General features: G+C 58.1%; 174 protein-coding genes, 1 tRNA gene and 1 other RNA gene (2 of these 176 running past the window's edge). 108 read left to right on the plus strand and 68 right to left on the minus strand.

All coding sequences use genetic code 11. The annotated features are described in order from the left end of the window. From Pan189_RS10970 to Pan189_RS10980, 3 genes are all read right to left on the minus strand, one after another. Positions 1 to 927, minus strand: the 5' portion of a protein-coding gene (locus tag Pan189_RS10970; RefSeq protein ID WP_145363963.1) for a DUF1501 domain-containing protein. 564 nt of this gene lie to the left of the window's left edge; 927 of the gene's 1,491 nt are visible here — the first part of the coding sequence; it begins with the start codon at positions 925 to 927; the stop codon falls past the left edge of the window. Then, positions 924 to 3,392 carry a PSD1 and planctomycete cytochrome C domain-containing protein gene (locus Pan189_RS10975; RefSeq protein ID WP_310820328.1) on the minus strand — a complete coding sequence of 823 codons (2,469 nt, stop codon included), beginning with the start codon at positions 3,390 to 3,392 and terminating at the stop codon, positions 924 to 926. Before Pan189_RS10975 ends, Pan189_RS10970 begins: the two co-directional genes overlap by 4 nt. A 95-nt stretch (positions 3,393 to 3,487) precedes the next feature. Then, complete coding sequence (locus tag Pan189_RS10980) at positions 3,488 to 3,820, minus strand: hypothetical protein (protein ID WP_145363965.1); 333 nt, start codon at positions 3,818 to 3,820, stop codon at positions 3,488 to 3,490. Between the two features lie 292 nt (positions 3,821 to 4,112). Here Pan189_RS10980 and egtD point away from each other — a divergent pair, with 292 nt between their 5' ends. Beyond that, complete coding sequence (gene egtD / locus Pan189_RS10985; protein WP_145363966.1) at positions 4,113 to 5,090, plus strand: L-histidine N(alpha)-methyltransferase; 978 nt, start codon at positions 4,113 to 4,115, stop codon at positions 5,088 to 5,090. 20 nt (positions 5,091 to 5,110) lie between these two features. Here the strand turns inward: egtD and leuB are convergent, their stop codons facing one another. Further along, entirely contained in the window at positions 5,111 to 6,184 is a 1,074-nt protein-coding gene (leuB, locus tag Pan189_RS10990) for a 3-isopropylmalate dehydrogenase (protein WP_145363967.1), read from the minus strand. A 361-nt stretch (positions 6,185 to 6,545) separates the two neighbouring features. On the opposite strand from leuB, the gene Pan189_RS10995 reads away from it, so the two are divergent. Then, positions 6,546 to 6,830 (plus strand): hypothetical protein, encoded by a 285-nt coding sequence (locus tag Pan189_RS10995; RefSeq protein WP_145363968.1) that lies wholly within the window; start codon positions 6,546 to 6,548, stop codon positions 6,828 to 6,830. Positions 6,831 to 7,004: 174 nt separating this feature from the next. Here the strand turns inward: Pan189_RS10995 and Pan189_RS11000 are convergent, their stop codons facing one another. Next, positions 7,005 to 8,414, minus strand: a complete 1,410-nt coding sequence (locus Pan189_RS11000; protein WP_145363969.1) for a sigma-54-dependent transcriptional regulator — start codon at positions 8,412 to 8,414, stop codon at positions 7,005 to 7,007. Positions 8,415 to 8,829: 415 nt separating this feature from the next. Here Pan189_RS11000 and Pan189_RS11005 point away from each other — a divergent pair, with 415 nt between their 5' ends. The 3 genes from Pan189_RS11005 (at position 8,830) to Pan189_RS11015 (ending at position 13,189) form a co-directional block, all read left to right on the plus strand. Next, complete coding sequence (locus Pan189_RS11005; protein ID WP_145366154.1) at positions 8,830 to 9,573, plus strand: metallophosphoesterase family protein; 744 nt, start codon at positions 8,830 to 8,832, stop codon at positions 9,571 to 9,573. Positions 9,574 to 9,676: 103 nt separating this feature from the next. Beyond that, positions 9,677 to 11,764 carry a YidC/Oxa1 family insertase periplasmic-domain containing protein gene (locus tag Pan189_RS11010; RefSeq protein WP_145363970.1) on the plus strand — a complete coding sequence of 696 codons (2,088 nt, stop codon included), beginning with the start codon at positions 9,677 to 9,679 and terminating at the stop codon, positions 11,762 to 11,764. A 36-nt stretch (positions 11,765 to 11,800) separates the two neighbouring features. Continuing rightward, positions 11,801 to 13,189, plus strand: coding sequence for a tRNA modification GTPase (locus Pan189_RS11015; RefSeq protein ID WP_145363971.1), 1,389 nt, complete (start codon positions 11,801 to 11,803; stop codon positions 13,187 to 13,189). Positions 13,190 to 13,279: 90 nt separating this feature from the next. Here Pan189_RS11015 and epmA read toward each other — a convergent pair whose 3' ends face one another. Beyond that, positions 13,280 to 14,296: an EF-P lysine aminoacylase EpmA gene (epmA, locus tag Pan189_RS11020; protein ID WP_145363972.1), complete on the minus strand. Its 1,017-nt coding sequence runs from the start codon at positions 14,294 to 14,296 to the stop codon at positions 13,280 to 13,282. Then, entirely contained in the window at positions 14,293 to 16,428 is a 2,136-nt protein-coding gene (locus Pan189_RS11025; RefSeq protein WP_310820330.1) for a protein-disulfide reductase DsbD family protein, read from the minus strand. The genes epmA and Pan189_RS11025 overlap by 4 nt, the downstream gene beginning before the upstream one ends. A 373-nt stretch (positions 16,429 to 16,801) precedes the next feature. Between Pan189_RS11025 and Pan189_RS11030 the strand changes: the two genes are divergently transcribed. The 4 genes from Pan189_RS11030 to Pan189_RS11045 all read left to right on the plus strand — a co-directional run bounded on the left by Pan189_RS11030 (position 16,802) and on the right by Pan189_RS11045 (position 22,062). After that, positions 16,802 to 17,809 (plus strand): glucosyl-3-phosphoglycerate synthase, encoded by a 1,008-nt coding sequence (locus tag Pan189_RS11030; protein ID WP_145363974.1) that lies wholly within the window; start codon positions 16,802 to 16,804, stop codon positions 17,807 to 17,809. Further along, positions 17,806 to 18,846, plus strand: a complete 1,041-nt coding sequence (locus tag Pan189_RS21365) for a guanyl-specific ribonuclease (RefSeq protein ID WP_310820331.1) — start codon at positions 17,806 to 17,808, stop codon at positions 18,844 to 18,846. Before Pan189_RS11030 ends, Pan189_RS21365 begins: the two co-directional genes overlap by 4 nt. A 112-nt stretch (positions 18,847 to 18,958) precedes the next feature. Then, complete coding sequence (locus Pan189_RS11040; protein WP_145363975.1) at positions 18,959 to 20,470, plus strand: glycosyltransferase family protein; 1,512 nt, start codon at positions 18,959 to 18,961, stop codon at positions 20,468 to 20,470. A gap of 572 nt (positions 20,471 to 21,042) precedes the next feature. Then, positions 21,043 to 22,062: a glycoside hydrolase family protein gene (locus Pan189_RS11045; RefSeq protein ID WP_145363976.1), complete on the plus strand. Its 1,020-nt coding sequence runs from the start codon at positions 21,043 to 21,045 to the stop codon at positions 22,060 to 22,062. Positions 22,063 to 22,294: 232 nt separating this feature from the next. Here the strand turns inward: Pan189_RS11045 and Pan189_RS11050 are convergent, their stop codons facing one another. The 4 genes from Pan189_RS11050 to Pan189_RS11065 all read right to left on the minus strand — a co-directional run bounded on the left by Pan189_RS11050 (position 22,295) and on the right by Pan189_RS11065 (position 26,091). Continuing rightward, positions 22,295 to 23,836, minus strand: a complete 1,542-nt coding sequence (locus Pan189_RS11050) for a prenyltransferase/squalene oxidase repeat-containing protein (protein ID WP_145363977.1) — start codon at positions 23,834 to 23,836, stop codon at positions 22,295 to 22,297. 165 nt (positions 23,837 to 24,001) lie between these two features. Further along, on the minus strand, positions 24,002 to 24,556 hold the full coding sequence (gene pyrE / locus Pan189_RS11055; RefSeq protein WP_145363978.1) for an orotate phosphoribosyltransferase: 555 nt from the start codon (positions 24,554 to 24,556) through the stop codon (positions 24,002 to 24,004). 299 nt (positions 24,557 to 24,855) lie between these two features. Next, positions 24,856 to 25,347 carry a hypothetical protein gene (locus Pan189_RS21370; protein WP_310820332.1) on the minus strand — a complete coding sequence of 164 codons (492 nt, stop codon included), beginning with the start codon at positions 25,345 to 25,347 and terminating at the stop codon, positions 24,856 to 24,858. Positions 25,348 to 25,578: 231 nt separating this feature from the next. After that, positions 25,579 to 26,091: a hypothetical protein gene (locus Pan189_RS11065; protein WP_145363979.1), complete on the minus strand. Its 513-nt coding sequence runs from the start codon at positions 26,089 to 26,091 to the stop codon at positions 25,579 to 25,581. Positions 26,092 to 26,276: 185 nt separating this feature from the next. Between Pan189_RS11065 and Pan189_RS11070 the strand changes: the two genes are divergently transcribed. Both Pan189_RS11070 and Pan189_RS11075 read left to right on the plus strand, forming a co-directional pair. Next, entirely contained in the window at positions 26,277 to 27,485 is a 1,209-nt protein-coding gene (locus tag Pan189_RS11070) for a 2,3-bisphosphoglycerate-independent phosphoglycerate mutase (protein ID WP_145363980.1), read from the plus strand. 65 nt (positions 27,486 to 27,550) lie between these two features. Continuing rightward, positions 27,551 to 28,600, plus strand: coding sequence for a glycoside hydrolase family 62 protein (locus tag Pan189_RS11075; protein ID WP_145363981.1), 1,050 nt, complete (start codon positions 27,551 to 27,553; stop codon positions 28,598 to 28,600). 52 nt (positions 28,601 to 28,652) lie between these two features. Here Pan189_RS11075 and Pan189_RS11080 read toward each other — a convergent pair whose 3' ends face one another. Then, positions 28,653 to 29,495: a class I SAM-dependent methyltransferase gene (locus Pan189_RS11080; RefSeq protein ID WP_145363982.1), complete on the minus strand. Its 843-nt coding sequence runs from the start codon at positions 29,493 to 29,495 to the stop codon at positions 28,653 to 28,655. Between the two features lie 249 nt (positions 29,496 to 29,744). On the opposite strand from Pan189_RS11080, the gene Pan189_RS11085 reads away from it, so the two are divergent. Beyond that, positions 29,745 to 31,160 (plus strand): TIGR01777 family oxidoreductase, encoded by a 1,416-nt coding sequence (locus Pan189_RS11085; protein ID WP_145363983.1) that lies wholly within the window; start codon positions 29,745 to 29,747, stop codon positions 31,158 to 31,160. 49 nt (positions 31,161 to 31,209) lie between these two features. Here the strand turns inward: Pan189_RS11085 and Pan189_RS11090 are convergent, their stop codons facing one another. Then, positions 31,210 to 31,860: a hypothetical protein gene (locus Pan189_RS11090; RefSeq protein ID WP_145363984.1), complete on the minus strand. Its 651-nt coding sequence runs from the start codon at positions 31,858 to 31,860 to the stop codon at positions 31,210 to 31,212. A gap of 71 nt (positions 31,861 to 31,931) precedes the next feature. Here Pan189_RS11090 and Pan189_RS11095 point away from each other — a divergent pair, with 71 nt between their 5' ends. The 3 genes from Pan189_RS11095 (at position 31,932) to Pan189_RS11105 (ending at position 36,442) form a co-directional block, all read left to right on the plus strand. Further along, a complete protein-coding gene (locus tag Pan189_RS11095; protein WP_145363985.1) occupies positions 31,932 to 34,691 on the plus strand; it encodes an excinuclease ABC subunit UvrA in 2,760 nt (919 codons plus the stop codon). A 44-nt stretch (positions 34,692 to 34,735) separates the two neighbouring features. Further along, entirely contained in the window at positions 34,736 to 35,182 is a 447-nt protein-coding gene (locus Pan189_RS11100) for a hypothetical protein (RefSeq protein ID WP_145363986.1), read from the plus strand. 231 nt (positions 35,183 to 35,413) lie between these two features. Further along, on the plus strand, positions 35,414 to 36,442 hold the full coding sequence (locus Pan189_RS11105; protein ID WP_310820333.1) for a tetratricopeptide repeat protein: 1,029 nt from the start codon (positions 35,414 to 35,416) through the stop codon (positions 36,440 to 36,442). A gap of 52 nt (positions 36,443 to 36,494) precedes the next feature. Here the strand turns inward: Pan189_RS11105 and Pan189_RS11110 are convergent, their stop codons facing one another. Then, positions 36,495 to 38,984, minus strand: a complete 2,490-nt coding sequence (locus Pan189_RS11110) for a ComEC/Rec2 family competence protein (RefSeq protein ID WP_310820334.1) — start codon at positions 38,982 to 38,984, stop codon at positions 36,495 to 36,497. Positions 38,985 to 39,209: 225 nt separating this feature from the next. On the opposite strand from Pan189_RS11110, the gene Pan189_RS11115 reads away from it, so the two are divergent. The 3 genes from Pan189_RS11115 to Pan189_RS11125 all read left to right on the plus strand — a co-directional run bounded on the left by Pan189_RS11115 (position 39,210) and on the right by Pan189_RS11125 (position 41,474). Next, complete coding sequence (locus Pan189_RS11115) at positions 39,210 to 39,587, plus strand: GlsB/YeaQ/YmgE family stress response membrane protein (RefSeq protein ID WP_145363989.1); 378 nt, start codon at positions 39,210 to 39,212, stop codon at positions 39,585 to 39,587. Between the two features lie 115 nt (positions 39,588 to 39,702). Beyond that, positions 39,703 to 40,665 (plus strand): glycoside hydrolase family protein, encoded by a 963-nt coding sequence (locus tag Pan189_RS11120; RefSeq protein ID WP_145363990.1) that lies wholly within the window; start codon positions 39,703 to 39,705, stop codon positions 40,663 to 40,665. Beyond that, positions 40,662 to 41,474, plus strand: a complete 813-nt coding sequence (locus Pan189_RS11125; RefSeq protein ID WP_145363991.1) for a hypothetical protein — start codon at positions 40,662 to 40,664, stop codon at positions 41,472 to 41,474. Before Pan189_RS11120 ends, Pan189_RS11125 begins: the two co-directional genes overlap by 4 nt. 38 nt (positions 41,475 to 41,512) lie before the next feature. Here Pan189_RS11125 and Pan189_RS11130 read toward each other — a convergent pair whose 3' ends face one another. Beyond that, complete coding sequence (locus Pan189_RS11130) at positions 41,513 to 42,616, minus strand: glycosyltransferase (protein ID WP_145363992.1); 1,104 nt, start codon at positions 42,614 to 42,616, stop codon at positions 41,513 to 41,515. Positions 42,617 to 42,765: 149 nt separating this feature from the next. Between Pan189_RS11130 and Pan189_RS11135 the strand changes: the two genes are divergently transcribed. From Pan189_RS11135 to Pan189_RS11150, 4 genes are all read left to right on the plus strand, one after another. Further along, complete coding sequence (locus Pan189_RS11135) at positions 42,766 to 43,302, plus strand: macro domain-containing protein (protein ID WP_145363993.1); 537 nt, start codon at positions 42,766 to 42,768, stop codon at positions 43,300 to 43,302. After that, positions 43,302 to 44,219, plus strand: a complete 918-nt coding sequence (locus tag Pan189_RS11140) for an alpha/beta fold hydrolase (RefSeq protein WP_145363994.1) — start codon at positions 43,302 to 43,304, stop codon at positions 44,217 to 44,219. The genes Pan189_RS11135 and Pan189_RS11140 overlap by 1 nt, the downstream gene beginning before the upstream one ends. After that, entirely contained in the window at positions 44,216 to 45,190 is a 975-nt protein-coding gene (locus Pan189_RS11145) for a YdjY domain-containing protein (protein WP_145363995.1), read from the plus strand. Before Pan189_RS11140 ends, Pan189_RS11145 begins: the two co-directional genes overlap by 4 nt. Positions 45,191 to 45,435: 245 nt before the next feature. Next, complete coding sequence (locus tag Pan189_RS11150) at positions 45,436 to 46,446, plus strand: DUF1571 domain-containing protein (protein ID WP_310820335.1); 1,011 nt, start codon at positions 45,436 to 45,438, stop codon at positions 46,444 to 46,446. Positions 46,447 to 47,281: 835 nt separating this feature from the next. Here Pan189_RS11150 and hemQ read toward each other — a convergent pair. Beyond that, complete coding sequence (gene hemQ, locus Pan189_RS11155; RefSeq protein WP_310820336.1) at positions 47,282 to 48,124, minus strand: hydrogen peroxide-dependent heme synthase; 843 nt, start codon at positions 48,122 to 48,124, stop codon at positions 47,282 to 47,284. A 259-nt stretch (positions 48,125 to 48,383) separates the two neighbouring features. Between hemQ and Pan189_RS11160 the strand changes: the two genes are divergently transcribed. Next, the gene (locus tag Pan189_RS11160; protein ID WP_145363997.1) at positions 48,384 to 49,424 is read left to right on the plus strand and encodes a site-2 protease family protein; all 1,041 of its coding nucleotides are present in this window, start codon (positions 48,384 to 48,386) and stop codon (positions 49,422 to 49,424) included. A gap of 22 nt (positions 49,425 to 49,446) precedes the next feature. Here Pan189_RS11160 and Pan189_RS11165 read toward each other — a convergent pair whose 3' ends face one another. Continuing rightward, positions 49,447 to 50,292: a sugar phosphate isomerase/epimerase family protein gene (locus Pan189_RS11165; protein ID WP_145363998.1), complete on the minus strand. Its 846-nt coding sequence runs from the start codon at positions 50,290 to 50,292 to the stop codon at positions 49,447 to 49,449. A gap of 102 nt (positions 50,293 to 50,394) precedes the next feature. Further along, positions 50,395 to 51,072: a hypothetical protein gene (locus Pan189_RS11170; protein WP_145363999.1), complete on the minus strand. Its 678-nt coding sequence runs from the start codon at positions 51,070 to 51,072 to the stop codon at positions 50,395 to 50,397. Positions 51,073 to 51,208: 136 nt separating this feature from the next. Here Pan189_RS11170 and Pan189_RS11175 point away from each other — a divergent pair, with 136 nt between their 5' ends. The 5 genes from Pan189_RS11175 (at position 51,209) to queF (ending at position 57,399) form a co-directional block, all read left to right on the plus strand. Next, on the plus strand, positions 51,209 to 52,078 hold the full coding sequence (locus tag Pan189_RS11175) for an NAD(+)/NADH kinase (RefSeq protein ID WP_145364000.1): 870 nt from the start codon (positions 51,209 to 51,211) through the stop codon (positions 52,076 to 52,078). A gap of 118 nt (positions 52,079 to 52,196) precedes the next feature. Next, positions 52,197 to 53,117 carry a hypothetical protein gene (locus Pan189_RS11180; RefSeq protein WP_145364001.1) on the plus strand — a complete coding sequence of 307 codons (921 nt, stop codon included), beginning with the start codon at positions 52,197 to 52,199 and terminating at the stop codon, positions 53,115 to 53,117. 208 nt (positions 53,118 to 53,325) lie between these two features. Further along, complete coding sequence (locus tag Pan189_RS11185; protein WP_310820337.1) at positions 53,326 to 54,261, plus strand: DNA integrity scanning protein DisA nucleotide-binding domain protein; 936 nt, start codon at positions 53,326 to 53,328, stop codon at positions 54,259 to 54,261. Positions 54,262 to 54,487: 226 nt separating this feature from the next. After that, a complete protein-coding gene (locus Pan189_RS11190; RefSeq protein ID WP_145364002.1) occupies positions 54,488 to 56,962 on the plus strand; it encodes a DUF11 domain-containing protein in 2,475 nt (824 codons plus the stop codon). Positions 56,963 to 57,033: 71 nt separating this feature from the next. Beyond that, positions 57,034 to 57,399 (plus strand): preQ(1) synthase, encoded by a 366-nt coding sequence (gene queF, locus Pan189_RS11195; protein ID WP_145364003.1) that lies wholly within the window; start codon positions 57,034 to 57,036, stop codon positions 57,397 to 57,399. A gap of 302 nt (positions 57,400 to 57,701) precedes the next feature. Here the strand turns inward: queF and Pan189_RS11200 are convergent, their stop codons facing one another. Both Pan189_RS11200 and Pan189_RS21375 read right to left on the minus strand, forming a co-directional pair. Then, positions 57,702 to 58,919 carry a DegT/DnrJ/EryC1/StrS family aminotransferase gene (locus Pan189_RS11200; RefSeq protein ID WP_310820338.1) on the minus strand — a complete coding sequence of 406 codons (1,218 nt, stop codon included), beginning with the start codon at positions 58,917 to 58,919 and terminating at the stop codon, positions 57,702 to 57,704. 55 nt (positions 58,920 to 58,974) lie between these two features. Further along, positions 58,975 to 59,520 carry a hypothetical protein gene (locus tag Pan189_RS21375; RefSeq protein WP_310820339.1) on the minus strand — a complete coding sequence of 182 codons (546 nt, stop codon included), beginning with the start codon at positions 59,518 to 59,520 and terminating at the stop codon, positions 58,975 to 58,977. A 205-nt stretch (positions 59,521 to 59,725) separates the two neighbouring features. Between Pan189_RS21375 and Pan189_RS11205 the strand changes: the two genes are divergently transcribed. The 3 genes from Pan189_RS11205 to Pan189_RS11215 all read left to right on the plus strand — a co-directional run bounded on the left by Pan189_RS11205 (position 59,726) and on the right by Pan189_RS11215 (position 61,956). Beyond that, positions 59,726 to 60,424 (plus strand): SGNH/GDSL hydrolase family protein, encoded by a 699-nt coding sequence (locus tag Pan189_RS11205; protein ID WP_145364005.1) that lies wholly within the window; start codon positions 59,726 to 59,728, stop codon positions 60,422 to 60,424. A gap of 251 nt (positions 60,425 to 60,675) precedes the next feature. Then, positions 60,676 to 61,650 carry a sodium-dependent bicarbonate transport family permease gene (locus Pan189_RS11210; protein WP_145364006.1) on the plus strand — a complete coding sequence of 325 codons (975 nt, stop codon included), beginning with the start codon at positions 60,676 to 60,678 and terminating at the stop codon, positions 61,648 to 61,650. Positions 61,651 to 61,662: 12 nt separating this feature from the next. Beyond that, positions 61,663 to 61,956: a P-II family nitrogen regulator gene (locus Pan189_RS11215; protein WP_145364007.1), complete on the plus strand. Its 294-nt coding sequence runs from the start codon at positions 61,663 to 61,665 to the stop codon at positions 61,954 to 61,956. A gap of 102 nt (positions 61,957 to 62,058) precedes the next feature. Here the strand turns inward: Pan189_RS11215 and Pan189_RS11220 are convergent, their stop codons facing one another. After that, the gene (locus Pan189_RS11220) at positions 62,059 to 63,267 is read right to left on the minus strand and encodes a Gfo/Idh/MocA family protein (protein WP_145364008.1); all 1,209 of its coding nucleotides are present in this window, start codon (positions 63,265 to 63,267) and stop codon (positions 62,059 to 62,061) included. Positions 63,268 to 63,665: 398 nt separating this feature from the next. On the opposite strand from Pan189_RS11220, the gene Pan189_RS11225 reads away from it, so the two are divergent. From Pan189_RS11225 to Pan189_RS11240, 4 genes are all read left to right on the plus strand, one after another. Next, positions 63,666 to 64,526 (plus strand): cytochrome C oxidase subunit IV family protein, encoded by an 861-nt coding sequence (locus Pan189_RS11225; RefSeq protein ID WP_145364009.1) that lies wholly within the window; start codon positions 63,666 to 63,668, stop codon positions 64,524 to 64,526. Between the two features lie 354 nt (positions 64,527 to 64,880). Continuing rightward, positions 64,881 to 66,221 carry an FMN-binding protein gene (locus Pan189_RS11230; RefSeq protein ID WP_145364010.1) on the plus strand — a complete coding sequence of 447 codons (1,341 nt, stop codon included), beginning with the start codon at positions 64,881 to 64,883 and terminating at the stop codon, positions 66,219 to 66,221. A gap of 96 nt (positions 66,222 to 66,317) precedes the next feature. Further along, the gene (locus tag Pan189_RS11235; protein ID WP_310820340.1) at positions 66,318 to 67,559 is read left to right on the plus strand and encodes an FMN-binding protein; all 1,242 of its coding nucleotides are present in this window, start codon (positions 66,318 to 66,320) and stop codon (positions 67,557 to 67,559) included. Then, a complete protein-coding gene (locus tag Pan189_RS11240; protein WP_145364012.1) occupies positions 67,559 to 69,334 on the plus strand; it encodes a 4Fe-4S binding protein in 1,776 nt (591 codons plus the stop codon). Before Pan189_RS11235 ends, Pan189_RS11240 begins: the two co-directional genes overlap by 1 nt. 61 nt (positions 69,335 to 69,395) lie before the next feature. On the opposite strand, the gene Pan189_RS11245 is transcribed toward Pan189_RS11240, so the two are convergent. Together Pan189_RS11245 and Pan189_RS11250 are read right to left on the minus strand one after the other, a co-directional pair. Continuing rightward, positions 69,396 to 69,845, minus strand: a complete 450-nt coding sequence (locus tag Pan189_RS11245) for a hypothetical protein (protein WP_145364013.1) — start codon at positions 69,843 to 69,845, stop codon at positions 69,396 to 69,398. Between the two features lie 201 nt (positions 69,846 to 70,046). Continuing rightward, a complete protein-coding gene (locus Pan189_RS11250; protein WP_145364014.1) occupies positions 70,047 to 70,742 on the minus strand; it encodes a BON domain-containing protein in 696 nt (231 codons plus the stop codon). A gap of 329 nt (positions 70,743 to 71,071) precedes the next feature. On the opposite strand from Pan189_RS11250, the gene Pan189_RS11255 reads away from it, so the two are divergent. From Pan189_RS11255 to Pan189_RS11330, 16 genes are all read left to right on the plus strand, one after another. After that, positions 71,072 to 74,791: a secretin N-terminal domain-containing protein gene (locus Pan189_RS11255; RefSeq protein ID WP_145364015.1), complete on the plus strand. Its 3,720-nt coding sequence runs from the start codon at positions 71,072 to 71,074 to the stop codon at positions 74,789 to 74,791. An 84-nt stretch (positions 74,792 to 74,875) separates the two neighbouring features. Beyond that, positions 74,876 to 76,561, plus strand: a complete 1,686-nt coding sequence (locus tag Pan189_RS11260) for a GspE/PulE family protein (protein WP_310820341.1) — start codon at positions 74,876 to 74,878, stop codon at positions 76,559 to 76,561. Next, positions 76,554 to 77,762 carry a type II secretion system F family protein gene (locus Pan189_RS11265; protein ID WP_145364017.1) on the plus strand — a complete coding sequence of 403 codons (1,209 nt, stop codon included), beginning with the start codon at positions 76,554 to 76,556 and terminating at the stop codon, positions 77,760 to 77,762. The genes Pan189_RS11260 and Pan189_RS11265 overlap by 8 nt, the downstream gene beginning before the upstream one ends. Positions 77,763 to 77,895: 133 nt before the next feature. Further along, complete coding sequence (gspG, locus tag Pan189_RS11270; protein ID WP_145364018.1) at positions 77,896 to 78,342, plus strand: type II secretion system major pseudopilin GspG; 447 nt, start codon at positions 77,896 to 77,898, stop codon at positions 78,340 to 78,342. Next, positions 78,339 to 78,908, plus strand: a complete 570-nt coding sequence (locus Pan189_RS11275; protein ID WP_310820342.1) for a prepilin-type N-terminal cleavage/methylation domain-containing protein — start codon at positions 78,339 to 78,341, stop codon at positions 78,906 to 78,908. Before gspG ends, Pan189_RS11275 begins: the two co-directional genes overlap by 4 nt. Next, positions 78,905 to 79,321, plus strand: a complete 417-nt coding sequence (locus Pan189_RS11280) for a hypothetical protein (protein ID WP_145364020.1) — start codon at positions 78,905 to 78,907, stop codon at positions 79,319 to 79,321. The genes Pan189_RS11275 and Pan189_RS11280 overlap by 4 nt, the downstream gene beginning before the upstream one ends. A gap of 2 nt (positions 79,322 to 79,323) precedes the next feature. Then, complete coding sequence (locus Pan189_RS11285; RefSeq protein ID WP_310820343.1) at positions 79,324 to 80,241, plus strand: prepilin-type N-terminal cleavage/methylation domain-containing protein; 918 nt, start codon at positions 79,324 to 79,326, stop codon at positions 80,239 to 80,241. Continuing rightward, positions 80,238 to 81,818, plus strand: a complete 1,581-nt coding sequence (locus tag Pan189_RS11290) for a type II secretion system minor pseudopilin (protein WP_145364022.1) — start codon at positions 80,238 to 80,240, stop codon at positions 81,816 to 81,818. Before Pan189_RS11285 ends, Pan189_RS11290 begins: the two co-directional genes overlap by 4 nt. Positions 81,819 to 81,872: 54 nt before the next feature. Beyond that, on the plus strand, positions 81,873 to 83,354 hold the full coding sequence (locus Pan189_RS11295) for a type IV pilus biogenesis protein PilM (RefSeq protein WP_145364023.1): 1,482 nt from the start codon (positions 81,873 to 81,875) through the stop codon (positions 83,352 to 83,354). 15 nt (positions 83,355 to 83,369) lie between these two features. Next, positions 83,370 to 84,767, plus strand: a complete 1,398-nt coding sequence (locus tag Pan189_RS11300) for a hypothetical protein (RefSeq protein WP_145364024.1) — start codon at positions 83,370 to 83,372, stop codon at positions 84,765 to 84,767. Between the two features lie 343 nt (positions 84,768 to 85,110). Further along, positions 85,111 to 89,070 (plus strand): secretin N-terminal domain-containing protein, encoded by a 3,960-nt coding sequence (locus Pan189_RS11305; protein ID WP_310820344.1) that lies wholly within the window; start codon positions 85,111 to 85,113, stop codon positions 89,068 to 89,070. Positions 89,071 to 89,126: 56 nt separating this feature from the next. Beyond that, positions 89,127 to 90,161, plus strand: coding sequence for a hypothetical protein (locus tag Pan189_RS11310; protein ID WP_145364026.1), 1,035 nt, complete (start codon positions 89,127 to 89,129; stop codon positions 90,159 to 90,161). A 210-nt stretch (positions 90,162 to 90,371) separates the two neighbouring features. After that, positions 90,372 to 90,710, plus strand: a complete 339-nt coding sequence (locus tag Pan189_RS11315; RefSeq protein ID WP_145364027.1) for a zinc-binding metallopeptidase family protein — start codon at positions 90,372 to 90,374, stop codon at positions 90,708 to 90,710. Next, positions 90,707 to 92,119 (plus strand): ATP-grasp domain-containing protein, encoded by a 1,413-nt coding sequence (locus Pan189_RS11320; RefSeq protein WP_145364028.1) that lies wholly within the window; start codon positions 90,707 to 90,709, stop codon positions 92,117 to 92,119. Before Pan189_RS11315 ends, Pan189_RS11320 begins: the two co-directional genes overlap by 4 nt. A 55-nt stretch (positions 92,120 to 92,174) precedes the next feature. Then, positions 92,175 to 93,323, plus strand: a complete 1,149-nt coding sequence (locus Pan189_RS11325; RefSeq protein WP_145364029.1) for a M20 family metallopeptidase — start codon at positions 92,175 to 92,177, stop codon at positions 93,321 to 93,323. 229 nt (positions 93,324 to 93,552) lie between these two features. Continuing rightward, on the plus strand, positions 93,553 to 94,308 hold the full coding sequence (locus tag Pan189_RS11330; protein ID WP_145364030.1) for an FRG domain-containing protein: 756 nt from the start codon (positions 93,553 to 93,555) through the stop codon (positions 94,306 to 94,308). Between the two features lie 407 nt (positions 94,309 to 94,715). On the opposite strand, the gene Pan189_RS11335 is transcribed toward Pan189_RS11330, so the two are convergent. Continuing rightward, positions 94,716 to 94,789 (minus strand) — tRNA-Arg (locus Pan189_RS11335). A 230-nt stretch (positions 94,790 to 95,019) separates the two neighbouring features. Between Pan189_RS11335 and glgC the strand changes: the two genes are divergently transcribed. Beyond that, positions 95,020 to 96,249, plus strand: coding sequence for a glucose-1-phosphate adenylyltransferase (glgC, locus tag Pan189_RS11340; protein WP_145364031.1), 1,230 nt, complete (start codon positions 95,020 to 95,022; stop codon positions 96,247 to 96,249). 338 nt (positions 96,250 to 96,587) lie between these two features. Here glgC and Pan189_RS11345 read toward each other — a convergent pair whose 3' ends face one another. The 4 genes from Pan189_RS11345 to Pan189_RS21380 all read right to left on the minus strand — a co-directional run bounded on the left by Pan189_RS11345 (position 96,588) and on the right by Pan189_RS21380 (position 99,545). Further along, on the minus strand, positions 96,588 to 96,968 hold the full coding sequence (locus Pan189_RS11345; protein WP_310820345.1) for a branched-chain amino acid aminotransferase: 381 nt from the start codon (positions 96,966 to 96,968) through the stop codon (positions 96,588 to 96,590). Between the two features lie 362 nt (positions 96,969 to 97,330). Continuing rightward, a complete protein-coding gene (locus tag Pan189_RS11350) occupies positions 97,331 to 97,684 on the minus strand; it encodes a hypothetical protein (protein WP_310820346.1) in 354 nt (117 codons plus the stop codon). Positions 97,685 to 98,256: 572 nt separating this feature from the next. Beyond that, a complete protein-coding gene (locus Pan189_RS11355; RefSeq protein WP_145364032.1) occupies positions 98,257 to 98,613 on the minus strand; it encodes a hypothetical protein in 357 nt (118 codons plus the stop codon). A 449-nt stretch (positions 98,614 to 99,062) separates the two neighbouring features. Continuing rightward, the gene (locus Pan189_RS21380; protein WP_310820347.1) at positions 99,063 to 99,545 is read right to left on the minus strand and encodes a hypothetical protein; all 483 of its coding nucleotides are present in this window, start codon (positions 99,543 to 99,545) and stop codon (positions 99,063 to 99,065) included. Positions 99,546 to 99,959: 414 nt separating this feature from the next. On the opposite strand from Pan189_RS21380, the gene Pan189_RS11365 reads away from it, so the two are divergent. Both Pan189_RS11365 and Pan189_RS11370 read left to right on the plus strand, forming a co-directional pair. Next, positions 99,960 to 101,252: an NAD-dependent epimerase/dehydratase family protein gene (locus Pan189_RS11365; RefSeq protein ID WP_310820348.1), complete on the plus strand. Its 1,293-nt coding sequence runs from the start codon at positions 99,960 to 99,962 to the stop codon at positions 101,250 to 101,252. A 126-nt stretch (positions 101,253 to 101,378) separates the two neighbouring features. After that, positions 101,379 to 103,403, plus strand: a complete 2,025-nt coding sequence (locus Pan189_RS11370; RefSeq protein WP_145364033.1) for an ArnT family glycosyltransferase — start codon at positions 101,379 to 101,381, stop codon at positions 103,401 to 103,403. A 130-nt stretch (positions 103,404 to 103,533) separates the two neighbouring features. Here the strand turns inward: Pan189_RS11370 and Pan189_RS11375 are convergent, their stop codons facing one another. From Pan189_RS11375 to Pan189_RS11410, 8 genes are all read right to left on the minus strand, one after another. Next, a complete protein-coding gene (locus Pan189_RS11375) occupies positions 103,534 to 104,136 on the minus strand; it encodes a Uma2 family endonuclease (RefSeq protein WP_310820349.1) in 603 nt (200 codons plus the stop codon). 69 nt (positions 104,137 to 104,205) lie between these two features. After that, positions 104,206 to 105,210: a ketol-acid reductoisomerase gene (ilvC, locus tag Pan189_RS11380; protein ID WP_145364035.1), complete on the minus strand. Its 1,005-nt coding sequence runs from the start codon at positions 105,208 to 105,210 to the stop codon at positions 104,206 to 104,208. A 121-nt stretch (positions 105,211 to 105,331) separates the two neighbouring features. Next, the gene (gene ilvN, locus Pan189_RS11385) at positions 105,332 to 105,871 is read right to left on the minus strand and encodes an acetolactate synthase small subunit (RefSeq protein ID WP_145364036.1); all 540 of its coding nucleotides are present in this window, start codon (positions 105,869 to 105,871) and stop codon (positions 105,332 to 105,334) included. A 431-nt stretch (positions 105,872 to 106,302) separates the two neighbouring features. Continuing rightward, complete coding sequence (locus Pan189_RS11390) at positions 106,303 to 107,487, minus strand: hypothetical protein (RefSeq protein ID WP_145364037.1); 1,185 nt, start codon at positions 107,485 to 107,487, stop codon at positions 106,303 to 106,305. Positions 107,488 to 107,544: 57 nt separating this feature from the next. Further along, the gene (locus Pan189_RS11395) at positions 107,545 to 108,039 is read right to left on the minus strand and encodes a hypothetical protein (protein WP_145364038.1); all 495 of its coding nucleotides are present in this window, start codon (positions 108,037 to 108,039) and stop codon (positions 107,545 to 107,547) included. Beyond that, positions 108,036 to 108,545, minus strand: coding sequence for a hypothetical protein (locus tag Pan189_RS11400; RefSeq protein ID WP_145364039.1), 510 nt, complete (start codon positions 108,543 to 108,545; stop codon positions 108,036 to 108,038). The genes Pan189_RS11395 and Pan189_RS11400 overlap by 4 nt, the downstream gene beginning before the upstream one ends. 415 nt (positions 108,546 to 108,960) lie before the next feature. Further along, a complete protein-coding gene (locus Pan189_RS11405; RefSeq protein ID WP_145364040.1) occupies positions 108,961 to 109,410 on the minus strand; it encodes a hypothetical protein in 450 nt (149 codons plus the stop codon). A gap of 189 nt (positions 109,411 to 109,599) precedes the next feature. Beyond that, positions 109,600 to 111,126: a hypothetical protein gene (locus tag Pan189_RS11410; RefSeq protein ID WP_145364041.1), complete on the minus strand. Its 1,527-nt coding sequence runs from the start codon at positions 111,124 to 111,126 to the stop codon at positions 109,600 to 109,602. A 1,035-nt stretch (positions 111,127 to 112,161) separates the two neighbouring features. Between Pan189_RS11410 and clpX the strand changes: the two genes are divergently transcribed. The 3 genes from clpX (at position 112,162) to Pan189_RS11425 (ending at position 114,943) form a co-directional block, all read left to right on the plus strand. Next, a complete protein-coding gene (gene clpX, locus Pan189_RS11415; RefSeq protein ID WP_145364042.1) occupies positions 112,162 to 113,445 on the plus strand; it encodes an ATP-dependent Clp protease ATP-binding subunit ClpX in 1,284 nt (427 codons plus the stop codon). 170 nt (positions 113,446 to 113,615) lie between these two features. Continuing rightward, positions 113,616 to 114,479, plus strand: a complete 864-nt coding sequence (locus Pan189_RS11420; protein WP_145364043.1) for an FHA domain-containing protein — start codon at positions 113,616 to 113,618, stop codon at positions 114,477 to 114,479. A gap of 80 nt (positions 114,480 to 114,559) precedes the next feature. Beyond that, positions 114,560 to 114,943, plus strand: a complete 384-nt coding sequence (locus Pan189_RS11425; protein ID WP_145364044.1) for a hypothetical protein — start codon at positions 114,560 to 114,562, stop codon at positions 114,941 to 114,943. A 16-nt stretch (positions 114,944 to 114,959) separates the two neighbouring features. Here the strand turns inward: Pan189_RS11425 and Pan189_RS11430 are convergent, their stop codons facing one another. Together Pan189_RS11430 and Pan189_RS11435 are read right to left on the minus strand one after the other, a co-directional pair. Continuing rightward, a complete protein-coding gene (locus Pan189_RS11430) occupies positions 114,960 to 116,744 on the minus strand; it encodes an aspartate kinase (protein ID WP_310821342.1) in 1,785 nt (594 codons plus the stop codon). Positions 116,745 to 116,967: 223 nt separating this feature from the next. Next, complete coding sequence (locus Pan189_RS11435) at positions 116,968 to 117,738, minus strand: gamma-glutamyl-gamma-aminobutyrate hydrolase family protein (protein WP_145364046.1); 771 nt, start codon at positions 117,736 to 117,738, stop codon at positions 116,968 to 116,970. Between the two features lie 577 nt (positions 117,739 to 118,315). On the opposite strand from Pan189_RS11435, the gene tsaE reads away from it, so the two are divergent. From tsaE to uvrB, 3 genes are all read left to right on the plus strand, one after another. Then, the gene (gene tsaE, locus Pan189_RS11440) at positions 118,316 to 118,792 is read left to right on the plus strand and encodes a tRNA (adenosine(37)-N6)-threonylcarbamoyltransferase complex ATPase subunit type 1 TsaE (protein WP_310820350.1); all 477 of its coding nucleotides are present in this window, start codon (positions 118,316 to 118,318) and stop codon (positions 118,790 to 118,792) included. Between the two features lie 78 nt (positions 118,793 to 118,870). Next, complete coding sequence (locus Pan189_RS11445; RefSeq protein WP_145364048.1) at positions 118,871 to 119,677, plus strand: segregation and condensation protein A; 807 nt, start codon at positions 118,871 to 118,873, stop codon at positions 119,675 to 119,677. 93 nt (positions 119,678 to 119,770) lie between these two features. Next, positions 119,771 to 121,861: an excinuclease ABC subunit UvrB gene (gene uvrB, locus Pan189_RS11450; RefSeq protein ID WP_145364049.1), complete on the plus strand. Its 2,091-nt coding sequence runs from the start codon at positions 119,771 to 119,773 to the stop codon at positions 121,859 to 121,861. A gap of 39 nt (positions 121,862 to 121,900) precedes the next feature. Here uvrB and Pan189_RS11455 read toward each other — a convergent pair whose 3' ends face one another. The 4 genes from Pan189_RS11455 to Pan189_RS11470 all read right to left on the minus strand — a co-directional run bounded on the left by Pan189_RS11455 (position 121,901) and on the right by Pan189_RS11470 (position 125,489). Beyond that, positions 121,901 to 122,113, minus strand: coding sequence for a hypothetical protein (locus tag Pan189_RS11455; RefSeq protein WP_310820351.1), 213 nt, complete (start codon positions 122,111 to 122,113; stop codon positions 121,901 to 121,903). 117 nt (positions 122,114 to 122,230) lie between these two features. After that, complete coding sequence (gene murG, locus Pan189_RS11460; protein ID WP_145364051.1) at positions 122,231 to 123,370, minus strand: undecaprenyldiphospho-muramoylpentapeptide beta-N-acetylglucosaminyltransferase; 1,140 nt, start codon at positions 123,368 to 123,370, stop codon at positions 122,231 to 122,233. After that, a complete protein-coding gene (locus tag Pan189_RS11465) occupies positions 123,367 to 124,563 on the minus strand; it encodes an FtsW/RodA/SpoVE family cell cycle protein (RefSeq protein ID WP_310820352.1) in 1,197 nt (398 codons plus the stop codon). Before Pan189_RS11465 ends, murG begins: the two co-directional genes overlap by 4 nt. A gap of 182 nt (positions 124,564 to 124,745) precedes the next feature. Continuing rightward, entirely contained in the window at positions 124,746 to 125,489 is a 744-nt protein-coding gene (locus Pan189_RS11470; RefSeq protein WP_310820353.1) for a DUF502 domain-containing protein, read from the minus strand. Between the two features lie 167 nt (positions 125,490 to 125,656). Between Pan189_RS11470 and Pan189_RS11475 the strand changes: the two genes are divergently transcribed. After that, positions 125,657 to 127,489: a sulfurtransferase gene (locus tag Pan189_RS11475; RefSeq protein WP_145364053.1), complete on the plus strand. Its 1,833-nt coding sequence runs from the start codon at positions 125,657 to 125,659 to the stop codon at positions 127,487 to 127,489. A gap of 59 nt (positions 127,490 to 127,548) precedes the next feature. Further along, positions 127,549 to 127,683, plus strand: coding sequence for a hypothetical protein (locus Pan189_RS21385; protein WP_310820354.1), 135 nt, complete (start codon positions 127,549 to 127,551; stop codon positions 127,681 to 127,683). Positions 127,684 to 127,734: 51 nt separating this feature from the next. Here Pan189_RS21385 and Pan189_RS11480 read toward each other — a convergent pair whose 3' ends face one another. Further along, entirely contained in the window at positions 127,735 to 127,983 is a 249-nt protein-coding gene (locus Pan189_RS11480; protein ID WP_145364054.1) for a hypothetical protein, read from the minus strand. A 144-nt stretch (positions 127,984 to 128,127) separates the two neighbouring features. On the opposite strand from Pan189_RS11480, the gene dnaE reads away from it, so the two are divergent. From dnaE to Pan189_RS11530, 10 genes are all read left to right on the plus strand, one after another. Then, entirely contained in the window at positions 128,128 to 131,700 is a 3,573-nt protein-coding gene (dnaE, locus tag Pan189_RS11485) for a DNA polymerase III subunit alpha (RefSeq protein ID WP_145364055.1), read from the plus strand. A 75-nt stretch (positions 131,701 to 131,775) separates the two neighbouring features. Next, positions 131,776 to 132,528, plus strand: coding sequence for a hypothetical protein (locus tag Pan189_RS11490; RefSeq protein ID WP_145364056.1), 753 nt, complete (start codon positions 131,776 to 131,778; stop codon positions 132,526 to 132,528). 27 nt (positions 132,529 to 132,555) lie between these two features. Continuing rightward, positions 132,556 to 133,611 (plus strand): biotin synthase BioB, encoded by a 1,056-nt coding sequence (gene bioB / locus Pan189_RS11495; protein ID WP_145364057.1) that lies wholly within the window; start codon positions 132,556 to 132,558, stop codon positions 133,609 to 133,611. Positions 133,612 to 133,688: 77 nt separating this feature from the next. Then, on the plus strand, positions 133,689 to 134,429 hold the full coding sequence (locus Pan189_RS11500; protein WP_145364058.1) for a flavodoxin family protein: 741 nt from the start codon (positions 133,689 to 133,691) through the stop codon (positions 134,427 to 134,429). A gap of 151 nt (positions 134,430 to 134,580) precedes the next feature. Continuing rightward, a complete protein-coding gene (locus Pan189_RS11505) occupies positions 134,581 to 136,707 on the plus strand; it encodes a terpene cyclase/mutase family protein (protein WP_310820355.1) in 2,127 nt (708 codons plus the stop codon). 103 nt (positions 136,708 to 136,810) lie between these two features. Next, positions 136,811 to 137,308 carry a CBS domain-containing protein gene (locus Pan189_RS11510; protein WP_145364060.1) on the plus strand — a complete coding sequence of 166 codons (498 nt, stop codon included), beginning with the start codon at positions 136,811 to 136,813 and terminating at the stop codon, positions 137,306 to 137,308. A gap of 59 nt (positions 137,309 to 137,367) precedes the next feature. Then, positions 137,368 to 138,114 carry a 2-phosphosulfolactate phosphatase gene (locus Pan189_RS11515; RefSeq protein WP_145364061.1) on the plus strand — a complete coding sequence of 249 codons (747 nt, stop codon included), beginning with the start codon at positions 137,368 to 137,370 and terminating at the stop codon, positions 138,112 to 138,114. A gap of 67 nt (positions 138,115 to 138,181) precedes the next feature. Then, a complete protein-coding gene (locus tag Pan189_RS11520) occupies positions 138,182 to 139,843 on the plus strand; it encodes a glycine--tRNA ligase (RefSeq protein WP_310820356.1) in 1,662 nt (553 codons plus the stop codon). A 99-nt stretch (positions 139,844 to 139,942) separates the two neighbouring features. After that, positions 139,943 to 141,238: a tetratricopeptide repeat protein gene (locus tag Pan189_RS11525; RefSeq protein ID WP_145364062.1), complete on the plus strand. Its 1,296-nt coding sequence runs from the start codon at positions 139,943 to 139,945 to the stop codon at positions 141,236 to 141,238. Positions 141,239 to 141,352: 114 nt separating this feature from the next. Further along, entirely contained in the window at positions 141,353 to 142,201 is an 849-nt protein-coding gene (locus Pan189_RS11530) for a polyprenol monophosphomannose synthase (RefSeq protein ID WP_145364063.1), read from the plus strand. A gap of 66 nt (positions 142,202 to 142,267) precedes the next feature. On the opposite strand, the gene panB is transcribed toward Pan189_RS11530, so the two are convergent. Continuing rightward, complete coding sequence (panB, locus tag Pan189_RS11535; RefSeq protein ID WP_310820357.1) at positions 142,268 to 143,044, minus strand: 3-methyl-2-oxobutanoate hydroxymethyltransferase; 777 nt, start codon at positions 143,042 to 143,044, stop codon at positions 142,268 to 142,270. A 578-nt stretch (positions 143,045 to 143,622) separates the two neighbouring features. On the opposite strand from panB, the gene Pan189_RS11540 reads away from it, so the two are divergent. The 4 genes from Pan189_RS11540 to Pan189_RS11555 all read left to right on the plus strand — a co-directional run bounded on the left by Pan189_RS11540 (position 143,623) and on the right by Pan189_RS11555 (position 147,960). Further along, complete coding sequence (locus Pan189_RS11540) at positions 143,623 to 144,678, plus strand: thioredoxin-disulfide reductase (protein WP_310820358.1); 1,056 nt, start codon at positions 143,623 to 143,625, stop codon at positions 144,676 to 144,678. An 83-nt stretch (positions 144,679 to 144,761) separates the two neighbouring features. Further along, positions 144,762 to 145,898, plus strand: coding sequence for a M24 family metallopeptidase (locus Pan189_RS11545; RefSeq protein ID WP_145364066.1), 1,137 nt, complete (start codon positions 144,762 to 144,764; stop codon positions 145,896 to 145,898). A 2-nt stretch (positions 145,899 to 145,900) separates the two neighbouring features. Further along, positions 145,901 to 147,091 (plus strand): aminotransferase class I/II-fold pyridoxal phosphate-dependent enzyme, encoded by a 1,191-nt coding sequence (locus Pan189_RS11550; protein ID WP_145364067.1) that lies wholly within the window; start codon positions 145,901 to 145,903, stop codon positions 147,089 to 147,091. Next, on the plus strand, positions 147,088 to 147,960 hold the full coding sequence (locus Pan189_RS11555; RefSeq protein WP_145364068.1) for an alpha/beta fold hydrolase: 873 nt from the start codon (positions 147,088 to 147,090) through the stop codon (positions 147,958 to 147,960). Before Pan189_RS11550 ends, Pan189_RS11555 begins: the two co-directional genes overlap by 4 nt. A gap of 43 nt (positions 147,961 to 148,003) precedes the next feature. On the opposite strand, the gene Pan189_RS11560 is transcribed toward Pan189_RS11555, so the two are convergent. The 3 genes from Pan189_RS11560 to Pan189_RS11570 form a co-directional block, all read right to left on the minus strand. Further along, positions 148,004 to 149,266 (minus strand): DEAD/DEAH box helicase, encoded by a 1,263-nt coding sequence (locus Pan189_RS11560; protein ID WP_145364069.1) that lies wholly within the window; start codon positions 149,264 to 149,266, stop codon positions 148,004 to 148,006. Between the two features lie 178 nt (positions 149,267 to 149,444). Continuing rightward, entirely contained in the window at positions 149,445 to 151,448 is a 2,004-nt protein-coding gene (gene ftsH / locus Pan189_RS11565; protein ID WP_145364070.1) for an ATP-dependent zinc metalloprotease FtsH, read from the minus strand. A gap of 124 nt (positions 151,449 to 151,572) precedes the next feature. Continuing rightward, a complete protein-coding gene (locus tag Pan189_RS11570) occupies positions 151,573 to 152,412 on the minus strand; it encodes a glycosyltransferase family 2 protein (RefSeq protein ID WP_310820359.1) in 840 nt (279 codons plus the stop codon). A 250-nt stretch (positions 152,413 to 152,662) separates the two neighbouring features. Between Pan189_RS11570 and Pan189_RS11575 the strand changes: the two genes are divergently transcribed. The 3 genes from Pan189_RS11575 (at position 152,663) to Pan189_RS11585 (ending at position 157,322) form a co-directional block, all read left to right on the plus strand. After that, complete coding sequence (locus tag Pan189_RS11575; RefSeq protein ID WP_145364071.1) at positions 152,663 to 153,796, plus strand: aldose 1-epimerase family protein; 1,134 nt, start codon at positions 152,663 to 152,665, stop codon at positions 153,794 to 153,796. Between the two features lie 331 nt (positions 153,797 to 154,127). Beyond that, complete coding sequence (gene rpsA / locus Pan189_RS11580; protein ID WP_145364072.1) at positions 154,128 to 156,131, plus strand: 30S ribosomal protein S1; 2,004 nt, start codon at positions 154,128 to 154,130, stop codon at positions 156,129 to 156,131. Positions 156,132 to 156,482: 351 nt separating this feature from the next. Continuing rightward, positions 156,483 to 157,322: a sigma-70 family RNA polymerase sigma factor gene (locus Pan189_RS11585; RefSeq protein ID WP_145364073.1), complete on the plus strand. Its 840-nt coding sequence runs from the start codon at positions 156,483 to 156,485 to the stop codon at positions 157,320 to 157,322. 105 nt (positions 157,323 to 157,427) lie between these two features. On the opposite strand, the gene Pan189_RS11590 is transcribed toward Pan189_RS11585, so the two are convergent. The 3 genes from Pan189_RS11590 to purD form a co-directional block, all read right to left on the minus strand. Further along, positions 157,428 to 158,378 carry a DUF6999 family protein gene (locus Pan189_RS11590; RefSeq protein WP_310820360.1) on the minus strand — a complete coding sequence of 317 codons (951 nt, stop codon included), beginning with the start codon at positions 158,376 to 158,378 and terminating at the stop codon, positions 157,428 to 157,430. 76 nt (positions 158,379 to 158,454) lie between these two features. Next, complete coding sequence (locus Pan189_RS11595) at positions 158,455 to 160,356, minus strand: 3-oxoacyl-[acyl-carrier-protein] synthase III C-terminal domain-containing protein (RefSeq protein WP_145364074.1); 1,902 nt, start codon at positions 160,354 to 160,356, stop codon at positions 158,455 to 158,457. Positions 160,357 to 160,482: 126 nt separating this feature from the next. Continuing rightward, the gene (gene purD, locus Pan189_RS11600) at positions 160,483 to 161,757 is read right to left on the minus strand and encodes a phosphoribosylamine--glycine ligase (RefSeq protein WP_145364075.1); all 1,275 of its coding nucleotides are present in this window, start codon (positions 161,755 to 161,757) and stop codon (positions 160,483 to 160,485) included. A 452-nt stretch (positions 161,758 to 162,209) separates the two neighbouring features. Between purD and Pan189_RS11605 the strand changes: the two genes are divergently transcribed. Continuing rightward, a complete protein-coding gene (locus tag Pan189_RS11605; RefSeq protein WP_310820361.1) occupies positions 162,210 to 163,214 on the plus strand; it encodes an aspartate-semialdehyde dehydrogenase in 1,005 nt (334 codons plus the stop codon). A gap of 74 nt (positions 163,215 to 163,288) precedes the next feature. On the opposite strand, the gene Pan189_RS11610 is transcribed toward Pan189_RS11605, so the two are convergent. Next, on the minus strand, positions 163,289 to 163,849 hold the full coding sequence (locus Pan189_RS11610) for an REP-associated tyrosine transposase (protein WP_310820362.1): 561 nt from the start codon (positions 163,847 to 163,849) through the stop codon (positions 163,289 to 163,291). A 132-nt stretch (positions 163,850 to 163,981) separates the two neighbouring features. After that, positions 163,982 to 164,416 (minus strand): DUF1622 domain-containing protein, encoded by a 435-nt coding sequence (locus tag Pan189_RS11615; RefSeq protein WP_145364077.1) that lies wholly within the window; start codon positions 164,414 to 164,416, stop codon positions 163,982 to 163,984. Positions 164,417 to 164,485: 69 nt separating this feature from the next. On the opposite strand from Pan189_RS11615, the gene Pan189_RS11620 reads away from it, so the two are divergent. Next, positions 164,486 to 165,178, plus strand: coding sequence for a type 1 glutamine amidotransferase (locus tag Pan189_RS11620; RefSeq protein ID WP_145364078.1), 693 nt, complete (start codon positions 164,486 to 164,488; stop codon positions 165,176 to 165,178). Beyond that, on the plus strand, positions 165,178 to 165,867 hold the full coding sequence (locus Pan189_RS11625; RefSeq protein WP_145364079.1) for a hypothetical protein: 690 nt from the start codon (positions 165,178 to 165,180) through the stop codon (positions 165,865 to 165,867). The genes Pan189_RS11620 and Pan189_RS11625 overlap by 1 nt, the downstream gene beginning before the upstream one ends. 17 nt (positions 165,868 to 165,884) lie before the next feature. Here the strand turns inward: Pan189_RS11625 and Pan189_RS11630 are convergent, their stop codons facing one another. Beyond that, positions 165,885 to 167,240, minus strand: a complete 1,356-nt coding sequence (locus tag Pan189_RS11630) for a 6-phosphofructokinase (RefSeq protein WP_145364080.1) — start codon at positions 167,238 to 167,240, stop codon at positions 165,885 to 165,887. A 225-nt stretch (positions 167,241 to 167,465) separates the two neighbouring features. After that, positions 167,466 to 168,737: a diaminopimelate decarboxylase gene (locus tag Pan189_RS11635; RefSeq protein WP_145364081.1), complete on the minus strand. Its 1,272-nt coding sequence runs from the start codon at positions 168,735 to 168,737 to the stop codon at positions 167,466 to 167,468. Positions 168,738 to 169,240: 503 nt separating this feature from the next. On the opposite strand from Pan189_RS11635, the gene Pan189_RS11640 reads away from it, so the two are divergent. The 4 genes from Pan189_RS11640 to hemA all read left to right on the plus strand — a co-directional run bounded on the left by Pan189_RS11640 (position 169,241) and on the right by hemA (position 175,309). Continuing rightward, a complete protein-coding gene (locus tag Pan189_RS11640) occupies positions 169,241 to 171,463 on the plus strand; it encodes a hypothetical protein (RefSeq protein ID WP_145364082.1) in 2,223 nt (740 codons plus the stop codon). Positions 171,464 to 171,884: 421 nt separating this feature from the next. Further along, positions 171,885 to 172,937: a sigma-54 interaction domain-containing protein gene (locus tag Pan189_RS11645; protein ID WP_145364083.1), complete on the plus strand. Its 1,053-nt coding sequence runs from the start codon at positions 171,885 to 171,887 to the stop codon at positions 172,935 to 172,937. A 147-nt stretch (positions 172,938 to 173,084) separates the two neighbouring features. Next, complete coding sequence (gene ccsA, locus Pan189_RS11650; protein ID WP_145364084.1) at positions 173,085 to 173,945, plus strand: cytochrome c biogenesis protein CcsA; 861 nt, start codon at positions 173,085 to 173,087, stop codon at positions 173,943 to 173,945. A gap of 29 nt (positions 173,946 to 173,974) precedes the next feature. After that, positions 173,975 to 175,309: a glutamyl-tRNA reductase gene (gene hemA, locus Pan189_RS11655; protein WP_310820363.1), complete on the plus strand. Its 1,335-nt coding sequence runs from the start codon at positions 173,975 to 173,977 to the stop codon at positions 175,307 to 175,309. Positions 175,310 to 175,390: 81 nt separating this feature from the next. Here hemA and queA read toward each other — a convergent pair whose 3' ends face one another. Then, positions 175,391 to 176,485 (minus strand): tRNA preQ1(34) S-adenosylmethionine ribosyltransferase-isomerase QueA, encoded by a 1,095-nt coding sequence (queA, locus tag Pan189_RS11660; protein WP_145364085.1) that lies wholly within the window; start codon positions 176,483 to 176,485, stop codon positions 175,391 to 175,393. Positions 176,486 to 176,548: 63 nt separating this feature from the next. Here queA and Pan189_RS11665 point away from each other — a divergent pair, with 63 nt between their 5' ends. The 6 genes from Pan189_RS11665 to Pan189_RS11690 all read left to right on the plus strand — a co-directional run bounded on the left by Pan189_RS11665 (position 176,549) and on the right by Pan189_RS11690 (position 183,810). Then, a complete protein-coding gene (locus Pan189_RS11665) occupies positions 176,549 to 177,703 on the plus strand; it encodes a glycosyltransferase family 4 protein (protein WP_145364086.1) in 1,155 nt (384 codons plus the stop codon). 506 nt (positions 177,704 to 178,209) lie between these two features. Then, positions 178,210 to 179,085, plus strand: a complete 876-nt coding sequence (gene rsmH, locus Pan189_RS11670) for a 16S rRNA (cytosine(1402)-N(4))-methyltransferase RsmH (RefSeq protein ID WP_310820364.1) — start codon at positions 178,210 to 178,212, stop codon at positions 179,083 to 179,085. 85 nt (positions 179,086 to 179,170) lie between these two features. Beyond that, complete coding sequence (locus Pan189_RS11675; protein ID WP_310820365.1) at positions 179,171 to 180,949, plus strand: LysM peptidoglycan-binding domain-containing protein; 1,779 nt, start codon at positions 179,171 to 179,173, stop codon at positions 180,947 to 180,949. Positions 180,950 to 180,958: 9 nt separating this feature from the next. Next, on the plus strand, positions 180,959 to 181,264 hold the full coding sequence (locus Pan189_RS11680; RefSeq protein WP_145364088.1) for a hypothetical protein: 306 nt from the start codon (positions 180,959 to 180,961) through the stop codon (positions 181,262 to 181,264). Next, positions 181,261 to 183,045, plus strand: a complete 1,785-nt coding sequence (locus Pan189_RS11685; RefSeq protein ID WP_145364089.1) for a peptidoglycan D,D-transpeptidase FtsI family protein — start codon at positions 181,261 to 181,263, stop codon at positions 183,043 to 183,045. The genes Pan189_RS11680 and Pan189_RS11685 overlap by 4 nt, the downstream gene beginning before the upstream one ends. Before the next feature lie 105 nt (positions 183,046 to 183,150). Then, on the plus strand, positions 183,151 to 183,810 hold the full coding sequence (locus tag Pan189_RS11690) for an HAD family hydrolase (protein WP_145364090.1): 660 nt from the start codon (positions 183,151 to 183,153) through the stop codon (positions 183,808 to 183,810). 8 nt (positions 183,811 to 183,818) lie between these two features. Here the strand turns inward: Pan189_RS11690 and Pan189_RS11695 are convergent, their stop codons facing one another. From Pan189_RS11695 to Pan189_RS11720, 6 genes are all read right to left on the minus strand, one after another. Beyond that, positions 183,819 to 185,165, minus strand: coding sequence for a nucleoside permease (locus Pan189_RS11695; RefSeq protein WP_145364091.1), 1,347 nt, complete (start codon positions 185,163 to 185,165; stop codon positions 183,819 to 183,821). A 134-nt stretch (positions 185,166 to 185,299) separates the two neighbouring features. Continuing rightward, complete coding sequence (locus Pan189_RS11700; RefSeq protein ID WP_145364092.1) at positions 185,300 to 186,484, minus strand: glycine C-acetyltransferase; 1,185 nt, start codon at positions 186,482 to 186,484, stop codon at positions 185,300 to 185,302. Between the two features lie 289 nt (positions 186,485 to 186,773). Continuing rightward, positions 186,774 to 187,137, minus strand: a transfer-messenger RNA (tmRNA) gene (ssrA, locus tag Pan189_RS11705). Positions 187,138 to 187,365: 228 nt separating this feature from the next. Next, positions 187,366 to 189,303 carry a DUF4914 family protein gene (locus tag Pan189_RS11710; protein WP_145364093.1) on the minus strand — a complete coding sequence of 646 codons (1,938 nt, stop codon included), beginning with the start codon at positions 189,301 to 189,303 and terminating at the stop codon, positions 187,366 to 187,368. 283 nt (positions 189,304 to 189,586) lie between these two features. Next, positions 189,587 to 190,096 (minus strand): peptidylprolyl isomerase, encoded by a 510-nt coding sequence (locus tag Pan189_RS21680; protein ID WP_375154912.1) that lies wholly within the window; start codon positions 190,094 to 190,096, stop codon positions 189,587 to 189,589. 988 nt (positions 190,097 to 191,084) lie between these two features. Beyond that, a complete protein-coding gene (locus Pan189_RS11720) occupies positions 191,085 to 192,266 on the minus strand; it encodes an LptF/LptG family permease (RefSeq protein ID WP_145364094.1) in 1,182 nt (393 codons plus the stop codon). Between the two features lie 564 nt (positions 192,267 to 192,830). Between Pan189_RS11720 and Pan189_RS11725 the strand changes: the two genes are divergently transcribed. The 3 genes from Pan189_RS11725 to Pan189_RS11735 all read left to right on the plus strand — a co-directional run bounded on the left by Pan189_RS11725 (position 192,831) and on the right by Pan189_RS11735 (position 197,560). Beyond that, a complete protein-coding gene (locus Pan189_RS11725; RefSeq protein ID WP_145364095.1) occupies positions 192,831 to 193,295 on the plus strand; it encodes a hypothetical protein in 465 nt (154 codons plus the stop codon). 342 nt (positions 193,296 to 193,637) lie between these two features. Then, complete coding sequence (locus tag Pan189_RS11730; RefSeq protein ID WP_145364096.1) at positions 193,638 to 196,076, plus strand: vWA domain-containing protein; 2,439 nt, start codon at positions 193,638 to 193,640, stop codon at positions 196,074 to 196,076. A 152-nt stretch (positions 196,077 to 196,228) separates the two neighbouring features. Then, positions 196,229 to 197,560 carry a DUF2135 domain-containing protein gene (locus tag Pan189_RS11735; RefSeq protein WP_145364097.1) on the plus strand — a complete coding sequence of 444 codons (1,332 nt, stop codon included), beginning with the start codon at positions 196,229 to 196,231 and terminating at the stop codon, positions 197,558 to 197,560. Here Pan189_RS11735 and tsaD read toward each other — a convergent pair. Continuing rightward, positions 197,544 to 198,602, minus strand: a complete 1,059-nt coding sequence (gene tsaD / locus Pan189_RS11740) for a tRNA (adenosine(37)-N6)-threonylcarbamoyltransferase complex transferase subunit TsaD (RefSeq protein WP_145364098.1) — start codon at positions 198,600 to 198,602, stop codon at positions 197,544 to 197,546. The genes Pan189_RS11735 and tsaD overlap by 17 nt on opposite strands. A gap of 1 nt (position 198,603) precedes the next feature. Then, positions 198,604 to 200,034, minus strand: a complete 1,431-nt coding sequence (locus Pan189_RS11745; RefSeq protein WP_145364099.1) for a S41 family peptidase — start codon at positions 200,032 to 200,034, stop codon at positions 198,604 to 198,606. Between the two features lie 122 nt (positions 200,035 to 200,156). Between Pan189_RS11745 and Pan189_RS11750 the strand changes: the two genes are divergently transcribed. Genes Pan189_RS11750 through Pan189_RS11760 form a run of 3 tightly spaced genes read left to right on the plus strand, consistent with a single transcriptional unit; the run spans position 200,157 to position 208,199 of the window. Next, the gene (locus Pan189_RS11750; protein WP_145364100.1) at positions 200,157 to 203,498 is read left to right on the plus strand and encodes a PD-(D/E)XK nuclease family protein; all 3,342 of its coding nucleotides are present in this window, start codon (positions 200,157 to 200,159) and stop codon (positions 203,496 to 203,498) included. Continuing rightward, the gene (locus Pan189_RS11755) at positions 203,495 to 206,986 is read left to right on the plus strand and encodes a UvrD-helicase domain-containing protein (protein ID WP_145364101.1); all 3,492 of its coding nucleotides are present in this window, start codon (positions 203,495 to 203,497) and stop codon (positions 206,984 to 206,986) included. Before Pan189_RS11750 ends, Pan189_RS11755 begins: the two co-directional genes overlap by 4 nt. Continuing rightward, complete coding sequence (locus Pan189_RS11760; RefSeq protein WP_145364102.1) at positions 206,973 to 208,199, plus strand: class I SAM-dependent methyltransferase; 1,227 nt, start codon at positions 206,973 to 206,975, stop codon at positions 208,197 to 208,199. The genes Pan189_RS11755 and Pan189_RS11760 overlap by 14 nt, the downstream gene beginning before the upstream one ends. A 9-nt stretch (positions 208,200 to 208,208) precedes the next feature. On the opposite strand, the gene Pan189_RS11765 is transcribed toward Pan189_RS11760, so the two are convergent. Next, positions 208,209 to 208,718: a hypothetical protein gene (locus Pan189_RS11765; RefSeq protein WP_145364103.1), complete on the minus strand. Its 510-nt coding sequence runs from the start codon at positions 208,716 to 208,718 to the stop codon at positions 208,209 to 208,211. Between the two features lie 282 nt (positions 208,719 to 209,000). Here Pan189_RS11765 and Pan189_RS11770 point away from each other — a divergent pair, with 282 nt between their 5' ends. Both Pan189_RS11770 and Pan189_RS11775 read left to right on the plus strand, forming a co-directional pair. Next, complete coding sequence (locus tag Pan189_RS11770) at positions 209,001 to 210,200, plus strand: Gfo/Idh/MocA family protein (RefSeq protein WP_310820367.1); 1,200 nt, start codon at positions 209,001 to 209,003, stop codon at positions 210,198 to 210,200. A 205-nt stretch (positions 210,201 to 210,405) separates the two neighbouring features. Continuing rightward, complete coding sequence (locus tag Pan189_RS11775) at positions 210,406 to 211,746, plus strand: PP2C family protein-serine/threonine phosphatase (protein WP_145364104.1); 1,341 nt, start codon at positions 210,406 to 210,408, stop codon at positions 211,744 to 211,746. On the opposite strand, the gene Pan189_RS11780 is transcribed toward Pan189_RS11775, so the two are convergent. From Pan189_RS11780 to Pan189_RS11790, 3 genes are all read right to left on the minus strand, one after another. Continuing rightward, positions 211,730 to 212,296: a thermonuclease family protein gene (locus Pan189_RS11780; RefSeq protein ID WP_310820368.1), complete on the minus strand. Its 567-nt coding sequence runs from the start codon at positions 212,294 to 212,296 to the stop codon at positions 211,730 to 211,732. The two genes, Pan189_RS11775 and Pan189_RS11780, sit on opposite strands and share 17 nt — an antisense overlap. A gap of 450 nt (positions 212,297 to 212,746) precedes the next feature. Continuing rightward, positions 212,747 to 214,594 carry an adenylate/guanylate cyclase domain-containing protein gene (locus Pan189_RS11785; RefSeq protein WP_310820369.1) on the minus strand — a complete coding sequence of 616 codons (1,848 nt, stop codon included), beginning with the start codon at positions 214,592 to 214,594 and terminating at the stop codon, positions 212,747 to 212,749. Between the two features lie 93 nt (positions 214,595 to 214,687). Further along, positions 214,688 to 216,931 carry a serine/threonine protein kinase gene (locus Pan189_RS11790; RefSeq protein ID WP_145364106.1) on the minus strand — a complete coding sequence of 748 codons (2,244 nt, stop codon included), beginning with the start codon at positions 216,929 to 216,931 and terminating at the stop codon, positions 214,688 to 214,690. A gap of 402 nt (positions 216,932 to 217,333) precedes the next feature. Here Pan189_RS11790 and gyrA point away from each other — a divergent pair, with 402 nt between their 5' ends. From gyrA to Pan189_RS11810, 4 genes are all read left to right on the plus strand, one after another. After that, positions 217,334 to 220,219 carry a DNA gyrase subunit A gene (gyrA, locus tag Pan189_RS11795; RefSeq protein WP_310820370.1) on the plus strand — a complete coding sequence of 962 codons (2,886 nt, stop codon included), beginning with the start codon at positions 217,334 to 217,336 and terminating at the stop codon, positions 220,217 to 220,219. A 121-nt stretch (positions 220,220 to 220,340) separates the two neighbouring features. After that, on the plus strand, positions 220,341 to 221,669 hold the full coding sequence (locus Pan189_RS11800) for a UDP-glucose dehydrogenase family protein (RefSeq protein WP_145364107.1): 1,329 nt from the start codon (positions 220,341 to 220,343) through the stop codon (positions 221,667 to 221,669). 93 nt (positions 221,670 to 221,762) lie between these two features. Next, positions 221,763 to 222,882 (plus strand): peptide chain release factor 2 gene (gene prfB / locus Pan189_RS11805; RefSeq protein WP_145364108.1). Its coding sequence is split into 2 segments (ribosomal slippage): positions 221,763 to 221,831 and positions 221,833 to 222,882, totalling 1,119 coding nucleotides; the frame shifts between segments, so codons are not numbered across the junction. Beyond that, positions 222,866 to 224,194 (plus strand): 3-keto-disaccharide hydrolase, encoded by a 1,329-nt coding sequence (locus Pan189_RS11810; protein WP_145364109.1) that lies wholly within the window; start codon positions 222,866 to 222,868, stop codon positions 224,192 to 224,194. The genes prfB and Pan189_RS11810 overlap by 17 nt, the downstream gene beginning before the upstream one ends. A gap of 18 nt (positions 224,195 to 224,212) precedes the next feature. Here the strand turns inward: Pan189_RS11810 and Pan189_RS11815 are convergent, their stop codons facing one another. Then, on the minus strand, positions 224,213 to 225,022 hold the full coding sequence (locus tag Pan189_RS11815) for a hypothetical protein (protein ID WP_145364110.1): 810 nt from the start codon (positions 225,020 to 225,022) through the stop codon (positions 224,213 to 224,215). A 263-nt stretch (positions 225,023 to 225,285) separates the two neighbouring features. Here Pan189_RS11815 and Pan189_RS11820 point away from each other — a divergent pair, with 263 nt between their 5' ends. The 4 genes from Pan189_RS11820 to Pan189_RS11835 form a co-directional block, all read left to right on the plus strand. Next, positions 225,286 to 227,565, plus strand: a complete 2,280-nt coding sequence (locus Pan189_RS11820; RefSeq protein ID WP_145364111.1) for a serine/threonine protein kinase — start codon at positions 225,286 to 225,288, stop codon at positions 227,563 to 227,565. A 229-nt stretch (positions 227,566 to 227,794) separates the two neighbouring features. After that, entirely contained in the window at positions 227,795 to 228,775 is a 981-nt protein-coding gene (locus Pan189_RS11825) for an aspartate carbamoyltransferase catalytic subunit (protein ID WP_310820371.1), read from the plus strand. Positions 228,776 to 228,858: 83 nt separating this feature from the next. Next, complete coding sequence (locus tag Pan189_RS11830; RefSeq protein ID WP_145364112.1) at positions 228,859 to 230,163, plus strand: dihydroorotase; 1,305 nt, start codon at positions 228,859 to 228,861, stop codon at positions 230,161 to 230,163. Beyond that, positions 230,111 to 230,686, plus strand: partial view of an NYN domain-containing protein gene (locus Pan189_RS11835; RefSeq protein WP_145364113.1) — the 5' portion only. Its footprint extends 315 nt past the window's final position; only the first 576 of its 891 coding nucleotides appear in the window; its start codon is at positions 230,111 to 230,113; the stop codon falls past the right edge of the window. The genes Pan189_RS11830 and Pan189_RS11835 overlap by 53 nt, the downstream gene beginning before the upstream one ends.

Genomic DNA, 230,686 nt, shown 5'->3' on the forward strand with positions numbered 1-230,686 from the left:
GTCATTAATGTCGGTCAGGTCCGGTACCGACATCTGCATGCGGAACGCCATTTCATACTGTTTCGTGCGGGCCTCGATTTCCGGGTCGCCCATGCGCGAGCTGTGGAGATCGTTGAGAGCGGAGAGTCCGTCGATCGTTCGCCCCTGCAACCCGCGGTCGACACCTTCGGGATTAGAGACATATAAGATCGGGTCACCGACCGACTGAAGTTTGACGCCCTGATATTCGGAAGGCAAAAACCCGCTGCCCCACAGGCGGCTCGAAACCGGCTGCGGCGTCCGCTTACAACTACCGATCGATGTAAGCACCATGAACGACGGCAGGTCGTGGCACTCGCTGCCGAGTCCGTACGTAACCCACGTCCCCATGCTGGGCCGCCCCGCGAGTTGGGCTCCCGTTTGGATGAAAGTTCGTGCCGGGTCGTGATTAATCGCTTCAGTATAGACCGATTTAATAAAACAGAGATCATCAGCGACGGAGCCGATGTGCGGAAGCAGTTCACTGACCGTCGCTCCGCTGTCGCCTCGCTTCTTAAATTGGTATTTCGAGGGGGCGACCGGCAACGTCTTCTGCTTATTGGTAAAGCCGGTTAATCGTTGACCCATACGGACGCTGTCGGGAATGTTCTGACCGAATCGTGCTTCGAGCCCCGGTTTGTGATCGAACAACTCGATTTGAGACGGTCCCCCTGATTGAAACAGGTAGATGACCTGCTTCGCCTTCGGGGCGATATCTCTAATACCGTTGATTCCTCCGAATTCATCGCGACTGAATTGGCCCGTCGAGACGTTGCTCGCGGACGCACTTTCGTTGAGAAGCCCCGCGAGCGCTGCGCTTCCAATGCCCATCGCGCTTGACGAAAGAAAGTGCCGCCGGCTTACGGCATTTAAGTGTGATTCAAACTGATTGATGATTGGCTGATTCATTCAAACGTCACCGCTTCGTCAAGGTTCATGATCAGCCTGGCAATTGCGGTTTGTGCGGCGAGTTCCGTCGGCTCCAAAGTGGAATCGGCAGAGGATTCGCCGACCGCAATCAATTTCTTCGCCGCCTCGGGCTCTTCGCGAAAACGGTCGCGAAAGCCCTGAAGAGCGTCGACAAGAATCGCACGTTCTCCCTGATCGGGATCGCGTCCCAGGACGGCCCGAAAGGCGAATTTCGCTCGTTCGGTGTCGCGCGGTCCGGCTTCTTTCAGCATCCGCCCACCGAGGCCGCGGGCCGCTTCAACGAATGTGACGTCGTTAAGCATCAGCAGCGCCTGCAGCGGCGTATTGGTCCGCTTTTGGCCGATTGTGCAGACATCCCGCTCATTGGCATCGAGCAACACCATGAGTGGCGGTTTCACCGCACGTCGCCAGAACGTATAGAGACTTCGCCGATAAAGGGCGTCTCCGTCGTCGCGCTTGTAAGTCGGGCTGCCCTTCACAATCTCTTTCCAAAGGCCGACCGGTTGATACGGCTTCACCGGTGGCCCGCCGGCCTTCTCGACGATTAAGCCTCCGGCGAAGAGTGCTTGATCACGAATCACCTGCGCGGGTAGCCGGTACCGCGGACCACGGGCGAGGAACTGATTCTCGGGATCGAGCTTTAATTGCTCAGGCGTGACTCGCGATGTCTGCCGGAAGGTGTGACTCGTGACGACTAATCGGTGCATCGCCTTCGTGTTCCAGCCGGTGTCGATGAACTCGACGGCAAGCCAGTCGAGCAGTTCGGGATGCGTGGGCGTTGCTCCCTGCAGACCAAAGTCGTCCATTGTGCGGACTAATCCAGATCCGAAGTGATGTGCCCATAGCCGGTTCACCGCGACTCGCGCTGTCAGCGGGTTGTCCCGATCGACGATCCACTTTGCGAGGCCGAGCCGGTTGTCGGGCCATTGCTCTTTCATCGGCGGCAGCCAATCGGGTGTCTTCGCAGAAACGCGCTGCCCCGGCTGATCCCAAGCCCCCCGCTTCAATAAATGCGTCTCGCGCGGCTTATCCATCTCCGCCATCACCATGACTTTCGCGCCGGTCGATTGAAGTCGATCGCGTTTCTTCCGCAGCGGGATCGCTTGAGCCGCGAGCAGTCGACCGGCCGGATCGACATGCTCCAAGAAATGTTTGCGCGCACTTGCGATCTGCTTTTTGTCCCAGTCTTCGGGCGGCGTTCTCACGACGGAGTCGGGAAGGTTTGCGAACGACTTGCGGTCGAGGCAGTTGAACCAGTCGATCAGGCGGGTTTCGAATTCGTCGGTCTGATTGACGTGCGTGAGTTGTTCTTCGAGCGGCTGCAGGGCTTCGTTAGTCGCTTCGAATTCTTCAATGTCTTCGAGACGGGAGACGTTCAGCATGGGTGGGGCATTGCGTCCACCGAAGGCCTTGCCGATTTCGGGTACGTTGTTGAAGAACGCGAACAGTCGGTAGTAATCGGCCTGAGAGATCGGGTCGTACTTGTGATCGTGACAGCGAGCACAGCCCCAAGTCAGGCCGAGAAACACAGTCGCCGTCGTCTCGGCTCGGTCGGCGACGTATTCGATCCGCCATTCTTCGCCGATCGTGCCGCCCTCGTTGTTGTTGCGGTGATTGCGATTAAACCCGGTTGCCAACTGTTGCTTAAGCGTGGCCTCCGGGAGCAAGTCCCCCGCAAGTTGTTCGATCGCGAATTCGTCATACGGTTTGTTGTTATTAAGAGCCTCGACAACCCAGTCGCGCCACGGCCACATGTTACGAAGCGGGTCACTCTCGTAGCCGTCGCTGTCGGCATAACGGGCGGCGTCAAGCCACGGATAGGCCATGTGCTCGCCGTAACGCGGCGAAGCAAGCAGCCGATCAACGACCCGCTCATACGCGACGTCGGTCGGAGCCGGGTCATTGACAAATGATTCGACCGCCGCGGGGGTCGGTGGGAGTCCCGTCAGGGTCAATGTGACGCGTCGCAGCAGGGTGGGGCGATCGGCTTCGGGCGACGGCGCGAGACCTTTGTCGGCCAGTCGTGCTTGTACGAATCGATCAATCGGATGCTGTAAGTTATCTCCATTATTCCGGTTGCCGAATTGAAGAGGATCAATCCGCTCCGGTTTGAGGAACGACCAGTGCGGCTCGTACTCCGCACCGTCAGCGATCCACCGGCGAAGGAGCTCCGCCTCGGCTTTGGAGACGCTCTTGTGCGTCTCGGGCGGGGGCATGACCGTCCACTCGTCTTTGGCCGTCACGCGCTCCAGCACGGCCGATTTCTCCGGTCGGCCCGGAGCCAGTGCGGCGACGGCCTCTTCCCGGATGTCGAGCCGCAATTCGGCTTCGCGGGCTGCGGCATCGGGGCCGTGACACTGAAAGCAATTGTCGCTCAAAATCGGTCGGATGTCGCGGTTGAACCGCACGTCGTCGGCCCACGAATTGCCGGCGACTGCAAGCATCATCGCGACTTGAAAAGCACTCCGCCTGAGCTTTCGCATTATCCGCCCTGTCAAACATCTGAATTCACTTATTCATAGGGTATGTCACTACCTCTTCACAACCGGGGGAAAGGAAACGCCTGAAATCGGCTTTGGCCATTCGACTCGATGGCCGAGCCAAACCGCTCTACGAAATTTGGCATTGGTCGAACGGCAACGACATGTTTGGCTTTCGCCAGTGCCTGCGGATCGACAGTATCCGAGCCGATCGAAATGACCGCGAAGTCGTACGCGATGCGGTTTTTGTCCGTGATGATCTGACGAGACATCGTGTCGATTTTGTCGACGTTCGCCTGAACAAAGTCGACTCCGGCGTCTCGACAAAGCGGTTCCAGCGGAATATTCAGCACTTCTTGCCGATGCAACCCCGCCAACGTTGCCGGAAGCATTCCGCTATACGTCGCGTGTCCGCATGAAGAGATAAGCGTCAAACTCGCATCCACGGATTCGAATGTTTTCCACCGTTTGATTATTTCAAGGGTCGCATGACCCGCTCCGAGCATTACAATCCGTTCGGTTTTGGAATCCGGTCGGAGATCAGTCGAATGATTTTGTTCCTGCATGAACTTCTTACCGAATTTTGGAACGTCCTCGTTGGGGTCTACTTCCCCGTAGATAGCAAACTCGGCGTTACTGTTGATCGCCCACACCGATTGCAGCCTGCGCTCGTCTCAAATCAGGATGAAACACGTTTTCATGGATGCCGACGCTCGACTCACGCTCGCTGCCGATCACGATACATTTCGCGATGACATCGTCGCTGGTTTATCGCGACCGGAAAAATCGCTGCCACCGAAACATTTGTACGACGACAGAGGCTCCGCACTTTTCGATCAGATCTGCGAACTTCCCGAGTACTACCCGACGCGCACCGAGAAGGCGATTCTGCGCCGCCGGTTGCCCGAATTGCGTTCATTGGTGCCTGACGGCTCCGTGCTCATTGAATTCGGCAGCGGGAGCAGCGAGAAGATTCGTTTGCTGCTCGAAGGCATCGAAGACCGCCTCTTCAGCTACGTTCCGGTTGATATCTCCGCGGAGTATCTCGGCTACGTCAACGACGAGTTACAGCGGGATTATCCGCAACTGCGAATCGACCCCATCGCCGCCGATTTCACCAAGCCGTTCCCACTTCCGTCGGAATTGAGCGGGACAAGGCACCGCGTCGGGTTCTTCCCCGGTTCGACAATCGGGAATTTCGAGCGCAGTGAAGCGGTCGATATGCTGCGAGCCTTCACGACCGAACTCGGTACGCATGGCGGGCTGATTATCGGCGTCGATCTGCTCAAGTCTCCGGAAATCATTCTGCCTGCATACGATGACTCCCAAGGAGTCACGGCGGCCTTCATCGGCAACATTCTCCAACGAGCCAATATGGAGCTTGATGCGGATTTCGACGTCGACCGGTTTGAGTACCGCGCCGAGTTCGTCGAAGAACACGGCCGAATCGACATGTGCATGGTTTCGACAGCGAATCAATGCGTCAGCATCGACGACACCGAAATCGAATTCAGCGAAGGCGAGTCGATCCACGTTTCGAGTTCGCGAAAATTCACGTTCGACAGCTTTGCGAAATTAGCTGCCGAAGCCGGGCTGCGGGTCGACGAAATCTGGACCGATCCCGAGGAACTCTTCAGCGTGCAATACCTCGTGGCCGAGTGATCTGAGGCCCAATTGATTGCTCAGCGGCTCAGGGCATCAATCACGAGTTGCCCCATCTCCTGGGTGCCGATCGATGGTCCGCCGCGGGCCAGATCGGCCGTGCGATGTCCTGCCTCAAGAACGCCATCAACCGCGTTCTCAATGGCCGTGGCTTCGGTTTCGAGCGCGAGCGAATGCCGCAGCAGCATGGCGACGGCGAGCAATGTCGCGAGCGGGTTGGCAATGCCTTTGCCCGCAATGTCCGGGGCCGATCCGTGAATCGGTTCGTAAAGCCCCGGGCCGTCAGATCCGATTGAAGCCGAGGGAAGCAATCCCAGTGATCCGGTCAACATGGACGCTTCGTCGGTCAGGATGTCACCGAACAAATTGCCCGTGACGACGACGTCGAAGTCGCGTGGCCGCGAGAGCAAATGCATTGCCATCGCGTCGACCAGCACAACGTCGTATTCGACATCGGAGAACTCTTCTTTCATGACCGAGGCCGCGACCCGTCGCCACAGCCGAGACACCTCCAATACGTTGGCTTTGTCGACTGAAGTCACTTTCTCACGGCGCTTGCGGGCGGCTTCGCCGGCCAGCCGCACGATGCGTTCGATCTCACTGGGGCGGTAAGCCATCTCATTGAAGACGAGCTCTTCGCCATTTTCTTCTCGTTGGCCCGAATTCCCGAAATAGATGCCGCCGGTCAATTCGCGAAAAAACAAGATGTCGGTCCCGCGAACGATTTCGTTCTTAAGCGGCGACGCATCCAGCAGTGATTCGTAGGTGCGGATCGGGCGGAGATTGGCGTATAACCCCATTTCCTTTCGAATCTTCAGAAGCCCCTGTTCGGGCCGAACGCTCGCCGTCGGATCATCCCACTTCGGTCCGCCGACGGCTCCGAGCAACACCGCATCGGCCGCTTTGCACACTTCGAGCGTTTCGTCAGGCAAAGCCGTTCCGGTCTGGTCAATCGCGATCCCGCCGATCAACGCGGACTGCAAATGGAATTGGTGACCAAATTGATCGGCCACGGCTCCGAGACATTTCTCCGCAACCGCAACGATCTCCGGACCGATGCCGTCGCCCGGCAGTAATACAATTTTCGCTTCCACGCGTAGTTCCTTCAGCAGCTTCAAGAGGCCGGCGGAACATCGAATGCAGCCGCCGGTCAGTTCAGATTTCGACCAGTCGGCGACTGTAGCGGCACGCGCCTTTTCGAGCCAGCGTCTCGGCCTGCTGCGACATTCTCGGCTGAGTCGGACAACTGTTTCGATTATCGGGATGACGGAGCCCGCGCAATAGCCGCTGCTCAAGGCGACCCTGCGGGCCGATCGTTCGGGACCGAAGTTTTCGGACCGGACAGACGATGTTGAGAAAGAGCGAGCATGAGGCCCGGAAAGAGTGCATCAAGACGGAACTGATCGACAGACTGATCGCCGACCCCCCGTCTGCGACACAAGAGACGCTCGAATCATGATCCGCGCCATCTTTTTTTCGACCGGCCTTTTCATCTCCCTCTGCGGAGCCATTTTGCTCGGGGTCGATCGACTCGTGCTCAATCCCAACGTCTTTGCCGATACGGCGGTGTCGAGTCAGGGCCGACCGTGGTACACGCACATGATGTATCAGCGGACCGACACGATCAGCGGGTTCACGGAAACCATTTTCGAGCCACCCGACTGGGTTTCATTTGCACTGCTGTCGATCGGAGCGGTCGTCGTGCTTTACTCGATCGCGATCCCGCGAAAGTCGAAGTAGGGCACCGGTCCGACTGGCATTGGCGCGGCGAAATCAGCGGAATTGTTAAGCACCTCGAAAGATCTCGTCGTATCGTACGATGGTGCAGCCCGATAGCTGCGTTTTCCCGTCGCGCAAAAAAACGAGCGAGACTTCTGCCTCGCTCGTCTTGAAGCATCGAATTGTGTGCGGAGCCTAGCTCATGGCCGATTCGCGGGCCATCTCCTCCTCGAACTCGATCTTGTACCGCTTCATCTTTTTGTACAGCGTCGTGCGGTTGATGCCGAGTGTCTTGGCCGTGGCCTGTCGGTTCCATCCGTTGGAATTGAGGGCGTCGATGATCAATTGGCGTTCCGGCTCGGCCATTTTGGCCTTGAGGGAGCCGGCGGATTGGGTACCGGCCGTCAGAGTGCGAGAGGAATCCTCTTTACGCAGAGACTCCGGCAGGTCGGCCGCACTGATCACGTCGCGGCGAGCAAGCACGACCGCCCGTTCGACAACGTTGACTAATTCGCGGACGTTTCCGGGCCACTTGTAGCTTTGGAGCAACCGCAAGGCTGACTCGTCAAAGCCTTTGACGTCGCGACCCGACTGTTCGCGGAAATGGGACAGGTAGTGCTCGGCGAGTAACGGGATATCTCCGATCCGTTCGCGGAGTGGCGGCTGGGTCATCGAAATGACGTTGATGCGGTAGTAGAGGTCCTCCCGGAATTCTCCTTTCCGCACCATCTCTTCCAGATCAGCATTCGTCGCAAGAATGAGCCGGACGTCGACCTTGTGAGTCTTGTCTCCGCCGACCGCTTCGAACTCGCGATCCTGAATGGCCCGCAAGAGTTTGATTTGCAGTCCCGGCGATGCCGTCGCGATCTCGTCGAGAAAGAGCGTTCCGCCATCGGCCTGCAGGAATTTGCCGTCCTTGTCGTTGTTGGCTCCGGTAAACGAGCCTTTGACGTGGCCGAACAGTTCGCTTTCCAACAGATTTTCCGGAAGCGCTCCGCACGCGACTTCCACGAACGGCTGGTCGCGTCGGTCGCTGAGTTGATGCACAGCGCGGGCGGTCATCGTTTTGCCGGTGCCGCTTTCGCCGAGGATGAGGACCGTCGTCCGGGTGTCGGCGACCGATTCGATCAAGTCGAACATCCGCTGCATTTTGAAGTCGCGACCGACGATCTTCCCGAGGCCGAACCGCTCGTCGAGTTGCTGCCGTAATGAGCGGTTTTCGGACGCAATTTGTCGTCGTTCGATTCCCCGACGAATCGCCAGCGAAAGTTCTTCGTCGATCAGCGGCTTGGTCAGATAATCGAATGCACCCAGTCGAATAGCGTCGACCGCTCCTTCGATCGTGCCGTAACCGGTGAGCAGAACGAAGAGGGTGTCGGGAACGTTTTCGGTGGCCCACTCGAGCACTTTGAAGCCGTCTTCATCGGGCAGACTGACGTCGCAGACGACAAGATCGAACGGATAATCTCGCATCCGTTCCTTACCCTCGCGGGCATCGCAAGCGGTTTCGACCCGATATCCGAGGCCGCGAAGATAGTCGGCCATGGCTTCACGGAGGTCACGGTCATCGTCGATGACGAGCAGCGAGCCTTCTGTGTTTTTCATTGGTTCCCCTCTGCGGCGGTTGTGCAGCCGATTAGCAAGAGCCGGCAATCGAGCCGACCGATCGAGTACCGCCTGTTGCGAATGTCTCGTGAGTTTCGGATGGTGAAGCGAAGCAGCGCAGTTGGAGCATTCATTGCCCGGACGACACCGTTCGGCTGTCAATTTGTTTCAGTTGAGGGGTTGGGGAAACCTACGTCGGGGTTGCCGGAGGTCAACAAAAGTCGGTGTCCGCAGGTTGTTTTCCCGAAACGTCGTCGGGGCACCCGGCAGAATCGTCAATATCGAATCACCGATACCCCAATGCACCGCGGTTGCTGACAGATAGGCGCGGGGGTAAAGTCGTCAATTCGCCGAATTGTTCACTCTGACAGTCCGGCGGGAACAGGCCGGGTCGCGTCGACAGGAAAGCTTGGCATTGAAGGCGTTCATCAGCGACATTCATGGAAATCTCGAGGCGCTCGAAGCGGTTTTGGCCGACATCGAAGCGCAGGATATTTCTGAAATTTACTGCTTCGGCGATATCATCGGTTACGGCCCCGATCCGATCGCTTGCATTGATCGCGTGATGAAGGCCAGCAACATGACGCTGCTGGGAAATCACGATCAGGCGGCGCTGTTCGACCCCGAGGGCTTCAACGCCGGGGCCGAACGAGCCATTTTCTGGACGCGAAAGATATTGGAGTCGGACCGCGGGCCGAGTGCCGATGAGCGTTGGGAGTTTCTGAGCGGCTTGCCGCGCATGAAGAAGGAGGGGGACTTCCTGTTCGTCCACGGATCAGCCCGCAACCCGCTTAATGAATATGTCTTCCCGGAAGACATCTACAATCAGCGTAAGATGGAAAAGATTTTCGGGCTCGTCGATCGCTACTGTTTTCAAGGGCACACGCACATCGCGGGCGTGTTCACCGCGGACCTCGATTTCGTAGCCCCGGAAGAGACCGACTTTCGGTTCGAACTGTCCGACGCCAAAGCGTTGGTCAACGTCGGTTCGGTTGGTCAGCCTCGAAACGGTGATCCGCGAGCGCAGTATGTGACCGTTGACGATCGCACCGTGACCTTTCGGCGGATCGAATACCCGCTGGAAACCACTCGAAAAAAGATTTACGACATCGCGGACCTCGATAACTTCCTTGGTGACCGCCTCGTCGACGGCCGGTAGTCCTCATTAGCGTCAGCGTACTTTATAGACCCGATAGTGCCGCTGAACCTGCGTCTTTCCTCCCGTCGTACGTGGCGACATTAAAATCTACTTGGTGAAGAGTATGGATCATCAAAAGCGCCTTGTGCTTTTCATGGTCATTTCGTGCGCATTTCTGCTCGTCTGGACTTACATCCGGCCTGCGCCCGTGCCGAATCGAAACAAGCCCGCCGAGGTGGAAGCCCCCGAACTGGCGGCCCGTCCGCCGGTCGAGGCACTGCGACCGGGGCAACAACCCGCGCGGCCGGCCGGGTTGCCCGATCATCCCAACGAAATCATCAGTCTCGGTTCACTCGACCCGAACTCGGGTTATTTCATGCGGGTCAACGTGACCTCGCGCGGCGCCGCGGTCGAGTCGGTCGAACTCAACGATCCGCGCTATCGCGATCTTGATGACCGGAAACGCTCGCTCCGTGTTGTCGGTACGAACGCGGCCGATGTTCCGACACTCGCCACAGACATCCCCTTGATCAATGCCCAGTTGCCAAATGACGAACGGACGCAGTCGATCGACTGGAAGGTCATTGAGCGCATCAAGGACGAGCAAAGCCCGAACATCACACGTGGCGTTGTCCTCGGCCTCAAGTCGCCCGACGGCTCTTTCGAAGTCCGCAAGCGGTATGTTCTTCGCCGCGGCGTCGATGTCGATGAAATCCCGGAATCAGGCCCGACGGAAGCGCAGCGGGATAAAGTTCCGGCAGGCTACCTTGTCGACTCCGCATTGCAGTTTCGAAATTTGACCGGCGGGCAGACGTCAGTTCGCTACGAATTGCAGGGGCCAACTGGACTGCCGCTGGAAAATGAAGCTCACACCAGCAAGTACCGCGACTTGGAGTTGGGCTTCATTGAACCGGATGGCGGATTTAACGACGTGCAGTTCAGCGCGGGCGCCGTCGTTGAGAGAGCCGATGCCGTGCGCGAAGCGCTGGTTGCCGGTCAGGCCCCGCCGACGGACGATTGGACCGACCCTCTGCGGTACGCCGGTGTCGAGATTCAGTATTTCGTCGCGTTGGTATTTCCGACGCGGCCCGACGGCGTGACCGCTGCGGAAATGCCGATCATTGACCGGACGGTACCTGATCTAATCACCGCGGACGACAAGAAAGCGGCAAAAAGCGATATCAGCCTGCGGATGCGATCGGTCGATATCGACCTGCCGCCGAACGGCGAAAAAATTCACCGCTTTACCCTTTATGCCGGACCGCAGCGCAAGGACCTTCTTAAGCCTCTCGGCGCTGGTTCCGTCATGGACCTCGGTTGGTTCTGGTTCGTCAGCGAGGCGATGCTCTACCTGCTGCATTTCCTGCACGACGTCGGCATTCCGTACGGTTTCGCGATTATCTGCATGACGGTGCTGGTTCGATCGGCGATGTTCCCGCTGTCTCGGAAGCAAGCCATCAGCGCCGCACGCATGAAGGATTTGCAGCCGAAGATTGAAGAACTCAAAAAGAAGTACGGCGAAGATCGGGAGAAGCTCGGCCGGGCGCAAATGGAACTGTTCGCCAAAGAAGGCATCAATCCGATCGCGGGATGCCTGCCGATCGTGCTGCAATTACCGATCTTTATCGGTCTGTATTCCGCCTTAAATAACTCTGTCGATCTGCGGATGGCGCACTTCTTTTACATCGACAATCTCGCCGCGCCCGACCAATTGTTTCACCTTCCGTTCGAATTGCCGATTCTTAATACATCCGCATTTAATTTGCTGCCGATCATCACGGTCGTGTTGTTCTACTTCCAGCAGAAATTGTTTATGCCGCCGGCGACATCTCCTGAGCAGGAGATGCAGTATAAAATGATGAGCGTCATGCCGCTCTTCATGGGCTTCTTCTTTTATCACGTGCCGGCCGGGCTGTGCGTTTACTTTATCTCCTCGAGTTTGTGGAGCGTGGCCGAGCGAAAGTTGCTGGCGAAGCACCGTAAACCTGATGATCCGCCGGCGGAGTCTGACGATGCGCCGGTGAATAAATTCGCGAAAGAGAAAGCGAAAAAGCCGAAGAGTTTCTGGTCGAAACTTCTCGAAAGCGTCGACGAAGCAAAGCGCGAAGCCGAATTGAGCGACAGCGGAGGTCGAAACAATGGCCGAGGACGCAACGACGGCAAGTCCGGTGGCGGTGGAGGCCGACGCAAAAAGTCTAAATCACCTCGCTAATGTTTTTGTTCACGGCATCGCGTTCGGGCTGATCCGATGCGAATCGATCTCGATGACGTCATTGCGGCGGTCGCTTCCCCGGCGGGACGTGCAATTCGCGGAATCGTGCGGGCGTCCGGACCGGGTTTGGTCGACGTCGTTTCGAAGTGCTTTCGAGCAACCGACGGAACGAAGCTGAACGATGTCGCCGGGCCGAAGCGCATTCCCGGTCGACTTCGCCTAGCTGATACTCAGGTCGATCTTCCCACGGCCCTTCACTATTGGCCGACGCGGCGGAGCTTTACCGGCCAACCGGCGGCGGAGTTTCACACGTTCGGCTCACCGCCGCTTCTTGAACTTATTGTGACGACCCTTTGCCGCAACGGTGCCCGCCCGGCCCGCCCCGGCGAGTTCACCCTCCGCGCATTTCTGGCCGGTCGGCTTGACCTGACAGAGGCAGAAGCAGTGCTCGGCGTCATTGATGCCACGGCGCCGGACGAGCTCGATATCGCCCTGCGGCAACTTGCCGGCGGACTATCGGGACGGCTGGCAACGGTCCGACAAAGCCTGATCGAACTGCTTGGCGACCTAGAAGCCGGTTTGGACTTTGTCGAGGAAGACATTGAATTCGTTACTCGCGACGACATCGCAAGCCGACTTAGTGTCGCCAGTCAAGTTCTCAGTCGAATCGCGTCGGACGCGGGCAGCCGCATGACCGATGCCACAAGACCGGTTGTCGTATTGGCAGGACTACCGAACGCGGGTAAAAGTTCGCTGTTCAATGCGCTGATCGGACGTGAGCAGGCCGTTGTTTCACCGATCGCGGGCACGACACGCGATTACCTCTCCGCACAAATCACCTGCGGCGAACTTAACGTCGAGATCGTCGATACCGCCGGTTGGGAACACCGCATTGATGACCTGTCGACGCAAGCTCAAACGCTACGACTTGAGCAGTTGCGCAGAGCCGATCTCATTTTGTGGTGTGTACCGGCCGACTTGGATGAGGTTGAATGTCAGGCCGATGATCAGCTTCGTCGCGACTCTCAATTCGACCAGGACCGGCTCTTGGTTGTCGGCACGAAGTGCGATGTTGCCGCATCGGCGACGGGTCGGGATGATGTCAGTCAAACAATGCCTGTGGTCTCGATTCATCAGCCACGAACTCTCGCCGATCTTACAAATCGCATCGGCCAAATCATCAGTAAAGGGCAAGGCACGCGGACGGAAATGATTGGTGCAACGGCGGCTCGCTCAGAAGATACCGTCCGGCGAGCGCTCAGCGGCGTGCAAAGTGCGATCCTCGCGGCAGAGTCAGGCGCGGGGGACGAAATCGTCGCAGCCGAAATCCGTGAAGCATTAACCGCAATCGCCGAAATGCTCGGCGAAACCTATACCGACGACATCCTCGATGTTGTTTTCTCGAAGTTCTGCATCGGTAAGTAAGTCCGGATCGACTCTTTAGTATCGATCGACTTGCCGACGCAAATTATTGTTCACTACCGCCTCAAGGGGATGAAGATAATCGCGTTATCGTTAAGCGCGTTCGAACGGAAACGGCATGACTTCGTGGAGAGAAGTTTTCCCCAGTAATACGGCCAGCAATCGATCAAAGCCGAGCGCGACGCCTGAGCAGTTCGGCAACCCCGAGTCCATTGCATCGAGCAGACGGCTCTCTTCCGGCATCACCGGCTTGCCCAAGGTGGAGCGGCAACGATTTTGTTCGGCTCCGCGAACTCGCAACTCGGCCGGGTCGAGCAATTCGTCGTAGCCGTTACAGATTTCAACACCATCGATATAGAGTTCGAATCGCATCGCAACACGGGGACCGTCTGGTTTCAGTCTCGCTAGCGCAGCCTGTGTTGCCGGATAGTCATATAGGAATGCGGGGCGATCAAGTCCGAGATTCGGTTCGACCAATTCAGCGAGCAGAAGATTGCGCCACTCATCAATGGATGCTTCATCCGAATCGAGTGACTCCGGGATGACGAGCTGATGGTCTCGAGTCAAATCCATTAATGCTTCGGCATTAAGATTGAGAATCTCCGTATTCGTCGCCTCGCGGAATGCCTTTATATAGGAGATGCGGTCGAACTTCTCCGGGCCGATACGGAGGCGTGGCGTTGCCACCGCCCCGGTCGATGCTGCCAATTCGCGAACGAGAGCTTCCGTGACCGTCATCTGATCGAAGTAGGTGCTATGTGGCGCGTACCATTCAATCATGGTGAATTCCGGATTGTGCCGGGCACCATGTTCCTGATCTCGAAAGGCTTTGCAAACTTGAAAGATCGGCCCGCTGCCGGCGGCCAGCAATCGCTTCATCGCGAACTCGGGCGACGTCTGCAAGAACCGCCGTTCCCCGCAGACGGTCGAAGTTAGCGGATCGATGTGAGTATCGATCACGACATCGCGCGACAACAGCGGTGTTTCGACTTCGAGATACCCGCGTTCGCGAAAAAACTCGCGTACCCGAGCGAGCAACTGCGCGCGAAGACGGAGGGTGTCGAAAGACGTGGTCGGTCGCCAATCGTCGGAATGAACGAACCCGCTCACTTCTGTTCGGTCGGCAAAGCCGCGATGTCGGTCGAAACGGCTTCCTCAAGCTTCGACAGTAATGCCGATTGCGAGTAGACAGAGTGCAGCAGGATTGGCTCATTGGGCCGGTCGCCAGGGAAAATCACGGTCAGCGGTAAGCCTGATGTCCTAAAGCGATCGAGCCACATTGAAATCTCGGCGTCCTCGTGCGTCGCATCGGCAAGCAGGGTGATGACATCGTGTTCCTGAACGAACTCGTACGTTTTCTCTGTATTAAGCGCGAGATTTTCATTCACTTTGCAGTTCGCACACCAATCGGCTGTGAAATCGATTAATACCGTCCGACCGGTGCTGCGAAGATCGTTTAACCGGTTTGTCGAAAAGGTCTCCCAAGGGAGTTCGCTCGTCTCGACCGCCGCTTTAACAGGCGGTCGTTGTTCGTCGTCATTGCCGATTGGTTGCAGTCCGCCAGTGGTGACGAGATTCGTTGTTCGCGACTCACCCGGTGACGTCCAGTACCCGAACCCGACAATGAAACTACCGACGACGATCGCCGTCGTATAGCCAACCAGTCGACCCTCAAAGGATGTGCTCGACTGAACGGTGCCGATCATCCACAAAGCAAACGCGATTCCGAGCAGCATGATCAGTAGCGGCACGGTGTAAGTAGCGTCGATAAACGAGATCACGAAGATCACAGTCCCCATAAGTACGAACCCGGCGAACTCCTTCAATCTCAGCATCCAGTTGCCGGGTTTGGGCAGCAATTTGACCGCCCCCGGAACAATACCGAAGACGAGATAAGGCGACGCCATGCCGAGCCCCATCGTCGCCCAAACTAGAAAGGTATGGATCGGCGGCTGCTGAATACTCCAGGCGATTGTGACGCCGACAAACGGTCCGGTGCAGGGGGTCGCCAGTAGCGTCGCGAAGATGCCTGTCAGAAAGGCTCCGAACAGGCCTTCTTTTTGAGCTGAGCCAGCAGCGGAGCCGACGAATCCCGGTATCGGAATTTCGAAGACGCCGAGCAGACTCATCCCCATCGCAAAGACGAGGCAGGCCATTGCCATGTTGAAGCGTTGGCTCTGGAAGAGTCCGCCCCATCCGAAGTTATTGCCCGACAATCCAAGCAGCCCGAACAAGCCGCTGAAGTACTCCGGCAAGACGATGAGAGCTGCGAGCAGGCAGAAGACGAGAATCACCCCGAGTGCGTATACGGCATTGAGCGCGAAGATGCGGCCGCGATCTTCGCCCGCCTGTTGCACGAAGCTCATCACCTTAATCGCCATGACCGGCAACACGCACGGCATAAAATTGAGGATAAAGCCGCCGAGGAAGGCCAGCGGCAAGAACTTCGCGAGACTTCCTTCGGCCGCTTCGATCTCGAACTCGTTAACCAATACGACCCCGTTGCTCTCGGCTTCGGCGGTCGCGTCATCGCTACTGTTCGGTTCAGTTGCGTCCCCCGCACCGTCAGCGTTGCTGTCGGTAAAGTCACTCGATTCAAAGTCAGTTGCGGAGAAGTCAGAGCCTGCGAAGTCATCGGCTGAGAACGAAAAATCATCGCCCCCTTCGGTCGATTCGCCGGTCTCATCCTCGTCGCGCGAGGCTTGCTCAGCCGACATCAACGCCACCGTAAACTCTCGTGGCGGCCGAATCGGAATGCACATGCCTTTCTCGCCGGTGCTGCAAAACGCCCCGGTCAGATCGCCGACGACTTGGATGTCTGCCGGATCGAGGGTCCCGGTGATGCGGTAATCACGCGACCACGTTACTTGGTCGTAGAACTTCTCCACCTCAGTGTTGAACTGAGGCTCGAACACCCGCTTTGGCAGTCGGTCGGGACGAAACTTCTCATCGAGCGGCTGAAGGCCGGCGTCCTCAGAAACTTTGATCGAGGTCGCCAAAGCGGACGATGGCCGCGTCGAGTAAATGTAGAAGCCCTTCGGGAGCTTGACGGTGACCGCCAACGTCGCCTCCGCACCAGGTTCCAACGTTTCGGCGGTCAACTCCGCCGAGAGCGAAATCTCGGGGTCGGGTGTCCGTTCTGAAGCGGAGCCACCGATACCGAAATTTCCGAGGTCGATCGGCTGCGCATTAACGACCGAGCCGAACAGAATTACGCCGACGGCAAACAGGCAGCGAGTCATTCTGATGCCTCGAATTGTTCCAAGCGAAAATCGTGTGTTCATCTCAATATTCGGCCGAACGACCGCATCCTCTGTGAGCAAACCAACAATGAGTCGGTTTTTTATTGTACGGGCGCGGCTCCGCGAGCAATATTTTGCCGCGAAACTTATCTTGCCGAACACTTTCGTCGCAATGGCGATTCCGACAAGGCGTCGGCGAGGCCAATCGGCGTCGGATTGACCATTTCTCCCGGTCGCAGGCGTCGATCGCACGGGTACGGCGGCATTCTGCCGGTCGTTCGGTTACGATCTCGAAGCGCTCTGACAACCACAGCACAATTCCGCCCGGCCCGTCCCGCGGGCCTTCCTCCGAGTTCCGCCCGATTTGAACCCGATGAATTCCGAACAGTGGCTCCAGGAACGGACTTACCATCACTCCTCATTCTGGGATTTGCGGCAACTCGTCGAGGAGAAGCGGCGACAGGGGCTGAAAATATCGTTGTGCCTGCCGACCCTCAACGAAGCCAAGACGATCGGAAAAGTGATCGTCATTTTGAAGAGCGCCCTGAAGGACCAGTATCCACTTGTTGACGAGATCGCCGTCATCGACTCCGGCAGCACAGATGATACGCGAGAAATCGCCGCAAAGTTCGGAGCCGACGTCTACCTTGCCGAGGAGCACCTCACCGAGGTTGGCGATCGCAAAGGCAAAGGTGAGAACCTGTGGAAGGCCCTCTACCTGCTCGATGGCGACATCATCTGTTACGTCGACACCGACATCAAAAACATCCACCCGCGATTCGTCTACGGTCTTGTGGCCCCACTCGTCCAGAATCCGGACATTCATTACGTCAAAGCGTTCTACGATCGTCCGCTCGCGTTCTCGCAGGGCATTCGACCGACCGGCGGCGGACGCGTGACGGAGATACTCGTTCGACCGCTGTTCAGTCTGTTCTATCCGGAGCTCGCCGCGATCATTCAGCCGCTCTCGGGTGAATACGCGGGGCGTCGCTCGATACTCGAACAGATTCCGTTCCCCGTCGGCTACGGCGTCGAAACAGCCATGTTGATCGACATTTACGAAAAACTCGGCCTCTCGGCATTTGCGCAGACCGACCTCGACACTCGCGTGCATCGCAATCAGGAGACGATTGCACTCGGTCGAATGGCCTTCGGCATCCTGCGGACATTTTTTAACCGACTGACCCGTCAGGAACGCATCGGGTTGGAGCAGGCGTTGCCGACGATCATGCGGCAACACCGCGTCGAGGACGGCTCGTTCGAGCAAATCGAATACAACATCGAGGAATTCGAACGCCCGCCAATTATGGAAATCGAAACCTACCGGGATAAGTTTCACTCATCGCAGAAAACAGACCCGACCGATGCGGCAAGCGAATGATTGACCCGGACAGTAATCCGAAGCAACCTCACGCCTCGGCTCCGCCACATCGTTATCGATTCGGGCTGAAGGAGTGGGTGGCGTTGGCGGTCATCGCCTGTTGTTTCTTCGCCTACGACCAGTTGACCGCTCCCCAAGACGACGCGAAGCAAGAAATCGAGCAGACGGCTGACGACCTCGAAGCAGAGGCTGTCGAACCGACGACGAACCGCGCAGCCGAATCTCCGAAAGCGGACGCATCTGCCGAGATTGAGAGCAGCGAACTCTCTGGCAAAGTCAAAGCGTTTGTCAGTAGTTCGGAGACGCTCGTTGAGTATCAGATCGAGCGCGGACGACGTGTGTGTGTCGTTGCGGCAAAGGAACAGATCGTCGTTCGATCGGACGGCGGTGGTCTGACGCTGGCGGGGCAAACCCAACCGGATCAAGTGGTCCGACTTGATTGCGACCATAACGGAACGATCATCGGGCGACCGGCCGACGCAACGATTGTGCGAAAGATTGTCGTTCCGAAGGGAACCGTGCGAGTGCTGGGAACTGCGAACGACAAGAAAGCGGTTCTACTTCTCTTAGGTGATTCTCGAGTCGTCCGAGGTCCTCCCATACGCGGCGTCCCACTTCCTGGCAAACTCGGGACGCTCGCGTTCGACCGGATTCGCCCAGGTATGTTGATCGCCGAACGGGCAGCCGGGGATGTCGCCGAAAACTGCTTTCCGAACTTGCTCGTCCCGCCCGACACGATCGAAAACGCAGTCGTGAAGGACTTCGGTCGCACGGTCTATACCGGCCCGATCGATGTCAGCGAGACCTATCAACGTCTTGCTCTCCGCAAACGTTTTCCGCACAACAATGATGGTTCGGTATTCCAGAATCGTGAGCGACGCCTGCCGCGGCAACGGCCCGGTTACTATCGCGAATACGTCCATCCGACCGAAGGCAAGCGCGGTCCCGGCCCGCAACGTCTCGTCATCGGACGAGCCGGCGACATCTGGTACACCGGCGATCACTATGAGTCGTTCGAAGCTGTCTTGGAGCCGTGAGCCGAAAGCCGAATCGACCGAAAAGATCGATCCTGTTTTCCGCTCTCCGCTTTCCATGTTCCGCTTCCCGAAGAACGATTGAATACCGCAGCGTCCATGGCCCGGCCTATTCATGAATCTCGTCATCGCCCATCATCACCTCAATCGCGGCGGCGTGACGCGCGTGATTGCCGGGCATCTGCAATCACTGGCGGAAAGCGACTCAGCACCGCAGCGCGTCCTCATCGTTTACGGCGGACGCCACGAAGGTTGGCCGCCCGAGATCGAGCAACGGCTCAAAGCTCTGAAGATCGAACGCGTTGTCGTTCCATCGCTCGATTACAACGACGACCCCGCCGTAAACGCCGTACCACTCGCTCAGGCGTTCGAATCCGAGTTGACGGCACGTGGTCTCGAGCCGGGCAATACGCTGCTGCACGTTCACAACCATTCGCTCGGCAAAAACGTCGCTTGGCCCGGCGCACTCAAGCACTTGTCGGAACGCGATTGGCCGTTGCTGCTCCAGATTCACGACTTCGCCGAAGACTTTCGACCGAAGAACTACGGTTTGCTGCAGCAGGCGCTCGGTGAGTCGATGGGCCCCGTCAACTATCTGCAAGGGAGCAAAGTCCACTACGCCGTGCTGAATCGTCGGGACGAAACCGCCCTCGTCGATGCCGGCGTTAATCGCCAACGCCTCCATTTTCTGCCTAACCCGGTCCCTGCGCCTCCCGCGCTTCCGAATCGCGCAGCCGCACGCCACAAATTAATGGATCGCTGCGGCATCGATCTTGATCGCCGCTACCTGCTTTATCCCGTCCGCGGCATCCGGCGGAAGAACCTCGGTGAGGCAGTGCTGCTGTCGCTCCTGATGCCCGGCGACCCCGTGGTGGGAATCACCCTCGTTCCGCTCAACCCGATGGAGAAACCGTTTCATGATGCCTGGCGTGCCTTCGCGGAGCGGATCGACCTCCCGGTTCGCTTCGGTGTGGGAGAGTCGGACGGCCTGACATTCGAAGAGAACCTCGCTGCCTGCGATGCCTGCCTGACGACCAGCGTCGCCGAGGGATTCGGGATGGCATTTCTTGAACCCTGGCTCCTCGGCAAACCACTTCTTGGCCGCAATCTCCCGGAGATCACCGCCGACTTCGTCGATGCCGGCGTCAATCTCGATGGGCTCTATAGTTCGTTGCAAATTCCACTCGATTGGCTCGACGAGAAAGAACTGGCCGCGGAGTTTCGTGCGTCCGCGGAAGAACTCTTAAAGACCTACAATCGTCGGCCTGATCAAGCGGCCGATGTTGCCTTCGATGGCAAGACCACCGGCGGGACCATCGACTTTGCAGACCTCTCGGAACGGTCACAAATGAGCGTAATTGAAACCGTCGCGCAGAACCCAACAGCGAAGTCCAAACTGCTGGCCTTAAACTCCGCTCTGTCCGCCGAGTCGGACGCGGCCACGGTTCACTCTAACGCCGATGTCGTCCGGCATGAATTTTCGACGTTGGCCTGCGGTAAGCGGTTAGTAAGTATCTACCAAAAAGTGATCGATGACCGTGGCGAGAATCGTGGTGAGGTCGATCCAAGAACGCTGCTTGACCGGTTTCTCGACCTGGAACGGTTCCGGTTGATTCGAGGTAATTAATAAGACGATCGGCTAAAAAGCCGGCTTCACGACAGCACCTCCGCCTAAGTTTTCTTCGATGGGCGATAGCCTCTCCCAAAGTTTTCAAATCAAATACTGCCGCCATCTATTGCCATTCTTGGCGGCACTGCACTTTCTAACTGTCGTGCTCGTTGAATTTTGTCTGTATCACTGGCATCCGGGCGGAACGGGGCTGATGGATTGGCCTGATGTTTCGTTCGGCATCCTGCTCGGACAGTCTTTGTTTTGCTTCATATTTTTCAGCAGTGAAATTGCGTTTGCGAGATCAAACAGGACGAACTTCAAGCGAGTTTACTATTGGTATTGCGGGATGATTTACGGACCGGCGCGGATTCTTCTATGGTTTTGCTTGTAATGGAATGCTGATGGCGTGATTCGATTCCGGTTTGGCTACAAAGCGTCGAACGGCGACCGATTCGATCAGCGATTTCATTCATTTCGTAGCTGGATTTTTTAAGCCTCTCTGCACGCCCGCGGTTCCGAAGCGTGACATCTCGTGACATGATGGCGATACTGTCTCTTTCGTCTCACTCGCTATTTCGGAGAATAAGATGCCGTTTCGAGCTGTATTTGCCGGTTTGCTGTTCGTGGTCGCTGGCGCGATCACCTCGGCCGCGGAGCCGGATGGAATTTATATCGCGATCGGCCACGGCCTGCATCGCATGGCCTCCAACGATGGCGTCACATGGACGGCCCACGAATTTGCGGGTAAGCCTGCCCACAATCAAAACGATCTCGCCCAGGCCGCCGTTGGCAACGGTGTTTGCGTCGCAATCGGAGGTTATTCCAAATCAAATATTTTGACGACGAAAGATGGCGTCGAGTGGACCAAGAACAAATTCAACGCCGGAGTCCTTAGTGGCATCGTATTTCTTGACGGCCGGTTTCTTGCGTTCGGCCAAGGCGCAAGAGTCATTGAGTCGAACGACGGCGAAAAATGGCGAGTCATCGGAGATGGCAAGCTTCGTGACCATCTCAAGAAAGAGGCGGAGAGCCTGGGACTTGAGAAGCCGATCAAGTCAAACATCCGCGCATGGCGGTACGTGAATGGGGCTTTCGTCGGCTGCGGCGATAACGGCTTCCTGATCACAACCCGCGACCTCAAGAATTGGACGTTCCCCCCGCGAATTGAACCGCGGTCGCGACTGTTCATCGAATCCGACGACAATGGCTTTGTCGTTTACGGTCACCACACGGTCCATCACTCGACCGACGGCGTTCGCTGGACCGACGTGACCCCGGAGGAGGTCGCCGGGAAGACATCCAATCGCGATCGACTCTCATCGCTGACCCATGACGGCGAACGATTCCTCGTCAATAACAGGCGGGGGCAAGGGTGGGAATCAGCAGACGGCAAGGACTGGCAATTGGTCACCGATTCGAAGTTCCCGCTAAATATCGACGCCGTGCGGCCCGACCTGATTTACAGCTTCCAAACCTATTGGAAAGCGACTGAAGACCTGAAGTATTCAACCGATGGCGGCAAGTCTTGGCAAAGTGCGAACATCCCGGCGCCGGTGGGAATCACAGACGTCATCTTCGCACCCGGGTTTCCTCGAATCGGGCGTTGATTTTCCGTCTAAGCAATCGCTAAATTAAGGGTTACTCGGTCCGCACGGGCCGAGTAACCCTTCGCTTGTCTCGCCATCGGAACTTTGAACTTAATTTACGGCGATTCAATATGCTGATTGATGTTTGCCGAGGAATAAATACCAAGCCAAAGGCAATCAGCATCATTAGAATCGCGAGCGAGTTATGAACTGGCTCTCCGACGAGTTCACCGCTTTTTTAGGTTGCCTCTCATCAGCGCAAGACCGCACCTTTCGTATAAAGCGGCAAATGTCGGTAATAGACTTCGAGCGTCATGAGACAAAGGCAAGTCATATAGAGCCGACCGCCGGTGTTTCCATGGCGGTCGGCGACATCCCAACTTCCGTGGTGTAAGCCGCCCCGGGTTTGGGTTTGTAACAATTGGGCCTTCATCCGGTTATTCCAGCGGACCCAATCCGCCTTTCCCCAGTGATGCATCACCTGGGTCGCATAATAATTGTAATACATATCGTCGGTATCGGGGCCGAACCGATCGAGATGGGCGACCCCTCGCTTGAGAGCCGATTCGCTGCGATTCCAGCCGAGATACATCCTCGACAGTAAACCGACCGGCGTCGTCGATTTGCGACGGGCGGGGGACATATAGCCGTACATGGCCCCGTCGTCCGCCGAGACGGAGTCGAGAAACTGATTCGATTTGACGAAAGTCATCCGCGGGACTTCGACCCCGCCCGCCCGGGCACTCACGATTGCCATGACCGCCCATCCCACAACCGACGTATCGCCCCGTTCCTTCGGGCGGTATCGCCAACCTCCCCGTTCATGCTGCGCTTGCGTCAGAAATCTCGTCGTCGCTTCGACGAACGGGCGGAGCGACTCATCTCCCGTCATCACATACGCCTCAGACAAGGCCAGCACAGCCAGGCAGTGCGCGTACATCGATGGGGAAGGCTTTCCTCGCGCATCACCGTCCCAGTTGGTTGCCCGATCAGGGTTTAATTCCTGTTTGAGGAACTTCAATGCCCGAAACACGGTCGCCCGATACTTCGGCGACTGCTTGTGGGAATGGCCGGCACCGAGAAACGAGAGCAGAGCCATAGACGTTGCCGCGACGCGATTGCCCGAATAACCTGGTTCGGGCGCATCGCGAATCTTTCGAAAGTCCCATCCGCCGTCATCAAGTTGCACATTTTTCAGCCATCGCAGGCCCCGTTCGACGGCCGCTTCGGTCAGATCGCTGCCGCCGGAGGCCAGTAGCAACTGCCGCTTCGTCGCGCCGCTGCGTCCGGCCGTCATTTGCAATCGGGGGTCGGGGGCACCGGAACGCGAAGCTGTTGAAGAACGAAACCCGATGAATGTCGGAACTTCTGGTACCTGCAGCGCCGAGATTTCGGCAGGCGAGGGCGATTCGAGTCCTGCCACTTCCGATGGATCGACCGGTCGCTGCGATTGAATACTCTCTTCGGTCGTCGGCGACGGAAGCTCCGCTTCGATGATCACCTCAGCCGTATCGTCGTCGGAGTCCGGGGCATCTGCGGGGAGCGAAAGAATCGCGAAGATTTGCTCATCCACGTTCTGCGGCAGAATAATTGCCGCCAAGATAAACGCGATCGCGGAGTGAAAGACAAAACTGACCGCCGCGACCGCGGTCCAGCGTCGTGTTCGGCGAGCCAGTGACGCTGATTCGACCGAATCAATTTCAGGTCTGTCAGCCTGCTCCCGCGATGTCGCGAACCATCCCGGCACCTGCGGCACGTCAGTTGTTTCGACACCGCGAGCGACCGCACTGGACATGATGCAGATTCGAACGGAACGCAGATCGTTTCCACTTGATGCTCAAGGCCGATCGCAGCACCAATTCGAAAGACGAAAGTCTTTCCAACAGATGACCGGCCACTATCAGGGTATCTGCCGTTGAGCGTTCCGCCAAGACCTGTCGTCTCACGACCGCAATCGCGTTCACCCTTCTTCGGGGGGTGTGATGCCGAAGTCTTCGACCGTAAACAACGCCCGGAAGGGGACCCCTGCCGAGGCGAACGCCGCAGCCCCGCCTTGCAGGCGATCCACAATCGCGGTGACGAACACGACCTCGCAACCGAAATCGCGCACCCGTTCGATTGCCGTGATCGAGCTTCCGCCGGTCGTAACGACATCTTCGACGATCGCCACTTTGGCTCCAGGTTGAACCGGTCCTTCGATGTAACGCTGCGTTCCGTGACCCTTGGGTTCTTTACGGACCAGAAATCCGTCCAGGTCGATTCCGCGTTCGCCTGCGACTGTGAGCACGCCACCCACGATTGGGTCGGCCCCGATGCTCATCCCACCTACCGCGGAAAACTCGGTCTCGGACAGCAGGTCGAGCATACCTTCGGCAACCAATCGGAGACCCTGCGAATGAAGCGTGACCTGTTTTCCGTCGAGGTAGTAGGTCGATTTCTTCCCGCTGGCGAGCGTGAAGTCACCGAACTTGAGGGCACGATTGCGGATGAGGTCGGCGAGCGGCGTATCGGTCATGTCGGCACAGAGCGTTGGAGTTGAGGTGCCGATACTTTGGCCGATCGCCTGCGGAATGCCAATCGAAACAGAAACGCACCGCCACGCTCACCTCTCGACTCTCGACTCTCACCTCTCGACTCTCGCCTCTCACCTCTCACCTCTCACCTCTCACCTCCAAAAAAAGACGCTCCCGACGGCGAAACCGTCGGGAGCGTCGAATCGCGTCCGGGGGTGAAGTTTGACGCGAAGGGAGGACGGGCTGAGGCGATGGAGTCGAGCCTCGCCTCAAAATGTCCGCAAAGTCCTACTTCAGTGGCTTACCACTTCGAGTGCGGGACCGCACAAGTCGGGGCACAGCAGGTCGGAACCGCACAGGTCGGCTCGCAGCTGGGGACGGCACACGTCGGAGCGCAGCACGTCGGGACCGCACAAGTCGGAGCACTGCAGGTAACCGGCGCACTGCAACTGACTTCGACAGCGCAACAGACCGGCTCGTGGCAATCGTAATAGCCGCAGCACTTGTCTTTCTTGAGCCAACCGAACAGGCAGTTGTTCTTCTTGCGTTCGAGTTCGCAGAGCTTGTTCCAGCACTTCTTGAGGAAGCACTCTTTCTTGCAGCAGTCGTACGAGGTGTATCCGTAGCAGTCTCCGTACGCTCCGCAGTTGTTGTATCCGCCGTAATGGGCGACCGGGTAGGAACCGCAGCCGGAGTAGCCATAGTTCACTTGTTCGTAATAGCCGCCGGCGGAAGCGGTATCGCCCAGGGCGAAAGCACAGCCGAGCATGGCCAGACAGATCATTCCACGCATGTGAGTTCTCTCCAAATTTGCCGAGACGAAAAAAGGGGACTCTCGCGTGTGGGAAGCTCCTTTTCCCAACGAATTATCGCGAGTCAATCGGCCCTCGCGTCACGTGCGTGGCCTGGTCCGAGCGCATCCTGCGCAGTGGAGATCGGCAAGGGGCGGCGAGTATGTTGATTCGCGAACGAAGGAAAACTGCGTGGCGTGCGAAGTCGGCGTCGGCAATGCGGGTCGTGGCGATTATTCGTGCGAATGGTGATCTAAGCCGGAGCCATGGCTCCGGCTTAGGCGAATCAACGCGAAGGCAAACAAGGCCGCGATAATCACGCCTACCACTTTCCACCAACCAGGGCCGAAGATCACCGTCGCTTGGAAAACGATGAACGCCAGAAAGCTCTGCACGACGATCTGCCCGGGCCACCACTTCGCCCAGCGATCGCCCTTGATCCACCACAACGACGCGTCGAACGCCCACACCAACGCGAACGCATAATTGATCCAGACGCCGAACCCGCTGTCCCAACCTGTCGCCTCGAACGTCTCGACACGGACCGCTTGGTACGCGCTCGCGTGGCTCCAGCGATGGACGAATTGAAAGGCCGCAGCGAGGTGAGCAAGCAATGACAGCGCTCCCACGGTCCAAATTTTCCGGTGAAAGCCCGGAGTGCCGATTCGCGCAGCGACCAACAGCCATCGAAGCAGATAGCACCCGATCGCCAGCCGTACGGTCCAAACGACAATCAGATCAGACATGTCAAATATCGAAAACGGTTAGGTCCAATACAGCCGCGCCCGGCAGTAAGCGGATCAGAGAAAAGCCTCGAATTCGGTTGCCAAATTTCCCTGCGATTCGGCCGGGCCTTCCTCTCCGCTTGTAAACGTCCTCAGTCAATTTACAGTGTGCGCTGCAATTCAACCGCCGAAATGGGATCAAACATATGTCAAACCATCAAGATGTCATCCGACGCCTCCAGCGGGCCAACGACTCCAAAATCGTTTTACTCGTCGCCGATGGACTGGGGGGACTACCTAAAGAACCCGGCGGAAAGACCGAATTGGAAACGGCGAAAACGCCCAATCTCGACAAGCTCACCAAGCGTGGCGTTTGCGGACTCAGTCATCCCGTCTTTCCCGGCATCGCCCCGGGGAGCGGTCCCGGTCACCTCGGGCTGTTTGGTTACGACCCGCTGAAATACGAAATCGGCCGCGGTGTTCTCGAGGCGCTCGGGATCGATTTCGACCTCGGACCCAACGACGTCGCCATCCGCGGCAACTTTTGCACGGTCGACGAATCGGGGGTGATTACGGACCGCCGTGCCGGGAGAATCGCCTCCGATATCGGCGCAAAACTGTGTGAGAAGCTCGACAAGATCGAGCTCCCCGGCGTCGAGGTCTTCGTCAAGCCGGTCAAGGAGTACCGTCTCGTCATAGTGTTGCGCGGCGCCGGCCTCGGGGGGAACATCCCGGACACCGATCCCCAAAAGACCGGCGTCCCGCCTCACGATCCGAAGGCTGCCGATAGCGATTCCGAGAAAACCGCCGACCTGTTGCGGCAGTTCGTCGCCAAGGCAAAGGAGGTCCTCAAAGACGACGCTCCGGCGAACATGTTCACGATGCGTGGCATCGACAAAAAGCCGCCTGTGCCAACGTTCGAAGAAGTCTACGGAACGCGTGCCGCAGCGATTGCCGTCTATCCGATGTACCGCGGTCTCGCTCGCCTCGTCGGCATGGACGTACTCGATGCCGGGCAGACGCTCGACGACCAAATGGAGCGGCTCAAGGCGTCGTGGGACGATCACGATTTCTTCTTCGTTCACTTCAAATACACCGACAGCACCGGTGAAGACGGGAACTTCGACGCCAAGGTCGAAAAGACCGAGCAGGTCGATGGTTGCATCCCCGCAATCGAAGCCCTCGGCCCCGACGTGATTGTTGTCACGGGCGATCACAGCACGCCGAGCAAGATGAAAAGCCACTCCTGGCACCCCGTCCCGACACTCCTCGCTGCCGAAAACTGCCGCTTCGATGCCGTCGACACATTCGGCGAAGCAAATTGCCTCGCCGGCGGACTGGGACAATTCGAGGCGAAGTACCTCATGCCGATGGCAATGGCCCATGCGGGGCGGTTGGAAAAATTTGGTGCGTAAGCGGGCGGGCATTGCCCGAGTTGGTTCCTGCGGCAGCGTTTAAGTTCACAAAGCGAGATTAATTCGTGCGCCTTTCAAATTCTGCCGCGCTATTCATTCTCTTTTTTAGCAGTGCAATATGTAGTTTTGCTGACGCGGAAGACGTTTTCGACAACGGCAACTTCCGATGGTCAGTCTCGGAACCGCTGCTCGGGATTGAACCTTCGAAACTGCCACCGTCGGAGTCTCCCTGGGTCGCGGTTAAAGACTCGAGTATCGTGCGTTATGACAGGAAGTGGCATCTGTTCTGCACGATCCGCAACACCAGCAGCGAGGACGGCCGGATTCGCATTGGTTATATTTCTTTTAAAGATTGGACCGAAGCGCCCACAAAGAAGTGGCATCTATTGCAACTGACTGACGGATATCACGGGGCACCACAGATATTTTACTTCACGCCCCACCGAAAATGGTATTTAATTTACCAGGCGGTTGATGAATCGCGTGGCCTGGGGTTCGGACCCTGTTTTTCAACCAACGAGAATATCGATGACCCGGCCGGATGGACTTTACCAGAACCGTTGTATGTGGTGCCGGAGGGGGAAAAGTCGGGTCTCGACTTCTGGGTGATTTGCGATCGCCAACGGGCACACCTTTTCTTCACCACACTCGATGGCCGGATGCGACGCGCCGAGACCTTGCTAAAAGACTTTCCCGATCAAGGTTGGTCAAAGCCTGTTGTGGCCTTAAAGGCCGACATTTTCGAAGCGAGCCATACCTATCGCCTGAAGGGTCGTGATCAATACCTTTCATTAATTGAGGCCCAAAATCGCGGGCGCCGATATTACAAGGCTTTTATCGCGAACAAGCTCGACGGAGAGTGGCGACCGCTCGCGGCATCGCGTGAAAAACCATTCGCCTCGCCGGTGAATGTCGTCAATCAACGACAATCATGGACGACCTCTTACAGTCACGGCGAATTAATCCGAACCGGCGTTGATGAACACCTCGAGGTTGATCCTGATGATTTGCAATTCCTTTTCCAAGGGGTCAGTGATGAAGACCGAACTGGCAAAGGCTACGGTATCATCCCGTGGAAATTGGGATTGCTCAGGGCGGTGAAATCCGAAGATTAGGCAGATTGAGCAGCCGGATTTCCGAGCTGTCACCGGGCGTGCAAGATGACGATCAACGGCTGCACTGAAACACATTGATTCGATAACCATCGAGCCACGGTTTTAATATCGGTTGTCCAAATCGCCACAGAATTCGCCAACTGATCGGCAATTCTTGTATTAAGTCACGATCGGCATCGAGCAAGGAGCGCGATCGCTCTAATTGCAGCCCGTGAGATTCCAGCGTCCGCGGTTCGTCGCAAGCCCATCGAAACCAACTCTCTCGCGGCAAATGCTTGAGCGTGTCGTGGCGGTGTTGGGAATTGACCATCGCTCGTGGCGTCGTATCAAGAATAAGTACTGCTTCGTCAAGTCGACCGGCAATCAATTGAATCGCAGTTGTTGCCTGTTCGGGATCGAGATAAATGAGCATTGCTTCCGAGACGAAACAGCAAGGGCCGGTTGGGAGGTCGAGATTGTCGAGCCATTGATTGTTTGTCACATCGGCAGAGAACATTCGTCGCCGCGGGCCTTCATCAAAGAACTGCTTTCGGAGCTCGATGACCTCGGGCAGGTCAAGGTCGATCCACTGAACGCGACCGTTATCAACCCGTTCGAATCGCGTATTCAATCCGCATCCGAGTTCGACGACCGTCCCGTCCGGATTTTGCCTGACAAAATCCGCGACGTCCTGATCGAACATTCGCGTTCGCAGGACGGATCCGAGTGCCGTTTTCGTGGCCTGCCATTTTGAGAAATCGAAGTCGAGTGATTCGACGATCTCGACCGCCTTGGCGTCAGAAAAGAGTCGCGGTCGACGACGGGTTGCTTCGGCTCGCCCCCACAGGGGAATCAGCATCGTCAACTGACGCGGGCCGAGTTGCACCGGTACGCTGCCCCCTTTCGGCTCTTTCATAATGCGGATAATTTCGCAGGAAGTTTCGCAGGAAGTGTTGTTCGGTCGACGAAGTTTGATCAGTGAAAGCCGTGACCACGCAGCAAGTGGGACAGTTCCATCAGATTGGGTCTCTGCAACAATTTTAGGTGAATCTCCCCGTGGGCGACACGCGGCCGATGTTCTAGATATCCTGTGACGACTTCGATACGACGCGAACTGTGCAGAAATTCTACAGTCGCCGGTTGCACCTCTGACTGATCGTTCCGAATGCCTGAATTTGTAAAACGCTCCGAGATGCCGGCCTCCGCTGAGGAGGTATTTCGCTACCACGACCGGCCGGGGGCACTACAGCGGCTGACCCCTCCCTGGGAGCCGGTCGAGGTGATCAAGCAGGCCGACAACATCGAACCGGGGGCGGAAGTCGTCCTTCGGGTCGGGCTTGCCGGGCCGATCAAGAAAGACTGGCACGCGCGACATACGAAATACGTGCCCTACGAAATGTTCGAGGACGTGCAGGAGTCGGGGCCGTTCGCCGAGTGGGTACATACGCATCGGATGGAACCCCGGTCGAGTGAGTCGAGCATGCTGGAGGATCGCATCTGGTATCGCTTGCCGTTCGGGCCGCTTGGTCGGATCGGCGGCGCGGCGTTGACGCGGTCAAAGCTGGAGGCAATGTTCGCCTATCGACACGAAGTGACGAAACAGGACTTGCTCGCACATCGACGTTTTTCAGATCAGGGACCTATGCGAATTCTCGTCAGCGGCTCATCCGGTCTGGTCGGCTCCAATCTCGTTTCGTTTCTCACGACCGGCGGGCACGAAGTGACCCGGCTGACGCGGAAGAAGTCAGGCACACGCGAGCCGGAAGTCGAATGGGATGTTCGGAACCAACAGCTCAGTGCAGCCGAACTGGAGGGGATGGATGCCGTCGTTCACCTTGCGGGTGAACCAATCATGGGGCGGTGGACCGAAGAAAAGAAGAACAAAATTCGGGACAGCCGCACCAAAGGTACCACGCTCTTGTGCGAAACTCTCGCCTCGCTTGAACAGAAGCCGAAAGTTCTTATCTGCGCTTCGGCGATCGGAATCTACGGGGAAGGCGGGCCGACAGAATTAAACGAAGACTCACCCTTGCCGCCGCTTGAGGCCTTGAAGAAATCAAATCCGGGCGCGGCATTTCTTTCTGATGTCGCGCGCGACTGGGAAGCGGCTTGTGAACCGGCGCGACAGGCGGGAATTCGAGTCGTCAATATCCGGATCGGAATCGTCCTCTCGCCGAAGGGCGGGGCGCTTGCCAAGATGCTTCCGCTGTTTAAGTACGGTATGGGCGGAAAACTCGGTAATGGACGACAGTGGTGGAGTTGGATCGCGCTCGATGATCTCATCGGCACGATCCATTACGCGATCTGCGATGAATCGATTTCCGGGCCGGTCAACGGAACCGCCCCTCAACCGGTCACGAACGAAGAATTCACCAAGACCTTGGGCAAAGTTCTGCACCGTCCGACGATCCTCCCGGTTCCGTCATTCGGGCCGAAAATATTGCTCGGCTCCGAAGAGGCTGACGCACTGCTCTTTGCGAGTACGCGTGTCCTACCGAAGCGATTGCTTGACGCGGGTTACAAATTCCGACATGACCGGCTCGACGGAGCACTGCAGCATCTGATCGGCAAGAATGGTTAATCACTTGCCCAAGACAAGCCATTCGCACTGCTCTGCCGAGGGCACGACTTTAGATTTCGTCGGTCAAACGGAGCAGCAACCACAGTGTCGGGTCTCGGTCGATCGGAAATTCCGGACCAGCGGCGGGCGTCTGACGACCGGCCAGCGGGTCATCGATCAAATAGGTGAAGCCGAGTCGCGGGGATGACTCCGGATCGAACCCGGGGATCGCTTCGGCATCAAGCCAGATGTCGATTCGGTCGCCGGCTTTCAACTTCGATATCTCAGCCCGAACCGAAGAGGGGTCGAACGCGGTCGGGCTTTCCCGATTTTGATCGATGGCGATCTCTTCGGTGGATACTTTGGCCGAACCGCCGGTGAACGTCAGTTGCAACTGTCGGCAAAAGCGGCCCGCCCGGCGCGACTTTCCATCGGGTCGTCCATCGAACCAGAGGGTAATTTGCCGCTCGGCCCCCTTCTTTAAGGCTGGCGTATTATCGAAGAGGAACCGCAAGCCGAATCCGCGTTCATTCCAACCGATAAAGCAATCGGCGATCTTCGGCTCTTCATCGACCGACCCAAGAAACGGCAAACGTGCCGCTGCCGGCAGCGGACAGAGTCCTGGCTTCTTCCCGGGCAATGCGTCCGCCCTTACGGCGTTGACGACCGGCGAAAAAAGAAATGACGCAGGAACCGGAAGGGCGTCAGGGGCGGTAGACATAGCAATGCTGGGGCGGAAAATGACGCGGTGATCAGCCGGCGGTTCAGTTGGAGTCGAGCCGCATTGTCGTGATGATAGCGCCGCAGACACTCAGCGTCACCCGCACGATGCGGTATTCGTCTCTTTCCACAATCGGGACTTCCGGCGACGTGACCAAAGGCAACGCGATAGCAGCCGGCGTCGATTTCTCGGACACGCTATCGCTCCGTAACGTTTCGACGCACAACCTCCGCGGAATCGACATCGAATTCCCGCTGGGCAAGTTGGTCGTCGTGTGCGGGGTGAGCGGGAGCGGCAAGAGTTCTCTCGTGTTCGACACGGTGGTCGCGGAAGGAGCACGTCGTTACTGGGAGACGATCGCCACGGCATCGACGGCGCAACGGCCGCGAATGCCCAAACCACGTGTCGATTTCGTTCGCGGGATTCCGCCGATCGTCGCGGTGGGACAGCAAACCCGACGCGAAGATCGCGGCAGCACCGTCGCGAGTCTTTCCGACATTCTACCGCGATTGTCGCTCTTGTTCGGGCGTCTGGGCATCGCTCATGATCCTGATGGGGGACGGCCGCTCGTGACGCACTCCATCGACGAAATCGTCGATGCACTCGGAGCATTCGAAGCACGGACGAAGTTTCTCATTCTGGGTCCGCTCAGGCGATCCGAAGATGAGACTTCGACCGAGTTGATTGAACGGGTTCGGCGTCTCGGATTTGCGCGGATTCGGATCGACGGCGAAGTCATCGACCTCGCGGAGGTCGAGCCGACAAATGTCGACGACCGACCCGCCGTGGAATTGGTTGTCGACCGCCTGATCTCCAAAGAAGGAATCGAACACCGGATTCGTGATGCCGTGCGGACGGCGACCGACCACGCAGGCGGAATTTGTATTGTCAGCCACCTTGATAGCGGTGAATTCAAAGACACCCGCTATTTGACGAGACCGGTGTGCGAACAAACGGGCCGCGCCTATCCGTCTTTGGAACCAAGAATGTTTCGGTTTGAAAGCCCGGCCGGTGCGTGTGCGATGTGCGGCGGCACCGGGACAATTGAAACAGAGACTATTGAATCCGAGACGACGCCAGACTTGATGGAAAAGGTTTGCCCGGACTGCGATGGGGCTCGCCTCGACGAGTTCAGCCGGCATGTTCGATTGGGCGGACTCACCTTTCATGAAGTCATGTCACGACCGATCGGGCAGGCTCTCGAATGGCTGCAGCAACTCGCTGATGATCTCGACAATCGTTTCCGCCCCGGTTCGATTGTGGCGGGGACGGCATCGCGGGCGATTCCGGAAATTGCCATCCGCCTGAAAGGACTGCTGCGTCTGAGACTCGGCTATCTGTCGCTCGGTCGCGCGGTTAGCACGCTCTCCGGCGGCGAGATGCACCGGACAAGACTGGCCGGCGCGATCGGGGCGGGCTTCGTGGGCACGTGTTACGTGCTCGATGAGCCGACCTCAGGACTGCACCCGTCCGACGTCATCCAACTGATCGACGTGCTCAAAGAGCTGCGAGACCAAGGCAATTCGTTGATCGTGGTCGAACACGATCGACGGGTTGTTGAGGCGGCCGACTATGTGATCGAAGTCGGGCCGGGCGCCGGCGTGAACGGAGGTCGCATCGTCTTCAGCGGTGGGCCGGACGATCTGTCGCGATGCGCTGAGTCCGTTACTGCACGATTCCTCGGACTGCGACTGGACCAGAGCAGCAAAGCCGATCTCGATGCAATGGAACCCTCGTCAATCGCGAATGAGCCGAGTGATTTTGCGGCGACGCTGCGAAACTGCACGCGGAACAATTTGAAATCTGTTTCCGTCGAATTTCCCCGAGGGCTACTGACATGCGTGACCGGTGTGAGCGGATCGGGCAAGAGCACGCTCGTGATGGAGACGTTGGTGCCGGCGATCCGCGGCGCTCTCTCTAAAGACTTTGGCGGGCGAAAAGAGCGAGCCCCGAAATCGCCGTCGAAACCTCAAATTGGTTCCACTCCGGACGACGACGCCTTTCATGAATTTTCGGCGGACGTGCAGACCGAATCGATCACTCGTCTTGCCGTGGTCGACCGTCGTCCGGTCGGACGAAGTCCCCTTTCGGTCCCGGCGACCTATTTGGGTATCTGGGATGAAATTCGCAAATTGTTCGCACGAACGCGGGAAGCGCGAACGGCAGGGTTTCGTCCCTCACGATTCGCGTTCACGTCGAAGTCGGGTCGCTGTCCGGCCTGCCGCGGTCGCGGGATTCGTCGGATGCGGGTGGGCGGGTTGCCTGATCAAATACGGAATTGCGAGACCTGTCACGGACGGCGTTTCAACCGCCAAACGCTTGCGGTCCGCTATAAAGGCTGCAGCGTTGGCGATGTCCTCGATATGCGGGTCGACGATGCTCAAGCATTCTTCGAGTCGGTCGAGCCGATTCACAAGGTTCTCGACGTCGTCGTCCGAATCGGGCTCGGCTATTTGCCGTTGGGGCAATCATCGACGAGCCTTTCCGGCGGGGAAGCGCAACGCCTGCGGCTGGCCCGCCATCTCACCAACGAGATGCAAGAGTCATTCATCGTGCTCGATGAACCCTCCGCGGGGCTGCATCCGGCGGACATCTGCCGCCTGACCGACGTATTGCTTGACCTCCGCTCAGCCGGCCATACGGTTGTGGCGATCGAGCATGACCTTGAGATGATTCGGCGGGCCGACTATGTCATTGAAGTCGGTCCCGGCGCGGGCGATCGGGGAGGATTAATCGTGGCCGCCGGGCCAATGGCGACGGTCGTCGGCAATCAAGATTCACTGACCGGCAAATTATTGCGGGACGTGCATCACCAAGCCGCCACGAGTTAGTTCAATCGTAACACGTTTCAGCGTTTTTCTTTCGGATCGGTTTGATGCAGGTTTACTCCGACGATCGCGTGCGGTTCGAATATCCGGCCGATTGGCAGATTGAAGTCACCAATACAGACGATGGCAAAGTCGTGACCGCGCAAAGCGAAACGACGGCGTTCTGGTCGCTGGCGTTGTTTCCACGCCGGCCCGATGTGAAGCGTGTCATGATGTCCGCACTCGAGGCCTACGAAGACGACTACGACGAGCTCGACGTGTACGACGCGGATGCGGAAAACCCCCGCAGCAAGAAATGCGAAGTCGAGTTCGTCTGCCGGGAACTGATCGCCGCGGCCCGGTTACACGCGTTCGCCTCACCGGCAGGCACGGCTCTTGTGCTATTTCAATTTGCCGACGTGGAGCGCGACGATGTCGAACCGCTGCTCGAGCAGATATCGGAGTCCGTCGCGTTCATCGACGACGGATCGTCTCTCATCTTCGGTGATGCGTAGAGCCTACATCTATCATCGCAGCCAAACCATTGGCTCTTGGAAAGACGTCGCCGCATTGGCGGAATGTGACTGAGGTCGACTTCGAAATTGCCGCTATCGAGCAGCGTATGGAAAACGCTTGTATTGCAACCGTGACGGGGCCGGGGCTACTCTAATTGAGACGACGGTCATGCAGATTCAAGTCGGATCTGTACTGAACCGGCCGCGACAGCTTCGGGAATGCGCTCCGGCATGGCTGAAGACCCGACCAACGACGATCGTTTCAAACAGGCGCGCCGCCTGATTCGCAAAGGCAAATACGGCCCGGCGATCGAACTGGTCTGGTTACTCGTCGCGGAGTATCCACTCGACGCGGACCTGCAGGAATCGTTGGCGTCGGCGTACTTCATGGCCGGTGATTTTTCGGCGGCACTGAGGCACTTTGAACGTGTCACAAAGCTTGCCCCTCACGCTTCCGGCAAAGCGCTGGTGAATATGGGAGCGGTCTACAACCGCACCGGCGATCACCGCAAAGCGGTGGAAGTGCTCCGCCGAGGAATCGCGCGAGAGAAACGCTCGGCCGAAGGTTTTTATAACTTGGGCTTCGCACACCGCAAACTCGGCCAGAATGCGATGGCCATCAATGCCTACAAAGAGGCGGTGAAAGTCAATCCGGAGTTCGCCGAAGCATTTCAGAATCTCGGCAATTTATATTTAGAGATGAAGAATTTTCAGCAGGCCCGAATGCAATTCGAGCGAGCCCTATCGATCCGTCCCGATTTCAAAAAGGCTAAGAACGGGTTGGCCGAGTCGGAACGCGAGTCGAATGCCGCGCGGCGTGAATACAGCCCGTTCGGCCGACTCGTCGATCCTGCGAAGGCTAAAAAGACATCGAAGAAGAACGTCAAAGAAATGTCGTCGGCGCAGCGATGTCGCGACCGTGCTGACTTGCATGATCTGGCGAGCGAGCTGGAGGAGACGACCAGACGATTCACAACAGCCCTCCGAGATGAATTGGAGCCGGCGCTTTACGGGCTCGAACGATTGATCGGCACCGGCCGCTCTGACGAGTCGCTGCTCAAAGGGATCGAAGAGTTTCATCAATCGGCGGTCGCGGCCCGCGAACGCCGAGGTGAAATGAAACGCAAGGTCTTGGAACTCTGGGCCCACGAAGAGTTGCAAAATACGCCGTCGACCCCGGCAAAGGCCGAAGACCCGGACACTGTTGATACCGAAGAAGAGTTCGGAGACGCCACGCCGATGATCATCGTTGATGATTAACGGGAGTCGCGAAATAGTTCGCTTCGGTGATTTCATCGAGAGGTCGAAACTCTCACGACTCGTCACTCTCAACCGATAGCAATTCACGGCCTTTCTGTTCGACGGTCATCTTTCCGGATCGGTCGATGGCAATGCGAACCGCCCCTTGCGATGTGCCGATGCAGCGTGCATCGGGATAGTTCTGCTGAATCCGGACTAAGGGGTCGTCGCTTGCAGAACTCATGACGACGACCGAAGGACGGACCGCCGTCGCAAGGTCAGGCACGTTGCTATCGCGTCCCCCATGATGCGGCGCCATCAGGACATCGCATCGGCTGGTCAAAGTTTTGTCGTCGGAAAGTTGCTCAATCAACCGGCGAAGTCCGTCGCCTTCAATGTCACCTGTGAGCAGGATTCGTCGGTCGGCATAGTCAATGCGGACGACGAGCGATGCTTCATTGTCGGTCTGAAATTGTTCCTCACCGAACGGAGCGAGGATCTGCAACCGACAGCCGTCACCGAGATCGATGCCGTCTCCCGCAGAGACCGCGTTGAGCGGAATGCGATCTTCAATGATTCGCGAAATCAGTTGAGTGGCCGCCGGTTGCTCCGACCGCAACATGTGCGGCGTCGTCGCGATCGTCGCCGCACCGTAGCGACGAAGCAGCCGAGGGACACCGTTGAAGTGGTCGACATCCGCGTGTGAAACCATCAGGAGATCGAGCAGCGAGGCAGAGGACTGACGGACCGCACGACCGGCGACTTCTGCGGCGCGGCGATCGCTGCTGAGGCAGCCGCAGTCATACAATGCCGTCGTTCCGCCCGGCGATTCGATTAATATTGATGTCCCGTGTCCGACATCCAGAAATGTGACTCGAAGCCGCTGATCGACCGGCGCGAACAACGTCCCGATCGAGAGCAACGTCGCTGCTGTCACACAGCCGAAGACGATCCGACGTCGTATGGCAACCCGTTCCCAGAGGAGCGCGCCTGACAGCAAACTCGCGTATAGCAAAACGAGGACCGGCGTCGGAGGAGCAGGCAATCGCAGTGCCCTTACGCCGGTCGCGCTAAATCCGTCGATGAGCATCAGAAATAGCGTGAGAGACTGATCGAGAAGAAATGCGATTGGTCCGGACATTCCAGGAAGGGCGATGACGGAGACCATCAAGCAATAGCCCAGCCATAGCGGGACGACGACCAGCGGAACGACGATTAGATTCAGCAGCAGGGCGGCCGGCGCGAACATTCCGAATCGATAAACGACCAGCGGACCGGAGAATAACATCGCTCCCACTGTGGCCGACATCGCCTGCAGCGGCGCGTACGAGAATTTTCCTCCCGCGATGCGCCGCAAAGGCTCAATCGTGCTGACCGCACACCGAATTCCGATGACAGATAAGAACGACAATTGGGCACCGACGTCGAACAGGATCGATGGACGCCACACCATCAGCGCACCGGCCGTTGTGAACAGCAGGTTCAATGTGTCGGGCCCCCGACCGCACAACCGCGTTGCCGAAAGTAAGCCCACGAATAACGCGGCGCGGGCGAGCGACGGGGGAAACTCGGTGATCGCTGCGTAGCCGAACACCGCCACGACCGGCACGATGATCTTTAAGGGCGACGATAAACGAAGCAACCGGCAGATCAGCGCAACCCCGCCCCAGAATATACCGACATGCAGCCCCGAAATGGCCAACAGGTGCAGCACACCTGCTTCGATGAATTGGTCACGCAGGCCTTCATCCATGTTTTCGCGGCGGCCAAGAAACAGGGCATCCGCGACCATCGCGTTCCGAGGCGAAAGATCGGACCGAAATGCGGTCGAAATACGCTGACTGATCTCTCCGAATAGAGATCGAACCATTAACGAGATGTGATTTGCTGAGCTGAATCTGCCTGACGGTTTCACGAGATCGGGATGATCGACGAAGCAGAACCCGTCGATGCCTTCAAAGCGAAGATCACGCGCGAGGTCCCGATCGCCCGGATTGCTCCACTCCGGTGGCTTGGCCAGCCAACCGGAACACGTCACGCGCCGACCGACCTCAATATCGGTGCAGTGGCCCGAGACATACAAACGAACGACCCCGGAGGTCGGTCGACGACGTTGCTGGTCCGAGAGTGACTCGATCCGGACCTCGAACAAGGTGCGATCGACTAGCGGCCATGCGGCTCGAATTCCCCGAGCGCGGCGACGATCTACGATCGGGCGCGAAACAACGACGCCTTCAAATTTCATTAGCCGCGGTTCGTCACCCAATGCGGCCGCGATCGCCCCGGGGCCACGAATCGAACCATGCCAGTGGCTCAGCGCACCTCCGACCGTGACCATCAATAATAGGACGCCAAGCGTCGCAGCCCGGCGAAACGAATTCAGTCGAAGAATCGACGCCATGACAACGAAAACGAAACCGGCGACGAGCCAAACTCGCAGTTCGGGCGAGACAAAGCGGTCGAACGCAATTCCGGTTGCGCAGGCAATGCAAATCGCAACAGCCGGTCGGCGGATCGGCGAGATCGCGACGTTCTCAATGGATTGCTCTGACGTGGAACTCACGGAACGTGGCTGTTTGATATCCCGGAATGCGGTCGACGGGGGGTCCGTCGGTAACGCTACGGTAAACCGGGAGGCTTGGCGGCGTCCAACCTTAAGGTCCGTTTCCGAGCGGGCACGTTGGCCTGAAGCCATCACTCTTGGAAGCCGACCGAAAGATTAATGCGCTTGGAATGATGCGTCGCGCGCTATTGGTTGACGCGGCAAGTAATGCTCAGGGAGGACGTCATGCTCAGTCATGACATGCAGCTCGTGATCAACGAAGCGATCCAGGAACTGCTTGTGTGGGTCGGGTTCGGCACGCTCGTCGGCTTGGCCGCCAAGGCCATTATGCCGGGGCGAGATCCAGGCGGCTCCATTGCCACGTTCATGATGGGCATCGCCGGATGCATCATCGGTTGCGGTATCCTGATGTTCTTCTTCAACGACGTTTCGGTGACGCCGATCAGTCCGCTCGGATTCGCCGTTGGAACCGGCGGGGCATTCCTGCTGCTATTTTTCTATCGCCTGCTCTCCGGGTCGCTGTTTGCCGAATCAGAAGATGGCGATCGTTTCATGTACTGGCGACATCGCTGGCGACGGCGGCGACGGCTCATGAACGATTAACGCCGAACCGGTTTAATCGAATTTGGGCTTTACCCGATTGCAGCCGCGTGCGTCTCGAATTCCTCTTGGGGTAGAATGGCGAGGTCGTTGAACTTCACCGCCCGAGGAATTTTCAGTGCGTCTCACATTACCTTCTCTTAAATTTTTCATCGCAGTTGGCATCCTGATATCAGGTTCGCTCGCCGGCGCTGAGCAGCCGCCGTTCCCTCCAGAACTGACGAAGTTCGTTCCCTACTCCGACAACCCTGTTTTCGAGGCGGCAGGCGAAGGGAACTGGGACGTCAAAATTCGCGAGCGCGGCTGGATCCTCAAGCGCGACGGCCAGTGGCACATGTGGTTCACCGGGTACGACGGCGAACGTTCCGGGATGAAGAAACTGGGGTACGCGACATCTACCGACGGAATCGAGTGGAAGCGACACCCGAGCAACCCGATCTATCAGGAGCACTGGGTCGAAGACATGATGGTCGTCGATCAGGGCGGGCGGCTGTGGATGTTCGCGGAAGGCCTCCACGATCAGTCCCAACTGCTTGTTTCTGACAACGGAATTGACTGGAAACGCGTCGGAACGCTCGACGTCAGACTGACAGACGGCACGCCGATACCGGCGGGACCGTATGGCACGCCCACGGCTTGGTACGAGGACGGAATCTGGTATCTGTTTTATGAGCGTCGCGACGCCGGAGTCTGGCTCGCAACCTCCGAAGACATGCGGGTCTGGACCAACGTCAGCGACGATCCCGTTCTCTCCCCCGGGCCGGGCGAATATGATCGAAAAATGATCGCGATGAATCAGATCGTGAAATTCGAAGATCGCTATTACGCCCTTTTTCACGGTACAGCCGCGAACTCGAGCCCCAGTCTTTGGAGCAGTGGGATCGCCGTTTCCGACGATCTAAAGAACTGGACGAAATACAAACACAACCCCCTTCGTCCGACCAAAGAGAATCGTTCGAGCAATATTCTTGTGCGCGACGGCTCGCAGTTCCGGCTCTACACCATGCACGACCGCGTTGATCTTTATGTGCGGCCGCATGATCCGAAGCTGAGACCGAAGCGAGGGAAGGACGGACATTGAGTCGGGTTGCGATCTTCGGGGCCAGCAATGTCGCGTTGGGCCTGAATACGATCTGTCGATTGCTCTCGGTCGAGAGTCCGTCGATCGAGCATCTCCTCGTCGCCTGCGGACATGGACGAGCCTACGGCCGTGCTTCAACCGTCGGGCCGCGGACGTTGGGCAGTCTGTCCGCTTCGGCAATCTGGGATCAATTGGAAGAGCAGCCGGCGGGCTCCGGGTCGTTGGCCGTGCTGACCGATATCGGGAACGACGCGCTCTACGGTGACTCGTTCGACGAAATGCTCGACCATGTCACCCGGTGCATCGACCGACTCAACCCGATGTTTGATCACGTTGTCGTGACTCAAATGCCCCTCGAATCGATCCGAAGGCTTTCGCCGTGGGGCTATCACACCGTCTCACGGCTTTTCTTTCCGGCCGTGCCTCCGCGACCCTACGAGACAATCTTCGACGAGTTGCAGGAAGCGGCCGCAAAATTAGAGGATATCGCGCGGCAGCACGGGGCCCTCCTCATCGAGCAGCCTCCCACGTGGTATGGCCTCGATCCGATTCACATCCGCCGTTCGATGCGGAAGACCGCTTGGCGAACGATCCTCCAACTCGATCCGACCAAGCAAGGTCACTCGGAGAGTGAACATCCTGCAGGCGACGGCAAGACAAAGGAATCCATCAACGGATTTCGGAACAGCGTCCCGGTGACGATGCCGTTTTGGCGCCGCTGGCCTGATCGCGTTGGGGTCCTGGGCTACACGTTGAAAACCGCACAACCGGTTGTGAGAAAAGATGGCTTTGCGATTTCGCTGTACTGAACTGCTTCGGTCACCTTCGGCGAGTGTTGTCGTGACGCTCAGGAATCGAGCAATTCCATATAGATGTCAACATAGGCATTGATCATTCGTTCGCGCGTAAACTGTTCCTGCATTTTTTGCTTAGCCGCGGCACCGATCTGTTCGGCCATACCGGGGTCGTCGAACAAGCGCGCCATGAATTGAGCGAAGGCGACCGAGTCACCAAGCGGAACGAGATAGCCGTCGACGCCGTTATCGATGAGTTCCCGGTTTGGAGGAATATCGCTGGCGATCGCGGGCAAGCCCGTCGCCATCGCTTCCATCAAACTGTTTGATTGACCTTCGAATGCACTGGCGAACCAGAACACGTCAAAAGCGGGCAACAGAGAGCGGGCGTCCTCGCGGTGCCCGGTAAAGTGGATCAGGTCTTCGCACGAATAGTTGACGGCGAGTTCTTCGAGGCGGTTGCGTTCAGGACCGTCACCTATGATGAGAAACTTGAGGTTTTCCGTCAGTTGCTTACCGAGTTGAAGCGCCCACACGAGATCACCAACACGTTTTTGCTTCGCCAACCGGCCGACAAAACCCACGACTCGGTCATCCGGATTAAGGCCGAGTGATTCTCGAATCTCCGAACGACGTTCTGTGGCCACGGGCGACACATCAACCCAATTTCGCACGACACGGGTACGCTCAGAGGGAAAGCCGCGTTGCTCGTAGAACTGTGCAACACTTTTCGAATTGGCGATCAGCAAATCGGTGCGATCCATGAGGCGGCGGTCAACGAAGTGCTGCCAGCCAGCCTTCCAACTGTCGACACACCGTTCGGAGACCACAACCTTCGGCCGATCGCTGCCAGAAGCCACCGCCATTCGACCGTAGCTGTTCGCAGTGAACATCCACGTGTGAATGAGATTCGGATTCAGTTTCCGAATGGTCGACCGCAAGCGATACCAAGCTGAAGGGTCGAATTTCAGCCGCTTGTTGAGCACCGTGAGCGGAATACCGTGCTCTTGCAGCCGAGATGCGTAGGGGCCCCCACGCGACAATGCGACGACGTGCACATCGAAGTCGCGATCGGATAACCCGCACGCCAGTTCCGTGAATTGCTTCTCCGCCCCGGAGGCGTCGAGCGTCGGGGTAATCAGCAGAATGCGCTTCACCGACTTCGAATCTCAAACGGAATTTGAAACACTCATGAATGACCGGCGTCCTGTACATCGGCCGAAGGTGCGGAGATTATCGAAGGAATCCCGACCGTTTCCAACCAAGGGATTCGAGTGATTCCATTCCATTGACGATTTACGTTGAAATGCGGCGCACTATTTCCGGATGTGACCTTGAGTTGGTCCGCGGTGACATCACCGAACAGTTGGTCGATGCGATCGTCAACGCGGCAAACGCCCATCTCGCAGGTGGCGGCGGTGTCGACGGGGCCATTCACAAAGCAGCCGGTCCGGAGATCATGGCCGAGACCGACCGTCGCTATCCCGAAGGCTGCCCCACAGGCTCAGCAGTGGCGACGACGGCGGGCAAGCTGAATGCCAAATACGTTTTTCACGCTGTCGGGCCGCGCTGGCGTGGCGGCGGCGACGGCGAGGAGCAGAAATTGCGCTCGGCGATTCGTGTCTGTCTCGATCTCGCCGTAGAACACAATTGCGAAAGCATCGCGTTCCCCGCGATCAGCACCGGGGTCTACGGCTATCCGATTGATCTGGCCGCCGAGGCTACGATCGATGAAATCGGCTCTTGGATGAAGAACACAGATCGAAAGATTGTGGTCCGCATCGTCCTGTTTAGCGAAGGCGCCATCGGGCAGTTTTCACGCGTGTTGGAAAACTACAGTTGATGACTCCCCAGCAACGCGACGACGCTCCATTTTTGGAAGGCTCTTGGAAGCCGCGTCCGGCTTGCCGTTCGCAGGTCGAAGTTTTCGAAGCCTCGGATGGCTATCAGTTTCACTACCGCCGTTTTGAGCCAGTCGAATCCCGAGGGACCGTGATTTTTCTGCACGGGATTCAAAGCCACGGCGGGTGGTACACGCAGACCGCGACGGCTCTTTCCATGGCCGGGTGGCGTGTCCTGCTTCTCGATCGGCGGGGCAGTGGCTTGAACGATGTCGATCGAGGGCACGCGTCATCCGCGGATCGTTTGCTCGCCGATCTCTTCGAATTTGCAGGCAGCACGGCGTCGCATGAATGCGGGTCGCGTCCCGCTCTGCTGTCAGTCAGTTGGGGGGGAAAGATCGCATTATCAGCCGCCGCGGCTCGACCCGACCTGTTCCAAGCAGTCGGGCTGCTCTATCCCGGCATCCGGACGCGGCTCCCCATTTCGACGGCGAAGCAAGTCCTACTGGCAGGCGCGGACCGACTGGGCGCGGGTCGGAAGTTGATCGAATTGCCGCTGCACGATTCGTCGCTATTCACAGCCGAACCTGCCGCAAGAAGATTTCTTGAGACAGACCCGTTAGCGCTTCATCATGTATCCGTCTCGTTCCTCCGGGCAGGTTTGGAGCTCGATCGACTTGCCAATTCGGCCGCCGCCGCTTTGCAAATTCCTTGTCTGTTGATGCTCGCCGGTGAAGACCGCATCGTCGATAATGCGGCCACTGAAGAACTGTTCGACGCGGCATCGCGTCACGAGCCAAAATTGATCACCTATCCTGGAGCCCGGCATACACTCGAATTCGAGCCGACCCGGGGCAAAGTCGTCGCGGACCTCTTAGACTGGCTCGACACGATCCTGAACGCTGAGGCTTCTCAATGAATACTGATAAAACGAATGCCGTGTTCGGTAATTTTTCCGAATTGCCCTCTTGGCGACTTGCTCTCGCAATTTCCGTTTGCGCGACGGCGTTCCTCGTATTCGCCGCGGTCTCGCTGGCCGAGGATAAGGACGCACCGAAGCTAGAGCCAACGCCACTGAACCCGCAGAAAACGGTTTGGCTTGATCGGGAGGGAGGCAAGCTGCTGCTGAAATCCGAAGTCGTCCTGACTCGGGGGTCCCTTGAAATGCTGCTGTGCAAAAAGGGTACGAAGGAGCACGAATCAATCCTCGCGGTCGATTCGGACGCCGCCGTTATCCACGGCGGCTTGATCGTTTTGGGAGCGACCCCCGGAAGTCCGGTTCAATTCCAACCCGACTTCAAACCGCCGCAAGGGCAGCAGATCGAGATTTATCTCAATTGGAAGGATAAAGCGGGCAAGTCGCACCGATCCGCTGCGCGGCGCTGGGTCCGGACATCGACCGAACGATACTTCGCCGTTGAACTGAAGGCATTGCCGCCCGGCATCCAACTCACCCGCAAGGACAAACTGCGATTCGACGAGCGTAACGAAGAGCTGACCTGGTACGGGCCGATGAGCGATGAGCAGTTTGAACAGGAACTCGCCCGCAGCGCAAATGAGGTTTATCAAAAAGCGGTGCGCGAACTCCGAGCGGCTTCGCAGACCAAGCCGCTCGACGCCGATTTCGTCTTCGCCGGCAGCGGCATTTACGTCGACCCCAATACGAAGCAACGATTTTACGAAGCCGAAGGCGGAGACGTGATCTGCGTGGCGAATTTCCCCTCGGCGATGATCGACATCTCCGCTCGCAGCAGTTCCACCGGGACGGAAAACCTCGTCTATGAGGCGTGGACGGAACGAGTCCCGCCCGAAGGCACCAAGGTGACCGTGGAACTCGTTCCGGTGAAATCGAAGGAAAAAGGGAAGGAATCGGACGAGTCAATTCGGTAATATTGGAAAGCTCTGACAATTGGCGAGGCCGCGATCTTTGGACCGATTGTTTGCGCGCAGAGAATTCGGGAAAAGCCCTGCGGTATCGTCGTACGATCAACACATAATAGATCGAGTTCGACTCGGTCACGGAGGCCGCTGCGGAATCGGGCACCGACGCCCAAGACCGCGAGATCTGATGGAACAGGATGTCGAGCCTTGCGATTTCGAACCGCCCCTGAGCGATGATTTCGAGGCTTTGCGACATGCTCCGAATTTATGACAACGTGGAACGTCCCCGTTTTTCGATACGCCAGCGACTGTTGATCAGCAGCTCGGTCGCACTGACCGGCGGACTGGTCCTCTTCAGCGTTTCGGAACCGCCTCCGGAGGCGGCCGAGCGCCTGACACCGGTCCGCACTGCGTCACTCAGCCCGCAGGCGCCTTTCTCGGCGTCCAACGACTTTGTTCCGCTTGATCAGGCCCCGGACGTTGCGCCGCCGGACGAAGAAGAACTTAAAACTGAGTCAGTCAGTGACTCCCCCGATCTTGACGGCCGAGCGGCGATCCAGAAGTCTGTGGAGCTGTTGTCGGTCGGCCTGGAGCGGATGAAATCGATTCCGACTTATACGGCAGAACTCGAGCGCCGGGAGGTCGTCGATGGTCGATTGCTCGATCCGCAGGAGATCTTTCTGAAGGTCCGGCAGCAACCGTTCGGCGTCTATTTGCAGTGGCTGGGCGAACAAGCCGGTCGCGAAGCGATCTATGCCGACGGCGAGAATGACGGCAAGCTGGTCGTCCAACTCGGCGGACTTCGGGGCAGACTACTCGGCCCGCTCCGTCTCGACCCCAAGGGCGGCGTCGCGATGAGCGAATCTCGTCATCCCGTCACGGAGATCGGCCTCACAAATCTCGCCGAGCAGATTATTGAATATCGAAAGCGGGAATTGGATTGGAATGGCGGAATCATCGCCCACCTGACCGAAGGCGCCGAGCATGACGGACGGAAGTGCTTTCGCTTCGAATGCGAATACGCCTCTGCGGAGGTCTCACCCGAGTACCGCAAGTCGATCATTCACATCGATGAAGAGTGGTTATTGCCGGTCGCGGTGACGAATTATGGATGGCCAATTCGCGAGTACGAGACCCCGAAGCAATGTGATGCAGACACAATGCTTGAAGATTTCGCCTATCGCGACGTCAATCTCTCCGTCCGCCTCGTCTCAGCCGACTTCGATCAGGCGAACGCGGAGTACAACCTGACTCGGCGACGGTAAGCGAAATCCGTTAGAGGATGGCCGTGTGATGCGGTCCTAATATGCGTTCTTGCGAGAGTTCTCCCTAGGTAGATTGAATTCCGGCGGCGATTCTTTCGATTTCGCAGGTGTTGTTTGTCTGATGGTCGCTGCCGTGAGTAGAAATCTGCTCGGATTGCTCACAGCTAACGGCTCAAAAAATCGGACACGTGTCCGCAGCTTTGCCGCGGCAACATCCGCCGCATGGGAGCGGCCGTCTTTCAACGGCCCCCACCGGCAGGACGAACAGAGGCGGTGCGCACCGTGTGTTCCTCTATTCAAGCAAAGGCGGTTGCGCCGCCCGTACGAGAACAGTTGAGAGACGAGAGGTCAGTACCTCTCTCGACCGCATTTCTTTTCTCTCACCTCTAAACACTCAACCGCGAGCGCAGCTCGCCCGCACGTAGCGTGGCTGATATATCCGGCGTGCCCAATCTGCACCGTCCAGCCGTAAACGTCGCAAAGTTCTCCCCCGAGATTGGCCGCGCCGCAACAACACTCGATGCCCGCCAGGACGACCGTGCCGAACTTCTCGGCGTATCGAACGATCCGAAATCTATTGGCGCCCGCCCTCCCAGCGCGCCCGTCCCCAGCCACCCACTTTGGGGTGCCGGGGTGCGTGTCGCCCTCGCATCTGGACGCTCATTTCGTCCTTGCAAGGCTCACTTACGCGGCAGCCGAAAGCGTTTCCGAACATGGAGTCGATGCAAGAACGCACGAGCCGCGTCCTGCGGGGGCACGCTGCTCCCGGCACCCGGCGTTTGCCCAATCAATCCCGGCGATTGCCGCGTGGTCTCAAGAGCCAACATCACCGAAATCAGCCGATACGAAGGTGCTTCATCGCATCGGACGCGCTCATGACATAGCTGATGTAGAACGGCCCGAATTCAGCGTAGCGGGCCGAGGCTTCATCGAACCGCATCGTGTAGACAATTTCCTTGATGTCCTCGGGCGTGCGTGACCAGAGCGTGACACCCCATTCCCAGTCATCGAAACCGGTCGACGCCGTAATCAATTGGGACACGCGACCGGCGAACTTGATGCCTGATGTCGCGTGCTCAGCCATCAGTTGCGATCGCTTACTAAAGGGCGCCTGATACCAATTCGCGTGCGGGTGCCTGATCTTATTCATCGGGTAGAAGCACGCGACCGGGAAGTTCGGTATTTCCGGGTAGAGTCGCTGCTGGTTCATAATCGGCAGACGCTTTTCGTAGGCGTTCACTTTCGCCCGATAGGACGGATCGTCCGGCGTCGTGCCTTCGCGAACGAGCCGTTCTGAATACTGCTCGACCGTCGGAACGTACTCGGAAATTTCTGTGATCGAGACGAACGACCAAGCCGGAATCAGCACCGGGCCCAACGGCGTTGACCGAATTCCTTGCACGACCGCGTCGATCTTGAGCGGGTCCGGGTCCATCATGGTCACGGCTAGATCGGCCTTGTGACCGGAGACGACAGAGGTTTGCAGCCGTTCAGGCGCATCGTCTCGTGTGGGATCGAGTAACACTTCGATCTCGCCGATCCCCCAACGAATTTCGTCGGGAGTCAAACCCTGAAGTGCCGACTGGTCGACTTGGTAGAATATGTGCAGGCAGTGCCAACCTTCCGTCAAGTGAATGTTCGGCTCGGGGAGTTTGATGGCGGGACGTGCGGGGTTCAAAAGTAAATCTCCGTGATGTCGTTCTGAGCGAAAGAGTCGAGACAACCCGGCGTCGACGAACCATAGTGACGCGGCGGCGAAACGTAGTCCGCTGACGCGTTCGAAAGCCGACTCGGATTGACCTTCGGCATTGTAGCTGCGAAGACCGGCGCCTGGCGATGCTGGGGAAAACCGGGGTTCACCGAAGAGCTGCGGACTTGATTCTCGCTTGCTTCCGGCAACGATTGCACACGAATCTGACAATCAGTGGAAAAAGGCGTTGAGTAACTTCTCCGATCCCGATGAACATGAATCGGACGAGGCGGTCGAGATTTTATTCTCGAGCCGCCCGACTCCCGTCGTTGTGTCGTCACAAGCGGCGACGGTCGAAGAGGTGCCCCGACCGCGGCGACGCTCGTCGCGTTGGCCACTGCATCTGACGTTATTCCTGCTCACCTGCGGCACAGTGTTCCTTGCCGGCGTGCAACCCGGCCATATCAACGGACCGCTCAATGGCGCATTTTGCTTGCTGGCGCTTGTGCTGCAAGACGGTTGGAACGCGTTTTCGACTCCGTTGATGATAACGTTCCTGAGCGATGCGTTCGTCTTCACGACCTGCCTCATGACAATTTTGCTCTGCCATGAGTTCGGTCACTTTTTCGCGGCAAAGTTTCACGGCGTGCCGGCATCTTTGCCGTACTTCATCCCGTTCCCGCTTGGTCCATTCGGGACGATGGGAGCCGTGATCGTTCAAAACGGGCGGCGGGCCGACCGAGTTCAAGCATTCGATATCGGCATCGCCGGACCACTATGCGGACTTGTGCCCGCGCTGGGGGTCCTCATCTACGGCATCGTCAGTTCCGAGGCGATTCCGCGGGTCGAGTCGGGCATCGCCTATGGCGATCCACTGCTGGTCAAAGCGCTTTGCGGGTGGTTGCTGCCTGCTTACGAGTGGGGCACTTCGGACGTGCTGATTAACGCACCACTGTTCGCCGGTTGGATCGGAATCTTCATCACGGCGCTGAACTTGATGCCGGTCGGCCAGCTTGACGGCGGACATATCCTCTACGGCTTGATTCGCCGCCGACAGCATGTCGTCTCGGCAGCGGTGATCGGGGCGGCCTTGGGGGCAATGTTCATCGCCGGAAAGTACTCGTATATGCCGATTCTGGTCCTCGTACTGCTGACCGGTTTTCGACATCCGCCGACGGCTAATGACCGCATCCCGTTGGGCACGGTGCGGCACGTACTGGGATGGCTAACGCTCGGATTTCTCTTGATCGGGTTCACGCCTCAACCGTTGATCGCGGTCGGCAACTGACGGCAACTGAGCTGTTTCGACCTCACTCGCCTTCCGTATTTGCTTTCATGAAGGCGAGTCCTTCTCGGGCGAGTTGCTCCTCGGTTTCGTACATGCGTCGCCAGATCCGGGTCGCCGCCGCGAGCTCCGGCAGGGCCAGACCGAAGGCCTCGATGGTCAGCCACCCGTCGTAATTCGATTCTTTCAGCGCGTCGAACGTTTCGTCCCAACGGACCTGACCATGGCCGGGAGTCGAGCGGTCATTCTCTGAAATATGGACATGGGCCATTTCGTCGGAACAGGCGTGGATCGCATCGGCGGGCGACTTCTCTTCGATGTTCGCGTGAAATGTGTCGTACATCATTTTGACACTCGGATGCCCCAACTCCCGACAGAACCGCGCTGCGTCGGCGTGGCTGTTCAGGAAATAGCATTCAAAGCGATTGAGCGCCTCAACGACGAGTGTGACGTTGGACTCCGCCGCATAATCGCCGACATCGCTGAGTACCTCTTTCGCTCGCTCCCACTCGTCTTCGGTCCGACCGGTGCCGCTGAACTCGCCCAGCGCCGAGTGCAGCGGACCGCACAGCAGTGTCGCTCCCGAGGCGACACACATATCGATCGTTCGCTTGAGATACTCGACTGCCGCGGCCCTGACCTTTGGGTCGGCATCGATCGGATTTGTTTCCGGTCCGCAAACCGAGACGGCGGTCGCACCCAGATCGAGTTCAATCAGCCTTTCGCCCACCGTGGCGAAATTTTCTTCATCGTGCGAGAAGATCGGCAACTCGACGCCATCGTAGCCCCAATCTTTGAGTTGCCCCAAGAGTTCGAAATGCTCCGGCCGAACTTCACTGGTCCAAAGCAACATGTTGAAGCCATATTTCATGAGCGACTCGCGTGTGGAAGAAAAATTTCGTGAGCAAAACGGCGGTGGCAGTTGGTGAAATTGTCGTGAATCGTGTTGGAAGGCACCGTCTCGATAGATCGATCAGGCTGCTTCGACGAGAGCTTTGCTGAAGCGGTCGGGCGGCAACAACAATGCCGACTGCGATTCGACAATCGGGAGTGCGGCTTCAAATACCGCCGTCGCGCCCTGATCCAATACAGGAAGACCGACCCGCTTCAACACCTGATTGACACGATACATCAGTCGCTCCGGATGGACATAGTCCGCAAGAAATCGCACTTCGACGAATTTGGGAATCAGCTTGCTGAGGTTTTCCGTCGATCGCGGGCACATCGCGTTGACAGCCGATTCCACGATGTCCGGTTCGACCGACGAGACGGCTTCGTAATACCGATCGAGCAGACCCGGATTCCGTGAGATTAATACGGCATCGAGCAGTAACTCCATCGCGATATGCCCGAGAAATCCGGGGCGGAAGCCGTCGTCCGGACCGAGATGTTTGCGAAACAGGACCGCAATATGTCCGGTCGTTTCTGCGAAGGCGCGTGACCCGTGAAACCAGTCATCGTCCTCAAGATGGCGGGACACGCCGGCGGCAATCTCCGATCGCAGTTCGTCCGGTCCCTCAATGAACGGACCGACGTTGCGAGCCCGGAGCCGAACCTTACGGTCGACGGCGCTGAGCCAGTCGGGGCAAGCCGTGCCCGCGAGGAAATAGGGGCGATCGACATACCGGCATCCGTGGGCAAAATAATTCACGAAGATACGATCCGTCACTAGCTTGAAGAGGAGGGCGACGACTCAATTGATACGGCGTTCATTGTCGCTCACCTGCAGATTGTGGAAAACTGACGTACGATCCGAAACCTCATCCGATCCCGTTGCGGAAATTCTGATGACTCAGCCCCCGCTTCGACTGATCCTTCTGACGAGGGACTCGACCCCGCGTATCGCCAAAGCGCAGGCTTGGATCAGCGACTTTCTCAAGTCCCAAGCCGACGTCGAAATTGTCGCCGAAGGAATCATCGAAGACACCAAACCGAACGGCTACGATGCCGATTTGGCTGTCGTCTTGGGTGGGGACGGTGCGATCCTGCGGGCTTGTCGGCTGTTCGGCAGCGATCAGATTCCCTTGATCGGCGTCAACCTCGGTCGGCTCGGCTTTCTAGCCGACCTTCAGCCGGAGGAGTTGAAAGAGCGGTTCAGCAGTCTCCGCAATCGCGAATACACGATCGTTGAAAACCTGATGTATCGGTCCGTCCTGATCCGGGCTACGGGCGAACGTGAAGACTTTCTCGGGCTGAATGAAGTCGCGGTGATTTCCCAGTGCATGGGAATTTGCGATACGTCGCTGACCATCGACGGGAATGCAGTCGCCGACTACAGCGCGGATGGATTGATCATCAGCACGCCCGTCGGCTCAACGGCGCACTCGCTCTCGGCGGGCGGACCGATCCTGCGGCAAAATCTTCCGGCATTCGTCGTCACGCCGATTTGCCCGCACACGTTGACAAACCGACCGCTCGTCGATTCTGCGGACAGCCTCTATGAAATGACGCTCGAGCGATCAACCGGCGGAGCCGTGCTGGTCATCGACGGTCAGATTCGACGCGACCTCGAACCGGGCGATCGCATTGAGGTCCGCCGGGCGGAAGTGACGTTCAAACTCGCGAAACTACCCGGACACAGTTACTACGCCACACTGCACCGGAAGCTCGGGTGGGCCGGTCAGCCGCATTATCGCGTCGATCCGGAAGCCGGATAGTTTTGCTGCGAGCACCGGCGAGCGTTCTGATTGTCAGAAAATCAGCCTGTCGGTGACGGGACGAAATCGGTATCCTGCCGCCGATTCCAATTCGTTTCGGCACGGAAGGATCCGTCCCATGCTGCGACTCACGACGTTCTGCATTCTTGTCGCCGGCCTCGTTCCCGCCACTTCAATGGCGACGGAACCTGCGGTCGAAGCTGTGAAGCCCGAAGAGACGTATTTGCTGCGGTTCCAGTTTTCCGCTGGCGAAACGGTCTCCTATCACGCGGTGCATCAAGCAGTCGTTGAGACACGCAAAGGCGATTATAAAGAAAAGTCGCACCACACCTCGATAATGGAAAAGCACTACGAAGTCCGCGCGATCCGCCGCGGCGGTGCCGCGAAGCTCGTGCTGACCGTCGATCGCGCCGTGATGCGGGCGATGTTCAATGACGGTAAGCCGATCCAGTGGGACAGTGCTTCAGGAGATATCGCTCCCGCGGCTTTCGAGCGGCATGAGAACGTGATCGGCAAACCGTTGGCCGAGATCGTCGTCTCTCCGACGGGAGAATTCGTCGCCGGACGGCCTCTGTTGACTGCAGAAGAACTCAAAGGTGTCGGAACCGGGGCCGGCGACGACACCGCGAGCCGCAATTTCCTCATTCCGCTTCCCGAGAACGCCGTGAAACCCGGTGACGAGTGGAACGACAAGTTTGAAGCGAAGGTCACGGTCGACCGTAAGCTCGAGCGGACCGTCAAGTACATTCGTAAGTTTCGATTGGTGTCGGTCGAAGCCGGCGTCGCCAAGATCGAAACTTCGACATCGCTTATTACACCGGTCCGCGACCCGCAAATTCTAGTGCAGCTCGTTCAGCGTTCACCAAAAGGTGTGATCAAATTCGACATCGAGTCGGGCCGAATCGTCAGCCGCACGACCTCGTCGAATAAGTCAGAGTACGGTTGGGCCGGCAGCGATAGCGTGATCCAAGCGGTAACGCGAGGCGAAGAACGGCTCGTCACCCCGACGGAACAAGGCGATCTCGTCGGCCGAAATTGATCAGACAGGGCTACGCAATGGCCGGTCGGTCGTAATTGCCACGGCAGCTATTTAAGGAAGTTCGCCGGGCAAAACGACTTCGCTTGAAACGTTTCCGCGACCGCCTAGACTCATCGTCAACGCTCTTCAATCGCGCCGAAACCGGAAGGACGAAGGGCGTTTGCAACGCATAAGCTGACCGCGGCGCCTCGGGAGAAATACTTCGTCCATGAAACGTGTCTCCCCTTCCGACGTCATTCGCAGTCTGATTGCGTCGGCCAAGAGAGTCGCGGACGAGTGCGATGCCGAGGCGGTGCTGCTGCTGGCTGACGTGCCGTTCGAATTTTCAGAGATGACGCAAATCCTGAAGAAGTCGCGTCTCGTCGTCGCCAGTGACAAGCCCGACGTGCAAAGAGCCGCGCACGAGGACGGAATTGATTCCGTCCCGCTGCTGCATGAGCCACAGACCAGAAGCTTACAGGTCACGCAGGCGCTGCTCGAAGCGATCGCCGATGACCTGCTGCAGCCGGGCGGAAAGGTCGTTTGCGTTTATAGCCTCTTCGAACGCGATGTTCTGGACACGGTCAGCATTGTCAACCTGGCCGATCAACTCTCTCGACTGACCGCCCGCGACTTGCGGCGCCTCGAGACGACGGTGCCGCTCGAAACCTTGCGACTGGTCGTTGACCTCGCCGTCGAGGTCGGTCGCGAAGGACGCGAAGGCAAGTCGGTCGGAACGATGTTCGTCGTCGGCGACCACCGGAAGGTTCTGCCGATGACGCACGAGCAAGTGCATGACCCGTTCAAAGGCTACGGAGCGAAGGATCGCATGATCCGCAGCCCTCGTGTGCAGGAGAGCATGAAGGAAATCGCACAGCTCGACGGCGCCTTCATTATTTCATCGGACGGGCAGGTTCGTGCGGCGGGCCGCAATATCGACGCGCCGGCAACCGGACTGACGCTCTCCAAGGGACTCGGCTCGCGCCATTGGGCGGCGGCTGCCATTTCGAAACAGACGAAAGCGGTCGCCATTGCGGTTTCGGAATCGACCGGGACAGTGCGCATCTTCCAAAATGGATTTGTCGTGCTGCGGATCGAACCCATGGAACGTGGCCTGAAGTGGTCATCGTTCGAGACGGAGCCACCGCCGTCGGATGACAAATAAGCTGACTGGTGACCTCTTCCCGCGTCATCGATCGAAGATTCAAGGCCAACCCACGGGTGCCGCTCGTCGGTCGCTCAAGTCGTAATGATCTTTGCGGTTGTGGCGCAATCTGCTAAAGCCTGATTGCAGCGGCGTGATTCCTTTTGAGGATCGCGCTCGAAATCCAAACGGGCGGCCCGATTCGGCCGAACGTGTGATTCCGACGACCACACCGGAAGGGACTCCGATGGGCCACTGGATCTGGCGAACGATTGCGATGGCCGGCGTGACGAGCCTCGGCTTGTTGATCTTGGCGCACACCCAGCAAAACCTGACGGCTGCCCCTTCGGCTGCTGAGGCGATCACGACCGTTGATTGGAATGCCGTTGGCGATCCCGATTCGCCGGGCGAAACCCCGTCTGACGCGACCGCCTTCGCATCGATCGAGGACGAGATTCACCCCGTGCCCGATGCCGCACAAGCGGAACCGGATGTGGAGTTGGCTCAGAATGATGCTCCGCCGCAGGAGTCGACGTGGGGCCTCGATTTTCGGGCTTCGCCGTTGGCCGATGCTGCATTCGAAACTTCGGCCGCCGAACAACCTTCGACACCTTCGGAGCGAAATCGCCGGTTCGTGCGGAATTCCGATTTCGACGTCACGGCCGACGCACCGACCGGGTCGAACATCGAACAAACGCAGTTCCGGGCTGTCGAGGACCCATTCGATGGATTTGAGCCGGTCGCGCAAGACCCGGCACCGGTGCAGCCTGTCGCGACCGAAACGTCATTCGGATTTTCGCCCGAGCCGATCCCCACAAACGAATACGCACCTGCCGCCGAGTCCGAGAGCAATTGGCCGGCCTTCGATCCTGTCGAGCAGGCTCCAACGCCGGCGTTCGATGGGAACCCATCGCCGGCACCAAATCAGTGGGACAACACGCCACCCGAACAACCGACGCAGGGCAATCTGCACACCAATTTCGAATTGGAATATGACACCAAATCGCCTCCCACGGCTGCGCCCGAACCGATCGACGACTTTTTGATCCCGCCGGGCGACAACGCGTCTCAGGCGGCACCGCGACAGACCAATCTCGACCAGCCATTTAATAGCGGCACCAAGAACGAATTCGGTAACGAGTTCGACAGAGACTTCGATCGCGGGTTCGAACCGCGCCGTCGCGATCGTGATCCCTTTGGCGAAGAGAGTGATTCGGCGGCAAATTCGCGAGAAGCCGTTCCGGCGTTCGATGAGCGTGAGCCCACCGATCGGCCGCGACTGCTTCCCGCTTCCGATTTCGAACTGCGTGGCGTCGGCACCGTCGGCGAAAACGCTTCCGTGACTCCGCAGCAACCGACGCTCAAGATCGAAAAGTCGGCTCCCGAGACCGCTGTGATCGGCCAACCGTACGTCTATGAAATTCAGGTCCGCAATACGGGTAAGGCGGACGCCTATCAGGTCCGCGTCGAAGATCTTGTCCCGCGCGGAACGACCCTTTCAGGCACGATCCCGCAGGCGGAAATGCGCGGCAAAACACTCGTTTGGGACCTTGGAACCCTGAAGTCCGGGGCCGAGGAAGCGATTAAGGTTCGGGTCGTCCCGAATACCTCCGGCCGAATCGGCAGCGTCGCTACGGTTAGTTTCGCTTCCGAAGTCGCCGCGCGAACCCGGATCGTCTCGCCAAAGCTCTCACTCTCTGTTGAGGCACCGGCCACGGTGAATCTCGGCGAGTTCTGCGAATTCCACTTCGAAATGGAGAACTCGGGCGAAGCCGATGCCACCGGGGTGATCCTCGGGCAAACTCTTCCCGAAGGATTCAAACATCAGGACGGCCGCGATCTCGAATATGAAGTCGGCACGCTCAAAGCCGGTGAACGCCGATCGGTGCGGCTGAAAGTCGCCACGGTCGGTACCGGACAGTTCCTCAGCCGGGCCGCCCTTTCGGCACAGGGCGGACTGCAGGTCGAAGGCAAAGCGGTTGTGACGATCGAAGATCGCCGACTGCTCTTAACGCGGACTGGTCCGGAGGCTCGCGTCATCGGTCAGCCGGGCAAGTACGTCAATCAGGTTGAAAACCCGGGTAATGCTTCGCTTCAAAGCGTCTCACTCGTCGAGACTCTGCCGGAGGGACTGAGATTCCTCCGCGCCTCCGACGGCGGCACGTTCGATCCAAGATCGCGTCAAGTCATATGGAACCTTGCGTCGCTCGCTCCGGGTCAAACCTTGGAAACAACAGTCTGGCTCACCCCCGAAAAAATCGGTTCTTTCAAATCGAACGTGACGGTCAGCGAAGTCGGCGGACGCGAAGCGTCGGTTCAATCGATGACCAGTGTGGCCGGGTACGCGAAGATCAGCCCGAATATTACCGGCACGGAAATCCCCATCACCGTCGGCGAACGCTGCTCGGTCGAAGTGGCGATTGAGAATCGAGGTTCCGGAGCGGCGGACGATGTGGAGTTGACCGTCGACCTGTCACCGCAACTGCGACTTCTTGATGTCCGTGGCGACTTAAAACCGGCTGCGGATCAGTTCGCGGCGGTCAAAGCCACAAGCTACCGTCTCGGGCGGCCGCTTGATCCGGCTGAAACGAAGTTTGTGACGTTGGTCGTCGAGGGCGTTTCCGCCGGCGACGGAAGAATTCGATGCCGCATCTCCGACAAAGACGGCAAGACCCCCATCACGACGGATGACCTGATTCGAGTCTTCGACGCGGCAAGATAACCGGTCTGAGAAAGTGGCCTCCAACGGCTTCGCCCGATAGAGTTCGTGCGACACTCACGAGGAGACCACTGATGGACCCGTCGAAGCTGGAGCAGATTGCCCTGCTCGAAACCTTTGAGAACCCGCACCCGGCTCGCGATTATCAGATCGAGACGGTCGTGCCGGAGTTCACGAGCCTGTGCCCGAAGACCGGTCAGCCCGACTTCGGCACGCTGACGATCACCTACACGCCGGCCGATGTCTGCGTGGAGCTGAAGTCACTGAAGATGTACCTGCAGAGCTTCCGGAACGTGGGCGCCTTCTACGAGGATGTCACCAACCGGATTCTCGATGACCTCGTCTCGGTGACCCACCCGAAGCACATGAAGCTGATCGCTGCGTTTACGCCGCGCGGGGGAATTCGGACCAACGTGATCGTCGAGCATCGTTCCGAATAAATAGGCGCGTCATCGACCGTCAGCCCGCGTCTCGAACGATCAATCTCTTACCGCAACGCGAGGCACCGATTCTTCGGTCGCGGGTCAGTTTCGAAAGAGAGTTGTGCTATTTCCTTGGGTGGTCGGGGACGGCGCTTTCGCCGCCCCCGGAACGCGTCCTCTCAAATTCGGACTGCTTCACGAAGGCATACCAGAGACAAGTCCCCTGTGGGCGTCGTAAAAACGCCGTCCACAGCCACCCTCCCGAACTTCTGATCCCTGCGAACTGACCCACGACCGATTTTGGGACGTCGATCAAGACTTCAAGCCGAGCTTAATTTGATCGGCGCTTCCAATTCTTCGCCGATCATCTCGACCTCTCGCACGATTCGTGCAATTCGAGAGACATGCCGCGCCCGGACCGCCGGATGCAGTGGGAGAAAGACGAGTCGGGAGAGCCAGGCGGCGGTCCGACTTTCCCCGCTTTGATCGCCGCTGTCAGGCTCCGTGACCACGGCAAGTCTCGAAGCTTTTTGAGTGGCGTCGATTCCAACGACTCGCAAACGGCGAACGAGTTCGGTCGGATCGGAGGAACAAATCGGGAAGACCCATCGCGTTGGGAACTCGACATTGGTTCCGACAAGCACATCCGGCGGAAGCGCTTCGAGATAAAGAGCTGCAATTCTCTCCCGCGACTTCAGCGAGTCCGTGTTGATTTCATTCACGCGACGATGCAACAAGTCCAGTTGTGCTCGACTCGGCCGATGTCGCAGCTTCGTTATCAACTCGGCGTCAGGGTAACCACGCGTGAGCTTGCTGAGCAGAGCGTCGTAATTGATTCCCAGCAGACCGGCAATTCCCGTCGCCGCGGTGAATAGCAGAGGCGTTTCGAAAGCCTTCAACAGCAGCGCGCGTCGAATCTTTCTCCGAAAATCTCGCTCAGACGCCATCGGCCAGCGTTCTTGAACGCTCGATGTCTCAACACTTCGGGCGGAATCCTCAAATGAAACGAGACCGCCTCCCAAAGCGGTTCGCGTCTTAATTGTGCCAAAGCTGAAGAAGCTGATATCTGCGAATTCGCTTGAGTGCCGCAGATCACCCGCGAAGCCCTGAGCAACGTCTTCCCACAGTTCGATCCGGTGGCGACGGGCAATCTCGGAAAACGGCTCGAGGTCGATGCGAGACCCGAGCAAATGTGCGACCAAAATCGCGCGGGTCCGTTCCGAGATGCGACTCTCAAACTCGGTCGGCAAGGGAGCGAGCGTCTCGCGGTCGACATCGAGCGGGACCGGAACGTATCCGTGGGCGCGGATGATTTGCGACATGTGCGGCACATTGACCGCACTCATCAATACTTCTGACTGAGTCGGCCACGACGAAGCCTGTAGCACTGCGTCGAGCCCGCTGCGAACCGAAGCGAACGCGACAGTCGGGCATTCTGTCGGCCATGCCCGATACAGTCCAAGGCGGTGCGACCGCCTTCGCGCAAGTGCTGCGAGCAGCGTTTGGGTTGGGATGTCCAACGTGCCGCGGGGGATCATCGCGGTTTCCGTATCCTGATTGGCCGCGATGATTCCGTCCGGCCAGCAAACGATCTTATTCCTTCTCTTTATGCTCGGCGCGAAGTCGACTGTAAACTTTGAGCAACTTAAGGCGGACGGCGTCGAAGTTCTGATAACCTTCGATTTTGGGATACTGCCGTGCGAGCATCGACGGCGCATAGAGTTTGACCGCATTCTTGTCGTCGGCGGTGGTCACCTCAACGGTGACGGTCGCGGCATCGGAAACGAACAGGCCCAGTCCGCCCGACTTCTTCTTTTCCGCTTCTAGCTCCGCCGCGTCGATATCAAAGAATTTCTTTTCGTTGACGATGAACGTCAGGAGTTCTTGCAACTCTTTCTTCTCGATTTCCGCCTTGAGAGCAGGGCCTCCCGTGCGATCATCGAACTCGACGGAGCCGTCGGCGTGAATGACGAGGTCCTGAATCGGCGGACCTTTCGGGGGAAGACCGTAGCCGCCGGTGAAATCGAGTACGATTACGGTTGCTTTCGGATCGTCCGGCAGGGCGATCTCGTCGCCGGCGACACCGATCGATGTGAGGCAAAACAGGGCCGTGGCGAAACAGAGACAGGCAAATCTCACAGTTGATTCTCCAAATTGTGTTATTCAAGGTATGGACGCTGGAGGTGACGCAATAGTTCCTGTGAAACTCTTATCGCGGCAATAATCGTTGAGAAACTTCGACGGACATTTGCTAACAGTATTCTCAGAAAAAGTTTCGGCGCGATCATCCAGTCTCATCCTCGGTGCAGCGCGCTACTCGCACTTCAATTTTCCAGAGAACTCCATGCGAAACTGTCTTCTCGTCCTGCTGTCGATCTCGGCTTCATCGGCCGCATTTGCCGACGAAGAGCTGCCGCGCGTCTTGATTCTTGGCGATTCGATTTCGATCGGCTACACGCCGGTCGTTCAGGAATTGCTCGCAGGAAAAGCAATCGTGGTCCGCCCTATGCGAACGGAAAAGAAAGCGGAGAACTGTGCCGGCACGACGAACGGCGTCGAACAAATTGACCGTTGGCTCAGAATCGGAGGAGGAAATTGGGAAGTGATCCACTTCAACTTCGGGCTGCATGACATGAAGCGAGTCGATCCGGACACGGGGAAACCATCGAGTAATATCGACGACCCGCGTCAGGCTGATGTCGACAAGTACGCCAAACAGTTGGAATCGATCGTCGCCAAACTGCAAGACAGCAATGCCGATTTGATCTTTGCGACGACGACCCCGGTGCCTGCGGGAGGAGTGAAGCCGCACCGAGACGTTGATGATCCCGCGAAGTACAACGCTGCGGCGAAGAGGATCATGGAGCGAGGAGAAGTCGCGGTGAACGATCTCTACAAATTTGTCGAGGATCGCCAGTCAGAAATTCAAATTCCTGTGAACGTGCACTTCACTCAAAAAGGCTCTCGGATGCTGGGTCGACAGGTCGCCGAAGCCATCGAAAACGCGTTGGACGGGAAGCCGCGGCAGCCGGGAAGTGAATAGAACCGCCCTTCGAATGAAGCGATTCACGTTCGCAGCTCGCGTTGTCCCGTGAATCACACAACCACGATCTGCAGCGGATGGCAGGGCTGCGGGGAGATTGCGATCGGCCACAGTGAGCTCGCGCTCCATTCGCACGTCGAGTTCCGATTGCCCAGCGAAAAAGAAGCCGAATCTATGACTGGTTTTTCGTTGGGACCATTTTCATAATCGCCGCCGCGCCGCGTGAGAGTGCTTCAACGGGATGATGGCTGATGGAGTTGTCGCTAATCGCCGAGAATCTTCTGGCGGCGCCGGTCCTGTTTTTTCTGCTCGGAATGGCCGCAACGTGGCTGGGGTCAGACTTGGACGTGCCGCAGTCGATCGCGCGCGGGTTGTCGCTTTACCTTCTGTTCTCGATCGGCATCCACGGCGGTTACGAACTGGCCGAGTCGGGCTGGACGGCCGGGATGCTTTCGATTCTCGGTGTCGCGGTACTGTCGGCGATCATCGTCCCGATCTGGTCGTTCTATATTCTCAGACAATTTCTCGGACCGAACGATGCGGGGGCGATCGCAGCAACTTACGGCTCGATTAGCGCTGTCACATTCGTCACCGCAGTCGACTTCTTGCGGAGTAACGAGGTCGAGTTCGGCGGCTACATGGTGGCAGCGATGGCTCTGATGGAGTCACCCTCGATCGTGGTCGGCGTGCTGCTGGCCCGACTGTCGTCAGAAGACGGGAACGGTCGGCCGAAAGGCGAGCTCTGGCGGCGGCTCTTTCAGGAAGCTTTTTTGAATGGGGCAGTAGTTATTCTGCTCGGCAGCCTGCTGATCGGTCTGGTCACCGGCGACAAAGGTTGGCCGTCGGTAGAACCCTTCGCAGGGGCACCATTTAAGGGTGTGCTTTGCCTGTTCCTGTTGGAGATGGGGCTTGGGGCGGCTCGCCAGGTGAAAGCGCTGGCGAAGTGCGGACCGTTTCTGCTGACGTTCGGCATTGTCGCACCGATTGTACATGGAACCGGAGCAGTGCTCATCGCCCGGTTGATCGGGGCGTCCGCCGGCGATGCGACGCTTTTGGCCGTTTTGTGCGGCAGTGCCAGCTACATCGCAGTGCCCGCCGCCGTGCGGTTCGCGCTCCCGAAGGCGAAGCCGGGTCTGTACCTGCCGCTGTCGCTGGGCGTCACATTTCCGTTTAATGTGTCGATCGGGATTCCGCTGTATTACGCTCTGGTCACACTGCTGTGGTGAGGAGTCTGTGCGATGTCGCCGGTACATAAGCTCGAAATCGTTGTCGATAAAGTTCACTTGAGAGAGGTCACGCGCTTGCTCGACGACGCCGGCGTCTCCGGCTGGACGATGATCCCCGACGTCCCCGGCAAAGGAGGTCGCGGTGAACGCACCGGCGACGAACTCACCGGCGTGATGAGCAACTGCTACGTCTTCAGCGCCTGCGAGCCGGAAAAGACCGAAGGTCTGATCGAACCACTGCGGGCCCTTTTAAGACGTTCCGGTGGAATCTGTCTGGTGACGGAATGTAAATCGGTGATTCATTAAATTAATCTCAATCGTCGGTCCGCGGCGACCGTAAATCCGTAAAACGGCGTGCATTGTGCGCTCATAACAAGACCCAAATAGAGAGCACTTGGTCTTTGCTAATTAAGAGTTGGGTCGCGCGATCGCATTCTCCCGCAGCGACTTATTCGCCAGGTGTGCCCCCTTTGCTGAGCGTACTCCCGCTTCGGCCGGGCAGTTGGGGGTCTCGCGGCTTCTCATGCAGTCGACCCAGTTCTGCAGGTGATATTGAGCACCATCAACCTTGTTATAAAAGTCCGCCCCCTTGGCTCCGTCGCCGTCGACCCGGCTGCGGGCCTCGGCCTTGCTCTTGTGTTCCGGAATGACCTCATAGCGACCGCGATCACAATAGAGAGTTGCTTCTGAACCCATAAATTCGATCATCGCCCGATCGCGCCAATTTACAAATGTCCCTTCAAAATGAGCTTGCAACTTATCGTCAGGATAATGCAGCAGCGTCTGCACGGTGTCGGGTGTCTCCCATAGGCCTTTCGACGCAAATTGATCGCCAATCGACGCGGCCGTGGAGGGATCCTGCATGTCGAGGAACCAGTAGGCGGTATCAAGCCAGTGGACCATGAGGTCGGTGAAGATGCCGCCTCCGAAATCCCAGAAGAACCGCCAGTTCTCCATCTTATATTGATCGAACGGCTGGTCGGGCGCGCTGCCGAGAAACGCTTTCCAATCAACATCCGACGACTGAATGCCATAATCCCATCGCTTCCACCTGCGACTGCCGCGGTTCCAGGTCATGCGAACCTTATAGACCTCACCAATGCCGCCGGAGCGCACGATGTCGCGGGCCTCATTCAGGTGCGGCATACTGCGATGTTGCGTACCGACTTGAACGATCCGACTGTTGTCGTTTTGCGCCGCGATAACCCGCTCACCTTCTTTGATCGAATGCGTGAGCGGCTTCTCGACATAGACATCTTTGCCGGCGTTGCAGGCATCGACCGTCATCGGCACATGCCAATGATCGGGGGATCCGATCAGGACGGCATCAACGTCTGATCGGTCTAATAACTTTTGATAGTCGGACTCCTGCAGCGCTTTCGCATCGGCCAACTTCGCTCCTTGAGCGAGGGCCTCGTTATAGACATCGCAGACGGCGACCAATCGCGTGCCTTCGATCTTGGCGAGCCGCTCCATGAGCCAGCGGCAACGCCCGCCCGTGCCGAGACAGGCGATCGCGATTTCGTCGTTGGCGAGTCGTCCCGCCCGTGCCGAAGCACCGCTGACAAATAGAGCCGACGACAGAGCGCCCACTTCCAGAAACGTACGTCGGTTCATCGAGTTGCCTCTTCCATCTGAAAAAAGTCAGTCGCGACGTTGGCGATCTCAAAGCCGATTCGTCGTCGCGAACTGGAAGCCGTTTGTCGGTTACTTGAACCGATCGTCTCCCGAGTTCCGGGCTTTTACAAGGGCGCGTTGATACGTGAATGCGATCGTTGAGCAACGCCGAACTGTTGTGCGGCCCCTGAGGCAAAACCTTCAACTCGAATTGATCCGAACATGGATCGCAGGGGACACGAATTCGGGATGTATGACATCGCTGCGTCAAAAGAACGCACATCTCTCGGGCCGCGTGCGGGGGCGCACGACTCCAGATCGGCTACACTTCTCGTGGACCGAGCGACGGATGCGGTTCATTGAGATAACGATCGCAGTACAAGCACGCGGACAGCTTTATGGACCACGCCGATAGCCACGGGGAGCATAACCCGATCGCCCACGTGATGCCGACGCCGATCCTGTTCGGCACGTTCGCGATCTTAGTCGCGCTGACCTTTCTGACGGTTTATCTGGGAACGCAGGTCACGCTCGGGCCTTGGGAAATCTACGTTTCGCTGGCAATCGCGTCGTTCAAAGCGTTTCTTGTCGCCGCCTTCTTCATGCACTTGCGGTACGACAAGCCACTGAACGGGTTGATGTTCGTGTTTTCGATCGTGTTCCTCGCCATCTTTTTGGGCGCGGTCATGGTCGACTTCTCGGCCAACCAAGACGAAATTCAGGCACTGGATGCGGCGAAAGAAGCCGAAGCGATCTCCACGGCCTCCGGAGGCGGCACGGTCGACGAAGAAGACATGGTGCGAAACACTCCCGAAGAGGAAGTGCTCAGCATCGTCGCCTCATCCAAAGGCAGCGCTGCCGTCGGTGAAGCGTTGTTCGTGACAAAGACGTGCGTCGGTTGCCACCGCCAGATCGGCAACATGCCCCCGGTCGGACCGGCGCTCGGCGGCATCGCCAAGCGGATGTCCCGTCGCGAAATCGCAGAATCGATCCTGTATCCGTCGAAGAAAATCTCGAAAGGTTACGAGGCCTACACGGTTCTCACGATCGATGGAGTGCAGCACCTCGGGATTCTGGTCGAGGGCAAAGAATCGGGCGATGCGAAGGTCCGTAAAGCGGACGGTACGCTGGTCACGATCCCCGAAGACGAGATCGACGACCTGTTCGAGTCCGAAAAATCGCAAATGCCCGAAAAGCTGGTCGACACGATCACGCCTGAGCAGTTCGCCGGGTTAGTGACTTATCTCGAATCGCTCTAGTCGGTTTCGGCGAGATAACTACTGCGTCAGATGCTTTCCGACGTCATCATGCGGTCGGTCTGCGCTTTCGTCAGCAAAACGCGACTAACGAACTTAAGCGATTGAGGTTGAATCTCAGGTCGTCGTCCTGAGAGCTGACTTGCTGTCTCAATTCGCTTGAACAGCAGATCAAGCGTGTCGGCATCATGGAATGTCGCATCGACGTTCGATTATCTTAGGTGGTGCCACCATGGCGTCACTATCGAATGCGCTATCGGAAATCGTCCGGTGCGGCGTTTGACGATTCGGCTGACCAGACGCCGTGGTGCGGGACGTACTGAATCATCCCCAGCCAATCGCCACGGGAACTAAAGTATGAACGCTTCTTTCGGGTCCACCCTCTCTTTTCGGGCCATCTTGCTGACGTGTGGAGCGGCCCTTTTCGGTCTTGCCAGTTGCAGTCGGCCGATTGACCCAGAGCCAGTCGCCGTCGCAGACCCGGTCACCGCTCAGACTGATGTCATCGACCTGGATGAAGGATCAACGCCCCCCAGCAATGCGAGCCCTGCTCCGAATCCTTACCGGCAAGACGTGAATCGTCCGAGCGGGACGGTGGCAGCGACGATCACGAACCCGGCACCGCCGACGAGTTCAGCGTTACCTTCGAATCGAACGAATCCGACACCGCCCGTAACGACGCAATTGCCGTCGCCCCCGATTTCGTCTGCCCTTCCGGCAAACTCGAATCCTCCGACATCAGACCCTGCTGGCGATACGGTCGCTGCGCTGGACAACACTCCGCCCGCGACAGGCGGGCAGAATCACGGCAGCGACAAAAGTCTCGATGAGCAGCTTGCGGAATTTCAGCTTCCTCCCGCATGGATCAATTCCGTAAGGCCGAACTACGACACGTCCCGCCCGTGGAAGGAAGCCCGGCTTGAAATCCGTAGACTGCTGGCTAATGACGATCGTCAGTCAGTCGAACAAGCATTAAAAATCAATTGGATTTACTATAAAAAAAAGGCCGCTGGAGCAGGGGTTGAGTATCCGGAATACGTCCACTTAGGCGGCGAGCACCTTTGGGCCGTCCACGCCCATGAATGGCTGCTCAAACAGAACCTGCCACAGCCACCGATTCACGCCGAGATTCAATTGGCATCGCTCTACACGTCATTTGGCGATTATCAAAAAGCCGAACGGCTCTTAGGAATGACGATGCGCCGGATCCCCAGCGGCCCTTGGCTGACCTATCGTCAAGCCGATGTCCAGCAGGCCTTGGGAGACCTCTATGCGGCATGGGGCAAAGACCGGCTGGCCCAACAACATTACGCAGAGGCCGCCCGACTCTACCCTCTGGCCAACAAAATTCCCTATGGAAAACACTTACTGAAGCGACGCTCTGAGAAAGTGCAATCCAAACTGCGAATGCTTGCCTCATCGGCTCTATCGTCAGCCAGCCTGCGCGACGGCACCTACCGCCATCGCACGTTGGGGTACAGCGGCGATATTAATGTCACCGTGAAAGTTGCTGGCGGACAAATCTCGGACATTAGCCTAAAGCACAAGGAAAAAATCGAACAGGGATCGACCAAAATCGTGCCCGATCGCATTATGAAACAACAGAAGTTGCAGGTCGATGGCGTGACAGGAGCGACGGTCACATCGGATGCGATTAAGACCGGAGTTTTTGAGGCTCTCAAACGTGCAGGCCTTTAAGCCTTTGCACAAAGCCGCTTGATAATCCCGACCTTATTCGAACGAGTGAATTTCATGCCGGCCCTTGGAGATTTCTCTTTGACAACCAGTCTCCTGTTGAAAACTAAATTCCGTCCGGGCGATCTGGCATCGAAAAATCGCCGGGGGAAGTTGTTTACTTCCGCCTATATGAGGCGGTTGGCCCTGTTGATCTGTGGCGGAGTATTGCTGTGCCTCGCTGGTTGCGGTCAGTCAGACGAAGCCGAGGAGTCCATAGTAGCGACCCCGCCGGCCGCAGAGCTTGAGATGATCCGCATCGATTCAGGTCGGGGCGACGAGACAAGCCCTTCGGAAAACACGGCTTTGACGCAACGTGACACTCCCCCGGTGCGGGAGAAGAGCGGGAGCATCAACGAGCCACGCATCCAAACGGCATCCGTGCCGAATACGCCGTCTTCCCCACGCACAAGCGGCAGATCACTTGACGAGAAACTCGCGAACCTGCAGGTGCCTCCCCCCTGGCTTGCTTCTGTGTCGACAAACTACAATACCTCGAAGCCGTGGAAAGAAGCCCGGCTGGAGGTTCGCCGATTGCTGGGCGTCGAAACTCTTCGGGCAAAGAGAGAAGCGATCAAGCTCTCGTGGATCTATTTCAATAAGACCCCGCAGGAGAAAGGAGTCGCCGGCGAATTCCCGCATTACCTTCAAATGGGGAATGAGAACGTGTGGGCGATTCAAGCCTACGAAGACTACCTCTCGACTAAGAGAAACCCGACTCCCATCCACTCGCACATGATGGTGGCCTCGCTGCTGCATCAACAAGGTGAATTTGATAAAGCCAAGGCACACCTCGATTTTGCAATGAACAATCTCCCCGGAAAACCGTGGCGAGAGATGCGACAGGCTACTCTATATGATCACTTTGGCGACCTTTACGCCGCTTGGGGAAAGTATGACGAAGCTCGCCAGTCTTATTCCGCCTCGGCCCGAATCTTCCCGATTGCCAAGCCACCTTATGGTCGACACGAACTCAAGAAACGGTCACTGAAGGTGCAGTCGAAACTGGAATTGCTCGCGACTCGGGCGTTGAGCAACGCTTCTTTGCGGGACGGAACCTATCGTGAATCGGCAATCGGTTATAGTGGTGACGTACACCTCACGGTCAAAATCTCCGGTGGACGCATTGCTGATATCGCCATCAAGCACAAAGAAAAGATCGAGCAGAACGCAACGAAAATCCTGCCGCAGCGAATTATTGATAAGCAAAGCCTTCAGGTCGATGCGGTCAGCGGCGCAACGGTCACATGCGACGCGATCCGGACTGGGGTATATCGCGCCCTTAAAAAGGCAGGGCTTTAATGGCTAAATCCGCCGTTGACGTCTTCTTCCCGTATCTGAAAAAGAGCAAGCGGAAGGGCTGGATCGGTGTTGCCCACCGCACGCTCAATCGGATCGGCCCGACGTGGCTCACGTCACCGTTACGTCGAGTGGTGCAGGTCGTTTGCCTCGCACTGTTTCTCTATGCGTTCTTTTACGTCTGCTGGCCTTATTCCTCTTCCTCCGAATTTTCGGCGGGACTATTCGACAGTAAAGAGTTGAACCCGGCAGAGTTATTCTTGCTGATTGACCCGCTGGTCGGCGTTTCAACCGCATTGGCCGGCAAGGTCTTTAATTGGGCGACCTTCGCGTGGACCCTCGGCATTCTGACTTTTTGCATTCTGATTCCCCGCGCATTCTGCGGCTGGTTCTGCCCGCTGGGCACTCTCATCGATTTCTTTGACTGGGCCGTCGGCAAGCGAGTGCCGAAGCTGCACGTCGAACCGCGTGGTTGGTGGGTGCATACCAAGTATTACATCCTGACAGGCGTATTAGTTTCAGCGCTGTTCGGTGTGATGACGGCAGGCTTCTTCTCGGCGATTCCCGTACTCACCCGAGGACTCTTATTCACCGGAGGTCGCGCGCAGATTGCAGTCTTAAAAGACAGCAGTCACCTCCGAGCAGTCGAAGTCACGTTCTATATTTCGATCGCCATGTTCTGCGGGGTGTTCCTGCTGAGCTTAATGGGCAAGCGATTCTGGTGCCGGTACGTCTGCCCGAGCGGGGCGCTTTTGTCGGTCTTCAATACATTTCGTGTCGGCGAGCGGAAGGTCGAATCGAGCTGCGTGAAATGTAATAAGTGTGTCGAAATCTGCCCGTTTGATGCGATCAAAGAGGATTTCACGACCCGCACGGCCGACTGCACCTATTGCCAAACCTGCGGGGGCGTTTGCCCGGTGCATTCGATTAAGTTCGTCACACGATTTAATGATGACGAATTAAAGGTGGAAAACGATCCTCCGAATGTCGAGCGACCCATGTCGCGTCGCGGTTTCGTGGCAGCAACAGTCGTCGCCGGGGCAGCCGCCGCTTTTGCGCGGGTATCGTCGGCGAAGGCGGCGACCGCACCACCCGGTGAGGGTCCGCTTCGACCTCCGGGGAGCGTACCCGAGCCTGACTTCTTAAATCTGTGTATTCGATGTGGCGAGTGTTTTAAGGTTTGCCCCGGGCCAGTCTTGCATCCGGCAGGATTGGAATTCGGTCTCGATGCGATGTGGACTCCGATCGCCGTACCGTCTCACGCCGGATGTCATCAAGACTGTAACTTCTGTACAGAGGTCTGCCCGACCGGGGCGATCCAACCGCTCGATTTGCTGGTTAAACGCAAGACCCACATGGGGCTGGCTTGGCTTAATCCCGATACATGCCTGCCCTTGCGAGAAGAGAATCGTGAGCCGTGTGACCTTTGCTACGTCGAATGCGCCGCTGCCGGATACGATGCGATCACCTTAGAAACGATCCGCATTGAACTCGACCCTCCGCCTCCCGACGGCATGTTTTCGGTCGACGAACTGGACGCGATGAGCCGGGTCGAAATCCCCGTCGTCGATCGTGACCTGTGTGTTGGTTGCGGTATCTGCGAGTACCGGTGCAACGAGCGATACGTCAAACAGACCGGCGTATTGAGCGAACCGGCCATCGTGGTAACGGCTGAGAACGAACACCGATTGTTCGAGTATCCGGAGTCTCCCTCCGAGTTACCAATGCCGAACACACGCGTGCGAGATCCCGAAGGCCAAGAAATCAGTAACATTTAAGAGTGACACAGGGCGTCTGCAATAGTTTCACGACGGCGGACTGGCGATATCCGCGACAGCTCTATGGAAGCAGTGGGTCACCCTCATCGAAGCCGTAAGGGCTTGGCGCGACGCCGTACGACTGTTGCTGCCCCCCTAATTGATGAGGGAGGTAGTACGACTGAGTCGGTGCCCAGCGTTCGAAGACGTAACTCGTGCCGGAAAATCGGGGTTCGTACGGCGGGCACTTATCCTTCGGCTTAAACGGCAAGTGCCAGTGGTGCAAATAGCCGTTGTGAAGCCCTGCTTGAAACACCATGTCACGATGGTGATAGTTTCGAATCAGGCCGTGCATTTGATTGCCCGACTGATAACGCTCCGCCTTCGGCTTGATAGCAGGATCACCGGTAAATTTCTCGGTCCCGGGAGAGAAAGGTTCTTGTCGCAACCAAGGAACGCCTGCCATCGCAATGCCTTCCACCGCGGCAATCGCGCTGCATAGAGCAACGGCAATGATCAATTTCTGAGCCATGAAGTGTCTCTCGGCAACGTCGAAGGCAACGGACGGTCCATGGCGCGCGGCCTCTCATTTCATCGACGGTTTCAAGCCCGGTCGGCGACTGCCGTTACCGCGCGACAACGTAAGACGCGTAGTGGGTTCGCGTCAGGTAAGCAACGAAGTCTGGAGGAAGCGCCGCGGGAACTCGATTACCATCGCGCGCTAAGCAGAACTCTACGGGTCGACCCTCAATTCATTGACCACGCGACCAACACCGGGCTCCATCCGGAGCAGCGTTTCCGCCAAGAGTCGCTCCCGTTCTGACGACACCGTGCCACGGAGGACAATTCGACCTTCCGCTTCAGCCGCGATTTCAATGGAAGCGGCTTCTCCGAGGCTGTCTTCAAATCGGCGGATCGTGACATCGGCACTGGCAATCACGTCGGCTTGAGTCCGCTTTGGGTAGTCGAAGCCGATCCGTTGAACCGGGCGCGGTAGCGGGATCGAGCGATTTGCTCCGGAAGCCGGCCCGGAGTTGCGATCGACACCCGCCCCTCGCTGATTCCCACGATTGCCGAGGGCGGAGAGATCGCGTCCGCCGCTGCCGCCGGCTCGACCGACCTGCTGAGTGCCCGCCTGTTGCTCGCCGACGAACCGACCGACATTGTCACTTCGGCCGACAAAGCCACCGGAGAATCCGGTGACATTTCCAACGGTCGGTGCAGCAGCCGCGCCTCCAGTGCCTGTCTGCCCGACAGCCGATCCGGTCCCGAAGGCCCCGGCGCCTCCCGCAGTACCAGTCCCCGACAGGGCGGCGTTTCGCTGTCCGATCGGGCCGCTGGAGCCGAACAGGCTCGACGACTGGCCGCAAGCGACGCTGGCACAAAGCAGAAAGACGAGGCCAACGGTAAGTCTATTGAAATGGCTCATGATACTAATTCTGTTCGACCCGGAGAGCATGTGCGTCTCTAAGATAATCTGACCGATTCGTTGCGATTCGTCGATCACCAATTCGTTTATGAGGAATCGAAGAGCAAAACTGCATCGGCTTTGCCGATATGGTCGAAAATTTTCGAGACTTCAGGAGCAAAGTGGTGTTCCAGTTACGACCCACTGTGCGCTCTACCGGAAAAGCTCTTCCGCAAGTTTCATTGCGGTAGTGGTTTAAGTACAGCAATATCACTGTGAGCTTTGCCATTTCTGAAGGTTGCGTTTCTCTTCACTTCGAACAGCTCTTCACTTCGAACAGGTTGACTTTCGTGGCTGCCCATCGAAATTCGCTCCGCTGGATCGTGTCCGCATGCTTTTTGGGCGTGCTGACGATTCTCCCCGTCAGCGCTCAAGCGCAGCGCGGTGGCGGATTCGGTCGACCGCAAACGCCACTGATGTACTTGCGCGATGAGGATGTCCAGCAGGAACTCGGCATCACCGAGGAGCAGCGATCCGAGCTGATGGACATCGTCTCGCGAACGTTTTCCCAAAGCGGGAACATGTTCGAGAATTTCCGCCGGATGCGATCGGCCGAGACTGATGAAGAGCGAAACCGCATTCGCGAAGAGATTCGCTCCCAAATGCAGGAGCGGATCAAGGAGATCGAAGTTGACGCCCAGCGTGTGATTTCCGGCGGGCAGTTTTCTCGTTTGAAGCAGATCGCGCTGCAGGCGCAGGGATCGCGAGCGATCGCGCAGGAAGAATTACAGCAAGAACTCGGGCTGAGCGAAGACCAACGGTCAAAGGTCTCGGAACTGAACGATCAGCGGTCCGAGGCACTCCGCGCGTTGGGACGCGATGCCGACCCCGAGGAGTCGCAGAGGATCCGCGATGATTTCGACGGCAAGATTCAGGAAGTGCTGACCGACGATCAGAAGTCCCAATGGAAACAAAAGATGGGTGAGCCTTCGGAAGCCGCTCAGAAGATGGTGCAGAATCGCGGCGGAGGCGACCGCAATCGCACTCGACGCGGCGGAAGAGATGAAGACAACGACTCTGAACGACGCGGCCCGCCGGGAAGTCGCCAAGACGTCGAGAACAAACCTGAAAGTCGTTCCGCTTCGCGTGGAGAGGACAACGCACAGCAAGACGACTCCGCCGACGATCTACCGACAGGAGATGAGACGCCGGTTGTTGTCAATACCCCGGAAACGCAAGTGCCCGACGGCGCCGAAGTCACAGCTTCATTCGGGTCCGACGCCGGGACGACCGGGCAAGCAACTGAAGAAACCGGGAAGATCTCATTCAACTTTCGCTACGCCCCGTGGCCCGACGTGTTGCGGCTGTTCGCGGAAGTCGGGGGGCTAACGCTCGATCTGAACGAAGTCCCGCAAGGCACGTTCAGCTACTACGACCCGAACAGCTACACCCCGACCGAGGCGATCGACGTCATCAATGGCTATCTGCTGCCCAAGGGATTCATTCTCGTCCGCCGGGATAACTTCCTCGTATCAGTCGACGTGAGTGAAGGCATTGCTCCGAATCTTGTGCCCGATGTCTCTCTCGAAGAACTCGACAACCGAGGTAAGAACGAGTTATTGAGCGTGGTGATTCCCCTCTCGGGCATCGACGCCGAGAAAGCGGCGGAGGAAGCGCAAGCTCTACTTGGTCCTCAAGGAACAGTCGCGTCGCTGAGCGCATCGAATGCGATCGCGGTCACTGACATCGGAGCCAATCTGCGTCGCATCCGCGATCTACTGGAAAAGGCGACGCTGCGAGAAGGGCCGACCGATATGGCATTTCGCAGCTTTAAAGTTCGAAATATCCCGGTATCGGAGGCGGAGCGAACGATTCGCAACCTGTTCGGTATCGGAAGCGGTGTTCCAAACGTGAGTGCAGCGGCCTCGGGGGAGCGAGATCGCGACCGACGCAGATCGTCTTGGGATCGGCGTCGCGAGGATGACGGACGCCGTGATCAGTCCGGCCAGGCTCAGGCGAGCGATCCGACGATTCAGATCGCGTCCGACTCGCGCACCAACACGCTGCTGGTCTCGGCTACGATTGCGAAACTGACGATGATCGAGCAGGTGCTTCAAACGGTCGATGTCGGCGGTGAGGGCAGCGACTTCGTGGACGAGGTCAAAGACAACAAACCGTTTCTGCGAGTCTATGAACTTGAGGAAGCAGATGCTTTCGAGGTGTCGAAGACGCTCAATGCGCTAATGCCCGGTGTCGTCGTCAACGAAGACGCTCGCAATGACCTGTTGCACATCTTCGCCTCGCCAGCCGACCAGAAAGAGGCCGAGCAGTTAATCCGGCAACTCGACGGACTCGGCGGCGGCCAGTCGGTCGCGGTGATGCCGCTCTCGACGGCTGATCCGGCTTCAACCGCTTTAGTACTTCGCTCGCTGTTCGCCGGTGATGAGGATCGAGCCCCAAAGATCGAAGCCGATAACTTCGGCCGACGGATCATGGTCCGTGGCACTCCCGATCAGATCACTCAGGTCCGGTCGCTTCTTACTCAATTGGGCGAGAACGGGCAGGCCGGTCAGCAGTCGTTGGTTTCCGGCAAAGGTCCGATCCGCATGATTCCACTGGGCGGGCGTGATCCGTCCGACCTGTTGCCGTTGATCGAACGGCTGTGGAACGCGTCGGGCCGGGCCAACATCCGCGTTGTCGTCCCGTCGGATGAAGGGGAAAGTCGACGTCCCTCAAGCCGCCTCGAAGCGACTGATATCGGATCCGATCGCGGACCGACGATTCGCTCCGCGACGTTGCTTCAGTCGACCGCAAACGAGACCGATGAGCCGGATGCGAGCGATGGTGACGCCGACTTCGAAGACTGGGCCCGCGAAATCTTCGGCGAGAGCCCTGACGACGGCGCGGCCCCGAAATCGCAAAGCGGCGGCGAATCGACGCGGCCCATGACCTCGTCGCCCAATTCAACCGGCAACGATGAAGCCGACCGCAGGTCGCAAGCATCGGCGCCGCCGGAGGTCACCGTCACCGTGCGAGGTGGCCAATTGATGCTGCTTTCCGAGGACGAAGATATCCTCGATCAGTTAGAGCAACTCGTTCAGTCGCTGATGCTCACTTCCAAGCCACAGACGCAGTGGACCGTTTTTTATCTGCGGACCGCCGACGCGACGACCTCCGCGTCGATGCTGCAACAGCTCTTTCCCGATGCGACGATTGGCGGCGGACTGCTGCTCGGGTCATCGTCATCAGCGGATGGACTATCGCCGCTCGGTTCGGACCCGACAGTCGAGATCATTCCGGAAACACGATTGAACGCACTCTTCGTTCGCGGCCCAAAGCAAACGGTCGACCGCATGGAAGAGGTCCTGAAACTGCTCGACTCGGCCGAACTCCCCGAATCGCTGAGGGACCGGGTCCCGCGGACGATTCCGGTCGCGTACGCCGATGTCAGCGAAGTCGCTGCGATCTTAAAAGACGTGTATGCGGATCAGATGGGTGACAATGACCGCGGCAGAGACGCGAATCGCGGGCGCGGGCAGCGTGGCGGCAACGGTTCGAATCCGTTCGAAGCAATGCTGGGCGGAATGCAGGCGGCTTCGCGGCCCACGGAAGTCCGCGTCTCAATCGGCGTCGATACGCAGACGAGCCAGATCGTCGTCTCAGCAAACGAAGCGACCTTCAACGAGATCAGTCGCTTGGTCGAAACACTCGATGATTCGGCCCGCGCGGCAAATCGGACCGTCCGGGTCATGTCGGTCAACAAAGAGAACTCGCTGCTGATTCAACAGGCACTCGGCTCGGTGATCCCGAAGGTCCGCGTCAGCACGACCGGGACGCCGCAATCAGGTCGCTCAGCGTCACCGAGCAGCTCGTCATCAGCGCGGTCGGGCGACGATGCGGCCGCCGCGCAGGCTCGTGACGCAATCCGGCAGCAAATGCTGGAGCGCTTCCGCCAGACGCAGGGCGGCGGCGGGCGGCCTGCGGGTGCAGAGGCCCAAAACCGTGGCGGCAATCAACGGGGAAGTGGCGGCGGTGATCGCGGAAATCGGGGGCAACGCGGTCGCCGTTAGGAAAATCGATCTCCCCGATTGCGGCCCTTTTAAATTCTCCCTTCGAACGGTTTAGCGTCTTCGCGATTCTACAGCAGTATCTTAATGGATATCGGCGACCTACTTGTTCAACGCGGGTTGATCACCGCCGACCAGCGCACCTCCGCTGTCGCGCTCGGTAACGGTTCTGCCGCGCGGCTCGATAGGGCCGTCGTCGAGTTGGGGTACGCCGCTGAAGAAGACGTGTTGGAACAACTGGCCGACGAGCTCGGCATGAGATACGTCGACCTCACGCAGTTGGACGTCTCACCCGAGTTGCTCGCGAAGTTCCCGACATCGCCGCTCTACAAGCACGTTCTGCTGCCGCTCGAAGAAAAAGCGGGCAAAGTGTACGTCGCCGTCAGCGATCCGTTCGATGTCGAAGCGTTGCAGGAATTGGCCACGCTGACTGGCCTTAAACTGCGTGCGGTACTGGCTCCACGCGAGCAGATTTTGCGGCAGATTAAAGAGCACCTCGGCGTCGGCGGCGACACGATCAATGAACTGATCCGTGCCCGAGGTGACGACGGTGTCGAACTCCTTGAGGAGCTTTCGGCCGAGTCCGGGGAACTCGCCGAGCAGGCACAATCCGCTTCCGTCATTCGGCTCGTCAACGAACTGCTCGTCGAAGCGCTCAATTTAGGGGCAAGCGACGTGCATATCGAACCGGCCGAACGCGGATTGACGGTTCGATTTCGTGTCGACGGCCTCCTCCGAGTCCAGTCGGTGCCGGCGGAAATTAATCATTTCTTCGCCGCGATCGTGACCCGCCTGAAGATCATGGCGCATCTTAATATTGCGGAGAAGCGACTGCCGCAGGACGGACGGATTCAACTCCGCGTGTCGGGTCGAGAAATCGACGTCCGTGTTTCGATTATCCCCATGATTCACGGCGAAGGCATCGTGCTGCGCCTGCTCGATAAACAGCGGATGAAGTTCGACCTCGAGTCGGCCGGGATGCAGGAAAAGGATTACAAGACATTTCGCGAACTGATCACGATGCCGCACGGAATTGTGCTCGTGACCGGCCCGACCGGTAGCGGTAAGACGACGACGCTTTACTCGGCGCTCAATGCGATTAAAACACCCGAGACGAAAATTATCACGGTCGAAGATCCGGTCGAATATCACACGCAGGGCATCAGCCAGATTCAGGTTCACAGCCGGATCGGCCTGACGTTCGCCGCGGGACTGCGGAGCATTCTCCGACACGACCCGGATGTCGTGCTGATTGGCGAAGTCCGAGACAGCGAGACCGCCCAGAGCGCGATCCAAGCGTCGCTGACCGGACACCTCGTCTTCAGCACGCTCCACACAAATGATGCACCGGGATCTTTTACACGGCTCATCGACATGGGTGTCGAACCCTATCTCGTGGCCAGCACGGTTGAAGGCATCCTCGCTCAACGGCTGCTCCGAACATTGTGCAAGCACTGCAAGCAGCCATATGTGCCGAAAGAGGACGACATTCCGCCCGAGTTCCCCGAACCTCGGCCCGAAGTGCTTTATCGCGCGGCCGGTTGCCGAGAATGCAGCAACACCGGCTACCGGGGCCGGACGGGAATCCATGAACTGCTTAAGACTGATGCAGTCGTCCGGCGGCTCTGTATCGAACGGGCCGACGCCGGACAGATTCGCGAATACTGTCTCCGACAGGGTATGACGACCTTGCGACAGTCGGGGTTTTATAAAGTCGCCGACGGAATCACCAGCATCGACGAAGTCATGAGAGTCACACGCGGCGATGCCTGACTTTTCCTATATCGCAAGAGAACGCACCGGCTCACGCGTCTCCGGCGTGATCGCCGCCGGAAGCAAACAGGAAGCACTCAGCCTGCTTGCCGGGCGCACGCTGTTCCCACTTAAGGTCGAACCGGCGGCGGAAAAGCAGTCGCTATTTCCGCAGTTGAAGTCGAGAGTCCGGCCGAGCCATCTCGCGACGTTTTACGCCCAACTCGCCGACCTCTTAAAAGCAGGCGTGCCGCTGCTGAGGTCCCTCGAATTACTGCAGCGAAAGTCAACCAACGCCGCACTCGGAAAAGTGCTTAAAGAAATCCACGCAGAAGTCGCCGACGGCACGAAACTTTCCGACGCGATGCGGCAGCATTCCAATGTCTTCGGCGACCTCGGGGTCAGCATGGTTCGCGCCGGCGAGGAAGGCAGCTTTCTCGAAGACGTTCTTAAACGAATCGCCGCGTTTACCGAACACCAGCAATCCTTAAAAAGTCGCGTGCAGGGGGCCTTAATTTATCCGCTGTTTCTGATCGGCATGTTGACGGCGGTGGTGATCGGGATGCTCGTCTTCTTCGTGCCGAAGTTCGCACCGATCTTCGAACGCATGAGTGCAAAGGGTGAGCTTCCTATACCCACGCAAATCCTGATGGCGTTCAGCGATACCGTGAACAGTTACTGGCCACTGATTGTCATTGGGATCGGAATCGCGATCTACTTCGGCCTCCGAGCGATGAGAGACCCTCGCCAACTGGAGCGGATCGACGGTTTCAAACTGCGGGCCTACGGCATTGGTCCCATCGTAAAAAGCCTTGCAATCTCCCGGTTCTGCCGCATTCTGGGAACATTGCTTAACAACGGCGTGCCGATCCTGCGTTCGCTGCAGATCGCGAAGGACGCCACCGGCAACCGGGTGCTGACAAAAGCGATCGGCGATGCTTCGGAAAGCGTCTCCGCCGGCAAGTCGCTCGCGGGCCCGCTCGGCTCATCGGGTGAGTTTCCGGACGAAGTCATTGAAATGATTGCCGTCGGCGAAGAGGCGAACAACCTTGAAGAAGTGTTGGTCGGGATCGCCGAAACGACGGAACGTAATACAAATCGCCAACTCGACATCTTCGTACGAATGCTCGAACCATTGTTGCTGACCGTCATGGCGGGCATCGTGCTGTTCGTCGTGGCGGCGCTGCTGTTGCCTATTCTACAAAGCAGCGGAGCCTTCTAATTCGCACAACGATCGAGCCGACGGCTTTCTTCTGCCGTGCCCGTCCGCAAAATAGAACGTTCTCTGAGTGCGAAAATACCAAAACAAGACAGCCCACCCCCACCGCATATCGCAATTGAAAGGAAGACTGAGAATGAAGAGTCATAACATTCGAATCCGCCGCGCCGGCTTCACGCTGCTCGAAGTGCTGCTCGTGCTCGCCATCCTGGGCGTCATCGCGGCGATGGTCGTGCCGCAGTTATTGGGGCGGCAGAAGAAGGCCATGATCGACACAACTAAGAACAGCATCTCGGCGATGGAGCAGGCGGCGAAGCTCTACGCGATCGACCATGATGGCGAGTACCCACAGGGTGGGCAGGACGCAGTCGCGCTGCTGCTTGAGCCGGTCGATGACGATGGCAAAGCGATCGAGCCCTATCTTGAAAAAACACCCGCGGACGCGTGGGAGACGCCTCTGCTCTACGAATACCCGAACTCCAAGGGCGGCCGCGCGACAAAGCCCGCCATCTGGTCGGCCGGACCGAACAAGCGAAATGAAGACGGGGGCGGTGACGACATCAATAATTGGAGCGAGACGTGAGTTCGGCCGGCCGCACATCACCGCATTCGCGAGGGAAACAGACGCAGCGCCGGGCATTTACGCTGTTCGAGCTGCTGCTGGTTCTCGCGGTCTTGGCAGTGATTGCCGGCATGGTCGTGCCGACGCTCTCCGGCGCAATGTCGACGCGACCGCTTCGCGGCGCAGCAGATCAAATCAGGCAGGTACTTACAACAGCAAGGCGGGACGCGATCGATGCGGGCGTCCCCATGCGATTCGAATTCGAAACGGGAACGAACATATTTCGTGTCGCACTGTTGTTCGACGTGAGTGCTGGGGCGGTCGAATCAACCGCTATAGAAACGCCCCCCGGAGTGACATTTATTGGAGAGGACAGGCTCGACGGCGATATCGTATTTGCGGAATCCGAGGGTCTCAGTTTGACTGCTCAGAGCGACGCCGCTGCCGTCTTCTTTTATCCCGACGGCACTTCCGACTCAGCGCAGATCAGACTCGTCGATGACGCGAATCACTCGATCGTGATCAAACTTCGCGGGTTGACCGGCGCGGTCACCGTAGGCTCGATCGGTCGCGGAGGCGGGCCATGACGACCAGCCGCAACGGGCTGACGCTGTACGAGGTCGTCCTTGCGCTCGCAATCTTTATCGCGGCGCTGGCAGCGATCTCTCAGATATTAAATGTCGGGGCCCGGTCCGCTTCGGTCTCTCGCCTAAGGTCGGAGGCGATCGTCCGCTGCGATTCAAAGATTGCCGAAGTCGTCGCGGGAGTCGTTCCCATGCAGTCCGTTTCGAGCATTCCTTTCGAAGACGACCTGGAAGGCCGTTGGACCTGGAGCCTCGAATTGCTCGCCGGCCCGCATCCTGGTCTGCAGGAAGCGGTCGTCACAGTCGAATACGGAGGTGGCGAACGCGACTTCGACGTCGATTGCGAATTGCGCCGTTGGATTCCGATTGTCGATACCGCAATCGTCGCGGCAATCGCCTCGGAGGCGGGACGATGAGGATGCAATCTCACCCCCAATTAACTCATCGATCACCCGGCGGCTTCACGCTGATCGAAGTCGTGCTGGCTCTCGCCCTGACCGTCGTTTTAATGGCGGCGATTCTTTCGGCCTTGGAACTGAATCGGCGGCTCGTCATGACGGGGCGCGAGGAGATTGAACGGGCTCGCATTGCCCGGGCCGTATTCCAACGCATTTCTCGCGATCTGCGATCGGTCACGTTCCGCGTCGATACGATTGCCGCCGAGGAGGATGGGGCGGTCGTCGACTCCGCCGACCCCGCTGCTGCGGCGGGAGAGGACTCTGAATCGACGACTGAAGAGGAGCCCGAGGAGGACGAGGCAACGGTGATCGGCGCCGTCGATCCGGAATCATCACTGCTCGCCGCATCGGGAGGTTTGACCGGCAGTACCGATGCGCTGGTGATGCAAATCTGCCGGCCGCCGCGGCTTAACTACCGACTGTCCGGAGCCAATGGCGGCACTTCGCAGGTCAGTGAATTGCAGTCGGTCTCCTATTTTGTTGCCTCGCCCGGCGCTGGTGGACTGGCGGGAGCCGTGGGCGATGCCCGCGCGGAAGTCGGCCTTTCGCGGCTATCAGGAGATCGGCTCGCCATTGAACAAGCCGATGTTGAAGGCAATCTCGGACTGCTGGCCAACGCTACGGAAGTCCTCGCACCTGAGATCACCGCGGTTTACTTTCGCTATTTCGATGGCGCCGGCTGGGTCGAAGCGTGGGACTCCTCTGTCACCCGCAACCTGCCCGCGGCAGTCGAAGTCACGTTTGTATTCGAGGCCGAGGACCAGTCTATTGAAACGACAGGGTTCTCACTCGATACGGACGAGTCTTGGCGCGGCGTGATCGCGCTGCCTCTCGCGGGCGCCTACGCGGCGGAAGCGGTAACGGAGGTGACGCCGTGAAAGCTATCGCCCTTTGCAAAACTTCCGATCGCTCGGGCATCGTGTTGCCGATTGTGCTGATCGTCATCGTGATGTTGTCACTGGCGGCTTACACCTTCACAGACACATCGGTCAGCGAACGCGAAGCGACCGAGATGTACCGGCGAAGCGTCGAGGCCAGCCTCGCGGCTGAGTCGGGTGTGGAACTCGCACGGGCCTGGCTCGCCGACCCACAAGATCTGCGAATCGAAGAACTCGCCTCGAATGACTCACTCTTTCACGCTGTCCTAACCAAGCCCGCCGCAACGGCCAGCGGAACAGGACGGACGAGTGTGCTGTCGCTGGTGCCGCAGCAGTACGAAGACCCGCTGATTCAATTTGGAGTCGCCAATGAGTCGGGCAAAATTAATTTAAACGCCCTACTCGACCTGCGGCTTAACGAGGAAGAACGCCGCAACATGCTGCTCCCGATCCCGGGCATGACGATCGAGATCGCCGATGCCATTCTTGACTGGCTCGACCCCGATGCGACACTCCGCGAGTTTGGGGCAGAGGGCGAATACTACTCTACACTCAGTCCCCCTTATTCACCGAAAGACGGTCCCGTCGACGTGCTCGACGAACTGCTGCTCGTGCGCGGCGTGACACCGGAATTGCTATATGGTGAAGACCTTAATTTGAACGGCGTGTTAGATCCTAATGAGGACGACGGGGCGGAAACGCTTCCACTCGATAATGCCGACGGCATTCTCGAAACCGGTTGGCGCTTCTATCTGACGGTCCATTCACGCGAGACGAATCTCCGCGCCGACGGGTCGACCAAAATCGATGTCAACGGCAGCGATCTCGCAGCGCTCTACGACGAACTCGAAATCGAGTTGGGTGAAGAGATTGCGAAGTTTGTTCTCGCGTTTCGGATCAGTGGTCCGCGGGTGGAGGGCGGATCGCCTTTCGGTCGCCGTCGACGTGGCGGCAATTCAAACACGCAAGGTGAGACGCGTGGTGGAATCCGCATCCCCTCCCGGGCGAGGTTCCGCATCCGCTCGCTTTACGAACTTGTCGCCGTACAGGTCGAAGCTGAAATCGACGGCGCGCGAACAACGCTCGACAGTCCATGGCCGGCCGAACCTTCGACATGGGAGTCAGCCTTTCCGATTCTCCTCGACGCCGTGGGCCTCAGCGCGGAACCCTATATCGAGGGGCGAATCAACATTAATCACGCCCAACGCGAAGCACTGCTCGGCATCCCCGAAATGACCGAAGAACTGGCCGATTCGATCGTCGGTACCCGACTCACCGCCGGGCAAGGATGGACCAGCGGCGACGCCACGCCGACAACCGCGTGGATGGTAGAGCAGGAACTGGTGAACCTCGAGCAAATGCGGGAGCTGGATCAATACATCACGGCTGGCGGCGGAGTCTTTCGACTGCAAAGCGTCGGTACCTTTGATGCAGGCGGACCCGCGGCCCGGCTCGAAGCGTTGATTGACACAACGCAATATCCACCACAATTAATATTCGTGCGAGACCTGAGTGATTTAGGGCGAGGGTATCCCCCCGAGTTCTTTCGGCCCGTCGCCGAACCGGTGATGCGGTAAGGCAGAGTATTAAATCCCATTTGAGTCTTCTGACTTCAAAGCGTTTAACGACACATGGTTCACCCACTTGGTATTGAATGGCATTCGAACCGCCTCGTCTGCATTGATCGCGATGCGGAGGGTGGACCGATTCACGTGCGGCACACATTCCATGCGGAAGTCCCATCGCAAGAGGGAGAAGAAGCGTTCGTTCTATTACTAAGTAGGGAACTTAAAGAACGAGGCATGTCGCCGCGCGACGCCGTCGTCACCGTCCCGAGAGAAGATGTCGTCGTCCGGAGATTAGAACTCCCCAATGTCCCGGACGAAGACCTTTATGCACTCGTCGAGATGCAGCTTGCGACGGTCTCAGCGATGCCGGTCGATCAGATTGTCTTTGACTACATCCCCTGCGGGTCTTCGCAAGATGGCGAAAGTCGATACGTGCTTTCGGCCGCCATCACACATACAACATTGGCGGCAATCTGCGTGGTGCTGTCGAAGGCCGGGCTCACTGTTCAAAGCATCGGTGTCAGTACGCTTGATCTTCTGACAGGTTGCCTCGGTAAAGGCGTTTTTAATTCAGCCACAGTTCCAGCCCTTCTGGCGTGGCACCGCAGCGGTCGATTCGAAGCCGTGGCGTATGACCATTCGGGGCCTCTATTAATTCATGCCGCCGAGTTGTGGGACCCAGACGAAGCCCCGAACGACCGGCTCCTGTCGGCCGAACTCAATCGCACATTCGTATTGTGCCAACAATCGTTGCACGAACAGCCCATCGCAACCGTCCATTTGATTGGCGATTTTGATGAGGCGGTGCGAGGGATTTTAACAACTCACTCGGATATTGCTCTCAATTTCATCGCGATCGAAGACCTCGTTGACTGCGAATCTGAAGACCATGAACGCGCCCTTAATAATCTGCCGGCTGTGCTTGCCGGCATAGAGACGGCTGACAAATTCAACCGCTTTGATTTCCTTCACCCACGAAAACCGAAGCCGAAGCCCGATCGAAGGCGGCTCTATCTCGCCTCTGCCGCGGCAGGCCTCCTATTGATGTGTGTTGGGCTCTACGCGTATGTCGCGGTTAGCAGCGGGGATTTGCAGGCTGAGATTGATCGTCTGAACTTGGATATTTCAGATGTCGACGCCGTCCTGAAGCGGGGCGAGCCGACTATCACTTCGGTCGAAACGATCGATGTCTGGAGAGAGGACGAAGTCAATTGGCTGTTCGAACTATCAAGGCTGGCGGAGCGGTTACCGGGGACCGACCGTGTTTATTTGCTTGATTTAAGGATCAATCCCGTCGGCGGCGATGCGCTCGCAACAATTCAAGGGTCGGGCCGGGCGAAGAATCGACGGGATGTCGAAGAGACGTACCAAAGTCTTTCCGATGCCGGTTATCGCGTGCGTCCCAAACAAATCGACCTGACGCGTAGCGACCCAGATTACCCTTATCGATTCGAAATTGATGTCCAGGTTCTCGAGTCGGACACCGGTGCGGACGAAGCCGTCGTTCCCGGCGAGCCGGCAACGCAATCGGTCACACAGAGTTAACGATTGAATTATTAAATGCAAACTCGCGAAAAGATCCTCGGCATCGTCTTTCTGCTTGGCCTTCTGGCCTGGCAGGGCTGGCCGATGTTCTATCGCAATATCTTCGGCCCGCTCGATGAACTTCGAAGTACACGCAGTGCCCTGAAGTCGGAATATGAGCGCAAGGAAGATCGGCAACTCGCGCTGCTTCGCATGACGAAGGAACTTAAAGATTTGAAAGGTCGGAGCCTGCCGCCGGAGCCGCTTGATGCCCAGAGGTTGTATCAACAGTGGTTGACGGACCTCGCGCAATCGAAAGGCTTTAAGCAACTCAAGGTCACCCCTGAAAACCGTATCTCTCGCGGGACGGTCTATGTCGCCGTGCAAGTCTCGATCAGCGGGCAGGCAACGACGGAGGAGCTAACCGATTTTCTCGTTAGCTTTTATCGGGTCGGCCTATTGCAACGGATCGCGCGACTCGAATTAGGCGGCAGCGGACGGACGAGTTCATCGCCGTTGATCGTCACGCTGCTCGCCGAGGGGGTTTGTCTGACCGATACGCCCGACCGCGTTGCTCTTTTCCCGCAGACGACACTGGTTTCGGAAGTCGATACCGAATCGAAGCAATTAAATTTGGCAAGCACCGACCTGCTGCCGGATGAACTGCCCGCATTGATTCAGATCGCTGAAGAGCGACTCGATGTCATATCGGCCGAAGGCTCAGTGGTCGAAGTGACGCGCGGAGTCGATGGTACAGAACCGTCCGCCCACGCCGCGGAAACGGCCGTGCAAATTTTGCCAGCCGGTTCGATCGATGCAGAAGCGGCAATTATGGCCGCCAGGGATATTCGTGAGGCCCATCCGTTCGCGCTCCCGACAGTTTTTGACCCGCGATTCCGGGTTACCGGTAAGGTTGCCGTTCTTCGTACTGACGACGAATGGTCACTCGACGTTTCACTTTCGGGTGACGATCCTTCGCTGCCCGAGCCGGACTACAGTCTCGAGTTCCCCGGTGCATCGCAGCCAGCTGGTCTATCGATTGGGGAAAGCGGTGTCCTGAGATGGACCGGACGCACCGAGGTCGATCCGGGGCGGTACGAGGTCGAGATCATTGCTCTTCGGGCCGGTGAGGAACCATTACGCAACCGCCTCTCCGTCGAACTTACCGATCCGCCCCCGGCGGCACCGCAGGGCGACCCGGCCAGGGACATTATCCTCGTCGGAGTCGTCGATCGGGACGGAACCCGCGAGGCTTGGTTCTTGAACCGCAAATCTGGCCAACGCTTACGACTGAAATCGAGCGAGGAACTGCCGGTCGGCTCCGAAAAATGGACAGTCGTCGATGTTCGCGCGAGAGAGGTCGACCTTGCGTTGGACCAAACGAAGCGATCAATTCGGCTCGGCCAATCGCTTGCCGAAGCCAATTCTCAGTGACCGCTGGTCAAAACGTATCAAACGTTTTCGCACGCCTCGCTCCCCATGCGTCGAGCGCCGCAAAGTGCTTCCCGTGCTGCCGGCGACTTAACATGCTACGAGACAATGGCTTGTGTCACGTTTGGCGCGCGGGGAATCTTCGAAAAAAACCTTCGCATTGAAAGGAGTTTTGTGGACTGACGGGTCCGGTTGTGACGATCAGGAAAGATAGGTCATGCGCCGCTCTCATCGGAGTGCGCTCAGGCTTCCTAAGAGAATCGCAATGGATCGCCATCAATACGGATCGTCGCAACAGTCGCGAAGAGACTCCGGGATGCCTCTCCTTCGACATCCCGATTGCATAATGGGATTAGTCGCAGCCGCGCTATTTCTTTGCTCGTCAGCAGTGTTGGCCGAAGACTGGGAGCCGCTGAAGACGACCTCGCCGCCGCGAGAAGAGCCGTCCGAGCCGATCGTGAGAATGACGTTCGCCAACCAAGGGTGGCCGTCGGTTCTCAGAAGCATTGCGGCGCAAAGCGACTCACATTTGGTAATGGACCGAGCCCCCGGTGGACGCTGGTCGCGCACTGACCTGCACGAATACTCACGCGGCGAAGCGGTTCGCATCATCAACCGCGAGCTCGAAGAGCAGAACTTCCGGGTGATCGAGCAGGGTTCGTATCTCGTCGTCCTCGATCTCACTAGTCTGCGGGCCCGTTACCGTCGGCCTCAATTGTTGGGAGAATCGAAGGCGGCCGCCGATCGATTGCCGCCGGCAGGGGAAGCAGGGCAATACGACGTCAAACGCAAAAGCAATCGACCGATGCAACGCCGAACGACGGTGTCGCCGATTCGGCCGGTGGGAACGACAAACGAGTTCGAGTCGAACGCGGTTAAAAATGCGGCTGTCGAGACCGAAACATCGGGCAACGACATCGGTAATTCGGAACTAGTCACAATCGCGGTCGAACCAAACTCCGATCCGGTTCGATTGGCAAAGAAAACACATCGAATTTTCGAGTCGCGTGCCAAACTGGTCAACACTGGTGTCGCCGGGCTGCCCTCGTTCGAGGTCTACCGAACGGCTCAAGAGACGCAATCGTCTGAAGCGGCATCTTCAAAGCCGCTGTTCGAGGTCGGCATCGACGAATCAGGCGGTCGGCTCGTAATTAGAGGACAACGGGCGGAGACCGATTCTCTCTTGCGGTTGCTCGAAGGACTTGACGCTCCGTCGACGCCAGGCGGCGAGGTCTTTCGCGCCACGAGTTCCGAAACCGGTGGCCGGAAATTGGCGACCCGAGTCGGAACGCTCGTCGCACAATTGCAGCAGCAGGGCGAACCCGCTCGACCGGGCACAGCGCCAGGAAACGATCGCGGGAACAATCCGTTCGAACCGGAGCCGTTCTTCGAAACGCAGCAAAATTCGCAGCAACAGCCAGACGCTTCTCCGTCGCGACCGAACGAAGACACGACGGCAATTCCCGCCGATACCGACGACCCCAAATTAAAGTCTTTAATTGAATCGCTGCGGGGCGACGTCTCGGTTGAGGCGGTGCCTGATCTGGGCGTTTTGGTTCTTCGTGGTAACGAAGCCGATGTCGAAGCGGTCATGGAAGTCGTACGCACGCTGGAGCAGGTCAGCCAGGGTGCGGTCCCCAGTATTCATCTATTAAATCTAAGGCATGTCGACTCTCGAGCGATGGCTGAACTGCTCACAGCGGTCTATGAACAACTCTCGACGTTGCGGGCCAGAGGCGGAGATGTCCGTCAGACCGTAGCTGCGATCCCAGTGGTTAAGCCGAACGCCGTCATCCTGATGGCGAACGAAGACGACATGCCCCCATTGCTGGAACTGGCAAACGAACTCGATCAACCGGTCCGACCCGAAACTGAATTCGAAGTCTTCTATTTAAAGAATGCGGTCCCCGCGCAGGTCGAGGCATTGCTGGAAGACTTTTATGCAGAGCGGGGCGGCCTTGGCACTCGCGTAACAATCACTCCACACATTCGAACCAACTCGGTGATCGTGCAGGCTCGACCTCGTGACCTCGATGAGATCGCCGCACTTATTAAGAAGATCGACCGCGGCGAGTCCGAAGCGGTCAGCCGAATGACTGTATTTCCGCTGAAGCACGCCGTAGCGATCGAACTCGTCGATGTCGTCAACGCCACGCTTCAAAACGCGATCGGCCCGCCGACGCAACCAACCGGAGGATTTGGGGGAGCGGGTGGCGGAGCCGCCGGGGCGACCCAGTTAGATCAGCAGTTCCGCGACGCCCGTGCGACAGTGCTGGAGTTCCTGTCGCAGGACGGCGAATCGGGGCGGCTCGTGCGATCAGGCATTCTGGCGGATATACGCATCACCGCCGACCCGCGGACCAATAGTTTGCTCGTGACAGCACCGGAAAATAGCCTGGACCTCATCGGAGCAATCATCCGGCAACTCGATCGCCCATCGGAAATGGTCGCTGAAATTAAAGTCTTTACGCTGGTCAATAGCGATGCCGCAGCCATGTCGGAACTGCTATTAGATTTGTTTAATGCAGAGACGCAGGCGGGCAGCCAGCAGGGCGGACTCGGCGTGCAAGTGGCCGGCGCATCAGATGCAGGCAGCGGACTGATTCCACTCCGCTTTTCAGTCGATACCCGCACGAACAGCATCCTCGCAATTGGAGGACTCGACGCGCTGCGCATCGTCGAGGCCATCATTTTACGACTTGACCAGTCGGATGTCCGCCAGCGGAAGACGACCGTCGTTAAACTTCGCAACAGCCCGGCCCTCGAAGTCGCGACCGCCATTAATGAGTTCCTTCAAGGACAGCGTGATCTTGCAACCGTTGACCCAGAACTGATCAGCACCGTCGAGCTCTTAGAGCGCGAAGTCATCGTCGTGCCCGAGATTGTGAGCAACAGCCTTCTGATCAGCTCGACGCCACGATATTACGAAGACATCTTAAATCTGATCGCGCGACTCGACGAAGCCCCGGCTCAAGTCAATATCCAAGCCCTGCTCGTTGAGGTCGAACTTCAAAACACCGATGAATTCGGCGTCGAACTCGGACTTCAAGACTCAGTCCTGTTCAATCGCAGCGTGATCCCGGCTGACGGGATCACAACCATTGCCGAGACCTTTACCTCTCCGAACGGCGTTCAGACGACGACGCAACGGGTCGTCACGCTCGATGCTCAGCCGGGGTTTCTGTTTAACAATCAGCAAGTCGGAACGAACGTCACCAACAACACTTCGTCGGTCGGAACGCAGGGATTAACAAACTTCTCTCTCGGTCGAATTAATGGCGATCTGGGGTTTGGCGGGCTGGTTCTCGCCGCGAGTTCCGAATCAGTCAGCATTTTGCTGAGGGCCCTGGCATCCAAACGTAAGGTCCACATCCTGAGCCGACCGCAGATCCGAACGCTCGATAACCAATTGGCCGAAATTCAGGTCGGCCAACAGGTGCCGGTCGTTCGCGGAGTCACCGTCAGTGCTGTCGGGCTCGCCAATCCGGTCGTCAATATTGAAGACGTCGGGATTATCTTGTCGGTCACGCCGCGGATCAGCCCCGACGGCACGATCGTCATGGAGACGATTGCCACGAAGAGCGCGGTCAGCGGAAACGGAATCCCGATCTTCACCGATGTGAATACGGGCAATGTCGTCGAATCACCGATTATTGACATCTCGACGGCCCGCGCGACGGTCAGCGTCGGCAACGGTCAAACCGTCGTGCTCGGCGGAATGATCACAAAACGTGATGAATCGCTCGAACGCAAAGTACCGTGGCTCGGCGACATCCCGATCTTAGGAATTCCTTTTCGGTATGACGGCGTCGATACGCGGCGGACCGAATTGCTGATCTTTCTGACTCCACGCGTGATCCGCGACGAATTCGACTCAGAACTGATTAAACGGGTCGAGTCGGAGCGGGTTCACTTTATTGAACGCGAGGCCGAAGAAATTCATGGCCCGCTCTATGCGGTGCCGCCGGAGGAAAGCGTCTACGACTACTGTCCGCCTGAAGCGGCGGAATTGCCGGGATCGGGAGAATATGCCCCGATTGTCGAGTATCCCGACATTCCCACAACGCGAATTGAATCGCCACTGGCTCCTCAATTTCCGCAGATGATTCCGCAGCGATCACCGACGCGAATTGACGAGTCAACGGTGCCTGCACCGGCGCCGGTACTCTCACCAGAGCCCAGGCTCGTTGAGCCTTCGCCCAATGAATCCACCGTGTTCCCCCATGCAAGCCAAGATGGGGCCGGGAGTGGAGTTGAACCGTTCGCTACAGAGTCAGGAGCAGGTCGCACGACGCTTGACGATTGAGAAGTACGTTGGGCTTCGATGGCAGATCAATTATCGTTTCGATAGAGCGCGAAAAGATGCCGAATCATAAGTTGAACACACGGCCTCAAACGCCCACGCGTGTCGAGCGATTCAACAAGCAGCCGCTCTTAATCGTTGCTGCGCTCTGCGTAATGAGCCTATGCAGTTGTGCCGAGCTCAGTTTCTTAAGACTCTCCAAACAGAAGGTCCCGCACGAAGCCACTGCCGCCGACCCGGCGGTCGAGTGCCTGTGTGTCTGGCAACCTGCCGAGGGAAAAGGAGTGAACGGACTTCCCACCCGGGGATTCGCCGGGCAAATTTTATTCTTCACGCGATCAAATAATACACCGGTATCGGTCAACGGGCAGTCACGGATTTATGTGTTCGATGATGGCGGTACCCCGGACGAACAGGTGAAACCGCTTCATCAATTCGACTTTGAACCTGGTGTTTGGGACGCGCACCTGCACTACGGAATGCTCGGTCCCACTTATAATGTCTTCGTCCCTTATACCCGCGAGGGAGACCGTACGGCGAAGTGCCAGCTTCAAGTCCGATTCACTCCGTCCGATGGCAGCCAGCCATTGTTCTCCGAGAAAGCGACGATCACGTTGCCGAGCAAGCATCTGACAAAAGATGATTGGGAAGGGGCCACTACGCCCAAGCCCGAACTCTCTGGAGAAAACGGAGAAACGGGGGAGATTGCCACCGGAGTTAAGACAGTCTCTCTTCGGGCCGGAAGCGGAACGATCGAACCGGATCTGACACTTTCAGAACAGCCGAACGACCAGAGCACACAGACACTGGCCCATCCCAGAAAAGAGCCGCACACGTCTGCTTCTCCCATTCAACAGACGGGATTTAAGCATGTACCGGCGGCAACCGTCACGCGGCATCCCGCGAAGTCATCAGTGCCAACCGCTCGGCGACGTATGCGAATACCCGCGACAATGGACAACGCGCACGACTTTACTCGCTCGTCTCATTCTTTAGACGACGACTCCGAAAGGCCGGTTCTCCCAACGGTGCGATTGGGACAGAACACCAGCCAGCATCCGCTTTTGCGTACTCAGAATGTAGATCGAAAGTGAGGAGATGATCTACAAACAGCGATGATTGCCGCGCAGCCTGTCATGGTTCTACAATGCAACAAATTGAACCATGTCGAGAATTCCGCACAGTTTGGTAATTCTCTCCTAGCGTGACCGAAGGCAATCAGATTGAACTCCATCGCAATAGCGTCCCTGAGATGCCGACTTGAGCAAAACGCGATTCGATCGATCGCGTTCATTACAATCATAATGCTCTACGCGACGGTCCTGCCTGCCGGGCCGGTTGAAGAATGGGCGGACGAAAATCTGACAGACGTCGTCAAGCTGTATGTCGAACTCCACAAGTCGCCCGAACTCTCCTTCCACGAAGAGCAAACCGCGGCCCGGCTCGCCGATGAATGGCGATCGCTTGGGTTTGAGGTGACCACCGGTATCGGCGGGCACGGCGTCGTCGCTCTGATGAAGAATGGCAGCGGCCCGACTGTGATGCTGCGTTGCGACATGGACGCACTTCCGGTCACGGAGCGAACCGGGCTGCCGTACGCTTCGGAACGGACTCTCAGCCCGGCTGATGAAAGAAGAATGTGACCACAGCATCGCCTGAAAAATCAGACGCCTTTAGTAAAGCGGAGTTTGTTGATACCCGAGGCAACCTCCCGCCATTGTGGTCTCGGAAAGTCATCTTCTTCGCGAACCTGCTCGGCCTGTTCTACGGCAACGAAGCAGAGACTGCCGCGCTGCGTGACGAGGTCGGAGAGATCGACTCTTACGGGGGACGATTAATTCCGATCCTCAATCTCCTGTTCCGCGGCGATGATAACCTGCTGCTATTAGAGCGCGAGGCGAGCGAGGAACACTGTCGGTACCTGCGCGACGACCTCGGGCTTTCGCTTCCCCGGCTGCATGTGATGCCGCACGATCAATACTTGGAGCTGAACCGCCATCTCAAAGAGCAGCACTCCGCTAATATTGCGGCATTGCTCGATGTCACCGGCCGACACAACACCGACTGGATTGACGGCTACGTAACCGATGAAACCCTGACACGTGTGGCGGAGCACTTAAATTGCCGCACGATCAGCACGATGGCCGCCAGCCGCGACGGCAACAATAAATTACTGCTTCATCGTTATCTTAAAGAAGCCGGGTTGCCGACGATTGAAACGTTGGAGGCGAATTCTCGCGACAACGCCATTCAAGCGGCCAAGCAATTGCAGCAGCGCGGGTTCGGGTCCGCGGTAATTCGATCCCAGATCGGAGCCTCCGGCATCGGGACTTTACATGTCCGTCCGCCTTATGATCAGAGTTCGTTTCCGCCTATTCCGGAATATTATTTCTATGAGGGCCCGTGCATGGTTCAGGGCTGGCTCGGGAAGGGGACTATGGATGTCCGGCACGTCCACAGTCCCAGCACGCAGATTTTTCTCGACGAGTCACGAGTTTACGCGTTTGATTTGACAGAACAGATCCTAAGCGACGAGTCGGTCCACCAGGGGAATGAGTCGCCGCCGACCTATCTTGCAAGGTTCCCCGCCCTGCGTGAAGAAATGATGCGACAAGCAGAGTCAGCCGGTGGTTGGCTGCATCAAACCGGCTACCGCGGGACGGCGAGTATCGATTGGCTGGTTGTCGAAAAAGAGGGTCGATCGACACCTGAAGTCTATGTGTGCGAGATCAATGCCCGAGTTACTGGAGCGACCTATCCGTCGCTGTTGGGTCGACACTTCAATCCGAGCGGAGCGTGGTTATTGCAGAACCTTCGACTCGGGGTGCCGGCGACGGCGGAAGACCTGCTTAAGATGTTGGAGCAGCCCGGCCACCTGTATCATCCCGGTAAAAATGCCGGCGTACTCCCACTCAATCTTAATTTCGGGAAGGACAATCTGGTGCATAAGGGCCAGTTTCTCTGCCTCGGCCGCACTGTCGAAGAGTGTCATCAATTTCTCTCCCTGGCAGAACAGGACATGCCGGTCACGTGGAACCGTGATCGTGATTAATCACGAACTCTTCTCGTGAGCAGCCTTGGTTAAGGACAGCTTGAATAAGGACAATATGAGCAGCAGCGACAACGAACTTCGATCCCGATTAACCGCGCTGACACGGGACCTCGTCTTAATTCCCAGTACTGACAGTCGACCGCGAGAGCGGAAGCGATGTTTCGAGTTCCTGCAAAATCACTTGGAGCAAGGCGAGGGAATCCGCACCGACTACTTCGAAAGTCGCGGATACCACTCCATGGTCGTTAGGCCCGACGGTGTCGATGAACCCGACGTGCTCCTTTGCGGACATATCGACGTTATCGAGCACTCCGATCCCGACTGTTATCACTCGAAACTTAACGAGGGGAGAATTTACGGGCCCGGCACGGGAGATATGAAGGGCCAGATCGCGATTCTGGTCGAATTGCACCGCGCCCTGCACACGGCGCACCCGGGGTTATCGTTAGGATTGGCATTAACATCTGATGAGGAGCGGGGAGGCTTCGACGGTATCCGCTACCTCATCGATGAAGTCGGACTGCGGTGCGGCGTCGCCATCATCCCCGATGGCGGATCGCTGAATGATGTGACAACTGAGGAAAAAGGTGTTCTCCATGCCCAAGTGATGCGAAGCGGGCATGAAGCCCATGCGGCGCGCCCTTGGCTGGGTGACAATGCGCTGGAATCGCTGATTCAAAGTCTTTCTCGATTAAGAGACCATTTCGATCAGTATTGGCCTTCGGAATCGATCGAGGAACAGGTCAATCACTGGTTCCCGACCTGTTCGATCACCATCTGCTCGACCGAAAACACAACGCCGAATCGCATCCCGGAAAAAGCGACTGCCGTGCTCGATATTCGCTTCCCACCGCCATATTCGGTAGAGAGCGTCATTTCGCAGGTGAGAGACGTGCTCGGTCCGGAATGTCTGTTGCAGCCGCTCATGACTGCGGAGCCGACACACCTCGACCCCGACCCATTGTTTTGCAAAGCGACGGAAGAAATGACCGGCAATTCTGTGCGGCTCGTCCGCGCTTCGGGAGGAAGTGACGGCCGGTTCTTTCGACAGCAGGGCATTCCCGTCAATCTTTCGCGACCACTGGTTGGCAACCTGCACGCCGTCGATGAATGGATCGAGATCGACTCAATGGTCCGCTACTACCGCGTCTGCGAATCTTATATTCGGCAAAGGCTTGCCATTTCAATTAATGGGATGGGCTGACGGGAAGCATGCTTAGTGCGGGTGACCATCGATTTTTGGCACCGTTGCCTGCAACTGGAAATCTGCAAGTGGCTGTCATTGCAACGGGTTAGGGTACGAGCCAAAACAAAGAGGAGAAGTTGGCCGGTCGATTGATTGCCGGCTATCGTACTTGGCTGGGATTGTTTATTCGAGTAATTCGCGGTAAAGCCCAAATCTGTGCCATCAGACTACGAAAAGAGTGACGAAAATGAAAATGCCAGAGAGTACAATTACAACAATTCCACAATTCCTTTCTGGAATAGCTGACTATCCAAATCTTGCTTGGATTTACCGAGGGCAGGGAGATGCGTCGTGGCCGCTGATTCCGAAAGCGGGACGACCGAAGTATTATTTAAGAGAAACCGGAAAACCTGCGCTCGCTGGGTTACCTCCTCGGGATTTCGGCAGATTCAATCACTGGCGGAACTTGGCAGTTGCTTACACGAAATCAATGCCGGAAAACGATTACGAGTGCTTGGCGTTTGCGCAACACTATGGGCTTGCAACCCGATTATTGGACTGGTCTACCAATCCGCTTGTGGCATTATACTTTGCCGTCGACTCACAGACCGACGCAGACGCGGCCATTTTTTGCTATACGCCGCAATGGCACATTGATACAGCGACGGCTAGCCTTGGAGAACGATTAGATGTTGGACAGATTACGCCACCGCCGATCGACTCTCGCATTCTGGTGCAATCAGGAGTTTTTACATACCATCCGGCGCCGAATGAACCATTGTTACCCGGCGAAATAATTCATGATCTTGGGCTGCTAAGACCAACCCATGGGATCGACCTTGTTCGATTTCTTGTCCCTTCAAAAATAAAGCCAATACTCAAACGTCAATTGTCTGAAATTGGGGTAAATCGCAAAGCAGTTTTCCCAGACCTTGAAGGGCTTTCAGAATTCGTAAACTGGGAAACTTCTAGAGCTGCAAGCACGAAGTCGGAGCCAGATTGAAACTTAAGAGGGTTTCATGCCTGATGACTTCTTCCGCGAGCCTGCGTCGCGCTTTCACCCGTCGATTTCGCTCAGACCCCTCTTGTCGAGCCTGCGCCGAGTTCCGGGAGATTCTTTTCGCGTTCGGTGGATCGGAGGTTGATCTGATCCCGCGTGGGTCAGACCATTCCGCAGAACCGAGGCGACAGCCCGAGCGCGGAGTGAGACCGGCCAGTAGGACAACGCTACCAAGCTACAGCAAGGTCGACAGCCGAAGGGCAAAAATGCGTCCGGCGGGCCCGCGCGTTTCCTAGCGTCGAGGCATCGGTGCGGCTCCGTCGGGGAAGGTTTCTGCGTAAGCTACGGAGAAACGCGATCACTTTGGCTGCCCTGCCGACAGATCCCAAATCAAAGGAGCGCAAAGAAAATACACCCCAGAGGATTCGAACCTCTAACCTTCGGTTCCGTAGACCGATGCTCTATCCAGTTGAGCTAGGGGTGCAGCAACGTATGTCGAACAATAAGTCTTGAGCCGATTCTGTCAAGCGTGGGCAGGGGCGACCGAAAGTTTTGCCGATCTGCGGACGGACACCGAGAACGTCGGCGAAGTTCGATCAAACCGCCCGCCGGGGTAGGAATCGGCGAGAATTCGTTGGATACTAGGGTTCGAAAGACACGAGAGTTCGACGGACACGAGTCGGTCGCAAACGCAAATCGACGGAGACCGCAGGGATGGCGCGGATTGTTACGCTGGTGCTGGCAGGGGGCAAGGGAACCAGGCTGGAGCCGCTGACCCGGGATCGGGCGAAGCCGGCAGTGCCGTTCGGAGGGGCCTATCGGATTATCGATTTCGCCCTCTCCAACTGCATCAACAGTGGGCTGCGGCGCATCCTGGTGATGACGCAATACAAAGCCGCCAGTCTTGACCGGCACCTCAACCTCGGTTGGCGATTTTTGTGCCGGGAACTCGACGAGTACATCGACGTTCTGCCGCCGCAGCAGCGGATCGACGAAAAATGGTACCAGGGTACCGCCGACGCCGTTTATCAGAACATTTACACCATCGAAAGCTGCCGTCCAGATGTCATTCTGATTCTGTCGGGTGATCACATCTACAAGATGGATTACTCGGAAATGATCGAGCAGCACATCGAATCGGGGGCCGAGGCAACGGTCGCGTGCATTCCGGTGCCGCTCGACGAGGGACGCGAATTTGGGGTGATGCAGATCGACGATAGCCGAAGGATCGTCGAATTTGCCGAAAAGCCGGCCGATCCGAGACCGATGCCGGGAGACGATGAGCGGTGTCTCGCCTCGATGGGGATTTACGTTTTCAACGCGCGGACACTCTTCGAAGAGCTGGTTCGCGATGCGACGGAGCCCGGCACTTCGCATGACTTCGGCAAAAACATCATTCCGCGGACGATCGAGACCGGGAGCGTGCGGGCGTTTCCTTTCCAAGACCGCAACACCGGCACGCGGGGTTACTGGCGTGACGTCGGAACACTCGACGCGTTCTATGACGCCCATATGGACTTGGTGAGTGTGTCGCCGGAACTGAATCTCTATGACCAGGAGTGGGAGATCCGAACGTTCCATCCCAATTTTCCGCCGCCGAAATTCGTCTTTGCGCAAACGGCCGGAGAAGAACCGCGTGTCGGCGAGGCCCACGACAGTCTCGTTGCCAGCGGGACGATCATCTCCGGCGGACAGGTTTCGAAATCGGTCATTTCTCAGGACGTCCACATCCATAGCTGGGCAACGGTGGAAGAATCGATCTTGTTTGAAGGTGTCGAGATCGGCCGACATGCCAAGGTCCGGCGAGCCATCATCGACAAGCGTGTAAAGATTCCCGAAGGAGCCGAGATCGGCTTCGATCATGACGAGGACCGTCGCCGCGGCTTTGCGGTTTCTGAAAACGGCGTCACGGTGATCGGCAAGATGGACGGGTTTGAGCTTTAAATAGCTTTTATTGAAGCGTCCGCAACGTGCGATCGAGGCAGTTGTTTTCTGCGCAACGCAGCCGGTCGGTTATGTCCCTTGCTTGCGCTGCGGGCTTGTTTGATTGTTTTTGTTTTTCATTGACACGTTCGTAGGCGCAAAAAAAAGGCCCCGCGGATATACCGCGGGGCCTTTAGACGTGGTCTGCAAGTCACCCGTTGCGACCGGCGGGCCACGCCGTCGCGAGGCTACCGTCGCCGTGGGGGCGTTTAACTGCACCTTGTCCTCCTGACACGACCATCAGCGACGGTACAGGGCAGCCCCTCAAAACTCCTCTAAATCGCAGGAGATGACTTGAATTATTTGCCTCGGCGACCACCTTCAGGTCCGCCCGAGCCCGGTCCGTTGACCCGGTCAACCTTGATGCCGCCACCGTTGGTGAAGATTACGGCACAGTCACATTCGTCCGACCGGTCCTGGAAGCCGAAACCATCGGTGCAGGCGTTGCCGTGCTCGTTGTGGAAGCCTTCAACATGGAAGGACTGACTGACGGCACCGATCGCACTGGCAACATCGGCCAGTTCAAACACGACGGCTTTGGCGACAGCGTTCAGACCGACGACGACAGACAGCACAGCGATGGTCAGTACAAGAACGATTTCGGCACTGAGGATCACACCGGCCTCATCGTTCCACAGGTTGGTCAACAGCGAGTTCGTCAGGTTGAGTTCAGTCTTCATTGTCTTTTGCCCTTACGCCGCATTAAGAAATTGTTCTTGTCCGGTCGGGCCGATCCACTCGACTCCGACAGGACCGCCTCGCGGCTGGCGGTCGAGAGAGGGTAAAAGCAAGGGCGGTGCCAAAGTGTAAAGCGGAACGTTAAAAAAATTGATCGACGTTCACCTCGCCTTACAAAACACTGAAAAACTTAAGTTCGAATAGTTTTCGAAGTGTTAAACTCAACGCTCCAGACCGAGGGTTTGATGTTCCCTTAAGGCATCATGTGGTGTTGCCACGTGGGAAAAAAACAACACCTCGCAGCGGTTTCCCACTGCGAGGTGTCGAGGGTAGTCGTTGTTGCAGGGACAACCCTGCCGTCAGCTTACGGGGTGCCGGTGCCTGCTTCAGGACCACCAGCTCCGGGGCCTTCGCCCGGATCCTGAACCTTCACGCGGGGACCCGGCGTGACGAGGATCGCACAGTCACATTCGTCAGCCTGATCCGAGAAACCGAATCCGACGGTGGCGGCGTTGCCGTGCTCGTTACGGAAGCCCGTAACGAAGTAAGTTTGATCGACGGCACCGATGGCCGAAGCGACATCGAGCAGTTCGTTGTTGACCGACTTGGCGACGGCGTTCAGGCCGACAACCACACCGATGACGGCAATGGTCAGAACGAGGACGAGTTCAGCGCTGATGATAAGACCAGCTTCATCATTCCAGAGAGTACGAAACATTGTCAGAATTCCTCAGTTGTGAGAGAGACCGTGTGAGAGACCAGGATTGCGGACTCTGTTTAATCCAACGCGTCGTCCGCGGACGCATCGGCGAATCGAAATTAACGCGGACGACAAATCGCCCGTGGCGAGACGCCGGCCAAAGCGTCTCTAAACCCTTGCAAGGTCTAGCCGTGTCCGGCGAACCGTGACATGACTTTGTGCTGCGTAAGCAACATGTTTCCGAAAAGCATCAGGCGTGCCGAACCGTTGCCGTACTGCCACATCGACTCGCATTCGGTCGAGGCCGTGGGCGCTTAAAGCAATCTCTTGAATAGGCTTACGGCTTTGTGCTGTGGCTGTTTCCGTTTCGCCACCCGGCGGCGCTGCGACGTTCGTTCGTCAATGCGAGCTAACGGACTGTCAATGCCGGCGTTCATGATCTGAACGGCAGGGCGGAATGAAACGAGAAATGAAGCAAGAAAGCATCGCACGACCTTGATAGGCCGTGCGATGCTTTTCCGATCCTGGTCCGATCGGTCTACGTTCTCAGCTCTCACACTGATGACGTATGCAGTTCAATGGCAGTTGAATTAACGGCCACCGCGAATCGCCCCGGCTTCAGGCCCACCGGAACCTGGGCCGAAGACGCGATCGACTTTCACGGCCGGGAAAGGCGTAATCAGGACGGCACAGTCACATTCGTCAGCCCGATCGGCGAAACCGAAACCCGCCTTGCCGGCGTTCAGGTGCTGATTGAAGAAGCCCGAAACAAAATAGCTTTGATCGACGGCTCCAATTGCTGAGGCGACATCCATCAGCTCGTGGTTGACCGACTTAGCGACGGCGTTCAGGCCGACAACGACGCCGATCACTCCGATCGTTAAGACGAGGACGAGCTCCGCGCTAATGATCAGACCAAGTTCATCGTTCCAGAGATTACGCAACATGACAGTTCACCTTTTCGAGAGACAACCGGGTTGAGAGAGACCGCAATCGGACCTTGCTTCTGCTCCGCCGGCGGCCCGAACCGGCAGGAAGCGTTCATTGCCGCGTTACTTGGGCGGGCTGACGACAAGGCCGGTCACTTTCTGTCGGCTTTGTCGACTGAACGATTTTGGGATATTGCAGTGATCGTGCCGGTATCGCCGGATATCTGCTCTGAAGTGGTTGCGCCCGGCGACGTATTCTTCCTATGTCTCTTTAGCGACTCGACTTACATCGGTTTGCGGACCTCGTAATCCGTCAATGCCTCACAGTCAGACTGACAGTCAGTGTCGAGATTACGAAACGAATCGTTATATCCGGTATTAACGTTTCGAAACAAAAAAGCGGCTGCCGGTGGCCGGCAGCCGCTTCGCATTGCAATCGCCTTAAGATCAGCCGAACGAGCCAGCCTTCAATGCTTGACCGGTTCGTCAGCCGGGACCGGCTCAATGTCGCAGCCGTGGCAGGGACCGATTACTTCCTCACAGTCCAGGCAGGGCGCGACGTCGTCATGCAGCATCGGCACGGGGCTCTGAATGGCATCGTTCGGCGCGATCGGGTGCTGGATCGCTTCGCCGCGACGGAAAGCTCCATCGACGACATTGCAGCTTCCTGAAACCACAGCGGCGCAATCACATTCGTCCGCTCGGTCGACGAATCCGAAGCCCGCTTTACCGGCGTTGCCGTGCGAGTTGTAGAAGCCGCTCACGTAATAACTTTGGTCGACCGCGGAGATCGCCGAGGCGACGTCCATCAACTCGTGGTTGACGGCTTTCGCGATGGCGTTAATACCGACAACGCACGCGAGCACGCCGAGAGTAAGAATCAGAACGAGTTCGGCCGACAAAATGATTCCGGACTCATCGGCCATCAGGTTTCTAAAGAGTTTCGACATGAGTTGTTCCTCAGCGGTTAGGTAAATCCAGTTCGAACCACAGGGACACCCCGCGGTCGGTTCTCTCTCAGCGATCAGGTCTGCGTCCGCCCAAGCCGAAGCAGTGGCGCTTTCGCACACCCGACCGACGGGCGACCCGCCGACAAAAGCGGTGGGCCGCGACCGACGGTCGGCACTTCCACGAGTGGTCTCTCAGGTCACCCATGGACCTCTGGCGGTCTCTCAGGCAGCCACGTGCACTCGCATCCGCACATGAACCAAACCCGAGCGGGGACGCTCTCACACGGCCCCGGTCTCACGACACCGTTACAATTGGCACAACCCGTACCAACCGCAGAATCCGTGTAATCGTTGCACACGGAATAACCGGAACTCGGGCCATATATCCAATCAGATAAACCACTTACAAAGCCGATGTGGAAAAGCAGTGCGATCTCACTCGCTTGCAGCGGCAAGAAAACGTCAACGTGGCTTTACAAATCGAGCGACGCTTCGTTTCGCAATTTGAACGAAGCTCAGATCAGCGATCGGATCGCGTCTTCGCGAGAGCGTGTCGGCAACGAACACAGCCGGTGCGGCACACCGTTCAGCCTGTCGCCTGTCGGGGGAAAAGTTGTTCGGCTACACTCTTGTGGGGTCGTTCCACGCGGCTATTACCTCCGCCGATTGGCGAACTACCTCGTCAGTCTTTCATTCCGTCCCGACTTTTTTTCCGTTCCGAACTGCAACTGGAATACGATGTCTCGCTGCCTGGTTACCGGCGGAGCCGGCTTCATCGGCTCACATTTGGTCGAACGATTACTTGATCAAGGTCATTCGGTCGACGTGCTCGATAACGTTTCGACCGGCGATCTGGTCAATCTGCGAGGAGTCGTTGATCACCCGGAGTTTCGATTCTTCCAAGGGTCGATTACCGATCCGATCGCGGTCACTGAAGCCGTCCGCGGCGCCGACGTGATCTACCATCTCGCGGCGGCGGTTGGGGTGAAATTGGTCGCCGACGATCCCGTCCGTACGATCGAGACCAATATCGATCCGACCGACGCGATGCTGCGACTCGCGGTGCAGGGGGGCCAGAAGTTTTTCCTGGCCTCAACGAGCGAGGTTTACGGAAAAAATCCCCGCGAAGTTTGGTCTGAGGTCGACGACCTTGTGTTCGGCCCAACGACAAAACCGCGCTGGGCCTATGGTTGCTCGAAGGCGATTGATGAATTCTTGGCCTTGGCTTACCACCAGAAATTCGGGCTCGATGTCGTCATCGGACGGTTCTTCAACGTCGTCGGACCGCGACAGGTCGGCGACTACGGGATGGTCGTGCCACGTTTCCTGGAGAAAGCGAAGCGAGGCGAAGAACTGACCATTTACGATGACGGGTCGCAGGTCCGCTGCTTCGCTCATGTGCGGGAAGTGGTCGATGCTGTGACCACGTTAATGGAGACTCCCGCCGCCGTGGGTGAAGTAGTCAACATCGGCAGCGACCGGGCGGTGAGCATCAAGGAATTGGCCGACGCCGCGATCCGCGTAGCGGGATCCGACTCGAAGGTTTGCTACAAAACTTATGAATCGGCTTACGGTTCCAATTTCGAGGACATCCGCCGTCGCGTGCCCGACGTCTCTAAATTGGAAAGACTGACGGGGCAAAAGCCATCGATGCCGCTCGACGAAATCCTAAGTGACATTCTCAATACGCCCGTTAATGGAAAATGACTCGGTGTCGCCGGGCTTGTCGGTTTAATGTCGCATTGCGATGCCGGATGGAGTCGCGATGGCGTCGAAATGGGTCATTGACGATGAAGTGATTTTCCACAGCACCGAATTCGCGAAAGGCATTCGATGCCGACAATGACGAAATCGGGCGAATTGATCTCCGATGCCCGCCTGATCGCGCTGGCCAGACAGCGCGATGTCGAATTATTTCGTCCGCTCAACGTGCGCAGGCGACTTGATCCGCTGATCGTCTTGTTGTGTACGCTGCCCGCGCTGGTCGCCTTAACGGGTCGGTCGATCGACTTGAGCGAAGCAAGACATTTGCTTCCTTACGCAGTCGCCCTTGCCGCAGATGGCGACTCAAAATCATCAATAGACGCCCCATTTCTTTCTCCCTCACACGGCAGCGTGGCCGCCTGGATCGAGGCGTCCGCGATGCGGATCACGGGAGTGGTTGTCAGTCCGTTGGCGTTTCTCCCGTCTCTGATCGGTGTTATTGCGTCGCTCGTCATTATCGGTCGACTCGGGCGAATATTGTTCCGCACGCGCGGTGGCTTCTTTACCGCACTGCTCGGGGCCAGTTCGCTCCCACTGCTCGCTCAGGCCCAACGACCGATCCCAAACTCGTTGGCAATCGCCTTCGCCTTGGCATCAATGATATGTGCGGTTTCATTCTGCTCCGATAAGCCGCGAATTCGACGCGCTCTTGCCGCAGTCGCATCAGGATTGTTCATCGGCCTCAGCACGCTGTTCAGCATGTGGGCCGGGCTATTCGCTGCGTTAGCGACCACGGTCCCGATCCTATCGATTCTCATCTGGCGTTTCGGCACGACCCCTAACGCCGAATTGACTAATCCACAAAGCAAATCGAAACCGCTTAGTAAGAGCGGCCGTATCACTGGCGAACAGTTGCCGGAAGCGTCTAGTTTTGCGTTTGGGCTGATTACGATTGCCGCCGTTGCCGTTGGTGTCTCCGCTGTCGGCTTCGCCTTAATTCCCGCGCCCTCGCAGGGGAATAAACCCACACTTCGTTCACCGGTCGAACTCTCCTCACCCTCAGTTTCCCTTGTCAAACCTGCCGAAGAATTTGACCTTTCTGAACGACTTCGAGGTCAACTGGATCGATCGCCTGCCATTCGCCAAATCATATGGCTGCTCGGATTCATGCTGATCGGGGCCATCGGCATCAGCCGCCGCACAACCAGCGGGGTCGGGACGAGGGCAGACACTGTTGTCACGTCGATTCTTCTCGCAGCAATCCTGATCGGCGTTATCGAACTGGCCGTTGGCTCGGTCAGCCGATCGACGTGGCCGATCATCGGCATCGCCGTCGCGTTGCTGGGCGCGTCCGGTATCGAAGACATCGCCAATCGTCGCGTGCGAGCGGAACTCGCGGTTCTCGTCGTGATTTCGCCCGGATTAACTTTTGAATTCTTTCAAGGGATCGTCGGTGCATTTCCCTTTCCGGACGCAACGCCGGTCATCATCGGGTCGTTCCTCCTGTCCGTGTTATTTATTCTGATTGGAACCCGACTCCTGTTCGGGAACGCATCGACGACCGATCCCTTCCGCCGAAGCGTTACATCGGTGACCGTATTCGCCACGGTCATCGTCTCGATCGCCACGACGTACCCCTCACTCCTTTCCTCAAACCCACAGACCGTGCAACTCAGATCAGTTTCTGAGGCGCTCAAAGAAGCCGGTCGCGACCTTGATTGCTGGGTCATTGGCGGCCCGACACTGCCGCCCGACTTCCTGCTCGCCGCGTGGTCTACTCGTACGACCGGAGAGGTCCGAGTAATTTCGTCAGCCGCAGAAATCACGTCCGACATCGACAGTACATTTGCGATCGCTCGCTACGGCATTCGCACGCGGCGTCCGCTTTTAATCGGCGGCAAGATGGTTCGAATCGATCTGGTGGGACGGCCGCTCTTTTTAAGAGGCGCAGAGATTCATATCGACGTCCGTCGGGAGCAATCTTCCGAGTCAGACGCCGTCGTTAACATTGATCGTCGAGCTGACGTTCGTCGAAGGATCATTCCGGAGCGGGAGTCAGAGAGCGTCCAAAAAATCCTTCTCGAAAATGTGGCCAATGTAGCCGACGAAATCGGTAAAAACGTCGATTCAGCCGTTGTGGCTTCGGGCGAATAACAATATTGAAAACGCCCGAAATGGAACAGCCGGGCGAACACTTCTCGCGGCTAAGAATCTGGCATCCCCCTATCGAGCAATCGCATCGGCGGAGAAATCTCGGCTGCAAGAGCCGGTCTGTTGCGTGAACTTAATCGGCCAATACATCTCCATAGATTTTTTTCAGTGACAATTCAACTTCGATCGAATCGAGTGAGATGACGGATTGGGGGCCGCTCGTTTTATTGAACAGCCATTCGCCTTCGCTGCGTCGGCTGTATTGTTCGATCGCCATCTCCGTCTGGGAGACGAACACCAAGTCGGTGAGCGACGGGACTGAGAGATAACCGTCTCGTTGCACAGTGCGGTCGAATTGCTTTGTCGAACGAGAGAGGACCTCAAAAACAACAACCGGATTTGCAACGGACCAGTCATTCGCCTCGTCGAGCTCGACCGGTTTTCGAGCAACAGTCACGTCTGGGAGAAAGTAGCTACTTTCGGGAATCGAAACGCTGTTCTGTCCACCCAGGACAAGAAACTCATTCGAATCAAGCCTCGTGTGCAGCGCAGTGATGATTAACGTTGCGATGACCCCGTGAGGAATTGATGCACCGCTCACTTCGATCATCCTCCCGTCGATGTACTCGTAGCGCCGATCATCTTCACCGCTCCTTACGCGGCGGACAAACTCCTCGCGTGATACTTCAATCCCACCGGGCGGGATATCGATGGCTGACGTACCGGCGGAAGCCATAGCAGTCTCCGTAAACAAAAAAGGGACGGCTGTTGCCATCCCTATCTTAGTCAATTACCCGATGCGTCGTCACACTTCTTTCGAATCGATCCACTTCATCATCCGGCGCAGTTCCTTGCCGACCTGCTCGATCGGGTGGTTCCGTTCCGCCCGGCGCGTCGCCTTGAACATCGGGGCGTTGACCTTGTTTTCCATCAGCCAATTCTTGGCGAACTCGCCCGATTGAATTTCCGAGAGAATCTTTTTCATCTCGGCTTTGGTCTCATCAGTGATGACCCGCGGGCCGCTGCTGTAATCGCCATACTCCGCCGTATTAGAGACGCTGTAACGCATATAGTTGAGGCCGCCCTGATAGAGCAGGTCGACGATCAGCTTTAATTCGTGCATGCACTCGAAGTACGCCATCTCCGGCTGATAGCCCGCATCGACGAGCGTTTCGTAGCCCGCCTTAACGAGCTCGCTGACGCCACCACACAGCACAGCCTGTTCGCCGAACAGATCCGTTTCGGTCTCTTCGGCGATCGTGGTCTCAATGACGCCGCCGCGGGTGCCGCCAATACCTTTGGCGTAAGCGAGGGCAAGCTTTCGGCTTTCCTCCGAGGCCCCTTCCGATAGCGCGATCAGCGAAGGAACGCCTCCGCCTTTTTCGTATTCGCTACGCACAAGGTGGCCGGGGCCCTTCGGGGCGACCAGAGCGGCATCAACGCCTTCCGGCGGAACGACCTGGCCGAAGTGAATGTTGAAGCCGTGCGAGCACATCAGCAGGTTGCCGGAACGGAGCTGCGGCTTGATGGAGTCGCGATAGACATCCCCTTGGACTTCATCGGGCAGCAGGATATTGACCAGATCGCCAGCCTCGGCTGCTTCGCCGGCAGAGACCGGCTTAAAACCGTGCTCGACGGCGAGATCGTGGTTCGGCGAGCCGCTGCGCTGCCCGACGATGACCTCGCAGCCGCTGTCACGCAGGTTCTGAGCCTGCGCGTGCCCCTGTGAGCCGTATCCGATGATCGCGATCGTCTTGCCTTTGAGCAGATCGAGATTCGCGTCGTCGTCGTAGTAAACTTTAGCCGCCATAATCAAACCTTCCGAAACAATTTGAAATTTGAACAAGCCGCGCACGGAGTCAGCGGATTTTTCAGCACCCCGCACACGCATATCCGCTGACTTCGTGCGCGGCTTGTCGCCGTTCTTCGAATCAGGCTTCGACAGCCGCGTCGACCGGAGTGTCCGAATCGTCTCGCTTGAGGGTGACGCTCTTGCGCCGCTGCAGCGCGACGCGACCGGTTCGGACAAGTTCGAGAATTCCGAATTGTCGCATTTGGTCGACGAATGCCTCCAGCTTCGATTCCGGACCGCTGATCTCGATCATCACGTGACCGGGGCTGACATCGACGATCTTGCCGCGAAAAATTTCAACCAGCAGTTTGACTTCGGCGACCTTGCCGCCTTCAGTGCTGACCTTCACGAGCATCAGATCGCGTTCGACGTAGTCTTCATTCGAAAAGTCGACGACCCTCACGACGGTGACGATCTTTTCAAGCTGCTTGCGGACCTGATCAAGGACCCGGTCGTCGCCGTTTACCACAAACGTCATCCGGCTGAATTCAGGCTGGTCGGTCTCGCCGACCGTCAAGCTGTCGATGTTGAAGGCCCGCGTGGCGAGCATTCCGGAGACCTGCGCAAGAACGCCAGGCTGATTCATTACGAGCGCAGAAAGAATGTGCCGATGCCGCATAGGACTGCCAGTTCAGTAATCATTTGAAAGAGCGGAAAGCCGGTTCCCGTCCGACCGGTTCGCCGAACGCACCCCGACCGCACTGGTCGAGTCAGACCGTTCCGCAAACCGGACCGAGAGTGTACGCCGCAGGTTCGGGGGTCACAAGCGGCGAGCAGCCTATGGGACGCACGAGCAATGGGCCGTGAGGGCGCTGGCGCAGAAAAATTCGAACAACCGGCACAAGCCCGAACCGCAGGCACGTCAAATCTCGCGAAGTCGTGTGTGGCCCGGACACCGTCCGGGCGGCGAAGCCGCATGAGAAGTCAGTCGCCGGTCCCAACCCATAATCGATGCCTGTACAGCCAGGCGACCTCGCACTGAATGCTCTTGTCGCTACGCGACACGGACGTTGTCCGTGCCACTCCTGCGTAGTACGACGATTGATGACGCTAACGCGGTTCCCCCTTGAACACCGCGTCTGACTTCCGATCGGCCTTCTTCAATTGCACGATCCCAAAGATCGCCAACAGCGTCGCCGCGGCTCCCCCAACCACAACGGCGATCATCCAGCGCGGAATCCCCTTGGGAGCATACCGCTCGCTGAGCCGCTCCATGCGGACCTTGCCGACGCGGACATCCTGCAGGCCGTATTTGTCCCAGAATCTTTGGTCAGGATCGTCGGCTGCTTCAACCCAGAGGGCCTCATCCTTCTTGATCCGCCCGAACCATTGCTCCGCTTCGGTGACCTCGCGGGCGAGTTGAGCTTCGATCTCTGACACCGTGAACGGTCTGTTTGAACCGTCACCGATGACTTGCAGCTCTAAGGCGGACTCTGCATCCTTGCGAAGTGCCTCAGCTTTATCAGGATCAGAGGTAAGTTCTGCTGCACGTAGGAAAGCACGTGCCGCAAGAAGCTTCGCGTCCTCCTCGGCGCGCAAATGTGGGAAATGCCAAATGATATCCCCCAATGCCTCCAGCAAGACTGGCGACTTGTAGTCGCCAAACTTCATCATGCCGAGTAGCCCATCGACGGCGTCTTTCAAGTCGGCGGATTCGTGCTCCTCCAAGAAGTATGCGAACGAGTAAACCGCCTTGAAGTCAGCAGGACTCACATCGTCGCGGCGCTCAATTTCGCGACGAAATAAAACGTACGCTGCCAACAGCTTCTGATATTTCTCCCGACCGAAGTGCGCCTCCGGATTGATCTCCAGTGCCTGATCGATCTCCGCAATTCCCTCCTCGAGTTGGCCGGAGTGAATCAGAAACGTGCCTCGGTTCGCGTGCGTTTCGTACCGGCCGGTCTCCGGGAATCGCTCCGCCTTGCGATCGATGACTTCGATCGCGTCTTCGTCACGCCCCAGCTTCGAGAGGGCAACGGCCCAGTCATCATACAGCCCGGCGACCTCGGCGTCCGACAGTTCCAATTCCCCCGCATCCACGGCGGCAATTTTCTCTTGCCGATCCTCAATTCGCCACTCGTAGAACACGTCGGAGTGTCGCAGGAACTTCCCCACGATCAGTTCCAGCGCACCTGGGAACCGGCTTCGCTCCATCTCGAGCGTGTCAAGATCCCACAGGCATGCGTTCGCATTCGATGCGACAACGCAAAGCAAAACGGCGGAAGCAAATCGCAACACAATATCCCTCCGGTAATCGGTCGCCCCATTATAGCGCGCGTTTAGCCGCGACCGTCAGGGAGCGCTCGAATTGCCACTAAGCTCTTCGCTCGAAGATTCGTCCCCTGGGTCCGCCGTGCCGCCAAACATACTCTTGGTCACCAACCGAGACCCCAGCAATGCGCCCCCGATACCGACCAGAACCCAAGTCGCCAGCATAGTGATCAATCCGCCGGAGATATTGCCGTAGGGATGGTTCGCGCTGCTATACCCCAAATTCATGCCTGCAAGGCAAGTGCAAAATCCCGCCCCGCCGGCTGCGCACGCGATCAGAACACCGATTCCAATCATCAGGCCGAACATCTTCAGCATTTGAATTGGAGCCGGCCACCACGACCCCTTTGGCATCTCATCGCGAGACTGCGTATACCACCGCGCCAGAAAGGGCGTCGCGATGAGCATCCAAACGATCCCAACCCCGTAGAACCCAGCCGCAAGCGTTCCGAAAAACGTCACGAGGGCGAACGTCCAGAAAAAGCGGGTCGCGAGGCTCTGCGTCGTTTCAGTCATGTGTCGTCGGTCCGGCCGGTTGCGTCTTCAGGTTCTGCGACCTTACCGGAGAAAACGCCTGCGCCGAAACACTTTTCCGTCATGCGACAGGTCAACTGCCAGACGACCGTCCCACCAACAACCAACGTCATGACAGCACTCAACAGCACGGCAAGCGTTACCTCCGGATAGGTGGGGTAACTTCCGTGCTGGCCCCAAAACAACTCGGCAACCGCGAAACCTGCCCCACAACCAACGGCACCGGCGATTCCCCCCGCGATCAGGCAACAGAATCCGACTCCGACCTGAGCGAAGAATAGCTGCACCATTTGCACCGGTGGAGTGTCAGCCGTCTCGACCCGTCGTTCGGATTGCGACTGCGTCCACCAGCGAGCCAGGATCGGCGTCGCGATCAGCATCCAAACGATCCCGACCCCGAAGAAGCCCACAGTGATCGTCCCGAAGAACGTCACGAGGGCGAACGTCCAGAAGAAACGTTTAGCGAGCGTGTGATTGTCAATATTCATCGCAGACCAAATTCTCGGGTGGCCCGGTTCCTATAGAACCGAGCGGCGCAGCCGCAGGAGGTCTCGGCGGGACTTCTCGAGCGAATCTCATCGATGACCTTACTCGAACCGCCCCTCCGAGACCTCTTGTCGCTGCGCGACCCGGACGTATAGCGTCCGGGTCACCCGCGTATGATTGTCGATCTTCATCGCAAACCTAATTTACGGGGCAGCCGCGACTGGTAAGGAGCGGATCATCTGGCGGCCGCTCTCTCCATTGCCCCGATGGCGGCTCCTTCCTTGATCCGCTTCCTGCCGGGCGCGGCTTTAAGATCTGTCGAGGAGCGGGTTGATTGGAGAGGTGCCCCAGAAAGATCTCTCGCGGCTACGCGACCTGGACGTATAGGGGCCGGGCTACCCGTGGATTTTGGGGAATTTATGTTTTTCGGGGCGTTGCGAACATCCGACCGGTGATCCGCTCAGCGAATCCGCGGATTCCGATGAAATACAGCACCAGCCACAGTATCGGGGTCAGAAATCCGAAATTATAGACGATTTCAGAGAAACCGATCTCGGTGATGAGTTCGAGCACTGTCGCAATAACTGTTGCGAGAATGTATCCCGCTATACTCGCACCAATTCCGATGCCGAGGCCAAGGCCGACAATCAAACGAATCGTTTGCAAAACATATTTCGTCGGCGGCATATATTGCCCCGGCGACTGTTCGCCGTGAGCCAGGGCGAGCCACCGTGCCATCGGAAACGATGCCCCGATGATCCAAACCAGACCCGCACCGAAAACGAAGATCGCCGGAATGCCGACGAACGTGATGAACGTCAGCGACCAGTAATATCGTCTGGCGAGCGTTTGATGGTCGGCACTCATTGAACTTCAGCCCCGACCGGCAGGAAGGGGATTGGCTAGCGGTTCCCTCAACCTGCGATGCTACCACGATTGTGGCGGCAATTCAGGGAGGGCGGGTTGTGCCCGACGAAACGCGGCAACGCTAGCGAACGCGGCGGGCACAGCCCGCACTACGTTGCTCGACGAAATTAATGCGAAGGGACTTCTCGATCAGCGAACCGGGGCGACTTTGAGGATCGTCGCCTTGGGTCGCGAGAGGTCAATCGTCAGCGGCTCAGGCGTCACGACGCGGGTGACATTTCCCGCGCGGTCGCGAGCGTTGAGGCGAACGAAGACCCGCTCGGGCAGACCGGTGCCGAGTTCCCAGAGGTACCCGCCGCGGTCTTCCATCCAAGGCGTGATCGGCTCCCACGGTCCCTCCGGCGAAGCCGAGTATGCCAGCGAGACACACTTCTGAGTGGGGTTGGGATCATCGACGGTCCATCGCAACAGAACGCGACCGAAGTTCTTACCGCGACCCTGCTCTGGCGCGAACAGGTCAGCCTTCGGCCCGGTCAGGTCGACGACAATTGCGATGTCGGGGTCCTCGCCCGGTTGCGGCGGGCTGTCAACCAGTCCGACACCGCTGCGGACGCGGATGCTGAAACCGTAAGCGCCCTCGGAAGGCACTTCGACTTCGAACGGACTTTCGCGATCTTCATCGACGCCGTAGCGAAACCAAGTCCGGCCTTCATCTTGCGTGACGAAAAATTCGACCGCTCCAATCCCCGAAGGCCCGACGTCATCGATCTGGTAATCGATCGTAAATTGCTTGGTGCCGACCGTGCGGACGCCCCCGGCGTCGATCGGGTCGGGTTGGCTATCCGGAACAAGTCCGTCCGATGAGTTGCCGAAGCTCTGAGAGCGTTCTGCTTTCTGTGAACCGTTCGACGTGAATTGCGGTGATGGCAACTGTCGACCCGGCATCGTCAACGGAGTCAACTGCGGCAGCGACCCGCCATCCTGCGAGATGTATCGGTCGCGACGGCTGGCGATCGGACCGTCCAATTCGTCCGGCGGGAGCAGCGGCACGGTTCCGGTATCGAAGAAAGGAGAGTCGTTTTCCGCTTGCGACGAAACAATGGCGTCGCTGCTTTCAACGGTGTTTCCGGCGAGATCCGCGATCGTGCCGCGAACGGCCACTTCTGTCCCGGCCGGGACATTCCAAGCGGTTTGACCGGCGGCTTGCGGGACGACTCGCACCGGCAGCCAACGCTGCTGCTGCCCCTGTTGGAACTCCAGGCGAATCGACTGCACGTCGAGGTAGGCATCACGACCCTGCCATGACAGGCGGACCTGATCAGGCCGGACTCGCCGAATTTTCACATCCAATTGCGGCTGAACGGTATCGACAACGACCTTTAATCCGGCGGTCAGTTGACGGGTCGCCGGGTGCATCCCTCCGGCGCGATCGATCGTCCGTACGGAAAACCAGTACTCCCCGTCGCCGTCAGCTTCATAGAGGAAGCGTGCCGTCGCCGGAGCGACTGATTGAGCCATCTTCCATTTCAGACCGCGGTCGGTCGAAACATATAGTCGGACTTCCCGCGCACCCAAGCGCTCCATCTCTGCTTCATTGAAGCGGTATGGAATGCGGAATTTGGATTTGTTGGTATGCACCGCATCGTCGGCGGTCGCGGTCGCTCCGATCAGAGCAAAACCGGCGGTCAGAACGATGATCCGGAGAACGTTGGTCATGGCAGTGTCCCGGTGAAACCGGTTTCATTCGACGGCCCGTCACGGCAAGGTTGCGCAACATCTACCCGCTGCCGGTCGGCGGCCTTACCGGTTGTATCGACCTTTCCAATCGGATCGCTTGAGCCGATCGTGTCAGTCAGAGGACGAAGTTCGAGACGATCCACGTCAAACCGATGCAGTTCCCTTGTCGCCTGTCGGGAGCTGCCGTTCCAAAATTCTCTGAACTTCAATCTTCGCGCGCATCGCGATTGCAAGTATTACACGCTCGGTCGATGGATGATCGCATCTCACCTCGGAGGAGACTGCTATCGAATTAGACCCTCTTCGCCAGCAAATTGGCTCGAAATAGAGTCGATGCCGGTCGAGAGTTTCTGTTCACATCGATCACTCAATCCGAATTGGAAGACTTCCGGCACGGGAATCGCGATCGTTGTTGACCGTTCCACGATGAATCTCAGGACACCGGGTTGTCGAGGCGAATCGATCGCTCGATAATCAAGTGGACCGGGTTTTGGAGTGGGTGAGGACTGTGCCAACGCTGCAAGATTATGCCGACGCGATGGTGAAAGGTTCACCGTCGGAATGGGCAGCCACGATTGCGGGGATGACTTTTGTCGGCTTTGCCGTCTGGGTCATGATGCAATGCCGTCAGTGGTGGCGCGATGATGACGATCCTGCAGCGACCGACGCACAGATGCTGATTCATCTTCGAGAATTGAAAGAGCGAGGTGAGATCACAGAGGAGGAATACCGATCTGTTCGAAGTCGGGTTTCCATCGACGCGTCGTCCATCGGGCCGGCCTCAGTAAATACTGAGTCGAGCCGGACGTCGAGATCGCCAACGGATTCAGGGGAACCCACACCAAACGAAGTCGGCCGGTCGGATTGAATGATTGATCCGACCGCAACCGCGAACATAGATTAGCAATTGATTCACCGGACGGCTGGCAACGGCGATTCAGCGGGCATGGAAGCGCGCAGGGAGGTCAAAGGGACCGTCGAAGCTCCGCACGCACCAACACCGAAGGATACCTGATGCCCTCGAGCAAAGATTTCGGGACCGGCACTAAACGCAATTCCGTTAGAAAAAAGGACGCCAACTGCTCGTTCTGCCGTAAAAGTTATCGTGAAGTCGGGCCACTCGTCGAAGGGCCTGACGACGTTTACATCTGCGGCAACTGCATCGAGCTATGCGAGTCGATCCTCGATCAGGAGCGCAAACGTCGTGGCGGCCGGACGCTCTTTAAGAACGTGCCTGCGCCTCGCGAAATCGTGTCGTTCCTGGATGACTATGTCATCGGTCAGACGCACACCAAGCGAGTCCTTTCCGTCGCGGTTCACAACCACTACAAGCGGCTGATGAGCCGGGAAGAAGAAGACACGGACGACATCGAGCTCGAGAAATCGAACATCATGATGATCGGCCCGACGGGCTGCGGTAAAACGCTGATGGCCCGGACACTCGCCCGGCAATTGCAGGTGCCGTTCGCCATCGGCGATGCGACGACGCTGACCGAAGCGGGATACGTCGGTGAAGACGTCGAAAACCTGCTGCTGAAACTGCTGCACGCGGCCGATTTCGACGTCGAAGCTGCCCAGCGGGGCATCTTGTTCATCGACGAGATCGACAAGATCGGCAAGACGAGCCAGAACGTCTCGATCACTCGCGACGTCTCGGGCGAAGGCGTTCAGCAGGCTCTGTTGAAGATGCTCGAAGGTACGGTGGCGAATGTCCCGCCGCAGGGGGGACGAAAGCACCCCGAGCAGCAGTACATTCAGATCGATACGACGAACATCCTCTTCATTTGCGGCGGCACGTTCGTCGGGCTGGAAGACATCATCGCTCGCCGCATCGGTGGGCGATCGATCGGCTTCGGACCGCAGGAAAACACCAGCAACATCGAACGGAGCACCAAGCTCCTCAGTCACGCGACTGTCGATGATGTTCTGGAATACGGCCTGATCCCCGAACTTGCCGGTCGTCTCCCGGTCTTGAGCAGCCTTTCGCCGCTCGGAGCCGAAGACCTCGTCAAGATTTTGACCGAGCCGAAGAACGCTCTGGTCAAGCAATATCAGAAGCTGTTCGAAATGGAGAACGCCAAGCTGGAGTTCACCGATGCCGCGTTGTTCGAGATCGCGAAGATCGCGATCGACAAAGACACCGGTGCTCGGGGCCTTCGCTCGGTCATGGAAGAGTGCATGTTCGAGTTCATGTACGAACTCCCCGATCACCCGAACGGAGCCCGATTCGTCGTCACGCCTGAGGTCGTCCACAATCGTGGTCGGTCGGTGAACCACGATGACTCGGCAGCGGCGTAAGCAGGTCGGATGATCACTCGAATACGGACAAGCCTCGCCTTCGGGCGAGGCTTTTTTTCGCTCAGAAATTTACCCAATTTAAGCCGTTATCCAGAACGGATTTGCGAATTCCATGAGTTTGGAGTTAAACTAAACGTATGCGATTATCTTGATTAAGGGTGCGAGTACCGATGCGTATCGAACTGGAACTCGCCCGCGCGGCGAAAGCAAGTGTGAAGCGGGTCGTCCTGCGGGCTACCACTTTGGTTGGTCGAAGCAAAGAGTGCGATCTGCGGATCGCCTCTTCACGGATTAGCCGCAAGCACTGCCGGATCCATATCGAAGACGGAGCTGTCCGCGTCACGGACCTCGGCAGCTCCAACGGTACTTATGTCGATTCCGACAAAGTTCTCAGCGGTGAAACGGTCACATTGCTGCCCGGCGCCAAAATCTCACTGGGCGGAATCAAATTTGTCGTCAATTATGATCCGGACGCGGTTGAAGAGACGGTTTCCGAAGCGAAGCCGGATGAATCGGCACACTCGACCGTCCAGTTCGACCACGACGAAATCGCAACGGCCGTCGCGACAACGCCCGATGCTGAAGACGAGTTACCGTACACGGCGGCAGTCTCTGACGAAGCCAGTGTTGAGGCCAGCGTCGAAGCCAATGTCGCAGCCCCTTCAGACAGCGATGTCGCCGGCGCGGAAACGACTCGCTTCAAGTTGGACGACATTGATATCGGCGATTTCGATGAGTCCGCATCCGGCGACGCGGACGGGGAAGAGCGATTCGATTCCGAAGAGATCGAAATCGACGCCGACGACCTTCTGGTCGAGGAGGATGAGAGTGAAGAGGTCGCCGCCTCCAGTAAAGAAGTTACCGTCGCTGCTGACGATTCTGATGGTGATCAGCAGGCGTATTTCGGCGGTGATGACGACGAAGATGCGGTGGCTGACTTCCTCCTGAATGACGATGATGGCGAGGGCGAGGAACAGTCGGCCGGGATGTCGGATGAGTTGGGTGACTTCCTCAAGCAACTCGAAAATAAATAGGGACGACCGCACGGTCACTATTCGACCGGGGCAAGTCTGTTCCCGATTGCGACCGAAAGTCAGCACCGCGTCGAATCACGATGAGTGAACCTTCTGTCGATCACGCTCCTCGTGGATTCATCGCAGTCAGCCTGAGTGATGATCTCTTTCTGGGGCCTGTCATCCGCTCCGCCTGTGATTCGGCCGGCGGTGAACTTCGCTCAATGGCCACGAGAGCGTTCCCGGAAACGCAGTTCGATTTCGATGTGCTTATCGCCGACTTGCAATCCGTGTCGGCGCATCTGAACGACGTTCTGGAACGGGCACATCAGGCAAATGCCCTGACCATTGGGTATGCCCCGCACGTCCGCGGTGATCTGTTTCAAGCCGCGCGCGGGGCCGGGTTCGACCACGTTCTGCCGAAGTCGAAACTGCAATCGGAATTGCCCAAATTACTGCGACTGGTCGAGCCACCGTCGAAATAGGCTGGCCGATTGCTCTCTATCGTGCCTTCAAGCCGAACGCGGCGGCCACTTTTTCGACGGCGGGCTTGCCGGCATCTCCGGCCACAACCGCGCTGAACCGGACTTCACTCGTGTTGATGAGCGATATGTTCGCCCCTTGCTCGGCGAGCGCGCGAAACATCACACGGCCGACACTGGTGTGCGTTCGCAGTCCGATCCCCGTCACGGAAATTTTGGCGATTTCTTTTTCGAAAGAGAGTTCGCAATTCGGCCACGTTTCACTGACCTCGCGGCCGAGCAACAGACACCGATCCAAGTCACTGCGAAGGACGGTAAACGAGACGTTCGCGCGCCCCTGCTGACTGACGTTTTGCACGATCATGTCGACGACAACGGCGCCCTCGGCGACCGCTTCGAACAAATCGGCCAGTACCCCGGGCCGGTCCGGAACGTTCGAAAACGTGACCCGGCTTTGCAAATCGTCGAGTCGCACTTCGCTCACAACGATGTCTTCCATCCCGGCTAAGCCGCGAACCGTCGCATCTTCGGTTTCCGCATCGGCCGCGATTGAAGCGGAACCGACTTCACGGCGAACGCCGACAGCCGGTTCGGCGGTAATCTCCTCGTGAAGCGCAAATGCTTTATGGATGGCTCGGACCGCATCGACGCTGCGATCACGATCGACGAGGACTGAGATTTTAATTTCACTGGTCGTCACGATTCCGATGTTGATGCCCGCATCGGCGAGGGTGCGGAACATCAGGGCCGCGACTCCGGTATGTCGCGACATGCCGATTCCGACTACCGACACCTTCGACAGGTTCGTCCCGCTGACGACTCGCCCTTGGCCGAGCACTTCCACGGCTCGTTCCGCGGCTGTGAGCGTTTCGGCCAATTCTGCTTCGGGGACCGAGAACGAGACCTCCGCCACTCCGCCGGAGCCGACATCCTGCACGACCATGTCGATCGGAATCTTTCGCTCTTCCATCTGCGTGAAGATCTGATCCATTACGCCGGGGCGGTCGGGGAGATCGAGTAGCGTGACGCGAGATTCACTTTTGACCAACGCCACGCCGGTGACGACCGGTGCGGTTTGGTCGTCGAGCGCGGTGATCAACGTCCCTTCGCCCTCGCCGAGCGCCGGGCGAACTCGAATGGGAACGTGGTATTTCTTCGCGAATTCGATGGATCGCGAGTGCATCACCCCCGCACCGAGACTCGCGAGTTCGAGCATTTCTTCGTAGGCAATTTTTTCGATCTTCCGAGCTTCGGCCACAACCCGCGGGTCGGTTGTGTAGACACCTTCGACATCGGTGAATATTTCACAGACATCGGCCCGCAAAACGGCGGCAAGGGCCGTAGCTGTCAGATCGCTCCCACCTCGCCCGAGCGTCGTGATGTTGCCGTGTTCGTCGTAACCTTGGAATCCGGCTGCGACGACGATCTGCCCGGCCTCCAAAGCAGCCTGGATCCGACCGGTATCGATCGATCGGATACGCGCTTTCGAGTGCGACCCGTCCGTCGTGATCCCGAGTTGCCCGCCGGTAAAACTCATGGCCGAAACGCCGAGAGATTGAATCGCCATCGACGCCAAGGCGATCGTTTCCTGCTCCCCGGTTGAGAGCAGCACGTCCATCTCTCGGGCCGGCGGCGTGTCCGTAATTTCAGCCGCCAGGCCGACCAGTTCGTCGGTCTTTTTTCCTCGAGCACTCACGACCAGGACAACCTGATGGCCCTCGCGATGGACGGCGACTGCCCGCGCAGCCGCGTTTCGAATCTTCGTCGCGTCGGCCACACTCGTGCCGCCGAATTTCTGCACCACAATCGACAAGGCGTACTCACTCCCGAACAGCCGCTCAAAGGACAATCCCGCGCCAAGATATCACGGAGGAGAGTCAGTGAGAATTCAGCGGGCCGTCACTGGAGCAACGTGCGATGCGAAAAAACCGCCGTGGAGTCGATGCTCCACGGCGGTCTTAAATTCGGCTACTTGTCGGCGCAAAGCCCGCCAACCTGCTGCCGCAGGCACAACCACACGAAGTGTGTTAGGCGGCGCGGCGGCGGGTCATTGGCAGAACGGCCGGAGTGCTGGCCTTGGTTGCTTCGAGGAGGTGCTCAAAGACCTGCATGTCGAGAGCGGAAGCGGTGCTGCTTTCGGGATGCCACTGCACACCGACACAGAACCAATCTTCATCGGTCGACTCAATACCTTCGACTACGCCGTCCGGTGACGAAGCCGAGACGGTGAATTCCGGTGCGACATGATCAACGGCCATGTGGTGCTGACTATTGACTCTGATTTCGCCCGGTCCGTAGATGCGATCCATGCGAGTCCCCGGCACGATTTCGATCAGATGCCGCAGCTCACCCTCGACCGAATCTCGGTGGTGCAGGGCCTTGGGGATGTCTTCGGTCACGTGCTGATACAGCGATCCGCCGCACATCACATTCAGCAGTTGCATACCACCGCCGATCGCGAGAATCGGAAGCCGCATTTCGACGGCGATCCGGCAAAGCCGACGATCGAAGTCCTCGCGACGCAACGGCATGTTTCGTGTCGCGGGATGACGCTCCATGCCCAGCCGAACGGGGTCAAGATCGAAGTTACAACCGCTGAGGATGACGCCGTCAGAGTCACCGAGCAGTTGCTTGAGGTCGTCATCATCGGCGACCGGGGGCACGAGCACGGGAATCCCGCCGGCAGCCAGCACCGAATCATAATAGCCTGAGTTGTACCAGCTCAGCGCTGAAAGCTGCTTGGCGCTCCGGGCATCGCGGAAATCACCATTGATGAGAATTTGCGGTTTGCGTGACATAGTAGCGGGTCCTTCCGAAGGTCAATGCACGTCTTGTGCACGGGAAATTGCGCAGGAAACATTCCGGCGCAGTCCTGTCAGCGGGTCAGCAGAATTGGGGATGTCGATTCGAGAAGAATCGAAGTCAAAGCTATGGCGCGGGGGAAGCAAAGCGACCGAGCGATGGTCAGAGACAGATGGCCTCCTCGTTGCCGGACCGATCGAAGTCGGTTCATTGTGCGGGATTCCTTTCCCATTTTGGGTCCGATCCTTCAGACCTTGTGGGCGACCAATTCCATCGGTCGCGGCGACAGTTCGCACTGCCTGAGTTGGCAGGGATAGTAAGTCTTGAAACCGCGTTGTCCACAATTTTCACGATCTTGTTGTGAAAAACTTATCGACATACAACAGATTGTGGTTTCAAAGGTTCATTCGAGACTGTGCGAACAGAGGGTCTCATCATGAATCTCTCAGCTCGACGCCATCCCAGAGCATGTCGAATCTGCCGATCGCAGTTCTGTCTTCAAAAGACAAATGGTGTCACAATACGATCGCTGATCCGCATGAAGCGTCGGCGGGCGTTGCGAGGGTAAAAACAATGAAAACATGGGATTTTGAAGCGACGAGCGTCGATGAGACCGCTCGATTTGGAACTGCGATTGCTGACTCCATCCGCGGCGGCGACGTCATCGGTTTGCGTGGAGATTTGGGAGCTGGCAAGACGACTCTGGTCAGTTCCGTAGCAGTCGCATTGGGCGTCCAAAGACACGAGATTTCCAGTCCGACGTTCGTGCTGTTGAAAGAGTATGCGGGGCGCATTCCGATCTATCACTTTGATGCGTACCGGCTGGGTGATCCGGATGAGTTCACCGCTCTGGGTGCCGATGAACTGCTTGCTGACGAGGGGTTATGTCTGATCGAGTGGGTCGATCGGGTCGCCTCGTTGCTTCCGGCGGACCGATTGACGATCGATGCGATCACAACGGGCGTCGATTCGCGTCGTTTTCGACTGCAGTCGGGCGGGACACGTTCGACCGAGTTGCTCACATCCATTGCCATACATTGCAAAGATTGAATTTTGATTCGCGGCTCGACCGCCTATGCTGACAAAGTTGCGTCTGTTCATCCAAGACTGCCGCCCTCGGAATTTCCCTTGTCCGACCCTGACCTGCAATCTCCGTTTTCGATTGACCTGCGCGAATATTGCGGGCCGCTCGACCTGCTGCTGCATTTGGTTCGGCGAAGCGAAGTCGATTTGCGGGAGATGCGACTGGCCGAACTCATGGGGCAATACGTCGCCTATGTCGATCTCGTCCGCACGATCGATGTCGATCTTGCCGGCGACTTCGTTCAGGCGGCCGGTACGCTGCTCGAAGTCAAAAGCCGAGTCGTTCTGCCCGGCGATGAGGTAGAGCAAGATGAAGAAACGCTGCTCGATCCTGCGGGAAGCGAAATCGTCGAGAGGTTGCTTGAATATGCCCGCTTTCGCGAAGCGGGGCAAAAACTGGCTTCGCAAGCTCAAACGTGGCGAGAGCGTTATCCGCGTCTCGATTCCGGGCGACCCGGCGTCGGGAAAGACCCAACGGCCGACCGGATCAAAGAGGTCGAATTGTGGGACCTCGTCAGCGCTTACTCACGGATGACTCGTCCCGCCGAAGCGGAATCGGGATCGACGGCGATGGCCAAAGACGACACGCCGGTTTCCGTGCTTGTCGAACAACTCGCCGAACAGGCCCGACGGGATGGCTCCGTTCGGTTCAGCGAATGTATTCGTGACCGCCAAGATCGCGGACGCGTCGTGGGGGTATTTCTGGCAATTCTCGAGTTATTGCGGCATCACCAGTTCCGGGCCGTTCAAACCGGGGATCACGGTGATATCGAAGTCACCCCGCCTGACACGCCGACCGACACGCCGACCCCGACGCTTTCGATCGCAGACGTCGGCAACGATGACGCGTAAGATAAATTGACACTTAAAAAGTCTGCGGACGCTCATCTTTAACTTTGAGACTTAACTCTCACCACTCTACCAACGCCTTGCTTCAATCGACCAATGCCCAAATTTGAGCTCGTTAGCGATTTTGCACCCGGCGGCGATCAGCCTAAGGCAATTGATTCGCTCATCCGCGGTCTCAAAGACGACAAGCGCGAGCAGGTGCTACTCGGGGTCACCGGATCGGGTAAGACGTTCTCGATCGCGAATGTCATTCAAAGCGTGCAACGGCCGACGTTAGTTCTTTCACACAACAAAACTCTTGCCGCGCAGCTCTACGGGGAGCTTAAAGAGTTTTTCCCGAATAATGCGGTCAGCTATTTCGTCAGCTATTATGACTACTATCAGCCGGAGGCCTATATCCCGCAGCGGGATATCTATATCGAAAAAGACTCTTCGATTAATGAAGAAATTGATCGGCTCCGGCTCCGGGCGACAAGTTCGCTAGTCAGTCGCCGTGACGTGATCGTCGTCGCGAGCGTCAGTTGCATCTACGGCCTCGGTTCGCCGAAAGATTATCTCGACATGATGGTCCCGCTCATCGTCGGCGAGGAGATCGAGCGAGACGACTTTCTGCGCAAATTAATCGACATTCAATATGAGCGCAAAGACTATGAACTCTCGCGGGCGACATTCCGAGTCCGCGGAGACGTTATCGAACTGTGGCCCGCGTACGAAGAATACGCCTATCGAATTGAATTGTGGGGCGACGAGGTCGAATCGTTGGCGGTGATTCATCCCACCTCTGGCGAGTCGCTAAAATCGCTTCAAGAAATTTATGTCTATCCGGCCAAGCATTATGTGTTGCCGCAAAGCAGCATTGATCGGGCGATGGGGGAAATCGAAGGCGAGTTGAATGATTCACTCGAGGCGTTCCAGAGAGAGGGCAAGCTCCTTGAAGCCCAGCGACTGGCGGCCCGCACGAGGTACGACGTCGAATTACTAAAAGAAGTCGGCTTTTGCCCGGGCATTGAAAATTACAGCCGCGCACTGTCCGGCCGAAAGCCGGGAGAGCCGCCCTATACACTACTCGACTTTTTCCCGGACGATTTCATCACGGTGGTCGATGAGTCGCATGTGACGATGCCTCAAATCCGCGCCATGTTTAACGGCGATCAAGCGCGAAAAAAAGTTTTGGTCGAGCACGGGTTTCGGCTCCCGATGGCCATGGACAACAGGCCGTTGCAGTTTGACGAATGGCTCGGTCGCACCAAACAGACGATCTATGTCTCGGCAACTCCCGGGGAATGGGAACTTGAACGAACTGAAGGCGAAATCATCGAGCAGGTGATTCGTCCGACGGGACTGATCGACCCCTTAATTCACGTCATTGCAGCCCGCGGACAGGTACCGCATTTACTGGAAGAGATTAAAAGGCGGACCGAGCGAAATGAACGTGTCCTGGTCACCTGTTTGACGAAACGGCTTTCCGAGGACCTGACCAACTATATGCAGGAAGAAGGGATTAAATGTCAGTGGCTGCATTCAGAAATGGACGCGATTGAACGGGTGCAGGTACTGCGGGAACTTCGCGAAGGAAAGTTCGACGCCGTGGTCGGCGTCAACCTGCTGCGAGAAGGCCTCGACCTGCCGGAAGTCTCGCTTGTCGCAATTCTTGACGCCGATAAAGAAGGGTTCTTGAGAAGCGAGACCAGTCTGGTACAGACCATCGGCCGCTCGGCTCGCAACGTCAATGCCGAGGTCATTCTCTACGCCGACAAGGTGACCGAGAGTATGCGGCTGGCGATTGAAGAGACAAACCGTCGGCGTGAAAAGCAGTTGGCCTATAACAAAACGCACGGCATCACACCCGCCACCATCAAGAAAGCAATTCGTCGCGGCATTGAGGACGAAATTGAGGCGCGGCAGATCGTCCAGAAGGCAGCTGGAACCACAGACGAAACTCAATACGTCACCCAGGAATATATCAGCGAGCTCGAGGCCGAGATGCTCGCGGCGGCTCAGAATTTGGAATTCGAGCGGGCGGCACAGTTGCGAGATCGCATCGAGCAACTTAAACAGCAGATCGGGCAACCGCTGGAGGCCGAATCGTCGCGTTCGAACGATCGCTCAGGGGGGCGCGGTCGAAAGGGCAGGCGACGCGGAGGGGGCAGCCGTCGATCGGTTCCGAAACCTTCGCGGGGCGAATGACGACGTGAGACATCCCCGATCATCGACCGCCGAGATTATTCAGAGCACCCAAAGCCCGACATACCAATCGACGAATCGTCCGAAGGGTTCGAACTCACACGCCAAAGCGAGCGGATAAAAGTATGCGGCCGCCAAACGACTGCCGTCGACGTAATAGGCGTCGTAAACTGTCCAATAGAGCGGCCCGGCGAGTATGAGGATCGTCACGAAGTACAGAACGAGCGAAATCAAAAGATACGCCGGCAGCCACATCAGAAAATGTCTGACGGAGAATCTGCGCTGTTCGTTGTTGGTGACCTCTGACATGGCCTTACAATAACAGGTGTTGTCTCAGCCGAAAGCGTTGCCGCGCGGTTTGCTTCCCATTCTTCATGCCGCGTGCCGGGCAGCCGCGGTATCGAGTATCGCCTCACAGACTCGCTGACTGGCATTCGGTCGTGCGAGTTTCGCCATGGCAGCCGCCATTTTGCGACGCTTCGCCGCATCGCTGAGCAGCCGCTCCATCGCGGCAGTGATCGCGCCGGTTGCAGTCTCCGACCGCTCCGAGATGACGTCAGCCGCGCCGTATTTCGCCAGATGCAATGCGTTTTTCGTTTGATGGTCGCGAATCGCACCGGGGTACGGGATACAAATCGCAGGCACTGCCGCGCAGGCCAGTTCGGCCAGACTGGTCGCCCCGGCCCGCGTTACGGCAAATCCGGCGGACCGATAATGTTCGGGCAAGTCATTAAAGAATGCTCGCACTTCGGCGTCGATGCCCAATGTCTGATAACGATCGCGGACCATCTCCACATCAGCCGACCCGGTCTGATGAATGATTCTCCAACCGGCGAGCCGATCTCTGAGCCGTTCGGCGGCCACGAGCGCCAACTGGTTGACCCCACGAGCCCCCTGACTTCCTCCCAGTACCAATATCGACGTGCGAGATCGACCAAACGACTGAGCGTGCAGCGCGGCGACAGTTTGATCAACAGGATTTCCTGTGCATTGCGTGGCGACCGACCGCGGCAGTAGTTCGGCGGTCTCCTCAAACGACGTGCAAACGAGGCTGGCTGTCCGGCTGAGCCAACTTGTCGCGCGGCCGGGCACGATGTTTTGCTCCATGAGTATCCGCCGGACTCCCGTCATAGAAGCCGCGGCAACGAGCGGGACCGAAGCGTAACCGCCGAGCCCGATCACCGCCGCCGGCGATTTCTCGCGTAGCAACCGAACGGCCGCCTGTAACGCTTTTCCATTCTTGTAGGCGAAGCGAACCGGATTTCCGCGTAGCGAGGTCGACGGTTCGAGCGGAAGCGAAAGATGTTCGAACCCGGAATGTGCCAAAACGGTCGATTCGATCGCGCGACCGGAGCCGACGAAGATGATTCGGGAGTGCGGCAGCGATGCTCGAATTTGATGCGCCACCGCGAGCCCCGGCATCAAATGGCCCCCGCTGCCGCCGCCAGCGAATAGGAACGTCGGACCCAGTTCAACTCGGATCGGAGTCGCCGGCAGAGAGATCAACGTCATCGGCCAACTCCCGAGTGAGCGGGAATGGCGACACGTTGCCAGTGCGGTCCGGTCAGCATTTCAGGCTCGGCGGACAGTTCGGCATCTTCGCTGCGTGTCGTCTTGACCCGTTCGAGCCCCGCCATCGAGACGATCATCCCCAAGGCGGTCAAACTGACGACGAGGTTGCTGCCCCCGTAACTCAGAAACGGATGCGGAATGCCTTTCGAGGGAAGCAGCGCTGTTGCAACCCCGGCGTTAATCGTGGCCTGCAATGCGAGTTGGCACAGCAATGTGACGCCGACCAATCGGCGAAACCGACCGATCCCCGGTCGGGAGAGCAATTTCAGCCCCGACACGAACAGCACCATCCAAGTCGCGATGAGACCGAGCGTCCCGACGAGGCCGAGTTCTTCACCAAGGACGGCAAACACGAAATCGGTATTCGGCTCCGGCAGGAAACTGAGCTTTTGCCAACCACGGCCTAAGCCGGTGCCGGTCCATCCCCCCGATCCCAAGGTGATCAGCGACTGCCGAAGTTGATAGGGGGCTGATTGCGGATCAGCCCAGGCTTTCAAGAAGCCTGTGATTCGTTCCCACTGATAGGGCCGAAGCATAGCCAGCGCGATGGCCGCCGGGATGACTGCCGAGCCGAACAGGGCGAACCGCCACAAGGGGGCTCCGGCTGCGAAAATAAGCACCGCCAAGCCGATCGCCAAGAACAACGATGTCCCGAGATCAGGCTCCAAGAATACGAGCGGTATCAACACCCCGGCCGGCACCATGAGTAGCGGGCCGCGAAGCAATTGAGGAACTTTCATTCGCGATCGCTGCGCGATGAGAAACGCCGTCATCAATGGAAGCACTAATTTCGCCAGCTCGGATGGCTGAAGCGAGACGCCAGCGAATCGGAACCAACGGCGGGCCGCATTGACCTCGGTTCCGATCCCGGGCACCAGAACCAGCAGCAGGAGCACTGCGACCGCGGCAAAGGCGAATGGACTGAGACGAAACCACCACTTCGGCGGCAGCAGGGCGGCGGCGACTCCTCCGACCAAACCGATGCAAAACTGAGCCGCGTGTCGCCAGAGATAGGCCTCTTCGCGGTCCGTCGGACGCGACGTGATACTCGCACTCTGCACGAATAGCATTCCGCCGGCGACAAGAATCGCCGCGGCGCAGATCATGACACGAGCTTCGGGACGGAGAGCCATGCCCGAGTGATCGCGAAATCAGGCCGTTTCGGCAATCCCGATCTGTCACCCAGAAGCGATTTCAATACCAGCCAGAGGCGCAAGCCGATGGTCGATCAACCAGCGATTTTCCCGACGTCTTGCGCCTCGGGCTTGTATACGAGGCGATTTGATACCGCTTCTAGCCGGATGGTACGGAACGTCTACGTACTGCCATCGTCCTGGTGATCGACGGCAGGTCTGCCACTGGTTTCGTAGGTTTTTGACGTCCCGTCTTCGGGTTGATATGGGATCGTCGGGGGAAGGGTGAGGCCGCCTGACATCAGTAATTTCCAGACGTCTTTTGTCGGCCAGTCGGTATACACAATTTTCTCTTCTGGAAGGATCAACGTGTAACCGGATGGCGGAAACAAGACCAGTGGTACGTAGACGGCGACGAGCGAACTGCCGTCGGGTTGCTTCGACTTCGTCATCAGATAGCCGGCCATCCGCGTCTCCGGTTGAGGAAACGGGACCAGCACGACGGTATCGACATCAGCCAGGCCAGGTCTCCCCGTCATGGCATGGACGGTGTCCCGAATGGCTGTGTACAGCGTCGAAATGCCCGGAATCTTTTCGAAGAACCAGTTCATCAGCTTTTGCAGCCGCAGCCGCGCGAGCAGTCCCATCAGAAATAGAAACGCGACCGCTGCCACGATCGACAGCAACGGCGCCCAATAGGCCAACGCCGTGTCTTCCGCGCTCTTGGGCAGCACCAGCTTGAGCAGCGGATCGATGAAGTACGAATTGATCAGAAAATAGATGTATTGGAAAATTGCCAGCAGAACGACGATCGGCAGGATAAATGCCGCCCCACCCATCAACGTTCTCACGAGCCAACCGACGCCACTGCTTCCGATGGATTTCGAAGTCTGCTGTTCGGGTTGTTCGTCATTGCTGTTTGCCATGGTGATCCTCTGAGAACTTTGCGCGGGCTGCTGACTCATCCTGCTCGGACGGGGGCGCGGTCACAACCGGGGCATTACTGATCTGCGTTGAATCGCTTCCCGACGGCCTCCATCTCGGTTCTTGAATCACGGTTCAGCCCGCCGAGGTCTCCCGGTATCCTGCGTGCATGATGAGCTCATCGGAGTCGACGCAGCCCCCCGAAGGGCTCCCGATCGCCAATATTGCCGCCTACAAATTCGTGTCGATCACCGGATTGGCCGAACGACGGTCGATGTTGCGCGAGCGATGCAAGGACCTCGGCCTTAAGGGGACGATTCTGCTCAGTCCGGAGGGCATTAATCTGTTCCTCGCCGGGCGTCGTTCGCCTGTCAGTGAGTTCGTCAACGAAATTCAGATAGATGCCGAGATCGGTGAACTCGACGTGAAGTGGAGTTACAGCGAGAGCCAGCCATTCAGCCGGACGCTTGTGAAGGTCAAGCAAGAGATTATCGCCTTCGGCGTCGACGGAATCGCCCCCGGCCGCAGCACCTCGCCCAAGCTCCCGGCGAAAGAACTTAAGCAGTGGCTCGACGAAGGTCGACCGATCACCCTGCTCGACACGCGGAACGACTACGAGGTCCGGCTCGGCACTTTCGAAGGGGCCGTCCCGATCGGCGTTGACCACTTCCGCGACTTCCCCGCAGCCGTCGAGGAGCTGCCGGAGGAAATGAAGGATCAGCCGGTCGTCATGTTCTGCACCGGCGGCATCCGGTGCGAAAAAGCGGGGCCGATGATGGAGCAGGCCGGCTTCCGCAGCATCTTCCAACTCGAGGGAGGCATCCTCAAATACTTCGAGGAATGCGGCGATGCGCATTACGACGGCGACTGCTTTGTGTTCGACCAGCGCGTCGCCGTTGACCCGGATTTGCGTGAAACCGACACGAAACAATGTTTTTCGTGTCAGGCGCCGCTGACTTTGGAGGAGCAGCAGTCGGAGCTTTATGAGCCGCCGGTGTCGTGTCCGCACTGTCATGAGTCGTCGCAGGAGAAGATGCAGCGATTACTTCGCTACCGCGAAGAACAGATGAAAGTCATCGCCTCGCCCCTGCCGGGAAGCAAGCCGTACGAGCTGCGCCGCCCGATGCAAATCGCCGCGAAACATGCCGGGCGGGCCTTGCGAGACGTTCTGATCGAGATGTTCCCGGGCGTTTCGACCAAAGAGTGGGACGATCGATTTCGCTTGGGTCGCATTGTGTTTGGCAATGAAACAGTCCTCCCCGACCGCATTGTCACGGCGGGCGAGCGGTACGAAAACGTGAAGCCGGAGGCGGTCGAGCCGAACGTGAATGCCGACATTCGCTTTCTCTACGAAGACGACGCGATCGTCGTGGTCGACAAGCCCGCCCCGCTGCCCATGCACCCGTGCGGGCGATTCCAGCGCAACTCGCTCACCTATCTGCTCAATGAGCTTTACGCCCCCCAGGTGGTCCGCATCGTTCACCGGCTCGATGCCAATACCACCGGCGTCGTCGTGCTCGCCCGCACAAGAGATGTGGCCCGCAAGCTGCAACCGCAGTTCGCGCGAGGCGAAGTCGAAAAGACGTACATCGCTCATGTACATGGTCACCCGCCAAGTGACGAATTTACCTGCGATGCCCCCATCGGCAGCGGCTCCGTTGAAGCGGGGGCCCGTGAAATCGATGAATCCGGCCTCGCCTCTCTGACCCGTTTCCAAGTCCGCGACCGCTTCTCCGACGGTACGGCTCTTGTCGAAGCGATGCCCGAAACGGGCCGCACCAATCAGATCCGGCTCCACCTGTGGCACTTGGGCCACCCGATCATCGGCGACCCAACTTATCAACAGGATGGCGTCCGAGAGAACCGGCAGACGCTATCGGTTGATGAACCACCGATGCGGCTGCACGCGGTCGAACTGCGCCTCCGGCATCCGACTACTGGCACGCCGATCCGATTTGAATCCGCGTTGTCGAAGTCCATGGGCAGCAATACGAGTCTCTGACCGAGTCACCTCATCTCCGGCACGACGCATCCACAGCGAACCTCCCCAGCCGCTGGCTCGTGCTGAAGCAAGAAGACGGCGCGATCGACGAACTCTACGACCACGAGAATCTCGGCAACACGGCCGAAAAGGCAGAGCCGCGGTGCTCGATTACAAAGGATGTGCTGGGGTGGGAGCTACCTGCGGTGAACTGATCAGTGACTGGCTGCCTCGGATTTGAAACGACGGATAGAGAGGGCTCGAAGTCAGACAACTTGCTCGTACTCCATCGTGATCCCCGGTGCTTTCGCGTCCGCATCGAACCAGTGTTTGTTGACGGCACTGACTCTCACACCGAGATCAACCACTGTTACGCCGTCGCGGCTGAACCGCCGTTTCGACAACTCAACGACATTGAGTTCCGTTACGAGGCGAGATAGCCGCAATAGGAAGTCGACAGTACCGTCGTCGATGGCAAAGACGCGGAATTCGCTCTCAAACTCAACGGGCGGCATTGGCGACTCCTCATTCGGTAGAGGAATGCGAAGGTAACGATTTCTGAAGAGCATCATACGGTTCTCTCTAACCGTTTCGATCCTCCTGTCCACCGGCTAAGATCACGCCGTCCCGCCCATCCGCGTTGACGGAGCAACTGCCTGATGCCTGAGTCTCGGCCCTTTGCCCACCTGCACTGCCATACGCACTACAGCCTGCTCGACGGGATGACGCAGATCCCCGATCTGGTGCGGTCGACTAAAGAGATGGGCATGAATGCCGTGGCGATCACTGACCACGGCAATATGTATGGGGCTCGAGAGTTTTACTCGGAGTGCCGGGCGAACGACATCAACCCGATCGTCGGCATGGAAGCGTATATCGCACCACGTTCACGCAAAGAGAGGGGGGGCGCCAGCCGGGTCAAAGAAGCGAGCTTTCACCTCACACTGTTGGCGATGAATCGGCAGGGCTTCCAGAATTTGGTGAAGCTCTCGTCGCTCGCCTATCTGGAAGGCTTCTATTATAAGCCGCGGATCGACAAAGAGATTCTCGAAGAGATGGGCGAGGGGTTGATCTGCCTGTCGGGCTGTGCGGCGGGCGAGCTGTCGCATTACATCCTCGGCGAGCGGCAGGACGAAGCGACGGAGCTCGTCCGCTGGTATGAGCGGGTCTTCGGCGACCGCTTCTACATGGAAATTCAAGACAGCGGCACCGAGATTCAACGCATGTGTAAGGAGGGGACGGTCGACCTCGCCCAAAAGCTCGGCTTCCCGCTCGTCGCCACGAATGATGCCCACTACCTCTGTGAGCACGATGCCAACGCGCATGACGTCTTACTATGCGTGAACACGCACGCGCAACGCGGCGATACGAATCGCATGAAAATGGAGACGGAACAATTCTTCGTCCGCTCTCCCGAAGACATGTACGCCGCCTTTCCGGGCTTCGAGGACGCCGTCGCCCGAAGTCAGGAAATCGCCGATCGCTGTGACATTCAGCTTGAAGAGAACCCGAAGTATTACCCGGTCTTCACGCCGCCGGATCAGAAGACAGACACCGAATACCTCCGCGAAGTCTGCGAAGAAGCGCTCGTATGGCGATACGGCGAGGGCTACGACCAGAAGTATCAGGACCGGCTCGATCTTGAACTCGGCGTGATCGAGCATATGGGCTATTCGAGCTACTTCTTAATTGTGTGGGACTTCGTTCAATTCGCGAAGAAGAACGATATTCCCTGCACGGCTCGCGGATCGGCTTCCGGGGCGATCGTTACCTATCTCTTAGGCTTAAGTGACCACTGTCCGATTGAATTCGGACTGCTGTTTGAACGATTCTTGGATAAGAGCCGCAAAGAGCCGCCCGATATCGATATCGATTTCTGTCGAGACCGTCGGCAGCTCGTCATCGATTACACGAAAGAGAAATACGGCGAGCAGTGCGTTGCGCAAATCGGCACCTTCGGCACATTAAAAGCAAAGGCAGTCGTCCGCGATGTCGGCCGTGCCCTCGGTGTGCCGCTGCCGCGCGTCAATGAAATTGCGAAAATGGTCCCGGATACACTGGGGATTAAATTAAAAGATGCGGTCAACGAGACGGCCGAACTGAAGCAGGCTTATGACAGTGATCCGCAAATTAAAGAGCTGATCGAGATCGCATATCGGCTCGAAGGCCTTGCCCGCAGCGCCGGAACACACGCGGCGGGCGTGGTGGTCGCCGACCAGCCATTAATGGAGTTGCTGCCGCTGCAGGTGATCACGGGCAAGGCAGACATCATCACGCAATGGGATGGCCCCACCGTCGAAGACGCCGGCCTTCTTAAGATGGACTTTCTCGGCCTGCGGAACCTGACGATTCTCGACAAAGCCGTGAAAAATGTGAAGCAGCACCGCGGTGTTGAAATCGTGCCGCACCTGCTTCCGCTTGAAGATGAACAGACTTACCAACTTCTCCAACGGGGCGAGACGAAAGGCATCTTCCAGTTAGAGTCGGGAGGAATGCGCGACCTACTGACAAAAATGAAGCCCGACTCGTTTAACGATATCATCGCCACCAGCGCGCTGTACCGTCCCGGCCCGCTTGAGGGCGGGATGGTGATGGATTACGTCAACGTGAAGAACGGCCGACAGGAACCGGCCAAGGTCCATCCTCTTGTCGACGAGGTCCTGGAAGAGACCTACGGCGTGATGGTGTACCAGGAACAGGTGATGCAGATTCTGAACCGCGTCGGCGGTCTGGAACTGGCCAGTGCGTATCGCTGCATTAAGGCGATCTCAAAGAAAAAATTAAAAATTATCGCCGACTTCCGAGAGGAATATGTCAGCGGAGCAAAAAAGCAGGGGATTGACGAAAGAGTCGCGGTCGACCTGTTTGAATTGATTGAGAAGTTCGCGGGCTACGGTTTTAACAAATCACACAGCACGGCTTATGCGGCGATTGCGTATCAGACGGCTTACCTGAAGGCTCATTATCCCGAAGAGTTTATGGCCGCACTGCTCTCCTGCGGGATGGAGAGTAGCGATCGAATTAATGAGCACGTCGACGATGCGCGACGGATGAAGATCGAAGTGCTGCCGCCCGATGTGAATACGTCTGACGTCGAGTTCAGCGTAGTCGTCGTCGACAAAGGGGCGGAAGGCGAACGCCGGGTGATCACATTCGGCATGGGGGCCATCAAGGGCATCGGCGAAAACGTGGTGCAAGCGATCGTCGACGAACGGACGGCAAACGGCCCATTCACAGACATTTTTGATTTGACGGAGCGAGTCGACCCGAAGGTGCTAACGAAAGGCATGTTGGAGATTCTTGTGAAAGCCGGCGCTCTCGATTCACTTGGAGGAACGCGGGCTCAATATTTTCTGGTCGTCGAACGAGCCGTCCAGGCGTCGATTCAGCGAGCCAAGGACAAAGCCGCCGGTCAGAAGAACCTGTTTGGTGGCGACGACGAGCCGGACGGGGAAGAAGAAACGGCGTCCATGTCCCTGCCCGAAACGCCCGACTGGGGCCGGGCGCAGAAGCTCGCGGCCGAGAAAGAAGTCCTCGGGTTCTACCTCACATCCCACCCACTCGCTGAAGCGGGGGATCGAGTCAAGAAATACTCCACGCACGACATTAAGCACCTGGCGGACCTTGATGACGGAGCCGAAGTGCTGATCGGCGGCATGGTCGGCGCAATCAAGTATGCCCAAACCAAAAAACCCAGTCGCAACGGACATTCCAAGTACGTCAACTTCGACTTCGAAGACGAGTCAATGACCGTCCGCTGCATCATGTGGCCGGAAGAATTCCACCGATACGGCGAACAGGTGAAGGCCGAGGAAATCTTCTACCTGCGTGGTCGGGTGGACCGACGGGGTCGAGAGCCGAACATTATCGTCAACAAATTGCTGACGCTTGATGATGCCGAGCGGGAATTCACGGCGCAGGTCGTCGTGCGTTTCCGCAAAGGGCTACATGAGCAGCGGCAATTGACCGCCGCTCGCGACGCCTTGCAACGATTTCCCGGTGAGACCGACATTGTGATCCTTGTCGAATCGGCCGACCCGGCCGACCCTGATGCGGTCGTTCGATATCGATTGATGACCCCCGGCTATCTGCGGGTCACCGCGAATGCGATGCTGCGAAGGGAACTGACGGACATCCTCGGCGAGGAATTTGTGCGATTTCATTCGCCATCGAAACGTCGCGTGAGCGACTCGGGTAGCAATGGGCAGGGACGCACGGGCGATGCAGCCTGACGCGATCTTCACACGAAATCGCCCCGGACCTACCATACCCGCAGTCAATCGAAATCGCCGTTCGGACTGGGCCATATGTCAGAGACGCAGACACCACCACGCACGCGGGACGAGGAACCAGTTTCTGCAGGCCTCGGCCGTTCGATAACGGGTGTCATAACGCGTTCGGCGTTGGTGGCCGGGCTGCTCATCGGAATCGTCGGGCTGGTCGCCAATGCGTGGATGACCGACCGGTCGACACCCGAAGTCGCAGATGTCGGCCGCGACTTGATCGTTGCCCCCGAAATCGTGCCCTCCAATACCGGCGCGGCCTCGACTCGCGCAGAAACTGATGACGAAAATCCGCTCGCACGATTGGATGCGAGTGACAACGAACTTCCTGAAGTCCCGTCTCAGCCGCGGAATATTGATCCTGACGCTGCGTTGATTGAAGCCGCGATCGGAGTCTGGACGCAGGAGAATACGGGCACGCGGACGTTGACCGTCGCGCCGGACGGGACGGCAACGATGCATGTGAATTTCGATTGGTTGACCGCTTTGGCGATGGGCTCGGAGGTCACGATCGACATTCGCTGGTCAATCGATGACCGAGTATTGACCTTCGAATCGGTCTCGGGTCGGCCGGAAGCCACGTTCAAGACCATCACCAACAATTATGGCAGCCGGATGGTCCGCGAGATCACGAAACTTGATGAGAGCCTGTTCGTACTCAAGAGCCTGACCAGCGGCAAAGAATCTGTCTGGTATCGCGTTTCTTCGCCGTCGGCGTCGACAGGCTCCGACCCTGTTCCGCTTCCGCCGGCGTCGGTAAACTCCGGGCGGGAATAATGGTTTTTCGGCGAAGGCGGAACTGGCATGACGGCACAACTGACGGAAACTTGGGGCGATATCGCTGCGCGTGCTCTAGAGGGCCGAAAGCCTTCTCGCGATGAAGCGTTACAGATATTGCGAGCTGACGATGACGCGGTCCCGGCTCTGGTCGCCGCGTGTTACGAAGTACGTCGCGAGTACTTCGGCCGGCAGGTGCAGTTGTATTACCTCAAAAATGCCAAGAGCGGATTGTGTCCGGAGGACTGCGGCTACTGCTCTCAGGCGATCGATTCCTCGGCCGACATCAGCAAGTACACGATGCTGAACGAGGCGAAGCTGATGGAAGGGGCTCGCGCGGCGGCCGCTTCGAATGCGCGGACATACTGCATCGTGGCGTCGGGGCGCGGGCCGTCGAATCGCGAAGTCGACCACGTCGCCAATACTGTCACTAAGATCAAAGACGAGCTCGGGCTGCATGTGTGCTGCTGCCTCGGCATCCTCAAGCCCGAGCAAGCCCTGAAATTGAAGGCCGCGGGCGTCGATCGCATCAATCACAATCTCAATACCAGCCGACGTTTCACCCCTGAAATCGTGACCACCCACAGCTATGACGACCGCCTCGACACGCTGCGGATCGCGCGGGAAGCCGGCATGGAGCTGTGTTCCGGCATGATTGTTGGAATGGGAGAATCGGACGAAGACCTCGTCGACGTGGCGTTCGAATTACGAGAACTCGACGTCACCTCGATTCCGATCAACTTCCTGATTCCGATCGACGGGGCGACGATCGAATCGTCGACCGAGCTGACGCCACGCGACTGCCTGCGGGCACTCTGTCTGTTTCGCCTCACCAATCCCCGTTCGGAACTCCGCATCGCCGGTGGTCGCGAGGTGCACTTGAGGTCCCTGCAGGCGATGTCGCTCTACGTCGCAAATTCGATGTTCGTCAGTGATTACCTGACGACGCCGGGGCAGGCGGCGCAGGAAGACTTCAAGATCATCGATGACCTCGGCTTCGAACTGGTTTACCCGGAAGGGAAACCGGGAGACGCATCGGAAGCTACCGGCAGGCAAGCGTGCGAAACTTCCTGCCGAGCGTGAGCGCGTTCACGGTCCGTGTGTCGTGAGCTGATAATTTGGTCCCTTGATTCACCTGAAACAGGCATGGAACCGACGTCATGAACGACAAGCAACGAGCACTGTGCAAAGCGCACGATTACGACTTCTCCGATCTCTCGGCGGTCTTGATCAATTGCACGCTCAAGCCGAGCGGGCAGTTGTCTCACACTGAGGCGTTGCTCGACGTCCCGAAGTCGATCATGGAGGCCAATCAGGTCAATGTGACGGTCGTCCGAGCCGTCGATTTCGATCTGCCCCCTGGCGTTTATCCCGACATGACGGAGCATGGCTTCGGCAAAGACGATTGGCCTGAACTTCGTAAGCGAGTGATGGCCGCCGAGGTTCTCGTCCTCGGCACGCCGATCTGGCTCGGCGAAGAAAGTTCGGTCTGTCGCCGCTTGATCGAGCGGCTCTATGGTGAATCGGGCGATCTGAATGCGCAGGGACAATACATCTACTACGGCAAGGTGGCGGGCACGATCATCACCGGCAACGAGGACGGAGTGAAGCACTGCGCGATGTCGATTTTGTACGCACTACAGCACCTCGGCTACACGATTCCGCCACAGGCTGATGCGGGGTGGATCGGTGAAGCCGGGCCGGGTGCTTCCTATGCGGACGATGGTTCCGGTGGTCCCGAAAACGACTTCACGCAGCGGAACGCGACCTTCATGACGTGGAATCTGATGCACATGGCCCGACTCCTCAAAGATGCCGGAGGAATCCCCGCACATGGAAATCAGCGGAGCGAGTGGGATGCGGGATGCCGGTTCGATCATCCCAATCCCGACTATCGCTGAATGAGGTCGGGTAAGCGAGGGAGTCTGCGACGAGCACATGACAGTTCGCATAAGCCGTTGGCAGGCTTCGCCTTGAAGGCCAGCATCGCACAGAATACGATCCGCGCTGCGAAATACGCATTCCTGCGCATGAGCCATGGAAGGGCTGAGAATGGATTTCTCGCACCGACGGATCGACCGATTGACGTTGCCGGACGCTGACTCGGCGACGATGTCGGTCGCGACCGACCAATCGGACCGGCTAACCACTGGCATCGAGAAAGCCAGTGAATGGCTGCTCGCTCAACAAAACGGTGACGGGCACTGGTGCGCGGAACTCGAAGGGGACTCGATCCTCGAATCCGAGTTCTTTCTACTGCTGACCTATTTGGGTCAGCAGCAGACTGATCTGGGGCGGCGTCTCGCAAACGAGTTACGGTTTCGGCAGGCAGACCACGGCGGCTGGGCCATTTACCCGAACGGACCTGTCGACGTCAGTGCGTCGGTCAAAGCGTACTTCGCGCTCAAGATCGCCGGCGACTCGCCCGATGCCCCGCATATGCGTCGCGCGGTCACCGCGATCCGCGATGCCGGGGGCGCAGAGCGGGTCAATAGTTTTACGAGGTACTACCTCGCGTTACTCGGCGCGATCGCCTATCAGCAATGCCCGGCCGTTCCGCCGGAACTCGTGCTGGTGCCCAGTTGGTGCCCGTTCAACCTCTACGAAATGTCGGCGTGGTCGCGGACCATCGTTGTTCCGCTGAGCCTGTTGTGGGCTTTCCAACCGGTCCGCGAACTGGCTCCAGAATTTCATATCCGCGAGCTATTTCTTCGATCGCCCGAGGAGCTACCGACCTGCATGCCGCCCGATTTGGTCGACGAGCGCGGTGGGCGGGACTTTTGGAAATCGTTTTTTGGGAGGGTCGATTCGACCTACAAGTTCTGTGATCGGCTTCGATTCCGCCCGCTCAGAGCATGGGCGGTCCGGCGCGCGGAGCGCTGGCTGCTTGAGCGATTCGAGGACAGCGACGGTCTCGGGGCAATTTTCCCACCGATCATCTGGAGCATCGTCGGCCTGAAATGCCTCGGATACAAAGACGATTCTCCTGAGGTCTCGTCCCAATTTCACGAATTGGAACGACTTTGCATCACCGAGGATGATCGAACCCGGCTCGAACCGTGTCGTTCTCCGGTGTGGGATACGGCGATCGCTTCGCTCGGTTTGCGAGAGGCAGGGATCGAGCCGACAGCAGAGCCACTACGAACCGCTTCGAAATGGTTGCTCGACCGCGAGGTTCGCCGGTTCGGCGACTGGGCCATGCGTTCGGAAGCCGTGGAGCCGGGTGGTTGGTGTTTCGAATACCGCAATGCCTTCTATCCCGATGTCGACGACACGGCGATGGTACTGATGGCGCTGCTTCGTTCGCTCCCAATCGATAGCGATGCAGAATGGACGGCGGAATTGCTGCTCGACACGACGCAGCCTGATGAAATTGCGGATCGATTGATCGTCTCCGCTCAGGATGTCCAGCCGCAGGAAGCGGCGCGAAACATTGATGCTGTCGTTCCGCGGCTCGCCGCGATGAAGCGGGGACTGCGCTGGCTATTGGCGATGCAGTCGAAAGATGGGGGTTGGGGTGCGTTCGACAGAGACAACGTTCGTCATTTATTCACAAAAGTTCCGTTCGCCGATCACAACGCGATGATCGACCCGAGTACTGCGGACCTGACTGGGCGACTTCTCGAAATGTTCGGAATGTTCGGCGTGCCGAAAGAGCATCCGGCGGTGCGACGTGCAATTCGTTTCGTACTCGATCAGCAGGAGCCGGACGGCTCATGGTTCGGTCGCTGGGGCGTCAACTACATTTATGGCACTTGGCAGGCGCTGGTGGGACTGCACGCGATCGGCTTCCAACCGGATCACCCGGCGATGCGCCGCGGCGCTCAGTGGTTGATCGACTACCAGCAGGCCGACGGCGGCTGGGGCGAAAGCGTGGCCAGCTACTCTGATAAAGAGTGGCGCGGTCGCGGAGTCACGACCGCTTCTCAAACGGCATGGGCCTTGATGGGTCTGATGGCCGCCGGGCAAAGTGATTCGATCGCTGTTCGTGACGGCATCAATTATTTAGTGGAGACGCAGAATGCCGAGGGCGTTTGGGATGAAGCGGAGTTCACCGGGACTGGATTTCCAAAAGTCTTCTATCTGAAATATCATTACTACCGAGCTTATTTCCCGTTGATGGCGCTCGGTCGATATCGGCGCCTGACCCGGCAGGAAGAGTTTAAGCCGACGTGTTGACGCGGCGTGTCAGTATTTTGATTGTCAATCCGTTCGCCGGCGCGGCCCGGTTTCACGATTTGGCTTACATATTCTTCGAAAACAAACCGCAGCAGTACGACCGATGAGTAAGCTTCCCGGACGACTCGGACGACTTGCAGCCCGCGATGTCATGACGACAGAAGTCATCGCGCTCCGAGAAGACTCCACGATCGCCGATGCGATCGCCATTCTGAAGCAACACCACATTACGGGTGCGCCGGTCGTCTCACCGGATGAGCACAAGTTGGTCGGCATATTCTCGACGAGCGACGTCGTCGAGCCGTCGAGTACCGTAATGGTCGACCCGCGGCACACCGGCCGCACGACATGGGCGCTGCTTGAGAAAGCAGGCATCAGCACTTTCACTGACGATGACCATGAGTTGCTCGTCCGCGACCGCATGACCCGCACGGTTGCCTCAGTTCAAGAACGGGCTCCGATCGTCGATTGTGCCCGCATGATGTGTCAGGGACATTGGCATCGTCTGCCGGTCCTCGATGTGAACGGCCGATTGATCGGCATCGTCTCTACCATGGACCTCCTCGCCGCAATGGTTCATGCCGCGGACGAAGACGCTTAGGGCGTATGAACCCTCCACCGCGCTTGTGAGGTCGCCCCGCGACACCTATCATCCGCCGCATGTCCGAGCCGCTCGAAGTCTCCGTTCATTTGTTGCCCAAGCTCGTCGAGCCGAAGGACCTCCGCGGACGGACGGTGATCATGATCGACGTCCTCCGCGCTTCGACAACGATCTGCACCGCATTGAGAAACGGTGCCGAACGAGTAATTGCCTGCGGCTCCATCGAAGAAGCCCAACAGCGAGCGGCCTCGCTCTCACCGCGACCGCTTCTGGGCGGTGAGCGTGGCGGAGTGAAGATCGACGGCTTCGATCTCGGGAACTCGCCGCTGGAATACGTCCGCGAGGCCGTCGAAGGTCGCACGATTTTATTCACAACGACTAACGGCACGGCCGCGCTTCTGCATGCGAAAGAAGCGAGCGCGATTCTGATCGGCGGGTGTGTCAACGCGAAAGCAGTCGCCGTCGCGGCAAAATCGCTCGGAAAACCGATCGCCATTTTGTGTGCCGGCACAAACGGCCACGTCACGATGGAAGACACGCTGGCCGCGGGGCTGCTGGTCGCCGAACTCGCGCAGACACCGGAGGAAGAACTCGCCAATGACGAGGCGATGATGGTCCTCGGGCTCTATGTCTGGGTCGGGAAGGTCAACAAGGAGTTCGCCGGTTCGATCGAAATGAGCTATGGCGGCCGGAACCTGCACGCGATCGGCCGCGAGGAGGACATTCCGATCGCCGCGGAAATTGACAGCGTCCCGGTCGTCCCGCGGTTCGACCCGAACACGAGTGAAATTCGCGTTGTCGAGTAATTGAAAAGACACAAGCCCGACGCGCAAGCGATGCGCGTCGGGCTTGTTTGAGGAAAAGGAACATTCAATGTCTAAGCCCTCGATGGAAAAGATCGTCGCCCTCTGCAAACGGCGGGGCCTGATCTTTCAAGACTCGGAAATCTACGGCGGCCAGAACGGCTTTTGGGATTACGGCCCGCTCGGCGTGCTGCTGAAGCGAAATGTTCGCGAGGCGTGGTGGCACGACATGGTCGGCAGCCACGACGAGTTGGAAGCACCCGCCGGTGCGCCGTCGCCCTTCGACATGGTGGGTGTCGAAACCTCGATCATCATGCACCCGCAGGTCTGGAAGTGCAGCGGCCACTACGACCTGTTTCACGACTTTATGGTCGATTGTCGAGAGACCAAGAGCCGCTATCGCTTCGACCATGTCGTCGGTCAATTTGCGACTGCGAAGCACGCGAAAGAAGACGATGCCGAGCCGGTGACACTCTTCATAACAGTGGCGGGCGACTCGGATGACACCGGCGACGCTCTGATTACGCGGGCCTGTGAGGTCTTCGGTCTGAAGAAAAAGAAGGCCGATCGCATCGAGTGGAGCGGTTCGATCACACCGCTGAGTAATGCCGTCGAGCTTCCGGAGTTCTCTTGGGACACGACGGTCGGTCCCGAAGCATCCAAGCCGGGCACGTTGACGGAACCCCGCGAGTTCAACTTGATGTTCAAGACGACGCTCGGCGCCTTGGGTGGCGACGCCGACGCGGCATTCCTTCGTCCGGAAACGGCGCAGGGCATCTTCGTCAACTTTAAGAACGTGCTCGACAGCAGCCGGGTGAAAATCCCCTTTGGCGTCGCGCAAGTCGGCAAGAGCTTCCGCAACGAGATCACGCCGCGGAACTTCACGTTCCGCTCCCGCGAATTCGAACAGATGGAAATCGAGTTCTTCTGCCATCCCAACCAGTCGTCTGACTGGTACCAGTACTGGCGCGAACGCCGATTCGCCTGGTACAAGGGCCTCGGCATCTCGGAGGAGAACCTGATTCTGCGGGAGCACCACAAAGAGGAACTGGCGCACTACTCAGTCGGCACGGCTGATATCGAGTACGCATTTCCGTTTCTTGATGACGGCGAGTACGGCGAATTGGAAGGCGTGGCTCACCGCGGCGACTTTGATCTGCGTTCTCATACGGAAGGCAAGCTCGTCAACAAGGGCGGCGAACTCGTCGTTGAAGAGGGTGAGGATGGCAAGCCGAAGTATCGCGGCAGCGGCAAGGACCTTTCATATTTCGATGATCAGTCACGCGAGAGGTTCATCCCGCATGTGATTGAACCCTCCGCCGGTGCGGACCGGGCGACATTGGCGTTCATTTGCGAGGCCTACTACGAGGACGAGCAGCCGGACGACAAAGGTAACATGCAGTCGCGGACGGTGATGCGATTTCACCCGCGGATTGCCCCGATCAAAGTCGCGGTCCTGCCTCTGATCAAGAAAGAAGGCATGCCGGAGAAAGCTGCGGAGATCTATCGTGGTTTCAAAAAGGCCGGCATTGAGGCCTTTTATGATCAGCAGGGCGCGATCGGCCGCCGCTACCGTCGGCAGGACGAAGCCGGAACGCCCTTCTGCGTGACGATCGACGGCGAGACCGCCTCGGATGGCAAAGTCACGCTCCGCGATCGCGATTCCTTGGAGCAAAGCCGCATAGCCGTCGACGAGATTGTCGCTGCGATTTCGGAGAAAGTTCGCGGATGAACCTTGGATTCGCCGTGAATGATTCGACGTAGTGCGTTGACCCTCCCTCCAGCCCCCCGATAATGCGGTTGAGGGGCCCGTTACGCAGGGAGTCGAACAATGTCATTTCGCGGTTTGTCGTCCATCGTTGTTTTGGCAACGCTTGTCGCTGCATCGACCGCGGTCGCGCAGACGCTGAATTCAGGCGGGGACCGCGGACGTACACAAGTCCGCTCACCCACCCAACAGATCAGCCCGGGCAACTACCAGCAGCCACCGCAACAGTTCGCCCCCAGTCAACCGGCTCCGAATCAGACTCGCGGCTACCAATACGATGGCCGTAACCAATCCCGTGGTGGCTACGACTATCGCCAGAGCGGTGGATACGGTTATGGCCGAGGCAGGTCTTACGGGAATTACGGCTTCGGTGGCGGGTACGGACTTCAGGGCGGATATGGCTACCGTTCGTACGTCGGTGGATTTGGCGGCATCGGCGGATTCGGTGGCATCGGCTATTACGGACCGTCGTCCGTATCCATCAACGTCGGGCCATTCAGCTATTATCGCGGTCCCGTCGGCGGAATCGGATTCGGAGGGATCGGATACCAGCCTTACATACCGCAAACGATCAATTCGCAGCTCGGCTACGGATATCAAGGCGTCAATCCGCTTGGCAATCCGGCGTTGCAGGAAGCCTGGGCCGAAAACGATCAGCGGTGGAATCAGCCGATCAACCCCGGCGATCCTGCTCAACTGCTCGATGGAATCCCGGATCCTCCTTCGACCGAAGCGATGAAACGCTCGTTCCGCCTTGAGGCACAAGGGGACGAATATTTCCGGCGGCAGGACTACAGCGAAGCCTACAAAAAATATCGAGATGCGGCCGCAGCAGCACCGGGACTGGGCAGTCCGCACTTTCGGCTCGGATTTGTGCTGATGCAGTTGAGTCGATTCGATCGGGCCGGACGGGAGTTTGCCCTCGGCACGAAGGTTGATCCCACGCAAGTGACGATCGGCACCTCACTGGATGAGTTGTACGGCGATAACGAAATTGCAAAGTCGGTGATGAAGGATCGGCTCACCACATGGGTGACGGAAGACATTCGCGATCCGGACCGCCTGTTCGTGTTGGGTGTGATGATGCACTTCGATGGTGATGATCGTGCCCGCGAACCTTTCGAAGCAGCTTGGCGGCTTAGCGGTGGCAGTAAAAAACTGTCGGCGTACTTGAACCCCGTGAAAATCGAAAAGGCCGACGCCAACGATGGTCTGCCTCGAGCAGCTGATCCGAACGCTGGCGAACTCGGACCACAGTTACCGCAGGAGCAAGGCGCACCGTTACCGGAAGACGGTGGTCTCCCACCGCTGCCGGCACCGGTTGAACCGGTCGAAGAGATCAGTACTCCGACGATTTGAGAGAATTCGTCGGAGAGACGCCAGAGCGGGCAAGGGGTCCGTCTGACAGATCGCTCCTGACTCGTTAGACTCGCTTGGACTGTCATCCGGCGACGTTGCCGGAATTGCCATTCCATGAAGGTCGGTCGATTGGACGAGTCACAACGTACAGAGAGTGACGCAGCCGCGACCACGCCAAATTCGCGACGTCTCCTCGTCACAGTCTGCACGTACAACGAGCGAGAGAACTTAGCGAAATTGATCGAAGGGGTCAGTAAAGCCGCACCCGATGCGGATATCCTGGTGCTCGACGATCTTTCTCCCGACGGTACCGGCGAACTGGCCGACGAACTTAAAAATAGTTATCCGCGACTTAATGTGATTCACCGTGGCGGCACGCGGGGACTCGGTCGCGCGATGGTCGAGGGATTTCAATTCGGCATCAAACAGGGTTACGACTTGCTCGTGAATCTTGATGCCGACCTCAGTCACGACCCGGCAGCGATCCCGAGCCTTGTCGCCGCAATCGACGAAGCAGATGTCGTGATCGGCTCGCGTTACGTGCCGGGCGGCGAGATTCGGGGGTGGGGACCGCGTCGACATTTCATGAGCCGCGGAATTAATTTCTATTCCCGCGTCGCCCTCGGCTTGTCGTCACGCGATATCAGCGGTTCATTTCGGTGCTATCGCGTCAGCACGCTCGCGAAAATCGACTTCGACCAAATCATCTCGCACGGCTACGCCTTCATGGAAGAGATCATTTTCCGCTGTCGGCAGACCGGAGCGAGGATCGTTGAACGACCGATCATTTTTCTCGATCGCGAAGAAGGTGAGTCGAAGATCAATTTGGCCGAGTGCTGCCGCGCCGTGGTAAACATCGCGACGCTTTGCTTGGAACGCCGCAAGACGCAGCGCAAGTCGACCGCCAAAGATTCGCCGGCCGAGGTGCCTTCGGATCCCTCGGTCACGACCGTGAAGTCTTGAGTTACGGTCAGAACGCCATCAAAAGTTTGTCGCACCACACCGTTTGATCGCGTTACTTGAACCACGCTAATCGTGGGAATGCTCGTCGGTCGGAAAATTACCGCTTTGGACATCGGCAACGTATCGGCCGGCCGCGTCTTCGACGATCGTCGCGAGATCGACATACTGCTTTAGGAATTTCGGGCGAAAACCGGTGAGCCCCAACATGTCGGGGCCGACAAGTACCTGGCCATCGCACTCTGGACCGGCGCCGATTCCGATCGTCGGGATTTCGAGAGATGCGGTGATTTCGGCGGCGAGGTCTTGCGGGATCAATTCGAGGACCACGGCGAACGCGCCCGCCTCTTGTGCTGCGAGCGCATCGCGTTTCAGGCCGGTCGATTCGCGTTGGATACGGCTCATTCCGCCGAGTGCGTGCACCGCTTGAGGCCTTAACCCGACGTGCCCCATGACAGGAATGCCTGCATCGGCAATCGCGCGGATCGTTGCCGACTGCTCGCGTCCGCCCTCCAATTTGACCGCGGCAGCGCCGGATTCCTTGAGGATACGTCCTGCGCTTCTCAGAGCGTCTTTCGGGCCGACCTGATAACTCATGAATGGGAGGTCGGCCACAACCAAGGCCCGACGCGTCGCCCGAGCCACGATCTCTGCGTGGTAAATGATCTCATCCAATGTAACCGGCAGTGTCGTCGACTTGCCCTGCACGACCATCCCGAGCGTGTCGCCGACGAGAATCGCGTCGACGCCGCCGGAATCGAACAAACGGGCCAGTGGTTCATCGTAGGCCGTCAGCATGGCGAGTTTTCGCCGACCTTTGGCTTCTCGGAATTTTGGAACCGTCATTCGCGACCGCCGCGATGGGGCTTCGCTACTCTTAGATGACGAACTGTCGGGCTTCTCGGGCATTGCGGGTTCTCAATTCAGGATCGCGGAGCGCGTTCGCCAGAAGGGACGGCTTGCCGCTAAGACATGTTCGCGACCTGTCCGCACTCGTCAACTAAGCCGCGGTATCGTGCAATATTGCCGTTTGAGCAAAATTGCCTGATCAAAAACGCCACACTTACGGCAGGGTCACCCAATGTCGTCAGAGATCACTCGGACGCCGATCGGCGCAAACACCTGTCGCACTGTATGTTAGGTAGAAGCACAAATTTGAAAACGGATTAGGCATTGCTTGTGCATGGTAGTTAAGCACCGTTCGGCGGAGTTTGGCCCGCATTCGTCCGAGCGGGATGGGAATGGCGTCTCGAGGATGTTCCTCGAGACGCCTTTTTTTGCGCCATGCCGGAAAACGTCTGACTCTCGCCGACGCAGAGAAGCGCCTGCGGCCGGGCGGTCAGTTGCCGGACTTTCAAGCCCCCGCTATCGTGCCTCAGAGACTTTGGAATGAGCTGACAACGGCGCAAAATACGGAGCGGCACGTGGCAGAACGGGTAGTCATCATCGGATCGGGTCCGGCCGGTTGGGCCGCGGCGATTTATACGTCCCGCGCGCAGTTGAAACCGCTGTGCATCGAAGGGGCTCAGACCCAAGAAAACTACGTGCAAGGCACGTTGCCCTTGGGACAGCTCGCTTTGACGACCGAAGTCGAGAACTATCCCGGTTTTCCCGCGGGCGAGTTGAGCGGTTACCTCTCGAGCTCACTCGACAAGGCCGAGCTGGATCAGGTGCCGGTCCTCGATCATCAAGAGACGGTTACCGGTCCGCAGTTGATGAATCTCATGCGGAAGCAGGCGAAGAATTTCGGCACGAAGGTCATGACCGACGATGTCGTTGACGTCGATTTCTCGGAACGCCCCTTCAAGCTCAAAACGCTCAGCGGAGAAACGGTCGAAGCCGAATCGGTCATCATCGCGACTGGGGCACGGGCCAACTGGCTCGGTTTGGAGTCTGAAAACAAGTTCAAGAACAACGGCGTCTCAGCCTGTGCCGTCTGCGATGGGGCATTACCACGCTTTCGTGAGAATCCACTGGTGGTCGTCGGTGGCGGCGACAGCGCGATGGAAGAAGCGACCTTTCTCACGAAGTACGCGTCGAAGGTCTATATCATCCACCGACGCGAAGAGTTTCGCGCCAGCAAAATCATGGCCGAGCGAGCCCTCAACAATCCGAAGATCGAGGTGAAGTGGAACTCGGAAGTCGAGGAAGTCCTCGGCAGTGATGACAAAGGCGTCACGGGAGTTCGATTGGCAAGCACGGTCGAGGAGGGCAAGACGGAAGAACTCGACGCGACCGGCATGTTCACAGCGATCGGGCACACTCCCAATACCGAGTTCTTAAAAGGTCACGTCGATCTGTCTGAGAGTGGCTACGTCGTGTGGACCAAACCGTTCCGCACGAACACCAACGTTGAAGGTGTTTTCGCCGCCGGGGATGTCGCCGACGACCAATATCGCCAAGCGGTGACCGCGGCCGGCACAGGATGCATGGCGGCCCTTGATGCGGAACGCTGGCTGGCCGCCGAAGGAATTCATTAGCCTCGGCAACGGCATCAAGTCGTTGAATTTGCGATGAGCGTGCGGCTGATTCTTGTAATGAACACTGCCTCAGCGGGTTGATTATGCTGACAAAAGATGGCTGCCTCGAACGTCGAAAACGATTCTGGGACGAAGTCCCCGACGAAGCCGAGTGGGCTCTGATCGCCGACCCGCGGCATTTGAATTACTTGGCAAATTTCTGGGTGCAGCCGCTCAGCTTTTCATTCGGAGAGCGCGGGATTTTGCTCTTGGAACGGGAAGGGCGAGCGACGCTTCTTGCCGATAACTTCGCTTTCCGTTCGGCATCCGCGGAACCGTACGTCGATCGCGAGCAACTGACCTATTGGTACGACCACAAGCATTCGGTCATCAATCGCGATTACGCTTTGTTTGAGGCCGTCAAATCGATCGCGCCGGAGTTGACAGCTCGATCGGGCGTCATTGAATCGACTTGGTTACCCGCCGGCATTGTGCCCTTACTTGAGAGCGCGAACGTTCTGGAGGGTGTCGAAGTCGGGCCGATCTTGCGGACGCTGCGGCGATCAAAGCACGACGATGAAATCGTACTCTTGCGAAAATGCATGGCGGCGGGCGATGCCGGACACGCCAGAGCACGCGAGGTGATTCGACCGGGCGTCTCCGAGCTCGACGTGTACCGCGAGATTCAATCGGCCGCGATCGCCGAGGCGGGGCGAGCCGCTATCGTCTACGGTGACTTTCGCGCGACAAACGCTGCTGAGCCGAAAGCGGGTGGACTGCCGACCGAGTATGTCATCAAAGAAGGCGACCTGTTCATTGTCGACTATTCGGTGATGCTCGACGGTTACCGCAGCGACTTCACGAATACGTACGCCGTGGGTGAGCCAACCCAGCGCCAACAGGAGCTCTTCGATGCCTGTGTCGCCGGTCTGGAGGCGGGTGAGAAAGCGATCGCTGTCGGAGCCAAGTGCGCCGACATTTACCAGACCGTCTCGAAACCGCTTGAAGAAGCGGGCGTTGGTCCGCTGGCCCATCATGCCGGACATGGCCTCGGCATGGGTCACCCCGAACCCCCGATCCTCGTGCCCGAAAGTGTCGACGAACTACTCGAAGGTGACGTCGTCACTTTGGAGCCGGGAGTCTACGTCGAAGGTGTCGGGGGGATGCGCATCGAGCACAATATCCTCGTGACTTCTGACGGCGCAGAGCGGCTCAACGGTCAAACCATCTCGCTGACGTGACGATGCATGTGGCTGAAGCGACTCCTCTCGGGCGAACACCGACGGAACGGCTTGAATCGCTAGCGGCGGCCAATCTGCGTCGTGAGCGCCGCACTGTTCGTCCGATCGATGTTTGCTCCATCGAAATCGACGGGCGAACGCTGCTGAATTTCGGCTCGAACGACTATCTCGGCCTGTCGAAACATCCGGACGTGCTCGAGGCCACAATCGAAGCTGTTCGGACCCACGGTGTCGGTTCGACCGCCAGTGCGTTGATCTGCGGCAGAACCGAATGGCACGAGCGGCTCGAACGCCGGTTGGCCGAGTTCGAAGGCGCCCAATCGGCCGTGCTTTTTCCGACTGGATACGCCGCGAATTTGGGAACGATCGCGGTTCTAGCGGGGGCCGCGGACACCGTTTTTTGCGAGCGCACCAATCACGCCTGCATCATCGACGGTTGCCGGCTTTCGGGAGCTCGACTTCGAGTGTTCCGTCGGGATCGTCTTGATCGGTTAGCCACGGAGTTGGATCGGTCGAAAAGTGGTCGGCTCATCGCGGTCGACGGAATTTTCAGCATGGAAGGTGATGTCGCACCGCTTCGTGAGTTACATGAACTCGCCGTGCGATATGACGCAACGCTTCTGATCGACGAAGCGCACGCGACGGGGATTCTGGGTGAGACGGGTCGCGGCTCATGGGAGTCATGCGGGATTGATGACGATTCGGTCATCCGCATCGGAACCATGAGTAAAGCGCTCGGCGCGTGCGGTGGTTTCGTCGTGGGGCAGACCGACCTGACCGACCTGATCTGGAATACGGCCCGAACACAGATGTTTTCCACAGCATTGCCGCCGGCAGTTTGCGCTGCGGTCGTCACAGCGATCGACGTGATCGCCGCGGAACCGAACCGCAGGTTGCATGTCAGAACATTGAGCAGGCGACTGCGGTCCTGCTTGGCCGACGTGGGGATCGAGACACTCGGCGATCCCGAGATTCCGATCGTTCCGGTGGTCGTCGGCGACCCGAAACGGGTGGTCGAAGCGTCGTCTCAACTTGCAGATCGCGGGTTCTTCGTCCCCGCCATCCGACAACCCACCGTCCCGAGATCAAGCGATCGATTGCGGATGTCCCTCACAGCCGACCACAGCTTTGAAGAGGTCGAGCGGCTCGCAGCGGCGGTTGCTGACGTGGTTTCGAATGGGGGTGCGACGTGAAGCCGACTCGCGACAAACTCGCCGACGAATACCCGTTCGAATCGAATTTTCTCGACATCGACGGGCATCGATTGCACTACGTCGATGAGGGGGAGGGCGAGCCGATCCTCTGCGTACACGGCAACCCGACGTGGAGCTTCGCCTGGCGCCGCATCGTAAAGCGCTTCAGCGATAAGCACCGAGTGATCGCGATCGACCACATCGGCTGCGGATTATCGGACAAACCGCAGGACGCCCCATATACGCTCAGATTTCACATCGACAATCTGAAGCGATTGATCGAGCACCTCGACCTCCGCGGCGCGACGTTGGTCGCTCACGATTGGGGGGGGGCGATTGGCTGCGGAGCAGCGGGAGAACTGCCCGATCGATTTGAGCGCCTGGTATTAATGAATACGGCGGCGTTTCGTTCGCAGCGGATTCCCTTTCGAATCGCGGTTTGCCGGTGGCCCGTCGTCGGCCCGCTTGGAGTCCGCGGCTTGAACTTATTCGCTCGAGCTGCGTTGACGATGGCGGTCGAACGAAAGTCTGACTTCAGTTCCTCGGCCAAAGCGGGGTATCTTGCCCCGTACGATTCGTGGTCGAACCGAGTGGCGATTCAACAGTTCGTCGAAGATATCCCGCTGAAGCCGAACCATCCCAGCTACGGGACGCTGGTCGGCGTCGAGCAGGGGTTGGAGCGGCTCAAGTCGAAGCCGACACTCTTGGTCTGGGGCATGAAAGACTGGTGCTTCTCGCCCTATTTTCTAGACGAATTCGAACGTCGGTTTCCCGACGCCAAAGTCGTTCTGCTCGACGATGTCGGGCACTACGTCTTTGAGGATGCCCCGGAAGAATTGGCGGGAGCAATCGAGGACTTCCTCAATTGACCCTCGCATCGTGGGGCTCATCTCGTCAGTGATGCTGCGCGATTTAAGCGTGCGAATACACTGAGGACTTTGATGACTTCACGCCGGAATACTCGGTCGACTGCTTGTCGTCGACGTGCCCGGCCTTCTTCTGAGCCCGGACCGGTTCGAAGCCGCGTACTTCGTACTGTTCGAGCAGTTTGTTGACCCGCATTTCAATGTTGGTGAGCTGGTCACCCTGATCTCGGCAAACGAAGGTAATTGCGCGCCCCTTCGATGCGGAGGAAAGTCGCCCCGTCCGCCCGATGCGATGCACGTAGTCATCGCAAAATTCCGGGATATCGTAGTTGATGATGTGCGAGACTCCGCTGATGTCGATCCCGCGTCCGACAACGTCGGTCGCAATCAACATCCGCACGCTGCCGGCTCGAAACTCTCGCAGCACGCGGTCTCGCTTCGACTGGGCCAGGTCGCCATGGATCAGTTCAACGCCTTTGAGCTTCCGCATAAATTTCGCACCGAGCGTGTCCGCGCCCCGTTTCGTTCGGGTGAAGACGATGACCTGCTTCGGACGCTCCTGAAGCAACACGCGGGTGAGCGTGTCGAATTTCCGATCGTGATCGACGGTGATGATGAATTGCTCGATCATCTCGGTCGAGACGAGCGCATCTTCAGACATGTCGATCCGCTCGGGGTTCTTCATGAACTTCGCTGCCAGTCCTTCCACTTCATTCGGCATCGTCGCCGAGAGTAGAAGCGTCTGCCGATCGCTGGGGCATTTGCGAAGAATTTTTTCGATGTCGGGGCGGAACCCGATATCGAGCATTCGATCCGCTTCGTCGAGCACGGCGACTTCGACTTTCGACAGGTCGAGTTGTCCGCGGCCAATTAAATCAATAACGCGGCCTGGTGTCCCGATCACAACCTGCGCCCCGGCCTTGAGTGCTTTCACTTGTCGGTCCATTGATCGGCCGCCGACAATGCACGCCGCTTTACAGCGATCGTCGGACAGGCGTTCGAATTCGTTTGCGATCTGCTCGCTGAGTTCGCGTGTCGGCGAGAGCACGATGCCGTGGACGCCTTTTTTCGAAAGGTCCAGTCGTTCGAGCATCGGTAATGCGAACGCAGCAGTTTTTCCGGTGCCTGTGCGTGCTTGGCCGCTGCAGTCGCGTCCGGTCAGGGCGATCGGAATAAACGCCGCCTGAATTTTGCTGGGGGTTTCAAAACCGATTTTTTCCAGCGTTTTCAGAGAGTCAGGGCCGAGCCCGAGTTCTTCAAAGGTAATAGGGGCGTCCGCAGACACGGGCGTCTTGGGGTGATCAGACATTCAATCTCAAAAACAAGAGGGGAGCGCTGCTCGAGCGCTGTTTGGGTCCCGGCGTTATGCGGACCACGAACTACTTGGCAGAAGTGTAGGCTATGCCTACGTTTAACGTCAATGCGACGTGCTTGTCACGACGGTCCGGCGCGATATCGGGGACCGCGTCCGGGCTGTAAGCATCAAATTATACCTTGCCGTTCGTCCTCGCGACGTCCCGCTCACCCAGAAGACTGATCATCTCCTGTTTCCCGATGCTTTCGTGTTCCAGCAACGCATCGGCTACGGCATCAAGTTTGGCATGGTGTTCGTCGAGCAATTGCGTCGCGCGTTCGGAGGCTTCCATCATAAACCGCTGGATTTCCTGATCGACCTGCCGCGCGGTGTCCTCACTGAAGTCGCGGGAGTGCTGCATCTCTTTGCCGAGAAATGGGTGCTCCTCCCCCTGCCGAAAACTGACGGGGCCGATCACATCGCTCATCCCCCAGCGTGCGACCATGCGCCGGGCCAACTGCGTTCCTTTGCGAATGTCATCTTCAGCGCCAGCTGAGGTCTCATCAAAAATCAGCTTCTCAGCTGCACGCCCGCCTAAAATCATGGTCAATTGATCGTGCAGCTTCCGCTCTCCAATATTGTATTGCTCTTCTTCGGGAATGAATTGCGTGAGCCCGAGTGACCGACCTCGAGGTACAATGGTGACCTTGTACACGGGATCGAGCGTCGGCAGCAGCCAGGCGAGCAACGCGTGCCCCGCTTCGTGATACGCGGTCATTCGGCGTTCGTGATCGCCGAGGATGTCTTCACGCTGAGGCCCCATCAACACCTTGTCACGAGCCTCATCGAAGTCGTCCATCTCGACGACCGACTTCTCTTTTCTGGTGGCCAGCAGAGCCGCTTCGTTCACGAGATTGCGGAGTTCGGCGCCTGAAAATCCGATCGTACTCGCCGCGACGGATCCGAGATCGACCGTATCGGCGAGAGGCACTTTGCGGACATGTACTTTCAAAATGCCTTCACGGCCCTTCTTGTTCGGTTTATCAACGGTGATGTGCCGGTCGAATCGTCCGGGACGGAGCAGGGCGGGATCGAGAATATCAGGGCGGTTTGTCGCCGCCATAACGATCACCGTTTCGGACGGCGTAAAGCCGTCCATTTCGCTGAGAATCTGGTTGAGCGTTTGCTCGCGTTCGTCATGCCCGCCCCCCAGACCGGCCCCCCGTTCGCGACCGATCGCATCGACTTCGTCAATAAACAGAATGCAGGGTGCGGCTTCTTTCGCGGTCTTGAACATGTCACGGACCCGGCTTGCCCCGACGCCAACAAACATCTGTATGAACTCGGACCCGTTGATGCTGAAGAATGGCACGCCCGCCTCCCCGGCGGTCGCCCGCGCCAGCAGCGTCTTCCCCGTACCGGGAGACCCCATTAGCAGCACGCCCTTGGGAATCGTCGCGCCGAGGCGTTGGAATTTCGCGGGACTTTTTAAGAAGTCGACGACCTCTTCCAGTTCGGCTTTCGCCTGATCCATTCCGGCAACGTCGTCAAACGACGTTTCGGTCTCGGAGCCTCGAAATCGTTTGGCGGGACTTCGCACGAAATTGCCGAGCATCCCCCCACCCGACATGGGATCCGATGCCCGACGCATCATGAAGATCAGGAACCCGAAAATCAGAAAGGGCACGAGCAGATAAAGCATCACTTGCGTGCCGACGCTCAGTTCCGTGTTATGAGCGGTGACGACCGGCGCATCTTTGCCGGAGTCGTTTGTCATTTTATCGAACAGGTCCGTTTGCTCGAACCCGTTCGGAGCCGTGGCGTAAATCTTCTCCCCTTCGGGTTCTTCGTCGCCAGCGGTCGATGTCTTTTCAGGCTTGAGTTCCGCAGCAACCTGTTTGCCGTAAATATCGATCTTGGCGATTTCGCCCGACCGGTAGAGAGCCAGAAACTCGGACCACGATTTTTCCTCGCCGGGAATTCGATCCCAAGGTCCGAACAGGGCCAGCAGTGCGATCCCCACAAAAGCGGCGACCACAAGGGCGGTACTGACCCCCGAACGCTGGGGCTCGTCGTCCTCCGGTTGCGTGCCGCCTTTCGACTTGCCGTCCGACTGCTTGCCATTCGACTGCTTGCCGGGGGACGGTTGGTCGGAGTTTGGTGGCGGCTGAGAATTTGGCTTCCGAGGGTCGGCCATAATTTGTGAGTCAATTCAGGAAGAGATTAAGTTCAGGAAGAGATCGACCATGCCGCCGGTCTGCTTCGGTGTCGGCTACGATTCGTCGAGCGGCAGGAGTGTGAGTCGAATCGCAGTATTGAAGTCAATCAGCTAGACCGTACCGCACAATGCACCACAGAGCCTTGAATCCGTCGCGGATTCCGATCTTCTTGCCGTCCTCATACGTCCGTCCCGCGTAGCTGACCGAGACTTCGTAGACTCGGAAATTCCTTCTCGCAATCTTTGCGGTGACCTCAGGCTCGAAACCGAACCGGTTCTGCTGCAACGTCGGATGAATGGCTTCAACGACGTCGCGCCGGAACAACTTGTAGCAGGTCTCCATGTCGGTCAGATTGAGGTTGGTAAAGCAGTTGGAGAGCAGCGTCAAAAATTTATTCCCGAGGTAATGCCAAAAGTAGAGCACCCGATGGGCTCGGTCGCCGAGGAACCGGCTTCCATAGACGACATCTGCATCACCGCGAATCATCGGCTCGAGAAGCCGCGGATACTCATCGGGATTATACTCGAGATCGGCATCTTGGATGATAACTGCGTCGCCGGTCGCCTCCATTAGACCCCGTCGCAGCGCCGCTCCCTTACCCTGATTTTTCTCTTGAAAGACGGCTCGGATTCGATTCTTGGGGTCGTCAGCCCCCTCCATTTCCAAAGACCGCATGATTTCGCCGCTTTGGTCTCGGCTGCCATCGTCGACGAGGACGATCTCTTTGGGAATCGGGACACCGCGAACGCGATCGACGATCTCTCGGAGGGTTTCCTGCTCGTTGTAGACAGGAATGACGACCGAAAGCACGAAGTCATTCGGAACGGCATAGAAACCAAGCTGAGAGCAAACGTGCCGCCCGAATGCCGCTTCGGCGGAGCGGTACCAATCGGCGGTGTAGGGTGTTCCGTCAATGGTGGGCAGCATCACATCCGCGGACATTGAGCCGCACTCCTTTACGCTTGAGAGATCTCCCCGCGGACTATAGGAAAATCGCTGGCAATTTTCCGCGCTGCCCTGAGAATCAGTCGTTTTCGAGGGAACCAGACGCCAACGATCAACCGGACTTTCGATCCGGTCATTGATGGTCTCGCCGTATTCGAACGGTCTTCGGTCTTGTAATCGTCTTCTCTCGTGATCCTTCAGTCTCGAACGTCGGTCGCCGTAGCACTCATCTCCAGGAGCCCCCGTCGTGTCTCGCAGAGTCATCTCACTGCACGAATTGACCGAGCCGGTTCATTGGGAAGTCGGCAATTCTCTTTCGTCGATCAGCCGAACGACCCTGACAGGTGGTGTGTCGGAGGGTGTCGAGTTAGTCACGCTGAAGAATCCGTCAATCGAGATATCTGTTATCCCGACGCGCGGAATGGGACTGCTGGGCGGTGCCGCGCTCGGGTATCCGCTGGGCTGGCAATCGCCGGTCCAACGACCGGTTCACCCTTCGTTTGTTGACCTTTCGGCTTCAAACGGACTGGGTTGGCTCACGGGATTTAACGAGTTTCTGTGTCGCTGCGGCATCGGTTGGAACGGCCCGCCGGGAGATGACGATGAAGGGTCCCCGGTGGAGAATCCGCTGACGTTGCACGGTCGGATCGCCAACATCCCCGCCGACAACGTTTCCTTGTTTATTGATGAATCGGACGGTTCGGTCGGGATCACCGGGCAAGTGCGTGAATGCGGCCTATTTGGTACGAATCTGACACTCGAGGTGGAATACCGACTCCCAGCCGAGGAGCCGCGGTTTCACGTGCGCGACGTGATTACGAACGATGCCTCGCGCCCTGCCGAAGTCGAGTTGCTGTATCACATCAATGTCGGGCCGCCGTTCTTGGAAGACGGCTCCGTGATTGCCGTATCGGCCGACGCCGTCGCGCCGCGTGATCCGCGGGCGGCAGAGGGGATCGAAGATTGGTCGAAGTGCGGGCCGCCGGAGTCGGGCTTCGCGGAGCAGGCGTACTATTTCAACACGTCCCGACTTCCGACCGGCCACGCCGCGATGGTGCTCGCCAATCGAAATCGCGACCTTGCGGTTGAGGTCGCGTTCGATCCCGATGTCTTGCCGCACGGGGCGGTTTGGAAGAATACCGCCGCCGTCGAAGACGGATACGTCATCGGATTGGAACCGGCAACCGATTTCCCCAACCACCGGTCCTTCGAACGGGCGGAAGGTCGGCTCAAGTCGATTGCGCCGGGCGAACAACTCGTCACGGAACTGTCGGTGTCTGTCCTGGCGAGTACTGACACGATTCAAAACACAATCGCGGCCGCTGAATCGCTTGAACCGGTCATTCATCGGTCCGCCGGCAATGGATTCTCCCCTTCGTGACGCAAAGGCGCAGAGCAAAGGTTTCGACCGCCGTTGCTCATCGCCGGTACGAAATCCTCCCTATATTGGCTGCCAGTAAAGGCCCCGGTCGTGATCGATGGCCGACGATTTGTTGGAATTTGTTGAAAAATTGACGTGACAGGTGTTTCGACCCCGCTCCGAGGTGGAGACATAACCGCACATTTGCCTATACTCCGCCCCTCGGCGATGCCCATTGTCGGAGACGGACCGCGCGGTCCGCGGGGCTGGCCTCTTCTCTATTGGACTTCGAAGTTCGTCAACGCTGACTCGGAAGCGTTATGAGGACGAACTCGGAGCAACGTGCTACGGAATGGTAGATCGGAATCTGTTTCGGGAATTTCAGATCAATGACGACGACCTCGTCGCAGTCCTCGGCGAGGACTTTGAAGTCCCCGATGAGGTCTATGTCAAAGAGACGGTCGACGTTAACGAAATCGTCACCGGCAAAGTCTTGCGGATCAACGGCGACGAAGTGCTCGTCGACATCGGCTACAAGAGCGAAGGCATCGTTCTACTCGACGAGTGGGACGAAGAGGAAGGGGAGCCTGAACCGGGCGATACGGTCGACGTCCTGCTTGAAGACGTCGCCGACACCCACGGCCTGATTTTACTTTCGAAGCGGAAAGCCGATCGCATCCGCGAATGGGAAGCCGTCACCGCGAAGCACGGCGAAGGCGATGTCGTCGTCGGCGAAGTCCTTCGCAAGATCAAAGGCGGTCTGCTCGTCGATATCGGGGTCAACGTCTTTCTTCCGGCGAGTCAGGTCGACATCCGCCGCCCGCCCGATATCGGTCTGTGGGTAGGCAAAGACATTGAATGTCTGATTCTGAAAGTCGACGAGTCCCGTCGCAACATCGTGGTCAGCCGGCGGAAGCTCATCGAAGAGCGCCGCAAGGAGATGAAGGACAAGCTCCTCACCAAGATCAACGAAGGCGACAAGGTCAAAGGGGTCGTCAAGAATATCGCCGACTTCGGTGCATTCGTGGACCTCGGCGGAATCGACGGTCTGCTGCACATCACCGACATGAGCTGGGGCCGCATTGGTCATCCGACCGAGATGGTCTCGATCGACGAAGAGCTCGAAGTCGTGATCCTCAATATCGATCACGAGAACGAGAAGATTGCACTCGGCCTGAAGCAGAAGTTCCCCAGCCCGTGGGACAACGTCGAGACCAAGTACCCGGTCGAGACCAAGGTCAAAGGCGAAGTCGTCAACGTCATGCCTTACGGTGCCTTCGTGAAGCTGGAGGACGGCATTGAAGGTCTGGTCCACATCAGCGAGATGTCGTGGACGAAGCGGATCAACCACCCGACCGAACTCGTCAACATCGGCGACGAGGTCGAGGTCGTCGTTCTGGGAATCAACAACCAGAAGCAGGAAATTTCGCTGGGGATGAAGCAGACCCAGCCGAACCCGTGGGACGAGGTCGCTGCCAACTACCCGGTCGGCAAAAAGGTGACCGGCGTCGTCCGCAACCTCACCAACTACGGTGCGTTCGTCGAATTGCAGGAAGGCGTCGACGGCCTGCTGCACGTCTCCGATATGTCGTGGACGCGAAAGCTCTCGCACGCCAACGAGATGCTTAAGAAGGGCGACGAAGTCGAGTGTGAGATCCTCAGCGTCGACGAAGAACGTCGACGGATCGCGCTCGGACTCAAGCAGCTCGAAGGTGATCCCTGGGCGACCGACATCCCGACCCGTTACGCGGCCGGATCAATCGTTAAGGGAACGGTCACGAAGATCACCAATTTCGGCGTCTTCGTCGAATTGGAGACCGAACTCGAAGGTCTGCTGCACGTCTCTGAGCTGACCGAAGACAAGGTCGAGAACGCCGAAGAGGTCGTCGAAGTCGGTCAGGAGATCGAAGTCAAGATTCTCCGCGTGGATACGGAAGAGCGGAAAATCGGATTGAGCCGTCGCCTCGACGCCCCAATCGAAGAACTCACTGCGGCCGCCGGCGGCGGTGGTGGTGGCGGAGACGCGAAGACTTCGCAAGAGCTTCGTGGCGGAACCGGTGGAGACAGCGGACCGCTCTTCAGCATGGGCGGCGGCGGTACTGCGACCGAAGAACAGGTAGAGGCTGAAGCGCAGGTTGAAACTGAAGAAGAGGTCGAGACCGAAGCAGTGGATGCCGAGGCGACCTCAACTGAAGAGGAAACCGAGGTCGCCGAAGAACCCGCTGCAGAAGCCGAAGCGGAAGCCGAGACCGAAACGTCGGAAGAGGTCTCAGCAGAATCGGAAGCAGAAGAGGTAGCGGAAGACCCGGCTGACGAAGCTTCAGATGACGGAGCCGAGGACGAAGAAAAGTCCTGAGTGCGGCTACCCAGAGAGCGACTTCTCTGACAGTAATTTGCTGAACTCTGAGCCGGCCCGTCATGACGGGCCGGCTTCTTTTCTGCGCTGCCTGAATCGCCCTACCGTCACAAAGGTCAGATTTTCCGCAGAACCGTCAACATCGCTTAATCAGGACGGATCGCCCCGACCTCCTGCTCGACGCAGACTTTCCAAGTTCCTGCCCTTCGCGCGTGCAGGTTCTGAGCGTATCTCGACGATACGAAGGGCAACGGTCGCCTGAACCCGCTCTCTCGCCGGGCGGACCGAATCTACAGCCCCGCCTCAAAATGAGTCGAATCCATCGTGACGAGCTATCGCATCGATAAGCCCATGACCAAATCGCGCAAGCCTTCGTCGGTCCAAAACCCGCTCGAGACCTACCTGCGTGAGATCAACGAAACCGCCTTGCTCACCGCGCAGGATGAGAAAGACCTCGCGAACCGCATCGCCGAGGGCGACCAAAGCGCCCGCGATCGAATGGTCCGCGCCAACCTGCGGCTCGTCGTGAACATTGCCCGTGCCTACACCGGCAAAGGCCTGCAGTTGCAGGACCTCATCGAGGAAGGCAATCTCGGCTTGCTCCGCGCCGTCGAGGGATTTGATCCCGACATGAATACGCGGTTCTCGACCTACGCGAGCTACTGGATCAAGCAATCGATCAAGCGCGCTCTAGTCAACAGCGCGAAAACGATCCGCATTCCGGCCTACATGGTCGAACTGCTCAGCAAGTGGCGCAAAGCGACGGCCCACCTGCAGGATCAATACAATCGCACCCCGACGCCGGAGGAAGTCGCCCGGTATCTGGAGTTGCCGAAGAAGAAGCTGAAAATCGTCAAGAAGGCGATTCAGCTTTATAACTCAACGCCCGGCCAAGACCAGCAGGATGGAGGCTGGACGCTCGGAGAAATGATCGCCGACGAGCGCACCAGAGGCCCCGAAGACGAACTCGTTAACTCTGACAATATTAAGCACGTCTTCGAGCAGCTTGATCATATGGACGAACGCGAAGCATCGATTCTAAGAATGCGATTCGGCCTCGACGACAGCGAGCCCCGTACGCTTAAAGAGATTGGCGAAATCCTCGGCCTCACCCGAGAACGCGTCCGCCAGATCGAAAGCGAAGCCCTCGGTCGACTTAACCGCAGCCTGAACGGCGAGAAGGTGTTTTAGCGGAATTAGCTGGAACGCCACTTCACGAAACTGACGGCGAGCCATTCTTTGACCCGGACGCATTGAACGCCGCCGACTCTCCTCCGTGGTCTTTATGGACAGTGGTCATTCTGCCAATTGCGGAGCGGCCGATTGTTGGCGAGCCTGTTCACGTTTCTTTTTCACTAAGAACGCGTGCAGGCACTCAGCCGACAAGCCGTGGAGCATCAGTCGATGACCGGTCCCGAGTGTCGACTCAGGGATAATCGGGTGACGGTTGTTGACCAGGCCGAGAAACCTGTGGTCACCGATCAGCGTCGTCGCATAAAGAGATATCGTCTCGTCGAGCTGAAGTGAATTGCTCGCGCGCCAAAAGTCCGCATCGGTTAGAAGCATCTGATATGCGGGCGTGTATATCTCGATGGCTGACTCCAAGTCGAGAAAGTTCAGCCAGCCGTTCGGCAAAGGTTCAATGGGAAACTCGCCATCGGTAATGCAGCTATAGTCGAGTTCCTCCTGGGCTTCGAACTCGAGTTCTTTCTCATTGAGTTGTCGATTGATTTCGATAATGAAATTGTAAATATTTAAGTCGTGTTTAAGGAACACATCCGCCACTAAATCCTTCAACGCGCGAGGCCGGAGCGGACTCAACTCCATATCGACGCCCTTCGTATTATTCGCCACGAATGCCAATAGTTCCGATCCGATATGAAAGTGCCGCATAATTAAGTGATTCGCATACGGCGACACGAAAATCCGAAGTCCGTGATAGATCGAATGGTGCAACAACCAGGATGAATGCACCGCATTGGGAATCAGCGTCTTAACAACTTTAAGCAGGCAAATAGTCAGTCGGCACAACGGGCGAATGAGCGGAAACAGGAACTGCCGCGACCGGGATGACACGTCGACAAGAATACTCGCCTTGGCACATTCGTTGAATGGCACGCTCGTGTCGAGGTAAAGCGCGACCCACGGGTTCGGATCACTCGGATCGTGATCAACATTTTCGAGTCGCCCGATCGCATCGTTCGGGCAGCCTCGATCGTGCGTCACCGTTGTCAATTTTTCGTTCATCTTAAATACCGTGCGAATGATGCTGACGGAGCGCTACTCTGCCAAGCGGCAGCGCAGGCCGAAGCCCGTGACTGTTTTAACTGTTGCCAAGTTCTTCAAGCTGCAACGCGTAAAGACGCGCGACGACCTTGGCTGCCTTTACAATTTCTTCCACCAAAGACGGTGTAAGAACTCCCGACTGCACCGTCGCATCCAGCCTTTGAAAATGAATGTCATCACTTTCCGAGTGATACATCAAGAATGAAACTTGGGACTCATCGAGGTCGAGTTGATCACGGATTCGCTCACCCCAGTCGCGTGCGACGCTTCGGCCCAAGCCTTCGATGATAAACATCGCCCCCACGAGATCGAACGGGTTTTCCCGGCTGGCTCGACTGAGGATGTACTCCGATAGCGCAGCACTTCCGATGTTCTTCGTACCGGACTGAATTGTCTCAAGCTGGCCGCCGATCGACACGTAATCTCGCTCGATCATTTCGAAATCGCGATGCTCATCGCTCGAATGCCCGATGAATGCCGAACGAATCGGAAAGTTCTCCGACGTAACATTGGAGGCCGCGCGGGAAATCCACCGCGATCCGTCAATGACCTGTTGCCGTAAATTAAACAGCAGTTCCCGGTATTCCTCGATCGTTAACCCACCATTATAAATTTTGCTGACGATTGGCACATCTCGGAGACGATTTTGGAAATCGTTCCACACAATAGCCAGTTGCCGCACTAGTGTGTGCTCAAGTTCGCTCCCGCAAGTTTGAATATCGGGTACCGGCGGCACTCCGTTGGCATGAAGATTCCGGCTCTTGCCCGCATCCCCTCGCTTATCGGCCTCGTCACCGGCATCTTCCCCGATAACTTTCAGAACGACATACCCGAAGCTGAATCGCCCACTCTCCGGCACGATGCACAGTATCCGCTGCCCCGCCTTGAGTTGGCCACTTTGAAGAAGACCGTCGATCATTACCGGGAACGCCGCGGAACCGATATTGCCCACCGTGGCGAGGTTGCTGAAAATCCGGTCTTCCGGAATGGGCATTCCGCCGCGTTCGAAAAGCTCGAGCGCCTGCTCGCGAAAAATATGTGACGAATAATGAGTGCACCACCAGTCGATAGAGTCGGGCTTAATCTTTTGGGCTTCGACCAACTCAAACACACCTGAGACACACATTCGAACGACATCGGGAAGCAGGTCGACCGTTTGCTGCAAGTTAATAGCTCCATCGGAAGACGCCGCCTCGTAAGAGGGATAATCGAGCCAACTTTGGGGAACCGGCTCCGTTCGATTGGCCTTTCTTCCCACAAACATACAAGTCGGGTATTGATGCGCGTATGACTTTAATTCGATGTGCTCAATGGCCAAAGAGAGTTCGCGTGGGCGAGGCCGATTTGAAATTAAGAATGCACCGGCACCGTCCGAGAGCATCCACCGAAGAAATTCCGTTTCGAACGGCAAGCGTTTTTCGGCTCCGTACCCCTGCGCTTCGAACCGGGATGCCTTCATCAGCCGACTGGCGAATTCGCTGGCAACCATGACAGCCTGTTTTACGTCGCCGCCACGGACGGCCATCGACGCATGTCTCAGTGCGGCCACGCTGCTTGCACAAATTCCGCCAAAAGAGGCAATCTCGCAAACATTCGCTGCCAATTCGCCATGCACCATGCTGGCGAAACCAGGCAGCGGGAGGTCGGCCTGCGATGTCGCGGCCGCGAGAAGTTCAATCGAATTAAAGTCGACGCGGCCATGAGTCAGTGCTGCCCGCACTGCCTCGGCGGCCATTGCTGCATTACTAATCTGCGTTTGCTGGGCAGAATCAATAGCGTAGTACCGCTCAATAATTTTATTCTGATTGAGCACGCGATCCCGAGCGCGAGAAGGCCGTCCGCCGATCAGGCCCAATCGCTCTTCAATTTCGTCGTTTTTCACTGGCTCGCCCGGGAGAAAGCGACCCGTCGCCGTGATGTAGCTTTGATTATGAGCCATTGGGATTTTCGGACGTATTACTCAATCTTCGGTTATTCAAATCAAGGAAAGAGCCTGCAGGCAAAGTTAGAATGCTAGATTGGGCGGCGATTATTGATCGCTCTTAGCCCACCAAATAGCCACCCGCTAGGCTCGCGCCTTATCTGAGATATCCTTGCGGCACCACGCGCCCTGCCAACGAATTTTCTTAACCGCGGAATAGGCCTGAAGTTTTGCCGAGGTAATGTCGTCTCCGAGAGCGGTCACGCCGAGAACGCGGCCGCCGTCGTTAACGACCGTATCACCACGAATCTTGGTCCCCGCATGAAAGACCTTCACGTCTTTCATCGCGTCGGCTTCTGCAAGTCCGCGGATGGGATGCCCTTTCTCGTATTTGCCGGGGTAACCTTCGGACGCCATCACCACACAGACGGCCGGGCGAGAGTCCCAAGTCAAGTCGGGCAGGTTATGCAATTTGCCGTCGGCCGCAGCGACAAGTACGTCAATCAGATCGGTCTTAAGCCGCGACAAGACCGGCTGTGCCTCCGGGTCACCGAAGCGAACATTGTATTCGAGAACTTTCGGCCCCTGACTCGTCAAAATTAAACCGGCATAAAGCACGCCCTTAAACGGACGTTTGAGCCGTTTCATTTCATGGACGGTCGGGATGAGAATTTTGGAATAAATGCGTTCCATCATCTCCGGCGTGACGATTGGGGCGGGGGAGTAAGCTCCCATCCCGCCGGTATTCGGCCCTTCGTCATCATCGTACGCAGGCTTATGGTCTTGAGCGGTCTCTAGCGGCAAGATCGACTTTCCGTCGATGATCGCGAGGATGCTCGCTTCCTGACCGACCAATTTTTCCTCTATGACGATTCGCCCTCCGGCATCGCCGAACGCCCGGTCGACCGCGATTTCACGAACCGCCGCGAGTGCTTCGTCCCGACCGGAACAGACCATAACTCCCTTGCCCGCGGCCAGACCGTCTGCCTTCACGACGATCGGCTCATCCTCGCGCTCCTCCAAATAGGTAAACGCTTCACGAGCCTCCGTGAAGACTTTGAAATCGGCCGTCGGCACGCCGGCCTGCCGCATCACCTGCTTGGCGAACGCCTTGCTTCCTTCGAGTTCTGCCGCGGCCTTGGAAGGACCGAACACGCGTAACCCGGCGTCGACGAGCGCATCGGACAATCCAGCGACAAGCGGGACTTCCGGCCCGATCACGGTCAGGTCGAACTTTTCTGAAGTGGCGAACGCGATCAGTTCGCGGACGTTGTCAGCCGCGATATCGACATTCTGAACATCGGCAGCCGTCCCAGCATTGCCCGGCGCGCAGTAGACCTGTTCGACTTTCGGCGATTGCGCAATTTTCCACGCGAGAACATGTTCCCGACCGCCCTGTCCCACCACCAGTACTCGCATCGATTCGGCTCCCGCCGTTTGTAGGCCGCTCCGGTCCGTCAGACCGTGCGACCGTCGTATTTAGCTCGTAAGGCGTGCAGTATATCGCCTGCGGCCCGTCGTCTGTAGCAGCCCGATTGCGACAGCTTGGCTCCGAACCGATCATTGAGACTCGGCGTCCGGGCGGATATACCGTGCCGTTCGGTTATTTGAGCGTGATACCCAACTTTATCTGCCCTACCAGTTGCGCATACCGTCTGTAGAGGAGTGGCCCGGACAGCGTCCGGGCGGCGAAGCCGCAAGAGGATTTAGCTACCGATCTCGAACGGCTTTTCAGGCATGTTCCGTCGGCATATTTGAAGCTGAATGCTCTTGTCGCTCCGCGACCCGGACGCTGTCCGGGCCACACCAGGCGGGGATATGTCAGCACGTAGCGGTTTTCGCCTTAGGCTTGTGAATTTCTGGAGTTCGTTGTGATCAAGACAGTGACCGTCGTTGGTGCTACCGGGGCCGTCGGCCGCATCATTATCCGCCTTCTGGAAGAACGCCGATTTCAGGCGGAGAAGTTCCGATTTCTCGCCTCGAAGCGAAGTGCGGGCAAGACGATCGAATTTCGCGGCGAGCCTCACACGATCGAAGAGCTCACCCACGATGCGTTCGCCCCCGACGAACTGGTTATCGCCTCGACCCCAGACGATATTGCCGCCGAGTACCTGCCGCACGCGATCGAGGCCGGCTCGCGTGTCATTGATGAGTCGGGCTATTGGCGGATGAATCCCGATGTCGCGCTGGTCGTGCCGGAGATCAATCCGCAGGCGGCGCTCGACGCAAAAGGCATCATCGCCAGCCCGAACTGTTCAACCACGCAAATGGTCCTCGCCCTCAAGCCGCTGCACGATGCGGCCAAGGTGACCCGCGTGATCGTGAGCACCTATCAGGCCGTCAGCGGAGCGGGGCTGCAGGGAACGGCCGATCTCGAAGAGGGAAGCCGGGCTCATCTCGCCGGACAGGCTTATACCTACGAAGCGTTTGCGTTTCCGATCGCCTTCAATGCGATCCCACAGATTGGCTCTTTCAAGGATGATGGCTACACCAGCGAAGAACTGAAGATGGTCCGCGAAACGCGGAAGATCCTCGGCGACGAGTCGCTGCAGATCAACGCGACCTGCGTCCGCATCCCCGTCGCCAACTGCCACAGCGAGACGATTACCGTTGAGACGGAGCGGCCTGTCTCGCCCGAGGAAGCGCGGGAACTGTTCTCGAATTTCCCGGGGCTCGAAGTCATGGACGACCTGTCGACCGATCTCTATCCGATGCCCGCGACCTGCACCGACCGCGACGGCGTCTACATCGGCCGCATCCGCCGTGACATCTCGCACCCCAATGGCCTCTCGTTCTGGTGCGTCAGCGATAATCTCCGCAAGGGAGCGGCAACGAACGCGGTGCAGATCGCGGAATTGCTGTCGAAGAGCAGTTAGTTTTTGACGGCTTGGGTGGCGGGGCTGAACCGAAGGGCCAGCCCCGTAAGTGCGATGCCGATCACTCGCCCCGCCTACGGGACACCATAGAGCCACTCGGGAGGGATTGGATCGACCAGAATCGGCGCTGTTCCAGAGCCGATCAGTTGAGCGGCGCTCGACCATTCCCAATCGATCGCTCGCCGACAGAGTCCGCGCCGAACCGGGTTTTCGTGAATATAGTCGATCATCGTTGACAGCGTCTTCGGTTCGTAGACATTGCGATCGTACCCGGCACCCTTCTGCCAGAAGCGACGGCGAACTTGTGCACCTGAGCGAACGCTAATTCGCTCAAGCCATTCCGGACTATTTTCTGTAAGGTAGGCCACGGCCTTTTTGGCAACTGGCTCTTTGATGGCCTTTCGCATCACAGTCACGTCATGGTCCTGGCGACGAGGATGGACCATAAGATGCACGTGCTCCGGCATCACAACGAACGCCCAAAGGTCAAACTCCCACCGCTTGCGAGCGGCGTCGATCGACTCGCGGAGCCAGTCGCGTGTGCGGTTCTTCGTGAGAAACGGATAGCCGCGATAGCACGAGAACGTCAACTCGTGCGCGTGGCCCGGAAAATTAAGCGTGCGACGCGACTGCATGGTCAAAAGTGTAAAAACGATTCGTAGACGACGCCACTTCCGTCGATTCGATCGCTGATAGGATCGAAACTCTACCCTCCGGGGCTGGCCCTTCGGTTCAGCCCCGCCACCCGGCATATCTCAAAGCGTCAGTCACGCCTCCTCGCCGTCTTCCTGCTGCCACGGCCATTTGCCGGTCATTTCGACTTCAAGGGTGAAGCTGAGAAACGTTCGGATCGCCACGATGATCGCGAGGACGCCGACGCTGGTGAAGCTGAGTTCGACGGCGACCGTGTGAATGATATCGGCGGCGACGAGTAGCTCGAGCCCGAGCAGAATGCCGCGGATCAGCCGACTTCTGGTCTCCCGGAAGACGAGGCGGGAGTCCTTTGTCGTGGCGGCTCGCCAAATGCCACGCAATAGGGCGTGGAATGAAAGAACGACGAGCAACGTCAGGCCGACGGTTTCGACGATTGCCGCCGCCCACTCCGCCAGCGGATGCACGAAACTGGGTTTCGCCCAGCTTCCGTACGCATCACCGTTCGATGTCAGGTCGGCCAATAACGATGGTATGATCGTGTCAAACATAATGCGCTTATAAGGAGTCCGCCTTGCGTTGTCAGCCCGCGGCGGTCGTTCCATTACGAGGAGAGCATCATGCAGAGAATCCATGTACTCCAGCACGTCCCGTTTGAAGGCCCGGCGGCGATTGCGGATTGGGCGCTGGAGCGCGGGGCGACGGTTGCCGTCAGTCACGTCTACCGCGGCGACCCGCTGCCGGCACTTGACGAGTTCGACATGCTCGTGGTGATGGGCGGGCCGATGAGTGTCAACGACGAAGCGGAGCACGACTGGATCACCCCGGAAACCACGTTGATTCAGGCGGCGATCGAGGCCGACAAAATTGTGTTCGGCGTCTGCCTGGGGGCGCAATTCATTGCAAAAGCGCTCGGTGCATCGATCTACAAAGCATCAGAAAAAGAGATCGGATGGTTTGCCGTGCGGCGGGTTGAGTCGACCAAGCCGGAAGCGTTTGCCGGATTTCCGGAGACGTTTACCCCCTTACATTGGCACGGCGAGACATTCGATCTGCCGGACGGTGCGATACGACTTGCGGAGACCGATGTCTGTCCGAATCAAGCGTTTCAGTACGGCCGACGCGTGATCGGTCTCCAGTTCCACTTGGAGGCAACGCCGGGGAGTGTCGCCTCATTGGCAGAGAACTGCGGCCATGAGATTGGGGACGGGCTATTTCAGCAAAACGTAGAGCAGATCAGCGACTGTCATGAACTTTGCGACAATGCTGGACAAATCTTGCGGTCATTGCTCGAATACCTCAGATCCGCTTAATGTCTTCTGACAGTTCATCACTGCTGAAATCACATCACTGCTCAACTTTCACGATCAAAATGGCAATTGAGATGACCTGCCCGCACTGCGGGCGTCCTTACAAGTTTGGCGACGACAAAGCGGGGAAGAAGTTCCGTTGCAAGAAGTGCGAAAAGCCGGTCACGGTCCCAGAATCAGACCCTTGGGCCGAAGATTTCAGCGAGGACTTCAGTGATATCGAATCGGGACCGGCGGCTCGGCCGACTCGCCGGAAATCGGCCAGTCCGAAAAAGCGAAAGAAGAAACGTCGTCAGGAATACGACGGCGGTGTCGCGATCGACACGCTCGTGCCTGCGATCTTCCTTTACCTGTGTGCCTTCGCCTCAATCTTCTTTCAAGCGTGGGGGCTTGTGGGCTCACTTGCCGGACCGCCTCCACGCCCGCGGAATCCGAACATCGATCCGCAAACACTGCAAATGTACATATACCTGGGCATGGCGATCTCCTCGTTCGTGTGGATCGGCGGGGGCCTTGTCGTCGCCGCTGGCGCTTACAATCTGCACCGACACTTTTCACGGGGTTGGGCGATGACCGGTGCTATTCTTGCCTGCATCCCGGTTTGCGGGCCGCTGTTGGGCCTATCGCTGCCGTTCGGGATATGGGCGTTGATCGTAATGAATCTTAAGGATGTACGCAGTCGCTTCGACTAATCGAAGGGCGTTGCCGATCACCGATTCGAAAGCACATCTTCTGGAACATTATCGGCCGCATTGTGAGATTCGAGGAAACGGGCGAGCTTGTGGAAGTCGCAGTCGGTCTTGATGAACCGGACGACGGTGACAAGTGTCTTCGGATCGACCAATTCCGCAAACGGCACGTAGTGGAGATCGAGCTGACCAGCGACGGAGACCATCACGCTCGTTCGCCGTTCTTCAACTAGTGCGCGGTAGGCTCCGACGCCGAGTTGGCTGCCAAGCATGACGTCGAAAGCGTGCGGCGGAGAGCATCGGCTTTCATATCCGAGTTGCAGCGGTTTCACACGTTTTTTGATGCCGGTCGCTTCGCGGTACGCCTCTTCGACACGTTCGGAGAGAATGCGTGAGAGGTTGATCTGGCTGATCGAGATGTGCCCGTGGGCGTCACGGGGGACGTCTTTCAGAGAGTCGGCTGAGAGCAACTCGGCCAGACCCTCCGCCACACAGATCACGCCGTACTCTTTGCCGTCCTCTTTCTGCCGGGCCATCATCGTGGCTACTATTCGCTGCACGACGGCGTCGATATCCATGATCTTTCGTTGACGAGATTCGCCGTTCTCGTCGACGGTTTCGGTGGTCTCGTAGTCTCCGACGATGTCCTCCACGCTAATGACAAGACTCGCCCCGCCCGCGATCGCCGCCCCATAGGCGAGCCAACCTGCGCTGCGACCCATTGTCTCGACGAGAAAGTAACTGCGATCCGAAGCAGCGTCTTCGGCGAGGTTGCGAATTTCGTCGGCGAGGACTTCGACGGCGGTGAAGTAACCGAACGTGAAATCGATCCCGGCGTAATCGTTGTCGATCGTCTTGGGAACGTGAACGACTTTGATCGGCTTGCTGCCCGCGGGCAGGTGCTCTTGGAACATCGCAAATTTGTTGGCGGTCTTCAGCGTATCGTCGCCGCCAATCGAGACGAGAGCGTCGACCTCCAACGAACACAGCGCCTCATAGACGGTCTTCATCGGGGCGGTGCGCTCGGCGTCCTGAAGGTGCGCCGGATCGCTGATCTGCTTCCCCGGATTGGCCCGCGCGGTACCGATCATGATTCCGCCGGTGATGCGGGCGCCTTCGAGTCCCGGCAGGTCGAACCGCATATAGTCGCGGCCCTCCTGCATCGGATTGTCGGGGCCGAATTCCATCAACTGCGAATAGCCGTGCTTGATGCCGATCGCATCGACCCCGCTGCGGAGGAAGGCGTTCGCCGCGGTGGAGATCACGGCATTCGCACCGGGAGCCGGCCCCCCAGAAAACAACAATGCGACGCGGCGGATGTCCGTTTCCGGGGCGGTCGGAGGGGCGAGTGAAGTTGATTTGCTATCAGAAGACATGGGCGAGCACTCCCAGCGTGTCAGAATCCTTAAATTGTTGAACGTGCCATCGTAAGAGAACGGTCACAATCATCAAAACGTGCCGGGAGCTCGAACTTGCGAGCTGCGCTCGCGGGTGAGAGGTTAGAGGTGAGTGGCCCACCCGCAGACTTCTTCCCTGACCTCTCATCTCTAAACTCTAAACCATTCCCGCAGCGAATCGCGGCTTAATACGCACGGGGACGTCTATTGGCCGACCGCGGCTGTGCCGACGCCGCTGAAGTCGAGTGTGGAGAAATAGTCGTCGAGGGTCTCGGCCCGACGAATCTCTTGAAGAGAACCGTCCTCGCGGACGAGTATCTCGGCCGAGCGGAGCTTGCCGTTGTACTGAAAGCCCATGCTGTGCCCGTGGGCCCCGGCGTCGTGAATTACCACGATGTCGCCGCGCTCGGTTGCAGGCAGCGGACGGTCGATCGCGAACTTGTCGTTGTTCTCGCACAGCGACCCTACAACGTCAAACTCTCCGATGGGCGCGGCGTCTTCCTTGCCGAGTACGCTCACATGGTGATAGGCCCCATACATGCCGGGCCGCATCAGGTTGGCCATGCAGGCATCGACGCCCACGTACTTCTTGTAGATATCTTTCGCGTGGACGACCTTCGAGACGAGGACGCCGTACGGGCCGGTCATGCAGCGACCGTTCTCAGTGAGGACGTCAAGCGGATCGAGTCCTACCGGTACGATCATTTCGTCGTAGGCCTGCCGAACACCGTCACCAATGACTTCGTAATCAACCGCGGTCTGCTCCGGACGGTAGGGAATCCCGATGCCCCCGCCCAAATTGACGAAGCTGACCCTGACGTCGTGCGACTCGGCGAGTTGAATCACAAGTTCGAACAGCATCCGAGCCGTCTCAACGAAGAAGCTCGGGTCCAATTCGTTCGAGGCGACCATCGCGTGCAGGCCGAAGTACTTCACGCCGCCGTCGCGAGCGATGCGATAGCCTTCGAAGAGTTGTTCGCGCGTGAAACCGTACTTCGCTTCCTCCGGCTTGCCGATAATGACGTTCCCCTCGCGAAGCGGTCCGGGGTTGTATCGGAAGCACAACGTCTCAGGCATGCCGATATTTTCGGCGAGGTAGGGCAGGTGACTGATGTCATCGAGATTGATCACCGCCCCGAGTTCGTCCGCCTTGGCGTAATCCTCGGCGAGCGTGTTGTTCGACGTGAACATGATGTCGCGTCCGCCGAGGCCGACCCGCTCACTCAGAATTAACTCGGCGAGGCTGGAGCAGTCTGCCCCGCACCCCTCTTCAGCTAGCATCTGCACGATGTGCGGGTTGGGCGTGGCTTTGACGGCGAAGTATTCCCGAAAGCCCGGATTCCAGGCGAACGCAGAGTTCAATCGACGGGCATTCTCTCGAATACCTCGCTCGTCGTAGAGGTGAAACGGCGTTTCAAACTCGGAGGCTGCTCGCCGAATCACATCGACGGAGAAGGGAAGCGGTTTGTCAGACATGGGAGAACAGGCCGGCAAAGAGCGGTGAAATTTGAGTACGCGTCGTAGTCCGTCGGACGAGGGTATCATACCCGACAGCGCGCAACGGCTATGGAATGAGCGCAGCGAGACATCGTAGGTTCGCCGCCACCGGTCCGCCACCGAAGGATCGGTTGCGAGCGACCGAATGCCCGAAGGCATCAGAGACCGCAAGACCGTCACGACCGACAACCGAATTGCCTTGTCCCGCCCTCGCAACCACGACACAGCGAAGGACATCGACGCGGACGCCGATTGTTCCCGTAGCGGATTCCGAACGAATTGGTAGCGCGCAACGAACCGGTACTGCTTGCATCGCCCTGTTGTAAAGCGGGGAAGGTTGGCAGTTTTGCGTTGTCTTTCCCGGATAACCCGCTTTACGATGCCAAGGGCCAAGACGTGATGCCTGTTCGGGGCGACTATCGAAGTCACTCGGTGCGGCTTCCCATCCTTAGACGACATCCGGGTTCGGAAAGACTCAGTTCATGCGCCGTTCGGCCCGCTTGACGATTCTCGCCCTCAGCTTTCTGCTTCCCGCTTCGATCAGTTCGATGGCGTCGGCTCAGAATACCGATCCGCTTCCGTCCGGTGAGGCACTCGAAGAATCGCCGCTGCTGACCGAACCGGAGACGCCGACCGCCTTGTTAGACGCTGTCGACCTGATGACGCGACTTGGGCGCCCGAGACTGGCCAAGGCTTATCTGCAGCAATTGCTTGAAGCTGATCCGGACGATGACACCCTTCTGAAACTCAGAGACGAGAACGGACCGGCCGTTTTCGCCAAACTCGCGAACAACCGCGACCTCGCCCCATATGGGGGGCGACTTGCCGACCGCGTGACCGAGGCGTTCCGACGGCGCGGAAGCGACCCGGCGAGGATCAACTCGTTCATCGACGACCTCCAGAAAGATCCCTCGGTTGCCGGGCCGGCACGTGAGATTCTGATTTCCGGTCGCGAAACAGTTGTGCCCGCGCTGGTCGCTCGGTTGGCGAATCCGCGACCGGGCGACGACATCTCTGATTTGGTGGAGATATTGGGCCGGATTGGCGAGCCGGCACTCGGTCCGCTCCATGCCGCGCTGACTGCGACCGACCCGAATGCGGCCGGCAGAATCGTCGAGGCCGTTCGTCGGATTGGAAGCAGTAAATCCGTTCCTTATCTTTCGATGATCGCGTTCACGCCGGAGCGTGCTCCCGGCCTCAAAATCAATGCCCGGGCGGCAATCAGCGATATCGTTGGCAAAGATGGCGTGGTACCTCGTTCGGCAGCCGACGCATCGCGATTGCTGATCGACGCGGCATTGCAAAGATTTGAGCAGGCAGGACGTGCAAAAAGCGGCGCTGAAGACTCGATCGTGTGGGTCTGGAGCGATACTGCTCGCGGCGTCGGTGCAGTCGCGATGTCACCGGCACGGGCCGCCTCTTACGATGCCGTCCGCTTTGCTGAGGAAGCCTTCCGCCTGACGCCGGAGTCACGGCAAGCCATGGTCGTCTTCCTCGCCACGTCGTTTTCATTGAAGGGACGTGATACGGGCTTGGGCAAACCGATGCCCACTGGACCGGGAACGGTCTTCGACATCGCGCTGAGCGTTGGTCCGCAACTGAACGCCGAAGCGCTCGACCTGGCCCTAAAGTTTGGAGACGCTTACGCAGCGACCGGCGCGCTGAGTGTGCTTTCGCGAAATACGCGGGCTTCCGACCTCGATACGACCGTCGGGCGATCACTACTGGCCGCCCTCGATTCGTCCTCGACGCGTGTCCGACTCGGGACTGCCATCGCGATCCTGAAGATGGACCTTGATGAGCCGCATCCCGAAGCGCATCGCGTCGTCGACATTCTCGGTCGACAGTTGAGGACGGAAGAGAAGACAGCGGTCATCGTCGATCCAAATCCCAGTCGCGCCGCGACCGTTGCCGGCATGCTCAACGGGATGGGCTATATGACGATCGTCCGAAGTACGGGTAATGGCGGCTTCACTGCCGCGGCTGAACAGAGCAGCGGTGACATAACGCTTCTTAATTTAAATGTCAGCCGCCCGACGCTTCGAACGATGTTGGCTGCGTTTCGAGCCGACAGCCGAACGAAGGCCATGCCGATCATTGTTTACGGCCCCGGCGAGTTGCGAAATCGGGTGGAAGCCATCACCTCGCGTGAAGAGCGGGCAGAGTATCTGACGTACACCGACGTTGCCGGTGCATTTTTGCGACAACTTCGCCCGGTTGCCCGCGAACTTCAGGAAGAGCCGGCCTCACCCGAGGAGCGGGCGGAATTTCGAGACGCTGCCGCGTTCTGGCTCGCGAGGATTGCACTGACCGGTCGTCAGAACGCCTACCCGCTGCAAAGAGCCGAACCCGGACTCCGCGAGGCCCTACCCGATGTGAAGCTCGCTCCGAATGCGGCGTTCGCCCTGGCCGCGGTCCCCACGCCGTCCGCTCAGGGGGCACTGGTCGATGCGCTCAGTTCCCAGCAAGTCCCGGAGGTCGACGAGGATATTTCACGAAGCCTGGTCGAACACATCAAGAGGTTCGGGGTTCTTGTGGAAGGTGTCCGTGAAAAAGCCCTCAAGGATTTGATCAAGAACCCGCCCTCACGAGAGGTCGGCACAATCCTCGCTCCGATTCTCGGGTTGGAGAATCGCGATCTCGATTCGAACTCCGAGCAACTCGAGCAGCTTCTGGGGCAGCCGCTGCTCCCCCAAGGTCCGTAAGGGATTTTCCGCCACGATCTACGGCGCCGACCGGCGTAAGTCTCAGGTCGAGAGTCGTGGTCGCGCATCGCCTCGCATAGTGCCTGCGACTGTCCAATCCGGTCGACAAGATCGGCTCGGGCGAATTGGACGTGCTGCGAAGCAAGAGTTTACCGCTTCTCATGCGCATTTCGATGCATCTTCAGCCGCCGCAGACCGCCCCACGCATCGCCGCCTACGCAGTAGTCCGACATGCACAATCTTTAAGCAATCCGCCCAGCCTCTTGACATAAACGCGAATCTCAACTCGTGTGATCAGCGAGATCAAATCCGAAGCCGTGCGAATCGCACATTTTTTCGACGCAACGCTTAACAATCGAGCTTCCAATCGACTACAATCTCGGTGGAATTACCTGCTTCGAAGTAAACCGTCGCCCGCCCCATGAGCCTGCATGCCCCGATCGAGCAAGACAGCGCTTCGTTTGAGGGCATGTTCGGCACGAGCTCGCAAATGCGAGAGGTTTACGCGTTGACGCGGCAAGTCGCCGGCTCATCCGCGACGGTCCTGCTGACCGGCGAAACGGGGACGGGCAAAGAACTGATCGCCCGAGCAGTCCATCGTCTCAGCCACCGAGCCAGTGGTCCATTCATACGGGTCAACTGCGGGGCGTTGGCTGAAAGTTTGCTCGAAAGTGAGCTCTTCGGGCATGTGAAGGGTGCGTTCACGAGCGCTAACGAAAACCGCACCGGGCGTTTCGAAGCCGCCCACGGGGGAACGATCTTTCTCGACGAGATCAATTCGGTCAGCCACCAACTGCAAGTCAAGCTGCTGCGAATTCTCCAAGAGCATGAGTTCGAACGTGTGGGCGACACGAAGACAATTCAGGTCGATTGTCGGATCGTAGCTGCGACGAACCGCGATCTTCTCGATGAAATCGACGAAGGGCGGTTTCGAGAAGACCTTTACTATCGTCTGAATGTGATTCCGATCGACCTTCCGCCTTTACGCGAACGCAGCGACGACGTTCCTGAGTTGAGCCGGCATTTTGCAAAGATTTACGCCAGCCAAAACCGTCGTCCCGTCCCCGCGATCGACGACGAGGCCTACTCCTATCTCAAGAGTTACGCATGGCCCGGTAACGTGCGGGAACTACAAAATTACATCGAACGCGCGATCGTGCTGGGCGACGGGAATCGAATTACGGTCGATTTGCTTCCTCCCCACGTTCGCGGTGTCGCGCCCGCCCGCCGGAAGCGGCCGCAGGGGTCGGAACTGGAAGACCTCTGCCGAGACTTCGTCGCCCAAAGGATTGAGGAAGTCGGGCACGATGGAGCGCTGCACGATGCCGTCGTCTCCTACGTGGAGAAAGAACTGATCGCCAATGTCTTGCGAAGCTGCCACGGCGTGCAGACCAAAGCGGCGACAAAGCTTGGCATCAACCGGAACACGCTCCACAAGAAGATCGACGAGTATCAACTCGACGAGACTGGCTGAATTCGCTGCAAACAGAATTCGCTCCAAACAGAATTCGCTCCAAACAGGGGGAAAGACGGCAGCCCCGGGAATTGAAGCGAAAACCGACGGCTGCTTCGACCCGGCCCTGACGGTATAATCGCGGGACACAAGTTCCGCGGGACCGTTATGTTGCAAGTCACAATCTTTTGCTTCGTCGCCAGCTACGCGGTTGCGTTCGCGTTCGAAGCGACGCGGCTTGCCAAGTCGCACGCGATCCTGCGGGTCATCGCGATCGGCTTTACGGCAGCCGGCCTGCTGGCCCATTCGCTCTACCTTTACAACGTCAGCCAGAGTTCAGAGCTGCCCCCGCTGCTGAGTTCAACTCAGGACTGGCTGCTCATGCTCGCTTGGACGGTCAGCGCGTTTGCGCTCCTCATTGCGGCCTTGGATCAAAAGGTGGCATCAGGATTGTTCCTGCTGCCGGCCGTGCTGGCACTTGTCGGATCTGCACTACTACTCAGTGGCGAACCTTCGGTACTTATCGCGTCCGCCGATGAAGTGGACCACGTCGTCACCCGACGCTGGGTGATGCTGCACGTGTCGCTGTTGATGCTCGGAATCGCCGGGGTTGTGATCGGCTCGGTCTTTAGCCTGATGTATCTGTTCCAGCATCGCAGGCTGAAGCACAAACAGGCTCCCACGGGTCGAATCAACCTGTTCAGCCTCGAACGTCTGGCCCGCTGGAATCGATGGTCGGTGCTCGTTTCCGTGCCGTTGCTCACACTCGGCTTGGCAGCGGGTTATGTTTTGGGAGCCGTCGCCGATTATGACGGAGAGAATCTGACGTTTCTCGATCCGATTGTCGTGGCCAGTTCGCTGGTCTGGCTCGTGCTTGCGGGTCTGTTGGGGTGGATCCTCCGCTCAGAGACAGCCAGCGGTCGGACGATCGCATTTCGTACCCTGCTCGCGTTTACCCTGATGCTCGTCACCCTGCTCGGACTGCAGATTTTGTCCGGCGGGCTTTCTTTAAACAGTTGGCACAATTAACCCGACCAAGACTCGGAAAAATCCGCTTCGTGGAGCGGCAGAACGTCCCGGCCAAATCACCTTCGCTCGGCGAAATGAACTTCAACGTCGTTTATTGTAATCATCAGTCGGCAGATCTCGAAGTCCGAGAGCGGCTCACGCTCTCGACCGAGGATCAATTTCAGCGCGCCTACGAAGCACTTCTTTCGCGATTTCCAGGCTCGGAAATGGTGGTCCTGTCGACATGCAATCGAGTCGAAGTCTATTCAGCCGAACCGGACGGACGGCAAACGCCGCGGCAGTCGGACGTGGCAGAATTTCTCTCCGATTTTCATCAAATCCCCGTCAAAGAGTTCGCGGATGACTTATTGGAACATCGCGGGCCGCAAGCGGTGAGGCATCTGTTTGAAGTCGCGTGCAGTTTAGACAGCATGGTTCTGGGCGAACCTCAGATCATTAACCAAGTCAAACAGGCTTACGAACGAGCCTTTCATTTTGAAGCCTGCGGGCCGTTAACACACACCTTGTTCCAAATGGCCTTTCGCGTTTCGGCGCGGGTGCGAACCGAAACCCGGTTGGCCGAGGGACGAGTCTCAATCGCCAGTGTCGCGGTCGGCGAATTCGGCCGAAATATATTTTCGCGATTCGATGATAAACGCATCCTTGTCATCGGGGCCGGCGAGATGGCTGAGGAGACGGTCCGCTACCTCAATGATGAAGGTGCCCGCGAGGTGACCGTCGTGAATCGCAGCCTCGACCGTGGAAGCGCTCTGGCTCAAAGTGTCGGAGGGAAGGTCCGGCCCTACGAAGAGCTTGATGAGTGCCTGCAAACTGCGGACATCATCGTCAGCGCGACCGGTGCCGATTACGCGATCATCGACTATGAGCGATTCGCCCGTCTCCGAGCATCATCCGACCGTCGAACGATGTTCATACTCGATCTCGGGACACCTCGAGATTTTGATCCGCGTATCGCCGCGATCGACGATAACGTCTTCCTCTACGATGTCGACGACTTAAAAGCCACTTGTGATCGCAACCGCAGGCTACGGCATAAAGAAATTGAGAAGGCACACCGGATTATCGAGGCCGAGACCGAACAATTTATGCACGAGGTGTACCACCGTGCGACCGGACCGGTCGTTAAACGCCTGCGTGAACAGTGGCATGATATAAGGCAGCAGGAGGTCGACTTGCTCCTGTCGAAACTTTCTCATCTGGGAGAGGAAGATCAGGCGGCGATTGAGAGGACGATTGAACGCATCGTCAATAAATTGTTGCACCCGCCACTTGAGGCTCTTAAAGCCGAGGCCCGCGTCGGTCCGCCCACGGGCTTAATGGAAGCACTGAAGCGACTATTTCACTTGAGCGACTCTGCTGATTAATTTTGGCAGAAATTTTTATCGCTTCGGCAGATTCGTCCCGCCACCTGCCTTCGATCTTAACTCAGCACAAGATTTCGTCCGCTATATGATCAGCATCGCATCTCCGTAACTATAGAAGCGATAGCCCTCCCTGATCGCTTCCTCATAAGCCCGCATGATTCTCTCATGCCCGGCGAGCGTGCTCACGAGAACCAGCAGCGACGATTTCGGTAAATGAAAATTCGTCAGCAACGCGTCGACGGCGTGAAACTGATGACCGGGCCGAATAAAGAGGTCTGTCTCGCCAGCGAAGGAACTCAATTCACCTGACGCCGAGGCCGATTCGAGCGTCCGCACGGAAGTCGTGCCGACCGCAAACACGCGCCCCCCTCGACTGCGACAAGCATTAATGGATTCCGCGGTTTCTTTGCTGAGCACGCACCACTCGGAGTGCATGTTGTGGTCGTTTAAATTGTCACAGGCAATCGGACGGAAGGTTCCGACCCCCACGTGCAGTGTGACATACTGGAGGGTCGCCCCCGCTTGCTGGCAGCGGGAAAGTAATTCTGGCGTGAAGTGAAGCCCCGCTGTCGGCGCCGCGACCGATCCCGGCTGCCGAGCATAAACGGTTTGATAGCGTTCGGTGTCCTCGGCTGAGGCATGTCCGTCGCGAATGTACGGCGGAAGAGGCACTGATCCGAAGCGGTCCAGAACCCCAAAGACTTCATCGGAGTCGGAAATCCTCTCACCATTGACTACAAATGCGACGATCCACTTGCCGTCCTCGGCACGTTCTAGCAGTTCCAGTTTCAGCGCAGACCCGTCTTGCTCGTCAGGTCGCTTGTGCGGGGGAGTGACTTCGATCCATTCGCCGGGATTTAATTTACCGCGAGTTTGGCTGAGAATCTCCGCAACCCCGGCATCACGGCTCCTTAAGAAAAGGCCCTCCCATTTGCCGCCCGTCGCCGCGCGAGTCCCATACAATCGGGCCCGAATGACGCGGGTGTCGTTGAAGACAAGTACGTCGTTCGGGCACAAGTAGCGGGGAAGATCACCGATCGATCGATGTTCGAACTCTCCACTCGATCGATTGACCACCTGCATCCGCGCAGAATCCCGACGCGCGGCGGGAGTCGCTGCGATACGATCGGGCGGCAATTCATAGTCGTAAGCCGCGATTTCGTTCAAATCACTCATGGGCAGATGGTAGCGAACGACTGATTTCGAGGGCAGGCACTCAGACTTCCGTCGGCAGGTTTGATGAAACTGACTTTTTGCATCACCGAACTTGACCCCGGAGGCGCCGAACAGGCAGCCGTGCGGATCGCGCTCGGGTTGGCCGAAATGGGGGTCGACGTCTCATTCGTCTGCCTGAAAGGCCACGGCGAACTGGGAAAGGTACTCGAATCGAACGATATTCCGGTGCAGTATCTTGAAGCTCGCAACCGTTTCGACGTCGCCGTAGTGCATCGCCTGACGCACGCACTGCGCCGCATTCGCCCCGATATCGTCCAAACGTATCTCTTCCATGCCAATATCGCCGGTCGGATCGCGGCTCGTCGCGCCGGAGTGCCGCTGGTCGTATCGGGAATCCGTGTTGCGGAGCGACGGAGAGTACCGTACCTGTGGATCGACCGGGTCACGGAACGGCTCGTCGATCGCCACATCTGCGTCAGCGAGTCGGTGAGGTCCTTTTCGATTGAAGCCGGCAAATTGACGCCGGACAAATGCGTGGTCATTCCGAATGGAGTCGACTTCGAAAAGTTTGCGGACGCTAAGCCCGCCGATCTTTCTAAGTTCGGCATTCCACCGAATGTGCCACTGGTCCTTTTCGTTGGTCGGCTCGATCCCCAGAAACGTCCCGATTGGATTCTTTCCGTACTTACGATCAAATCGGCGGGACCGCTCTCTGACTGCCACGCCCTCTTCGTCGGCGAGGGGCCCCTGTATGACAACCTTCAACAACAGGCGAACCGAAGAGGCGTTGGTTCACGAGTTCACTTCTTGGGACGACGCAACGACGTAGGTGAACTAATGAAGTCATCGACCGTCTTGGCCCTCCCATCGGCTTGGGAAGGAATGCCGAATGTCTTGCTTGAGGCCATGGCCTCAGGTCTTCCGGTCGTCGCAACGGCGGCGGAGGGCATCACAGAGTTACTCGGCGATTCCGACTTGGGTTGGGTTTCCGAACTCGATTCGTTGAAACGGTTTGCAACGAATCTCAAATCAGCGCTCGATCACCCTGCGGAACGGAACCTGCGAGCAAAATCTGCACAAAGCTATGTTCAGAAAGAGTTTACGTGGGACCGCGTCGTCCAGACTCATCTCGAACTATACAGTTCGCTACTAAATCAGGCCGAGAATCTGAGATCGAACGTGACGACCGACCGACTTCCGGAACCCCCGGAAAAATGATCCGAAATTTCCAATTCGGTTCGGTGTAACAGCCTGCGTTCATCGGGGTGCCGACCTGCCGCCAATTGCGCACGCATTCTATTGACCGGCTGACGGCGACTGTTAGATTCTGGCGGGAGAGCGAAAGACAGCACGACTTCCGCTCGCTCAGCAAAAATTGATCTATCTCGTTTTTGGTAAACAGGTTGCGTAAACCCACCTGTTTTCTGCGGGCTGCCGACCGGAGGCGGCCCGATGCGATGTTCCGCTGGCTACCGGGCTTTGCGGACATGGTGAACATGGATCGTTCATCAGGGAATAGTGCGGATCATCCAACCCCCAATGGTTGACCCGTCACGATTCGCTCCGGAGGACGGCAAGGATGTCGTCCGGAGCGGGTCGTCCCATTCTTCTATTCACCGCCGCGCGGTGAAGCGATAAAACCCCCGCAGTGGCGTTCGGTCGTTTCGGATTCCCGAGTGCTAATTCCTTGTACTCTCATTTCTCGACGTTCAGTGACTTCAACCGTGTCATCACCGTTGCACCGCCCAGTTCTCGTCCGCGAGACGATGGCCGCGCTCGACCTGAGCCCCGGCCTGTTTGTCGTCGACGGCACACTCGGCGCCGGTGGTCACTCAGCATCGATTGTGGAGAAACTTGGCCCAAGCGGCACGCTCCTCGGAATCGATCGCGATCCGATGATGCTCGATCACGCAACGCAAGAGCTTCAAGACGCCCAGTGCCGTACCGTTTTCGCTCGCGGAACATACGCGGAACTTGAATCGCTGCTTTCAGATAACAAACTCTCAAAGCCTGATCGCGTACTGCTCGACCTCGGTCTGTCCTCCGATCAGCTCGCCGATGAATCACGCGGCTTTTCGTTTCAGGCCGAAGGGCCGTTGGACTTACGATTCGATACGTCATCCGGTCGCCCCGCGTGGCAGGTCATTGACGAATCGAGCGAGTCCGAGCTGACGGAGATTCTGCAATTATTCGGCGAAGAGCCGGCCGCCGACGAAATCGCGTCCGCACTCGTTCAACGACGTCCGGTCGCCACCGCTACTGAGCTGACACAACTAGTCACGGCGGTCAAATCAAAAACAAGTCGCGAGAATCTGCATGACGCGACACTGACGTTCCAAGCCCTTCGAATCGCGGTCAACGAAGAACTTCGGCACGTCGAGCGAATGCTCAACGATGTCCTACCGGCCGTCCTGGGTCCCGGCGGACGCGCTGTTGTAATCAGTTTTCATTCGCTTGAGGATCGCATCGTCAAGAACGCGTTCCGCAAGACTGACATTTGGCAAAACCAAACTGCAAAACCCGTAACGGCAACCCCGGCTGAGTCGCGTCTGAATCCTCGGGCCCGCTCGGCAAAATTGAGGGTCGCAGTCAGACGATAACTGCATTTTTGCATCACTTATTCGCGGACACCCCATAAGGCTTGGCGACAGGATGTCGCCGGTTCTATTCAAGGAGTCGACAAGGATGGCGACGGAAACAAAGATCGGCCTCGGGTTGATGATCCTGCTGGTCGGCGTGTTCGGCTTTGTGGTCTATAAGAAGTGGGACGACCGGCAGCAGGAACTCGCCGCGGCCGGGGCCTCGGCGGGTGAAGATGGGCAATCTTCAACGCCGGAAAACGAAACCGATTTTCCCGACGGCACGACCACACCGCCAGTCATCGACGGGCCGGTGGCCGATACGGAAATCCGAGACATCGACGCGGGTTCAAACGCCCCGTTCTCACGTCCCGGAGATTCGACCGGAACCAATCCTTTCGGTCAGTCGCCTGAGACCATCGCGTCCAACGGTCAAAATGGAAGCCCGTCCGGCTCAGCCGATGCGCTATTCGCGGATTCTGCTCCGGCTGAAGTCAATCGCGGCGGAAGCGGTATGTCGGCAGCGTCGTCTGATCCGTTCGGCGATGGACCAACCGAGATGGGAAATCCGAACTCGGTCGCGGCATCGCCATCGGAGCCGGTCGACGACTTCGGTTTCGCGCCGATCGAATCTTCTTCTCCGTCGGCATCGAACATCTCTCAGACAGACCCCGGATACTCTGGCCAGGGCGAATTCGATAGCGGTCCTTTCGCCGGCGACCCGACCTCAACCTCCGAACCCACAACCGACGATTTTGCGCTCACGCCGGTAGCGGAACCCGAGATGGCTGGGCCGCCCGCTCAGGACGAGCCCCTCGCGACTGATCCATTTTCCGACCCGGGCATGGTCGCCGGCGAGGCCGGTGCTGCTCCGCCGAGTTCCAGCGATCCCTTTGCGAACGGAAACGATCAGTTTGCCGACTCGGCCGCACCGCCAACCGCGCCGGCACCGGTCGAAGATGACTTTGCCACCTTTGAGCCGGTCAATCCGACCGCGGAACCGGCACCGACCGACCTGTTCGCCGAGTCGTCGCCGACCGCGGCTGCCCCGCCTCCTCAAACACGCTCGTTGTTCGATGGACCGGAACCGGAACCGACCGAGCCATATTCCGACACTGGAAACGAACCAATCTCCGATCCGTTTTCCGCGGGACCGACCGTCGCCGAGACCGCCGCGCCGACCGCCCCGCCTGTCATGAACTCCGAGCCGGCATTTAATGACTCGGAATCCGAATTGGTGCCTGAGCCGTTCTATCCGGAACCGAACGTCGCCGAAATCGGCGGAGCCGGCGAGATCAGCCCGACCGGAGCAGACACCTACGATGCCGACGATTTCGCTCCCGTGACGCAACGCCCCCGAGATGCCGACCCTTCCGGGGTCACCTTGGAGTCGCCGACGAACGGTCAGGGCAACGGACCCAAGGTCTACGTCGTCGAGAAGAACGATTCGTACTGGACGATTTCCAAGAGAGTCTACGGCGACGCCCGGCTCTTTCAGGCGCTCGCAAAATTTAATCAACCGCGGGTCCGCGATGCGAAAGAGTTAAAGCCGGGGATGATGGTCCTGATTCCAAAGATTTCTGAATTACGAAGTAGGTTTCCTCGATTCGTTCCGAGAGCGGCCCCTGATCCGGACGATCCCGATAACATCGGTGGATTCTTCATCGACGCTGACGGACTTCCCGCGTACCGCGTGATGAAGGGCGAAACGCTGACGCACATTTCACAGGATCACCTCGGTCGGGCCTCGCGCTGGGTACAAATTTATGAAATGAATAAAGACCGACTGAAAGACCCTCAGAAGCTCAAAGTCGGACTTGTTCTTCGACTGCCGCCCGATGCGAGCCGGGTCCGCTTTGTCAGCCGTCCCGACTCACGAAACTGAGAGTTGTGTGTGTTTCGATTCCTCGGGATCGTCGCCTTGATGACCGGTGTCGCCACGGCGGGCATCGTGCTGGAGAAACGGGCGCTCGAAATCCGTCGACTCAACACTCGACAGCACTTTCGACTGGAAGTGCTTCGTGATCGCCGAGCGGAATTGCAGATGCAGACTCAGCAACTCTCCGGAGCTCGCCGGCTGACGGGTCCGCTCCGCGAAGGTTTGATCGCACCGCGCCCCCAGCCGACCGGATCGCAACCACTCGCGTTGCCGCTGCCGGAACTTCGCATTCCCGTTCGAGACCGTGCGAGCAGCCGATGAACGTCGCATCACGACCGGGCAGGGCAATTGGCAATCAAGGGCGATCAGGCAATACCCGCCGCTTTCGCACCCGGCTGATATTGATTGGAATCGGGATCGCGACTTGCTGGGTCGTGCTCGCCGGACGGCTAATTCAATTACAGGGCTTCGACCGAGTCGCGCTTTCCCAATCAGCTGCCGAACAGAGATTATTAAGGCATACGATTCCCGCACGCCCCGGCGACATTCTTGATCGTCGAGGCCGCCTGCTGGTGACGAGCGTTCGCGAGCCAAGCCTTTACCTTGTTCCACGAAAAATCGACGATGCAGCACAGTTTGCTGCTCGTTTGGCGACAGTCTTAAATCGTGATCAGTCCGACCTTGAGCAGGAGATTCGCTCCCACTCGGAGCGATGGTTTCACTGGCTTGAACGACGAATGCCGGAAGAAGTCGCCGAAGCCGTCCGAAATCTCGATCTGCCGAACGGCACTTGGGGAATCGAACGGGAATTTCGCCGGCGGTACCCTCAAGGTTCTCAAGCCGTCCACCTGCTGGGGCTCCGCGACATCGACAACGTGGGGCGGGGCGGGATCGAGCAGGTCTACGATCGATTGATCGGCGGTGAAGATGGCGAGCTTGTCGCATTGCGTGATGCGCACGGTCGCGTGATCGATATCCGTCACGAACTCGGACGAAAGCCGGTTCCGGGGCGGTCGTTGGTATTAACGATCGATGCCCTAATTCAGCTATTTACTGAAGAGGCGCTCGACGAATTAGAGAAAGATGAAAACCCCCGAGGCTCCGCGGCCATCGTGCTCGATCCGCGCACTGGCGAAGTCTTAGCAATCGCATCGCGTCCGGTCTTCGATCCTGAAAATCCGAGCTCAATCAGCGAAGGTGCCTGGATCAATCGCGCGGTGGCCGCTGTCATGGAACCGGGCTCGACCGTGAAGCCCCTGTTCGTCGCATGGGCGCTGAACCGTGGCGTTTTGCAGTCCGATGAAATCATCGATTGTGAGAACGGCTCGTATCGTAGCGGGTCGCGATTGCTGACTGATCCCGTCGCGCACGGTCGATTGAGCGTGACCGACGTGCTTGTGAAATCGAGCAACATCGGGATGGCGAAGATCGGCGAGCGGCTGGGCAACGACGAACTCTTTCACGCGGCCGCGGCGTTCGGCTTCGGACGTCGCACCGGGTCGGGACTGTCCGGTGAAGTCGCAGGATTGTTGCGTCCGGTGTCCCGTTGGGATCACTACAGCACCGGTTCGGTCCCGATGGGGCAGGAGTTTGCAGTCACGCCCTTGCAGTTAGCCGTCGCGCACGCCGCAATCGCAAGTGACGGCGTCCTGAAGCAACCGCGTTTCGTCAAAGACGTACTCGATCCGGTGCGGCTGTTGCCCGATGACTCGGCTGCGGGCAACCTGTCGACGCCGGTGAGTTCTCCCGTGATCTCTTCCGAGATCGCACGCTGGATTCGGACCGAGCCGATGTCAGGGGTCGTCAGTCGGGGAACCGGCCGACGTGCCCAGATCCCCGGACACGAACTATTCGGAAAAACGGGCACGTCGCAGAAATATGACCCGGAGGCCGGACGCTACTCCCACGAACGGCTGGTCTGCTCTTTCGTTGGCGGCACCCCGGCGGACGAACCCGAAGTCCTCGTTCTTGTCATGATCGACGAACCACAGGGAGAAAACCCATCGGGCGGCCGGACCGCGGCCCCGGTGGCGAAGCGAATTCTGGAACGGACCCTGCCCTATCTCGGCATACCGCCCTCACCGGTCAAATCATCAAATTGACGGCGACTCTTCGCTCAGTTTGAATCCTTTGTGCGCGATGCTTGCCACGGCGTATGCTGCCGGGCCTCCCGCCTCGCCCCTGATGGTCCGTTTTCGATCGATGCGATGAATCCGATAAGAATTAAAGCCGTTTGCTTCGATTTCGACGGCATCATGTTCAACACCGAAGATGTCTTCGAAGAGGCCGGAACAGAACTGCTGGCGAAACGTGGCCACGAGTTGACTATGGAAGTCCGGCGGGGGATGACGGGACGTCGCGAGGAAGAGGCCATCGCACACCTGATTGAGCAACTTGAGCTCAGCGACACCATCGCCGAGTTGCGAAAGGAAGCTCGAGAGACCTTCCTGCGGTTGCTCGAAGGACGGCTGGCCCCCATGCCGGGGCTATTCGAACTTCTTGAACTCATAGAAGGAAGCGGACTTCCCAAAGGTGTCGCCACGTCGTCAGATCGTGCCTATTTAAGGAACCTGCTCGGACGCTACGAACTCGCCTCGAGGTTCAACTCGCTGATGGCGGCTGAGGACGTCGACCGCGGTAAACCCCACCCCGAAATTTATCTGAAATCAGCCGCTGCGCTGAAAGTTGACCCGGCTGAGATGCTCGTGCTGGAAGACAGCGAGAACGGGGTGAATGCCGCCTCAGCGGCGGGAGCCTATGCCGTCGCCGTGCCCAACCGCCACACGCGAGAACACGACTTCTCACGTGCACATTTTATCGCTGATGGGCTTGGCGATCGACGGATCGCAGACTTAATCGACCGATAAATCGGCGACTATGCGGGCGGCAAATCAGCCGGGGATGCCGCTGGGTTTAAAGCGTCTAATGGTTTGTCATCACCATCCGGCAAGTTTGCGCTTTGGCCCCCCGTTTTGATACGGTCGGAGAAAGTCAATAAGAACCCAACGGTCACGATTGCCGCAAGGCCCGCAGGGTAAAGCCAGATCGCATGCCAATCATATTTCGTCGGATCGGCGGCGTCCGGATAAGCGCTCACAATCCGTCCTGAGATCACCGAGCCGATGAACATTCCGACGCCAAGCGTTGCAAGGGTCAGAAAGCCTTGGGCTGAGGCCCGACGTTCCGGCGGCGCTTTCGAGTCGACGAAAATCTGTCCGGCCACGAAGAAGAAGTCATAACAAATACCATGCAGTAAAATGCCGCCGTAGAGCATCCAGACAAGATCGCCCCCGTTCCCGAATGCGAATAACAAGTACCGCAAAACCCAGGCGGCCATCCCAGCGGCGAGAATCCAACGAACACCAAGGAAAACAAACGCGAGCGGAAGCAGCAGCATAAAGCCGACTTCGGAGAACTGACCCAAAGTCATTTTCGCAGCGGCCGCCTCGACGCCCAATTCATTTAAAAACCGATTGGTCCATGTGTAGTAGAATTGAAGTGGAATACAGATCAAAAGCGATGAAATAATAAATGACAACATCGCTGGCTTCTTAAACAGCGAAATCGCATCCAAGCCCAGCACATCTTTAACTGTAACCTTCTCCCCCTTGGCTTTTGGCGGTGTGTGGGGAAGAAAGAACGAATAGATACCCAACACGACTTGAACGGCGGCCGCAATCTTAATGGGTAATGAAGTGGCCTCAATCCCTTCGAACTGCTCGCCCAGACTGCCGAGCGTGTAACCATTATCAGTCACCTTAATTAATCCGACGATTAATCCGGCGACAATCCATCCGATCGTGCCGAACACGCGTACGACTGGGAAAACCTTGTCCGGGTTTTTGAGGTTCTCCAACGACAACGAAGTCGACAAAGAGATCGTGGGCATATAGCACACGAAGTGGGCGAGCAATCCAAGATAAAGTAAACTGGGGTCGGTCACGTCAGACACCAGGTACAACGCGCCTGCTCCTAACAGGTGCAGCACCCCGAGAACGCGTTCGGAGGCAAAGAATCGATCGGCAATCAGCCCCACCAGAAAGGGCGTGATGATCGCGGCTATGGCAGCCGTGCCGAATGCATCTCCAACCAACGCATCGCTGAAGAGCCGGTCGCCGTCGGTGCTGACTGCGGAGGACAAATACGTCCCCAATGTGACATACCAAGCCCCCCACACGAAGAACTGTAAGAACATCAAAATCGCTAGGCGGGCGAATGTCATCGAGTATGGCACCAATCGAAAGTAGCTGGTCAATGAACGGCGAGCGGTGGATACGGGCAGTTTAATGCGGAATCACGAGCAATTGCCAACGGAGCGGTGCGGAACGTGCGGCTCAAAGTCGTTCGCACGGAAAATTACGAAGTAAATTCGTCTTTGACGGCGGCAAACTGCTCGACAGCAAATTCCAAATCTCTCTTCGACAGGGCCGCCGACATTTGGGTGCGGATGCGAGCGAGGCCTTTCGGGACGACCGGGAATGAGAACGCGACGACGTAAACCCCGCGCTCCAGCAATCGCTCCGCCATCGTTGAGGCAACCTTCGCATCGCCCAACATGATCGGCACGATCGGATGCTCACCGGGCACCACGTCGTATCCCAGCTTCCCGATCTCCTCCCGGAAGAAACGCGTATTCTCCCACAACCTCTCTCGCAGCCGCGGCTCTTCATCAACGAGTTCAAGTGCTCTCAGCGAAGCTGTCACGATCGGCGGCGCGACGGTGTTGGAAAAGAGGTAGGGCCGGGACCGCTGCCTGAGAAGTTCGATGACCTCTTTGCGTCCGGACGTATAGCCCCCGCTGGCGCCTCCCAACGCTTTGCCCAGCGTACCGGTGATGATGTCGACTCGGTCTTGCACTTGATGAAACTCGTGCGTCCCTCGACCTGTCGCCCCCAGAAAACCGGTGGCGTGGCAGTCGTCAAACATGACGAGGGCGTTGTAACGGTCGGCGAGTTCACAAATCGCAGGAAGGTTGGCGATCGTGCCGTCCATTGAGAAGACACCATCGGTCGCGATGATACGACGACGAGCAGAGGTCGATTCTTTTAGTCGCTTTTCCAGATCGGCCATATCGTTGTTGGCGTACCGGAATCTTTGCGCCTTACAAAGCCGGATTCCATCGATGATTGAGGCGTGGTTGAGCGAGTCCGAAATCACCGCGTCTTCGGGTCCCAAGATCGTCTCAAACAATCCGCCGTTCGCGTCGAAGCACGAGGCGTAAAGAATCGTATCTTCAGTCCCCAGAAATTCGCTGATTTTGACTTCAAGTTGTTTGTGGATGGACTGCGTCCCACAGATAAAGCGAACGGACGCAAGCCCGAATCCCCACTCGTCCAACCCTTTGTGTGCGGCTTCAATGATCTCGGGGTGACCGGCGAGCCCGAGATAGTTATTCGCGCATAAATTAAGAACTTCATTGCCGGCAGCAGTCTTGATTCGCCCTGCCTGCGGCGTCGTCAGGATACGTTCGGACTTTGTTAAGCCCGACTCTTCGATCGCGGAGAGTTCATCGGCCAATTGTTGTTGGATATCGCCGCGCATCGTGACCGCCCGATCGGCTATTATTAAATTTCATGTTCGCGCGAGTCGCGCGATGCTCGATCGGCAAGAGCCGACAGCTTTCGCCGAAGTTGCCTTCTCGGAGATCGTACCCGCGTCCCTTTTTCTCATACTCCGGCAGGCGTCGTCGATCAAGAGTCGACCTGGCCTGTGGTAGCGATTGCTATGCCCGTTGCAACAACTGGCAATCTGATTGCTGCTTCCGACGAGTTTGAGCCGTTGGAAATGGGGCAACAAAAAATCCGGCCCGCTTGAGATAAGCGAGCCGGATCAGTGGAGGCGGCGGGAATTGAACCCGCGTCCTGTGAGCCCTAAGCCGAAGCTTCTACGTGCGTAGTTCGTTGTTTAATCTCACCGTAACAAGGTGCAGCGAACAAAACCCGTTACGGCCAGCCCACGACGAATCTCGCCTCTCCCGTGGCGGGCTATGAAGAGAGGCCAGCCTGTATTTGGCGACGGGCTGGTTGGGCTCCACAGGCAGGATCCCTAAGCCCGAGCAGCGTAGGGGTTACCTACGCAGCCAAAGCAAACTGCGGTTTGGCAGTTATGGTGTGATCAGCTTGTTACGAGGCCTGCTGATCAACCTCGGCACGCCACCCCGACCCGCGGAGAACCAGTCGAATCCGATCGCCCCCGGTCGTCAGTCGTGACAGTAGTGTCGAGCGTTCGGGCAGAACCCGGGTTCGCTCAACACCAAGTGATTATACGCAAAGCGAGGGCGATTTGTTGAGTCTTGCGGGAAAAAATCGAGCGGCAGAAAGCCAAAGTACAAGCCGCGCAAGAAGTAAGCGGATTTTCCACGATGGGCATCGCGTTGAGCTATCCGCTTACTTCGTGCGCGGCTTGTGATCGCTCTACCTACCTCAGATGATTGCCTCGTATTCTTCGACCGAGGCGTTGTTGAGGCACGCTTCGATGATCTGCTTGCCCTGTGGGCTGAGGTCCTCGTGCAGGAAGAGTTTGATTTGCTCGTGGAAAAAGTCGGTCAGCATTTTTGCGCCAGCCTCGTAGGCTTCTTCGCCCACTTCGGGTTGATTGGCGACGTCGAAGAACCACGAGCCGATGATGCCGCCTTCGAAATTCAACGATTCTTTGTTGTAACCCAAGAGCGAGCAACGTGACTGCTTGAGGTCACCGCTGCGGAAGGGGTGGGCTCCACGGCGGGCCAGATACTCCCGGGCGATCCATTGCGGGGCGAAGCCGACCTTCCAGCAGCCGATGTGCTGATTGGGAATGAGCACGAATTGCGTGTTGGTCGAGTGCATGATCTGGTCGAGCAAGATGTTCGCCTGATCGACTTTTCGCCCTGTCGCGAACGGCCAGAAGGAGCCGACACCCTCGGACTGCATCCCGCCCGCATCGACGATCGACGGGTTGCCGTGGCCGCGCGGAGCGACGAGTCGCCACAGCCAAGCGAGCGACGGAGGCAGCACGTGGAAGATACCGAAGATGCCGTAAGTCGGCTTCTCTTTGGTGCACGGTGGGCAGCGGACTCCGAAACTGCGAATGTCGACCGTCACCGGTTCGCTTACAACGTTCTCCACATATTGCCGCGGCATGACGACCCGCGGGTTCGGGCAGGGGACGCCCGGCTCATCCTGAATGTGCTCCCACAGGACGGCGGTCGCGTCGGGCTGAGCATCAATGTTGAGGAACAGAAGCGGCCCCGGTGGCGAAAACATCACCCGCTCTAGAATCGGGTCGGTCCCGTAGTGGGTAATGTGATTGACCCGGATGAACCAGGCCGACTCGGCGTCGATCAGCGTGACTTTGCCTTCGCCCCCCTCTTTGTTTTGTAGGGCCGAATGGCACAGCGCCATGTCATCGGTCACGGGATTTAGTTTGCAGCCGCGTTGCAGTGTGAGTTTGCGCTCTTCGCCACTGACGGTGTTTACGCCGAGCAGCAGAGTTCCGTCGGCCTCTCGGTGCATGTATTCGAGCATCTCGCTCTTACCGCCGCCGGAGGCCCCTTCGTGCATGATCACGGTCGTATTATCGTACGGCGTTGTGACAGCGACGGTCGAGCAGTGGGCCGTCGTCCACGGCGTTTTGTCCCGCTCGCCGAGCGTCAACAACATGCCGTAGACGCCCTTCTTTGCCGAAGGTCCCGGGTAGAGATTGTACGAAAACAGTTCGTGCAGTTTCGTGTCTGCCTCGTACCGGCGATTGTGAACGACGACCTGTTTGCCGTCGAAGTGTGTGTGGCGGAACGGCGGCGCGATATAGAGGACAGCCCGGTGATAGAAATCGGCCGCGTTCTCTCGGATCTCCTCAAGCGGGATGATCCCCTGCAGCATGGCAAGGCCGAGGGCGAAGAAACCCGCGTTCGCCGGGGCGACGGCAACCGCATTAAGTGGTTCGTCCGGCAGACCGGTGCGGAAGAAGAACGCCGCGATCGGTTGCGTCTTGAGCCAATCGAGGGTCTCGCCCCGCAGATCGGTGAAGGGCTTGCCGAATCGCTCGTCGAAGGTCGGTTTATCCGTCGGCTCGCCGTCGCCGACCACCATGCAGTTGGGATCGCGCCGCCGCATGTACGGCTCGAGATAGTTGGCCGCGACGCCGTTCTTGACTTGGCAAACGCGAGCTTCGTTGACGAATCCGCGGCCGGGCACGTCGTAACCAACCATGAACTCACCCTGTGGCGTTGTTTCGCCGAGCCCGCTCTCGGGGTCAGGAGTGGCGAGTTTCACAAGGTCTTCGACGCTGCCGGCCAAGTGCAGGCGTCCCTCTGCCTCGGCGGTTTCCAGCACAGACATCAGACTGTGGGACAGAGTCAATTCCGGAAAAGCGGACAGTGGCATCGTTCGGCTCTTTGTATTGGGGCGCAAACTTCAGGTGGGTCAGCATGACGCGAGGCAGCCAATCGGCCCGAGTATCGGCTGCAAACGAGAGGACTTCAAGACGCGACTTCACGAACCCTCCGCGTGAAGACATTTGTGCGATGTGAAATAAAAATAGCCGGGCGCAAAGTCAGCAGAAGAGAGGAAAATTCCCCTTGATCCGCTTAGTTCGTGCGCGGCTTGTACAGCGGGCGTGATCCGCTTAGTTCGTGCGCGGCTTGTGAGGCGCGCGATATAGGGTCGACTACTCGGAGTTCGTCACGGGTTTGTACTCGTGATCGCGCTTGCGGAGCACTTTTGCCGACTCGATCGTGTCGCCCTTTTCGAGCGAGCGGGCGATGTCGAGGCCTTGGACGACTCGACCGAAAACGGTGTGGCCGGACTGACGCTGGGCATCGGCGTTAAGCCAGAACGTCGGAAGGTGAGTCAGGAAGAATTGGCTGCCGCCGGAGTCTTTGCCGGCATGGGCCATGCTGAGGCTGCCAGCGAAGTGTTTGCGGGCGTTGGGCTTGTAGCATTCGCAGTCGATGACGTAACCGGGGCCGCCGGTGCCGTCGTCATTCGGATTTTCGTTCTTGGTTAAAGGGTCGCCCCCCTGAGCCATAAAGTTGGGAATGACGCGGTGGAAGTCGATCCCGTTGTAAAACCCTTTCTCAATCAGGCTGATGAAGTTAGCGACCGTGTTCGGCGCTTCCTGCTCAAACAATTCAATGACGACGCGGCCCTTGCTCGTCTGAAATTCCACGATCGGCAGCTTCTGTCCTTCAGGCAATTGGGCCTGCTGCGCTCGAATTTTCTGCTCCTCGCTCCAAAACTCTTGGTACTCTTTGGAGGGGTCGACGAACCGACCGGCGATGTTCGGATTGAGTTCTCCGCTCTGCTCTAGCTCGCTGAGTATCTGCGATGCCGCTTCAAATTCATGTTCGGCAAACAGCGAGGCTCCGCGAATATTCTTAGCAACGGTCGAATCAGATCCGCTCTGCAGAATCTTCCCCGCGATCGTCCCGGCCTTCTGATAGTCGTTGTCTTGATAAGCGGTCATCGCCACCGCCTCGCCGGCGGATGTCAGCGAGGGGTCCTCATTGAACGCCGCTTCGGCCGCGGCGGTCAAGTTTGGTCCGATCTCTTCGTTGTACTTCGTGGCGAGCGTGCGGAACTCGGTCTGAATAGTCTGCCGCTGTTCGGCGTCCGCGCCACGAAATGACGACTGCAATTCACCGAGTCGCTGCATCGTTTGCTCACGCTCGGTATTGAGCGATTTCCAACGCTCGACCGCGGACGTCTGAGCGAGCGCAGCGGCTCCGGTCAACAGGATCGGGAGGGCAAACGCTAGTTTGCAGATCAATCGAATCATCTGAGAACGCTCCATTGTTTGCCCATTCGGGCGGTGGGTTCGAGTCCTTCAGCCCGCAGTTTAGGCGGAGCGGCCCGCATGAGAAAGCGGGCGAATCGAATTCGCACCGACAAAAATCGTGCCCTCCCACGAGGCAAAAACGCCCGCAGGCAATATCTGCGATGCCGTCACAACGAGAGAACTGCCGGATCGGATGCTTCGCTCGCGCAGCGAGTACCAAGGGCGGCCCACGCAGATTCGACGGCATTCCGCGTTCGGAAGCCGCGGCACGTGGGAGAAATCCCCGCTATGACGATTATCCCGTCAATGTAGCGGCGTCCGGCGGCGATTCGTAAGAATCTGAACGCATTTGGCGCCCGAAAGCCGCCACAGATAGCAGGAATCTGCTCTAGTTGCGAAGGACGCGGCGGATCATCCAGATGGAGATCAGCAGCAGCGTCAGATTCGCGACCCAGACCGACCAAGTCGGGTCGATCTCGCCGCGCTTCGCCATGTTCATCAATCCGAGCATCATTGGATAGTAGCCGAGCAGAATCGGTACGAAGCAAATGATGAATACCGTCAGAAAGTGCTTGCGGGCCTGCATGATGGAATAAGGCGCACCCATCAGCACGAAGAAAAAACAGCTTGCCGCCAGCGCGAATCGACTATGTTTTTCTGTCAGTAGTTGTTCCCGCTCAGTGACTCTGGGCGTTTCGTGCACGTTCTCGAAATGAAGGTAGTTCGCGTTTGAGAGGCGTTCGACCTCTCCGACAGTCAATCCGAACGCTGAGTCGAAAGCCCGTTCGGCACGCAACTGCTTCAACTCTGCAGTGACGATACCGACGCGTTCGTTGATCGTTCGAATGCTCAGATGCCGGGCCTTCGTCACCTGCATTTGTTCGGGCAACGGAAACGGTTGGGTTCTGCGATTAAACCACGCCTGCCGATCACCGGGCATGTCCAGAAAACCATGGACGAGCTCAACGAGAACCTGCTTGTTTTTGACATCGAAATGAAGTTCCGCTTCTTCCGCCTGGATGAGAACCGGAGAACGACCTTGCGGCGCATAACGAAACGTCGGCCGGATGAGCCGCTTGTCTTCGACGCCCATGACCGTGATCGAAATTCCCCGCTGAGGATCAGTCATTTGATGCCGGCTGCGGAGGACGTCGAGAAAAATTTCCTCGACCGCGTTTGCCACGATGCGGTGAATATTCTCGACCGCCCACGGCATGACTTGGTCGGTCAAAATTAGCGACGCAAAACTGAGCAGAAACGCGAGCACGAATGCCGGTGCCAAGAGCGAAATGACGTTGATACCCGCCGCTTTCGCTGCCGTCACTTCCTGATTGGCAGCGATTCGACCGTAAACCAAGCAAACCGTCAGCAACATCGTCGCGGGAATCGTAAACGGCATCGTGCTCGGCACGATGAATGGCAAAATCTGGAGGACCTGCTCACCGCCCAGACCGCTCTCCTGGACTTCGCGAAACACGCCGACGAAGACGAGCAAGACTGTGAGAATCGACAGCAGAACCGCGAAAGTCTTGAGAAGCTCGAACAAAATGTGCCGCTGGAGCAGCCTCATGAGCGCAATTCACTTCGCTGTAAGGTTCTTAGGCGGCAACTTGATGAACTGGAGCACACCACGAGAGACGACGACCGTCGCAACACGCTTTGACCAGCCAACGCGTCGACTAATCACGCTCGCATCGGCAAATTCGGAAACGCGTGACACCTGACATGGTGTAGAAGTTCGAATCGCTCATGGTCAAGATCAACGTCGGGCGAGATTTTCCCACTCGCGGCCAATGACGCAGACTTCGTAGAGCTGCTGTTTGACGGTGTCCCCCTGAATCCCCAGAGGATGATCGCATCTGAGTGGTCGATTCCGCGATGGTTCAGAGTCCTCATCGTCGAGAAATCATCGACACGCGCTTGCGAGATGATGTGTTGCGTTCCCAACATGGAGCCAAGACCGTACTGAGATGCGAGTTTCGTCCGGCCGAATGTCGAACGACGCGGGTTACCATTTTCCGCGAACGTCACGTTCAACTGGCGCTTTCAATAAACGGATGTCAATCACCGAACGTCGATAGAATCAGTTCCGTTAAACATCAGTATTTACCATCAATTGGATTGGAGCATTCGCGTGCGTATCAAACATTTCACCGCCGCCGCAGCCTTGATGGCGGTCGGGTATTTGCTCGGGATGAGTCTCCACAGCGGAAATTCGGTCGCCCGGGCACAGGTTGCCGATCTGAGCGAAGACAACGCCGAGCAACTTCGACAGGCTTACCGGCTGATGTCGATCGTTCAGACCTCGCTCGAAACCAGAGGCAAATACACGCCGGCCATTCAGGGAATCAACCCGATGGCGGTGTACGCCGGCGGGCTTGATGCTGTCGGCGATTTGGAAGGGGGACGCGGCGTCGATCCGGTCACGTTCGCGGGGTTGTACGGGGGACTCGCCGTCGGTCCCGTTAATGAGGAACTAGGATATGACGAGCAGGGCCGCCTGACCTACAAAGACCGCGTTGTCCGGATGTATCCTGTCCGCAAGATCAAACAGTTGTTCTCGGAACGGACCGCATTGCTCCAAGGGGTCGATAATTGATCGGTCCGACATCACTTTCGCAGATCGACTGAGATGCGTTCAGGCGGCGCGGCCTGTTCGGTTTGCACTGGTTGTGGGGTTTGAATCTGTCGCATCGACGCGAGTCGGCAAGGCCCCAACGTTTTGGGCCGAACACTTTGTCTGCCGACCTTCCGGTCAGCTTCACGAGGGTTCGTCCCGATAATCAACTTGTGAAACAGGGAAAACTTGGAACTTTTTGCTTCTAAGACCTGTTGAACAACGGGTAAGATACGTTTCGGAGTACGGAGGGTCTGTTTCAACAGCTCGCCGACTCATTCGGGCCTATCAGTCCGTTCGGTTTCGACTGCACCGGAGACTTTCATGCTTTCACTTCGCACGCTCGCCACTCTCGTCGCACCACTCGGGTTGTTGTCGACATGCCTGTCGGCGTCGGCCGATGATCTGGTCGCTACGGCTATCACGGGCTCGAGCGATGCGGAATCGGCTTACGCGATTGTTATTCCACCGGTCGACTCTGCTGTCGCCAATGACGCGTCAGATGCGCGAGTACTTGTGCTGGTCGACACTTCCGCGAGCCAGGCGGGACAGTTCCGCACGGGTGCTTTGGATGTAGCCCGGTCGCTGGTTTCATCCTTGGGCAGTGATTCCAAGGTCGCGATCGCTGCCGTCGATGTCAGTTACGTCATTCTGTCGAACGGTTATGTCGCGCCGGCTGATACCGAAGAGGCTTTCATGCAGCTCGAAGATCGCGTGCCGCTGGGTGCGACGAACTTCAACGCCGCCTTCGACGATGTCGTCAGTTCCTTCGCAGGGAATGGCGGGGCAGTCGTATACATCGGCGATGGCATGAGCGCCTCCGATCTGCTGACGTCTGAGGATTTGCGGTCGTCAGTGGCGCAGTTGAGCAAAGCCGGCATTGCATGGCACTCTTTGGCGATCGGGCCGAAGATCGATTCTCGGCTGCTGGGAATTCTCAGTCGACACACCGGCGGTACCTATCGTCTCGCCACGGCAGATAGTTCACCCGCACTGGTCGGAAGAGAACTCGCTTCGGTCGCGATCAAGTCGCCCGTCCGGGTAGAACTTTCGACATCGATGTCTGGTTCCGACTTGCTCAGTTCACCGACCTCGCCCGCTCTACGAACCGATCGTGAGTCGGTTGTCTTCGGCAGCGGAGCCATTCCGAGCGAGATCGAAGTGACCGAAGCTAACGGATCGAGCCGGACTCTGAAGGTACGGCAGTCGGAGAAGTCCCACGATTACATCGACCTGCTTGTTCAGACCGCAAAAAAATCGGGCGGGTTGGATGTCACGATCACCGACCGCGAATCTCTTCTGAAATATGAAGCCGACTATGAAGACTACGTGGCGAAGCTGACCGAAGCCGGTCAGCAGGCGGTGAAGAGCCGCAACGAAGAACAAGCCGATCAACTAATCGCTGAGGTCGACCGGATCGCACCGCAGCGTCAGGACACGAAGTCGCTGATCCGCTTGGCATCGCAGATTTTCCCGGCCGATGGTGCGAATGGGGCGGCCGACCCTGCCGAAGACATCTCCGACAACTTCGCTGCTCGTGAGCGGGAGCGACAAAATATCCGCGGCGAGCAGCTCTCCCTCGAAGTTAGCTCAGGGATCGAGGCGGCACGACGTATTCGAACGGACGACCTCGCCGAATCGCTTTCTATCCTCAAACGAATTCGTGACATCGTCGATTCTGTCACCGACGTACCGGTCGATCGTCAACGGCAGCTTCTTCAGCGAATCGATCGCGAATTGCAGGAAACAGTGAACCTGCGGGAGCGCAACGAACTGCGACAGATCGAACTGGGTGACAAACTTTCGGCCATCGAGTCGAACCGACGATTGCAGGAACGCTTCGCCCTAGAAGAAGAGCGGTTGGAGCAATTGATCGACCGCGTGCGGGCGTTGATGGCCGAAGGCCGAACCGGTGATGATTCGGCATTCGGTGCGGCCGAAGCCGTGGCAATCGAAGCGGTCAACATTCGTCCGGGCAACGGTCCGGCAACCGCGGCTCGATTCGTCACCGAAGCGGCGAACCAACTCAACCGGGCGTTCCGACTCGTCGAACTTCGACGCGACCGCTTTCTCGAAACGCTTTATCAGGTTGAGCTTTCGCACGTGCCGTTCCCGGACGAGCCGCCGATCCGCTACCCTGCCCCCGAAGTTTGGAAGGCCTTGACGGAACGACGGAAGAAGTACGATTCGGTCAGCGTGTTTATCGAGAGCCCGAACGAACAACGGATTCGAGCGGCATTGGAAGAGGAAACACGGGCCCAGTTCCCGAGTACTCCGCTGCGAGACGCGATCGATTTCCTCTCGGATTATCACGACATCAACATCCTGATCGATGAGCGGGCCTTGCTCGACGACGGTATCGACAGCGACCAGGAGATTGACCTCGTACTCGATGGGATCACGCTGCGTTCCGCCCTCAAGCTGATGTTGAAGCCACTCAATCTGACGTACGTGATCGAAGACGAAGTCATGAAGATCACGACTCAGACGGTTGCCGACGACACTCTCTCGACCCGTGTTTACCCGGTGGGTGACCTCGTGATTCCCATCGCCACGCCGTTAGGTGGCGGCCTTGGCCAAGGCTTGGGCGGTGTTGGTGGCTTCCAAGGTCAGGGCGGTCTCGGAGCCGGTGGTCAGTTCGGCCAAGGCGGTACCGGTTTTGGTGGATTCCAAGGTCAAGGCGGTGGTGGTGGCGGTGCCGGATTCTTCAGCATTCCGGCTGATGAGATTCCCGCGGTCGAATTCGGCGTTAAAAAAAAATAGGTGACCGGCTCGCCCAGGAGTCGGAAGATCAAACGTCCGGCGCCCGAACCGACAACGCTGATGAGACAGCCGTCGAATTTGACGAGGCCGACGATTCAGCGGATGCGAATTCCGCTGACGACGGCCGATCGAGCCGAGCAGAGATCGACCAGATGGTCGCTTCAATTCTCGATGGCGAAGCGGGCGAAAGCCCGAAAGCGACTTGGAAGTCATTCTTCGCCGCGCACACACCCAGCCCGGCGGCGCTGAATCGGTCGACTGAGAAACTTCACCGCAAGGGTCGACACGATCACGTCGTCGAGCTGATCCGCGCGGCACTTCGGGTCGGACTGAGCCGACCTTGGATGTACGAAGTTCTCGGCATCTCTCTTGAGTTGAGCGGGGCTCCTCAAGCGGAGGTCGAACGCGCGTTGCTATCGCGTGTCGATTTCGTCGCAGCGGACGTGCCGAACCTGCTGCTCTCGGGGGCATATCTCAATCGACTCGGAGCGAAGCGACCCGCCCTCAGGCTTTATCAGGAAGCCGCTCAGCTCGACCCGAATCGAGCGGAGACTTACGCCGTTTCTCTTAGGCTGGCTCAATCGCTGGACGACTTTGAAGTCATCGGGTGGGCGGCTGCCGGCTTGATGCGAACCGCGTGGACCGACCGCGGCGAAGCGTTACGCAAACAGGCAAAAGATGCGGTTCTCATCGCGGTGGAGCAACTTCAAGAGGCCGATCGAAACGAGGAAGCCGAGCAACTCCGCTCCCAGTTTGATCGTGCCGCCTCGCAGGACTTGGTGCTGAGGCTCGATTGGTCCGGCGATGCCGACCTCGACTTGTTTGTCGAAGAACCATCCGGCACGACTTGTTCTCACGAGGTCCCCATCACCGGCGGCGGAGGGTATCTCGGGCATGATGGTTACGGTCCGGACTCCGACAATTCCTACGAACTCTATGTATGCCCGTTGGCCTTCGACGGACTCTACACCGTCCGAATCCGACATGTGCGAGGCAACGTCGTGGGTAAGCGGGCCAAGCTCCGCATCGTGCGCTTCCGCGGGACGGAGCAGGAAACGGTCCGCGTCATTCCGATCGAACTGATCGGTCCTGAGACGCCGGTCCTCGTGGCAATGTCGGCGGGACGTCGGACCGCGGCAATTGAATCGAAACCCCGCCGATCGGCGGCAGCGATCCCCGACACGCAACGAGGTTCAATTCATCAACTTGTCGGCCGACTCAGCCCGGAACAACTGGCTGCCGGCAATCAGTTTCAAGTCGGGATGAACAACGGCGGCGTCGCGATCGGAGGCGGCGCCGTCGGTGGTGCTGCTTTCAACGCCGTCGGCTACACGCCGATCACGACCACGCTCTCGCAGGGGGCCACCTTGCAAACGCAGGCGATCGTTTCGGCCGATCGTCGCTATGTTCGCATCACCGCCGCGCCGGCGTTTACGCAAATCACCGGCGTCGACACGTTCAGCTTCGTCAGCGGCGGCCCGTAAGTTTCTGAGGACGCCGTTTACGGACCAAACCACTGCGGACATCGCAATCAAGCGATGCGACCGCGCCGCGACCGAGTTGCTCCCAAGCAAGTGCCGCCATCGCGGCGTTATCGGTGCAGAATTCGAGCGGGGCGACGATCAGTTCAAATCCGTCTCGCTCGGCCTGCTGCCCCAACTGCTCACGAAGCGACCGATTCGCCGCGACGCCGCCCCCCAACAGCAGGCGTCGCTTTCCGGTTTGTCGAATTGCCTGGGCCGACTTGCTCACCAGGACGTCTACCACGGCCTGCTGGAATGACGCCGCGAGATCACAGACGCGTTGCTCGGTCAAAGGGGGAGCGGGTGTGCCGTTCGGATGCCCCTTTGCGGCGTAAAGAATCGCTGTCTTCAAACCACTAAAGCTGAATTCGAGGCGGTCGGAATTCGCCATGGGTCGTGGGAAGTCAATCGCGGCTGAATCCCCGTTCGCGGCGGCAGCAGAAATTGAAGGCCCGCCGGGATAGGGCAGACCGAGAATCCTCGCCGCTTTATCAAAAGCCTCACCGGCCGCGTCGTCGATAGTCGAGCCGAGCAATTCGAATTCAAATGCCGAAAGACAACGATATAGATTGGTGTGGCCGCCGCTAACGACCAGTCCGACGGCGGGGAAGACGTCGCGTCCCGCACCCAGACGACAGGCAAACAGGTGCGCCTCGATATGATCGACGGTCACCAATGGAAGCTCCCAAGCGGCCGCCAGAGTTTTCGCCGCCGTCAAACCGACCAGCAGCGAACCAACCAAACCGGGCCCGTCGGTCGCCGCAATGGCAGCGAGTTGCTCGCGCTTGATCTCCGCCTCGTCGAGCCCGGTAGCGATGACGGGCAGGATTCGCGACAAGTGCGCGCGAGAGGCGATTTCCGGAACGACGCCTCCGAAACGCTCGTGCAACTTGGCTTGTGATGCAACGACGTTCGAGCAGATCGAGAAATCGTCCGCAATCACAGAGGCGGCCGTCTCGTCGCACGACGTCTCGATCGCCAACAGATAGCGCTTCGACGACATCTCACGCCGCCGAGGATGGAATTGTCGGGGCAAGCATCACGGGGCCCAGCGGGTTGAGTCGACCCGCCGGACCGATCGAGGCCGCTTTCTTCTCGGCCTCAGCGGGTGCTTCCGCATTCATCGCGCCTCGAAGATACTTCAACCCCGCTTCGATGTGAGGGTCTTTAAAGGATGACTCTTCGGTGTCGTCTCCCCCGATGACGTCGCGCCGGCGCCGCTCGATCAGGTACGAACGAAGTTGGCCGTCGTCGAAGCGAATCCGATACTCTTCGTCGGGAGTGACGCCCCAGACATCATCCTCCGTCGAGTCGGGGAAGCGATGAATGTTTTTTCCGCTGGGCCGGTGATAACTGGCGGTGGTTAGCTTGAGGGCACTGCTGCCGCCTCCGAGATCGATCACGTTTTGGACCGAGCCTTTGCCCCAGGTCCGTTCGCCGATGACCGCCGCTCTCTCGTGGTCCTGCAGGCAGGCACTGACGATCTCACTGGCCGAAGCGCTGAATCGATTGACGAGAACCGCCACCGGAAATTCGGGTAATGTGCCTCCCTTACGTGCCTCCCACGTTCGCTCCGGCGTATTGCGGCCCTTGGTGCTCACGATGACGCCTGAGTCGATAAACATGTCACAGATTTGGCGGGCCTGATCAAGCAGGCCTCCCGGATTAAACCGCAGGTCCAGGATCAATCCTTTCATACCGTCATCAAGCAGCTCTCGGAGGACACCCCTCAACTCGGCACCCGAACGGCGGCTGAAATGCGTCAGTCGGACGTAAGCGATCTCTTCATCGTCATCGATGAAGTACTCCCAATGATCACCCTCTCCGTAGCGATCACCGAGTACGGTCGAAACCTGAATAATGTCGCGGACGACTTCGATCGTTTCAATTTCGTCCTCACCCTTATGCAGCACGCCGATCGTGACGGCTTCGCCCGGCTTGCCTTTCAGCCTGGCGACCGCATCTTCAAGTGTGAAGTCTTCGGTCGACTCCCCTTCGATCTCCATGATGATGTCGCCGGCGCGGACGCCGCCGCGGTAGGCGGGCGTACCGGGGAGTGGGCTGGTGACGACCAAACGTCGTGACCGCGGATCGACCTGAACCTGTATGCCGATCCCTCCGAATTCCTGCTCGATTTCCTGAGTGAACTGATCGAGCTTCTTGGGAGGAATGTAGTTGGAATAGGGATCAAGTTCTTTGACCATTCCCCGGATGGCGGCCTGGAACAGAACGCGGCGATCAACCTGATTGACGTAGTTGCGGTCGATCTGTTCGACGCTTTCGACGAATTCGCGAAACAGTTCGAACATCTCTTCGTCCGACGCTTGCTCGTCATCAGCTCGTACCGGAGTGACACCGAGCGCGGAAATCACGATGGCAAACGCCAGCGCCAACCGCGCGATCGGGAACAGGCCGAAAGTAGCAAATCGATCCATCAGATTCTCCGTTGCGCCGATGTCAGTCCCGGTCGCGATCGAATTTTCGATCTGCCTCCGATAGAGGCGAAAATTTGCGACGACACGCTAATCTAAGGTCGTATCCCCGCTGCGACAAGACGATGCCATCCGGATCACTGCTTGTGCTCGCGTCCGAATCCAGTTTCCGATCTGAAGTCAAAGTGCTGACCGGCCCGACGTACGCGGGTAAAACCGCCCGGCTGCTGGAGGCGTATTGCCGCCAACTCTCGCGCGGATTTGAAGCAGGCCGCTTCGGCCAGGCGATGTGGCTGACGCCAACCCATCGTTCGAAACGCTTCATCGAACACCGCATTGCCGAACGGCTCGGTACGGCTGTGTTCAAACCGCAGGTCGTCACATTCGAGGACTTTTGTGATTCGGTTGTGGCCGCCGAGTCGCCCGAAATGCGTCGCCTCGATCGTGTCGGCCGAATGCGGGTGCTTCGTGACGTGATCGAAGAATTGAGCCGCGACGGAAAACTCAAACACTTTCAGCCGATTGCCGACACGGCTGGTTTTTTGCGTCTGGCCTCGGCTTTGATTGCAGAATTGAAGCGTGAAGAAATCTGGCCCGAACACTTCGATGACGCCTCGTCGACATCGGGTGGCTCCGCGCGACTGCGTCGAATCGGCGAACTCCATCTGATCTACGAGACGTACCAGAACCGCCTTCGCGAGCCTCCCGGCGCGATGTCAGCAGAGCAGTATTACGACTCCGAAGGTCGGTTGTGGTCTGCACGGAATTTTCTCAAAGAAGGGCGATTCGGACGGCTGCGAGCACTGCAGTTACTCATCGTTGACGGATTCTCTGACTTCACACGCACCCAGCGCGAAATCGTCGTCGCCCTTGCAACGAACACCCGGCAGACACAAATCGCGCTGACGATCGATCCGCCCGATCGATCCCGAAAGATTTTCGCGAAGACGCGGGCAACCCTCGAAGCGCTGCGGTCCGAGTTTGGCCGGACGGACGGAATAACGAGCGATATCCAGTCCATTGAACCTGTTGATTCAGATGTGACACCAGCGCTGAGTCAGGTCGGCGGATATCTTTTCGACATGCCGAATCGCGTTCAACCGGTCGCCGACGCAACGGGCGTCAACATTATTCGGACGCTGGGCCCTGCCGCCGAAGCTCGCGCTGTCGTGACGCACATTCGCAGTTTGATCTCATCGGGCGTTGCCCCGGTCGACATCGTCGTGACGGCCCGTTCACTCGATGCCAGTCAAAATGAAATCATCAAATTGTGCCGAGACGCGGGGATCGGCATCGACCACGACGGCGGTTCAAGTTTGAGGTCAAAGCCGAAGGTGCGAGCCCTCCTCGATGTTCTGAGGACCGAACAAGCCGATTGGCGATCGGCTGATCTCGCCCAACTCACCAACAATTCGTTGCTGCACTTCTCCATTGAGCCACGTGAACGAGAAGCGGCGGCCCGAGACCTATCGAGTCGGCTAAGAAGTTTGCAACTTGAAGGCGGGAGGAGCGATGTCCTGCGTGCATTCTCGACGGCCAGTTCAACAAAGATTGACGACCCCGACGACGGCCGGTCTTCTGGCCAGCCCGCCGAGCGACCGGCGACGTTCCTGCTCAGGCGGCTCGACAGCGTGCTCGCTCCGTTCCGCGGCAAAGCCCGTTTTGTCGAATGGGTCGATCGTTTATTCGTCCTTGCCGGCGAACTCGGATTGCGAACGTCGTCCGATGATGCCGGGGACAACGGTTGGGCATCGTTCGAAGAGGTGCTCGGCGCGGCACGCCGCGTCGACTCGATGATGATCGCCACGAATGTTCCAATCGACCTCGGTCGATTTCTTCAGCGGCTCGGCGAACTGATCGATGAATCGACCGTTCCGGAACGAAACGACGGAACCGGAAATGTCCGATTTTTAGAGGCGGATCAGATCAGAGCCATTGATGTACCGCACCTGATTTACACGGGCATGACTGAGACAGAACTGCCTCGCAATCAGGCGGATGACTGCCTGCTCAATGACGGCGACCGATCCCGTTTGGCGGACGGCGGTCTGGCCGTCAACGATCGCACTCGGCGGCAGAACGATGAAATGCTGCTGTTTCACGCCGTCGTTAGCCGGGCTCGTCGTTCGCTGACGCTGACTTATTCGGCGGTCGATTCGGAGGGCCGACCGTCTTATCCCAGCCCCTATCTCGCATCAATTAGAGAACTCTTTGAAGACGGTGCTCTCACCGAGCAGGAATACGAACAATTCGATCCGGTCCCCGCCGAAGCCGCAGCCGTGATCAGCGAACGGGATCGCGTTCTTTTTGCTGTCGCAGAGGCACTTCAGGGGCGTTGTGGCGTATTGCAGACATGGGCGGCAGAGCCTGACAACGGCCCCCGCATCCGAAATTTGATGGCTGCCGCCGACATGGCATGGTGTCGGTTTCATCAGCGTGGACCGACCCGCTATGACGGTTGGCTATCGTCGGAAAGCGCTCAGCGCGTTCTCGCGAAACTATTTCCGGCGACGCATGAGTTCAGCGTTAGCGAATTGGAAGCGTACGCGAACGAGCCGTTCCTTTTTTTCCTCTCTTCGGTCTTGAGATTGGAGCAGTTGGAACCCTTGGGGCCTCGCACGGACTATCGTCGCCGCGGGACCGCATTGCATCGGGCGCTGGCCAAGTTCCATGATCGGAGTCTCGCAAACGATGAGGAACGCAATCGGGAGCAATTGGCGGAATTCATCGAACAGGAAATGCAGCGCGGGCCCGCGGCGTCGCGGGCGCTTCGGGCACTCGTTCGCATCGAGTCGCGACATGTGCCGGATTGGGTCGAATCGTATCTGACTCAGTGGACGGCGTACGTCGATTCGATCGTCGAACTGTGGTCGGCCCGGCCCGTCGTTACCCACTGTGAGGTCGCTTTCGGAGCGATGCAGCATGTGACCGACGAAGGCCAGCCGGCGATGCCGGGCGTCGTCGTCGGAAGTGGGGAAGACGTCGTTCATCTCCGCGGGCAGATTGATCGCGTCGACGCCGCGGCAGGCTATTTCAACGTGATCGACTACAAGCTCTCGGGAGGGAAACGATTCGAGCTAGAGGACGTTCTGAGCGGCAAATCGCTGCAACTGGCCGTCTACGCGCGAGCGGTTCGAGAACTCGGTTTGACGGACGGTTCGAACTGTTTGTCACAGGTCGGTTATTGGGATTTGAGTAGCGGCGGGTTCGGCCCCGGCATGAAGACCAGAGCGAGAAAGCTGAAGTCGCTCGACGATGACACCGTCAGGGAGATCGACGCCGCTCTCGATGAATCGATTCCTCAACTCGCGAGCGCGATTCGGTCCGGAGTCTTTTTGCCTCGGGCAACGACCGCGGACATGCGATACGACCGGCTGTTCGGCATCGTCGAACGCATCGGGGAGTGGAAGGCCGTGGCTGAGCCGCTGGCGAAGTCGGAAGTCCCGTCTCCGGGAGGTCCGCGATGAATCAAGTCGACGAGCCATCCCCGAAAATTCGACCGGAGCCTGCACTGACATCGCAGCAGGAAGCGGCGATTCATACGGAAGGGGTCTCGATCTCTCTGAGCGCTGGTGCTGGTTGCGGGAAAACGTTCGTGCTGACCCGTCGGTTCTTGAAAGAACTGGAACCAGGGGGGCGAGCCGGATCGCTCGGTCGTCTCGTCGCGATTACCTTTACCGAACGAGCCGCCCGTGAACTCCGCGATCGCATTCGCAGTCGATGCCGAGAAATGCTGGCGACCGCGGCCGCAGCGGATGCCGAGCACTGGCTCGACCTGCTCAGATCGATCGATACCGCGCGCGTCGGCACGATCCATTCGTTTTGCGCGTCGATCCTGCGTGACGCCGCTGTCGAATCGGAGATCGACCCGGCGTTCGGTCTGTTAGAGCCCCAAGTGGAACCGGCCGTTCGCTCGCGTGCCGTGCGATCCGCCGTGACTCGACTGTTGGAGGAGGACGACGCCGATCTTGCCGAACTTGTCTTTCAATACGGCTTCGACAAAGCGGTTACGATCCTCGAAGAAATGCTCTCTGCCGATACGAAAGCGGCGAGCGATCCCAAAGTGGATGAAATTGACGATCCGGGTGAGATCGTCGCTGCTTGGACAGAGCAATGGGCAGAACGATCGGTCCCCATTCTCACCGAAGACTTCTTGAGTCGGCCGAAAGTCCTCAGCGCGTTTGATCTGCTGTCGATTCATGACACATCCAACGCAGTGATGCAGCAGCGAAGGGCGACGATTCTTGCAACGCTGGCAGAGTTGCGGGCGGGGGGCAGCGTCGAGACCGCGCTCGCCGACTTGGCTGATGCAGCCGTCGTCAAAGGCGGAGGCGGGAAAGGGGCATGGGTCTCAGAAGAAGTCTACGAGGAGATCAAGGATGGCCTCAGTGATCTCCGGGATGAAATCAAGAAGCTGAAGTCGGGAATCGAATTCGAGTTGGAGCAGGCGGTCGAGGGGGCGCGACTCGGGTTAATTGCGCAGCGGGTTTTGAATGAGGTGAGACGCGAATTCCGCGCAACAAAGCGTGAGCTCGGCGTCCTCGATTTCGACGACCTGCTGACGATGACCCGTGACGTCCTGAAGAAAAACGAAGCGGTTCGCCGACGCGTTGCCGCCGGAATTGACCTGCTGATGGTCGACGAGTTTCAAGATACCGACCCCGTGCAGGCCGAGATCGTCAGCCTCATTTGCGGCAATGATCTGACTCGCGGCAAGTTATTCGTCGTCGGCGACTTCAAGCAATCGATCTACCGCTTCCGCGGAGCGGACCCGACGGTCTTCGCGAAATTGCGTGGATCGCTGGACGCATCCGGCCAGTTGTCGCTGAGCCGCAACTTTCGAAGCCGCGACGAGATATTGCGGTTCGCCAACACGTTGTTTGCAGCCCCCATCGGTTCTTCCTATGAACCATTGATCGCAGGCACCGACTCACCGCCGCTCAGCGAACCGCCGATCGAATTGCTATTGCCGCGCGGCAGCGATCCGGCCGAATCATCGGACGACAAACGGAAGCGGGAAGCCGACGCGATCGCCCGCCGCATCAAACAGTTGATCGACGATCAGATCCCGCGGATCCGCGACCATGACGGGCTGCGTCCGGTTCGCCCCGGCGATATCTGCATCCTGTTCCGGGTAAAATCGCACTTCCCGATTTATGAAGAGGCGCTTCGCCGCGCTAGTCTCGGCTATTACCTCGTGGGCAGCAAAGCGTTTTATGCGCAGCAGGAAGTCAACGACGTCGCGATGCTGTGCCGCTGGCTCGCCGAGCCGGAAGACGTGCTGAGTCTGGCGGGAGTCCTTCGATCTCCGTTGTTCGGCCTCGACGACGAAATGCTGCTCGCGTTACGTGATGCCGGGTCGACGATCGACTCCGGGTTGTTCGGTGAAACACTTCCTGAACTCTCGGAGCAACAAGCCGAGCAGGTGCGGTTTGCTGCTCAGACTCTCGAGGAACTCCGCTTTCAAAAAGATCGCCTGCCGATCCGCGAATTGCTGGAGTTAGCGATCGATCGCACCTGTTACGATGGGTCGATGTTGCTCGAGAAGTTCGGCCCCCGAAAGGTCGCAAACCTTCGAAAATTGCTTTCAATGGCTGCCGCGGCTGATCGCTCCGGAATCGTGTCACTGGGCGATTTCGCCGCCCGAATCGGCGACGCCATTCTTGAACAGGCCGACGAAGAATTAGCGGCGACCGAAGCTGAAGGGGGCGACGTCATTCGGCTGATGTCGATCCATCAATCGAAAGGGTTGGAGTTCCCGGTCGTCGTGCTCGCCGACATGGACTGGCAGGACTCCTCACGTCCGACAAAGGCGACAATACACGCCGAATTAGGCCCCCTCGTTCCAACGCCGAGCAAGGAAAGTTCCTCTCATCTGGGGGTCATGATCCACAAGGTTGCCGAGCGCAGAGCAGACCGCGATGAAACCGTTCGCCTGCTCTATGTCGCGGCGACGAGGGCCGCCGATCACCTGATCCTCTCGGCCGCGCTGCCCCCCGACGGACGGTTTCAGTCGCCTTGGCTCAAACTCATCGCCGACAAATACGATCTTGAAACCGGCTTACCATTCGATAGCGACGCCGACGCCCCGACTGCCAAACTTTTCGATGCTCCCCCTGACGTATCGTTTGAGACGACTGCGAGAAGAACCGACACGGTCCGCTTGTGTGATCTGCGGGAAACTCTGGCGGCAACCGAACCGGAGCGACAAATCGCATTGACGGTTCCGACAATCGTCCGAAGTGAGTGGAGCGTCACAGCGCTGACGAAATGCCTGTCTGCCCCCTCTTTGAGAAAACCGGTCGGTCAGTCGTCTGACCAGACTCCTTCGTCAGACGATTCCCTGAGCGACGAGCCGCGCGACTTCGGTAGTGCCGTTCATCACATGATCGAGTCGGCAGACATGAACGACACGCCGGAGCGGCGGGCGATCCGATTGCAGTCGATTGCCCGCGAATTTGACGTCTCGCCCGCGAGATTGGAGCGAACACTGGAGACCTTTTCTGAAAGCGACGTTGCGGACTCGATTCTTTCGGCGGAACAGGTCGAGCGGGAACTCGATTTTCGACTGCCGATGACGTTCGAAAGCGGCACCGCGATGTCGATCACGGTGGTCGGACAGATTGACTGTCTCATTCGGACTTCGGATGGGAAGTGGAAGTTGATTGACTTCAAAGTTCCTGCCATCGATTCGAATGACGCGCAGTGGCCCGCCCAACGAAAAGTCCTACTAGAGCGATACAGCATTCAGTTGCAGCTCTACGCGTTGGCCTGCCGGGAGATCTTCGCCCAATCAAAAACGAAGCCCGACGTGACGGCCGAGTTGGTCATCCTCGGTCGCAAATGTCGCACAATTGCGGTCGATGTCGGCCTGACCGCCTTGGCCGAATTGCGAACCTCAATAAAAGAAAAGCTCGTCGAACTTCGGGACGAGGAAACCGATGGACGACGGTAACGAGGACTCCGTTCGTGATCGAAAACCGCGGTCGCCTGATCGACCTGCGGACGAGATCCAAGTTTTGCGGGACCTTAGATCCGACCCGTCCGTGATTGACGCGATCGATGAATCTGATGGCGACTCACTAACTCTGCAAAAGTCGTTGCGAGAACGCTTTCCGGCCGAGCTAGTTCGCGCTGCGCTGGGGTTAGTCGACGCCCGCAGTCGGGCGGCGGCAAAATTTCCCGAAGCGAAACGCCTTTGGGCCGACCGGGTTCTTGTTGAACAGGCGACAGCACCGGAAATCGCAAAGCACAAAGCGCAGCGGTTTGAGGGAAGGGTCATCGACCTATGCTGCGGACTCGGCAGCGACACGTTGGCACTGGCTCGTCGCGGCAATGTGCTGGCCGTCGACGCATCGCTGCGATCGTGCTTATTTACAAAATGGAACACGGAGGACGCCGGTCTCGAATACCAAGTGCAAATTACGACAGCACTGGCCGAGTCGATTAACGTCGGTGGCCGATTGATCCATCTCGACCCCGATCAACGGGCCGGCGGAAAACGATCGCGTCGGGTCGAACATCTCTCGCCCTCGTTGGCCGAGATCACACGCCTGATGGCCTCTGCTCGCGGCGGCGCGGTGAAGCTGAGCCCGGCCTCAAATTTCGGCGGCAAGTTTATTGATGCGGAACACGAACTGATCAGCCTGAACGGCGAGTGCAAAGAGGCGGTGATCTGGTTCGGCGAACTGGCCGAACCGGACCTCTGGCGGGCGACCATTTTGCCCGAGAATGCAACGCTCGAAGCAATGCCTTTGCAGCACTATGCGGAGCGATCTTCTTTGCAGCGATTTCTCTATGACCCTAACCCCGCAGTTGTCCGAGCGGGATTGATCGACTGCTGGGGCGAGCGCGACTCGCTGTGCCGACTCGACGACGCCGACGAGTATCTCACGTCCGACCGAGCGATCGATTCGGCCTTCGGCCGCAGCTTTGAAGTGCTGGCCGAACTACCGAACAACGAGACGAAACTTCGACGCGAAGTCGCCAGGTTGAATTGGGGCGATGCCGAAATTAAGTGCCGTCACCTGTCAATCGACGCCCGAGCGATTCGCAGCCGATTGTCGCTAAAACCGGAAGGAGAACGCGGAACGGTGATCTTCGCCCGAATTGGCGGACGGGCGAGAATCGTTCTCGCCCGTCGCCTGCCGAAATCATCAAGCCAGTGATCAGTTCGGTTAGATCGATTCGCGGAACTTGAATTCAGCGATCGGCTTGATCGGCTGCACTCCGACCGGCCGCTGAGTGACCTGATACGGGATCGCGTAACATCGTGTGATACCGCTGTTGAGTTCGGCGATATACAGTACGCTTGTGGCCGGTCGCACGCCGCGCTGGGCGTTCAGATTGGCAACGCCGGCGGTGATCGTGTACTTCGTTTGCGCGGACGGGTCGACGTTGAAGTCTTGCGCGATGTTGCGGGAATAGTACTGCGTGAAGGTGCCGGTCGAATTGTTGAGAGCCGCTCCGGTCAGTTGTCCGGTCAGATAGTCGAGCATGAATACACCTTCGGCACTGCCGAGCGCATCCATCTGACAGGTACACATCGCGAATGAATCGTTGCGATCATTCGTCACCGCTTGAGCCGGTTGGACGGGCCGCAATTGCGCAACGCCGAAACCAGCGGCAATCCCGAGGATCGCAAAGAGCCATCGCGCATCCGTAACAGCATTTCGCAATTTCGTCATTGTGCACCGCCTTGTCACTTTCGGATTTCATGAACGAAAATTCCCGCCCGTCATATCCTATCGGATCGATCAGATCGGTAAAAGATCGTCATGGGATGGCGCTGAGGGCAGCCGGGCATCTGCGACGGTTTGTCAGCCGACTCGGGAGCGGATAATCTGCGATTCTGCTAATGAGTTCATCAGATCGGCATAAATCAGTGAACTCATCTGCCGGGTGATCTCATCAAATTATCATTGCCCGCATTCCTGACTGGATGCCCACAGCGACGAGGAACACTGACGATGGAAACGACGAACGGTGCGCTCAACCGTAAGCTCAAGATGGCCCTGATCGGTGGAGGGCAGGGATCGTTCATCGGTCGGGTTCACGCCACCGCGGCTATCCTCGACAACCGAGCCGAGCTCGTTGCGGGGGCGCTGTCGTCGAATCCCGAAAAAGCAAAAGCCTCCGCACCGGCCTACGACATTAAACCCGATCGTGCGTACGGATCGGTCGAGGAGTTGGTCGAGAAAGAACGAGCCCTTCCCGAAGGAGAGCGGGTCGACTTCGTCAGTATCGCAACGCCCAATCACACGCACTACCCGATTGCCAAGACCTGCCTCGAGGCGGGATTCAATGTCATCTGCGATAAGCCGATGACGTTCGATCTTGAGGAAGCCGAACAGCTCGCCAAGTTGGTTGAGCAAAGCGAGCCGGTCTTCGCACTGAGCCATAATTACACGGGCTACCCGCTCGTCCGACAGGCACGCGAAATGATAGCGAGCGGCATGCTCGGAGAGATCCAAGCCGTCCGAGCAAATTACATCCAAGGTTGGCTGCGGACGCGATTGGAGGACGATGAAGTCAAGCAGGCGGCTTGGCGAACCGACCCGACCAAATCTGGTGCGGCCGGGGCGTTCGGAGATATCGCGACTCATGCTTACAATCTCGGCCGGTTCATGACGGGTCTGCTGCCGAGCCAGATCGCCTGTAACCTCAAGACATTCGTCGATGGTCGCAAACTCGACGACTACGGCCACGCGGTTATCCGCTACCAGAACGGGGCGCTCGGCACCGTCACGGCGAGTCAAATTTCGCACGGTCGGGAAAATGATCTCTCGATAGAAATCGACGGAACGAAGGGGGCCCTGCAATGGCGGCAGGAAAACCCGAACGAGATGATCGTGCGGAAAAATGGAGAACCCCACGCGATCTACACGCGCGATCCAAACGCCCCCTTCATGATGGAAACGGCTGCCGCCTCATGCCGCTTGCCGTCGGGACACCCCGAAGCATTCTTCGAAGCCTTCGCCAACGTCTATCGCGCTGCTTATGACGCGATGATCGCACGGGCGACGGGGGAGGCCTTCGAGAGAACCGACACCCTCTACCCGAATGTCTACGACGGCGTCGAAGGGATGAAGTTCATTTCACAGAGCGTCGCCAGCAACCGCGAGAACGGTTCGTGGGTCGATTTCGCGTACGAGAAGGCCCGCCGCTGAGGCTCAGCGCCGAGTTCCGATCAACGAGAATTAGGGGTCGAGAGAGCAACGTAAGGGATCACACGGCACCGCTGACCGGTAGGAGGCGTATATCCCGACTCCGCCAACTAAATCGCAGCGTTTCCTGGCAATTCTGATCACCGGACGATCACCAACGTGTCGACGTTGAGGGAAGACAAATACGTTCCCTCACGTGACTCTTCCCGTGGCATCACCCCGACTCCCAACGGTACCTCCACGCGCGCCGCAGCGACGCGACGGTCGAGCGAACTCCGAAAGCGGCGGCGGTGATTCGCGAGATTGTAATGCGCGAATCATTGAGACGCTGCTACGACTCAACGAGACGGCGGGCCGATCCGACGATGTCGGCTCCTCGATCACCGAGCAACTGCGACTGCTGCTCTCACTTACTGGGTTTGACGCCGCCGGTTTCTGGTTGCTCGATGTCGAAGAGCAATCGCTTCGCCTGCGCATCGCCGAACCACAGGGGTTGTTCGAAACCGTACCGCAACCTGTTCGCCGCGTGACCGAGGCAACTTACGACTCGTCGGCTTTGCTCAACGGCATTGTCTCGCTCAATGACGCGGCCGACCAATCGTGCGTTTCGTGGCTCACCCCGAACTCGGAGGCGGCACTTTGCATCCCGGTGACCGGGCGGCGCGGGCCCTTGGGAACGGTGTGGGCCTTCGGCTCATCCCGCCCACCCTGTTCCATTCCGGAAATGCGGACGATTCGTGCGATTGCCAACCAAATCGGCCTGACACTCGAACGAACGGCTGTCGATGTCGAGAGCGAATCGAATCGTGTCTCGCGGAAAGACCTCGAGTCTGCGGCAACCGTCGAGCCGGTTCAGAACGAATTGCAGTCTTTTTCGCTTGCCGGTTTACGTGCGGCTTCGCGAACGAGCGCGGCACGATATCTCAGCGGCGATCTTTGCGAGGTGCTTTCGCTTTCCGATCGGCGAACGCTATTCATCATTGCCGACGCTTGCGGACATGGGGCCACCGCGGGGATGGTCCGAGCGGCTCTCAGAGGCGCCCTTTACGCTGCAATCGACACGGCTGCGGACCGGATGATGTCGGCCTCGACAATAACCGACTTGTTGAACCGGGTTGTGCATGGCGTGACACAACCGCACCAGTTTATTACGGCAGTCGTCGGCATCTTTGACCCCGAGACCGGAAGACTCCAATACACAAACGCCGGCCATCCGCCGCCGCTGCTGTTTCGGTCCGGCAAGCTGATTCCATTTGAGTCCCACGGACTGGTTCTCGGATTGACCGACTCGATGGCGTACGCATCGGACGAAATCGACATCCAGGCGGGGGATGTCATCGCGGCATTCACCGACGGAATTACCGAAGCGGCAAGCGATGGCTCGCCCATGTTCGGCGTTGCCGGAATTTCGAAAGCGATTATTGACTGCGGTTCGTCAGAACCAGAGTCGATCGTCAAAGCGGTTTGGGACGCATCGATCCGTCATCAAGGCGGCGCGATCGACGATGATTGCACGATGCTCGCGATGCGCTTTAACGCGTCGGAGTGACTTCTGCGGGTGACGCAGACCAGATTCCGAGCGAACGCGTTCGAGCCGACTCCTCCGCCGCTTTGAGCTGATTCGCATTGACCGGCGAAATCGGAAACCGCTTGTCGAACCGTGCGAGGCCCTCAACGACCATCGCTTCATTGAGTAGCGCGCCTTCGCAATAAACGTATGCGAGAACGCGGCTATAGCGATCGATCCGTTCGCGATCGAATTCAAGCCGGACCGGCAATCCTTCACACAATGCTCGCAAGCGTGCCGCAGCCGATTCCCCGAAAGGTTGCTCCGGCAGGTCGGGATGCACGCTCTCGGGAGCATCGATTCCCATCAGCCGCACGCGTCGACCGTCCGTGAGGAGTAGGGTATCGCCGTCGATGACTCTCTCGACGACGCCGGTCGCTGCCCCGACGGTGGACCGAGCGCGACGCTCATCGGACGACAAGCGCAGCACAGAACCTGCGATCAGTAGGAGCGCGATTGCGAGCAACGTCTGCCGTGCGTAACGCCGGGCAACGCCGCTGCGGAGAATCGACTTTCGGCGGCGGCGTCTCATCGCCGACTTTGGCATAACGAGTCACAGAGGGTTCGCGAGGCCCAAAATACCAAACAGCTCAACAGGATACCTCGTCGGCCAATTTGCGATCAGTCAATGAACCAGAATCGCGGTCGGCTCTGTCGAACAACGCGTTGAGCGTTTCCAATTGTTCTCGACACCGAGTGTCGACATCGATTCCCGGCGCGAGTTCGTGTGCCTGATCGAGTCGAAAGTAGACGCGGCGTACGCCACTTGAATCGCCGCCGCGTACACGCTGAGCGTCAGTATTTTCGTCCGCGTTTCGCATTCCACATCGTTGGCTTGGGTATCGCGGCTGATCGCACGAGTCGTGGCCTGTTCTTCAAATAAAGCGTAGGCCGCGACCGCGATTCACGCCGACGAATGTTGCGAAATCACAACATCTGTGAGGCCGATCGCCGCTCAAACCCGCGTATCCCGGATAACTGGTCATTTTTCAGGAGCACGAATCACGCCGTCCCAATCGGCGGGAGCCCGCCGACCGGCTGCCACAATTTGCTGGCTCAGGAAGTCTTGAGCAAGATCATCGGCCGGCAGTTGGTGCAGAAGGCGATAGGCATCCTCCCACTGCCCGGCGGTGAAGGCATCGACGGCGCTTTCGAAAACTTTCAGTTCCGCATCGGTCAGGTAGCCCGTGTTGCCGACTTCCGGCAACAGTTCGGTCAGTTCGACCGGTGTTTCCGTCCCGTAGGGAATCACCGTCGCCAAGCGGCGCAAGCGCATTTCGTCGGCCTCGGACGCGTCCCGCAAGACCTTTGCGGTCGCTTCGTCAATCAGCACGGGCACGCGGGTCAACTTGGTTAAGCCTTCGAGACGGCTCGCCAGATTCACCACCGGCCCGAAGACCGTGATCTTTGACTGCTCCTTCGTCCCGATCTTCCCCGCCACGGCCCGACCGTGAGCGATACCGATTCCGACTCGAAACGGCGCGCCGTCAGAGCCGCGAATTTCGCCCGACGCGAATGCCTTTCGGATCGCCATCGCTGCCCGACAGGCCTTGACCGGCGAGGTCGGATCACGAAACGGCCAGCCCCAAAAACCCAGGGCCGAATCTCCGAGGAAGTCGCTGGTCACGCCGCCGTTCGACACGATCGCGTCGGTCATGATCCCTAACGCATGGCTGACCTGCTGGAGCAATTCGGGTAAGCGGTCGGATTCACGCTCGGCCCGACGGCTGAATCCCCTCAAATCGCAGAACAGAACCGTGACATCGCACTCGGACGGCTCAAGAACGGCCGGATCAAAATCTTCGCCGACCGCCTCGAGCAAAGGCCCCGGAAGAAATTGCCTCAGCCCGACCGACTGCCGCTCCAGCCGACTGAGTCGGCGAATGGAGCGATGGATATCGGCCACCAGTTCGGCAAAGCGGATGTCGGGACGAAGGTCGGATTGCCCCCGCAGCGGCTCGCCCCAGGGTGCCATTGTTCGGCCGACAACGTAGAGCACACTGCGACTTCGTTGGTCGTCGAGCAACGGCAGGCAGAACGCCCAATCGACCTCAGCCGAAATCGTGTAGTCCGCGCTCTGCCCATCTTGAGTTCGCCACACATGGGCGATCGGCTGCCACTTGTGAAAACAGGATTCGAGAAGCCGTTGGCTGGGGGCGAGACTCCGATCGGTATCACGACGATGCTGCTCTTCGATAATTCGAAAGTCTTCTTGAGAACGCTTTGAATCGCTGCGGAGATTCGAGTGAGTCGGCTCCGGTCCGGTCTCTTCGGAGACGGTAGCCTCGATGACGGCCACGGCATCGGACCGGGGGATGCCGGCGATCAACAACTCGACCAAGCGGCGGTAAGATTCTCGATCCTCATTCGAGTCGAGAATGACCGCGGGCAAGCGAGACAGCACTTCAATCCGACGATCAGCGTCGACAAATTCGGTTGCGCGAATCTCTGCCTGTGAGAAAGTGACCTCTTCGACGTTTTCTTCCGGATGCGGCGCGGCAGGCGACTCATCGGTCATTCGGAAGGTCGTCATTCCGATGACGAACCGCTGCCCGACGCGAAGTTCCGCACTATCGCTCGACTCGCCATCAACGAAGATCCCGTTTCGAGCGAGGTCGTGCTTCTGGACACGGAGATGTGGCCCCGCCGGCAGTTTTCCCCCGTTGTTGTCAATAGCTTGAACAACAGCATGCGTCCGAGAAATTTCGGTATCCCACGGCACAATCAGGTCACATTGCTGACCCCGACCGAGCGTGAGGTTTTGCCCGAATTCAAGCGGCCAGCTCGCCCGTTGTTCAGAGTCGATCCCTTCGGCCTTAAGATAGAACAACGGAGCTGGGCCTTCGCGGGGAGCACGGAGTTTCGTCGGCTCTCCGCATCAGCGGCGGATCACCACGGCCAGAGTATCCCGACACTGCCGACGTTATGAAACGACAGCGTCTGAATCATGACGGGAGAACAGCACACGCCCGGTCAGAGCCTGCGACACGAAATACCAAAGAACCAGAATCAGTGCGGCTCCACAAATTAACGCGGCAATCCCGTAACGTGCAAAGCTGCGGCGCATCTGCTCGACCGGCCGAACGACCTCATCATAGCGCTGCTGCACCAAGGCGATCCAACCGGTGTCTTCAATTGGAGCGAACGCGGCGAGCCAACGGCCCTCGTACGGCGCCGCACCAAAGGGAGCTCGTCGAAAGGGGTCAAAATACGCCGCCTCACGGACCGGTTTTTTATCGGGCACACCCGATTGAACCCGCCGGGCCGCTTCGTCAAACGCGGCCGAGACGCCCCGCTCGATTTTCGGGGGAACGAGAACGCGAAATTCGGTGCCGGTGCGACCGTCCTTCTCGATCAAAATCCAAGGGTGATCGTTGGATTTGATGCGATTCAAATCGAGATGCTCCGCAGTCATCCACTGGTGATCCAGAAGTTCGCCGTCCCGTGCATCAACCACCGCAAGTACGCTCGTCTTCGATTCGCGGGACTCGCGGCTGAACTCATCGAGCAATTGGCCGAGGTGCGTCGTTCGAGCCAGAACGGCTATCACATCACCGCTTTCGGGATCTCGCACCGGCGTTGAGATGGCGAACATGTACTTCCAAGTCGCTTCACTACGATAGGCGAGCGACACATGCGTTTGTTGAACCACCCCGAGATCGTCGGGAAGGTCATCCTCACGGTCGTATTGAACGCCCTGACCATGAAAGTAGTCTCGGAACGCGTAAGACTTGCCGAGCGTTTTTTCGTTTTCCTTTTGCGGACCATATCGCCATTGCTGGATTCCGTGCCGATGTTCGCCCGCACTGACAAGGAACCAACTTTGATCAGGCTCTAAACCGTCGACGAGGCGACGTTCTTTGATCGCATTGGCTCGTTGCGCCAACAGACTCCGCAGTTCGGCCAAGACATCGGCCGCCGCTGTTTCGTCCCAGTCCATCGACGCGGCTGACTTGGTCAGATCGACTACCTCGGAATCGGACGCCATGCGATCAAGTTCACGAGCGCGTTCATCCAACTCACGATCGAAACTGCGCGACAGGAGACGGGCCGTGAGATCGATCTGCCCTTGCGCCTGCTCGACCGCGTTTTCCCGGGCTGTGGAAACGGCCTCCTTCATTGTGGTCAGAAAGAAGGGCACCATCGAAAGCAGTAGCAGCATCGGTCCGACCAAGCCGAGCACCAACATTGGTCGACGTTGCGATTCTCGGTCGCGGGCGTCCAAGGCATCGCGGACGGCCTGGGCGGTGGGAAATCGGGCGTCGGGATCGACACTCAGACAGCGGCGGACGATCTCGGCGAGCGGGCGGTCGACATGTCGCCCCAGCGACAAATCGGCGGCTCCGTCCGTCGTGACGATCCGGCGATACGTCGCGAGTCGTTCATCGATCGTCTCCGCTTCGCGCAGCTCCGCCTCAGCCTCTTCCGTGCGGTGCGGTGGTGCTCCCGTCAGCAATTGATACAGCAGAGCCCCGACTGCGTAGACGTCCCATCGGACATCGGGCACCGCATCGGAGGCGGCCTGCTCGGGAGCCATATAGAACAACGTGCCGAACGAGGGACTGCGATCGATCGATCGCCGGCTCTGCCCGAAGTCACACAGCCGAGGTTCATCACCGGCGTCGAGCAGCACGTTCGCCGGCTTCAAATCGCAATGCAAAATCCCGCTGCCGTGCGCGTGAACGAGTCCTTCCAGAACTCCGCGGATCAGCCGGACGGCGTTCGCCGTTTTGAGCGGACCACCTTCGAGGGTCCGATCGAGCGACCCCCGTGGCAGAAATTCCATGATGAAATAAGGCGGATCGACATCCCAACCGACGTCAATCAAATCGACGATATTTCGCGAGGCATCCAGCGCGGCCAGTCGCTCGACCTCCCTTGATAGCGACGCCCATTCGATCCCCCGGCCACGCAAAAACTTAATCGCGGCTGCCCGTCCCGTTCGTCGCTCACGCGCCAGCCAGACATCACCGTAGCCGCCACTGCCCAACCGACGTTCCAACGACCAACCGGGCGGAGCGGACGGCGCATCGGACAAGTCCGTCAGCAAACTAAGTTCGGCAGAGCGAGCCCGGCCCGCAGGGTCTTGCAGGGGCGTAGCGTCGATCAAATCAGCGCCGCGTTCACCGCGGACGGCCGATATGTCGTTGCCTTCGAATTCTTGCATACTGCTGCTTATTGCCAGCCTGCCGGGACGAATCGTTTCACGCGATTATTCGCAGTTGCCGTCCCGTTCTCAATCCCGACTCATTTCGGAAGGTAATTGCCGAATCCGCGTCAAAAAACACGGAAAGACGCGGTTGTAGGTTTGAGGAATCCATCGCCCAAATATATACTGTGGAGGCACTTGGGCCGATGGTCATCAGGCATTTACCAATATTGGCCAGCGTCCTCCGTGGCGGCCCTGTGTTCAGGACAAAATTTCACTTTTTGGCAGCGTGTGCGTCGACCTGCGGTTTCGCGGTCGCCATCACCGGGCTGCCGTTTCTGACCAATCGCGGCGACCGCGCGCATCATTGAAACCTGCGGATCGCAACGCTCGCGAGATTTTTCACGCTAGGAGTCGAATTTGGCGGACGGAGACCTTCCCGGCGATCCGGGCGAAGTGATCGGTGCGAATGACGACCGCATAGAGCGTCTCGACATCGAAGACGAGATGCGGTCGAGTTATCTCACCTACGCGATGAGCGTCATCATCAGCCGGGCGCTGCCCGACGTGCGTGACGGCCTCAAGCCATCGCAGCGACGCATTCTCGTCGCGATGAACGACCTCAACCTTGGACCGTCCGGCGGACGGAAAAAGTGCGCCAAAATTGCCGGCGACACCAGCGGTAACTACCACCCGCACGGCGAAACGGGTGTTTACCCGACTCTGGTCCGAATGGCACAGAACTGGGTCATGCGGGAAGTGCTGGTCGACAAGCAGGGGAACTTTGGCTCGCTGGCCGGTTTGCCCCCGGCTGCCATGAGGTACACGGAAGCGCGACTCTCGGCCGCTTCAGCCGAGATGCTCCGCGACCTGAACCGCGACACGGTCGATTTCATTCCGACCTACGACAATTCGGCATTCGAACCGGTCGTATTGCCTTCGAGATTCCCAAATCTCGTGGTGAATGGCTCGACCGGCATTGCGGTCGGCATGGCGACGAGTATCCCGCCACATAATCTGGCGGAGGTCTGCGATGCGGTCGGCGCGCTGCTCGAAGATCCTGACATCTCGATGGACGGGCTGCTCGAATATTTACCCGCTCCGGACTTCCCGACCGGGGGGGTGATTTGCGGCCGGGCCGGGATTCGGCAGGGATATCTGACCGGTCGCTCGACTATCACGCTGCGTGCCCGAACGCATTTCGAGACCGAGCGAAACAGCGACGTCATCGTGATCACCGAGATCCCGTATCTCGAAACACGCGATCGCATCCGCGAGCGGCTGGAGCAGATCGTCAAAGACGGTCGTGTCGATGGCATCTCACGTGTGACCGACCTGACGGATCGGACGTGTCCGTCGTGGCAGGTTCGGCTGCACGTCACGCTCAAGCGAGATGCCGACAAGGAAATCGTTCTCAATCAGCTCTTCAAGTATTCGCCCCTGCAGAGCACGGTCAGCATCATTTTGCTGGCACTGGTGGGCAATCGCCCGCAGACATTGACGATCAAGCAGTTGCTCCAGGAATTCGTCCGGCACCGGATCACGGTTATCCGCCGACGGACCGAATTCCTGCTGGCCGAAGCCCGTAAGCGAAAGCACACGGTCGAGGGCCTGCTGATCGCGCAGGTCGATATCGATCAGGTCATCCAGACGATTCGCGACTCGGCCAGCCGGGCGCAGGCGAAAGAACGTCTGCAGGAGATTCAGGTTCCGTCCGAACTTGTCGAACGGGCCTTGGGCGAAGGCGGGTTCAAGCACTTCGTCAACGAGAAGGGACCGGCCGAGAACTACAGCCTGTCTTCGAAACAGGCCGAAGCCATCGTCTCGATGCAACTCGGTTCGCTCGCGAGCCTTGAGCGAGAAGAACTTAGTGGCGAATTCAATAAGCTGCTCGAAGAGATCGACGAATACCTGCGTTTGCTGTCCGACGAAGCGAACATCCGCGAAGTCATCCGGCAGGACATGCAGGAGATCAAGGACAAGTTCGGTAATAAGCGACGAACGGAGATCTCAGACGAAGAACTCGGCGACGTTGACCGGGGCGACTTAATCGCCGAAGAGCCGATGGTCGTCACGATCTCGCAGCGGGGCTACGTCAAGCGGACGGCACTGTCGACCTATCAGGCACAGGGCCGCGGCGGGAAGGGCATCAAGGGAGCGAAATCAGACGATGAGGACCCGCTGGAGCACCTCTTCATCGCGAGTACGCACGACTTTCTGCTCTTCTTTACAGACCGCGGAAAAGTCTACTGGCGGAAAGTTTACGATCTGCCACAGCAGGCGCGGACGGCGAAGGGGCGGGCACTGGTCAATCTTCTCGAAGTTTCCGACGAGAACGAACATGTCGCGACCTGCTTCCCCGTTCGCGAGTTTCCGGATGACCTGTTCCTGCTGATGGCGACACGCTCGGGGACGGTTAAGAAAACCGCACTGTCGGCCTACAGCCGTCCGCTCAAGGGCGGAATCATCGCCATCAAGCTGGACGATGGCGACGAGCTGATCGACGTCAAAATCGTGGGGGGAGACGATGACGTCGTCCTCGCAACCCGCGATGGGATGGCGATCCGGTTCTCACATCACGACGCCCGCTCGATGGGTCGCAACACCCGGGGCGTCCGCGGAATCGGACTCGTCAAAGGCGACGCCGTCGTGGGGCTGGTGCGAGCCGATACAGAATCAGAACTGCTCACCGTCTGTGAGCACGGCTACGGCAAACGGACGCCCTTCGGCAACGCGAGCGTCGCTGAAACCTCGGACGCCGATGATTCCGAAGATTCGTCAGCCGATATTTCGAGCGACGATTTGGACGACAGCGGGACAGACGCCGGTGGAACCGACAACAGTGGCGCAGACGGGGGCAGTGACGAGGCGACTCCGACCAGCAGTGGAATGAGATATCGCCGACAGAAGCGCGGCGGAAAAGGCCTGCGTGACATCAAGACGACCGATCGAAACGGCAAAGTCGTGGATGTCGTTGCCACAAGCCCCGACGACGAAATCTTGATGATCACCGCGACCGGCAAGATTCAACGAATCCGTGCTGCCGATGTCCGCCGTGTCGGCCGAAACTCGCAGGGCGTTCGCGTGATCCGCTTGTCTGACGGCGACCGACTCGTATCACTCGCCCGAATTCCCTTTGAGATTGCGGGCGAAGAAGAAGACGACGATGCGGAGGAATTGGACAATCCGACTTTAACGGAAACGCCCGAGGCGAACTTGCCGCCTGAAACAGTCTCCCCTGAATCGGACGATTCCTCGCCGCCTGAAACCGGCGAAGATTCGGAGAACTCCGACGAAGAGGCCTGACATTTCACCGTCGCCACCGCGAATGAGTGATCTCGCCCCATTTGACGAAATCGTAGAACTTGAAGCGATGGACTCGGCGTCTTATTGAAGCCGAGTCTTTCATAACGAACGGATACAACTCATGAAGATCACGGTGATCGGAACGGGATATGTCGGCCTCGTCACGGGCACCTGCCTTGCCGACAGCGGACAGGACGTGACCTGCCTCGACATCGACGAAGGCAAGATTGAACGCCTGAATGCGGGCGAAATACCGATCTACGAACCGGGATTGACCGAATTAGTCACCCGGAATCATGCGGCGAAGCGGCTGACCTTTACAACCGATTACGCAGCATCGATCCCCTCGGCTCGCTGCGTTTTTATCGCCGTCGGCACGCCGCAGGGGGATGACGGTTCGGCAAATCTGTCCGGATTGTGGGCCGTTGTGGAAACCATCGCTCCGCTGCTTGCGGAGAATGCGATCGTGGTCATTAAGAGTACGGTACCGGTCGGAACGAATCGCAAAACCGCAGCGCGACTCGCAGAACTGACCGGGCGCAACGTCGATGTCGCCAGCAACCCGGAGTTCCTTAAAGAAGGGGCTGCCATCGATGACTTCACGAAGCCTGATCGCATCGTCGTCGGTGTTGATCGGCCCGAAGTTGCCGAGGTGCTAAAGAATATCCACAAGCCCTTTCTGCGAAACGAACACCCCTTCCTGGCGATGGGCTGGGAAAGTGCGGAGATGACGAAATACGTCGCCAACTGCATGCTCGCCACGAAAATTAGTTTTATTAACGAGATGGCCAACCTGTGCGAACATGTGGGGGCTGACGTCAACGAAGTTCGTCGCGGCATCGGACACGATGCACGGATCGGATTTAAGTTTTTATTTCCGGGCGTCGGGTACGGCGGGTCGTGCTTCCCTAAGGATGTCCGGGCTCTCATTCGGGTCGCCGATGACAACGACATGACCTGCCGCATGCTCGCCGCGGTCGATGAAGTCAACGACGTTCAAAAGCATGTTCTGGGCGAGAAACTATATCGCTATTTCGACGGTGACCTCTCAGGAAAAACGATCGCCGTTTGGGGTCTTGCATTCAAACCGCGGACCGACGACATCCGCGAGGCGCCGGCGCTCGTGCTCATCGACCGGTTGCTAAGCGAGGGGGCATCGGTCCGCGTTCACGATCCGGTCGCGATGAAGAACGTGAAAGCCGTTCTTGGCGATAAAGTTGCGTTCTGCGAACACCACTACGATGCGGCCGAAGGAGCCGATGCCGTTGCCATTTGCACCGAGTGGAACGAGTATCGGATGCCGGACTGGGAATTTCTTCGACATAAGATGAAAAATTGCGCGATCTTCGACGGCCGAAATCTCTTTGATCCCGCTGCCATGAGAGACTTGGGAATCTGGTACACCGGCATTGGGTTGGCCGGGGATGACATGGCGACTCCGACGACCTGACGCTTTGACGATTTCGCGTCGGCGAACAACGAATCCCTCTCTCGCGCTGCGGGCTTGTTTTGGGATGATCACCTTCCACCAGGAACAACGCATATGGACCCGGAATTGACGGCGCGGTGTGATGATCTCACCCGCCGGATTGTCCACCTCCGGGACAGTCTTTGACTACGACAGCCTCCAGCAGCGTATTAGAGAGATTAATGAGCGGATGGCCGCGGCGGACTTCTGGGATGATCAGGAGTCGGCGCAGGCGACGGTCTCGGAACTGCAGCGAATTCAGGGAACATTGAAGCCCCTCGAATCGCTCGTGCAGTCGGCTGAAGACATCGAAGTGATGATCGAACTGACCGAGGAGGACGACTCTGACGAGAGTAAAGCGGAGCTTGCTCAGACGGTCAACAAGGTCGAGCGGGATCTCGAGGCGCTCGAAATCCGCGCTATTATGCGGAACCCGGAAGACGCCTGCGATGCGTTTATGTCGGTGCAGGCGGGAGAAGGCGGGACCGATGCGGCCGACTTCGCCGAAATGTTAATGCGAATGTATCAGCGATGGGGCGAGCAGAACGAATACAAAGTCTCGCTCGAAGAAATATCACCGGGAGAAGAAGCGGGTATTCGCAGCGCGACGTTGCACGTTAGCGGCGACTACGCCTACGGCTATTTAAAAGCCGAAAACGGAACGCATCGGCTCGTCCGCAACAGCCCGTTCGACTCGGCTGGCCGACGGCAGACATCGTTTGCCGCGGTCGACGTTACCCCGGACATCGGCGATTCGATCGATATTGATCTGAATTGGGATAGCGACGTCCGCGAAGATACGTTGCGTGCCGGCGGAGCGGGGGGCCAGCACGTTAATAAGACGGAGTCCGCCGTTCGGCTGACCCATTTGGAGACCGGTGTCGCCGTTTTATGTCAGAGTGAGCGTAGTCAGCACCAGAATCGAGCCACCGCCCGCAAAATGTTGACGGCGAAACTCTATCAACTGGAGGTCGAAAAACGGGAAGCCGATATTGCGGCCAAGCGTGGCCAGAAGACAAAGATCGGTTTCGGCGGCGAAACAATTCGCCACTACGTTTTAAATCCCGATCAGTACGTCAAAGATTCGCGAACAGGAACGAAAACCGGCAATCCCGGTGCGGTTCTCGATGGCGATCTTAACGAATATATTGAAGCCTATTTAAGGTGGAGCATCAGCCATGAGCCTACGAAATAAGCGTCGGCAGCCTTACACAAAATTGCCGGGTTGGCCGACAGCGTCTCATTCGACTTATTGGTTGATTACCGGTTCGGTCTTCGTGCTCGTCGGCATCGCTGGTTGCGGACAGGAAGCCGTCGACGAGTCGCCAACTAAAGAGAGCCCCACTGTTTTGGCGACTAAAGATGCGGCGCAATCGGCCGACACGTCTGCGGCTTGGCATCCCATCGCATTGAAAGATGTTGAGCAAGGTTGGATCGCCTTATTCGATGGCCGGACGCAGTTCGGCTGGAGTGCAAACTCCGAGACGAACTGGCGGATCGACGATGGGGAGATTGTTGCCGACGAAGGTGACGTCGGGTTGCTACGAACGACGACCCAGTTTGCCGACTATGAGTTCCGCTGCGAATGCCGCCTTGCCGAAGGCGGAAATAGCGGTGTTTTCCTGCGAACAACCGCTGATCCGGAATCACCAATCGAAGGCTGCTACGAGTTTAACTTGTGCGATCAGCACGACACGCATCCAACCGGGAGCCTCGTCGGCCGCAATACGCCGACGAAACCGTTTCAACTCGGCACCGACTGGCATACCGTATCGATCACACTCAGCGGCAATCGCATCACCGCGAAGATTGACGAAACGGTGGTGCTCGAAAATGTCGAAGTTGAAGGCGAGACGCGGTCAATCGGATATATCGGTCTGCAACACAACAAAGGCCAAGTCCGGTTTCGGAACGTCGCACTTAAACCACTCGCACTAACAACGCTCGACGAATCCGACGATTGGGAGGTCGTGCCCGGCTCGAAAGGGCAGGCGACAGTCCAAGAGGAACAAATTAAGATCGAAGGAGGCCCGGGCTTCTTACAAACGACGGAAACCTTCGGTGACTTCGTGCTGCAGCTTAATGCCGAGACCGGCGCGGAAGACGTCAACAGCGGTGTCTTCTTCCGGGCGGAGAAGGGCACGACCGAAGCCCCGTCGAACGGTTATGAAATGCAGGTTCAGTTTACGACTGATGGTGGCGATCGGACCAACCCGGATGACTACGGAGACGGTTTCGGTGCAGGGGCAATCTTTCGCCGGCAAGCGGCCCGCTACGTCAACGGCTCCGACTTTAATCCCGTCTATTTCACGCTGATTGCCAACGGGCCGCACATCGCCAGTTGGGTCGACGGTTTGCAGGTGACCGATTTTGTTGATGAACGTGAGCCGGACTCCAATCCGCGGAAAGGACGGCGGCTCGATCCGGGACATCTCAGCCTCCAAGGTCATGATCCCGGCACGAAGATCGTTTTCCGTACGGTCGGTATCAAAGAACTACCGAAGTGATTTTTCTGTACCGACAGCTTATTTGACGAGTTGCATTGCGGCGGTGTGAAGTTCAGACGGACTGACAAATTTCGATTGCACTTCGACTTCATCGCGACCGATCTCAGCCTTGACCGATCCGAGATCGGGCTCAGACGACAACACCAATACGCGATTGCCGTCTTCGGCCCTTTGCCAGATCGTTTGAACGGTTGCCTCCGTAAGTGGATCTGCATCGATGACGGCCAGTGGCTGAGCGTTCGGCAATCCTGTTAGCACGTCATCCAGATACCGCCGAAACACGCGATCGGCCGTAGATAAGAACGGCATTGAATCGCAGACCTCGCCGTCTTCCGTCGCGTAGAGCTTTGCCGATGCCTCGATGGCACCGAATGTTTCATCGCGACCGGCCATGACAGGCAGCGCCGCAATGTCCCCGGTCATCGCCGACCGCTCCAACAGCAGCCGTTCACGCGATTCTCGTCCGCGAACGGCCAATGCGACCGGCCAGTGCCCCGGGTACGCCCGCATTTCAGATTCGCACCACTCCCCCAACACAACGACCCAACTCAGTGCGGCGGTCCCGATGAGCCGATCGATGTCGTGGCGTCGATGACGCAGCGGCCGATCCAGAGCGACAATTCCGAGATCGAATTCCGCTGGATCGGGAGTCAACGACCGGGCTGTCGTCAGTGTGCTGACTGCTCCGCTTAATTCGCGTCGAAGTACGATCGTCGATCGGCCGAACACATCCAGGCACGCCTGTCCGACCTCTCGGCAGAGCGAACTTTCGATGTCGCCTACAAGCAGAATTCGACCGAAACGACGGTCAAACGGCCGAGTTGTCATTCCCAGTTGCCTCGCTGAAAAAACCCTGTCTCGCTGAAAGAACTCAGACGTCATGGCACACGCGATCAGCACGCTTCCGAGACCTGATTACCCACAGGGACTTCAAATAATACCGAAATCGGTTCGATTTCTGCGATTGACGAGGTTTCGCCGAATCCTCGGTCTTGTCCGCCATTGGTGTTCTGACATAAGTTCCGCTCCGATGTCGAGACCGACGTATCGGGTTTCGCGAACGCTAAATCGCATCATCCGCAGGCATATCGTTGTCGGACCGACCATCTCCGCAGCTCTCCGAACTGCTCACGAGGTTCGGCCTCGGCGAGCGAGAGACGGTGCGCTGCTGTCGCCGACACATCCGCGCGGTCGGACGCAAGATTCCGATCTTCGACACGATCTGGGTCGACGCGCTGGTCGCCCAATCGAAATTGACCTTCTATCAGGCCGACAAAATCGCGGCCGGTCAAAGCGAGGAACTGTTCTTTTCGGACTACGTTCTTACGGAACCGATCCGGCCGGGATCCGACCCGAGAACATTTTTGGCGAAAGACGAGACCGGCAACATTGTCGTGCTGACGATGATCACAGAGCTGTCGGGGCCGGGCTCGGGATTGCTCGATCGTCTGTCCCGCCTTTGCGATCTCAGCACACCCGGCATTCATCAGTCGATCCGATTGCCGCACCAAGTCGTCACGCACGGCGAAAAAGTCGGACTCGTCAGTGAGCCGGTCACGGGACCGAGTGTCGCAGAGCTCATTCTGCGGCGGGGACGGCTGGAAACTGCTTTTGTCATCGACGCCGCCCGCCAACTTGCGTCGGCATTCGATGCATCAATTCGTAGCGGCGTGGTTCACGGAGCGATCTACACGACCAATATTCGCGTGGAGGATTCCGGTCGCGTGATCGCCGTCGGAGGAGGAATTGCCCCGATCACCGCACCGGTCATTCGCTCGGAGACCTTCGATTCCCCCGAGTCTTGTGACGGAATTGCGCCGGAGCGAATCGGCGGTTCGGCTCCCCCCACTGAGACCAGCGATATCTATGCGTTCGGATGCCTGATTTGGGCCATGAGCGCGGGACGAGCACCCTTCCTTCAAGGCGATCCGCTGGCGAGGCTGACCGCGCATCGAACGGGGCGGGTTCCCGATCTTCGAGATTACTGCGGTGACGCGGCCGAACCGATCGCCGACCTTGTGGCCCGATGCACCGAACCTGATCCGGGAAAGCGTCCCGAATCGTTCGTAGAAATCAGCGCATCGCTCGGTAAACGAAACCAACGAGTGAAATCGGGTTTGCGTTTACTGGCCCCGACGCCCTCAACCTCAACCGCTTCGCTCGACGTCAGCAGTGACTCGTTCAATCAAACGCGACCGCGTTATCCGCTCAGAAAACAAGCGACTCTCTGCGGCGCGATCGCCTTGGCCGCGGTGCTGCTAGGTTTCGGTCCGACGTTCTTTTTCCAATTGATGACCCCCAAAAACGTCGTCGCGGTCACAGAGCACGAACTCGATTCGTCGAGAAATTTGACGAACGCAGCGGCGGCGACCGAAGACGCATTATCGTCTCCCGAAGTTTCCCGACAGGACGAGTTGGCGACGGCGGGCGAATCGCTGACCAATAACGGCCCGACGAACCTCCGCAAGATGCCGCCCCCGGATGAGGCGGGAGTCATTCGACTCAGTTCGTCCGGTTACTATGAAGCATCGACGATCGACTACAGGGGCGACCTGAAGATCATCGGCCCTCCGCAGGCGACCGCAACGATCAAAATCGTCGAGCAGCCGCTTCGAGTGCGGGCCCGAACTGTCACACTCGAACGTGTTGGGCTTTCGGCATCAGCCGGAGCCACCTCACCCGCTCTCATTTTGGCGAACGCTCAATCGCTCTTCGTTCGCGATTCTTCTTTTGACGGCGGCGACGGTCGACGCACGATCGGTCTCGGCTGGCGACGCCTCGATTCGCGAGATCGGTCCGGCGGCGTCGTGCGGCTATCCGACTGTCGCTATCGCGGCCTTTCGACCGGACTGTTTCTCTCCGAAATGCCGAACGGTCTCTCGGCGCAGAATTGCCTGGTCTACTCCTCGCGCTCTTTCGTAACCGTCAATAAGACGGCCGGGGCGGACTCCCTGCGTGTCCTCTTCCGACGGGTCACGTCGCGGGAAGTCGATCGCGTCATCGACGTGCGATTCGATTCAGAAGGATTCTCTCAACTCAATCTGCATGCCGAAAAATGTGCGTTCTCGGGCGACGACGGCGCAGCGGTCTTCGGCTGGATTCGGGCCGAGGAGGCGAGTCGCTTCGCCATCGAGATCGACGGTCGCGAGAATCTGATTGATCCGCCCGTGTCGATCTCTCGTCGATTGAAAGATTCGAGCCGCCTTTCTCCGTCATCGGAACCACGAGTGAAGGTCGCCGGCGTTGTCGCCGGGCAGATCAAATTCGCAGGCAAAGTCGGTGCGAATCCCGACGGATCACGCGTTGTCGATTTTGTAGGGCCGCGGCGCGGTGACCTCGATGTCGGCTACCGTCCCGTTGAGCCGAACTGAAACCGAACCCGACTGACCGCGTGATATTTGAGCGGTTTGCCACAGGGTTCTCATTATGATCGATTCGCTCGACTTCACACGGCCGCATCCAAAGAATTGATCGACCGATCGCGGAGCGGTACGCTGTCGCTTCAGCAAGACATCTGATTCGATCGATCGCGGGTCACAAGTCGTTTGGTCGGTTCGGCTCAATGTGACATGGTCGCAGAACCACGGAAACGGGGGCTTCATGGATGCAGTGGCCGGGATGACGCCACGTCGTGTCGGAGGTAGCGGCATCGGTTGGAATCGCAAAAATTTGCTCGGCCTCGAGGGTCTCTCCGCCGAGGAATTGACGCTGATTCTCGACCGCGCCGCCGAGTTTAAAGCCGCGTCGACAAGCGGCCCTCAACGGTTCGACCATTTGGCCGGGTGCATTGTTGCGAATCTCTTTTTTGAACCATCGACGCGAACGCGAACGAGTTTCAGTCTGGCCGCGAAGCGGCTCGGGGCCGACACCGTCGACTTCTCTCCTTCCGGCAGCAGCCTGTCGAAAGGCGAAACCTTTCTTGACACGGCACTGACGATTCAGGCCCTCGGTGCATCGCAAATGGTCGTCCGGCATCCCGCCTCCGGAGGACCACATCAACTCGCACGGCGTCTGAATGCGGGTGTGTTAAACGCCGGCGATGGCACTCACGAACACCCCACTCAGGGCCTGCTCGATATCTTTACGATCCGCGAGAATCGCGGGTCGATAGAAGGCCTGACCGTCGCACTGGTCGGCGATATCTTACACAGCCGCGTTGCCCGTTCGAATATCTGGGGGCTTAAGGCTCTCGGGGCCCGCGTGATCGTCTGCGGACCGGCAACCCTGATTCCCCCTCACATCGAGAAGCTCGGCGTTGAGGTCTCCACAAACTTCGACGCGATCCTCGGCGAGATCGATTGCGTCAACCTGCTGCGAGTTCAATTTGAACGACAGCGCGGGGCGTTCTTTCCGTCGATCGCAGAATACGCCCACCTGTTCGGAATGAATGCAGACCGCATTCGGAGGTCCAGAAAGGACATACTCGTCCTGGCACCGGGACCGATCAATCGTGGTGTGGAACTGACTCCCGAGGTTGCCGACGGTCCGCATTCGGTCATCCTCGATCAGGTGACGAACGGCTTAATGGTCCGAATGGCAGCGCTCAGTCTGCTGCACGAGGCCGCTACCAAACACAGTTGATCGTTGAAAAACTGATCCGCGGACTGGAGACATCAAATGGATGATGATCTGGGGCCTGAAGCAAATCAGAGAAGGTTTCACTAATGTCGGCGACGGTGACACAGGTGATCCGTGGCGGACGCGTCGTCGATCCTGCGATTGGGACTGACGCCGTCATCGACGTGGTGGTCCGCGACGGTCGGATCGCGGCATTGACGAACGAGCCGATTGACGCAGATGAGGTGATCGACGCGACGGGTCTCGTCGTGGCTCCGGGCTTGGTTGATCCGCACGTTTCCTTTCGGGAGCCCGGTGACGAGTCAGATGAGACGACCGAATCAGGTTCCGCAGCGGCATTGGCCGGCGGCTACACGTCGGTCGCTTGCCTGCCGGACACCGAACCGGCCGTCGATGACCGAGCGGCAGCCGAATTTATTGCGCTGCAGGCCGAGCGGGCGAAGAATTGCCGTGTCTATCCGCTTGGCGCGGTGACGAAGGGAATTGCCGGAAAAGAGTTGGCTGAGATCGGACAACTGGTCGACGGGGGGGCGGTCGCTTTCACCGACGGCAAGCATCCGATTCAAAGCGCCGAGATCATGCGTCGCGCCCTGATGTATGCTCGGATGTTCGATCGACCGATCCTCGCTCATCCGCAGGATTCGACGCTCGTGGCTGGCGGCGTGATGCATGAGGGTTTCATCTCGACGGTTCTGGGTCTGCGTGGGATGCCGGCGGCCGCCGAGTACATCAGCGTTGCCCGCGACATTGCCTTGGCGGAACTGACTGAAAGTCGGCTACACATCATGTGCGTTTCCACGGCTTCGAGCGTCGAAGCCGTGCGGCAGGCGAAAGCTCGTGGCGTCAAAGTCACCGCCGACCTCACGCCGCACCACCTTTGTCTGACCGACACGGTCCTTCGGTCTTACGATTCACGATTTAAAGTGAATCCTCCCCTCAGATCAGAAGAGAATTTGGACGCTCTGATCGCAGGCTTATGCGACGGCACGATCGATGCGATTTCCGCCGACCATCAACCGTACGCCGAAGAGAAAAAAAGCGGCGACCTGCTTTCTGATCCGTTCGGCGTTTCGGGAATCGAAACTGCTTTTTGCATGTCGGCCCGCGTCCTCGTGGGCGGCGGCCATCTGACATGGCCCAAGTTAATACGGCTGCTGTCAACCAACCCGGCCGGTGTGTTGGGGATTGAGGCCGGAACGCTTCAAGTGGGACGACCGGCCGATCTCGTGATTTTCAACGCCGAAACCGCAGCGCCTATTTTGGCGAGAAATTTCCGGTCCAAGGGCAAGAGCAGCCCGTTCGAAGCCATGGAGGGGCTCGGACGAGTTGAGGTTGTGATTGTCGGCGGCGAAATTCGATATCGCTGGCCTGAAACAGATTCAACGGCCTGACGATCTTCTGCTCCGCGCGATCGATGTCGACGCGCGGGCCTTCACGGCTTCCGTAAGCCTGCCAACCGTCGCCGAGTTGATGAACGATATTTTAGTCGACGGTTACAACCTGATGCACGCCGCCGGGTACGCCCGCGAGCGATACGGACGCGGCGAATTGGAAAGGCTTCGTAACTCCTTTTTAGCCGCGCTGGCGGAACGGCTGGATGATCCGCAGCGCCGCCGAACCACGGTTGTGTTCGACGCCCAAGACGCCCCCGACGATGTCCGGAGACGGTACCGCCAGCTCGATCTTCTAATCCTGTTCGCCGGCGGTGATGGAATTGCGGATGAGGCCATTGAGAAGCGAATTTCGTCGCATTCCGCCCCGAGCAATCTACTGGTCGTCTCATCCGACCGTCGCATCCGAGATGCCGCGCGGCGTCGCGGGGCGCGCGACATCGGGAGCGAAGACTATTGGGACCGACTCGCACGGGAATTCCGTCGGCGTGACGTCGACGAAGTCAGCCAACCCGATATGAAA

Origin of the sequence: Stratiformator vulcanicus, from assembly GCF_007744515.1 — a bacterium.
GTDB lineage: Bacteria > Planctomycetota > Planctomycetia > Planctomycetales > Planctomycetaceae > Stratiformator > Stratiformator vulcanicus.

Coding starts and splice junctions, on each gene's coding strand:
- Pan189_RS10975 (WP_310820328.1), bottom strand. CDS start 3,392: ATGCTTGCAGTCGCCGGCAATTCGTGGGCCGACGACGTGCGGTTCAAC.
- Pan189_RS10980 (WP_145363965.1), bottom strand. CDS start 3,820: ATGCTTCCGGCAACGTTGGCGGGGTTGCATCGGCAAGAAGTGCTGAAT.
- egtD (WP_145363966.1), top strand. CDS start 4,113: ATGAAACACGTTTTCATGGATGCCGACGCTCGACTCACGCTCGCTGCC.
- Pan189_RS10995 (WP_145363968.1), top strand. CDS start 6,546: ATGATCCGCGCCATCTTTTTTTCGACCGGCCTTTTCATCTCCCTCTGC.
- Pan189_RS11000 (WP_145363969.1), bottom strand. CDS start 8,414: ATGAAAAACACAGAAGGCTCGCTGCTCGTCATCGACGATGACCGTGAC.
- Pan189_RS11010 (WP_145363970.1), top strand. CDS start 9,677: ATGGATCATCAAAAGCGCCTTGTGCTTTTCATGGTCATTTCGTGCGCA.
- Pan189_RS11015 (WP_145363971.1), top strand. CDS start 11,801: ATGCGAATCGATCTCGATGACGTCATTGCGGCGGTCGCTTCCCCGGCG.
- Pan189_RS11025 (WP_310820330.1), bottom strand. CDS start 16,428: ATGACTCGCTGCCTGTTTGCCGTCGGCGTAATTCTGTTCGGCTCGGTC.
- Pan189_RS11030 (WP_145363974.1), top strand. CDS start 16,802: ATGAATTCCGAACAGTGGCTCCAGGAACGGACTTACCATCACTCCTCA.
- Pan189_RS21365 (WP_310820331.1), top strand. CDS start 17,806: ATGATTGACCCGGACAGTAATCCGAAGCAACCTCACGCCTCGGCTCCG.
- Pan189_RS11040 (WP_145363975.1), top strand. CDS start 18,959: ATGAATCTCGTCATCGCCCATCATCACCTCAATCGCGGCGGCGTGACG.
- Pan189_RS11045 (WP_145363976.1), top strand. CDS start 21,043: ATGCCGTTTCGAGCTGTATTTGCCGGTTTGCTGTTCGTGGTCGCTGGC.
- Pan189_RS11050 (WP_145363977.1), bottom strand. CDS start 23,836: ATGTCCAGTGCGGTCGCTCGCGGTGTCGAAACAACTGACGTGCCGCAG.
- pyrE (WP_145363978.1), bottom strand. CDS start 24,556: ATGACCGATACGCCGCTCGCCGACCTCATCCGCAATCGTGCCCTCAAG.
- Pan189_RS21370 (WP_310820332.1), bottom strand. CDS start 25,347: ATGCGTGGAATGATCTGTCTGGCCATGCTCGGCTGTGCTTTCGCCCTG.
- Pan189_RS11065 (WP_145363979.1), bottom strand. CDS start 26,091: ATGTCTGATCTGATTGTCGTTTGGACCGTACGGCTGGCGATCGGGTGC.
- Pan189_RS11070 (WP_145363980.1), top strand. CDS start 26,277: ATGTCAAACCATCAAGATGTCATCCGACGCCTCCAGCGGGCCAACGAC.
- Pan189_RS11080 (WP_145363982.1), bottom strand. CDS start 29,495: ATGAAAGAGCCGAAAGGGGGCAGCGTACCGGTGCAACTCGGCCCGCGT.
- Pan189_RS11085 (WP_145363983.1), top strand. CDS start 29,745: ATGCCTGAATTTGTAAAACGCTCCGAGATGCCGGCCTCCGCTGAGGAG.
- Pan189_RS11090 (WP_145363984.1), bottom strand. CDS start 31,860: ATGTCTACCGCCCCTGACGCCCTTCCGGTTCCTGCGTCATTTCTTTTT.
- Pan189_RS11095 (WP_145363985.1), top strand. CDS start 31,932: ATGATAGCGCCGCAGACACTCAGCGTCACCCGCACGATGCGGTATTCG.
- Pan189_RS11100 (WP_145363986.1), top strand. CDS start 34,736: ATGCAGGTTTACTCCGACGATCGCGTGCGGTTCGAATATCCGGCCGAT.
- Pan189_RS11105 (WP_310820333.1), top strand. CDS start 35,414: ATGGCTGAAGACCCGACCAACGACGATCGTTTCAAACAGGCGCGCCGC.
- Pan189_RS11115 (WP_145363989.1), top strand. CDS start 39,210: ATGCTCAGTCATGACATGCAGCTCGTGATCAACGAAGCGATCCAGGAA.
- Pan189_RS11135 (WP_145363993.1), top strand. CDS start 42,766: ATGCGGCGCACTATTTCCGGATGTGACCTTGAGTTGGTCCGCGGTGAC.
- Pan189_RS11140 (WP_145363994.1), top strand. CDS start 43,302: ATGACTCCCCAGCAACGCGACGACGCTCCATTTTTGGAAGGCTCTTGG.
- Pan189_RS11145 (WP_145363995.1), top strand. CDS start 44,216: ATGAATACTGATAAAACGAATGCCGTGTTCGGTAATTTTTCCGAATTG.
- Pan189_RS11150 (WP_310820335.1), top strand. CDS start 45,436: ATGCTCCGAATTTATGACAACGTGGAACGTCCCCGTTTTTCGATACGC.
- Pan189_RS11165 (WP_145363998.1), bottom strand. CDS start 50,292: ATGAAATATGGCTTCAACATGTTGCTTTGGACCAGTGAAGTTCGGCCG.
- Pan189_RS11175 (WP_145364000.1), top strand. CDS start 51,209: ATGACTCAGCCCCCGCTTCGACTGATCCTTCTGACGAGGGACTCGACC.
- Pan189_RS11180 (WP_145364001.1), top strand. CDS start 52,197: ATGCTGCGACTCACGACGTTCTGCATTCTTGTCGCCGGCCTCGTTCCC.
- Pan189_RS11185 (WP_310820337.1), top strand. CDS start 53,326: ATGAAACGTGTCTCCCCTTCCGACGTCATTCGCAGTCTGATTGCGTCG.
- Pan189_RS11190 (WP_145364002.1), top strand. CDS start 54,488: ATGGGCCACTGGATCTGGCGAACGATTGCGATGGCCGGCGTGACGAGC.
- queF (WP_145364003.1), top strand. CDS start 57,034: ATGGACCCGTCGAAGCTGGAGCAGATTGCCCTGCTCGAAACCTTTGAG.
- Pan189_RS11200 (WP_310820338.1), bottom strand. CDS start 58,919: ATGATCCCCCGCGGCACGTTGGACATCCCAACCCAAACGCTGCTCGCA.
- Pan189_RS11205 (WP_145364005.1), top strand. CDS start 59,726: ATGCGAAACTGTCTTCTCGTCCTGCTGTCGATCTCGGCTTCATCGGCC.
- Pan189_RS11210 (WP_145364006.1), top strand. CDS start 60,676: ATGGAGTTGTCGCTAATCGCCGAGAATCTTCTGGCGGCGCCGGTCCTG.
- Pan189_RS11215 (WP_145364007.1), top strand. CDS start 61,663: ATGTCGCCGGTACATAAGCTCGAAATCGTTGTCGATAAAGTTCACTTG.
- Pan189_RS11220 (WP_145364008.1), bottom strand. CDS start 63,267: ATGAACCGACGTACGTTTCTGGAAGTGGGCGCTCTGTCGTCGGCTCTA.
- Pan189_RS11225 (WP_145364009.1), top strand. CDS start 63,666: ATGGACCACGCCGATAGCCACGGGGAGCATAACCCGATCGCCCACGTG.
- Pan189_RS11230 (WP_145364010.1), top strand. CDS start 64,881: ATGAACGCTTCTTTCGGGTCCACCCTCTCTTTTCGGGCCATCTTGCTG.
- Pan189_RS11240 (WP_145364012.1), top strand. CDS start 67,559: ATGGCTAAATCCGCCGTTGACGTCTTCTTCCCGTATCTGAAAAAGAGC.
- Pan189_RS11245 (WP_145364013.1), bottom strand. CDS start 69,845: ATGGCTCAGAAATTGATCATTGCCGTTGCTCTATGCAGCGCGATTGCC.
- Pan189_RS11250 (WP_145364014.1), bottom strand. CDS start 70,742: ATGAGCCATTTCAATAGACTTACCGTTGGCCTCGTCTTTCTGCTTTGT.
- Pan189_RS11260 (WP_310820341.1), top strand. CDS start 74,876: ATGGATATCGGCGACCTACTTGTTCAACGCGGGTTGATCACCGCCGAC.
- Pan189_RS11265 (WP_145364017.1), top strand. CDS start 76,554: ATGCCTGACTTTTCCTATATCGCAAGAGAACGCACCGGCTCACGCGTC.
- gspG (WP_145364018.1), top strand. CDS start 77,896: ATGAAGAGTCATAACATTCGAATCCGCCGCGCCGGCTTCACGCTGCTC.
- Pan189_RS11280 (WP_145364020.1), top strand. CDS start 78,905: ATGACGACCAGCCGCAACGGGCTGACGCTGTACGAGGTCGTCCTTGCG.
- Pan189_RS11285 (WP_310820343.1), top strand. CDS start 79,324: ATGCAATCTCACCCCCAATTAACTCATCGATCACCCGGCGGCTTCACG.
- Pan189_RS11295 (WP_145364023.1), top strand. CDS start 81,873: ATGGTTCACCCACTTGGTATTGAATGGCATTCGAACCGCCTCGTCTGC.
- Pan189_RS11300 (WP_145364024.1), top strand. CDS start 83,370: ATGCAAACTCGCGAAAAGATCCTCGGCATCGTCTTTCTGCTTGGCCTT.
- Pan189_RS11305 (WP_310820344.1), top strand. CDS start 85,111: ATGGGATTAGTCGCAGCCGCGCTATTTCTTTGCTCGTCAGCAGTGTTG.
- Pan189_RS11310 (WP_145364026.1), top strand. CDS start 89,127: ATGCCGAATCATAAGTTGAACACACGGCCTCAAACGCCCACGCGTGTC.
- Pan189_RS11315 (WP_145364027.1), top strand. CDS start 90,372: ATGCTCTACGCGACGGTCCTGCCTGCCGGGCCGGTTGAAGAATGGGCG.
- Pan189_RS11325 (WP_145364029.1), top strand. CDS start 92,175: ATGAGCAGCAGCGACAACGAACTTCGATCCCGATTAACCGCGCTGACA.
- Pan189_RS11330 (WP_145364030.1), top strand. CDS start 93,553: ATGAAAATGCCAGAGAGTACAATTACAACAATTCCACAATTCCTTTCT.
- glgC (WP_145364031.1), top strand. CDS start 95,020: ATGGCGCGGATTGTTACGCTGGTGCTGGCAGGGGGCAAGGGAACCAGG.
- Pan189_RS11345 (WP_310820345.1), bottom strand. CDS start 96,968: ATGAAGACTGAACTCAACCTGACGAACTCGCTGTTGACCAACCTGTGG.
- Pan189_RS11350 (WP_310820346.1), bottom strand. CDS start 97,684: ATGTTTCGTACTCTCTGGAATGATGAAGCTGGTCTTATCATCAGCGCT.
- Pan189_RS11355 (WP_145364032.1), bottom strand. CDS start 98,613: ATGTTGCGTAATCTCTGGAACGATGAACTTGGTCTGATCATTAGCGCG.
- Pan189_RS21380 (WP_310820347.1), bottom strand. CDS start 99,545: ATGTCGAAACTCTTTAGAAACCTGATGGCCGATGAGTCCGGAATCATT.
- Pan189_RS11365 (WP_310820348.1), top strand. CDS start 99,960: ATGTGGAAAAGCAGTGCGATCTCACTCGCTTGCAGCGGCAAGAAAACG.
- Pan189_RS11370 (WP_145364033.1), top strand. CDS start 101,379: ATGCCGACAATGACGAAATCGGGCGAATTGATCTCCGATGCCCGCCTG.
- Pan189_RS11375 (WP_310820349.1), bottom strand. CDS start 104,136: ATGGCTTCCGCCGGTACGTCAGCCATCGATATCCCGCCCGGTGGGATT.
- ilvC (WP_145364035.1), bottom strand. CDS start 105,210: ATGGCGGCTAAAGTTTACTACGACGACGACGCGAATCTCGATCTGCTC.
- ilvN (WP_145364036.1), bottom strand. CDS start 105,871: ATGCGGCATCGGCACATTCTTTCTGCGCTCGTAATGAATCAGCCTGGC.
- Pan189_RS11395 (WP_145364038.1), bottom strand. CDS start 108,039: ATGACTGAAACGACGCAGAGCCTCGCGACCCGCTTTTTCTGGACGTTC.
- Pan189_RS11400 (WP_145364039.1), bottom strand. CDS start 108,545: ATGAATATTGACAATCACACGCTCGCTAAACGTTTCTTCTGGACGTTC.
- Pan189_RS11405 (WP_145364040.1), bottom strand. CDS start 109,410: ATGAGTGCCGACCATCAAACGCTCGCCAGACGATATTACTGGTCGCTG.
- Pan189_RS11410 (WP_145364041.1), bottom strand. CDS start 111,126: ATGACCAACGTTCTCCGGATCATCGTTCTGACCGCCGGTTTTGCTCTG.
- clpX (WP_145364042.1), top strand. CDS start 112,162: ATGCCCTCGAGCAAAGATTTCGGGACCGGCACTAAACGCAATTCCGTT.
- Pan189_RS11420 (WP_145364043.1), top strand. CDS start 113,616: ATGCGTATCGAACTGGAACTCGCCCGCGCGGCGAAAGCAAGTGTGAAG.
- Pan189_RS11425 (WP_145364044.1), top strand. CDS start 114,560: ATGAGTGAACCTTCTGTCGATCACGCTCCTCGTGGATTCATCGCAGTC.
- Pan189_RS11435 (WP_145364046.1), bottom strand. CDS start 117,738: ATGTCACGCAAACCGCAAATTCTCATCAATGGTGATTTCCGCGATGCC.
- tsaE (WP_310820350.1), top strand. CDS start 118,316: ATGAAAACATGGGATTTTGAAGCGACGAGCGTCGATGAGACCGCTCGA.
- uvrB (WP_145364049.1), top strand. CDS start 119,771: ATGCCCAAATTTGAGCTCGTTAGCGATTTTGCACCCGGCGGCGATCAG.
- Pan189_RS11455 (WP_310820351.1), bottom strand. CDS start 122,113: ATGTGGCTGCCGGCGTATCTTTTGATTTCGCTCGTTCTGTACTTCGTG.
- murG (WP_145364051.1), bottom strand. CDS start 123,370: ATGACGTTGATCTCTCTGCCGGCGACTCCGATCCGAGTTGAACTGGGT.
- Pan189_RS11465 (WP_310820352.1), bottom strand. CDS start 124,563: ATGGCTCTCCGTCCCGAAGCTCGTGTCATGATCTGCGCCGCGGCGATT.
- Pan189_RS11470 (WP_310820353.1), bottom strand. CDS start 125,489: ATGGCAAACAGCAATGACGAACAACCCGAACAGCAGACTTCGAAATCC.
- Pan189_RS11475 (WP_145364053.1), top strand. CDS start 125,657: ATGATGAGCTCATCGGAGTCGACGCAGCCCCCCGAAGGGCTCCCGATC.
- Pan189_RS11480 (WP_145364054.1), bottom strand. CDS start 127,983: ATGCCGCCCGTTGAGTTTGAGAGCGAATTCCGCGTCTTTGCCATCGAC.
- dnaE (WP_145364055.1), top strand. CDS start 128,128: ATGCCTGAGTCTCGGCCCTTTGCCCACCTGCACTGCCATACGCACTAC.
- Pan189_RS11490 (WP_145364056.1), top strand. CDS start 131,776: ATGTCAGAGACGCAGACACCACCACGCACGCGGGACGAGGAACCAGTT.
- bioB (WP_145364057.1), top strand. CDS start 132,556: ATGACGGCACAACTGACGGAAACTTGGGGCGATATCGCTGCGCGTGCT.
- Pan189_RS11500 (WP_145364058.1), top strand. CDS start 133,689: ATGAACGACAAGCAACGAGCACTGTGCAAAGCGCACGATTACGACTTC.
- Pan189_RS11505 (WP_310820355.1), top strand. CDS start 134,581: ATGGATTTCTCGCACCGACGGATCGACCGATTGACGTTGCCGGACGCT.
- Pan189_RS11510 (WP_145364060.1), top strand. CDS start 136,811: ATGAGTAAGCTTCCCGGACGACTCGGACGACTTGCAGCCCGCGATGTC.
- Pan189_RS11515 (WP_145364061.1), top strand. CDS start 137,368: ATGTCCGAGCCGCTCGAAGTCTCCGTTCATTTGTTGCCCAAGCTCGTC.
- Pan189_RS11520 (WP_310820356.1), top strand. CDS start 138,182: ATGTCTAAGCCCTCGATGGAAAAGATCGTCGCCCTCTGCAAACGGCGG.
- Pan189_RS11525 (WP_145364062.1), top strand. CDS start 139,943: ATGTCATTTCGCGGTTTGTCGTCCATCGTTGTTTTGGCAACGCTTGTC.
- Pan189_RS11530 (WP_145364063.1), top strand. CDS start 141,353: ATGAAGGTCGGTCGATTGGACGAGTCACAACGTACAGAGAGTGACGCA.
- panB (WP_310820357.1), bottom strand. CDS start 143,044: ATGACGGTTCCAAAATTCCGAGAAGCCAAAGGTCGGCGAAAACTCGCC.
- Pan189_RS11545 (WP_145364066.1), top strand. CDS start 144,762: ATGCTGACAAAAGATGGCTGCCTCGAACGTCGAAAACGATTCTGGGAC.
- Pan189_RS11550 (WP_145364067.1), top strand. CDS start 145,901: ATGCATGTGGCTGAAGCGACTCCTCTCGGGCGAACACCGACGGAACGG.
- Pan189_RS11560 (WP_145364069.1), bottom strand. CDS start 149,266: ATGTCTGATCACCCCAAGACGCCCGTGTCTGCGGACGCCCCTATTACC.
- ftsH (WP_145364070.1), bottom strand. CDS start 151,448: ATGGCCGACCCTCGGAAGCCAAATTCTCAGCCGCCACCAAACTCCGAC.
- Pan189_RS11570 (WP_310820359.1), bottom strand. CDS start 152,412: ATGTCCGCGGATGTGATGCTGCCCACCATTGACGGAACACCCTACACC.
- rpsA (WP_145364072.1), top strand. CDS start 154,128: ATGGTAGATCGGAATCTGTTTCGGGAATTTCAGATCAATGACGACGAC.
- Pan189_RS11585 (WP_145364073.1), top strand. CDS start 156,483: ATGACCAAATCGCGCAAGCCTTCGTCGGTCCAAAACCCGCTCGAGACC.
- Pan189_RS11590 (WP_310820360.1), bottom strand. CDS start 158,378: ATGAACGAAAAATTGACAACGGTGACGCACGATCGAGGCTGCCCGAAC.
- Pan189_RS11595 (WP_145364074.1), bottom strand. CDS start 160,356: ATGGCTCATAATCAAAGCTACATCACGGCGACGGGTCGCTTTCTCCCG.
- purD (WP_145364075.1), bottom strand. CDS start 161,757: ATGCGAGTACTGGTGGTGGGACAGGGCGGTCGGGAACATGTTCTCGCG.
- Pan189_RS11610 (WP_310820362.1), bottom strand. CDS start 163,849: ATGCAGTCGCGTCGCACGCTTAATTTTCCGGGCCACGCGCACGAGTTG.
- Pan189_RS11615 (WP_145364077.1), bottom strand. CDS start 164,416: ATGTTTGACACGATCATACCATCGTTATTGGCCGACCTGACATCGAAC.
- Pan189_RS11620 (WP_145364078.1), top strand. CDS start 164,486: ATGCAGAGAATCCATGTACTCCAGCACGTCCCGTTTGAAGGCCCGGCG.
- Pan189_RS11625 (WP_145364079.1), top strand. CDS start 165,178: ATGTCTTCTGACAGTTCATCACTGCTGAAATCACATCACTGCTCAACT.
- Pan189_RS11630 (WP_145364080.1), bottom strand. CDS start 167,240: ATGTCTTCTGATAGCAAATCAACTTCACTCGCCCCTCCGACCGCCCCG.
- Pan189_RS11635 (WP_145364081.1), bottom strand. CDS start 168,737: ATGTCTGACAAACCGCTTCCCTTCTCCGTCGATGTGATTCGGCGAGCA.
- Pan189_RS11640 (WP_145364082.1), top strand. CDS start 169,241: ATGCGCCGTTCGGCCCGCTTGACGATTCTCGCCCTCAGCTTTCTGCTT.
- Pan189_RS11645 (WP_145364083.1), top strand. CDS start 171,885: ATGAGCCTGCATGCCCCGATCGAGCAAGACAGCGCTTCGTTTGAGGGC.
- ccsA (WP_145364084.1), top strand. CDS start 173,085: ATGTTGCAAGTCACAATCTTTTGCTTCGTCGCCAGCTACGCGGTTGCG.
- queA (WP_145364085.1), bottom strand. CDS start 176,485: ATGAGTGATTTGAACGAAATCGCGGCTTACGACTATGAATTGCCGCCC.
- Pan189_RS11665 (WP_145364086.1), top strand. CDS start 176,549: ATGAAACTGACTTTTTGCATCACCGAACTTGACCCCGGAGGCGCCGAA.
- Pan189_RS11675 (WP_310820365.1), top strand. CDS start 179,171: ATGGCGACGGAAACAAAGATCGGCCTCGGGTTGATGATCCTGCTGGTC.
- Pan189_RS11685 (WP_145364089.1), top strand. CDS start 181,261: ATGAACGTCGCATCACGACCGGGCAGGGCAATTGGCAATCAAGGGCGA.
- Pan189_RS11690 (WP_145364090.1), top strand. CDS start 183,151: ATGAATCCGATAAGAATTAAAGCCGTTTGCTTCGATTTCGACGGCATC.
- Pan189_RS11695 (WP_145364091.1), bottom strand. CDS start 185,165: ATGACATTCGCCCGCCTAGCGATTTTGATGTTCTTACAGTTCTTCGTG.
- Pan189_RS11700 (WP_145364092.1), bottom strand. CDS start 186,484: ATGCGCGGCGATATCCAACAACAATTGGCCGATGAACTCTCCGCGATC.
- Pan189_RS11710 (WP_145364093.1), bottom strand. CDS start 189,303: ATGCCACTGTCCGCTTTTCCGGAATTGACTCTGTCCCACAGTCTGATG.
- Pan189_RS11720 (WP_145364094.1), bottom strand. CDS start 192,266: ATGAGGCTGCTCCAGCGGCACATTTTGTTCGAGCTTCTCAAGACTTTC.
- Pan189_RS11730 (WP_145364096.1), top strand. CDS start 193,638: ATGCTTTCACTTCGCACGCTCGCCACTCTCGTCGCACCACTCGGGTTG.
- Pan189_RS11735 (WP_145364097.1), top strand. CDS start 196,229: ATGGTCGCTTCAATTCTCGATGGCGAAGCGGGCGAAAGCCCGAAAGCG.
- tsaD (WP_145364098.1), bottom strand. CDS start 198,602: ATGTCGTCGAAGCGCTATCTGTTGGCGATCGAGACGTCGTGCGACGAG.
- Pan189_RS11745 (WP_145364099.1), bottom strand. CDS start 200,034: ATGGATCGATTTGCTACTTTCGGCCTGTTCCCGATCGCGCGGTTGGCG.
- Pan189_RS11750 (WP_145364100.1), top strand. CDS start 200,157: ATGCCATCCGGATCACTGCTTGTGCTCGCGTCCGAATCCAGTTTCCGA.
- Pan189_RS11755 (WP_145364101.1), top strand. CDS start 203,495: ATGAATCAAGTCGACGAGCCATCCCCGAAAATTCGACCGGAGCCTGCA.
- Pan189_RS11760 (WP_145364102.1), top strand. CDS start 206,973: ATGGACGACGGTAACGAGGACTCCGTTCGTGATCGAAAACCGCGGTCG.
- Pan189_RS11765 (WP_145364103.1), bottom strand. CDS start 208,718: ATGACGAAATTGCGAAATGCTGTTACGGATGCGCGATGGCTCTTTGCG.
- Pan189_RS11770 (WP_310820367.1), top strand. CDS start 209,001: ATGGAAACGACGAACGGTGCGCTCAACCGTAAGCTCAAGATGGCCCTG.
- Pan189_RS11780 (WP_310820368.1), bottom strand. CDS start 212,296: ATGAGACGCCGCCGCCGAAAGTCGATTCTCCGCAGCGGCGTTGCCCGG.
- Pan189_RS11790 (WP_145364106.1), bottom strand. CDS start 216,931: ATGCAAGAATTCGAAGGCAACGACATATCGGCCGTCCGCGGTGAACGC.
- Pan189_RS11800 (WP_145364107.1), top strand. CDS start 220,341: ATGAAGATCACGGTGATCGGAACGGGATATGTCGGCCTCGTCACGGGC.
- Pan189_RS11810 (WP_145364109.1), top strand. CDS start 222,866: ATGAGCCTACGAAATAAGCGTCGGCAGCCTTACACAAAATTGCCGGGT.
- Pan189_RS11815 (WP_145364110.1), bottom strand. CDS start 225,022: ATGACAACTCGGCCGTTTGACCGTCGTTTCGGTCGAATTCTGCTTGTA.
- Pan189_RS11825 (WP_310820371.1), top strand. CDS start 227,795: ATGGATGCAGTGGCCGGGATGACGCCACGTCGTGTCGGAGGTAGCGGC.
- Pan189_RS11830 (WP_145364112.1), top strand. CDS start 228,859: ATGTCGGCGACGGTGACACAGGTGATCCGTGGCGGACGCGTCGTCGAT.